This window comes from Gluconobacter sp. DsW_056 (genome assembly GCF_002153595.1).
GTDB lineage: Bacteria > Pseudomonadota > Alphaproteobacteria > Acetobacterales > Acetobacteraceae > Gluconobacter > Gluconobacter albidus.
This window is the reverse complement of record NZ_JOPF01000004.1, coordinates 1-227,521: the sequence shown is the minus strand read 5'-3', so window position 1 is coordinate 227,521 and position 227,521 is coordinate 1. Positions and strand designations below refer to the sequence as shown.

228 protein-coding genes, 6 tRNA genes and 2 pseudogenes (1 of these 236 cut by a window edge) are annotated in these 227,521 nt (G+C 58.7%); 116 read left to right on the top strand and 120 right to left on the bottom strand.

Features of this window, described 5'->3' with window-relative positions; genetic code table 11:
• A protein-coding gene (hisS, locus tag HK22_RS04145) for a histidine--tRNA ligase (protein ID WP_086648433.1) crosses the window boundary here: on the top strand, positions 1-520 show its 3' portion. The gene continues 728 nt to the left of window position 1, outside the view; 520 of the gene's 1,248 nt are visible here — the last part of the coding sequence; the start codon falls outside the window, past its left edge; it ends in the stop codon at positions 518-520.
• 4 nt (positions 521-524) lie between these two features.
• Positions 525-1,586: a peptide chain release factor 1 gene (gene prfA / locus HK22_RS04140; protein ID WP_086648432.1), complete on the top strand. Its 1,062-nt coding sequence runs from the start codon at positions 525-527 to the stop codon at positions 1,584-1,586.
• A 3-nt stretch (positions 1,587-1,589) separates the two neighbouring features.
• Here prfA and HK22_RS04135 read toward each other — a convergent pair whose 3' ends face one another.
• Positions 1,590-2,060: a hypothetical protein gene (locus tag HK22_RS04135; protein ID WP_077802958.1), complete on the bottom strand. Its 471-nt coding sequence runs from the start codon at positions 2,058-2,060 to the stop codon at positions 1,590-1,592.
• A 29-nt stretch (positions 2,061-2,089) separates the two neighbouring features.
• Between HK22_RS04135 and prmC the strand changes: the two genes are divergently transcribed.
• The gene (gene prmC, locus HK22_RS04130) at positions 2,090-2,935 is read left to right on the top strand and encodes a peptide chain release factor N(5)-glutamine methyltransferase (protein ID WP_086648431.1); all 846 of its coding nucleotides are present in this window, start codon (positions 2,090-2,092) and stop codon (positions 2,933-2,935) included.
• 276 nt (positions 2,936-3,211) lie between these two features.
• Entirely contained in the window at positions 3,212-3,670 is a 459-nt protein-coding gene (locus HK22_RS04125; RefSeq protein ID WP_062109771.1) for a DUF4167 domain-containing protein, read from the top strand.
• A 60-nt stretch (positions 3,671-3,730) separates the two neighbouring features.
• On the opposite strand, the gene HK22_RS04120 is transcribed toward HK22_RS04125, so the two are convergent.
• Both HK22_RS04120 and HK22_RS04115 read right to left on the bottom strand, forming a co-directional pair.
• The gene (locus HK22_RS04120; protein ID WP_086648493.1) at positions 3,731-4,600 is read right to left on the bottom strand and encodes a glycosyltransferase family 2 protein; all 870 of its coding nucleotides are present in this window, start codon (positions 4,598-4,600) and stop codon (positions 3,731-3,733) included.
• A gap of 75 nt (positions 4,601-4,675) precedes the next feature.
• Positions 4,676-4,750 (bottom strand) — tRNA-Met (locus tag HK22_RS04115).
• 215 nt (positions 4,751-4,965) lie between these two features.
• Here HK22_RS04115 and HK22_RS04110 point away from each other — a divergent pair.
• The gene (locus HK22_RS04110; RefSeq protein WP_086648430.1) at positions 4,966-6,183 is read left to right on the top strand and encodes a mechanosensitive ion channel family protein; all 1,218 of its coding nucleotides are present in this window, start codon (positions 4,966-4,968) and stop codon (positions 6,181-6,183) included.
• Here the strand turns inward: HK22_RS04110 and HK22_RS04105 are convergent.
• Positions 6,175-7,716 carry an APC family permease gene (locus tag HK22_RS04105; RefSeq protein WP_086648492.1) on the bottom strand — a complete coding sequence of 514 codons (1,542 nt, stop codon included), beginning with the start codon at positions 7,714-7,716 and terminating at the stop codon, positions 6,175-6,177. The genes HK22_RS04110 and HK22_RS04105 overlap by 9 nt on opposite strands.
• A gap of 38 nt (positions 7,717-7,754) precedes the next feature.
• On the bottom strand, positions 7,755-8,597 hold the full coding sequence (locus tag HK22_RS04100) for an undecaprenyl-diphosphate phosphatase (protein WP_086648429.1): 843 nt from the start codon (positions 8,595-8,597) through the stop codon (positions 7,755-7,757).
• 158 nt (positions 8,598-8,755) lie between these two features.
• Between HK22_RS04100 and HK22_RS04095 the strand changes: the two genes are divergently transcribed.
• Positions 8,756-9,220 (top strand): MlaD family protein, encoded by a 465-nt coding sequence (locus tag HK22_RS04095; protein ID WP_086648428.1) that lies wholly within the window; start codon positions 8,756-8,758, stop codon positions 9,218-9,220.
• A gap of 13 nt (positions 9,221-9,233) precedes the next feature.
• Here the strand turns inward: HK22_RS04095 and HK22_RS04090 are convergent, their stop codons facing one another.
• A complete protein-coding gene (locus tag HK22_RS04090; RefSeq protein WP_086648427.1) occupies positions 9,234-10,298 on the bottom strand; it encodes an ATP-grasp domain-containing protein in 1,065 nt (354 codons plus the stop codon).
• 5 nt (positions 10,299-10,303) lie between these two features.
• A complete protein-coding gene (locus tag HK22_RS04085) occupies positions 10,304-10,870 on the bottom strand; it encodes a DedA family protein (protein WP_077802952.1) in 567 nt (188 codons plus the stop codon).
• A 193-nt stretch (positions 10,871-11,063) separates the two neighbouring features.
• Here HK22_RS04085 and HK22_RS04080 point away from each other — a divergent pair, with 193 nt between their 5' ends.
• The 9 genes from HK22_RS04080 to HK22_RS04040 are packed head-to-tail and all read left to right on the top strand — an operon-like array spanning position 11,064 to position 19,527.
• Positions 11,064-12,071, top strand: a complete 1,008-nt coding sequence (locus HK22_RS04080; protein WP_086648491.1) for a lytic transglycosylase domain-containing protein — start codon at positions 11,064-11,066, stop codon at positions 12,069-12,071.
• On the top strand, positions 12,058-12,909 hold the full coding sequence (locus HK22_RS04075; RefSeq protein ID WP_086648426.1) for a septal ring lytic transglycosylase RlpA family protein: 852 nt from the start codon (positions 12,058-12,060) through the stop codon (positions 12,907-12,909). Before HK22_RS04080 ends, HK22_RS04075 begins: the two co-directional genes overlap by 14 nt.
• A complete protein-coding gene (locus HK22_RS04070) occupies positions 12,906-14,180 on the top strand; it encodes a D-alanyl-D-alanine carboxypeptidase family protein (RefSeq protein WP_086648425.1) in 1,275 nt (424 codons plus the stop codon). The genes HK22_RS04075 and HK22_RS04070 overlap by 4 nt, the downstream gene beginning before the upstream one ends.
• Positions 14,181-14,184: 4 nt before the next feature.
• On the top strand, positions 14,185-14,829 hold the full coding sequence (tmk, locus tag HK22_RS04065) for a dTMP kinase (RefSeq protein ID WP_086648424.1): 645 nt from the start codon (positions 14,185-14,187) through the stop codon (positions 14,827-14,829).
• Positions 14,826-15,749, top strand: coding sequence for a DNA polymerase III subunit delta' (locus HK22_RS04060; RefSeq protein ID WP_086648423.1), 924 nt, complete (start codon positions 14,826-14,828; stop codon positions 15,747-15,749). The genes tmk and HK22_RS04060 overlap by 4 nt, the downstream gene beginning before the upstream one ends.
• Before the next feature lie 30 nt (positions 15,750-15,779).
• Complete coding sequence (gene metG, locus HK22_RS04055) at positions 15,780-17,315, top strand: methionine--tRNA ligase (protein WP_077802947.1); 1,536 nt, start codon at positions 15,780-15,782, stop codon at positions 17,313-17,315.
• Entirely contained in the window at positions 17,312-18,097 is a 786-nt protein-coding gene (locus HK22_RS04050) for a TatD family hydrolase (RefSeq protein WP_086648422.1), read from the top strand. The genes metG and HK22_RS04050 overlap by 4 nt, the downstream gene beginning before the upstream one ends.
• Positions 18,094-18,885 (top strand): MBL fold metallo-hydrolase, encoded by a 792-nt coding sequence (locus HK22_RS04045; protein WP_086648421.1) that lies wholly within the window; start codon positions 18,094-18,096, stop codon positions 18,883-18,885. Before HK22_RS04050 ends, HK22_RS04045 begins: the two co-directional genes overlap by 4 nt.
• A gap of 21 nt (positions 18,886-18,906) precedes the next feature.
• Complete coding sequence (locus tag HK22_RS04040; RefSeq protein WP_086648490.1) at positions 18,907-19,527, top strand: bifunctional 2-polyprenyl-6-hydroxyphenol methylase/3-demethylubiquinol 3-O-methyltransferase UbiG; 621 nt, start codon at positions 18,907-18,909, stop codon at positions 19,525-19,527.
• Between the two features lie 49 nt (positions 19,528-19,576).
• On the opposite strand, the gene HK22_RS15290 is transcribed toward HK22_RS04040, so the two are convergent.
• The gene (locus HK22_RS15290; protein WP_233142398.1) at positions 19,577-21,202 is read right to left on the bottom strand and encodes a porin; all 1,626 of its coding nucleotides are present in this window, start codon (positions 21,200-21,202) and stop codon (positions 19,577-19,579) included.
• A gap of 570 nt (positions 21,203-21,772) precedes the next feature.
• Between HK22_RS15290 and HK22_RS04030 the strand changes: the two genes are divergently transcribed.
• The gene (locus HK22_RS04030; RefSeq protein WP_086648419.1) at positions 21,773-23,200 is read left to right on the top strand and encodes a peptide MFS transporter; all 1,428 of its coding nucleotides are present in this window, start codon (positions 21,773-21,775) and stop codon (positions 23,198-23,200) included.
• On the opposite strand, the gene HK22_RS04025 is transcribed toward HK22_RS04030, so the two are convergent.
• The 12 genes from HK22_RS04025 to mutM form a co-directional block, all read right to left on the bottom strand.
• Positions 23,197-25,770 carry a cation:proton antiporter gene (locus HK22_RS04025; RefSeq protein ID WP_086648418.1) on the bottom strand — a complete coding sequence of 858 codons (2,574 nt, stop codon included), beginning with the start codon at positions 25,768-25,770 and terminating at the stop codon, positions 23,197-23,199. The genes HK22_RS04030 and HK22_RS04025 overlap by 4 nt on opposite strands.
• Positions 25,771-25,819: 49 nt before the next feature.
• Positions 25,820-26,440, bottom strand: coding sequence for a thiamine phosphate synthase (locus tag HK22_RS04020; protein ID WP_086648489.1), 621 nt, complete (start codon positions 26,438-26,440; stop codon positions 25,820-25,822).
• 117 nt (positions 26,441-26,557) lie between these two features.
• Positions 26,558-29,524 carry an FAD-binding and (Fe-S)-binding domain-containing protein gene (locus HK22_RS04015; protein ID WP_086648417.1) on the bottom strand — a complete coding sequence of 989 codons (2,967 nt, stop codon included), beginning with the start codon at positions 29,522-29,524 and terminating at the stop codon, positions 26,558-26,560.
• 78 nt (positions 29,525-29,602) lie between these two features.
• Positions 29,603-31,429 (bottom strand): glutamine--fructose-6-phosphate transaminase (isomerizing), encoded by a 1,827-nt coding sequence (gene glmS / locus HK22_RS04010; RefSeq protein ID WP_086648416.1) that lies wholly within the window; start codon positions 31,427-31,429, stop codon positions 29,603-29,605.
• Entirely contained in the window at positions 31,429-32,763 is a 1,335-nt protein-coding gene (gene glmU, locus HK22_RS04005) for a bifunctional UDP-N-acetylglucosamine diphosphorylase/glucosamine-1-phosphate N-acetyltransferase GlmU (protein ID WP_086648415.1), read from the bottom strand. The genes glmS and glmU overlap by 1 nt, the downstream gene beginning before the upstream one ends.
• A gap of 103 nt (positions 32,764-32,866) precedes the next feature.
• A complete protein-coding gene (locus tag HK22_RS04000) occupies positions 32,867-33,658 on the bottom strand; it encodes a DUF3108 domain-containing protein (RefSeq protein WP_233142381.1) in 792 nt (263 codons plus the stop codon).
• Positions 33,648-36,092, bottom strand: a complete 2,445-nt coding sequence (gene gyrB / locus HK22_RS03995) for a DNA topoisomerase (ATP-hydrolyzing) subunit B (RefSeq protein ID WP_086648414.1) — start codon at positions 36,090-36,092, stop codon at positions 33,648-33,650. The genes HK22_RS04000 and gyrB overlap by 11 nt, the downstream gene beginning before the upstream one ends.
• A gap of 85 nt (positions 36,093-36,177) precedes the next feature.
• A complete protein-coding gene (gene recF / locus HK22_RS03990; protein WP_086648413.1) occupies positions 36,178-37,281 on the bottom strand; it encodes a DNA replication/repair protein RecF in 1,104 nt (367 codons plus the stop codon).
• A gap of 13 nt (positions 37,282-37,294) precedes the next feature.
• Positions 37,295-38,419, bottom strand: a complete 1,125-nt coding sequence (dnaN, locus tag HK22_RS03985) for a DNA polymerase III subunit beta (protein WP_086648412.1) — start codon at positions 38,417-38,419, stop codon at positions 37,295-37,297.
• Between the two features lie 89 nt (positions 38,420-38,508).
• Positions 38,509-39,930: a chromosomal replication initiator protein DnaA gene (gene dnaA, locus HK22_RS03980; protein ID WP_086648487.1), complete on the bottom strand. Its 1,422-nt coding sequence runs from the start codon at positions 39,928-39,930 to the stop codon at positions 38,509-38,511.
• A 337-nt stretch (positions 39,931-40,267) separates the two neighbouring features.
• Positions 40,268-40,537 carry a 30S ribosomal protein S20 gene (gene rpsT / locus HK22_RS03975; protein WP_062031354.1) on the bottom strand — a complete coding sequence of 90 codons (270 nt, stop codon included), beginning with the start codon at positions 40,535-40,537 and terminating at the stop codon, positions 40,268-40,270.
• 124 nt (positions 40,538-40,661) lie between these two features.
• Entirely contained in the window at positions 40,662-41,495 is an 834-nt protein-coding gene (mutM, locus tag HK22_RS03970) for a bifunctional DNA-formamidopyrimidine glycosylase/DNA-(apurinic or apyrimidinic site) lyase (RefSeq protein WP_086648411.1), read from the bottom strand.
• A 30-nt stretch (positions 41,496-41,525) separates the two neighbouring features.
• On the opposite strand from mutM, the gene HK22_RS03965 reads away from it, so the two are divergent.
• The 5 genes from HK22_RS03965 (at position 41,526) to HK22_RS03945 (ending at position 47,087) form a co-directional block, all read left to right on the top strand.
• The gene (locus HK22_RS03965; RefSeq protein ID WP_062031345.1) at positions 41,526-42,314 is read left to right on the top strand and encodes a class I SAM-dependent methyltransferase; all 789 of its coding nucleotides are present in this window, start codon (positions 41,526-41,528) and stop codon (positions 42,312-42,314) included.
• Between the two features lie 4 nt (positions 42,315-42,318).
• Positions 42,319-43,509, top strand: a complete 1,191-nt coding sequence (coaBC, locus tag HK22_RS03960) for a bifunctional phosphopantothenoylcysteine decarboxylase/phosphopantothenate--cysteine ligase CoaBC (RefSeq protein ID WP_086648410.1) — start codon at positions 42,319-42,321, stop codon at positions 43,507-43,509.
• A gap of 29 nt (positions 43,510-43,538) precedes the next feature.
• Positions 43,539-43,994 (top strand): dUTP diphosphatase, encoded by a 456-nt coding sequence (gene dut, locus HK22_RS03955; RefSeq protein ID WP_062031336.1) that lies wholly within the window; start codon positions 43,539-43,541, stop codon positions 43,992-43,994.
• Between the two features lie 107 nt (positions 43,995-44,101).
• Complete coding sequence (locus tag HK22_RS03950) at positions 44,102-45,748, top strand: ABC transporter permease subunit (RefSeq protein ID WP_086648409.1); 1,647 nt, start codon at positions 44,102-44,104, stop codon at positions 45,746-45,748.
• Between the two features lie 25 nt (positions 45,749-45,773).
• Positions 45,774-47,087 (top strand): AAA-associated domain-containing protein, encoded by a 1,314-nt coding sequence (locus HK22_RS03945; protein ID WP_077802931.1) that lies wholly within the window; start codon positions 45,774-45,776, stop codon positions 47,085-47,087.
• 9 nt (positions 47,088-47,096) lie between these two features.
• Here the strand turns inward: HK22_RS03945 and HK22_RS03940 are convergent, their stop codons facing one another.
• The 3 genes from HK22_RS03940 to HK22_RS03930 form a co-directional block, all read right to left on the bottom strand.
• A complete protein-coding gene (locus HK22_RS03940; RefSeq protein ID WP_086648408.1) occupies positions 47,097-48,479 on the bottom strand; it encodes a DUF2252 domain-containing protein in 1,383 nt (460 codons plus the stop codon).
• Positions 48,480-48,530: 51 nt separating this feature from the next.
• Complete coding sequence (gene msrA, locus HK22_RS03935; RefSeq protein ID WP_086648407.1) at positions 48,531-49,085, bottom strand: peptide-methionine (S)-S-oxide reductase MsrA; 555 nt, start codon at positions 49,083-49,085, stop codon at positions 48,531-48,533.
• A 74-nt stretch (positions 49,086-49,159) separates the two neighbouring features.
• Positions 49,160-51,103, bottom strand: a complete 1,944-nt coding sequence (locus tag HK22_RS03930) for a CocE/NonD family hydrolase (RefSeq protein WP_086648406.1) — start codon at positions 51,101-51,103, stop codon at positions 49,160-49,162.
• Positions 51,104-51,255: 152 nt separating this feature from the next.
• On the opposite strand from HK22_RS03930, the gene ilvD reads away from it, so the two are divergent.
• Complete coding sequence (gene ilvD, locus HK22_RS03925; RefSeq protein WP_086648405.1) at positions 51,256-53,112, top strand: dihydroxy-acid dehydratase; 1,857 nt, start codon at positions 51,256-51,258, stop codon at positions 53,110-53,112.
• Here the strand turns inward: ilvD and HK22_RS03920 are convergent.
• Genes HK22_RS03920 through HK22_RS03905 form a run of 4 tightly spaced genes read right to left on the bottom strand, consistent with a single transcriptional unit; the run spans position 53,090 to position 58,700 of the window.
• Complete coding sequence (locus tag HK22_RS03920) at positions 53,090-53,971, bottom strand: hypothetical protein (RefSeq protein ID WP_077802926.1); 882 nt, start codon at positions 53,969-53,971, stop codon at positions 53,090-53,092. The two genes, ilvD and HK22_RS03920, sit on opposite strands and share 23 nt — an antisense overlap.
• Positions 53,964-56,630: a valine--tRNA ligase gene (locus HK22_RS03915; RefSeq protein ID WP_086648404.1), complete on the bottom strand. Its 2,667-nt coding sequence runs from the start codon at positions 56,628-56,630 to the stop codon at positions 53,964-53,966. Before HK22_RS03915 ends, HK22_RS03920 begins: the two co-directional genes overlap by 8 nt.
• Before the next feature lie 55 nt (positions 56,631-56,685).
• Complete coding sequence (locus HK22_RS03910) at positions 56,686-57,213, bottom strand: DUF2497 domain-containing protein (RefSeq protein WP_233142379.1); 528 nt, start codon at positions 57,211-57,213, stop codon at positions 56,686-56,688.
• Between the two features lie 29 nt (positions 57,214-57,242).
• Positions 57,243-58,700 carry a TolC family outer membrane protein gene (locus HK22_RS03905; RefSeq protein ID WP_062031306.1) on the bottom strand — a complete coding sequence of 486 codons (1,458 nt, stop codon included), beginning with the start codon at positions 58,698-58,700 and terminating at the stop codon, positions 57,243-57,245.
• Between the two features lie 156 nt (positions 58,701-58,856).
• Between HK22_RS03905 and HK22_RS03900 the strand changes: the two genes are divergently transcribed.
• Positions 58,857-58,930: transfer RNA gene (locus HK22_RS03900), tRNA-Cys, on the top strand.
• Between the two features lie 34 nt (positions 58,931-58,964).
• Here HK22_RS03900 and HK22_RS03895 read toward each other — a convergent pair.
• Together HK22_RS03895 and HK22_RS03890 are read right to left on the bottom strand one after the other, a co-directional pair.
• Complete coding sequence (locus HK22_RS03895) at positions 58,965-59,933, bottom strand: glucokinase (RefSeq protein ID WP_086648403.1); 969 nt, start codon at positions 59,931-59,933, stop codon at positions 58,965-58,967.
• Between the two features lie 111 nt (positions 59,934-60,044).
• Positions 60,045-60,848 carry an SDR family oxidoreductase gene (locus HK22_RS03890; RefSeq protein WP_086648402.1) on the bottom strand — a complete coding sequence of 268 codons (804 nt, stop codon included), beginning with the start codon at positions 60,846-60,848 and terminating at the stop codon, positions 60,045-60,047.
• Between the two features lie 139 nt (positions 60,849-60,987).
• On the opposite strand from HK22_RS03890, the gene HK22_RS03885 reads away from it, so the two are divergent.
• A complete protein-coding gene (locus HK22_RS03885; RefSeq protein ID WP_077803890.1) occupies positions 60,988-62,181 on the top strand; it encodes a hypothetical protein in 1,194 nt (397 codons plus the stop codon).
• Positions 62,182-62,205: 24 nt separating this feature from the next.
• On the opposite strand, the gene thiL is transcribed toward HK22_RS03885, so the two are convergent.
• Genes thiL through nrdR form a run of 3 tightly spaced genes read right to left on the bottom strand, consistent with a single transcriptional unit; the run spans position 62,206 to position 64,163 of the window.
• Positions 62,206-63,183 (bottom strand): thiamine-phosphate kinase, encoded by a 978-nt coding sequence (gene thiL, locus HK22_RS03880; protein WP_086648401.1) that lies wholly within the window; start codon positions 63,181-63,183, stop codon positions 62,206-62,208.
• A gap of 3 nt (positions 63,184-63,186) precedes the next feature.
• On the bottom strand, positions 63,187-63,666 hold the full coding sequence (gene nusB, locus HK22_RS03875) for a transcription antitermination factor NusB (protein WP_086648400.1): 480 nt from the start codon (positions 63,664-63,666) through the stop codon (positions 63,187-63,189).
• Positions 63,663-64,163 carry a transcriptional regulator NrdR gene (nrdR, locus tag HK22_RS03870; protein WP_062028675.1) on the bottom strand — a complete coding sequence of 167 codons (501 nt, stop codon included), beginning with the start codon at positions 64,161-64,163 and terminating at the stop codon, positions 63,663-63,665. The genes nusB and nrdR overlap by 4 nt, the downstream gene beginning before the upstream one ends.
• Before the next feature lie 120 nt (positions 64,164-64,283).
• On the opposite strand from nrdR, the gene HK22_RS03865 reads away from it, so the two are divergent.
• On the top strand, positions 64,284-64,775 hold the full coding sequence (locus HK22_RS03865) for a copper chaperone PCu(A)C (protein ID WP_198945475.1): 492 nt from the start codon (positions 64,284-64,286) through the stop codon (positions 64,773-64,775).
• Between the two features lie 4 nt (positions 64,776-64,779).
• Here HK22_RS03865 and recQ read toward each other — a convergent pair whose 3' ends face one another.
• The 8 genes from recQ to HK22_RS03830 all read right to left on the bottom strand — a co-directional run bounded on the left by recQ (position 64,780) and on the right by HK22_RS03830 (position 74,058).
• On the bottom strand, positions 64,780-66,648 hold the full coding sequence (gene recQ, locus HK22_RS03860; RefSeq protein WP_086648399.1) for a DNA helicase RecQ: 1,869 nt from the start codon (positions 66,646-66,648) through the stop codon (positions 64,780-64,782).
• 13 nt (positions 66,649-66,661) lie between these two features.
• Positions 66,662-67,069: an OmpA family protein gene (locus HK22_RS03855; protein ID WP_086648398.1), complete on the bottom strand. Its 408-nt coding sequence runs from the start codon at positions 67,067-67,069 to the stop codon at positions 66,662-66,664.
• Positions 67,070-67,123: 54 nt separating this feature from the next.
• Positions 67,124-68,806 (bottom strand): thiol reductant ABC exporter subunit CydC, encoded by a 1,683-nt coding sequence (gene cydC, locus HK22_RS03850; protein ID WP_086648397.1) that lies wholly within the window; start codon positions 68,804-68,806, stop codon positions 67,124-67,126.
• On the bottom strand, positions 68,803-70,488 hold the full coding sequence (gene cydD, locus HK22_RS03845) for a thiol reductant ABC exporter subunit CydD (protein ID WP_086648396.1): 1,686 nt from the start codon (positions 70,486-70,488) through the stop codon (positions 68,803-68,805). Before cydD ends, cydC begins: the two co-directional genes overlap by 4 nt.
• 112 nt (positions 70,489-70,600) lie before the next feature.
• Positions 70,601-72,475 carry a sensor histidine kinase gene (locus tag HK22_RS03840; protein WP_233142377.1) on the bottom strand — a complete coding sequence of 625 codons (1,875 nt, stop codon included), beginning with the start codon at positions 72,473-72,475 and terminating at the stop codon, positions 70,601-70,603.
• Positions 72,472-72,645, bottom strand: coding sequence for a NepR family anti-sigma factor (locus tag HK22_RS15070; protein ID WP_158093537.1), 174 nt, complete (start codon positions 72,643-72,645; stop codon positions 72,472-72,474). Before HK22_RS15070 ends, HK22_RS03840 begins: the two co-directional genes overlap by 4 nt.
• A gap of 199 nt (positions 72,646-72,844) precedes the next feature.
• Entirely contained in the window at positions 72,845-73,420 is a 576-nt protein-coding gene (locus HK22_RS03835; protein WP_062028693.1) for a sigma-70 family RNA polymerase sigma factor, read from the bottom strand.
• 131 nt (positions 73,421-73,551) lie between these two features.
• Positions 73,552-74,058, bottom strand: a complete 507-nt coding sequence (locus HK22_RS03830) for a sigma-70 family RNA polymerase sigma factor (RefSeq protein WP_086648483.1) — start codon at positions 74,056-74,058, stop codon at positions 73,552-73,554.
• A 223-nt stretch (positions 74,059-74,281) separates the two neighbouring features.
• Between HK22_RS03830 and HK22_RS03825 the strand changes: the two genes are divergently transcribed.
• On the top strand, positions 74,282-75,022 hold the full coding sequence (locus tag HK22_RS03825; protein WP_086648395.1) for a response regulator: 741 nt from the start codon (positions 74,282-74,284) through the stop codon (positions 75,020-75,022).
• Between the two features lie 61 nt (positions 75,023-75,083).
• Positions 75,084-76,892, top strand: a complete 1,809-nt coding sequence (locus HK22_RS03820) for an ABC-F family ATP-binding cassette domain-containing protein (protein ID WP_086648394.1) — start codon at positions 75,084-75,086, stop codon at positions 76,890-76,892.
• Between the two features lie 15 nt (positions 76,893-76,907).
• Here HK22_RS03820 and HK22_RS03815 read toward each other — a convergent pair whose 3' ends face one another.
• Entirely contained in the window at positions 76,908-77,903 is a 996-nt protein-coding gene (locus HK22_RS03815) for a Gfo/Idh/MocA family protein (RefSeq protein WP_086648393.1), read from the bottom strand.
• Between the two features lie 159 nt (positions 77,904-78,062).
• On the opposite strand from HK22_RS03815, the gene secD reads away from it, so the two are divergent.
• Complete coding sequence (gene secD / locus HK22_RS03810) at positions 78,063-79,604, top strand: protein translocase subunit SecD (RefSeq protein WP_086648482.1); 1,542 nt, start codon at positions 78,063-78,065, stop codon at positions 79,602-79,604.
• A gap of 5 nt (positions 79,605-79,609) precedes the next feature.
• Positions 79,610-80,548 (top strand): protein translocase subunit SecF, encoded by a 939-nt coding sequence (secF, locus tag HK22_RS03805; RefSeq protein WP_062028701.1) that lies wholly within the window; start codon positions 79,610-79,612, stop codon positions 80,546-80,548.
• A 41-nt stretch (positions 80,549-80,589) separates the two neighbouring features.
• Here the strand turns inward: secF and HK22_RS03800 are convergent, their stop codons facing one another.
• Both HK22_RS03800 and mscL read right to left on the bottom strand, forming a co-directional pair.
• Positions 80,590-80,973 (bottom strand): hypothetical protein, encoded by a 384-nt coding sequence (locus tag HK22_RS03800; protein ID WP_233142375.1) that lies wholly within the window; start codon positions 80,971-80,973, stop codon positions 80,590-80,592.
• 8 nt (positions 80,974-80,981) lie between these two features.
• Positions 80,982-81,440, bottom strand: coding sequence for a large-conductance mechanosensitive channel protein MscL (gene mscL, locus HK22_RS03795; RefSeq protein ID WP_062028706.1), 459 nt, complete (start codon positions 81,438-81,440; stop codon positions 80,982-80,984).
• Positions 81,441-81,629: 189 nt separating this feature from the next.
• Between mscL and rpmE the strand changes: the two genes are divergently transcribed.
• The 6 genes from rpmE to HK22_RS03765 all read left to right on the top strand — a co-directional run bounded on the left by rpmE (position 81,630) and on the right by HK22_RS03765 (position 85,231).
• Positions 81,630-81,857 carry a 50S ribosomal protein L31 gene (rpmE, locus tag HK22_RS03790; RefSeq protein WP_062028708.1) on the top strand — a complete coding sequence of 76 codons (228 nt, stop codon included), beginning with the start codon at positions 81,630-81,632 and terminating at the stop codon, positions 81,855-81,857.
• Between the two features lie 156 nt (positions 81,858-82,013).
• Positions 82,014-82,472: an Hsp20 family protein gene (locus HK22_RS03785; RefSeq protein ID WP_198945474.1), complete on the top strand. Its 459-nt coding sequence runs from the start codon at positions 82,014-82,016 to the stop codon at positions 82,470-82,472.
• Positions 82,473-82,680: 208 nt separating this feature from the next.
• On the top strand, positions 82,681-83,265 hold the full coding sequence (locus HK22_RS03780) for a DUF1013 domain-containing protein (RefSeq protein ID WP_062028710.1): 585 nt from the start codon (positions 82,681-82,683) through the stop codon (positions 83,263-83,265).
• Between the two features lie 119 nt (positions 83,266-83,384).
• Positions 83,385-83,585 carry a YdcH family protein gene (locus tag HK22_RS03775; RefSeq protein WP_011253895.1) on the top strand — a complete coding sequence of 67 codons (201 nt, stop codon included), beginning with the start codon at positions 83,385-83,387 and terminating at the stop codon, positions 83,583-83,585.
• Complete coding sequence (gene purE / locus HK22_RS03770; protein ID WP_062028712.1) at positions 83,586-84,110, top strand: 5-(carboxyamino)imidazole ribonucleotide mutase; 525 nt, start codon at positions 83,586-83,588, stop codon at positions 84,108-84,110.
• A complete protein-coding gene (locus HK22_RS03765) occupies positions 84,107-85,231 on the top strand; it encodes a 5-(carboxyamino)imidazole ribonucleotide synthase (RefSeq protein WP_086648391.1) in 1,125 nt (374 codons plus the stop codon). The genes purE and HK22_RS03765 overlap by 4 nt, the downstream gene beginning before the upstream one ends.
• A gap of 4 nt (positions 85,232-85,235) precedes the next feature.
• On the opposite strand, the gene radC is transcribed toward HK22_RS03765, so the two are convergent.
• Positions 85,236-85,982, bottom strand: coding sequence for a RadC family protein (gene radC / locus HK22_RS03760; protein WP_369827198.1), 747 nt, complete (start codon positions 85,980-85,982; stop codon positions 85,236-85,238).
• Between the two features lies 1 nt (position 85,983).
• A complete protein-coding gene (locus HK22_RS03755) occupies positions 85,984-86,673 on the bottom strand; it encodes a JAB domain-containing protein (protein WP_086648390.1) in 690 nt (229 codons plus the stop codon).
• Between the two features lie 27 nt (positions 86,674-86,700).
• On the opposite strand from HK22_RS03755, the gene HK22_RS03750 reads away from it, so the two are divergent.
• From HK22_RS03750 to HK22_RS03730, 5 genes are read left to right on the top strand one after another with little or no spacing between them, the layout of a single operon-like run.
• Complete coding sequence (locus HK22_RS03750; protein ID WP_086648389.1) at positions 86,701-88,935, top strand: ATP-dependent helicase; 2,235 nt, start codon at positions 86,701-86,703, stop codon at positions 88,933-88,935.
• The gene (locus HK22_RS03745) at positions 88,935-89,840 is read left to right on the top strand and encodes a 50S ribosomal protein L11 methyltransferase (RefSeq protein ID WP_062028723.1); all 906 of its coding nucleotides are present in this window, start codon (positions 88,935-88,937) and stop codon (positions 89,838-89,840) included. Before HK22_RS03750 ends, HK22_RS03745 begins: the two co-directional genes overlap by 1 nt.
• A 14-nt stretch (positions 89,841-89,854) precedes the next feature.
• Positions 89,855-90,385 (top strand): GNAT family N-acetyltransferase, encoded by a 531-nt coding sequence (locus HK22_RS03740; protein ID WP_086648480.1) that lies wholly within the window; start codon positions 89,855-89,857, stop codon positions 90,383-90,385.
• Complete coding sequence (locus HK22_RS03735) at positions 90,382-92,163, top strand: aminopeptidase P family protein (protein WP_086648388.1); 1,782 nt, start codon at positions 90,382-90,384, stop codon at positions 92,161-92,163. Before HK22_RS03740 ends, HK22_RS03735 begins: the two co-directional genes overlap by 4 nt.
• A gap of 49 nt (positions 92,164-92,212) precedes the next feature.
• On the top strand, positions 92,213-93,049 hold the full coding sequence (locus HK22_RS03730) for a transglycosylase SLT domain-containing protein (RefSeq protein WP_062107410.1): 837 nt from the start codon (positions 92,213-92,215) through the stop codon (positions 93,047-93,049).
• Here HK22_RS03730 and HK22_RS15065 read toward each other — a convergent pair whose 3' ends face one another.
• Positions 93,050-93,199: a hypothetical protein gene (locus HK22_RS15065; protein ID WP_158093536.1), complete on the bottom strand. Its 150-nt coding sequence runs from the start codon at positions 93,197-93,199 to the stop codon at positions 93,050-93,052.
• A gap of 213 nt (positions 93,200-93,412) precedes the next feature.
• On the bottom strand, positions 93,413-93,895 hold the full coding sequence (gene ruvX / locus HK22_RS03725; RefSeq protein WP_062028730.1) for a Holliday junction resolvase RuvX: 483 nt from the start codon (positions 93,893-93,895) through the stop codon (positions 93,413-93,415).
• Positions 93,896-93,964: 69 nt separating this feature from the next.
• Here ruvX and gatC point away from each other — a divergent pair, with 69 nt between their 5' ends.
• The 4 genes from gatC to HK22_RS03705 all read left to right on the top strand — a co-directional run bounded on the left by gatC (position 93,965) and on the right by HK22_RS03705 (position 97,375).
• Positions 93,965-94,252 (top strand): Asp-tRNA(Asn)/Glu-tRNA(Gln) amidotransferase subunit GatC, encoded by a 288-nt coding sequence (gene gatC, locus HK22_RS03720; RefSeq protein WP_062028733.1) that lies wholly within the window; start codon positions 93,965-93,967, stop codon positions 94,250-94,252.
• Complete coding sequence (gene gatA, locus HK22_RS03715; RefSeq protein WP_086648387.1) at positions 94,252-95,739, top strand: Asp-tRNA(Asn)/Glu-tRNA(Gln) amidotransferase subunit GatA; 1,488 nt, start codon at positions 94,252-94,254, stop codon at positions 95,737-95,739. Before gatC ends, gatA begins: the two co-directional genes overlap by 1 nt.
• Positions 95,736-97,193 (top strand): Asp-tRNA(Asn)/Glu-tRNA(Gln) amidotransferase subunit GatB, encoded by a 1,458-nt coding sequence (gatB, locus tag HK22_RS03710; RefSeq protein WP_077802905.1) that lies wholly within the window; start codon positions 95,736-95,738, stop codon positions 97,191-97,193. Before gatA ends, gatB begins: the two co-directional genes overlap by 4 nt.
• Positions 97,194-97,283: 90 nt before the next feature.
• Positions 97,284-97,375 (top strand) — tRNA-Ser (locus tag HK22_RS03705).
• Between the two features lie 201 nt (positions 97,376-97,576).
• On the opposite strand, the gene HK22_RS03700 is transcribed toward HK22_RS03705, so the two are convergent.
• Complete coding sequence (locus HK22_RS03700; protein ID WP_086648386.1) at positions 97,577-98,539, bottom strand: LysR family transcriptional regulator; 963 nt, start codon at positions 98,537-98,539, stop codon at positions 97,577-97,579.
• A 168-nt stretch (positions 98,540-98,707) separates the two neighbouring features.
• On the opposite strand from HK22_RS03700, the gene HK22_RS03695 reads away from it, so the two are divergent.
• The 4 genes from HK22_RS03695 (at position 98,708) to HK22_RS03675 (ending at position 104,428) form a co-directional block, all read left to right on the top strand.
• Positions 98,708-100,384 carry an MFS transporter gene (locus HK22_RS03695; RefSeq protein ID WP_077802040.1) on the top strand — a complete coding sequence of 559 codons (1,677 nt, stop codon included), beginning with the start codon at positions 98,708-98,710 and terminating at the stop codon, positions 100,382-100,384.
• A 15-nt stretch (positions 100,385-100,399) separates the two neighbouring features.
• A complete protein-coding gene (locus HK22_RS03690) occupies positions 100,400-101,476 on the top strand; it encodes an HlyD family secretion protein (RefSeq protein ID WP_086648385.1) in 1,077 nt (358 codons plus the stop codon).
• Between the two features lie 8 nt (positions 101,477-101,484).
• Positions 101,485-102,984, top strand: a complete 1,500-nt coding sequence (locus tag HK22_RS03685; RefSeq protein WP_233142373.1) for an efflux transporter outer membrane subunit — start codon at positions 101,485-101,487, stop codon at positions 102,982-102,984.
• Positions 102,985-103,822: 838 nt separating this feature from the next.
• Positions 103,823-104,428 carry a nucleoside 2-deoxyribosyltransferase gene (locus HK22_RS03675; protein ID WP_077802904.1) on the top strand — a complete coding sequence of 202 codons (606 nt, stop codon included), beginning with the start codon at positions 103,823-103,825 and terminating at the stop codon, positions 104,426-104,428.
• A 439-nt stretch (positions 104,429-104,867) separates the two neighbouring features.
• Here the strand turns inward: HK22_RS03675 and HK22_RS03665 are convergent, their stop codons facing one another.
• Entirely contained in the window at positions 104,868-105,713 is an 846-nt protein-coding gene (locus HK22_RS03665) for an SDR family NAD(P)-dependent oxidoreductase (protein WP_086648383.1), read from the bottom strand.
• A 430-nt stretch (positions 105,714-106,143) separates the two neighbouring features.
• On the opposite strand from HK22_RS03665, the gene HK22_RS03660 reads away from it, so the two are divergent.
• From HK22_RS03660 to HK22_RS03630, 5 genes are all read left to right on the top strand, one after another.
• Positions 106,144-106,359: a hypothetical protein gene (locus tag HK22_RS03660; RefSeq protein WP_086648382.1), complete on the top strand. Its 216-nt coding sequence runs from the start codon at positions 106,144-106,146 to the stop codon at positions 106,357-106,359.
• Between the two features lie 254 nt (positions 106,360-106,613).
• On the top strand, positions 106,614-108,350 hold the full coding sequence (locus HK22_RS15060; protein WP_158093535.1) for a hypothetical protein: 1,737 nt from the start codon (positions 106,614-106,616) through the stop codon (positions 108,348-108,350).
• A complete protein-coding gene (locus HK22_RS03645; protein ID WP_086648380.1) occupies positions 108,347-108,946 on the top strand; it encodes a hypothetical protein in 600 nt (199 codons plus the stop codon). The genes HK22_RS15060 and HK22_RS03645 overlap by 4 nt, the downstream gene beginning before the upstream one ends.
• 635 nt (positions 108,947-109,581) lie before the next feature.
• Complete coding sequence (locus HK22_RS03635; protein ID WP_086648378.1) at positions 109,582-110,862, top strand: Hint domain-containing protein; 1,281 nt, start codon at positions 109,582-109,584, stop codon at positions 110,860-110,862.
• Between the two features lie 26 nt (positions 110,863-110,888).
• The gene (locus tag HK22_RS03630; protein ID WP_086648377.1) at positions 110,889-112,892 is read left to right on the top strand and encodes a glycosyltransferase family 4 protein; all 2,004 of its coding nucleotides are present in this window, start codon (positions 110,889-110,891) and stop codon (positions 112,890-112,892) included.
• A gap of 786 nt (positions 112,893-113,678) precedes the next feature.
• Here the strand turns inward: HK22_RS03630 and HK22_RS03620 are convergent.
• Positions 113,679-114,518, bottom strand: a complete 840-nt coding sequence (locus tag HK22_RS03620) for a PhzF family phenazine biosynthesis protein (RefSeq protein ID WP_198945473.1) — start codon at positions 114,516-114,518, stop codon at positions 113,679-113,681.
• Between the two features lie 2 nt (positions 114,519-114,520).
• Positions 114,521-114,955: a UrcA family protein gene (locus HK22_RS03615; protein ID WP_086648375.1), complete on the bottom strand. Its 435-nt coding sequence runs from the start codon at positions 114,953-114,955 to the stop codon at positions 114,521-114,523.
• A gap of 122 nt (positions 114,956-115,077) precedes the next feature.
• Between HK22_RS03615 and HK22_RS03610 the strand changes: the two genes are divergently transcribed.
• On the top strand, positions 115,078-116,481 hold the full coding sequence (locus HK22_RS03610) for a PLP-dependent aminotransferase family protein (RefSeq protein ID WP_233142371.1): 1,404 nt from the start codon (positions 115,078-115,080) through the stop codon (positions 116,479-116,481).
• Positions 116,482-116,698: 217 nt separating this feature from the next.
• On the opposite strand, the gene HK22_RS03605 is transcribed toward HK22_RS03610, so the two are convergent.
• The 3 genes from HK22_RS03605 to HK22_RS03595 form a co-directional block, all read right to left on the bottom strand.
• Positions 116,699-116,773, bottom strand: a tRNA-Val gene (locus HK22_RS03605).
• A gap of 100 nt (positions 116,774-116,873) precedes the next feature.
• Positions 116,874-118,760 carry a hypothetical protein gene (locus tag HK22_RS03600; protein WP_086648374.1) on the bottom strand — a complete coding sequence of 629 codons (1,887 nt, stop codon included), beginning with the start codon at positions 118,758-118,760 and terminating at the stop codon, positions 116,874-116,876.
• A gap of 13 nt (positions 118,761-118,773) precedes the next feature.
• Positions 118,774-119,706 (bottom strand): mitochondrial fission ELM1 family protein, encoded by a 933-nt coding sequence (locus HK22_RS03595; protein WP_086648373.1) that lies wholly within the window; start codon positions 119,704-119,706, stop codon positions 118,774-118,776.
• Between the two features lie 62 nt (positions 119,707-119,768).
• Between HK22_RS03595 and HK22_RS03590 the strand changes: the two genes are divergently transcribed.
• The gene (locus HK22_RS03590) at positions 119,769-120,950 is read left to right on the top strand and encodes a DEAD/DEAH box helicase (protein ID WP_086648372.1); all 1,182 of its coding nucleotides are present in this window, start codon (positions 119,769-119,771) and stop codon (positions 120,948-120,950) included.
• Here the strand turns inward: HK22_RS03590 and HK22_RS03585 are convergent.
• Positions 120,947-122,038, bottom strand: a complete 1,092-nt coding sequence (locus tag HK22_RS03585; protein ID WP_233142369.1) for a glycosyltransferase family 4 protein — start codon at positions 122,036-122,038, stop codon at positions 120,947-120,949. The two genes, HK22_RS03590 and HK22_RS03585, sit on opposite strands and share 4 nt — an antisense overlap.
• A complete protein-coding gene (locus HK22_RS03580; protein ID WP_086648371.1) occupies positions 122,035-123,228 on the bottom strand; it encodes a glycosyltransferase family 4 protein in 1,194 nt (397 codons plus the stop codon). Before HK22_RS03580 ends, HK22_RS03585 begins: the two co-directional genes overlap by 4 nt.
• A 300-nt stretch (positions 123,229-123,528) precedes the next feature.
• Between HK22_RS03580 and HK22_RS03575 the strand changes: the two genes are divergently transcribed.
• A complete protein-coding gene (locus HK22_RS03575; RefSeq protein ID WP_086648370.1) occupies positions 123,529-124,596 on the top strand; it encodes a succinylglutamate desuccinylase/aspartoacylase family protein in 1,068 nt (355 codons plus the stop codon).
• Here the strand turns inward: HK22_RS03575 and glyA are convergent.
• Positions 124,575-125,879 carry a serine hydroxymethyltransferase gene (gene glyA, locus HK22_RS03570; RefSeq protein WP_086648369.1) on the bottom strand — a complete coding sequence of 435 codons (1,305 nt, stop codon included), beginning with the start codon at positions 125,877-125,879 and terminating at the stop codon, positions 124,575-124,577. The two genes, HK22_RS03575 and glyA, sit on opposite strands and share 22 nt — an antisense overlap.
• A gap of 92 nt (positions 125,880-125,971) precedes the next feature.
• Here glyA and HK22_RS03565 point away from each other — a divergent pair, with 92 nt between their 5' ends.
• From HK22_RS03565 to HK22_RS03555, 3 genes are read left to right on the top strand one after another with little or no spacing between them, the layout of a single operon-like run.
• Positions 125,972-127,414 (top strand): amino acid permease, encoded by a 1,443-nt coding sequence (locus HK22_RS03565; protein ID WP_086648368.1) that lies wholly within the window; start codon positions 125,972-125,974, stop codon positions 127,412-127,414.
• A 4-nt stretch (positions 127,415-127,418) separates the two neighbouring features.
• A complete protein-coding gene (gene hemB, locus HK22_RS03560) occupies positions 127,419-128,429 on the top strand; it encodes a porphobilinogen synthase (RefSeq protein ID WP_077802851.1) in 1,011 nt (336 codons plus the stop codon).
• On the top strand, positions 128,426-128,797 hold the full coding sequence (locus HK22_RS03555) for a YraN family protein (protein ID WP_369827202.1): 372 nt from the start codon (positions 128,426-128,428) through the stop codon (positions 128,795-128,797). The genes hemB and HK22_RS03555 overlap by 4 nt, the downstream gene beginning before the upstream one ends.
• A gap of 4 nt (positions 128,798-128,801) precedes the next feature.
• On the opposite strand, the gene HK22_RS03550 is transcribed toward HK22_RS03555, so the two are convergent.
• The 9 genes from HK22_RS03550 to purB form a co-directional block, all read right to left on the bottom strand.
• Positions 128,802-129,128: a hypothetical protein gene (locus tag HK22_RS03550; protein ID WP_062107936.1), complete on the bottom strand. Its 327-nt coding sequence runs from the start codon at positions 129,126-129,128 to the stop codon at positions 128,802-128,804.
• A 204-nt stretch (positions 129,129-129,332) separates the two neighbouring features.
• Positions 129,333-129,668: a Grx4 family monothiol glutaredoxin gene (gene grxD, locus HK22_RS03545; RefSeq protein ID WP_062032115.1), complete on the bottom strand. Its 336-nt coding sequence runs from the start codon at positions 129,666-129,668 to the stop codon at positions 129,333-129,335.
• An 87-nt stretch (positions 129,669-129,755) separates the two neighbouring features.
• The gene (locus HK22_RS03540) at positions 129,756-129,986 is read right to left on the bottom strand and encodes a BolA/IbaG family iron-sulfur metabolism protein (protein ID WP_062032111.1); all 231 of its coding nucleotides are present in this window, start codon (positions 129,984-129,986) and stop codon (positions 129,756-129,758) included.
• A gap of 5 nt (positions 129,987-129,991) precedes the next feature.
• Positions 129,992-132,196, bottom strand: coding sequence for a phosphoribosylformylglycinamidine synthase subunit PurL (gene purL / locus HK22_RS03535; protein ID WP_077802847.1), 2,205 nt, complete (start codon positions 132,194-132,196; stop codon positions 129,992-129,994).
• The gene (gene purQ / locus HK22_RS03530; protein WP_086648366.1) at positions 132,193-132,894 is read right to left on the bottom strand and encodes a phosphoribosylformylglycinamidine synthase subunit PurQ; all 702 of its coding nucleotides are present in this window, start codon (positions 132,892-132,894) and stop codon (positions 132,193-132,195) included. The genes purL and purQ overlap by 4 nt, the downstream gene beginning before the upstream one ends.
• A complete protein-coding gene (locus HK22_RS03525; RefSeq protein WP_062032102.1) occupies positions 132,891-133,298 on the bottom strand; it encodes a Rap1a/Tai family immunity protein in 408 nt (135 codons plus the stop codon). Before HK22_RS03525 ends, purQ begins: the two co-directional genes overlap by 4 nt.
• Positions 133,295-133,537: a phosphoribosylformylglycinamidine synthase subunit PurS gene (gene purS / locus HK22_RS03520; RefSeq protein WP_062107932.1), complete on the bottom strand. Its 243-nt coding sequence runs from the start codon at positions 133,535-133,537 to the stop codon at positions 133,295-133,297. The genes HK22_RS03525 and purS overlap by 4 nt, the downstream gene beginning before the upstream one ends.
• Positions 133,534-134,298, bottom strand: a complete 765-nt coding sequence (gene purC / locus HK22_RS03515; RefSeq protein ID WP_062032094.1) for a phosphoribosylaminoimidazolesuccinocarboxamide synthase — start codon at positions 134,296-134,298, stop codon at positions 133,534-133,536. Before purC ends, purS begins: the two co-directional genes overlap by 4 nt.
• 145 nt (positions 134,299-134,443) lie before the next feature.
• Complete coding sequence (gene purB, locus HK22_RS03510; RefSeq protein ID WP_077802845.1) at positions 134,444-135,775, bottom strand: adenylosuccinate lyase; 1,332 nt, start codon at positions 135,773-135,775, stop codon at positions 134,444-134,446.
• A gap of 91 nt (positions 135,776-135,866) precedes the next feature.
• Between purB and HK22_RS03505 the strand changes: the two genes are divergently transcribed.
• From HK22_RS03505 to HK22_RS03495, 3 genes are read left to right on the top strand one after another with little or no spacing between them, the layout of a single operon-like run.
• Positions 135,867-136,469: a YjbE family putative metal transport protein gene (locus HK22_RS03505; RefSeq protein ID WP_077802844.1), complete on the top strand. Its 603-nt coding sequence runs from the start codon at positions 135,867-135,869 to the stop codon at positions 136,467-136,469.
• A gap of 22 nt (positions 136,470-136,491) precedes the next feature.
• The gene (locus HK22_RS03500; protein ID WP_233142367.1) at positions 136,492-138,342 is read left to right on the top strand and encodes a lytic transglycosylase domain-containing protein; all 1,851 of its coding nucleotides are present in this window, start codon (positions 136,492-136,494) and stop codon (positions 138,340-138,342) included.
• Positions 138,332-138,817, top strand: a complete 486-nt coding sequence (locus tag HK22_RS03495) for a CinA family protein (protein WP_086648364.1) — start codon at positions 138,332-138,334, stop codon at positions 138,815-138,817. Before HK22_RS03500 ends, HK22_RS03495 begins: the two co-directional genes overlap by 11 nt.
• 80 nt (positions 138,818-138,897) lie before the next feature.
• On the opposite strand, the gene HK22_RS03490 is transcribed toward HK22_RS03495, so the two are convergent.
• The 12 genes from HK22_RS03490 to HK22_RS03435 form a co-directional block, all read right to left on the bottom strand.
• On the bottom strand, positions 138,898-139,212 hold the full coding sequence (locus tag HK22_RS03490; RefSeq protein WP_062107925.1) for a hypothetical protein: 315 nt from the start codon (positions 139,210-139,212) through the stop codon (positions 138,898-138,900).
• Positions 139,213-139,297: 85 nt separating this feature from the next.
• Positions 139,298-139,777, bottom strand: a complete 480-nt coding sequence (locus HK22_RS03485; RefSeq protein WP_062032073.1) for a type II toxin-antitoxin system RatA family toxin — start codon at positions 139,775-139,777, stop codon at positions 139,298-139,300.
• Positions 139,777-140,745 (bottom strand): lipoyl synthase, encoded by a 969-nt coding sequence (gene lipA / locus HK22_RS03480; RefSeq protein ID WP_062107924.1) that lies wholly within the window; start codon positions 140,743-140,745, stop codon positions 139,777-139,779. The genes HK22_RS03485 and lipA overlap by 1 nt, the downstream gene beginning before the upstream one ends.
• 5 nt (positions 140,746-140,750) lie before the next feature.
• The gene (gene lpdA, locus HK22_RS03475; protein ID WP_086648363.1) at positions 140,751-142,157 is read right to left on the bottom strand and encodes a dihydrolipoyl dehydrogenase; all 1,407 of its coding nucleotides are present in this window, start codon (positions 142,155-142,157) and stop codon (positions 140,751-140,753) included.
• Between the two features lie 3 nt (positions 142,158-142,160).
• The gene (locus HK22_RS03470) at positions 142,161-143,390 is read right to left on the bottom strand and encodes a pyruvate dehydrogenase complex dihydrolipoamide acetyltransferase (protein ID WP_086648362.1); all 1,230 of its coding nucleotides are present in this window, start codon (positions 143,388-143,390) and stop codon (positions 142,161-142,163) included.
• A 5-nt stretch (positions 143,391-143,395) separates the two neighbouring features.
• Positions 143,396-144,763, bottom strand: a complete 1,368-nt coding sequence (locus HK22_RS03465) for a pyruvate dehydrogenase complex E1 component subunit beta (protein WP_086648361.1) — start codon at positions 144,761-144,763, stop codon at positions 143,396-143,398.
• A 3-nt stretch (positions 144,764-144,766) separates the two neighbouring features.
• Complete coding sequence (gene pdhA, locus HK22_RS03460; protein ID WP_086648476.1) at positions 144,767-145,771, bottom strand: pyruvate dehydrogenase (acetyl-transferring) E1 component subunit alpha; 1,005 nt, start codon at positions 145,769-145,771, stop codon at positions 144,767-144,769.
• A gap of 153 nt (positions 145,772-145,924) precedes the next feature.
• Positions 145,925-146,851, bottom strand: coding sequence for an indole-3-glycerol phosphate synthase TrpC (gene trpC / locus HK22_RS03455; protein WP_062032052.1), 927 nt, complete (start codon positions 146,849-146,851; stop codon positions 145,925-145,927).
• Positions 146,848-147,951, bottom strand: coding sequence for an anthranilate phosphoribosyltransferase (trpD, locus tag HK22_RS03450; protein ID WP_086648360.1), 1,104 nt, complete (start codon positions 147,949-147,951; stop codon positions 146,848-146,850). The genes trpC and trpD overlap by 4 nt, the downstream gene beginning before the upstream one ends.
• On the bottom strand, positions 147,948-148,544 hold the full coding sequence (locus HK22_RS03445; protein WP_086648475.1) for an aminodeoxychorismate/anthranilate synthase component II: 597 nt from the start codon (positions 148,542-148,544) through the stop codon (positions 147,948-147,950). The genes trpD and HK22_RS03445 overlap by 4 nt, the downstream gene beginning before the upstream one ends.
• A gap of 61 nt (positions 148,545-148,605) precedes the next feature.
• Entirely contained in the window at positions 148,606-150,018 is a 1,413-nt protein-coding gene (gene trpE / locus HK22_RS03440; protein WP_086648359.1) for an anthranilate synthase component I, read from the bottom strand.
• Positions 150,018-151,967, bottom strand: coding sequence for a peptidyl-prolyl cis-trans isomerase (locus HK22_RS03435; protein ID WP_086648358.1), 1,950 nt, complete (start codon positions 151,965-151,967; stop codon positions 150,018-150,020). The genes trpE and HK22_RS03435 overlap by 1 nt, the downstream gene beginning before the upstream one ends.
• Before the next feature lie 190 nt (positions 151,968-152,157).
• Here HK22_RS03435 and tpiA point away from each other — a divergent pair, with 190 nt between their 5' ends.
• The 4 genes from tpiA to kdsA all read left to right on the top strand — a co-directional run bounded on the left by tpiA (position 152,158) and on the right by kdsA (position 155,861).
• Positions 152,158-152,958 (top strand): triose-phosphate isomerase, encoded by an 801-nt coding sequence (tpiA, locus tag HK22_RS03430; RefSeq protein WP_086648357.1) that lies wholly within the window; start codon positions 152,158-152,160, stop codon positions 152,956-152,958.
• Entirely contained in the window at positions 152,955-153,305 is a 351-nt protein-coding gene (gene secG / locus HK22_RS03425; RefSeq protein ID WP_062032034.1) for a preprotein translocase subunit SecG, read from the top strand. Before tpiA ends, secG begins: the two co-directional genes overlap by 4 nt.
• Before the next feature lie 103 nt (positions 153,306-153,408).
• The gene (locus HK22_RS03420) at positions 153,409-155,040 is read left to right on the top strand and encodes a CTP synthase (RefSeq protein WP_062107911.1); all 1,632 of its coding nucleotides are present in this window, start codon (positions 153,409-153,411) and stop codon (positions 155,038-155,040) included.
• The gene (kdsA, locus tag HK22_RS03415) at positions 155,037-155,861 is read left to right on the top strand and encodes a 3-deoxy-8-phosphooctulonate synthase (protein ID WP_086648356.1); all 825 of its coding nucleotides are present in this window, start codon (positions 155,037-155,039) and stop codon (positions 155,859-155,861) included. Before HK22_RS03420 ends, kdsA begins: the two co-directional genes overlap by 4 nt.
• Here kdsA and HK22_RS03410 read toward each other — a convergent pair.
• Positions 155,858-156,334, bottom strand: coding sequence for a DUF3429 domain-containing protein (locus HK22_RS03410; RefSeq protein WP_233142365.1), 477 nt, complete (start codon positions 156,332-156,334; stop codon positions 155,858-155,860). The two genes, kdsA and HK22_RS03410, sit on opposite strands and share 4 nt — an antisense overlap.
• A gap of 101 nt (positions 156,335-156,435) precedes the next feature.
• Between HK22_RS03410 and eno the strand changes: the two genes are divergently transcribed.
• Together eno and HK22_RS03400 are read left to right on the top strand one after the other, a co-directional pair.
• Positions 156,436-157,716, top strand: coding sequence for a phosphopyruvate hydratase (eno, locus tag HK22_RS03405; RefSeq protein ID WP_062032018.1), 1,281 nt, complete (start codon positions 156,436-156,438; stop codon positions 157,714-157,716).
• Positions 157,717-157,857: 141 nt separating this feature from the next.
• Complete coding sequence (locus tag HK22_RS03400) at positions 157,858-158,187, top strand: septum formation initiator family protein (protein ID WP_062032014.1); 330 nt, start codon at positions 157,858-157,860, stop codon at positions 158,185-158,187.
• An 84-nt stretch (positions 158,188-158,271) separates the two neighbouring features.
• Here HK22_RS03400 and rpmG read toward each other — a convergent pair whose 3' ends face one another.
• A complete protein-coding gene (rpmG, locus tag HK22_RS03395) occupies positions 158,272-158,439 on the bottom strand; it encodes a 50S ribosomal protein L33 (RefSeq protein ID WP_011253780.1) in 168 nt (55 codons plus the stop codon).
• Positions 158,440-158,743: 304 nt separating this feature from the next.
• On the opposite strand from rpmG, the gene lexA reads away from it, so the two are divergent.
• Complete coding sequence (gene lexA / locus HK22_RS03390) at positions 158,744-159,463, top strand: transcriptional repressor LexA (RefSeq protein ID WP_086648354.1); 720 nt, start codon at positions 158,744-158,746, stop codon at positions 159,461-159,463.
• Between the two features lie 52 nt (positions 159,464-159,515).
• On the opposite strand, the gene HK22_RS03385 is transcribed toward lexA, so the two are convergent.
• The 4 genes from HK22_RS03385 to HK22_RS03370 all read right to left on the bottom strand — a co-directional run bounded on the left by HK22_RS03385 (position 159,516) and on the right by HK22_RS03370 (position 164,175).
• Positions 159,516-160,121 (bottom strand): hypothetical protein, encoded by a 606-nt coding sequence (locus HK22_RS03385; RefSeq protein ID WP_086648353.1) that lies wholly within the window; start codon positions 160,119-160,121, stop codon positions 159,516-159,518.
• A 101-nt stretch (positions 160,122-160,222) separates the two neighbouring features.
• Positions 160,223-160,825, bottom strand: a complete 603-nt coding sequence (gene pgsA / locus HK22_RS03380) for a CDP-diacylglycerol--glycerol-3-phosphate 3-phosphatidyltransferase (RefSeq protein ID WP_062032004.1) — start codon at positions 160,823-160,825, stop codon at positions 160,223-160,225.
• A gap of 89 nt (positions 160,826-160,914) precedes the next feature.
• Positions 160,915-162,852, bottom strand: a complete 1,938-nt coding sequence (gene uvrC / locus HK22_RS03375; protein ID WP_143412380.1) for an excinuclease ABC subunit UvrC — start codon at positions 162,850-162,852, stop codon at positions 160,915-160,917.
• A gap of 315 nt (positions 162,853-163,167) precedes the next feature.
• Entirely contained in the window at positions 163,168-164,175 is a 1,008-nt protein-coding gene (locus tag HK22_RS03370; protein ID WP_086648352.1) for a dipeptidase, read from the bottom strand.
• A gap of 81 nt (positions 164,176-164,256) precedes the next feature.
• Here HK22_RS03370 and xth point away from each other — a divergent pair, with 81 nt between their 5' ends.
• Positions 164,257-165,054 (top strand): exodeoxyribonuclease III, encoded by a 798-nt coding sequence (gene xth / locus HK22_RS03365; protein WP_062108007.1) that lies wholly within the window; start codon positions 164,257-164,259, stop codon positions 165,052-165,054.
• Positions 165,055-165,079: 25 nt separating this feature from the next.
• Here the strand turns inward: xth and HK22_RS03360 are convergent, their stop codons facing one another.
• The gene (locus HK22_RS03360) at positions 165,080-165,814 is read right to left on the bottom strand and encodes a response regulator transcription factor (protein ID WP_062107902.1); all 735 of its coding nucleotides are present in this window, start codon (positions 165,812-165,814) and stop codon (positions 165,080-165,082) included.
• A 163-nt stretch (positions 165,815-165,977) separates the two neighbouring features.
• Here HK22_RS03360 and HK22_RS03355 point away from each other — a divergent pair, with 163 nt between their 5' ends.
• On the top strand, positions 165,978-166,490 hold the full coding sequence (locus HK22_RS03355) for a L,D-transpeptidase (protein ID WP_086648473.1): 513 nt from the start codon (positions 165,978-165,980) through the stop codon (positions 166,488-166,490).
• Between the two features lie 20 nt (positions 166,491-166,510).
• Here HK22_RS03355 and HK22_RS03350 read toward each other — a convergent pair whose 3' ends face one another.
• Both HK22_RS03350 and HK22_RS03345 read right to left on the bottom strand, forming a co-directional pair.
• Entirely contained in the window at positions 166,511-167,485 is a 975-nt protein-coding gene (locus HK22_RS03350) for a glycosyltransferase (RefSeq protein ID WP_086648351.1), read from the bottom strand.
• 168 nt (positions 167,486-167,653) lie between these two features.
• Complete coding sequence (locus tag HK22_RS03345) at positions 167,654-169,456, bottom strand: sodium:proton antiporter (RefSeq protein ID WP_062107897.1); 1,803 nt, start codon at positions 169,454-169,456, stop codon at positions 167,654-167,656.
• A 93-nt stretch (positions 169,457-169,549) separates the two neighbouring features.
• Between HK22_RS03345 and HK22_RS03340 the strand changes: the two genes are divergently transcribed.
• Positions 169,550-170,074 carry a GNAT family N-acetyltransferase gene (locus tag HK22_RS03340; protein ID WP_086648350.1) on the top strand — a complete coding sequence of 175 codons (525 nt, stop codon included), beginning with the start codon at positions 169,550-169,552 and terminating at the stop codon, positions 170,072-170,074.
• Here the strand turns inward: HK22_RS03340 and HK22_RS03335 are convergent.
• The 3 genes from HK22_RS03335 to HK22_RS03325 all read right to left on the bottom strand — a co-directional run bounded on the left by HK22_RS03335 (position 170,040) and on the right by HK22_RS03325 (position 173,178).
• Positions 170,040-171,401 carry an RsmB/NOP family class I SAM-dependent RNA methyltransferase gene (locus HK22_RS03335; protein ID WP_086648349.1) on the bottom strand — a complete coding sequence of 454 codons (1,362 nt, stop codon included), beginning with the start codon at positions 171,399-171,401 and terminating at the stop codon, positions 170,040-170,042. The genes HK22_RS03340 and HK22_RS03335 overlap by 35 nt on opposite strands.
• A gap of 56 nt (positions 171,402-171,457) precedes the next feature.
• Entirely contained in the window at positions 171,458-172,951 is a 1,494-nt protein-coding gene (gene guaB, locus HK22_RS03330; protein WP_086648348.1) for an IMP dehydrogenase, read from the bottom strand.
• 153 nt (positions 172,952-173,104) lie between these two features.
• Positions 173,105-173,178 (bottom strand) — tRNA-Gln (locus tag HK22_RS03325).
• Between the two features lie 157 nt (positions 173,179-173,335).
• On the opposite strand from HK22_RS03325, the gene HK22_RS03320 reads away from it, so the two are divergent.
• Positions 173,336-174,457, top strand: a complete 1,122-nt coding sequence (locus tag HK22_RS03320; protein ID WP_086648347.1) for a Ppx/GppA phosphatase family protein — start codon at positions 173,336-173,338, stop codon at positions 174,455-174,457.
• On the top strand, positions 174,454-175,260 hold the full coding sequence (locus HK22_RS03315) for an RlmE family RNA methyltransferase (RefSeq protein WP_062031974.1): 807 nt from the start codon (positions 174,454-174,456) through the stop codon (positions 175,258-175,260). The genes HK22_RS03320 and HK22_RS03315 overlap by 4 nt, the downstream gene beginning before the upstream one ends.
• An 88-nt stretch (positions 175,261-175,348) precedes the next feature.
• Here HK22_RS03315 and HK22_RS03310 read toward each other — a convergent pair whose 3' ends face one another.
• The 4 genes from HK22_RS03310 to hpnD all read right to left on the bottom strand — a co-directional run bounded on the left by HK22_RS03310 (position 175,349) and on the right by hpnD (position 180,223).
• Positions 175,349-175,981, bottom strand: a complete 633-nt coding sequence (locus tag HK22_RS03310; protein WP_086648346.1) for a hypothetical protein — start codon at positions 175,979-175,981, stop codon at positions 175,349-175,351.
• On the bottom strand, positions 175,981-177,975 hold the full coding sequence (gene shc / locus HK22_RS03305; protein WP_086648345.1) for a squalene--hopene cyclase: 1,995 nt from the start codon (positions 177,973-177,975) through the stop codon (positions 175,981-175,983). Before shc ends, HK22_RS03310 begins: the two co-directional genes overlap by 1 nt.
• 73 nt (positions 177,976-178,048) lie before the next feature.
• Positions 178,049-179,344, bottom strand: a complete 1,296-nt coding sequence (gene hpnE / locus HK22_RS03300) for a hydroxysqualene dehydroxylase HpnE (protein WP_086648344.1) — start codon at positions 179,342-179,344, stop codon at positions 178,049-178,051.
• A gap of 3 nt (positions 179,345-179,347) precedes the next feature.
• Complete coding sequence (gene hpnD, locus HK22_RS03295) at positions 179,348-180,223, bottom strand: presqualene diphosphate synthase HpnD (RefSeq protein ID WP_086648343.1); 876 nt, start codon at positions 180,221-180,223, stop codon at positions 179,348-179,350.
• A gap of 202 nt (positions 180,224-180,425) precedes the next feature.
• Between hpnD and HK22_RS03290 the strand changes: the two genes are divergently transcribed.
• Together HK22_RS03290 and HK22_RS03285 are read left to right on the top strand one after the other, a co-directional pair.
• Positions 180,426-180,833, top strand: coding sequence for a cupin domain-containing protein (locus HK22_RS03290; RefSeq protein WP_231865408.1), 408 nt, complete (start codon positions 180,426-180,428; stop codon positions 180,831-180,833).
• An 80-nt stretch (positions 180,834-180,913) separates the two neighbouring features.
• A complete protein-coding gene (locus HK22_RS03285) occupies positions 180,914-182,083 on the top strand; it encodes a pyridoxal phosphate-dependent aminotransferase (RefSeq protein WP_086648342.1) in 1,170 nt (389 codons plus the stop codon).
• Positions 182,084-182,112: 29 nt separating this feature from the next.
• Here the strand turns inward: HK22_RS03285 and hpnC are convergent, their stop codons facing one another.
• Genes hpnC through hpnA form a run of 3 tightly spaced genes read right to left on the bottom strand, consistent with a single transcriptional unit; the run spans position 182,113 to position 185,110 of the window.
• Positions 182,113-182,976, bottom strand: coding sequence for a squalene synthase HpnC (gene hpnC, locus HK22_RS03280; protein WP_086648341.1), 864 nt, complete (start codon positions 182,974-182,976; stop codon positions 182,113-182,115).
• A complete protein-coding gene (locus HK22_RS03275; protein ID WP_086648340.1) occupies positions 182,973-184,115 on the bottom strand; it encodes a glycosyltransferase in 1,143 nt (380 codons plus the stop codon). The genes hpnC and HK22_RS03275 overlap by 4 nt, the downstream gene beginning before the upstream one ends.
• Positions 184,115-185,110 carry a hopanoid-associated sugar epimerase gene (gene hpnA, locus HK22_RS03270; protein ID WP_062031948.1) on the bottom strand — a complete coding sequence of 332 codons (996 nt, stop codon included), beginning with the start codon at positions 185,108-185,110 and terminating at the stop codon, positions 184,115-184,117. Before hpnA ends, HK22_RS03275 begins: the two co-directional genes overlap by 1 nt.
• A 134-nt stretch (positions 185,111-185,244) precedes the next feature.
• Here hpnA and HK22_RS03265 point away from each other — a divergent pair, with 134 nt between their 5' ends.
• Positions 185,245-186,420 carry an HpnL family protein gene (locus HK22_RS03265; protein WP_062108000.1) on the top strand — a complete coding sequence of 392 codons (1,176 nt, stop codon included), beginning with the start codon at positions 185,245-185,247 and terminating at the stop codon, positions 186,418-186,420.
• Entirely contained in the window at positions 186,417-187,298 is an 882-nt protein-coding gene (locus tag HK22_RS03260; protein WP_086648339.1) for a prephenate dehydrogenase/arogenate dehydrogenase family protein, read from the top strand. Before HK22_RS03265 ends, HK22_RS03260 begins: the two co-directional genes overlap by 4 nt.
• A 55-nt stretch (positions 187,299-187,353) precedes the next feature.
• Here HK22_RS03260 and pyk read toward each other — a convergent pair whose 3' ends face one another.
• The 4 genes from pyk to HK22_RS03240 all read right to left on the bottom strand — a co-directional run bounded on the left by pyk (position 187,354) and on the right by HK22_RS03240 (position 190,965).
• A complete protein-coding gene (gene pyk / locus HK22_RS03255; protein WP_086648338.1) occupies positions 187,354-188,784 on the bottom strand; it encodes a pyruvate kinase in 1,431 nt (476 codons plus the stop codon).
• Between the two features lie 24 nt (positions 188,785-188,808).
• On the bottom strand, positions 188,809-189,735 hold the full coding sequence (locus HK22_RS03250) for an SH3 domain-containing protein (protein WP_198945472.1): 927 nt from the start codon (positions 189,733-189,735) through the stop codon (positions 188,809-188,811).
• Positions 189,736-189,820: 85 nt separating this feature from the next.
• On the bottom strand, positions 189,821-190,198 hold the full coding sequence (locus HK22_RS03245; protein WP_062107867.1) for a DsrE family protein: 378 nt from the start codon (positions 190,196-190,198) through the stop codon (positions 189,821-189,823).
• Positions 190,195-190,965 (bottom strand): HesA/MoeB/ThiF family protein, encoded by a 771-nt coding sequence (locus HK22_RS03240; RefSeq protein ID WP_086648336.1) that lies wholly within the window; start codon positions 190,963-190,965, stop codon positions 190,195-190,197. The genes HK22_RS03245 and HK22_RS03240 overlap by 4 nt, the downstream gene beginning before the upstream one ends.
• 103 nt (positions 190,966-191,068) lie before the next feature.
• Here HK22_RS03240 and HK22_RS03235 point away from each other — a divergent pair, with 103 nt between their 5' ends.
• Positions 191,069-191,590 (top strand): DUF2939 domain-containing protein, encoded by a 522-nt coding sequence (locus tag HK22_RS03235; protein WP_086648335.1) that lies wholly within the window; start codon positions 191,069-191,071, stop codon positions 191,588-191,590.
• 4 nt (positions 191,591-191,594) lie between these two features.
• On the opposite strand, the gene HK22_RS03230 is transcribed toward HK22_RS03235, so the two are convergent.
• A complete protein-coding gene (locus HK22_RS03230) occupies positions 191,595-191,819 on the bottom strand; it encodes a DUF3126 family protein (protein WP_062107861.1) in 225 nt (74 codons plus the stop codon).
• 188 nt (positions 191,820-192,007) lie between these two features.
• Here HK22_RS03230 and HK22_RS03225 point away from each other — a divergent pair, with 188 nt between their 5' ends.
• Entirely contained in the window at positions 192,008-192,607 is a 600-nt protein-coding gene (locus HK22_RS03225; protein ID WP_062031915.1) for a hypothetical protein, read from the top strand.
• 46 nt (positions 192,608-192,653) lie between these two features.
• Here the strand turns inward: HK22_RS03225 and HK22_RS03220 are convergent, their stop codons facing one another.
• From HK22_RS03220 to HK22_RS03200, 5 genes are read right to left on the bottom strand one after another with little or no spacing between them, the layout of a single operon-like run.
• A complete protein-coding gene (locus HK22_RS03220) occupies positions 192,654-193,352 on the bottom strand; it encodes a pyridoxine 5'-phosphate synthase (RefSeq protein ID WP_086648334.1) in 699 nt (232 codons plus the stop codon).
• Positions 193,349-194,353 (bottom strand): 4-hydroxythreonine-4-phosphate dehydrogenase PdxA, encoded by a 1,005-nt coding sequence (gene pdxA / locus HK22_RS03215; protein ID WP_369827201.1) that lies wholly within the window; start codon positions 194,351-194,353, stop codon positions 193,349-193,351. The genes HK22_RS03220 and pdxA overlap by 4 nt, the downstream gene beginning before the upstream one ends.
• A 2-nt stretch (positions 194,354-194,355) precedes the next feature.
• Positions 194,356-195,780, bottom strand: a complete 1,425-nt coding sequence (locus HK22_RS03210) for a M20/M25/M40 family metallo-hydrolase (RefSeq protein ID WP_233142361.1) — start codon at positions 195,778-195,780, stop codon at positions 194,356-194,358.
• 59 nt (positions 195,781-195,839) lie between these two features.
• The gene (locus HK22_RS03205) at positions 195,840-198,932 is read right to left on the bottom strand and encodes a glycosyltransferase (protein ID WP_086648331.1); all 3,093 of its coding nucleotides are present in this window, start codon (positions 198,930-198,932) and stop codon (positions 195,840-195,842) included.
• Positions 198,933-198,980: 48 nt separating this feature from the next.
• Positions 198,981-199,502, bottom strand: coding sequence for a protein-export chaperone SecB (locus tag HK22_RS03200; protein WP_062031901.1), 522 nt, complete (start codon positions 199,500-199,502; stop codon positions 198,981-198,983).
• 369 nt (positions 199,503-199,871) lie between these two features.
• Here HK22_RS03200 and HK22_RS03190 point away from each other — a divergent pair, with 369 nt between their 5' ends.
• From HK22_RS03190 to HK22_RS03155, 8 genes are all read left to right on the top strand, one after another.
• Entirely contained in the window at positions 199,872-200,213 is a 342-nt protein-coding gene (locus HK22_RS03190; protein WP_086648330.1) for a LapA family protein, read from the top strand.
• An 8-nt stretch (positions 200,214-200,221) separates the two neighbouring features.
• The gene (gene pyrF, locus HK22_RS03185) at positions 200,222-200,932 is read left to right on the top strand and encodes an orotidine-5'-phosphate decarboxylase (protein ID WP_086648329.1); all 711 of its coding nucleotides are present in this window, start codon (positions 200,222-200,224) and stop codon (positions 200,930-200,932) included.
• Positions 200,929-201,585, top strand: coding sequence for a phosphoribosylanthranilate isomerase (locus HK22_RS03180; RefSeq protein ID WP_086648328.1), 657 nt, complete (start codon positions 200,929-200,931; stop codon positions 201,583-201,585). Before pyrF ends, HK22_RS03180 begins: the two co-directional genes overlap by 4 nt.
• 18 nt (positions 201,586-201,603) lie before the next feature.
• Positions 201,604-201,694 (top strand) — tRNA-Ser (locus tag HK22_RS03175).
• A gap of 158 nt (positions 201,695-201,852) precedes the next feature.
• Positions 201,853-202,371 carry an integrase arm-type DNA-binding domain-containing protein gene (locus tag HK22_RS03170; protein ID WP_158093534.1) on the top strand — a complete coding sequence of 173 codons (519 nt, stop codon included), beginning with the start codon at positions 201,853-201,855 and terminating at the stop codon, positions 202,369-202,371.
• 84 nt (positions 202,372-202,455) lie between these two features.
• A complete protein-coding gene (locus tag HK22_RS03165; RefSeq protein ID WP_143412379.1) occupies positions 202,456-203,106 on the top strand; it encodes a hypothetical protein in 651 nt (216 codons plus the stop codon).
• 84 nt (positions 203,107-203,190) lie between these two features.
• Positions 203,191-203,589, top strand: coding sequence for a VOC family protein (locus HK22_RS03160; RefSeq protein ID WP_198945471.1), 399 nt, complete (start codon positions 203,191-203,193; stop codon positions 203,587-203,589).
• Positions 203,589-203,756, top strand: coding sequence for a DUF2256 domain-containing protein (locus tag HK22_RS03155; protein ID WP_086648325.1), 168 nt, complete (start codon positions 203,589-203,591; stop codon positions 203,754-203,756). Before HK22_RS03160 ends, HK22_RS03155 begins: the two co-directional genes overlap by 1 nt.
• 262 nt (positions 203,757-204,018) lie before the next feature.
• Here HK22_RS03155 and HK22_RS03145 read toward each other — a convergent pair whose 3' ends face one another.
• On the bottom strand, positions 204,019-204,444 hold the full coding sequence (locus HK22_RS03145) for a hypothetical protein (RefSeq protein WP_086648323.1): 426 nt from the start codon (positions 204,442-204,444) through the stop codon (positions 204,019-204,021).
• A 304-nt stretch (positions 204,445-204,748) separates the two neighbouring features.
• Here HK22_RS03145 and HK22_RS14930 point away from each other — a divergent pair, with 304 nt between their 5' ends.
• The 15 genes and pseudogenes from HK22_RS14930 to HK22_RS14920 all read left to right on the top strand — a co-directional run bounded on the left by HK22_RS14930 (position 204,749) and on the right by HK22_RS14920 (position 211,281).
• Positions 204,749-204,961, top strand: coding sequence for a DUF3551 domain-containing protein (locus HK22_RS14930; protein WP_143412378.1), 213 nt, complete (start codon positions 204,749-204,751; stop codon positions 204,959-204,961).
• Between the two features lie 123 nt (positions 204,962-205,084).
• Positions 205,085-205,705, top strand: a complete 621-nt coding sequence (locus HK22_RS03140; protein ID WP_086648322.1) for a hypothetical protein — start codon at positions 205,085-205,087, stop codon at positions 205,703-205,705.
• A 60-nt stretch (positions 205,706-205,765) separates the two neighbouring features.
• Complete coding sequence (locus HK22_RS03135) at positions 205,766-206,110, top strand: hypothetical protein (protein ID WP_143412377.1); 345 nt, start codon at positions 205,766-205,768, stop codon at positions 206,108-206,110.
• 2 nt (positions 206,111-206,112) lie between these two features.
• The gene (locus HK22_RS03130) at positions 206,113-207,255 is read left to right on the top strand and encodes a DUF2213 domain-containing protein (protein WP_086648321.1); all 1,143 of its coding nucleotides are present in this window, start codon (positions 206,113-206,115) and stop codon (positions 207,253-207,255) included.
• Between the two features lie 152 nt (positions 207,256-207,407).
• Entirely contained in the window at positions 207,408-208,013 is a 606-nt protein-coding gene (locus tag HK22_RS03125; RefSeq protein WP_198945470.1) for a hypothetical protein, read from the top strand.
• A 129-nt stretch (positions 208,014-208,142) separates the two neighbouring features.
• Positions 208,143-208,382 carry a hypothetical protein gene (locus tag HK22_RS03120; RefSeq protein ID WP_086648320.1) on the top strand — a complete coding sequence of 80 codons (240 nt, stop codon included), beginning with the start codon at positions 208,143-208,145 and terminating at the stop codon, positions 208,380-208,382.
• On the top strand, positions 208,334-208,555 hold the full coding sequence (locus HK22_RS14925; RefSeq protein ID WP_143412376.1) for a hypothetical protein: 222 nt from the start codon (positions 208,334-208,336) through the stop codon (positions 208,553-208,555). The genes HK22_RS03120 and HK22_RS14925 overlap by 49 nt, the downstream gene beginning before the upstream one ends.
• A gap of 18 nt (positions 208,556-208,573) precedes the next feature.
• A pseudogene (locus tag HK22_RS03115) lies at positions 208,574-208,897 on the top strand (LIC_12616 family protein); the annotation flags it as partial.
• A gap of 6 nt (positions 208,898-208,903) precedes the next feature.
• A complete protein-coding gene (locus tag HK22_RS03110) occupies positions 208,904-209,959 on the top strand; it encodes a DUF3383 family protein (protein ID WP_086648318.1) in 1,056 nt (351 codons plus the stop codon).
• Positions 209,886-210,053 carry a DUF3383 family protein gene (locus tag HK22_RS15565; RefSeq protein ID WP_408872054.1) on the top strand — a complete coding sequence of 56 codons (168 nt, stop codon included), beginning with the start codon at positions 209,886-209,888 and terminating at the stop codon, positions 210,051-210,053. The genes HK22_RS03110 and HK22_RS15565 overlap by 74 nt, the downstream gene beginning before the upstream one ends.
• On the top strand, positions 210,053-210,487 hold the full coding sequence (locus tag HK22_RS03105) for a phage tail fiber protein (RefSeq protein WP_086648317.1): 435 nt from the start codon (positions 210,053-210,055) through the stop codon (positions 210,485-210,487). The genes HK22_RS15565 and HK22_RS03105 overlap by 1 nt, the downstream gene beginning before the upstream one ends.
• Before the next feature lie 9 nt (positions 210,488-210,496).
• Positions 210,497-210,805 carry a phage tail assembly chaperone gene (locus HK22_RS03100; RefSeq protein WP_369827200.1) on the top strand — a complete coding sequence of 103 codons (309 nt, stop codon included), beginning with the start codon at positions 210,497-210,499 and terminating at the stop codon, positions 210,803-210,805.
• A gap of 3 nt (positions 210,806-210,808) precedes the next feature.
• Entirely contained in the window at positions 210,809-210,937 is a 129-nt protein-coding gene (locus HK22_RS15430) for a hypothetical protein (RefSeq protein WP_255376031.1), read from the top strand.
• Positions 210,934-211,068: a hypothetical protein gene (locus HK22_RS15425; protein ID WP_255376030.1), complete on the top strand. Its 135-nt coding sequence runs from the start codon at positions 210,934-210,936 to the stop codon at positions 211,066-211,068. The genes HK22_RS15430 and HK22_RS15425 overlap by 4 nt, the downstream gene beginning before the upstream one ends.
• 12 nt (positions 211,069-211,080) lie before the next feature.
• Entirely contained in the window at positions 211,081-211,281 is a 201-nt protein-coding gene (locus HK22_RS14920; RefSeq protein WP_143412374.1) for a hypothetical protein, read from the top strand.
• Between the two features lie 287 nt (positions 211,282-211,568).
• On the opposite strand, the gene HK22_RS03095 is transcribed toward HK22_RS14920, so the two are convergent.
• From HK22_RS03095 to HK22_RS03075, 5 genes are all read right to left on the bottom strand, one after another.
• Positions 211,569-211,769, bottom strand: a complete 201-nt coding sequence (locus HK22_RS03095) for a hypothetical protein (RefSeq protein WP_086648315.1) — start codon at positions 211,767-211,769, stop codon at positions 211,569-211,571.
• Complete coding sequence (locus tag HK22_RS03090) at positions 211,769-212,101, bottom strand: type II toxin-antitoxin system HicB family antitoxin (protein ID WP_086648314.1); 333 nt, start codon at positions 212,099-212,101, stop codon at positions 211,769-211,771. The genes HK22_RS03095 and HK22_RS03090 overlap by 1 nt, the downstream gene beginning before the upstream one ends.
• Entirely contained in the window at positions 212,098-212,328 is a 231-nt protein-coding gene (locus HK22_RS03085; RefSeq protein WP_086648313.1) for a type II toxin-antitoxin system HicA family toxin, read from the bottom strand. The genes HK22_RS03090 and HK22_RS03085 overlap by 4 nt, the downstream gene beginning before the upstream one ends.
• A 131-nt stretch (positions 212,329-212,459) precedes the next feature.
• On the bottom strand, positions 212,460-213,383 hold the full coding sequence (locus HK22_RS14915; protein ID WP_143412373.1) for a hypothetical protein: 924 nt from the start codon (positions 213,381-213,383) through the stop codon (positions 212,460-212,462).
• A 94-nt stretch (positions 213,384-213,477) separates the two neighbouring features.
• Positions 213,478-213,876, bottom strand: a complete 399-nt coding sequence (locus HK22_RS03075) for an Arc family DNA-binding protein (protein WP_143412372.1) — start codon at positions 213,874-213,876, stop codon at positions 213,478-213,480.
• A gap of 301 nt (positions 213,877-214,177) precedes the next feature.
• On the opposite strand from HK22_RS03075, the gene HK22_RS03065 reads away from it, so the two are divergent.
• The 10 genes from HK22_RS03065 to HK22_RS15175 all read left to right on the top strand — a co-directional run bounded on the left by HK22_RS03065 (position 214,178) and on the right by HK22_RS15175 (position 220,860).
• Complete coding sequence (locus HK22_RS03065; protein ID WP_233142357.1) at positions 214,178-215,035, top strand: phage antirepressor KilAC domain-containing protein; 858 nt, start codon at positions 214,178-214,180, stop codon at positions 215,033-215,035.
• A complete protein-coding gene (locus HK22_RS03060; RefSeq protein ID WP_086648309.1) occupies positions 215,032-215,466 on the top strand; it encodes a hypothetical protein in 435 nt (144 codons plus the stop codon). The genes HK22_RS03065 and HK22_RS03060 overlap by 4 nt, the downstream gene beginning before the upstream one ends.
• Positions 215,467-215,596: 130 nt before the next feature.
• Complete coding sequence (locus HK22_RS03055) at positions 215,597-215,803, top strand: hypothetical protein (RefSeq protein WP_086648308.1); 207 nt, start codon at positions 215,597-215,599, stop codon at positions 215,801-215,803.
• Between the two features lie 110 nt (positions 215,804-215,913).
• A complete protein-coding gene (locus HK22_RS03050; protein WP_143412371.1) occupies positions 215,914-216,192 on the top strand; it encodes a hypothetical protein in 279 nt (92 codons plus the stop codon).
• Positions 216,192-217,229 carry a baseplate hub protein gene (locus tag HK22_RS03045; RefSeq protein WP_086648306.1) on the top strand — a complete coding sequence of 346 codons (1,038 nt, stop codon included), beginning with the start codon at positions 216,192-216,194 and terminating at the stop codon, positions 217,227-217,229. Before HK22_RS03050 ends, HK22_RS03045 begins: the two co-directional genes overlap by 1 nt.
• An 8-nt stretch (positions 217,230-217,237) precedes the next feature.
• Positions 217,238-219,094 carry a hypothetical protein gene (locus HK22_RS03040; protein ID WP_086648305.1) on the top strand — a complete coding sequence of 619 codons (1,857 nt, stop codon included), beginning with the start codon at positions 217,238-217,240 and terminating at the stop codon, positions 219,092-219,094.
• Positions 219,091-219,447 (top strand): hypothetical protein, encoded by a 357-nt coding sequence (locus tag HK22_RS03035; RefSeq protein WP_086648304.1) that lies wholly within the window; start codon positions 219,091-219,093, stop codon positions 219,445-219,447. Before HK22_RS03040 ends, HK22_RS03035 begins: the two co-directional genes overlap by 4 nt.
• Complete coding sequence (locus HK22_RS03030) at positions 219,426-219,683, top strand: hypothetical protein (protein WP_086648303.1); 258 nt, start codon at positions 219,426-219,428, stop codon at positions 219,681-219,683. Before HK22_RS03035 ends, HK22_RS03030 begins: the two co-directional genes overlap by 22 nt.
• Positions 219,684-219,854: 171 nt before the next feature.
• A complete protein-coding gene (locus HK22_RS03025) occupies positions 219,855-220,109 on the top strand; it encodes a hypothetical protein (RefSeq protein ID WP_233142355.1) in 255 nt (84 codons plus the stop codon).
• Positions 220,110-220,311: 202 nt separating this feature from the next.
• A complete protein-coding gene (locus tag HK22_RS15175) occupies positions 220,312-220,860 on the top strand; it encodes a hypothetical protein (RefSeq protein WP_198945469.1) in 549 nt (182 codons plus the stop codon).
• 114 nt (positions 220,861-220,974) lie between these two features.
• Here HK22_RS15175 and HK22_RS03015 read toward each other — a convergent pair whose 3' ends face one another.
• From HK22_RS03015 to HK22_RS15285, 3 genes are all read right to left on the bottom strand, one after another.
• On the bottom strand, positions 220,975-221,406 hold the full coding sequence (locus HK22_RS03015; protein WP_086648302.1) for a hypothetical protein: 432 nt from the start codon (positions 221,404-221,406) through the stop codon (positions 220,975-220,977).
• Positions 221,403-221,846 (bottom strand): glycoside hydrolase family protein, encoded by a 444-nt coding sequence (locus HK22_RS03010; RefSeq protein ID WP_086648301.1) that lies wholly within the window; start codon positions 221,844-221,846, stop codon positions 221,403-221,405. Before HK22_RS03010 ends, HK22_RS03015 begins: the two co-directional genes overlap by 4 nt.
• Positions 221,847-222,194: 348 nt before the next feature.
• Complete coding sequence (locus HK22_RS15285; RefSeq protein ID WP_086648300.1) at positions 222,195-222,335, bottom strand: DUF4113 domain-containing protein; 141 nt, start codon at positions 222,333-222,335, stop codon at positions 222,195-222,197.
• A gap of 504 nt (positions 222,336-222,839) precedes the next feature.
• Here HK22_RS15285 and HK22_RS15420 point away from each other — a divergent pair.
• Positions 222,840-223,073: an Arm DNA-binding domain-containing protein gene (locus HK22_RS15420; RefSeq protein WP_086648299.1), complete on the top strand. Its 234-nt coding sequence runs from the start codon at positions 222,840-222,842 to the stop codon at positions 223,071-223,073.
• Positions 223,074-223,331: 258 nt separating this feature from the next.
• Positions 223,332-224,627, top strand: coding sequence for a hypothetical protein (locus HK22_RS02995; protein ID WP_143412370.1), 1,296 nt, complete (start codon positions 223,332-223,334; stop codon positions 224,625-224,627).
• A 187-nt stretch (positions 224,628-224,814) separates the two neighbouring features.
• Here the strand turns inward: HK22_RS02995 and HK22_RS02990 are convergent, their stop codons facing one another.
• Positions 224,815-225,600 carry an SDR family NAD(P)-dependent oxidoreductase gene (locus HK22_RS02990; RefSeq protein WP_086648469.1) on the bottom strand — a complete coding sequence of 262 codons (786 nt, stop codon included), beginning with the start codon at positions 225,598-225,600 and terminating at the stop codon, positions 224,815-224,817.
• Positions 225,601-225,720: 120 nt separating this feature from the next.
• Between HK22_RS02990 and HK22_RS02985 the strand changes: the two genes are divergently transcribed.
• Positions 225,721-226,047, top strand: a complete 327-nt coding sequence (locus HK22_RS02985; protein WP_086648468.1) for a YnfA family protein — start codon at positions 225,721-225,723, stop codon at positions 226,045-226,047.
• A gap of 33 nt (positions 226,048-226,080) precedes the next feature.
• On the opposite strand, the gene HK22_RS02980 is transcribed toward HK22_RS02985, so the two are convergent.
• The 3 genes and pseudogenes from HK22_RS02980 to HK22_RS02970 all read right to left on the bottom strand — a co-directional run.
• Entirely contained in the window at positions 226,081-226,809 is a 729-nt protein-coding gene (locus HK22_RS02980) for an ABC transporter ATP-binding protein (protein WP_086648467.1), read from the bottom strand.
• Positions 226,809-227,267 (bottom strand): annotated as a pseudogene (locus tag HK22_RS02975) (ABC transporter permease); the annotation flags it as partial. The pseudogene HK22_RS02975 and the gene HK22_RS02980, both read right to left, overlap by 1 nt.
• Positions 227,261-227,521, bottom strand: a 261-nt coding sequence (locus HK22_RS02970; RefSeq protein ID WP_143412369.1) for a transposase, incomplete at its 5' end; no start/stop codon positions are given. The gene HK22_RS02970 and the pseudogene HK22_RS02975, both read right to left, overlap by 7 nt.

Sequence of the window (227,521 nt, the reverse complement as noted above, 5' to 3'; positions counted from 1 at the left end):
TCAGGCCTTCGGCGTGGATTTCGTTGAGAACCCGCGCATCGTCCGTGGGCTTGATTACTACAGCCATACGGCCTTTGAGTTCGTGACCTCGAAGCTTGGTGCTCAGGGCACCGTGCTGGCTGGTGGGCGGTATGAAGGTCTTGTGGAGCAGATGGGCGGTCCGGCTATACCCGCGATCGGCTGGGCTGGCGGGATCGAACGTCTGGCGATGCTGCTGGACTCTGTGCCTGAACTTCCTGCCGGAATTGCACTGGTCCCGATGGGAGACGAGGCTGTTCTCAAAGCCGCGTCGCTCGCGCGCGCGCTGCGTTCGGCCGGGCTACGGGCCGAAATCGAGACCCGTGGCAACATGAAGAAGCGGATGGAGCGGGTGGTGAAATCCGGCGTATCGCATGCCGTCGTTCTGGGCGATGAAGAAATTGCCAAAGACGTCGTGCAGCTTCGGGATCTGTCCAGCCGCGAGCAGCAGGAAGTTCCGTTTGCGGATCTGGTGCGTGTTCTGAGCGCAGGACGCGCCTGAGCACATGGCGTTTGATGACAGGCTTGAGCGGATTGTCGCGCGTTCGGAGGAAGTTCAGGCCCTGATGTCTTCCGGCGATCTGATGGGTGAGGATTTCACCCGTCTGTCGCAGGAATATGCCGAACTGGAGCCGGTGGTCGCGTCCATTCAGGCCTGGAAAAGCGCTGAGGAACAGAAAGCGGGGGCGCAGGCCCTGCTTGACGATCCGGAAATGCGCGAGCTGGCGCAGATGGAGCTGGCAGAGATCGAGGCGACTTTGCCCGATCTCCAGCACTCTCTGCGTCTGGCGCTTCTGCCGAAAGATGCGGCAGATGAGCGCAGCGCCATTCTCGAAATCCGGCCGGCCGCTGGCGGAGACGAAGCCGGACTGTTCGCGGCCGAACTCTTCGATGCCTATCGCCGCTTTTCCGAGCAGAATGGCTGGCGTTTCGAGGTCATGGAATATTCCGAAAATGAAGTCGCAGGCCTCAAGGAAGGTATGGCGACCATTTCAGGCCGCTCGGTTTTTGCCCGTCTGAAGTACGAATCCGGTGTGCATCGCGTTCAGCGTGTTCCGGCAACGGAAAGTCAGGGCCGTATCCATACCTCGACCGTGACTGTCGCCGTGCTGCCGGAAGCCGAAGATGTCGATGTCACGATCAATGACGACGATCTGCGGATTGACGTCTATCGCGCCTCTGGGGCGGGCGGCCAGCACGTTAACAAGACCGAGAGCGCGGTCCGCGTGACCCACATGCCCAGCGGCATTGTGGTGGCGATGCAGGAAGAGAAGAGCCAGCACAAAAACAAGGCCAAGGCCATGAAGATCCTGCGCGCCCGGCTCTATGAGCGCGAACGCGCGCAGCTTCATGCTACGCGGGCTGCGGACCGGAAATCACAGGTCGGGACCGGCGACCGTTCGGAGCGCATCCGTACGTATAACTTCCCACAGGGCCGCGTGACGGACCACCGGATCAACCTGACGCTCTATAAGATCGACCGGATCATGGGCGGCGAATTCGACGAGATCATCGACGCCCTGACGCGGGAAGAGCAGACCGAACTGCTCGCCGCTGCAGGGTTCTGAAACTCAGGTGTTCGGTGTGGCGCAGACGGCAGCGCGCCCATGCCGGTGCGTTGCAACGGCGGCATCGTCATAATCGACCAGAAAGAAATCGGTGAAATTGTTAGTCCCCACGGCATCAAGCGAATGGCCTTCCGGGTGGTGAAGCTGGCCTTCGCTGCTCACCTGATGGGTTTCCTGATGGCCGTTTCGCACAATGGTGATTTCCCCGCACAGGGCGTAATCCACATCTGAGCGGCCGACCGGAAGCGCGATCGTCTGCGTCTCATGTGCCTTGGATAACCCGAGTCTGAACGTTGCAACCAGATTGCCATCCAGATAGAGGCGCGAGACTTCTGAAATTTCTTCAGGCGCACGCTCGTCCGTTACCGTAAAAGACGGGGGTAGTTCCCGCGACAGGTCTGACTGTGCCTGAACGGGTGTGAGGGTGCAGCCAAGCAGCAGAGCGGAAAAGAGGAGCGCACGTTTGGACTTCATGACACCAACTATAGCAGGTTCGCTTTAAGATGATGCCCAAAGATGATCTTTTGCGCGAGGCCTCACAGGCACTGGAGAAGGCCGGGATCGAAGATGCGCGCCGCGAGGCGCGGCTTCTGCTGGGCTGGGCGACAGGCCGGGATCTGGGCGGACTGCTGTCTCTGGATGCTGTGGATGCGTCACAGAAAGCGCGATTCGCAGACGCCCTGAAGCGCAGACTGGGGCGGGAGCCACTGGCGTTCATCACGGGCGAGACGGGATTCTGGACGCTGGATCTGGAGACGGGGCGTGACACGTTGATCCCGCGCGCCGACAGCGAGACGCTGATCGAAGCGCTGCTGGATATCAGGCCGGATCGCAAGGCGTCGCTGTCCGTTCTGGATCTGGGGACCGGAACGGGCTGTCTGCTGCTCGCAGCCCTGTCTGAATATCCGCAGGCGACAGGCGTGGGTGTCGATCTTTCTCCTCAGGCCGCGGCTCTGGCGCGGCGGAACTCCAGGCGTACGGGGCTTGGGAACCGGAGTGTCTTTCTGGCCGGAAGCTGGGCAGACGCGCTGAACGCCCGGTTCGATATCGTGTTGTCCAACCCGCCTTATATTGAGAGCGGAGATCTGTCGGGGCTGATGCCTGAAGTCGTGCGGTATGAACCCGCGCGGGCACTGGATGGTGGGGTGGACGGGCTTGAAGCGTATCGTGTCCTGTGCGCAGCCCTGCCGGATCTTCTGGTGCCGGGAGGGTATGCGATCCTTGAGATGGGGGTCGGACAGATCGACGACGTCTCCGCACTGGGGGTGCAGAACGGTCTGCGGGAAGTGGCGCGCCGAAAGGATCTTGGCGGCGTGGAAAGAGCGCTCGTCCTGCAATTACCCAGATAAGGACGCAGTCAGGAGCGTCAGATGACGAAAAACCGTTGGCTTGACTGACGGAACTTGGTATGGCTAAAGCCAATGCATGCGATCTGAAAGTGCTTTACAGGCACTCTCAAGCGTATCTTTGCCCATCGTTCATGTCATCCTGCACTGACGATGGAAGACTGGCTGAGCCGGGTTCAGCCATAGCGGAACAGACAGACGTCTTTTTCGATAGCGGCGGTCGGAACTTTCTGCGGTTGCAGAACGGTCCACGTCATCATGAAAGTGCATCACGGGTCGATGAATATGAAGCGCATAAGAGGCCGGCATCATCGTGCGGGCAGTGGGCCGTCACGCAGCAGCAGTGCCCAGACACCTCTGAACCGCAACCATGTGTTTGACAGTAACGGGCCTGATCTGAGGGTCCGTGGTACGGCGCAGCAGCTGTTCGAGAAGTATCTCCAGCTCGGCCGCGACGCAACCGGAACTGGCGACCGCATTCTTGCAGAAGCCTATTTCCAGCACGCGGAGCATTATTTCCGTATTCTCAACGCCATGAATCAGGCGGCCGAGAAAAGCCAGCAGGAACGCACCGAGCGTCAGCAGCAGCGGCAGCGGGCCTATGAGGACCGTCGTGAACCGCGCGGTGAACGGGGCGAGGATGAGGCTCCGTCATCCGAGCAGGAGGCGGACTATGCTTCGGAGCGCCCCTCCGAGGAAAACCATGATCGCCGTGCAGCGGAAGTGGAAGCAGAGTAAGGCTTTCAGTTTTCAGCGCATAAAAAAAACCGGCTCCTTACGGGCTGGTTTTTTTATGCCTCAGACACGTCCCACAAAGCGGTCGGGCAGGCGCCAGAGCTCTGTCCCGCTCAGATGCAGGTCAAGGCGGTAGAGGTCGTGCAGGCGTGTCTGGGCGCTGTCCTCAACCTGCTGCCGCCAGTGCGTGAGGCGCTCGTCCCGGTTGTCGAGCGTGCTTTCCGTTCTGGGCAGCCCCGCCATTGCGAGCAGCATGTTTTTCCAGTCCGTGTTTCCGAGACGCTGATGGCGTCCGACATCTTCCGAGACCCAGGGCTGCCTGCGGGTCCGCTCCAGCCGTGTCAGGCCTGAGCCCAGATCGGCATAACGCAGATGGAAGAGAAAAAGGGGAGCGGCGAGACTGGGAACGGCTTCTTCGCAGCAGTGGAAACCGGGAGCCCATGTGATGGGAATTCGGGTCAGGACCGGTTTGCACATCGCGCTCGAAAAGCGGAGATGGCGGCGTTGCAGGGAGAGGGGGCGGCTGTAGTCGAACGGGCCTTCCTCATCTGGAAGGTGGATGACGTCAAAGCCGGTCGCCGTGACCACGGGACTTCGGTTCAGCCGCGCGAATTCCGTCAGGGACGGAACGAATGCCGGGTCCGCGAGGAGAATTTCGTCCACATCCGTATAGATGACGCTGTCATACCATTCGAGCAGACTGTCGCAGAATTTCCCGATGGCCCGGGTGCGGCGCTCATCGTCCTGGGGGGAGCGGGGAATCCGGACGACACTCACCTGTCCCAGATGGGCCGTACATCCGTCATCGGAGCCGTGATCAATGACGTAACAGGCGCTTTCCCCAACCTGTGCGCCATAATGACGCCGCCAGACCTGAAGATGCTCGGGCTCGTTGTATACCATGGTCACGACAGCGAGGGGCTTTTTGATCATGCCCCGCAGAATACAGGAAACAGACCTGCACAATAGAGACCGGTCACGACGATTTTTTATTTTTGGAAGAAAGAATGGTAGCGGTGGACGGATTTGAACCGCCGACCAAGGGATTATGATTCCCCTGCTCTACCACTGAGCTACACCGCCATCCTGCCGGTCGAACCGGCGTTGTGGCGGGGTTTTAAGGGGGATCTTTCCGGGTGTCAACACGTTAGGTTCAGGAAAATAGGACGTAAAATAAGATGTTTTTTACGGGTCGCATTCCTGCGGCTGCCCGTGGCATTTGAGGTATCACGGTTTTCCAATCAATCCGGCCTTCGGGGCGTTCTCAATTTCTCTCAATGCAAGGAGTCTTTCATCTGGTGACGCAACACTTCGTCAGCACCCTGTTTGCCATAAGATCCTATTTCACCTGGCTTCCGGCTTCTGTCGTCTCGGTGCTGATGCTTGTGATGGTGGGGGTGCTGGCGTTCTATTGCGGCAATCTTGTCACGACACAGCTTCTGAAAATTCCGGGATCGCGCAAGGCCGCGCTGATCCGGCGCATCGTCTCGTCCCTGCGCAGGCCAACGCGGCTGATGGTCGCTTTGTTGGCCATGCTGTCCGCACTCCCGGCGGCGACGGGTTTTACGGCGACGCAGGAAGAGGATCTTCAGCTTTTTTTCCTGTTCCTGCTGATCCTGACATTCGGATTTTCAGCGATCATGGTCTTCCGGATCATGACGGAGGTTTATCTCAACCGTCTGGCTGCGAGGGAAGAGACCGACGACATCATGATCCGTTCGCACCAGACGCAGATCCGTGTTCTGCGGCGTCTGACGGAGATTCTGGTGGGGATCGTGACGGTGGCATCGGCCCTGATGCTGTTCCCGTCCGTCAAGCAATACGGACTGTCACTGTTCGCTTCGGCGGGAGCGGCGTCCCTGATCGTCGGCCTGTCGGCACGTGGACTTCTGACAAACCTGATCGCAGGCGTACAGATCGCACTGACACAGCCGATCCGCATGGAGGACCTGATCATCATCAATGGTGACTGGTGCTGGGTGGAGGAAATCAACGCGACCTATGTGGTGCTGCGCGTCTGGGACTGGCGGCGGCATATCGTACCGATCTCGTATTTTCTGGAGAACCAGTTCGAGAACTGGACGCATAATTCCGCAGCCATCATTGGCGTTGTGTTTCTATGGGTCGATTATCAGGCGCCGATGGACAAGATCCGCGAGATGCTGAACGAGATCGTGCGGGGCTGTCCGTTATGGGACGGGCGCGTGTTTGATGTGCAGGTGGCAGACTGCGACGCGCATGTCATGTCCATCCGTATCATCGCGAGTGCGCGGACGGCGCTTCAGAGCTGGGATCTGCGGTGCGATATCCGGGAGAAAATTATTGCACGGATCCGTGATGAATGCCCCGAAGCATTGCCGCGTTCGCGTTTTTCCATGATGCCTCCAGGCGCAGGTGGTCAGGAACCGTGGGAGCGGATGGCGCCTCCGATCGGGCGCCCGCAACCGGGAAGCTATATGGGCCCGAGTATGGGGCCAGGAATGGGCCCCGGTAGTGCGTCAATGTCCTCAGACTGAGCGCAGCTCCGGGCGCATTTTCGAGTGTCTGCGTCCATAAAAAACGTAAGTGGCGATCCCGAGCGTCAGATAGGTCACCAGAAGGATGAGCGGAACAGGGTTTCCGCTGCTGACGGCATGGATCATGTCCGAAACCAGTGGAATGGTCATGACCAGACAGAACAGGATCCCAAGCGCAGGCGTGGTGCCGATCCAGATTCCCCGGATACGGATGCCGCCCAGTGGAACGCTGAAAGGACGGACGATATCGGGGCGTGTGTTGCGCTGCCAGATGACCGTGAAACAGACAATTCCGAAAGCAGCGGCCGTACCGATAGAAACGAGGTCGCTGATGATGTCGATCGGCAGTGTCGCAGTGATGAGCGCCACCACAAGGCCGAGCACGATCGTGCCGATCCACGGTGTGCGGAACTGCGGATGAATGACGCAGAACATCTGCGGGATCAGGCCGTCACGACTGATGGTCAACAGAACGCGCGACTGGGCGTACATCAGGCCCATGAGAACAGAGCAGAGGCCAATTGTCGCACCGACATTAACCAGCAGAGCCAGCCAGGGCGTATGCATGATCTTCACGGCAATGGCGAGCGGGTCGGGAACATCCAGTTCGCGATAGGGCACGATGCCGAGCAGGACAGTCGCGACGATCATGTAAACGACCGTGCAGATCACCAGACTGCCGATGATGCCGATCGGGACGTCACGCGTTGGGTTGCGGGCTTCCGCAGAGGCCGTGGAGACGGCTTCGAACCCGACATAGGCAAAGAAGATAACCGATGCCGCACGGAAGATGCCGCGCACGCCATAATGAAATCCGCCTTCGCTGGGGGGAATGAACGGATGCCAGTTTGCCGGATTGATGGCACCGATACCGAACGCCACGAAGACGAACAGAACGCCGACCTTGAGTGCCACGATCATGGTGTTGATGCGCGCGGATTCCTCAACGCCACGGACCAGCAGTGCGGTTACAAGTAGTGTTGCCCCAAAACCGATCAGGTCAAACCGCCATCCGGCACTGATCTGTGCACCGGCCGTGCCCGCGACAGGCTGGAGTGTGGCGTGGGTCAGGGCCGCAGGGATGTGCAGTCCGGTGATGCCCAGAAGGGAACTGGCATAGCCCGAAAGACCGGCGGCAACGGCGGAACATGAGATGCCGTACTCCAGAAGCAGCAGCCAGCCCACCATCCACGCCACTTTCTCGCCCATCGAGATATAGGCGTAGGAGTAGGCCGATCCCGAGACAGGCAGGGTCGAAGACAGCTCGCCGTAGGAAAACGCCGTGAACAGGCAGGCGAGGGCGGCGATGATGAAAGAGATCAGGACGGACGGACCGGCATATTCGGCAGCGGCCGTGCCGGTCATGACATAGATGCCAGCGCCGATCGTGGATCCGACGCCAAGAATGACCAGTTGGGTCGCCGTCAGGCTGCGCTTGAGGCCGTTCGTATCGTTTTCGAACAGGACCTGTTCAAGGGTCTTCCGGCGACCTGATCCGGAAACGTCAGGAGGAGATTGTATCGAAGCTGGCATGATCCGCAATGTGCCGCGAAAAACGGCGGCTGGAAAGTTCAGAGAAGGATGACGGCTGCGGAAAACGCCCCGGCCACGATGCAGTAGACACCGAACGGTGTGAGCGCCCAGCCGTCATGGTTGCGGAAGAAACGCAGCATGAGGAGCGAGCAGATCAGCGCGGTTATCCCCGCGACGATGGCGCCTGCAACGCACTGCACCATGACATCATGTGAGATCGTCATGTGACGCATCTGCCAGGCTTCCCGGACCGTTGCGGCCAGCACAATCGGCTGGGCCATCAGCAGGGAGAAGCGCGCGGCCGTTTCATGGTCCAGCCCCCGCAGGAGACCGCCATTCATGGTGGCGCCGGAGCGCGACAAGCCGGGCAGAAGGGCAAGGCACTGCCAGACGCCGATGATGGCGGCATCTTTCGGAGCGAGTGTCGAAATGGGTCGATGGTCGCGCTGGCCTTTCTGGCGGCGGAGCCACTCGGTAGCCATCAGCAGGAATCCGTTGAGGATCAGGAAACCCGCCACCGCGACGGGAGAGCCGAAAACATTCCGCAGACGATGCTCCAGAAGCCAGCCGACCAGCACGGCGGGAATGGTGGCGATGACGAGGAGCACAAAGACCCGAATCGCATCCATCTGGGCGTGGCGGCCATGACGGCCCATCATTCCGGTCAGAATAGCTACCCAGTCTTTCCAGAACACACCCGCCAGTGCGACCAGCGTTCCGACGTGAAGCATGGTCAGGAACGGCAGGAACATCGGTGCGTGCTCATCCAGATCCCAGTGCAGAAGCGCGGGAAGGAGAACGGCATGACCAAGGCTGCTTACCGGAAAGGGTTCGGTAATTCCCTGGACGACGGCGAGAATGAGGGCTTGAAGAAGCGTCATGGAGCCTGTCTCGGTGAAGGCCTTCGTTTACAAAGGCGGAAAAGAAATCACTTGCCCGATGGTTACAATCGACGCAACCACGGATGTAGCCTTGACCGGTCGGTCATGGGAGGACTAACTCCCGGTCTGTTCAAGATTTTCCGGAAGGCGAGGCTGGCATGCAGTCAACATTGAGCGGCCGCGGGGGCGCCATCCTGGCCAGTGGTCTGGTGCTGGCGATTGCCGGAACGTTCCTCGCCTACGGCAATGCCCTGCGCAAGGGACCGGATTTTCAGGGCTCCGTCCTGCATGCTGCCTTTAATTCCGCGAACGGGCTTCATGCGGGGGCGAATGTCGATCTCGCGGGTGTTCCAGTCGGGCGCGTCGTGTCCATCACGCTCGACCCCAGAACGCAGATGGCGGATGTCGCCTTTACGGTGGACCAGCGCCTGCATCTTCCGGTGGATACGGCTGTGGGAATCGGTGCCCCGACCATGACGGCCGACAACGCCCTGCAGATCCAGCCGGGTCATTCCCGCACGACGCTCTCCGGCGAGGGCAAGATCACCGATACGCAGGATCAGCTCTCGCTAGAGCAGCAGGTCAGCAATTATATTTTCGGTGGTGGCAAGCTGGGCCAGTAAGGCCCGCGGCCCTTCAGTCGTTGAGTGGATAGGACGCCAGCAGGCGACGCTGTTTGCGCCAGGAATGCAGCATCGAGAACGCGCCTGACGTTTTCCAGCCCCGCGCCCGGTTGGCGGCACCGATCAGGAACGTCTGCCGGTAATGGGAGAACTGGGCGCGATAGGCTTCCCAGAGCGTCGTTCGCCGGTCCCAGATATGGGTGGCTTCAGACCCGACGCCGTTGATTTCAATAATCCGTAAATTCTCACCACGACGCAGATCCTCGATGGAGGCGGCTTTCACGTCCACGCGCCCGAAATGGAAATCCGGAATATCCTGCATGATGGCGTCCAGACGAGCCGTCAGCGCGTCCGTCGTATCGGCGCGGCCATCCCGGAAGACAGACCCCTTGCAGTGATTGCCCGCGAAGACCAGCGACATCTCTTCTCCCTTGGCAAGAATGTTCTTTTCCCGCCCCGCAAGGCGGGGCAGATAGATCTGCGGGACGAGGCTCATGCGCGCGTCGCTCAGAACCAGTTCCTCGATCGTGGAAACGCCATCACCTGTCAGGACCGGTGCTTCCTTGTAGGTAATGGAGGTGATGCGGCCATGCGGTTCATCGGGGTGGCGGATGTAGAACAGTCCGGCCTCGACGGGATAGGTGATGAGTTCCTGCACCAGCATGTCCACGTCGTCGGGAAACTGCGGCAGGACCGCTTCGAGCTGCTCGCGGGAGTGGACGAGTTTCACGCCAGTCCCATTACAGCCGATATCGGGCTTGATGACGACGGGAAAGGACAGGCCCTTGCGCGTCATGGCATCCAGCGCACGGTGGTCCGCCCCTTTGCCGCTGCGGAAGACGGCATAGGGCGCGATAAAGGACTGTGCCGTGGCGCCCCCCATGTCGAGAATGGACGATTTGCTCTCACCACACAGGCCACCCGTTTCGATGCGCGGATTGGCGGCGGTTGAGATGCTGAGATCGCGGTATTTGATCCCCATGACGATCCAGTACAGGACGATGGGCGTGTAGAAGATAGAACCGGGCCAGAACTCGAAGAGGGAAAGCGGGTTCTGATCGGCTTCTGGCTTGGACATTGCTGTTATTGGCTCACGGTCTGGAGACGGGCGATCAGACGCCCGACGACGACGATACACAGGACAAACCCCGCCAGTCCGGCCCAGCGCCAGCCGCCCTGATGGGCAAGAAGCCAGCCGCCGACCCGCATGGCGAGCAGAAAAAGACATGTCGTCCACACCAGCGTAGCCAGAACTGCCGTCAGGGCAAAGCGCAGGAAGGGCGCGCGGAAAAAACCGCAGGCCGTATAGAGCGGAAGCCGGGCGCCGGGCACGAAGCGGGAGATGGCGACGATGCGGATGACATTGGCGCTGAACCAGTCCTGTGTGCGTTCGCGCTTGGGGAGCGTCAGGAAGCGCCTTAGGTAAGGCCAGCGTGCACCGGCGGCCCCAAGGCCGTACAGGCCAAGGTCTCCGACCGCCACGCCGAAATAGAGCGCCATCAGAGCCAGCGGAATACTGACCTCGCCGGCACGGGCCGCGACAGCGGAAAGCACTGTGGCCACGTCTTCAAGGATGAAGGTGCCCACAATGATGGTGGCTGCCTTCAGCCATGCTGGCTGCGAGGCCATGGCGGGGCCGATGGCGATCACGAGTGGGGAGGGTCCATGAACATTCAGTCGCCGGTTTCGCACGCCAGCGCGCCCGCGACAATCTTGCCGTGCCATATTTCGGCGCGAATGCTCTGCCAGGGTCCTGAGAGAGTTCTGGCGAGGCTGGCGGTCCGTGCTGCGGATTGCTAGCGTATGTCCTGTCATTTTTCCCCGTAAGGGACTGGTCCTGACCGTGCTTCAAAGACGTCATCTGCTTGCCACCCTGACCTCCGTTGCCGGTTCGGCCGCAATGGGGCTTTCCTCTGCCAGAGCGCAGGCTGCGGCCCAGACTTCGGCGCAGAGTTACGCAGCTTTTCTCGACAACGTCCGGATGCAGGCTCTGGCACAGGGGATCGCGCCGTCGATTGTCTCACAGGCGCTCGCCCTGACCCGCACCCCCAATGCCTCCGTCCTCAAGCTGGACCGCCATCAGCCGGAGTTTACCCTGACCTGGGCGCAGTACCGGGACCGCGTTCTGCCGGAGTCGCGTTTTGCGAAAGGGCGGAGTGTCTATGGTGCCCAGCAGTCCGTGATGTCTCCCGTAAGTGCGCGCTTTGGATGCGACGACCGTGCCGTCATGGGAATCTGGGGGCTCGAGTCGGGTTTTGGCGCCCATGACGGAACGTATTCCGTCATAGACGCGCTGGCGACGCTGGCCTTCGACGGACGACGCTCGGCATTTTTCCGTAACGAGCTCATGAAAGCGCTCCAGATCCTCAATGACGGCGACATCGCACCGGCCGCCATGATCGGCAGCTATGCCGGGGCCATGGGGCAGGCGCAGTTCATGCCCAGCGCCTATCTGCGCTATGCGGCGGACGGAGACGGAGACGGCAAGCGGAATATCTGGACGTCGGAAGCCGATGTGTTCGCGTCCATCGCCAATTATCTCGGCAAGTGCGGCTGGCAGGTCAACGAGCCCTGGGGGCAGGAAATCACTCTCACCAAAGCGCTCGACAAGACCGAGACCGGCCGGACAAGGCAGCGGACATTGGCCGAATGGATGGCGCTGGGCGTGCGTCGTGCGGACGGGGCGGCGTTCTCGCGCCGGGACGTGAAGGGCGCTGTCGTGCAGCCCGATGGCCCCGGAACGCAGGCTTTCATGGTCTATCACAACTTCAACGTGATCCGCCGCTACAACCCGTCCGACTACTATGCACTGGGTGTCGGGATTCTGGGGACGGGCATTGTCTCTGCGTAACTGCGGGGCCGTTCTGGCCCTTCTGCCGGTTCTGGGCGCGTGTCATCGCGACGAACCCGCGCCTGTTGCACATCCGCATTACGAACTGGGCGCTGCTTGGCATGGCACACAGGGGTGGTTCTACCCCGGCGAGCAGTTTGACTACCGCATGACAGGCCTGGCAACGCGTCAAAACGCCCCTGCCTCGGGCCTGACCGCCGATGGGGAGATCTGGTCCGCGGAGGGAATGACTGGCGCACACCAGACGCTCCAGCTTCCGGCGATCGTCAGCGTCCGCAATCTGCTGAACGGGCGGATCGTGCGCATCCGCCTGACGGATCGTGGACCACAGGGGCAGGGGCGCATCATCGCACTTTCCCCAAAAGCGGCTGACCTGCTGGGCATGACGGCAGACACGCCTGTCGAAGTCATGGAAGACGAGGTTGCCAGTCGTACACTGGCGGAAGGACTGGGTGGCAGACCCGCCGCACAGAGCATTTCTGCCGCTCCGGTGGGCGAAGTGCGCGAAACATCGCTGAGTGACGGGTCCTCGCACGTCTATGGCAACGACTCGTCCGCTGCGGCGACGTCCGTGGCCGTAGGGCCATTGCCCGTAACATGGATGCAGGGCAGTCCGGGGCCAGCCGGGCTGTATGTCCTGATGGGAATATTTTCCGGTCATGCGGCGGCGGCAGGTGTCGCCCTGCGCTGTAACGGTACGGTTCTGCATGCCTCCGAAGGTGCTGGACTTGAGTGGCGTGTTCTTGGTGGACCCTTTGCTGACATCGCACAGGCGGATGCGGCACTGGACCACACCCGCCTGTGCGGGGTAGAGGGCGCGCGGATCATTGTGGAATGACGGCCCGTTGTCTGAAGGCCGTGGAACTGGGGACGAACGTGCGGACTAGACGCTCTCTATTCGGTGGGGTGGCAGGCATTGCGGCCTGTGCTTCTTTTGCGGGACCCCTGAAGGCGTTTGCCCGCCCGCACCACCATGCGGCGCACGCCGCGAAAGCTGCTGCGGCTCCTGCGGCAGACGCGCCGGCTGGAACGCCCGCGAACACGCCGATCGGTCCGTTCGATACCGTGGCGCGCTGGGCCTATGTCGTGGATTATGACACGGGCGCCGTCCTGCTCGACAAGGCGTCTGACGAGCGTATGGCTCCGTCTTCGCTGACGAAGATGATGACGGCCTATATCGTGTTCGGCATGCTGGCGACGGGCCGTATCCGTCTGGAACAGAGCCTGCCGGTCAGCGAGAAGGCCTGGCGTACGCAGGGCTCCAAGATGTTCGTGCCGCTGGGCCAGAGCGTTCTGGTGTCCGACCTGATCCAGGGTATGCTGATCCAGTCCGGCAATGATGCCTGCATCGTGCTCGCCGAAGGCATCGCCGGGTCCGAAGAGCGCTTCGTCGCGATGATGAACGAGGAAGCGCCGAAGCTCGGCATGATGAACTCGCACTTCCTCAACGTGACGGGCCTTCCGGCGGACGGGCACTACATGACGGCCCGCGATGTCGCGACCGTGGCCTCGCATCTGATCCGCGATTTCCCGCAGTATTACCATTACTTCGGCGAACTTGAGTTCACCTACAATCACATCCGTCAGGGCAACCGGAACGTCCTGGTGGACAAGGGCCTTGCTGACGGCCTGAAGACCGGTCACACCGATGCGGGCGGTTTTGGTCTCTGTGCCAGTTCCAAGCGCAACGGCAACCGCGTGATCGTCGTCATCAACGGCACGGCGTCGAGCAACGAGCGCGCCCATGAAGGCGAGCGTCTGATGTCCTGGGCGTTTGCGAATTTCGAGAACGCCACGCTGTTCCGTCGCGGGCAGGTCGTGGACTCCGCACCTGTGTGGATGGGCGAACACCGTCAGGTTCCGCTGGTTGCCGGGGCCGATATCGTCATGACTCTGCCCGTCGGCTGGCAGCAGCGCTCTCATATCGCCGTGGATTACGCGTCGCCGGTTATCGCACCGGTGACGAAGGGGCAGGTTTGTGGAGCTCTCGTGATTTCCGCGCCGAACATGGCCGATATCCGTGTGCCGCTTGAAGCCGGCGAATCGGTTGCGAAACTTGGACTGGTCGCCCGTGCCATGACCCGTCTGGGCCACGGCCCTGCGCAGTAAGGGCATGGCTGGAACAGGACTGTTCATTACGCTTGAAGGCGGCGAGGGCGCGGGGAAATCCACCCAGGCCCGTCTTCTGGCCGAATCCCTTCGTTCAGAAGGGCATAACGTCCTTCTGACGCGGGAGCCCGGTGGTACGCCGGGCGCGGAAGAAATCCGCAATCTGCTGCTGTTCGGGAAGGTCGATCTGTCCTGGCGGGCCGAAATCCTGATGCACATGGCCGCACGGTCGGACCATCTCGACAACGCCATTCTTCCAGCATTGAAGCGTGGTGAGATCGTGGTGTGCGACCGGTTCCATGATTCGACGCTGGCTTATCAGGGCCATGGCGTCGGCCAAGGCGTGGCAGAGGTTCTGACGTTCCTGAATGGTGCGCGGAGCCTAGTGAATTGCGAACCCGATCTGACGCTCATGCTGGAGCTTCCGCGAACACAGGCGCTGGAGCGTCTCAATGCACGCGGTGGTCAGACCGATCGCTACGAGGGTCAGGCGGAAGCGTTTCACGAGCGTGTTCTGGCGGGCTTCGATGCGATTGCCTCGGCTGATCCGGCGCGGGTGAAGCGGGTTAATGCCGCCCAGACGCCCGAAGCCGTCAGTGCGGCGCTCCTGCGGGCCGTGCACGACCGCCTGACGGTTCAGGGCGTGTGAGCGACCCGCGTCATACTCTGGGTCTGTACGGTCACGGCGAAGCAGAAGCGACGTTCCGGCAGGCTCTGGCCGGCGGCAAGCTCCATCATGCCTGGCTGATCTGCGGTCCGGCGGGAATTGGCAAAGCGACGCTGGCCTTCCGTCTGGCCCGACTGCTGCTGAATGCGGAAAATCCGGACGTGGCGCAGGCACGGCGCATTGCGGCGGGCACGCACGGGGACCTGCTGGAAATTTCGCGGGCCGTTGACGAGAAAAAAGGCCGTCTGCGTGGGGAGATCACGGCGGCGGATGTCCGCCCGGTGCAAACCTTCCTGCATCACACGGCGACCGAAGGCGGTTGGCGCGTGGTGATCGTGGACGGGGCGGAATATCTGAACCGGTTCGCAGCTAACGCCCTGCTCAAGATCCTTGAAGAGCCCCCCCCACGCTGCGTCCTGCTGCTGACGACGTCTTCTCCGGGCGCGCTCCTGCCCACGATCCGCAGCCGGTGCCGGATGCTCACGCTGTCCGCGCTGTCGGATGCGGATATGCGCGCTGCACTGCCCGGCATCTCTGCGGATGTGCTGGCACGGGCCCACGGATCGCCGGGCCGGGCACTCTTTCTCTCGCAGGACCGGGACGGCGCGATTGCATCATTTGTGGCGGAAATCCTTGGCGGACAGGTGCGTGGATCGGAAACCATGGCCCTGAGCGAACGTATTGCGAGAGAGGCTGAAGGTTTCGCATTGCTCTGCGATTTGCTAGGCGAGGGACTGGCAGACCGTGCGCGCTCGGCAGCGCGGCGCGGGGATCTTGCAAAGGCTGATCTGGCGGCGCGGCAGTGTTCCAAACTGGACACGCTGAGGCGTCAGACCGAAGGCTTAAACCTGGACAAGGCCCAGGCCATCCGTCAGGCAGCGGAACTCGCTGTCGGCAGCTGAGATGGTCCGGGCGTTATGAAACGAGTGGACATGACGCGGCGCTTCACCATCACGACCCCGATCTTCTATGTGAACGGCGCTCCGCATATCGGGCATGCCTATACCTCCATCGCGGCCGACGTTCTGGCCCGCTTCCATCGCCTGAACGGCGAAGAGGTCCTGTTCGTCAGCGGCACCGACGAGCACGGCCAGAAGGTCGAGCAGACGGCCGTAGCCAAGGGCATGGACCCGCAGGCCTACGCCGATGAGGTTTCGGCCTCCTTCCGCCAGATGCAGAAGGATATGGCGATTTCGACCGACGAGTTCATCCGCACCACCGAGGAGCGCCACAAGGGCGCGGCCAAAGCACTGTGGGAGAAGGTTGCGGCAAACGGGCATATCTATCTGGGCGCCTATGAGGGCTGGTATTCCACGCGCGATGAAGCGTTCATCGGCGAGGACGAATTGGTCAAGAAGTCCGACGGAACGTTCGTGGCGCCGTCCGGTGCGCCGGTCGAGCGCGTCAAGGAGCCTTCCTATTTCTTCCGTCTGTCCGATTTTCAGGACCGCCTCCTGAAGCTGTATGAAGACAATCCCGACTTCATCGGTCCCGTCGGCCCGCGTCGTGAAATCGAAAGCTTCGTCCGTCAGGGGCTGCGCGACCTGTCCGTCAGTCGCACGAGCTTCAAATGGGGCGTACCGGTTCCAAACGATCCGGACCATGTCATGTATGTCTGGTTCGATGCACTGGCGAACTATCTAACGGCCGTGGGCTACCCCGATCTCAATGATCCGCGGGCGAAGTTCTGGCCGGCGGATGTGCATGTCGTGGGCAAGGAAATCGCACGCTTCCACTGCGTGTACTGGCCAGCGTTCCTGATGGCGGCGGGCATTGATCTGCCGAAGAGCGTCTTCGCCCATGGCTGGTGGACGGTCGAGGGCGAGAAGATGAGCAAGTCTCTCGGCAATGTCCTTGATCCGAAGGCGTTGGCCGACGAATTCGGGCTGGATGCGCTGCGCTTCTTCCTGATGCGCGAAGTGCCGTTCGGCGGCGATTCCAATTTCAGCCGCCGCTCCATGATCACGCGCACGAATGTCGAGCTGGCGAACGATCTCGGCAATCTGTGCCAGCGTACGCTGAGCCAGGTGGCCCGTAATCTGGGCGGCGTTCTGCCCGAGCGTGGCACGCTGACCGAAGACGATCAGGCCATGCTGGCGATGGTGACGCTGCTGCCGACGATCATGTCCGAACAGATCGAGCGCAAGGCGATCACCGATGCGCTGGAAGAAGTCTGGAAGGTCATTCGCGCCGCCAATTCCTATATCGACCGCCAGGCCCCTTGGGCGCTGAAAAAGACCGATCCGGAGCGGATGGCGGATGTGCTGCGGGTTCTCGTGGATATGATCCGCGGGATCGCAACCATGCTTCAGCCTTTCATGCCGGACACAATGGACAAGATGCTGGTCCAGCTCGGTGTGCAGGACGACGAACGGACATTCGCCGCTCTTGAAACCCTGCTTCCGGCTGGCCGGACGCTCCCCAAACCCGAAGGCCTGTTTCCCCGCTTTGTCGAGGAAGAGGCATGACAGGATTGATCGACACGCACTGTCATCTGGACAAGCTCGACGACCTTGCGCCCGCTTTCGCGCAGGCGCGGGAAGCGGGTCTGTCCGGAATGATCACGATCGGGACACGGTTTTCAAAAGCAGATACGCAGATTGCCCTGACGCAGCATGACACGCCGGATCTTCGGATCTGGTGTGCAATCGGCATTCACCCGGATTATGCGGGTGAGGAGCGCCTACCATCGGTTGAAGAGCTTGTTGCCAAGACCGAAGCGCCTTCCGTCGTGGCGATTGGGGAAACGGGGCTGGATTATTTCCATAGCGGCGATGAGGCTAAACCGGCCCAGCATACTGCGTTTCGCACCCATATCGCGGCTGCGCGCCAGACGGACCTGCCAGTTGTCATCCACACCCGCAATGCCGATGACGACATGATAGGCATCCTGCGCGAAGAGCATGCGAAGGGCGCGTTTCCGTTCCTGATCCACTGCTTCGCATCTGGTCCGAAACTGGCAGAAGCCGCTCTGGAACTGGGGGGCTATATCAGCTTCTCTGGCCTGCTGACCTTTCCGAAATGCGAGGAAATCCGCGAAGTCGCAAAGATGGTGCCGGAAGATCGTCTTCTGGTTGAGACGGACAGCCCGTATCTTGCGCCTGTCCCGAAACGCGGAAAGCCCAACACGCCGGGTTACGTCGCCCATACGGCGGCACGTCTGGCAGAGGAGCGCGGTGTTTCTTTGGACGAGATCACACGGATTACGACCGAAAACGCCCGTCGTCTGTTCACGAGGATCGCTGCATGAAGGTGACGATCCTTGGATGTGGAGGTTCCGCTGGGGTTCCCATGATCGGGGGCGAAGAGGGACCACAGACGGGGATCTGGGGTGCGTGTGACCCCACGGAGCCGCGTAACCGTCGGACGCGCTCCTCAGTTGTGATCGAAGGCGAGGGCGGCTTTCGGCTTCTGGTAGATTCAGGGCCGGATTTCCGCGATCAGATGCTGAACTGTGGCCTGAGTCACGTCCATGCGGTCCTCTACACGCATCCGCATAGCGATCATATTGGTGGTCTGGACGAATTGCGGGCCATCAACCGCGTGATCGGAACGCCACTGCCACTTCTCGGCACGCAGGACGTGCTTGAGGAACTGCGCTTGCGCTATGCCTATGCGTTCGCGCCATGGAAGGGCCCGGACTTCTATCGGCCGGTTTTTGATGAACGGATCGTGCAGACTGGGGAGACAGTTTTGTTCCCCGGATTGAATGCTCAGATTTTCGAACAGCGCCACGGGCGGATCACATCTCTGGGCGTACGGTGCGGAAACTTTGCCTACAGCACGGATGTCGAAACGCTTTCAGGTGAGGCGCTGTTGCTGCTCGAAGGGGTTCAGACCTGGATTGTGGACTGCTTCCAGTATGATCCGCACCCCGCCCATGCCTGGCTCGAACGCGTGCTGGAATGGCGCGAGCGTCTTGGCGTGAAGCATGTGATTCTGACCCATATGGGCCCGGACATGGATTACCAGACCTTGTGCAAGACGCTGCCTGAGGGTGTCGAGCCTGCCTATGACGGGATGGTTCTCAAGATTTAAATGATGGGAAAAAGGATTGAAATGAGCTCTGGAAGTCTTCCTTTTGATCCTGAAACCCTACGGTATTATGCAGAAGCGTCCCCGTCCTATGTCGCAAGCGGGAAGGGTGGTCAGAACCGCTATCTAGACCGTTTTCTGCAAAAGCTTGAATCCGGCGCGCATATTCTCGATCTGGGATGTGGCGGCGCGATTGATGCGCGTGCCATGCTGGAGCAGGGATTTTCAGTGGAGGCCGTTGAAGCCTCACCGTCTCTGGCTGCGAATGCCGCACAGATGCTCGGGAAACCGGTTCAGGTCATCCGGTTTGACGAATTGCAGGCTGCTGATGCTTACGATGCTGTCTGGGCAAGCGCGAGCCTGATCCATGTTCCAAGGGCTGCCCTGTCAGGCATTCTTGCAAAGGTCCATGCGGCGCTCAAACCGGGAGGGTGGCACCTCGCAACTTACAAATCGGGTGGCCAGGAAGGTCGCGACAGCGTCGGACGATATTACAATTACCCGTCTGCCGAAGAAATTCGGAACTTCTACGAGTTGGCCGCATGTTGGAGAGCCATCTCGGTCGAATGCTATACCGGTGGCGGCTTTGAAAATGGGCCGGGACCGTGGGTCATGATTGAGGTCCGGCGTCAGCGCACGCCCTAATCTGAAAGCCCAGACAGGGTTAAAGACCTGTCTGGGATGGGAATCGATATCAGAACGTCATCATCGCACCGGCCGACATCGTGTGGTCGCTCTCATGAGCAATCCCGTGGGCATCGGATTCCGTATGAGCGTATTCGCCGACGAGCGTGAACCAGTCTGTCAGGTTGTAATAGATTGCTCCGACTTCTGACTGGTTGCGGCGAACCATGGATGGATTGTCTTCACCCGGTGCCTGATAGAGATTGCTGACACCATAGCTTCCGACAACCTTGAGCCTTGGCAGGATCTTGTAGGCCGCCTGAACATAGTAGCCTTCCGAATTGCGCTTGCGCCCTTCGGCGGAAACGCCATCAAAAAACAGACCCGTCGTGCCGAGGCCACTGCCGTAATAGTAATAGGCCACGCCTTCAAACGGTCCGCGCGAAAGCTTTACGCCCACATCTCCGGCTTCAACGGTCGTACCTTTGCGGCTGCTACTACCCAGGGTTGCACTGGTCAGGTTCTGCTGGTGCTGAACGAGGAAGCTGCTCCAGAAGCGTGTCGTGAAGCCAGCGATATTGCCATCATACGTGACCTTGCCCTGAAGCATGGGAGAACTGTGCTGGGTGGTGGTCGCAGAAAGGCCGCCGCCTGCGAAGTTGAACTCGTCAAGCGGTGTCATGACACCCACCGAGGCCTGAAAGCCTTTCCATTTCGGCGAGATATAGGTGATCTGCGGAAGCCAGTCAGTATAGACGTAACCGACGCCGATACGGCCCAGAGACGTATTGGCGGGATTGGCGTTGCTTCCGGTGCTGCCAACGCTGAGAAGCGTGGCGTCGTTGAGGATGGCATCCGAAGCAAACAGCGCGATATCGCGACCAAGCTTGACCGTACCGAGTTCGTCGGTTCCCGCAGTCATGAAGACCTGACGGAAATCGAGGCCAGCGGTTCCGAGACCCACCGGGCTGCCGCCGGAATTGGCATTGAAAGTGCTGGGATCGTTGTTGTTGATGCCAGGATACATCCCAAAGACGGCACCCAGTTTGATTCCTTCCTGCACCGTATTCAGCTTGAGGATCAGACCACCCGGCAGAAGGCCGTTACGGACGGACGAGGAATCGAATCCGCTGCTGCCGGTCGAAACGCCGCCTGCGACAGGGCGACCGCCGCTGGGGCTGTTATAGGTGTAATAGGCGTTCACGAAGCCCGAGATGTTGATGTCGATCTGGCCTGCCTGGATCGTAACGCCTTTGCCCGCAACATAGGGCTTCACGCGCACGATACTGTCCGGATTATACGTCCTGCGTGCTTCCATCAGGGAATTGCGAGCATCCTGTGCGCTCGCCGAGGCGTCCATGGCAGCGCGGCGCGCTGCGGAAACGGCGGCAATCGTCGTTACGTCCGGAGGAGCATCAAGGCTGCTGCCTTCGTTCTGGGGCCCATAGCGCATGTAACGGTTGCGATGGTGTGCGGGGGCCGGGGATGCCCCGTCGTCGTCACGTTGCAGCGAGGGGTGCGCGTGATGCTGGTGATGTGACAGCAGTACGTTGTATTCCGAACGGCTCAGGCTGCCTTTGGCGCGAAGGATGTCGAGCAGTTCCGTATAATCATCAGCCCGTGCGATGGTCGGGAGGGCGGAGAGAACAGCAACGCAGAATGTGCTTCCCAGAAGACTCAGGCGGCACAGGGACATAGATGACATATAAACAGCCGCTCCCGCGGATATACCGGTGATCGAGTTGTGCTCTCACCGGCAGAATGGACTACACCGCTTTTCCTAGCGCGAATGGAGACATTCTTCGCAACAATAGGATGTGTTCTCACAAAAAAGTCAGAAATTTAGAGTTTTCGAGCCCATAAGTTGGCATAATATATCTTATACGACATGCGTGTGCTCGAGATCCCGCTTCTTATCCATGTCCGGATCCTCAAATTTTCCAAAGCCGTGCCCAAAAAGCATTGAGCCGCAGAACGATAAAATTTTCTCATATGGCATTTTGCCATGTGCAAGGATTTATCCCGGTTTTCGGCTCTTTTGAGCCGGATTTTGAGTCGTAGATCAGACGTCAGATGATAAATTCAGGCCTATGGCAAAATGCCACCAATTAGATTGGGGCATTTTGCCATGGCAATATTCGACTCAAAATATGGCAAAATGCCACGACCGTGATGATTGGCATTTTGCCATGCTCATCTCTCCCCTTTACCCCTGTGGGTTTCTGCCGTTACGCAGGATCTTCCTCCCCTGCGTCACTGAGGCTGCATGACCGAGATCCTTCCTGCTTCCCCCATCATCGAACCGTTTGTCTCCACAAAGCAGCGTGAACTCTGGGGGCATCCCATCGGGTTGTGGGTTCTAACGCTGACGGAAGGCTGGGTCGGGTTTTCTCTTTATGGCATGCAGGCCATCCTCGCGCTTTATCTGACCGACCATCTGCTCCAGCCGGACCATTCCGGGCATGTATTTGGGCTGGCACCGCTAGAGACGTTTGTTTCGGCTTTGTATGCGCCGGTTGGGCCGAGGGCCATGGCCGGCGCCATTACGGGGCTGTTTTTGGCCTTGATCTATGCCACCCCTCTCCTCGGCGGTTTCTTGGCGGACCGCGTGCTCGGCCAGACAAGAACCATTCTGCTCGGGGCTGTTCTGATGACGGCAGGCCACTTCCTGCTATCATTTGACTGGAGTTTCGTGCTGGCGCTGGGGTTCCTGCTGACAGGTCTGGGCATGGCAGGAGGATTGCGGGCGCAGGTTGGTGCACTTTATGCCCTGGGCGACCGGAGACGTTCGGATGCCTACCAGATTTACATGATGGGGCTTCAGGTTGCTGTCATCGTATCTCCGGTGCTGTGTGGAAGTCTCGCGCAGATCGACTGGCACTGGGGATTTCTGGCTGCTGGCGTCGGCATGCTGATCGGGCTTGTCGTCTATCTTTTCGGGCGCCGCTGGCTTCCTGCATCAGAAATTGCAGTGCGCGAGACGCCGGATGCCGTGGACGTTTCAAAGCCCACGCGCCCTGCCCTGACATCTCAGGAAAAAAAGACGATCCTGCTCCTTCTGGCGCTTGTTCCGGTCATGGCTGTTGGCGCTGTTCCGAATTCGGAAATTTTTGACGGGTATCTGCTCTGGGGGCGCGAGCATTTCCAGCTTCGTCTTCTGGGACACGAGATGCCAGTGAGCGACCTGATCTCCCTGGACGGTTTCATCAGCACCCTGTGTGCCGTGGCAGTCCTCTGGTTTTGGAAGGCCTATTCCCGACGGCGGCAGGATCTTTCCGAAATTGCCAAGGTCGCACTGGGAACGTTTATCGCGGCGTTTGGCCCCCTGATGCTGGCTTTGGGGTCATGGGTCAGTCCGGGGCCGCATGAGGTCAGCCTGCTCTGGGGGCTGGCGTTTCACATCATCAATGACATCGGCTTTGCGATGAATTACGCGATCGGAATGGCGCTTTTCTCACGGGCCGCTCCTGTGAGCGTCAATACCATTCTCGTTGCCTGCTTTTCGCTGCATCTGTTTCTCTCCAATCTGCTGATTGGAAAGCTCGCGACACTTCTGGGGCGTATTTCCGACGTTTCGTTCTGGCTGCTGCACTCGGGAGCGGCGTTGCTGGCGGCGGCCATTCTTTGTTTTTGTGCGCTCCGATTCCGCGGCCTGCTTGCTCCCGAAAAAGAGACATCGTCTCCAGATCTTTAAGGAGGCGAAACCAGATGGCGCATCTCTGAGGCGGAGGCCGTGGAGACGGCGTCCCCGTCCAGCGTGCGAACCGTGACAGGCATCAGCAGCCCATCCGCTCTTTTCTGGCTACGCTGAATAATCAGGCGCTGAACGATCGGGTAATCCCGGATCAGCTTCTCGAAAACCGGTCGCGGAATGGCCAGCAGATGGCTGAACTGAAGGGAGCGGACGGTGCCGGGCATCGTGTCGTTGCGGATGACGGACGCCGCACCGATCAGATCCCCGCTCCCGAACAGGATTTCCTGCTCGGCCAGATTGACCTCAGCCAGTCCCGCGACCTGGGCATACACGACACGGACGCGCTGTCCGCGTTTGAACAGCACCTCTCCCGGAGAAACGAAATGCATCGAAACCTTGGCTGACAGTTTTTGCAGTACACTGTCGGGAACGCCGTTGAATGCAGGGAACGCCCGGAGACGCTGTTCGATGCCACTCTTGAGATTGAAGCGTAGCGGAGCGTCTAGCCGGGCACGCTGGCGTTCGATCTCACGGTGCAGTTCGCGATGAAGTTCTTCAGAAATCAGGCTGTCGGCTTCAAGGGCATCGTATTCCTCGTCCTCAAGACGCAGGGCGATCTGTCGCAGGATGCGGCTTTCCAGCGCTTCGGAATAACCTGAATAATGCAGGCGAAGAGTCTCCAGCGCATCGTCCAGCAGCTTGCGCTGGCGGCCGAGCACTTCGGACACGATTTCCGTGATGCGCGGGCCAAGCGTAGGTTCCATACGCTGGCGAACAAAGCGCTGAAGCGAAAGCGAGACGAGATGCGCGATGATGAGCATCTCAAAGCGCTCCATCATGCAGTTCGTCAGGGGCTCATCAATATGCAGGCGGCTGTGAAGTTCCTGCGCGATGCGAAATCGCAGGGAGGGTTGAAGGCGCCGCTTGAGCGCGCGCACATAGCCGTAGCGCCCTTCCAGTCTGGCACCATCCGCCATGGATTCCGCTGTTCTCAGCAGTGTTTCCATCACACGCCGTGACAGTCCCTGAATTCGGAACAGGTCCAGCAGGAGGGAGCGTTCCTGATTGGCGATGGTAATCAGGGCGATGTTGACGCGGTTACGGTCGCTCAGGGCAGATTCGAAATTATTGGCCGCCCTCTCCTTCTCGGCGCGACGCTCGAGACGGCTGATGACACCCGCACGGGTCTGCTCGCTGAAGCCAAGCTCTTCGGACAGTTCCCGCGTTCGTTCGGCAACCTCACCCAATCCAATTCCCACGATCTGCTGGCGGATGGCCTGATCAATAGGCGAAAGCTGATCCAGCTTGAAAAACAGGACCAGAGCCCGCAGCGTCGTGCCGTTGATCAGAAGCGTGATGAGCACGAAGCCGGTGGCGATGATACCGACGAAATGGGCCACAGGGCTTGAAACGCTCTGGTTCTCTGTTACCGCAAGGGCAAGAGCAAGCGTGATGGCGCCGCGGATGCCACCCCAGGCCATCGTGGCCTTAAAGGGGTTGGGAACAGGCGGCGACAGTTTCGTGATGGCCAGAAGAGGCAGCATGCCGAAAATCACGGCCGAGCGCGCGATCAGACCAGCCACACTTGCGATCAGGATCAGCACGAAATCCCATTTCGTCATGCCGATCAGCAGGCGCGGAACCAGCATGGCCGCCAGAAGAAACACGAGCGAACCGGCCCAGAAAACGAGCTGCTCCCACATCTCGTTCAGAAAACGCCAGACCTGTGGGCGGAAGGTTGAGGGCCCGTAAGCGGAAACGGTCAGACCCGCAGCAGCCGTCGCAACTACTCCCGAAAAGCCGAGCATCTCATCACACAGGATATAAACGGCATAGGGGAGCGCCAGCGTCAGTGTGACTTCCGAAGCAGCAGACCCGCCCAAGCCCGCAATCAGCAGCAATGTCAGTCGCGCCAGACAGACGCCAACCACAATGGCCCCGATGAAGGCCGTCAGAAAATCCATCAGGGCTTCGGTGGGGTGGATCTGATGATGGGATGTGACGGCGGCGAGCAGGATTGAGAAGATCGAAATGGCCGCGGCATCGTTCAGGAGTGCCTCTCCCTCGACGAGGCGTGTCAGGCGTGACGCCGCGCCGATCTCGCGGAAAATTCCGGCCACGGCGGATGGATCGGTCGTGGCGACGATGGAGCCCAGAAGAAGGCAGACGACAAGGCTCTGTTTGGCAAAAGGATAAAGCGCAAAGCCGATTGTTGCCGTGGACACAATGACCGCCACGACCGCCAGAAGAAGGACCGTCGCCGTCTCATGGGCCAGACGGCGCACATCAATGGCCATTGCGCCCTGGAAAACCAGCACGGGCAGAAAAATCAGCAGAAAGGCTTCGCTGTTGACTGGAAAATAGATCAGCGCTTCCGCCGCGCCGTCCAGAAGATCGGTCGCAGACGACCGGACGATCAGAGACGCAACCAGCCCCAGCCCGATCCCGGTCAGGGCCAGCAGGACAGCCTCTGAAATTTCAAGACGTTTCGCGAGAGGCTGAATGATGCTGACAAGCGTGAGCAGGAACGCGAGCGCTAGGAGTACGGCTGCAAGTCCTGTCACCATCATCGTTGTCTCGGCTCTTTCATCAGATCGTCCGCAGACGAGGTGGCATGTTTCAAGTTGGCGTGGCTTCTTCGGAAGTGGCGTTAATCCAGCGCTGGACCTGTCCTTCCGGATCGGAATGGGCGATGAAATCGCTCATCACAGCCACCGTATCCGCTCCGGCTTCAAGGCACTCCGACAGCCGCGGCACCGTAATGCCACCGATCGCTACGAGCGGAACATCGCCGCACAGCTCCCGCCACTCCGCCAGCTGCTTCAGGCCCCTGCCCGTCAGCTTTACGCCCCGAAGCTCCGTGGACCAGACAGGACCAAAGGAAATATAATCCGGCTTGCAGGCCAAAGCCGTTTCCAGCTCCTGCCGGGTATGGGTCGAGATACCAAATCTGATACCTGCGGTCCGGATGGCCTCCAGATCAGCGGTTTCCAGATCTTCCGGACCAAGGTGCAACCACTCATAGCCCAGTTCGATGGCAGTTTGCCAGTAGCGGTTCAGGGCGAGTGACACATTGAAACGGACCGCAAGTTCCTGAGCCAGCAGAGCCTGCGCACGGACGTCCTCTTCAGACAGATCCCGGAGATACAATTCGATGAAGCGCAGTCCGGCTCCACCAAGCCGCTCCACCCATCGGGGCTGGTCAACAACGGCGTAGATCCGGGATGGAAGGGACGACATGACGTTCATACTCCACAGGGCCCGCAGGCAAGGCCGTACCTCTTGAGATCGGGCAACACTGTTACAGTTTGGACCCTACGCGTCCAGAGGCGTGACATCGTTATCAACGCCCTGTTTTCACAAGCGTTCCTGCAAAACGGAAATCAGTGTTTCTGCGGGATGGGACGGACGGATTCCGGCCATGCGCTCGGTCTGGCAGCGGCAGGAAAAACCGGTCGCAAGAACCGGCATCTCAACTTTTCTGGCCCAGTTCTGCTCAAACATATCTCGCGACATCTTGGCATGTTCCGTCTGATGACCGAACAGCCCGGCCATTCCGCAGCAGCCTGCTTTCCCGGCATCTGCCGGAACGCCAAAGTGTCGGAGAATAAAGGCCCAGTCCCCTGCACTCTCCGGTCGGGCAGCCTGTTCCGTACAATGCGAAATCACAGTCATGCCAGAATTTTCGCTGCTGGCCGAAACAGGTTGGAGCGTTCCCTTGGAAATCTGCTGCCGGAGAAAAGTCTCCAGCGGAAGAACTGTCGGTATGGGCTGAGCGCCTGCTATGTCCCGGTATTCCTGCGTGAACATGAGGCCGGTGGCGGCATCTAGAGAAACAACAGGAATATCGAACGCGGCCAGTGCCCTGAGTTTCTTCAGGGTTAAGCGTGCCGTCACCCCAAAGCCTTTGCGAAATCCAAGAACATGGCGCGCCTTGCCGTTGTCCCAGACTGGGGTGAGTTTTGCATCGAACCCAAGCTGCGTCAGAAGCGCATGAATCTTCTCGACAAGAACACCATCAAAACTGCCGGTGAATGAGTCCTGAACCACAATAACAGCGCGGGAATTGCCACGGTTGCGGCGCAGCCATGAACGGCTGACCTGACTGCCCGTTTTCAGTCGCGCCGGTCTCAGATGCGGAAGATCCACCAGCCCCAGATGGGAGAGAATGGCTTGCGATGCAGGACTATGCATCAGGAGATTGGCGAGCCTGGGGGCCACTCGCCCTGCCGCCAGAAGCGGTTCCAGCCAGTAGACAAGATAATCCCTGACAGGCCTGCGGTTATCACGAAAGTACGTTGAAAGAAATTTGGAACGCATGGACGGAATATCCACGCGGATCGGACATTGTGTGGCGCAGGCTTTGCACGACAGACACGTATCCAGCGAGGCCTTGAGTTCTTCTGTCAGAACGGGAAGCATAGCCCGGTCTGGAGCATCTTCCGGCAGGGAGCGCAGTCTGGTCCAGCTTCGAAGCAGCAGGGCGCGGCCTTTCGGAGACTGCGAGCGGTCTTTCGTGATCTTGTAAGACGGGCACATGGCCATGTCCGGCTCACGATTGAAACAGGCACCGTTGCCGTTGCAGCTTACGGACAGGCTGTAGGGGGCACGCAGTGCCGGCGTGATCTCCTCGTCAAACCCGCCCTTGAATGGAATGCCATCAATCCGGTCAACAGGATAACCCGCCCCACCCGGAGCCAGCTTGCCACGATTGAAAATATCTTTGGGATCAAATACATCCTTGATCCGGCAAAGCTCTGCAAAAAGCGTTTCTCCAAAAAACAATGGCGAAAACTCCCCGCGGAATCCCCGACCGTGTTCCCCCCAGAGCAGACCGCCATGACGCTTCGTCAACTCAGCCACCGCGTCTGAGATTGGACGGATCAGCGACCGGTCTTCGGCCGTCAGCATGTCCAGAAATGGGCGCACATGCAGGCACCCGACATCCGCATGACCGAACATGCCGTAGGACAGCCCGTAACCGTCCAGAATGTTACGGAACTCGCTGACATATTCTGGCAGGACTTCGGGAGGGACAGCCGTATCTTCTACGAAGGGAACACCCTGCCTGTGACCGTCCGGACGCCCGAGCAGCCCTACGGATTTTTCCCGGAGCGTCCAGAGATTCGCAATGATTTCCGGATCAGAAACTGCTTTATGATCAATGGGTTTGTGAGAGGAGCTCTCAAGGAGCATGATAGCATGAGCCATCTGCCCCTTCAGGATTTCCAGATTGTCTCCCACGAACTCGACGAAGCTCATTCCCTTGACCGGAAGGGCTGACGTGTTGCCCAGGACGCGTTCAAGAGCATGCCATGTCACGTCCTGCTGGGCCTTGGCGAGGACACGGTCATCCAGCACTTCAACGGCTGAAGGGTTGGCGGGTAGAAGTGTCTGGACGTCCTGAAGGGTATCGTTGAAGCTGGCATAGCGGACGACGATAAGCTGACGGTATTTCGGCAGTCGTCTGACGCGCAGGACGACCTTCTTGGTCAGGGCAAGCGTGCCTTCAGATCCAGCCAGAAGTCGTGCGAGATGAAAGCTTCCGTCTTCGAGCAGGACATTCTGTAGATTGTATCCAGTCAGACCACGGTTCATATCCGGGAAAATGCGCCGGATTTCGTCCGCGCGTTCCGTAACAACCCGATGGACCTCGCGGTAAGCCTGTGCCGCAAGCCCCGCCCCGTTCATCTCCTCTTTCAGTCTTTCAGCAGTCAGTTGGCCGACTGAAAGATCGCTTCCATCCGCAAGAACGACATCCAGCGTCTCGATATAATCGGACGTCCTTCCATAGATCCGGGACCCTTTGCCGGAAGCATCCGTCGCAATCATGCCCCCGATCGTTGCGCGGGTGGCGGTTGAGACGGTTGGCGGGAAGAAAAAACCATGTGGCTTCAGAAAAGCGTTGAGCCGCGCCAGAATAACGCCCGGCTCAACGGTGACCGTGCCTGCTTCGGTATCGAAATCGAGTATCCGGTCCAGATGGCGTGAGACGTCAACGACGACGCCATCGGTCAGGGACTGGCCGTTGGTGCCTGTTCCGCCGCCCCGGATTGCGAGCGTCAGATCACCTTCAGAAGCCGCTTTCACGGCCCGGTTGAGGTCTTCGCCGGTGCGCGGATGAATGACGGCGGCCGGAAGGCGCTGGTAAACGCTATTATCGGTAGAAGAAATCAGCCGCGAGGAGACCCGCAGGTCGATATCACCCTCAAAGCCCTGCTCGTTCAGCCTTCTGACGAAAGCTTCACGCAGGACGATTTCGGGAGCGCTGGGGGAAAGGCCTGAATTTCCGGCTTGTGTTCCGGATATTGCGTCTCCACCCATTTTTACGTCCCTTTTAGTGTTTTATGGTCCATACCGTGATAATGAATGAAAAATAAGCTCTCCGGACAGGAAAATTCTTCACTCGACCGTCACGGATTTCGCAAGATTGCGCGGCTGATCCACATCTGTGCCTTTCAGAAGCGCGACCTCATAGGCCAGCATCTGAACAGGAATGGCGTAGAGGATCGGCACGACGAAAGCGTCCACATCGGGCATGATGACGATCTGTTCCGCCACGCCTTCCAGACGTTTGGCCCCTGCGGCATCCGTGAAAACAAGAATCCGTCCGCCACGCGCTTTTGCTTCCTGAAGATTGGACAGGGTCTTGTCGAACAGGATCGTGGAGGGAGCAATGGCGACGACCGGAACGGTCTGGTCAATCAGGCTGATCGGGCCATGCTTCAGTTCACCCGCGGCATAAGCTTCCGCGTGGATATAGCTGATTTCTTTTAATTTTAATGCACCTTCAAACGCAATCGGCGTGCAGATCCCACGCCCCAGATACAGGACATCGCGTGCCTGAGCCACGACGCCAGCCATGGCCTGGATATCCTTGGTCCGGGTGAAGACTTCTGCCGCCCGGGACGGCAGATCCAACAGGCTGGCTGTCAGACGTTCTTCGCGAGCCTGATCCATGGTCCCACGAGCCCGGGCGAATTCGATCGCCAGTGCCGCCAGAACGGAAAGCTGCGCAGTGAAGGCCTTGGTGGAGGCAACAGAAATTTCCGGTCCTGCATCCATGCCCAGCACAAGATCGCTTTCCCGCCCGATTGTGGAGTGTTCGACATTCAGGACCGAGACGATGCTCTGACCGGCCTTTTTCAGGCTGCGCAGAACACCCAGCGTATCCGCAGTCTCGCCGGACTGTGAAATAAGCAGCGCCATACCTTTGTCCGGCTGGGGCGGCTCGCGATAGCGCATTTCGGATGCGACGTCGATTTCAACCGGAATACGCGCAAGGGATTCCAGCCAGTACCGGCCGACCATACCGGCATAGTAGGCGGAACCGCAGGCCGTGATGGTGACACGCGGAACCTGTGCCAGATCGAAAGGCATTGGCGGCAGCGTAATACGCTTTGACGCTGGATCGGTGATCCGCTTCAGCGTCTGCCCAATGGCGACCGGATGTTCATGGAGTTCCTTCTCCATGTAGTGCCGGTAGCCATCCTTGCCGACCTGCCCTGCCATGAAGGTAAGATCCTGAACCGGACGGCTGACTTCAGCACCGGTCATGTCGAAAATTCTGACATTATCTGTCGTGAGTTCGCACCAGTCCCCGTCTTCGAGATAGGTCATTTTCCGGGCCATGGGCGCCAGTGCAATGCTGTCTGAGCCCAGGAACATCTCGCCATTGCCGTAACCGACAGCAAGCGGCGCGCCATGACGGGCGCCAATTAGCAGACCTTCATGATCCTTGAAGATCATGGCGATTGCATAGGCCCCTTCCAGCCGCTTGATGGCCGCAAACGCCGCCTCCCGCGGGTCCAGCCCCTGTCCCAGATAGTCATCGACCAGATGGGCGACGGTTTCTGAATCCGTTTCGGTCCGAAATACGCGGCCTTTCGCTTCCAGCTCTTCCTTGAGGGCCGAGAAGTTTTCGATAATCCCATTATGGACGATTGCGACACGCCCGGCTTCGTGGGGGTGAGCATTGTTTTCAGTGGGAGCACCATGCGTCGCCCAACGGGTGTGCCCGATGGCCGTGGTGCCGTGCAGCGGATGCTCTTTGAGAACGCGCTCCAGATTGTCGAGCTTTCCGGCAGCTCGGCGGCGTTCGATATCGCCGGACGCCGTCAGGGTTGCGATCCCGGCAGAATCATATCCCCGATACTCCAGGCGTCGCAGCGCCTCGAATGCGATCGGGCTGGCAGGCTTGTGTCCGACAATACCGCAGATACCGCACATCAGCCCTGTTCCTTCCGAGCTTTGAGAGACTGTTTGATCTGAAGGCCGCGTCCGGATTTCAGTGTTTGGCGCGTCCGGCCCAGAGCCAGGTCACCGGCAGGCACATCATCCGTAATCACACTGCCCGCGGCCACGAGCGCATCGTCTCCGATGGTCACAGGTGCCACGAGAATGGCGTCTGACCCGACGAAAACCCGCTCCCCGATGACAGTCCGGTGTTTGAAAACGCCATCATAATTGCAGGTGATTGTCCCTGCTCCGACATTGGTGCCGCGTCCGACCGAAGCGTCGCCCAGATAGGTCAGATGGTTGGCCTTTGCGCCCTCGCCCAACTCTACGTTCTTGAGCTCGACGAAATTGCCGACATGCGTGTGTGCAGCACAGACCGTTCCGGGACGGAGCCTGGCATAGGGGCCGATCATCGCGCCTTCACCCACCGTGCACCCTTCAAGATGCGAAAAAGCCCGTATCAGTGCGCCTGAATGGACTGTCACACCCGGCCCGAAAAAGACGTTCGGTTCGACCGTTACATCCGCTTCGAGGACAGTGTCTGTGCTGAAAAAGACGGTGTCCGGTGCAACGAGCGTCACTCCGGCATCCATCGCCGCGTTTCGCAGGCGCTTCTGGAGGGTCGCTTCAGCACGCGCGAGTTCAGAGCGGGAATTGACGCCAGCCAGTTCGTCTTCAGGTGCTTCCACGCAAACAACCGAACCGGCTTTAGCTGCCATTTCAACGACGTCCGTCAGGTAATATTCGCCCTGGGCGTTTTCGTTGCGAACTTCTTCCAGCCAGTTGCGGAAGTCCTCTGCTCCGGCGCACATGACGCCGGCATTGCACAGCGTGATGCCGCGTTCGTCTTCGGTTGCGTCCTTGAACTCGACGATTTTCACAACCTTGCCGTGATCTTCGATAATCCTGCCATAACGTCCCGGTACAGCCGGACGCATTCCCAGCAACGCCAGACTGGCCCCCTGTCTGCGGGCCGCGAGCAGGCGTTCCATGGTCTCTGCGGTAATCAGCGGATTATCGGCATAAAGAACAGCGATATCCCCATCCCCGAACAGGTCCCGCGCTGCATTGGCCGCATGGGCCGTGCCGAGCCGTTGAGTCTGCGTGGCAGTCCTGAACGGACGAACAGCCTGTTCGAGTTCCGGCATGTCCGGTCCCGTGACGACGACCACATCGTCGAAGACCTGCCGGGCGGTTGTGATGAGATGGTTGATCATGGGCTGGTTGCCCAGACGATGAAGTGCCTTTGGCAGGCTGGATTTCATGCGTGTGCCGAGGCCCGCAGCAAGAATGATGGCGGTGGTGCGATGGGTTGTATCGGTCATGTCCTGCCCGGGGTATCCAAACCACGGGTTCGCGTCAAACGAAGCCCGCAGACTGTGTCATCACTTCGAATTGCCAATTATTGCAATTCGTTCGAGTGCTCGCTCACGGAGCCACGGCATGCTGCATGACAACCATGACATGACCGAGTTTGGGATGATTGAACTCGATCCGCACTGGAACAATTCCCAGACCGTCGATCTTTCTGAACCAGACAGCACCTGGCTGGGGAGCTGCCAGTTTTTCCCTGTTCGGAGAGTCCTTGATGAACCCTGCAACCTGGCGACCAACGAAATCGCACCGCATGGCCTGCCCGGAATAGGCTTCGTCCTGACCCTGCGGGATATCGACCATGACGGGGCCGTGTACCACCATCTGTGTCAGTCGGAGGCCGTCGAAAATGACCTGCGAGCCATCGCATTTTCCTGTTGTCGCAAGGGAATGTAGCAGATGCGCCATGCCGCTCAGGGTATCGACCGTGTGAGGCAGCAAATCTGCAGGAATAGGTTCGCGATCGGTTTCCGGTGGCTGGAGGTCCACCACCTTCGGAGTATCGTTCGAGAACTCCAGCCGGACATGCCTGTTTTTGCCGCGCGAAATGCCACCGCTGTCAAACAGCACCGGTTGCACATTGCCGTCCGGAATAAATTGCCCCTGAACATGCGACGTCACATCCATCGTTACGAACCAGCTGATCAGGCCTGCCGGCTTGATCTGGGTGCTGCCGCCATAGCCCCAGGGCTGGAGCTGATAGGACGTCTTGGCGTTCAGAACGTGAAAGCCCTTGATATAGACAGCATAAGTCGCGTTGACCTGCGGCTCAGCTCGGGCTGAACCACAAGCCAGTCCCGCCATCAGGGCAAGACTGACTGCGACTGCAAAAGCCTTAAACGTCAAGATTGGCAACTTTCAGGGCATTACCGACGATAAAGTCCCTGCGCGGCTCCACGACATCCCCCATCAGCGTCGAGAAAACCTGACCGGCATCTTCGACATCCCCGATCCTGACCTGCAACAGGGTCCGCGTCGAAGGATCGAGCGTTGTGTGCCATAGCTGCTCGTCATTCATCTCGCCCAGTCCCTTGAACCGGTTGATGGTCAGTCCGCGACGTCCCTGAAGCAGAATACGCTCCATGACGGCTGCGGGACCGAACAGGTCGTAGGATGTGGGATCAAGCGTCAGGGTGACGGGTTTTGCAAAATCACGGGCCAGCCGCTCCCATTCCGAAACCAGCCAGCGGGCTTCCACCGAACGCAGGAGCGAAGGCTCGATGCGGTACACTTCGCCCACGCCGCGGACGGAGCGCGCGCATTCCAGGCCGGTTTCCGAAATGGAGACCTTCCAGCCGCGTTCGTTGGGCAGTGAGGCACCATCAAGTCGCTGCTGGAATTCCGCCATGCGCGAGGTGGCAACAGCGATATTGCTGTCCAGAACACCCGAAATGGCTGCCTGCTCCATGACCCAGACCGGCACCTTGGAGGCAATGCTCTGAAGGCGACGGGCCGTAGCCGACATGAACGTGATTTCTTCGGCCAGCGCCTCGCCCGTAAGTTCCCGACCGTCAGCAAAACGCAAGGTTGCATTCGTCAGCGCCTTGTCCAGCAGATACTGTTCAAGAGCGGCGTCATCCTTGAGGTAACGCTCTTCCTGACCACGCTTGGCGCGATAAAGCGGCGGCTGGGCAATGTAGAGATAGCCCTGCTCGATCAGTTCCGGCATCTGGCGGAAGAAGAACGTCAGCAGCAGCGTGCGGATGTGCGAGCCGTCGACGTCAGCATCCGTCATGATGACGATCTTATGGTAGCGCAGCTTTTCGGCCGAGAAACCACCCTGATCGACTTCCCCGCGCCCAATGCCGGTGCCAAGAGCCGTAATCAGCGTACCGATTTCCGCAGAGCCCAGCATCCGGTCAAAGCGCGCGCGTTCTACGTTCAGGATCTTGCCACGCAGCGGCAGGATGGCCTGGAAGCGACGGTCCCGGCCCTGCTTGGCCGTGCCGCCTGCAGAGTCACCCTCGACGATGAAGATTTCAGCCTTGGACGCATCGCGCTCCTGGCAGTCCGCAAGCTTGCCCGGAAGTGACGAGACATCCAGCACGCCCTTGCGGCGCGTCAGCTCACGCGCACGGCGTGCTGCTTCACGAGCACTGGCGGCGTCGATGATCTTGGCGACAATCGCCTTGGCTTCCTTGGGATGCGTCTCAAACCAGTGAGAAATCGCATCGGACGCCGCAGCATGGACGACGGGCTGGACTTCAGACGAGACCAGCTTGTCCTTCGTCTGGGACGAGAACTTCGGATCCGGTACCTTGACGGACAGCACGGCTGTCATGCCTTCACGCATGTCTTCGCCCGTCAGCGAGCCCGCCTCACGCTTGGCCACCCCTTCGGCATACTTGCCCACAACGCGGGTCAGAGCCTGACGGAAGCCCGCCAGATGCGTACCGCCATCGCGCTGTGGGATGTTGTTCGTGAAGCACAGCATCGTCTCGTGATAGCTGTCGTTCCAGGTTAGTGCGAACTCGACGCGGATGCCGCTTTCCGGATTGTCGATCTCGCCTACGATCGGTGGCGTGACGATGGAAGTTTTTGAAGAATCAAGCCATTCCGCGAAAGCGCTCAGGCCGCCTTCATAATGAAAACGCAGTTCCTTTGGCTCTGCATGACGCTCATCGCGCAGGATGATCAGCATGCCGGAGTTCAGGAACGCCAGTTCGCGGACGCGGCGTTCAAGAATGGAGAGCTCAAAATCGACCTTCGTAAAGGTCTGCTTGCTGGGTTTGAACGTGACCAGAGTGCCACGGTCTTCCGTGGACGGACCGATGACGTGCAGGGCTTCATCGCGTTCGCCATGCTGGAAGCGGATCTTGTGCTCCAGACCATTGCGCCAGATGAGCACCTCCATCCATTCGGACAGGGCATTCACCACGGCCGCACCCACGCCATGCAAACCGCCGGAAACCTTGTAGGAGTTCTGGTTAAACTTGCCGCCAGCATGAAGCTTGGTCAGCACGACCTCAGCCGCGCTGATGCCCTCTTCAGGATGCAGATCGGTCGGAATACCACGGCCATTGTCGCGGACCGAGACGGAACCATCGCCGTTCAGGGTCAGGATGCAGTATGTCGCGTGCCCGGCCTGGGCTTCATCGACGGCATTGTCGATGATCTCGAAAACCATATGGTGCAGGCCCGAGCCATCGTCCGTGTCGCCGATATACATGCCCGGACGTTTGCGGACGGCATCCAGCCCCTTGAGTACCGAAATGGACGACGCGCCGTAATCTTCACCGTCTGCGCCTGGGGTCTCGGGCTGGTTCTGGGTCTCTGACATGCGCGTGACGGTCTCCGTGGTACTCTGAAAAACTGTTGGGTCAGTATAGCCTGCGCCGGACAGTTAGACCAGCGGTGGGCATGCGTCAGGCCGGAGATATGCTTCCGTTCCTGACCGAAAAAAACTGGGCCCGGCCTTCTAGTGCTGCAAAAGGCGCGTGGTCCGTGCCGGTGATCAGAACGGGCGCGCGCAGTTTCTCAAGACTGTCGAGAAGGGCATGGCGGCGGGTTTCGTCCAGATGGACCAGAGGTTCATCCAGAAGGATGGCCGGAGCATGGCCTCGTTCCTGCGTCATCAGCCGCGCATGGGACAGAACTGTGCCGGTCAGCATGACTTTCTGCTGACCGCTGCTGGAGAGTTCTGCAGGACGTCCCGTGGCGGTGTCCGAAAGGGTGAAATCGGCTCTGTGCGCCCCGAGGGACGTGGTGGCGCGTTGCCGGTCTTCGGTGCGGGACTGCTGAAGACTGCCTCTGATCCAGTCCTCGACGTCCAGTGCGGGCTGACAGGCCAGACGGGTGGAAATGGCGCAGTCCAGATGGAGGGTGCTGGAAGAAAATCCAGCATTTTCAAACGGATGAACGTTCATGCTCTCAACGAGTGCGAGGCGCGCAGCAGACGCCGCAACTGCATGACGGGCGATGGAATCTTCAATGGATGTAAGCCACGCCGTCTCGGTCGGGCGGTCGGCCAGAACCCTGTTGCGGCTGACAACCGAGCGGTCATGGGCGGCAATCTGGCGACCATGATCGGGAGAAAGGGCCATGACCAGCCGATCCAGAAAGCGCCGCCGACCGCTGGACCCTTCCTGAAAAAGCCGATCCATCTGCGGGGTCAGCCAGACGCAGGAAAACCTCTGGCCGATCGCGGCCTGAGAGCGGATGTTTTCCCCATCGAGGCGGAATGTACGACGCTGTTTTTCGTTTAACTCACTTCCTGTTCCGATCCGGAATTCATCCAGACCGGACTGGAGCGTCGCCGCAACGCCCCACCGCTCGGCGCCAGTGCGACACAGTGCGGGAAGTGGCGCGCCTCTTAATCCACGCCCTGGAGCCAGCAGCGAAACGGCTTCCAGCAGATTGGTCTTTCCGGACCCGTTTTCTCCCGTCAGGACCAGAATGGAAGCATCCGGGGTCCAGACGGCATGGGTGTAATTCCGGAAATCCGTCAGCGCGAGCCGGGTCAGTTTCAATCGCGGCTCGTGTTCAGACCCGCATGGGCATCAGGACATACAGCGCCGAAGGCGATGCCGTGTCACGAACGATGGTGGGCGCAGAGCTGTCGGAAAATGCGAATTCCACTTCCACGTCGATCTGGTCGGTAATGTCAGTGAGGTAACGCGCCTGAAAGCCGATCTCGATCGGAGCGGCATCGTAGGAGACGGCGTTTTCGTCCAGCTCCTCATGAGCCACGCCCTGATCGGGGCTGGTGGCGGAGAGGTTTAGCATATTCTGCGTGACAGACAGCTTGACCGGGCGCGAGCGTTCCTGGCTGATGGCCGCAACGCGGCCGACAGCCGCTGCGAAATCACGCTTGCCGACACGTAGGATACGATCATTGCCCTTCGGGATGACGCGCTCATATTCCGGGAAAGTTCCGTCAATCAGCTTGGAGGTCAGAAGGACGGGGCCAGCCTGGAACTGGATCCGCGTGTCAGACAGGGAGACTTCCAGATCAGCCGCCCCTTCGTCCAGAAGCTTGCGGAGTTCGTTGACGGTCTTGCGGGGAATGATGACGCCGGGCATGCCGCGAGCACCTTCGGGCAGGTCCGTTTCAACGCGTGCCAGACGGTGACCGTCCGTGGCGACGGCTCGCAGCATCGGAGTGGCCCCGTTTTCTGCAACATGCAGATAGATGCCGTTCAGGTAGTAGCGCGTTTCTTCGTTTGAAATGGCGAATTTGGTGCGGTCGATCAGACCGCGAAGCGTTGCTGCGGGCAGCGAGAAACGGTGCGGCAGATCTCCGGCGACCATGGCCGGGAAATCATCGACCGGCAGAATGTTCAGGCTGGTGGCATAACGGCCCGCACGCAGGGCCAGCGGTGCTTCGCTGTCCTGATGATCGAACTCAAGTGCGACACTATCCGGCAGTTTGCGGACGATTTCGAAAAGTACCGCGGCAGGCACGGTGGTGGAGCCAGAGCGCTCGCCCGTGGCGGGAACGTCTTCGACGACGGCGATTTCCATATCCGTGGCTGTGAGGCGCAAAACCTCGTTCTCAAAGCTCATCAGAACGTTGGCCAGAATGGGAATGGTATTCCGCTTTTCCGCAACGCCATGAATATGCGCCAGAGCCCGTTGCAGCAGGGTACGGTCAACCTTGAATTTCATTCCGGGCCTCAGGAAGATCTTGAATTAATTGAGAGAACCTAGCAGACCCCCGCCCCTCGGGAAAGAGAGGGATCGGGGGCTGGCAGAGGTCAGCCTTCGAGCATCCGGCGCAGCAGTTCCACGTCCTCGGCAAAGGACGCGTCCTGATCCATCAACTCGGTCACGCGGTTGACGGCATGCATGACCGTCGTGTGGTCGCGGTTGCCGAATTTACGTCCGATTTCTGGAAGCGAGCGGCTCGTCAACTGTTTGGCCAGATACATGGCGACCTGACGCGGGCGAGCGACGGCGCGCGCGCGTCGGGCAGAGGACATGTCCGTCAGGCGGATATTCCAGTGCTCGGAAACCTTGCGCTGGATTTCTTCGATCGTGACGCGGCGATCGTGGGCCTTCAGCATGTCCTTGAGAACATCCTGCGTCGTATCGAGCGTAACCGGACGGCCAACGAGATCTGCATGCGCGATCAGGCGATTGAGCGCCCCTTCAAGTTCACGAACATTGGTCGTGATCTTGTGCGCGAGATATTCCAGAACCTTGGACGGAACATGCGTCCCCGAGGCCTTGGCCTTGGCTTCCAGAATGGAAATACGCAGCTCGAAGGTCGTAGCGTGGATATCCGCGACCATCCCGCAGCCCAGGCGGGTCCGCAGGCGGTCTTCAAGACCCGAAAGGTCGGACGGGCTCTTGTCCGCACTGACGATGATCTGGCGGCCTGCATCCACGAGAGCATTGAACGTGTGGAAGAATTCTTCCTGCGTGTTGTCCTTGCCGATCAGGAACTGAAGATCGTCAATCATCAGCACGTCAACGGATCGGAGCTGTTCCTTGAACTCCATCGTGGACTGCGAACGGATTGCCGCGATGAAGCGGTACATGAACTTTTCCGCAGACATATAGGCCACGGAGACCTTGCCGGTGCGGGTCAGTTCTGTACCGATAGCGTGCATTAAATGCGTCTTACCGAGGCCTACGCCGCCATACAGAAACAGCGGGTTGAAACCGGGGCTTGAAGGCTTCTCGGCCACGCGGCGTGCGCAGGCATAGGCAAATTCGTTCGGCTTGCCGACGATGAAGGTGTCGAACGTGAAGCGCGGATCAAGCGGTACGGCCAGATCGCTGCGGCTCTCGGACACAACGCTTTGCGGCGTACTGTCGCTGGAGGGGCCGGTTGCGTCCTCTGTATCTTCAGCATCGTCCGCGGGGACCTCGGGCAGCCCCCGCTTGACCTGGAGCTCCACGCCCTTGATGTCTTCGCGTTCAGTACGCCAGAGCGTCTGAAGGCGCTCTTCATACTGGCTGCGAACCCAGTCGCGCAGGAATCGCGTGGGCAGATAGAGTGTCAGTTCATCTTCGTCGAGTGGCCCCAGAACGATCTGCCGGAGCCATGTCCGGTATTCGACCTCGCCAACCTCACTCTTCAGTTTCTCACGAACGCGGACCCAGGCGGTCTCAAGCGATGTCGTCGAACCGGGGGCGGAGGCGCTGGCGTCCAGATACTGAGCGTTTTCCACCATTGTACCCCCTTTCATGTCCAGTCCCGCAGCAGGCGGGCATCAGTTGTGGTTCCCTGCGCGCAGGGCGGTTGTGCTCTCGACAGAAAACCTGCAGCAGAAACGCAGGAGAATTTCCGGAGAGCCGGGCATCCGATACTTTTTTGTCGAACGCTCAGGATAGGCGTCCGTTCTGCCCGAAGCAAGCTGGAACACGAAGGGTTCAGCGGGATGTCATGAGGGTGTTCCCCATAAGCAACCCAAAGTCAGACGCTCGGGGAAAGTTCTGGGATGCAGTCAAAAAAGAACGCGCTCCCGGAGGGGAGCGCGTTCTTCAGTTCCGACCCGAAGGTGAAGCTCAGGCGGTTGCCAGAGCCTTCACGCGGGCGGACAGACGGGACAGCTTGCGGCTGATCGTGTTCTTTGCGATCACGCCCTTGCCTGCTGCGCGCTGCATTTCCGGCTGTGCAACCTTGAAGGCTTCCGCAGCAGCGGATTTGTCGCCGGACTGGATGGCGAGTTCGACCTTCTTGATGAACGTACGCATGCGGGACATGCGGGCAACGTTGCGCTCACGGCGACGTTCATTCTGACGGATGCGCTTGCGGGCAGAAGCTGTGTTTGCCATGGATCTTTCGGTTCACTTTGCGTTTTGGTCGCGTAAATGGTTGGCGCCCTCTACTCCCCCCGGACGGGTCCCGTCAAGCGTTTTGCACATTTTACACAGGATGGGGGCATCTTTCCGCGCCCACTCATTTCTGACAGGTCGCGCAGAAGAACGTCGAACGGCCCGCCTGCGTGATGCGCCGGATCGGACTGGATTCTCCACAATTGGGGCATGGAGCCCCTTCCCGCCCATAGACGAGGTGCAGGTCCTGAAATCCGCCTTTGGTGCCGTCAGCCTGCACGTAGTCGCGCAGGGACGACCCTCCGGAGGCGATGGCCTGTTCCAGAATTTGCGGGATGGCCTCTGAAAGCGCTGCGGTCTCCGGAGCGGTCAGGGTACAGGCCTGCCGTTCAGGATGGATGCCGCAGCGGAACAGCGCCTCACACACATAGATGTTGCCAAGCCCGGCAATCAGTTTCTGGTCCAGCAGGGCGGATTTCACTGGTGTACGCCTGTTCCGGAACAGTGCCGTCAGTGCCTGTCCCGTCATCGTGGGAGAAAGAGGCTCCATGCCCAGATGCGCGAGAAGGCGGTGATCGTCCTCGTCGGATGTCCGCACAATATCGACCATTCCGAAGCGCCGGGGATCGACAAGCCCTGCCCGCGCACCGCTGTCCGTCTCCAGAACCAGATGTTCGTGGGCTGGCGGAGTCGCATTCGTCCCTGCCCTGCCGATCGTGAGCCGGCCCGACATGCCCAGGTGCAGCAGCATGCTCCACCCGCCCTCAAGACGCATGAGAATATACTTCGCGCGCCTGCGGAAAGAGAGAACACGCCGGCCTTCCAGCTTCTCCCGCAGATCTGCGGGAAACGGCCATCGAAGGTCCGGGCGGTTGACGGAAACATGACTGATTCGATGCCCTTCAAAGACATCACGAAACCCGCGCATGACGGTTTCGACTTCTGGAAGCTCTGGCATGGCTGGCCTCAACGATATATCGGTTGCCTCATGACCGATAGCGCAGAACACAACGCCTCGCCCTTCCAGTCCTCCGCCCAGGCCGAGGACACCATTGATTTCGGCTACCGCAATGTCCCGCGTGGCCAGAAAAAGACGATGGTCCGGGAGGTGTTTGAGAGCGTCGCCGGGAAATACGACATCATGAATGACGTGATGTCGCTGGGAATTCACCGCGTCTGGAAGCGCATTTTTGTGGGCATGCTCAATCCGCGCCCCAATATGAAGCTGCTGGATCTGGCAGGCGGTACGGGCGACATCACATTTGGCTGGCTGCGTGCCGGGGGTGGTCCGGCCATCCTGTCCGACATCAATGCCGCCATGCTGTCCGTGGGTCGTGACCGCGCCATCAAGGCCGGGTTGATCGGCAAGATCGAGGTCTGTGTCGTAGACGCGGAAGCCATCCCCCTCCCCGACTGCTCCGTTGATCGCGTGACGATTGCCTTTGGCCTGCGCAACTGCACGGACAAATCGGCTGTCCTGCGCGAGGCACGTCGCGTTCTCAAACCGGGCGGACGCTTTTTCTGCCTCGAATTCTCGCAAGTCGAGATCGCGGCTCTCGCACCGATTTATGACCTGTGGTCCTTCCAGGTTCTGCCCAAGATGGGACAGATCATCGCCAAGGATTCCGAGAGCTACCAGTATCTCGCCGAGAGCATCCGCATGTTCCCCGATCAGGAAACGCTGGCTCAGATGATGCGCGATGCCGGTTTGGAGCAGGTCCAGTACCGCAATCTGTCCGGTGGTATTGCCGCCATCCATTCCGGCTGGCGCCTGTAAAACCATGCGCCGCGTCCTGCTGATCGTCTCGGGAGGGATTGCGGCGTTCCGGGCGCTCGAACTCGTGCGCCTGCTGCGGGCGGATGGCATTGCCGTCACGCCAGTCATGACCGAAGCTGCCAAGGCCTTCGTCACGCCGCTCAGTCTCGAGACACTGGCAGGCGAGCGTGTGCATGACGCGCTGTTCGAACCCACGCAGGAAAGCGAAATCGGCCATATTGCCCTGGCCCGGAGTGCTGATCTGGCGGTGGTCTGCCCCGCCACAGCCAACATCATGGCCCGCATGGCCCATGGGCTCGCGGATGATCTGCCGACTACATTGCTTCTCGCGACTACCTCTCCCATTCTGCTGGCCCCGGCCATGAATGTGCGGATGTGGGAGCATCCCGCCACACAGGCCAATCTGAAACTGCTTGAGGCGCGGGGTGTCTCCGTCATTGGTCCCGATGTGGGCAGCATGGCCTGTGGTGAAGTCGGCGCCGGACGTCTGAGCGAACCTCCGGTAATCCGCGATGCGATTCTGCGTCTTCTGACGCCCGATCATTCCCTTTCCGGGCGCCACATTCTGGTAACGGCGGGTCCGACGGTTGAGCCGCTCGATCCCGTGCGATTCCTGTCGAACCATTCCTCAGGCCGACAGGGCTATGCTATCGCAGCGGCTCTGGCGAAGCGGGGCGCGACCGTCACGCTGGTCAGCGGTCCGGTTTCGATTTCTGTTCCCAAGGGTGTACGCCACATCCCGGTCCAGACAGCGCGCGACATGCTGGCCGCCTGTGAAGCCGCTTTGCCAGCCGATGCCGCAATCTGCACAGCGGCCGTCAGCGACTGGCGCGCAAAAGACCTCGCCCCCGGCAAGATCAAGAAAACCGGCGATGGGCCGCCTACGCTCGAGTTGGTGGAAAACCCGGACATTCTGGCAACCCTCTGCCATGCGCCTCAACGTCCGCGCCTCGTCGTGGGCTTTGCGGCCGAGACGGACGATGTGCTGCAAAATGCGCAGGCCAAGCGTCTGCGTAAGGGATGCGACTGGCTGGTCGCCAATGATGTCCGACACGGCGTGTTCGGTGCCATGCGCAATACCGTCAGCCTGATTGACGACCACGGCCTTCAGAACTGGCCGGAAATGGACAAGACGGACGTTGCGGAACAGCTCGGTCAGCGTATTGCAGCGTTCTTTGTCAATCCGCCTTCATAGGGCGCGCAATCCGGGGTAAGACAGAGGCCATGACAACAGACCTGATTGATGTGCGCATCACGCGCCTGCCTCATTCCGAGGGGCTTCCCCTCCCTGCCTACGCCACAGCCGGTGCCGCGGGTTTCGACTTCCTGGCCGCAGTGGATGCGCCCATGACGATCGCTCCGGGCGAGCGCGTTCTCGTTCCAACGGGCCTGTGTATCGCTCTGCCCGCGGCTTATGAGCTTCAGGTCCGTCCGCGCTCGGGTCTTGCACTTAAGCACGGCATCACCCTGCCCAATTCGCCCGGCACTATCGACGAAGACTATCGTGGCGAGCTTCGCATCATCGTCATGAACGCGGGGACCGAACCCTTTACGATTGAGCGTGGCACCCGGATCGCGCAGGGCGTTCTGGCCCCGGTTTCGCGCCTGCGCTGGTCGGAAGTCGAGACGCTGGACGAGACGGTTCGTGGCCACAGCGGTTTTGGCAGCACCGGTCACTGATTCCTCAACGACCTCAGAATTTTTCCTGGCATGCAGAAAACACTTGAGACTTCCAGAGGTCTCTTTTTAACCTCTGGTTTCCATCAGGAACGGGGACAGCACTCACCATGACGGGCAGCCCGATGGCCATGCCCTTGCGGATCATGCATCGCTGGCGCCAGCGCATGAGTGGCGTTGAACTCTCGATCCTGTTCTGTGTAACCGCAGTCGCGCTTCTTGTCGTCCGGCATTCTCCGGCCGTGCCTGTCGTGACGGGAGCGTTACCGGGTGTCTCTGTGGGACTCTGGGTCATCGCAGCCCTGACCCTGCTGCATGTTGCGCTGTCGCTCATGACCGTCGTGGCGGCGTCCCTGCTCGTGGCAGGAGGCGCATGCCAGTGGCCGCGTTTCAGGGCCTTCCTGATCCCGGCCCTCTCGGTTGCTCGCGCTGTCCCCGGCCTTGGCCTGATCGGGATCTGTGCGGCTGTTTTTCCTGCTTCTGTGACCATCGTTCTGGTTGCGGCCTCCAGCATGATCTGGCGGATCGTAACAGCAGTTCTGGATGCGGAAGATACCCTTTCGCCTGCGCTTGACGAAGTGGCGACTGGCCTGCGGATGACGGGATGGCAGCGTTTCTGGCGCTTGCAGATTCCCGTCGCAGTGCCGCTGACAACCTTCAGGGCCATGCAGGCCATGCCGGCGTTCTGGGTGCGCCTGCTGGCTGCGGAAGGTCTGATGATGCTGATGAGCCATCAGACGAACGAAGGATGTGGTGCAGCGGTCCTGCACGCCATGCTAGATCACCATCCGCTCAGGATCGTTAAAATATCGCTCGTCATTCTTCTGCTAATTCTTCTTGTCGATCAGGCTGTCATGCGCCCGGTTCTTGGCTGGGCGCAGCGCTATCGACCGGAAGGCCCGATTGAGGAGCGCCCGCGTCCCCAGTCATGGCTTCTGACGATCTGGCGACGGACAAAGCCGATGCTCTGGCTCAGCGGAATGGTGGGGGAAGCTCTCACCTGGATCGGAAACTGGCGCATCGGCCGCCCTCGGAGCATTCTTCCCGAACAGGACAGCGGCGCTTCCCCGGAACTCCCCAAGGCGCTCCTGCCCGGCATTTCGCTGCTTCTGCTCATTTATGCGGTCTACCATGCCGGTCTTCTGCGGCTTGTTCCGTCGGATCTGGCCCAGAGCATCCTGACCCTGTCGCATGTGTGTGAAACGCTGGTTCTGTGTCTTCTGGTCTGGGTGCCGCTGGGCCTGCTGATCAGCGAACGCAAACCCGCCTTACGGAATCTGTGCCGGAGTGCCGTGGCGGCCTGCGGTCTTTTCCCCGCCGTGCTTCTCTATCCCCTGTGCCGGGAACTGGGGCTCAACTCCGCAGTCGTGCTCCTTTTTCTGGGCGCGCATTGGCTGGTCGGGATCGTCGTGCTGGATGCGGCAAAGGCCATCCCCTCAGGTCTGCGACAAGTCGCCACCGGCCTGAGGCTGCGCGGCTTTCTGCTGTGGCGCAGGCTGCTTCTGCCCGCCATCGCCCCAGAACTTTGCGGCGGTCTGCTGACCGCGGTCGTTCCGGTCTGGAATGCCGTAATGGTGGCGGAGGCTTTCGTGCCATCCGACAGCGGGCTCGGTGCTACGCTGCTTTCCGAAGTGCTCGGCGGTGCCGTGGGCGCGCAGATCCTTGCACTGATGCTGCTGACGCTTTTGTCCATGCTGCTGGATCGTCTGGTCCTGCAACCCCTCGCCGTGAACGCGGCCCAGAAATATACCATCTGAACCTCAGGCTGAAATCCACAGATCCATGAAATCCCTCCTGTCCCTTCGCGAATGTCGCCAGACCTATCTCAAGGAGAGCAGCACGGATCTGGTCGTCCTTGATCACATCAGCTTTGATGTGAGAACGGGAGAAATCCTTGGCCTTCTTGGGCGCTCGGGTTCCGGAAAATCCTCCCTGCTGCGGATCATGGCCGGGCTGACGCCGCCAGTGTCGGGAGAGGTGCTCTGGCAGGGCACGCCAGTGACAGGCCCGCTGGATGGCGTGGCGACCGTCTTTCAGTCCGGCGCACTGTTCCCCTGGCTGACACTGAGACAGAACGTGGCTCTGGGTCTGGAAATGCGCCGTCTGCCCCGTGCCGAGCGCGAGTCCATGACGGACGCCGCCATCGCGGTCATGGGGCTTGAGGGCTACGAAAACGCCTATCCAAAGGAGCTCTCAGACGCCCTCAGTCAGCGTGTCTCCTTTGCCCGTGCGCTGGCCCTTCAGCCCTCGCTGCTGCTGCTGGACGAGCCGTTTTCTGCGCTGGACATGCTGAGTGCGGAAAACCTGCGGACCGACCTGATCGAACTGTGGGACGAAAAGCGCCTGCCGCTCAAGGCCATGCTTCTGGCCACGCACGGGATTGAGGAGGCAGTTCTGATGTGTGACCGGATCCTCATTTTCTCGTCCAGCCCCGGGCGCGTGACACATGAAATCGCGGTGCCCTTTCCCCATCCGCGCAATCGCGAGGACGAGGATTTCCGCCGTTTCGTGGACCAGATCTATACGCTTATGACACGCCGTGCCCCGATCGTGTCCGAAGCCGACCCCGTCCAGCAGGCCTCTGCCTCTGGCATGACCCTCCCGCCATTTTCCATCGTGCTCCCCGATCTCGCGGTCGAGGTTCTGGTCGGGTTGATGGAAGTTCTGCAAAGTGAACCGCTGTCAGGCCGTGCGGATCTGCCCGAACTGGCGCAGCGCCTTCAGATGACGCTCGATGACCTGTTGCCGCTCGGAGAATCGCTCCAGCTTCTGGATCTGGCGGAACTGGAAGACGGCGATATTTTGCTCACGCCCGATGGCCAGGCGTTCGTCGAAGGCGATTCCGACACCCGCAAGGACCTGATGCGGACGGCATTGCTGCATCACCTGCCCCTGCTCCGCTCCATCCGCGGCACGCTGGACGAGCGTTCGAGCCATGTCGTTGATGCCGCACGCTTCCGTAAGGCGATGGAAGAGAGTATGTCGCCCGATTACGCACGCCAGACCCTCACCACAGCGATTGGCTGGGCCCGTTACGCCGAACTCTTCGACTATGACGAAGAGTCCGACCGCTTCCATCTGGAGAACGAGGAGTAAGCTCCACCCTCAGGCGCAGCAGACGCGTTTGTCCGCAATTGCCTGCGTGAAGGCTTTCCAGTCCTTTTCGCTCTGATCGGCGTAGTGAACCGCGAAATCGGCAATGGCGCGGGCGAAGGAATGACCCTTCCCCAGATAGCCGGCCAGCAGCGGAAGATCAGCGGAACGACCATGCGACCGCCCAAGCGTGCGTCCACACAACGCCGCGTATTCAGGCAGAAGACCGTTTTCGATTTTTTCGCCGATCATGGCCAGCCGCACGTCTTTGGTCTGACGGACATAAAAATCCCGCCCGCCACCCGCCTTACGGCCGGTCTGCGCCGTCGTGCGCTTGCCGCTGGTATGGGTCCAGCCCAGAAACGTGTCCGAACTGGCCTGCATGATGCGTTGCCCCGTCACGACGCGTTCGCCATGATTGGTCATGTCCACGGCACCCTGAAAAGGTTCGAGCACAGATGTCTGGGCTTCCTTGATCTGAAGGATCAGCGGCTCGTGATCGGCTGTCGTGAATAGTCCGAGCGCACAGAACGTCCCGACGCTGCCAATTCCCACGACCTTGAACAGGACATCCTGCAGCGCATAGCGTTCCAGCACGATCCTGCGCTCGGGCGGCATGTCGCCGACATAGCGGGCGAAGGCCCCACGGACGATATCGTTATGCTGCGGCAGGCGCGTGACGAAAGGCGGATGTTCTTTCAGGCGCACCGAAGATTTGGGATCGATCATTCCGAAATGACCGGAAATTGCCCCCAGTTCGGACTGGATTTTCTCCATCATGCCCGTCCGCGTCGTGTCGTCCTTGATGCCGTCTATGACCGCACGCAGATCAATCCGCACGTTCCAGGCCTGAAGCGGCGGCAGTTCCGACAGACGGGCAATTTCCTCGACATAATGTCGGACCGCGGAAACCGCCAGGCGACGACAGTGCTTTTCAGGCAGAGACGCTTCGCGTCCGGCCAGCACAAGGCTGGTTGCCAGACGTTTGAGATCCCATTCGAATGTCGCGGGTGCCGTTTCGTCGAAATCATTGATATCGAAAACCGGCAGCCCTTCCGGAGATGGATAGCACCCGAAATTATCCAGATGGCAGTCCCCACAGGATTGGACGCGTATCCTGGTCGCAGGCGTAAAAGACAGGTCCGAGGCCATGACCGCCGCCGACCCGCGCAGGAATGCAAAGGGCGAGGCTTTCATGCGCTGATGGCGGATGGGAAGCAGGTCCGCAATCCGGCTCTTCCCCTGCTCCAGCAGAATTCCAATCGGATCAGGCCGTTTGGCTGGAGCCGTCCAGAGAGCGTGGCTGCTACGCTTGACGGTTTTGCGCAGTGCGACGCCCGCTGCGTAACGGGCCTGACGGGTGCGGAGCGTGGGAAAGACGGGTGCTTTTGTCATGGTTTGTCACGTTATCCGAAAAACGCTCTCTGACAAAGCACCCTGCGCTTTTCAGTCAGGCTGTTTGAGACGATCCCGATAGAGCTTGCGCGCCTTGGCAACCTTGGGAGCTACAACGGCCGCACAATAGGCCGTTTGCGGGTTGCGGGCGAAATAATCGTGATGCTTTTCTTCGGCTGGCCAGAAATGGGCCACGCCTTCAATGGACGTGACGATCGGCTCCGGCCAGAGGCCTTCCGCCGTAATTTCTTCCAGAACCTTGCTGGCTGTCTCCTGCTGGTCGTCATCTCCGAAAATGACGGATCTGTACTGCGTCCCGATATCGTTGCCCTGGCGGTTGAGCTGTGTGGGGTCGTGCGTCGTGAAAAATACGCGCAGTACGTCCTCCAGCCCGATCTCGGCCGGATCGAACACGACTTTCACAACTTCGGCATGGCCCGTCCGACCTGTGCAGACGGCTTCGTAGCTGGGGTGATCGACGCTGCCGCCAGCGTAACCCGGCTCAGCCGAGACAATGCCGCGCAGACCTGCAAAGACAGCCTCGACGCACCAGAAGCAGCCTGCGCCAAGGAGAATGGAGGACAGGTTGGAAGACGGGGTCGTCATGATGATGCTCCATTAAAAGGACAGCCTCCCCATATGGGGAGGCTGAACCTGTCTGACGAGTTTCAGGCTGGATTTTATGGGGCTGCCGTGACGATCGGGAGCCACACGGCGCTGGCATGGTCGCCACCCCGATGGATAGTCTGCGTGGCCGAATGGTAATCCGGTGCCTTGGCGTCGAAGATATTCGGCACGAAGGTCTGCGGATTGCGGTCATAGAGCGGAAACCAGCTCGACTGGATCTGGATCATGATCCGGTGTCCCTTGAGGAACACATGGTTCATGGCCGGAAGCGTGAAGTGGTATTCCTGTACCTGCCCAGCCGGAATAGCGGACGGATGGGCAAAATTCTGCCGGTAACGGCCCCGGAAAATATCCATGGACATCGGCAGTTCATAGCCGCCCATTTTGGGATTGTCCGGCGTGTGCCCCGGCTGCACGTCGATGATTTTCACAACCCAGTCCGCATCCGTCCCGGTGGTCGTGGCGAACAGATCCGCCGTCGGTACGCCAGACACCCGAACCGGCGCATCGAGAACGGGGGTCTCGTAGGTCAGGACATCCGGACGGCTTTCGGCGAAACGCTGATCCGACACCAGCCAGGGCTTCCAGCGCGGATCTCCGTCCATCATGTAAGGACGCTCGACAAACGGCACCGGATGCGCCGGATCAGCCACATAGCTGTCCGTTCCGGGCAAGGTCCGCTTGAACGCGAGGCCGTGATCCGGCTGGAGGTACAGGCGCTCGCCCTTCTGCATGCAGGACGTTCCGCAGTCGCTCAGCCAGTTGCGGAAGTGATCCCAGCGGTTCTCGCCGGTATTGTAAATGATGGCTTCATCCAGATGCGGATCCGGCGCGTTCTTCAGATAGTGGTCAAAGAACGGGCGCATGACATTGGCGCGATACCACAGCGCGGTATCGCCATTGAAATGCAGTGGACCAAGCGTGGAGCCATCATAGTTCACACCGCTATGGCGCCACGGCCCCATGACGAGGATGTTCGGAACCTGCGTATGGTGCGCCTTGAGGTTCATCCAGGAATGGATCGCCCCCCACATGTCTTCCTGGTCCCACAGCCCCTGTTCCCAGATGGTCGGAACCTTGAGCGGCTTTTTTACGATCAGCTGATCCAGCGCCTGATCCTGCCAGAAGGCGTCGTAGGCCGGATGCGCTTTCGTACGGCGCCACCAGGGGAACTGGTCCAGCCCGGCTTTCGTCGCGAAATTGCCGGTGGAAACATCCGCAAGGAACGTCGTGTAGTCGTCCTCATCAGGACGGTCGAGAGAGACGCCGGAACCCGCCGCCGCCATCTGTCCGGCAAAATAGTCCAGACTGGGCTGGCGGAATGCGCCGTAATGGAACCAGTCATCGCCCATCCAGCCATCAACCATCGGGCTTTCCGGAGACGCGACCTTCAGGGCCGGATGGGGGTCCAGCAGCGCCATGACGACCGTCCAGCCCTCATAGGACGATCCAGTCATGCCGACGCGGCCATTTCCCTGCGGTACGTTCTTGACCAGCCAGTCGACCGTATCCCAGGCGTCGGTCGTATCATCCGTCTTCGTCGGGTTCAGCGGACCGATCGGGGGGCGCGTCATTACGTAATCCCCCTGTGAGCCGTATTTGCCGCGGATGTCCTGAAAAACGCGGATATAGCCCCCGTCCACGAACACGTCGTCTCCCTGCGGCAGGAGCGCACGCATGGTTTTCGCATCGGCATCGCGGCTGGCGCGCTTGCTGGCATTGTAGGGCGTGCGCGTCAGCAGCATCGGCGCGTTTTTGGCATCTTTGGGAATGACGATGACGGTATGGAGCTTGATACCGTCGCGCATCGGAATCATGACGTCGCGCTTGATGTAGTCGCGCTCGACCGGTGGCATGCTGACATGCGCAGGGATGTCGCTGCCGGTCTGGATCATGTCGGGCGTGACCGGCAGGCTGGGAACGGGTTCGGCGGCTTGCGCTGCACACAGGCAGGTTACGGCCAGAGCTGTGCCGAGGCTCAGAAAATGACGTCTCACGAAGGGCTCCTGATCTTTGTCCCGAGTTTGGACCGGAGGGAGACATCCGGGCAAGAGGAGCAGGCTCCGGTTTTCATATCTTTCCTGCACTGGCTTCTGCGCGTCTGATTCGCTATGGATCAGGGCCTTCTTCCGTCATGAAAGTCTGTTCCATGCCTGCCTATCGCTCCCGCACCACCACTCACGGCCGCAACATGGCTGGCGCCCGTGCGCTCTGGCGGGCGACGGGTATGAAGGATGGCGATTTCGGCAAACCCATTATCGCCATTGCCAATTCCTTCACGCAGTTCGTCCCGGGCCATGTCCATCTGAAGGACATGGGTAGTCTGGTGGCGTCCGCGATCGAGGAAGTCGGCGGAATTGCCAAGGAATTCAACACGATTGCAGTCGATGACGGCATCGCGATGGGCCATGGCGGCATGCTGTATTCCCTGCCATCGCGGGAGCTGATCGCGGATTCCGTGGAATATATGGTCAATGCGCACTGCGCTGACGCCATCGTCTGCATCAGCAATTGCGACAAGATCACGCCGGGCATGCTGATGGCGTCCATGCGCCTGAACATCCCCGTCGTGTTCGTCTCCGGCGGCCCGATGGAGGCCGGTAAAATCAACGGCCCCGGTGTGACGCGCAAGCTGGACCTGATTGACTCCATGGTCGCGGCCGCCAATCCTGACGTGTCCGACAGCGAGTCCGAACAGATCGAACGCTCCGCCTGCCCGACCTGCGGCTCGTGCTCGGGTATGTTCACGGCCAATTCCATGAACTGCCTGACCGAGGCGCTGGGCCTGTCCCTGCCCGGCAACGGTTCGCTGCTGGCCACACACAGCGACCGCCGCGAACTGTTTCTGAACGCTGGCCGTCTGGTCGTGGAACTCGCACGCCGCTGGTACGAACAGGACGACGCCTCCGCCCTGCCCCGCAGCATAGCAACCCGCGCGGCCTTCGAGAACGCCATGACGCTCGACATCGCCATGGGTGGCTCGACCAATACGGTCCTGCATCTTCTGGCCGCCGCCCGCGAAGGTGACGTCGATTTCCACATGCACGACATTGACCGCCTCTCGCGTGGCGTCCCCAATCTGTGCAAAGTGGCCCCGGCCAAGAATGATGTGCACATGGAAGACGTCCATCGCGCAGGCGGCATCCCGGCCATTCTGGGTGAACTGAACCGCGCAGGCCTGATTCACACGGATGTTCCCACTGTTCACGCGCCCACACTCGGCGATGCACTGAAGAAATGGGACATCCTGAACGGGGATGAGGAAGCCGCCCATATGTTCAAGGCCGCGCCAGGCAACGTCCGCACGGTCCACGCTTTCTCGCAGTCCAGCCGCTATCATGAACTGGATCAGGACCGTGAAGCCGGCGTGTTGCGCGACAAGGCCCATGCCTTCTCGCAGGATGGCGGACTGGCCGTGCTGTACGGCAACCTCGCCGAAGATGGAGCCATCGTCAAAACGGCTGGTGTCGAAGCCAGCATCCTGACCTTCACGGGAACGGCGCGCGTATTCGAGAGCCAGGATGACGCCGTGGCGGCGATCCTTGGTAACCACATCGTGGCCGGAGACGTCGTAGTCATCCGCTACGAAGGCCCCAAGGGTGGCCCCGGCATGCAGGAAATGCTGTATCCGACGAGCTATCTGAAATCGAAGGGTCTGGGCAAGGTTTGCGCCCTCATCACGGATGGCCGCTTCTCAGGCGGAAGCTCGGGTCTTTCTATCGGTCACATGTCTCCCGAAGCTGCCGAAGGCGGCCTGATCGGACTGGTCGAGGACGGCGATCGTATCGAGATCGACATCCCCAGGCGCGGCCTGCATCTCGCCGTTTCGGATGCCGACATCGCCGATCGGCGGGAGCGGATGAATGCGCGTGGCGTAGATGCGTGGAAGCCCAACCGGGAGCGCGTGGTCTCGAAAGCCCTTCAGGCCTATGCCGCCATGACCACGAGTGCAGCCCATGGCGCCGTCCGCGACCTGTCACAGATCATCGTGAAGACGCGGACCTGATTGCACTCTCGACGGCGTCCTGCAATTCGGCGGACGCCAGCATTTTGGCGGAAGCATGTCCCGTTGCCGGAACAAGGGTAATCGTCCAGCCAAACGGAACATTGAGCTTGTCGGCCTGCTCCCGGGCCTGCGCATAGGCCCACTGTCCCCGTTCAAGACGGTTGCGCCCCTGTTCCGTCGCGGCGGCCAGATGTTCCGTCGCCGAAGAGGTTTCCGTATCTTCCGCGCCCAGAATGACGGCAATATTGCTTGAAAGATAGCGCCGGAGGTCCGGCAGGCTGGCCGCTTCGGGCCAGTTGCGGAAGCCGTAAGGAACGGCCGTATTCGTCTCCGGTTCGACATAGGTAGAGGGGTTCATGATGATCGTCATGACCTCTTCTCCCGGAGCATAAGCTGCAACCCGTTCCAGATACTGGGCTCCTGCAGAATGCCCTACCAGAATGATCGGCACGTGCGGCTCATCGGAAACGTTGCGGGCCCACTGTTCCAGCGGCCTCATATACAGGGCGGCAGGAACCATGCTCTGTGCCGAGGCTGGAAACCCCCCGCGCTGATACTGCTGGACGGGAAAACGGGATATGGAAAAATAAGGCGCAAACACCAGACTGCATTCATGTCTGGCCAGCGGAATGGCGTCGTCACGATATGTCGCGCTGTTCCGCTCTTTTCCTGCCAGAACGATCAGGATGGCCCGGATCTGGCAGGACGCAGGCCGAAAGACCGAAACATCGAGATGCTCGCCCGCTATGACGGCATTCTCAAGGCTTCGGCCTTCCGGGAGTGCCCGGGCTGCCGCCGTTCCTGCCATGACAGCAAGAATGACGGCGCCAAGGCAGGCAGAGGTTTTTAAGTCAGGCAAGACGCCCCAGAGCCGCCTTGAGACGTGCCAGATCGCTCTGAAAGGATGCCAGACGCTCCCGGTTCTCTTCCACCACTTCCGGCTTGGCGCGGGCAACGAAATCCGCGTTATCCAGCTTGCGCGTCACTTTAAGGATCTCGCCTTCGATCCGCGCAGCTTCCTTGGCAAGACGGGCCCGCTCCGCATCAAGATCAATCAGTCCTTCAAGCGGGATGAAAACGGTCGCCTCATCAAGCACGATCTGTGCGGCGTTACGGGGCGCATTGTCACCCACCACGCCAACCTCGGACACACGTGCCATCCGTCCAATGGCCTCAGCCCAGGTCTGGGCGCGAGCCAGATTTTCCGCAGTCGCATCGCGCAGCAGAAGCGGCGCTTTCTGCGAAGGCGGGATGTTCATTTCCGAGCGCACGGTCCGGACATCACTGATTAGACGAATGACCCAGTTCAGCTCTGAACGGGCCGCGTCTGCCTGATCAACATTCACCCGTTCCGGCCAGCGGCTGTCTTCAAAAGCCCCCGCATAGCCCAGTTCTTTCCACAGCGTGGCCGTCACAAACGGAATAACCGGCTGCATCAGCCGCAGGATCAGCCCCAGAACATGCGCGCTGACAGCCCGCAATTCGAGGGTTTCCTCGTTCTCAGCCGCAAAGACGGGCTTCGAGAACTCCACGAACCAGTCACAGAACCGGCTCCAGACGAAACGGTAGCAGCAGTTGGCATATTCATCGAAACGATACGCCGAAAGAGCGCGTCCAGCTTCCGCCACCGCGTCATTTGCTTCCGTCAGGATCCAGCGCCCAAGCGCAGTTTTGACGCTTGCCGGATCAAAGCCTTCTGTCGGCTTCGCCCCGTTCATTTCAAGAAAACGCGCCGCATTCCAGAGTTTTGTAATGAACGCGCGATGTTCTTCGACGCGCTTGCGCCCGAGCTTGATATCCCGCCCCGGCCCCGTTCCTGCACAGATCGCAAGACGCGTGGCATCTGCCCCGAACTCGGCAACAAGGTCCAGCGGGTCCAGGCCATTGCCCTTGGACTTGGACATTTTCTGCCCTTTTTCGTCCCGGACCAGCCCATGAATCAGGACAGTCCGGAACGGAACATCATCCATGAAGTGCAGCCCCATCATCATCATCCGGGCGACCCAGAAGAAAATGATGTCAAAGCCCGTGACGAGCACACTGGTCGGATAATAGCGGGCGAGTTCATCCGTCTTGTCCGGCCAGCCGAGCGTGGTGAATGGCCAGAGCGCGGAACTGAACCAGGTGTCCAGAACGTCTTCATCCTGTGAGAGCGTTATGCCTTCACCGGCCTGAGCCTGAGCCTCCTGCTCGTTTTCGGCAACATAGACCTTGCCGTCCGTCCCGTACCAGGCCGGAATGCGATGTCCCCACCAGAGCTGACGGCTGATGCACCAAGGCTGGATATCACGCATCCAGGCATGGAACGTATTTTCCCACTGGCGAGGTTCAAACGTGATTTTCCCGCTCTCAACCGCTTCAACCGCAGGGCCGGAGAGCGTTTTGGCATCGCAGTACCACTGGAGCGTCAGTCGTGGTTCAACGATGGCCCCGCCGCGTTCTGCATGCGGCACCTGAAGCTTGTGCGGCTCGATCTTTTCCAGCCATTCCAGACGCTCAAGCTCTGCGACGACCTGCTTGCGCCCCTCTTCACGGCTCAGGCCATTCAGGGTTTCGACGAATGCGACCGAAGCCAGCCCCTCAATATCCCGCAGCTCAGGACGTATTTCTTCGATCCACAGACAGGCGGTTTCATCGAGAACCGTGGGAGCCGGCAGATCGTGACGCTTGCCGACTTCAAAATCGTTGAAATCGTGGGCAGGCGTGATTTTGACGGCGCCTGTGCCTTTTTCCGGATCGGAATGGAGATCCGCGACAACAGGGATGCGTCGTCCTGTCAGCGGTAGGGTTACGCTCTTGCCGATCATGTCGGCGTAGCGTTCGTCCTCGGGATGGACAGCGACCGCGACGTCGCCGAGCATTGTTTCCGGACGTGTCGTGGCAACGGTGATGGTCCGGCCATCATCCAGCGGATAGCGGATGTACCACATGGACCCCTTGGTCTCGTGGTTTTCCACTTCCAGATCCGATATGGCTGAGCGGAATTTCGGATCCCAGTTGACCAGACGGCGGTCCCGATAAATCAGCCCTTCCTTGTAAAGGGTGACAAAAACCTTGCGGACCGCGCGGGACAGTCCATCGTCCATCGTGAAACGTTCACGTTCCCAGTCCGCTGACGCGCCGAGTTTGCGAAGCTGCTGGACGATGGTGCCACCGTACTCATGCTTCCAGTCCCAGACGCGTTCGAGAAAGCCTTCGCGTCCCAGAGCGGTTCTGCTGGTACCTTCCTTGTCCAGGGCACGTTCGACAACCATCTGCGTCGCAATGCCGGCATGGTCCGTTCCGGGTTGCCAGAGAACGTTGAACCCTTCCTGCCGTTTCCAGCGGATCAGCATGTCCTGAAGGACGAAGTTCAGCGAATGTCCGAGGTGAAGCGTTCCCGTGACATTCGGTGGGGGAAACATGATCGAAAAAGGCTCACCGGGTTTGTCGGGGTGAGCCCGGAAAGCGCCGCTTTTCTCCCACGCATCGTAGAGGGCGTTTTCATGGTCGGCGGGGACGAAGCTTTTTTCGAGCATGGTTATCCAGGACAGTCAGTACAGCAGGTGGAAGAATTCTCTTCCACCTCCCTTCTTACTCTCGTGGACGCAGACGAGCAATTTCTGCACGGACAAGAATTTCAACCAGTGACGGCAGATGGGCGTCCAGCCATGTCCGGACCATGCTGCGGACTTCGCTGCGAACCATGTCTTCGATCGTCAGGCCGCTTCCACGGCTGATGACGGTATCGGATGCCAGGGGCGTCGTGCCGCTGAATGCCGCATGCAACTCATCGAGAGAGCGCTCCGCCGCTGCGACGGTCTGGGCGTTCATAAGATCATTCCGGCTCTGCTCGGTTTCTGCGGAAGGTGCAGTTGTCCCGTCTCCTGTTGAAGGAGCGGCTTCCGGAGTGGATATGGTTGCTGCGGAGGGTGCAGGCGGGGCGACCATCATGGAACTGTCAAGGGTCAGTTCTTCTGCCTGATGTGGCATGCTCTGTGTCTCCTCGGTTGTCGCAGCCGGGGCGGGATCGTCGTGAAGAATACGCCTGATGGAACTCAGGACGTCCGTCATGTCTTCGCCGTCGTGATGTTCATGCTGGTTCAAATCAGAAGTGGTCATGGATGTCGGATATTCCGTTTTGCTTGAAATTAGCGACCGGGCTGGTTGATCGCGTAGTCGCTCATGCCCCAGAGCTTGTTCTTGACGGCGTTGTAATAGGCTTTTTCATCATAAAGCGGGACGCCCAGCTTGAGGTCCACTGCTGTCAGTCGTCCGATCGAGGCTGCAACAGAGTATGAAGATGTCACGAGGTTCGAAAGGTGCTGAACGAGCGTTCTCTGGGACTGTAGCAGGGTCTGCTGCTGCTGAAGAACCGCGAGCGTGGTACTCGTTCCGAGGAGGGCCTGCCGTTCGACGCCATCCAGTGCAATCACGTTTGCGGAAATCGCCATACGATCGCTGGAAATGGACTGTTTGTAGGCCACCATCTGCTGCCAGCTGGATGCTGCCTTCTGCAGCGCTGTTCTACGCTGTACATCGACTTCCCGATGGGCAGCCTGAGCATCCTGACGGGCGCCCCGGATGGAAGCATATTCCGATCCGCCCTGATAAAGAGGAACGGAAAATTCGATTTCGCCGAATTTGTTATCCTGAAGGGAATCGCCGTAAGCCTGATTGACAGAGCGCTGATAGTTCAGGCTTGCCGAAACCTTGGGCATGATCTGGGAGATCTGGACGGAAATGTTGTCTTTGCGCTGCGCTTCGGTGAAGAGTGCATTCACGACCTGAGGATTGTTCTGGACTGCGACGGCAACGGCTTCCTGTTCGCTGTGTACCGGCAGATTAAGCGGCTGGGGCGCTTCCAGATTGGGAGAAGCTGCGATCCCAACGACCTGAAGATACGTTGCCTGAGCACTCTGGAGCGTACCTTCGGCCTGCTGTCGTTCAGCCGTGGCGCTTGCAAGGGCGGCCTGCGCCTGTGCTACGTCGGTCCGGGTGATTTCACCAACGTGAAAACGTTCCTGGGTTGCCTCGACCTGCTGTTGCAGGACGTGCTCGTTGTTGATTGCGATCTGGAGTAGCTGTTCGTCTTCAATAAGGCCGACATAAGCGTTGACAACATCAGTGAAGACCTCCTGCTCCGTCTGGATCAGATGGGCACGTTCAGCCATGATCTGGTTTGTTGCGGCGTGAACGCTGGCGACGGTCTTCCCACCCTGATAGAGCGGCTGTGTAATGGTGACGCTTCCCATGTAACCAGGCGTCTGATAGCGTCGGGAACTTCCGAGATAGCCGCCGCTTGAAGCATAGTTCGTGCTTCCGTCATAGTAAGTAAGATTCATGCTCGTCTGAACAGTCGGACGCCAGCCTGCAAGTGCGGTAGGCACCTGCTCGTCGGTTGCCCGCAAATGCGCGCGTTCTTCACGAAGTGTCGGATTGGTCAGATATGCTGTTGAGAGAGCTTCCTGCAGCGTATGTGGAATGAAATTTGGTGAGCCACTGCCATCATATTTCTGGGCAAGAGCAGTTCCGCTCAGGAGAAGCGACAGTAGACCGAGCCCGAGCGGGGCCGTCAGTTTCGTCGCGCCATTGCACCCTGAAGTCATGAGATTTCCTGCTCTTGAAGTCTGCATCATATCACAACGTTATGTGAATGAGTTCTTAATAGCCTGTTCGAAGGCAGAAGAAAAATCCTTCTGCAGATCAATTATCGGTCTTGACCCTTCAGGCGCTAAGAGGGATATAGCGCCTGTCTCCATCGAGGTCCGGTGGCAGAATGGTGATGTAGCGGACTGCAAATCCGCGTATGTGGGTTCGATTCCCGCCCGGACCTCCAGAGACTTTCCCCAGAAATCCAGACAGTAGTTTTTTTACGGATGAGCTTCTGCGTATGCGGCGGCAGCTCCGAACAGGCCGGGCTGTGGGTGAGTGATGATCTTGACCGGCATTTCGGTCATCATGGTTTCGAAGCGTCCTTTTGCGACGAAGCGTTCGGCGAATCCGGAATGGCCGAGACTGTCTGCGAGGCGCAGGCCCAGTCCGCCGCCGATGACAACACCACGTGCGCCATGGGCCAGAGCGAGATCGCCGGAAACTGCGCCCAGGCTGAGACAGAATCGCTCCAGCGCGGCAACGGCCACGGTGTCTGAGCCGTCAAGCGCGTTTTGCCACAGCGTCCGGTTGTCACGCAGGGTGATGGGCCAGCCCTGCATTTCCGCAATGACTTCATACAGGTTGGTCAGTCCCGGGCCGGAGACGATGCGCTCGGCGGAAACGCGGCGGAAACGTAGACGCAGCGCACTGAGGATCTTGTCTTCCAGCTCGTCGAGGGGAGGATAATCCAGATGGCCGCCTTCGGTTTCCATTACGAAATACCGGTCGTTGCGGCGGAGAAGGCAGGCGGCTCCCAGACCCGTTCCCGGTCCGACGATAGTGATGGCGCCTTGGGTTGGGAGGTCGATGTCCGGTCCACACAGATGCTTCATGTAGGATGAATCAACCTGTGCCACGGCGTGGGCCACAGCGCCGAAGTCATTGACCAGCACAAAATTATCAAGGTGCAGGCGCGCGGGGAGCTGACTGGGCTGGATAATCCAGGGGTTGTTGGTCAGCTTGAGGATTTCTCCGCTGACCGGACAGGCTACCGCAATGCCGGCTTCGCGCGGCAGGTCACGGTTCAGGGACCGGCCGAATGTTTCCCATGCCAGCGCCAGACTGCCATGTTCCGCACATTTCAGTGTCGTGGCCTCACCCAGCGTGACGACCCTGCCATCCTCGATGGTCGCGATTGCAAAACGTGCGTGCGTTCCACCGATATCGACGGCGACGATTTCCCTCATGGCACCTCAAGTCCTCTGGCGATGCTGGCCGACGGCCTGCGCTTTTTCTATGCGCAGCAGTTGCCTACCGGTTCCTCCGCGTCAAGTTCCGGATGTGATGGAAGTCGTAATTCAGCGGACTGGGCGCTGCCGGACCTCCGCCGTCCGCAGCAGCCTGTGAACTATGGCGCGTGGCACGATCATTTCAAGAAAACGGGCGATGGCAAATGGCCATGGAAAAAGCAGATGCGCCCTTCCCTGCCCGATGGCACGTGCGATCATGCGGGCAGCATGCTTCGAGGATACGAGAAAAGGTCGCGCCCCTTCGAGCCGCTGACTCATCGGTGTGTCGACGTAACCCGGTGAAATTAGTGTGACAGACACATGGTTCGGGGTCATGGCGGCGTGCAGGGCCGTGCTGAAGCGTGCCAGACCTGCTTTTGAGCCGCTATAGGCCGTGGCAACCGGGAGATCGTGGAAGGCTGCAACTGAACCCACCAGCGCGATCCGGCCTTCTTTGCGGACGGCCATGCGTGAGGCCATTTCTGTGGCGAGGGTCGCAGGCGTTGTGAAATTGACAAGAGAGATGTCGCGGACCTGCTCGGCTGTTTCCGTCAGGGCGCCTTCAGGGCGGATATCGCCCAGTCCGGCGCCCAGAATCAGAATATCGATCTTTTGTGTATCGTCCGTTTTGCGCAGGGCGGCCAGGGCGTCGTCAGTCCGGCAGAGATCCAGGGACAGTGTCTCTGCCGAGGCTCCTTTGCGGACGACCTGTGCGGCAATGTCTTCAAGGCGTGCGGGATTGCGGCCCCAAAGCGTCAGATGCGTTCCCGGTCGGGCGTACTGGAGGGCCAGGGCGGCGCCGATACCGCTCGATCCTCCGGTAATGAGGACGTGAAACGGAGCGTTTGAAGAGGAAACAGAAGCATCTGACATGGGAAACCGCTTTATTCGTGGTCGGATCGGGACTGGAAGGGTATAGCCCTCCCATGCAACAAGATGCGACCCCGTGCCGTATTGGCACATCACCCCGCTGGACGGGATGTTTTTTTCGATCAGAGGTACACCTGCCATTATGACACTGCCCGACAGGACTGACATCCCTGCGCCGCATGATGATCTTGTGGTCCGGCCAGTAACGACGCGGGCTGATCTCAAACTGTTCACGACGCTACCCCGTCGCATTTATGCTGGAATGGCAGGTTTTGTCCCGCCTTTCGACATGGAACAGGATGACCTTCTGAATCCGAAAAAAGCGCCGATTTTTCGGCATGCAAGCATTCGCTACTTCCTGGCATGGCGTGGAAACACGGCTGTGGGGCGTATCGCGGCAATTGTGGATCATCGTGCCATCGAGCACTGGGGCATGAAAATCGGATGTTTCGGCGCACTGGACGCCGTTCCTGAAGGCAGTGTCGTCAGTGCGCTTCTGGAGACGGCCCGGAACTGGTTGCGTCTTCAGGGGATGCAGACGATGCGCGGCCCTGTCACGCTGAGCGGCAATGGCGAATCCGGCCTGATGATCGAAGGGCAGGATCAGCCTCTGATGGTTGCCATGCCCTGGCACCCGCGCCTGATGGGCAAGCTGGTCGAAGAGGCGGGCTATACGCCGGTTGAGGATCTGCTCAGCTACAAGCTCGATCTCGATGACCAGACGGAGTCGCGTTTCAAGGTTCCAGGCGATCTCAAGATTGGCGAAGGCCGACTCGGCTCGATTGCCATCAGGCGCCTGTCGAAGAAGCAGATCGCCGATCAGGGCGAAATCCTGCGCCAGCTTTACAATGATGCCTGGAGCGACAAGTTCAATTTCGTACCGCTTCAGGACTACGAAATGAAGGCCATGATCAAACAGCTTGGTCCGGTTCTTCGTCCTGAGCATTATGTCCAGATCGACCAGGATGGCGAACCTGTTGCCATGGCGCTGGTGGTTCCCAATCTTTACGACATTGCCGGCGATCTGGGAGGCTCTCCCTCTCCTCTGGGCTGGGTAAAGCTTGCGGCCCGTTTGACGACGCACCGCTTTCATTCGGCGCGTGTCATTCTGCTGGGTGTGACGCAGCGTTTGCGTGGCACCGTTCTGGGTGCGCTCCTGCCTTCGCTGGCAATTGCCGAACTGATGCGTCGCCGGAAGTCCCTGCCCTATTCCTGGGTGGAACTGGGCTGGATTCAGGCTTCCGATTCCAACATGCGTAATCTGGCTGAAAGCATCGTTCCCGAGCCATACAAGCGCTATCGGCTCTATGAACGACCAATCGACGATCCGGCCTGAAAGCCGGATTTTTACAGGGCGGCGTCAGAAATGCTGCCAGCCGCCCTGTTCGGGAACGATGTCCTGTCCTTCCGCGTCCAGAACCCTGACGCCACTGCCCGTCTGAACCTTGCCGATACGGTGGATCGGGATATGGGCGGTCTGGCACGCTGTCTGAAGTGCCTGTGACCGTTCGGGCGGGCATGTGATGAGCAACTCGTAATCGTCGCCGCCACACAGGCGCTGCATGAGCCATTCCTGTCCGAGCAGCACAGCCGCCTCCGACGCAGGCACGGTTTCCGATTTGAGAACAAGCTGGACGCCTGATTCCGCGGCGATATGGCCGCAATCCTGAATGAGACCGTCTGAGATATCCATTGCCGCGCTGACAATGCCGTGAAGCTTCAAGCCTGTTCTGGGCTGCGGCAGGTGGTATCGCCCGGTCAGAAAACCCGATGGGTCTTTCAGTTTGCCCTGAAGAACCAGCAGCCCCAGGGCCGCGTCGCCGATCGTTCCTGTGACCCAGATATCGTCGCCTGCCCTGGCTCCGTTGCGGCGAAGCGCCGTGTTCTGTCTGAGACGTCCGAATACGGTGGCGGACAGGACCAGTGGGCCGGAGATGGATGTGGTATCGCCGCCGATCAGATGCACGCCGTAGCGCCGCTGGTCTTCCGCGAGGCCGCGCGAGAAGGCGGAAAACCAGCTTTCGTCGTGTCGGCCTCCGCGCGGGACGGTCACGTTCAGCGTGTAGGCATGGGGTCGCGCGCCCATGGCCGCCAGATCGGACAGGTTGCACCGCAACAGCTTGCGACCGAGGGTCTCCGGTGGATCGTCAGGAAGGAAATGGACGTTTTCGACCATGGTGTCGGTCGAGATGGCAAATTCCTCGCCTTCGGGGCAGCGCATCAGCGCGCAATCATCCCGCAGGTCGAGGGCCTCTGCTCCGGCGAGAGGCCGGAAATGACGGGCAATGAAGCTGAACTCGCCTGATCCGGCGTTTTCGGAGTCCGATCTGCCCGTCATGGATCAGGTGTTGCCGTCATTACCGCTGCGGCTGAGGGTATCGAGGATCCCGTTGACCATCTTGGGCTCATCGCCGGAGAAGAAGCCGTGAGCGACGTCCAGATATTCGTTGATGATGATCCGGTCCGGCGTGTCGGTAGCGATCAGCTCGAAAACGGCGCCGCGCAGCAGCGCGCGCAGGACAGGGTCCAGACGCGGCAGCGGCCACTGTTCGGGCAAAACGCCGCTCAGCTTCGTGTCGATGTCGTCCTGCCGCCGGGTAACGCCGAGGACGATTTCCTGAAACAGTTTCAGGTCGGCATCGGGAATATGGCCGTCTTCGAACAGGGCGGTGGAACTGACGCGGCGATGGCGGATGAACTGGCTGATGACGGTTTCCGCCGTGTCGCCGGACTGTTCACACTGGAACAGCGCCTGAACGACTGCGACGCGGGCAATGGTCCGGCTGCGGCGCGTCGGGTTGGTGGCGTCGGTAACGGTCATGGTGTCTCCTGGGAGTCGTCGGGGGACGGTACGGCCGTATCCCCGGGAATGGGTTTCATGTCGGCGAGGATTTTCGAGAACGCCTCGACCTCGCGGAAGTCGCGGTAGACGCTGGTGAAGCGGACATAGGCCACACCATCCACTTCGCGCAATGCGTCCATCGCAAGCTGGCCGATGCGATGGGAAGAAATTTCGTGTTCCCCTGAAGCCTCAAGCTGGCGGACCAGCCCGTTGACCAGCTGTTCCTGACGTTCCTCGGGAACCGGACGCTTGCGCAGGGCGACGCGGATGGAGCGTGCCAGCTTGTCCCGGTCAAAAGGAACGCGTCTTCCGTCTGCCTTGGTGACGGAGAGTTCGCGGAGCTGGACCCGCTCGACGGTCGTAAAACGCTGTGTGCATGCCGAACAGACGCGTCGGCGCCGGATGGCAACGCCATCTTCCGTGGAGCGGCTATCCTTGACCTGGGTATCGTCATGTCCACAAAAAGGGCAACGCATTCGCGATCCTGAGAGTTCGGGCCTTGTCGGGGCCGGGTAAGTGGGAGCACTTTACCGGATGATGCGTTCCGGCCCAAACGGGCCTTGAACGAAACTGCTTACACTCACGGGAGACTGTCGTTGAAACGGGTATCTGTCCTGACCGCCCTCTTTGCTCTCTCTGCGTCGCAGGCACTGGCCCAGCAGTCACTTTCGGGAACAGCGACGCCGCCAGATGCCGCTCATGATGCGGAGCGGGTCGTGGTCATGGACGGGACATTCCGCCCTTCGGCATATTTCCCGAACCGCGGCGCGGGCTACTTCACGATTCGCAACGATGACAGTGTCGATCATCTTCTGAAGGGTATCTCGTCTCCGCTCTGCGAGAACGTGGTTGCACATCATACGAACCAGCAGCAGACCGAAGGGGCGAATGATCTCTTTACCCATCTGGCCTTACCTCACGATTCCACAATGATCTTTCCGCGCTCGGGCTATCACATGATGTGCATGGGTATCCGGCAGATGCCTGCTGTAGGCAGCAAGGTGCCTTTCACGTTCGATATTCTCAACGGCGGCAGCATAACCGTTAGCTTCACCGTGACGGGGCCTGACGAACTGACCCATGACTGAGGCTTCAGTGGGCTGAGGCAGGCTCGCGGATTTCCCGCAGAACGGTCAGGACAGCGGTTCCGTAGCGATCCAGTTTCGAGGCGCCGACGCCTTTGATGCAGCCCAGCCCGTCACGGTTTTCAGGCTGTTCGCGAGCGATATCCCGTAGGACTGAGTCATGGAAAATGACATAGGGCGGAATTTCCTGCTCCCGCGCTTCGGACAGACGCCATTGTCGCAGGGCATCAAAATACGGTTTTTCATCCGCTGACAGGCGGTCGTTTTCCGTATTGCCATTCGAGCCTGCGCTGGCGCTCAAGGCGGCCTTGGCTTCAAGCCTGAGCGCGACACGTTCCTCGCCGCGGAGGATGGGGCGGGCAATGTCGCTTTGAAGCGCCAGACTGCCATATTCACCGTGCATCCGGATGGCGCCGCGCGCGATCAACTGACGGATGACGGCGCGCCACCACTGCTCGCTATGCTCCTTGCCAATCCCGAACACAGAAAGATGTTGGTAGGCATTGCGCTCGATCGTCTCGTTCGTCTTGCCGCGCAGGATATTGGAGAGCTGGACCGCGCCAAGGCGCTGGCCGGTGCGATAAATCGCGGACAGGACTTTCTGCGCGGCCTGCGTGCCGTCGAATGTCGAGACCGGATTGATACAGTTGTCACAATGGCCGCAGGGCTGGGGAAGGTTTTCCCCGAAACACGCAAGCAGCGCCTGGGTACGGCAGCCTGTGGTTTCCGTAAGCGCGATCATGCTTTCCAGGCGGGCCTGCATGACCCGCTTTTCGTGGTCTGGTGCGCTGGACTGTTCAAGCCAGTATCGCGCTCGCGCCATGTCCTCGCCACCATACAGCAGCAGGGTGTCTGAGGGTTCGCCATCGCGCCCTGCCCGTCCGATCTGCTGGTAATACGCTTCTGGTGAGGATGGCATGTCCAGATGGACGACGCAGCGCACGTCGGGCCGGTCGATGCCCATGCCAAAGGCTATGGTCGCGACGATGACCATTTCTTCGCCGGAGCGAAAGCGCATCAGTGTGGCGCGCTTTTCGAGCGCGGAAAGGCCTGCATGAAACGGCAGAGCCGTCAGTCCCTTGTCGCGCAGCATCGTGGCGACGCGTTCGGTCTTGTTGCGGCTGCCGCAATAGACGATGGAGGCACCTTCACGGTGGCTCTGAAGTGTCTCGAGGAGCTGGCGGCTTTCGCTGGCTTTGGCACGGGCTTCCACAATCAGGTTGGGGCGATGAAAGCTCGCCATCAGAACCCGCGCTTCGGGCATGCCCAGGGCGTTCAGGATATCGTTGCGGGTTCTTGGATCAGCCGTAGCCGTCAGGGCAATGCGCGGGACGCCTGGAAACATTTCAGGTAGGCTTGCGAGAGCGCGGTATTCCGGGCGGAATTCATGACCCCAGGCCGAGATACAGTGTGCTTCATCAATTGCGATCAGCGAAATCTGGCGTTTTGAGAGGAAATTCGCCGTTGCAGGCTGGAGCAGGCGTTCGGGGGAAATATAGAGAATGTCGATCCGGCCATTGCGCAGATCGCTCTGGAGTTCGTCGCGTTCATCCGGCTCAAGTCCGGAATGCAGGGCAGCAGCCCGCACTCCAAGCTGCCGTAAACCCGCCACCTGATCGTCCATCAGGGCGATCAGGGGCGAAATGACGAGGCCCATCCCATCCCGGCAAAGCGCGGGAACCTGATAGCACAGGCTTTTACCGCCACCGGTCGGCATGAGGACGAGAACGTCCTCGCCTCGCATGACCGTTTCGACGGCGTCCTGCTGGAGGCCGCGGAACCCCGAAAATCCGAAGACTTTCGCCAGCACCCCTTCAGGGGTCAGGGGGAAGCTGGCTTGCGGGTCAACGGGATAAGGGTTCTGCGCCTGTGTCATTTCTGCTTCCGGATCAGAGACCCGGAACGATGGTGATGGAAACGCGACGCAGGGCGACGTGTGAATCTTCAAGCTGGCTCGGGGTGTAGGGCGTCATTTCGATCTTCGCGCCATTGATGCCGTCGCTGCTGAGCTGTGTCGCGACCACCTGTGCGCGGCTCGTGGCCAGTTCTTTCAGGACTGCGGCATCGCCATTCACGCCGGCGGAACCGGAAACGCGGACAATAGTGGCATGTTCAGCGCGGGCCGCCGTGGCGGCCTTGGTGACAACAGCCTGTGCGACGGGGCTGAGCGTGACCGATTCACGGTCGAAGAAAACAACGTAGCTGTCGCGCGTGGGCTGTTCGGCACATCCTGCCAGCGCAGCTGACAGAACGAAAACCGGAGCCGCGATGCGGACGAAGGAGAGGAGACGTGCCATGGCGTAGCGTCCTGTCAGGGTGGAGGGGCGTGAAGCTGCGTCGGCGTGCGCCGTTCAGCATGCACTGGAAATAACCTGTCCGTCTTCCAGACGCCAGATGCGGTCCAGTTTTTCCACACCTGTCAGACGATGCGCGATCAGCAGGATGCTTCGTCCTTCGGTCGCGTTATTGAGTGTTTCAAGAAACGCGCGCTCGGTATCGGCGTCCAGCCCGGTTGCGGGTTCGTCGAGGACGAGGATGGGCGCATCGGACAACAGGACGCGTGCCAGAGCAATGCGGCGCCCCTGCCCGCCCGACAGCTTCGAGCCGCCTTCGCCGATCCATGTCTCAAGGCCGTCAGGCAGGCTGCGAACGACATCTGCGATCCGGGCCTGCTCCAGAGCTGTCCAGAGGGCTTCGTCGGGAATGTCTTCCTGGCCCAGAAGCAGGTTCCCGCGTACCGTATCGTCAAACAGGTGACTGGCCTGCGACAGCCATGCGATCTGCGAGCGAAGATCACGGTCACGCAGGGTGCTGATATCGGTCCCGCCCAGCAGGATCTGGCCCTCCTTGGGGGATGCGGCTTTGAGAAGCAGAGCGGCAAGGCTGGACTTTCCGGCTCCGGAAGGGCCGATCAGCGCCGCACGCTCTCCCTGACGCAGGGTCAGGTTCAGATTACGGAAGATCGGCGCGCGATCCGGCGTCCAGCTGAACGTCACGTTTTCGAGACGCAGATCCCGTCCGAGCGGGAGTGGCGCATTACCCTCTGGAGCTGGAGGAGCCTTATCGGCAATCTCGACAATCCGCTGTGCGGCGTGGTTGACCTGTCCGCTCAGCAGACCGGCCCGCGCCAGGCCCGTCACGCCTTCAAGTGCCGTGATCGCCACGAAAAGCGCCGTAAGGCCAGCGACGGCTGGTGCCTGGGGAAACAGAATTCCGGCTACTGCGCACAGAATGATGGCGATACCACCCTTGGCGATGAGGCCCGCAAAACCCTGCATGAGGGCCATGCGTGTCTGCTGGCGACGCTGGGTCTTGAAGAGTGTTTCCTGCCGCTCCGTAACGACTGCGGCAAGGACGTCTTCCGCGCCGAAGGCCCGGGCCTCCCGAAGGCCCGAGGCGAGATCGAGTGCGGCAACCCGCAGCTCCGATTCCGCATGAAGAATGTCCGGTCCGAAACGCCGGGACAGGCGCGCTCCCAGAAGCGGCAGAACGAAGGCCAGGATTGCGAACAGCGCACCTGTCAGCAGTCCTGCCTGTGTTCCTGCCTTCATCCAGACGATCGTGGCGATCGGGAGAGTCAGCAGCGCTGAGATCAATGGAACGAGAATGCGCAGGTACAGGCTGTCAAGGGTCTGGACGTCGGAGACCAGACGGGAGAGCAGGTCTCCCGAGCGCTGGAAACCCAGACCTGCCGCAGCTCCGCCAGCAAGCCTGCGATAAAACCAGACCCGCAGATCCGCCAGGGCGCGGAACATGGCGTCATGGGTATAGAGACGCTCGAAATAACGCAGGATGATCTGGGCGGCGCCGGAAAGGCGGAGAAGAAGATAGGCGGCTCCCACACCAATCGCCGCACCTGCCATGCGGCCACCGGCCTGCCCCATCAGGGCCAGTCCGGCACAGACGGCCAGTTCGGCGATGACGATGCCAGTGATGAGGCGGGTATATTGCGGACGCCAGACCTGAAGAATACGGGAGAGTGCCGTTTCGCTGCGGGTTGCTGCGACCGGGTTTGTAGGCAGCGGGGCGCTCATGCGGCTTCTCCCGTAAAGGCGATGGCGCGGCCCCCATCAAGAACAAGATGGCGTCCCTGAAACTGGCGGGCCTGTGCGGAATGGCTGCACAGGATGACCGTCCGGCCCTTTGCCAGTTCTTTCAGGCTAAGGAGGATCTCGGCTTCGGTTTTGGGGTCGAGATGGGAGGTTGGCTCATCCAGCAGCAGAAGCGGCGAGTTCTTGAGATAGGCACGGGCAATGGCAATGCGTTGCGCCTGACCGCCGGAGAGGCCAAATCCGCCCTCGCCGATCCGTGTTTCCAGACCGTTTGGCAGAGATGACAAATACTGATCGACGGCAGCAGCGGAGACCGCATGATGAATCTCTTCTGGCGTCGCATCGGGCTTGGCGAACAGGATGTTTTCCCGGATGGTCCCGGCAAAAAGGACAGGCTTCTGACCGATCCAGCTGATCAGGGAAGAAATCTGTCGCGGGGAAAAATCCTGCATGTCCTGGCCGTTAAACAGGATACGTCCCTGTGAGGGCGAAACAAAGCCGAGCAGCAGTTCCAGAAGTGTGGATTTGCCAGCTCCGGATGCGCCTTCCAGAATAAGAGTCTCGCCTGCGGCAAGAGTGAAACCGATATCGTGGATGACCGTGCCGCGCTGCTCGTCCCATGCGAAAGAGACGTTCTCTGCCATGACCGAAATGCCGCCTCCGGTATGACGTACGTTCGGGCCACTGGCTGCGCGCGCAGTCAGCGGAGCCAGTTCATGCATGGCTTCTGCGGCGGCGGTAGCGTGCGCACGATCCTGATAGGCTGCTGAAAGTGCACGGAACGAGGCGAATGCTTCAGGAACTAGAAGAACGGCGTAGAGCGCGCGGGTCAGGATGGCGTTGGAAGGATGACCCATGAGAGTGTGGGCCTGCGTTACGACGATGAGCACGAGTGCCACGACCATGGCTACATCCGTGGTGGCGGAAGCGAGAAACGCGATCCGCAGGACTTTCATGGTGCGCTGACGCAGATCATCGGCACTTTTCGCCAGAGCCTGTGCCTCACGCTCGGTCCCGCCTGAGAGAACGATGGTTGCAATTCCCTTCACACGGTCCAGAAAACGCGTCTGAAGGCGTGCCATGGCCAGAAACTGTTTACGGGACGCCACGGCGGTGGCGATTCCAAAGACGGCCTGAAAGATGGGGAGTACGGCGCAACACGCAGCAAGAATCAGGCCAGCCTGATGGTTTTCAACGTAAACCGCGACCACGACCAGCCATTGCGAGACCAGCCAGAGCGACGCAGCGGGTAGCCATCGCGCGAAATAGCCGTCCAGCGCCTCGATCCGGTCAACCAGTGTCGCGGCGATGGCGGCGCTGTGGTGGCGGCGCAGAAGGGCCGGTCCTTCGTTGAGGATCCGGTCAAGAGCTTCTTTACGTAGACGACGACGCCCCTGAATTCCCGCCGATACGGCCGTCATTTCCTGCACGGTCGAGAGAATGACCCTGAGAAGGCAGGCAAGAAGGAAGACGGCAAGTGCCGGTCCGGTACTGTCCGTGTCGTGCGTCAACACGGAAGCCAGCGTTCGTGCCAGCGCCCAGGCCTGCAGGAGTCCCAGCAGGGTTGAGAGCAATCCTAAACATACTACGACAGAGGTTCGGGAGCGGCTGGCGCGTCCCTGTGCCTTTACCCACGCTTTTGCGATTGTCTTGTCGGCCTTCATGATCCCTGCATATAGGTCGCAAAAGCCCGACAAGACAGTGCCTGAGGCAATTCTTGCTGCTTATTTAGGTTTTTTCGTGGTTTTGCAGGTGGAACCTGTGGCCGTTACGCTATTACCGCGTCGAGTCTTCATCGTGACTGATGGCTTTGCGGGCCATGGCGAGCGCCGTCAGAGACGGGCGTTCGGGAATAAAGCGCAGGGTGTACCAGGTACCGTTTTCGTTGCTGACCGTCATGTCCGCGTTGATCTGGCGGGCAAATCCACGAATAAGCTGCATGCCGATTCCTTCCCTGCGAGTCCTGGACTCGCTGGCCTGACCGGCATCAATGCCAATGCCATCATCCCCCAGCTTCAGTTCCACCAGTCCTTCTTTTTCAGGATATGATGGAACGACTTTGTGCAGGGCAATGATGATATGTCCGGCCCGCTCGCCGGGAAATGCATATCGCAGGGCATTGCTGAGCACCTCGGTCACGATCAGCGCAATGGGTACGGCCTGATCAGGAGAGATCAGAACGTGTTCGATATCCAGCCGAAGCCGGATACGGGTCTGGGCATTCATGCTGTTGGCTGAGAGCAGGATGCTGCAGAGTTCTTCCAGAAAACTCTGGACGTCCAGCGCCGAGAGGCCGCTTTCCGAATACAGGTAACGATGCAGGGTCGCGAGCGCCCTTACACGATCTCTTACGAGGCGGAATTCTTCGCGTGCCTCATGGGAGCGGATGCGGCTCGCCTGCAGGTTGAGCAGGGATGCAACAACCTGCAGGTTGTTCTTTACGCGGTGGTGGATCTCGCGGATCAGCATATCCTGATTTCGGGCCGACTGCTCCAGATCCTTTTCATGTTGGGTCAGCCGACGTGTGGCACGGAGGAAAGCTTTTTCCAGATGCCGGATTTCAAGCGGGATTGAATGATTGGTCCTGGGTGCAAACAGTGCGCCCCGCCTCCAGTCAGCAACGGCAAGGGCAAGCTTTTCAAGAGGATCAACCAGAAAGATGCTTGCGCCGAGTGCTACGACAAGCAGTTCCAGCACCAGCAAACCGACAATCAGACTGACCCGGATCAGAAAGATATTAAGAGCGTGGCTTTCTTCGGCCGTGCGCTCGGTGGCGACGATCAGACTGACCGGTCCGTAAGCATTCTGGAAAGCATATGTGATGCCCTGGCTTGTGAAGATATCGTGCTGGCTCAGGGAGGTAATATCCCTCTCCAGGCGGGTCATCGCTTTCGGGGGCAGATTTGCCGATATGGGACGATCTGGAAATAACGAATACAGAGATGAGTCCGGCATCGTCAGAAAATGCCGGGAATTATTGTCTGTTCCAAGGAGGAGACGGCTGCCTCCTTTCCGAAGATGGCTCTGCTGCCAGCCAAGGGTGCGTATGGCTATGATATAGCCGGAAACGGAATTATTGCTGAGAATGGGAACAACAAACTTCAGGAGCGGACCACGCTCACCCTTCAGGACATCTATCCCCACCACGGGAAGTCGTGCGGAGGCGGACATCATCGACGGTGATGCCTGTTCGGAAGAATGACAGATCGCTGCGTCCTGCGTTGACGGCGAAGGCAGCACGACCGAGGGGCGACCTTCCACATCCGTCAGCATCAGCAGGCAGTAATGATGCTGGGAGACTGTCTGGACAAGAGCAAATTCCCGTAGTGCGTTTCCCGACGAGATGTCGCCGTCAGCAAGCATATCCAGAAGCGTATGGGTCTGATCCAGATCCGTCGTGATTTCTGAAATTGCGAGCTGCATATCGCGTTCGGTTCGCAGGGTGCTGTTGCCGACATTCTGTTGATAGCTGTGCCAGGCAAGCATTGATGCGATGATGGCGAGAGGAAGAGTGGTCGCGACAATCAGTGCCATGACCCGGGCGCCGACAGTATCAAGCATACGGACATGGCGCAGGGCCTTGCGTCCGCGAAACAGACGATGCCAGCGCCTCGGCTTCAGGTCTGGAGAACCAGACCGGGTAACAGTCACTTGTTTCGGTCTTCCTCGATCAGTCTGAGAAGCTCATCGGGAATGGGCTCGTTTGCAACATCATCGAAAAGCTGATGAAGGCCCCGGCTCAGCCAGATACCAAAAGGTGAGTCCTGTTCCTCGGCCTTGATATCGTTGACTGAAGACTTCCGCTTGTCTCCTGCGGTCATTGGCTGGTCCCGAACCTTCCTGTGACGTCAGAAGCGCAGATTCTGCACTTCTGATACTGATTATGGCGCGAACTCCGGCCTCTTTTCGAAAAGCCGTTGCGGGATGAACTGCCAGAAACAGTCTTACGAAAACACCGCGTTTTCTGCAATCGCTTCCAATCCGCAATGGACGGGATTTGCCCTGCTGCAGACAACGTGGTCAGGAGAGCATGAGATCCTCAGAAGAATGGCCAGCGCGACGGCGGGCATCCATGGCATCGCGCAGGGCTTTGACTTTCACACGGAGCTTGTCGTTGGTCGGAAGGTCTCCGCTCATCCAGGCTTCCAGCTGACGGCGGGCCCGGAAGACGCGGCTTTTTGCCGTGCCGACGGCGCAATCCGTTGCCTCGGCCAGCTCTTCGTAGCTCATGCCCTGAATCACGACCATGACAAGAGCTTCGCGCTGATCGGACGGGAGACGGGAGAGCGCCATCGACAGATCCTTCAGGGCGAGACTGTCTTCATGGGTGGCCGGGCTGGCGAAAGACGCTGCGGGCACATCGTCGATATCAGTCGTCTCACGACGCTTGCGAAGATCGGAAATGAAACGGTTGCGCAGAATACGGTGCATCCACGCCGAAAAATTCGTTCCCGGGATAAAGCTGTTCTGTGCAGCCAGAGCGTTGCACACGGCGTCCTGTACGAGGTCTTCGGCAGCCGCACGGTTGCGGGTCAGGGAAAGGGCCTGAACGCGCAGCTTCGGAAGAATGGCAATAACCTGATCGTGGAACGTCATGGAACTGACTCCTGATTTCGTTCTGTTTTCAGGAGATCAATGAATGGCCAAACGAAAATGTTGCATCCCGAGGCGCATAATTTTTGAAAATAAAGCTGCTGCGTCAAAATTCCCCGGAATACAGCCAAAAATCAGTCAGTCTTTTTTTCCTGATCTGGTTCTGGGTCGTCGGTATTTTCTGAGGCCAGCTCTGCAAGGCGGGCTCTGGCCCGGGAAACACGGGCCCTCATGGTGCCGGCGGGAACATCACAGATCTGCGCGGCGTCCTCGTAAGAAAGTTCCTGTCCGCCCACGAGGATCAGGGCTTCACGTAACAGATCGGGAAGTTTCCAGAGCAGCTCTCCCAGATCCTGGACGGCATCGCGGGCGTTCTGACGCGAGGGGGCAGCGGTCGAGGGCTGCATGTCGAGTTCGATATCGAGCATGATCTCCTGCTCGCGTCTGCGTCGGCGCGTCTGTTCGTAAAAGGCATTTCTCTGAATTGTGAACAGCCACGCTTTCAGGACCGTTCCCTGCTGGAACTGATCCTGACAAGCCAGTGCACGGACAATCGTGTCCTGAACCAGATCATCCGCAGCCACCGCATCCCGTGTCAGGAAACGTGCGAACCCTCGCAGATCTGGCAGGGTCTGCAGCAGATTACTGTGGAAACTGATTTTTCCGGGAGATGGGCCTGATTGGTGCCCTTCGGACGCTGGTGTGTTCAGAAGAAGATCCTTCACGCGACATTGCAGACGGTCGCGCAGTCACAAACACTATACGGAGATTGGGCATCGTGTCATGGTTATTCGACCTTCATAGCAGGATGCATTCCGTTTCGGGGTGGGTCGGCAGATATCTTTTTCAGGAGGCCATGGACTCATGACTGATCCGGCACGTCAGGAACTCGTCAAGGCACTTCCCTATGCCCGCCGCTTCGCTCGCGCCCTTGTCGGTGACCAGAAAACGGGTGATCAGCTTGTCGCCGCGGCACTGAAAACGCTGATGGAGACATCTCGCAATAATGGCCTGTCTGCGCGACAGGCGCTTTACGGCCTGCTTGTGAGTGCATTCCAGGAGCAGCATGCCGCAGATGCCACGGTGGGCATGCCCCTCCGTCAGCGTGCCCTTCTTCTGCTGACGTCTCTCGAGGAACAGTCTCTTGTGTCCAGTGCACAGGCTCTTGGGATGACTGAAGAAGAGGCAGCGGCTGAACTCAACAAAGCGCGCGCGGGCCTTCAGGGCATTGCCCAGACCAGCGTTCTGATTATTGAGGATGAGCCGATCATCGCCATGGACATTCAGGATCTGGTCGAACGCTGCGGTCACAGGATTGCGGGGGTTGCCCATACGGAAGCCGATGCGGTTGCTCTGGCAGCAAAAACAAAACCCGGTCTCATTCTCGCGGATATCAATCTTGGCGGCGGCGGGGATGGCATGCAGGCTGTAGGGCGCATCCTGCGGACTCATGAGGCACCGGTCATTTTTGTTACGGCCTATCCGGAGCGTCTGCTGACGGGTGAAACGCAGGAACCGTCTTTCGTCATTACCAAGCCATTTGAGCCGATGACGCTGGCCGTCGCGACTTATCAGGCCGTTACCGGTGGCGTCACGCCTGTCTGATGTCATAATTTGGTTTGGGGGTGACTTGCGGCGGACGTCCCGCTGCGACACATAGGAAGCCATGTCGGCACCCATACTCTCCCTTCAGAATATTACCTTTACTCTCGGCGGACGACCGCTTCTTGATGGCGCGGAGTTTGCTGTCCTGCCCGGTGAGCGCATCTGTCTTGTTGGGCGGAATGGTTCCGGAAAATCCACGTTGCTGAAGATCGCTTCAGGCGATCTTGTGGCGGATTCCGGGAAGCGCTTCGTGCAGCCCGGCACAAAGGTCCATTATCTGGCGCAGGAGCCGGATCTTTCGCGCTACGCCACCACGTTCGATTACGCATCTGAAGGCCTTGACGAGACCGAGGCCTATCGTGCGCGTTCGATGCTGGCCGAACTTGGTATGACGGGGGAAGAAAGCTGTCAGAGTCTCTCAGGTGGGGAAGTGCGGCGCTGCGCCCTCGCCCGTGCTCTCGCTGCCGAACCTGATCTGCTGCTGCTTGATGAGCCGACCAACCATCTGGACCTTCCGTCCATCACATGGCTGGAAAAGGAGCTCTCCGCCTCCCGTTGCGCGATGATCGTTATCAGCCATGACCGTCGTTTACTGGAGACGCTGTCTCGTAGCGTTGTCTGGCTGGAAAATGGCGTGACGCGTCGACTTGACCAGGGGTTCGCCCGTTACGAAACCTGGCGTGATGAGGTGCTGGACCAGCAGGAGCGCGACGCGCACAAGCTCGACCGCCAGATCGCGCGGGAAGAAGACTGGATGATTTACGGCGTCACGGCGCGTCGCAAGCGCAATGTCCGCCGTGTTGGAGAACTGGCAGCGCTTCGGGCGCAGCGTCGTGAGCTTGCCTCCCGTAACAAGGGTACGTTGCGAATGGCGGCGACTGATGCCGAAAGCGCGGGCAAGATCACGATTGCAGCAGAAGGCCTTAACTGGGCTTATGATGACCGGGCCATCGTCAAAGATCTCGACCTGCGGATTCTGCGTGGTGACAGGCTGGGGCTGGTGGGAGCGAACGGCGCTGGCAAAACAACGCTTCTGCGCCTTCTGACCGGGAAGATGGAGCCGCAATCCGGCACCATCAAGATGGGACCTTCCGTGGCCATGGTGACGCTGGATCAGCAGCGTGAAAGCCTCGATCCAGCGAAAACGCTGGCCGAGACCCTTGCTGGCGGCAGTGGGGACATGGTGCAGGTGGGCGACGAAAAGCGTCATGTCATCGGCTATATGAAAGACTTCCTGTTTCGCCCGGAGCAGGCTCGTACGCCGGTCGGAAAGCTTTCGGGCGGAGAGCGGGGGCGGCTGGCACTGGCCTGTGCTCTGGCCAAGCCGTCGAGCCTCATGGTGCTTGATGAACCGACCAACGATCTGGATCTGGAAACGCTGGATCTTCTTCAGGACATGTTGGCCGACTATGCGGGTACGGTTCTGCTGGTGAGCCATGATCGTGATTTTCTTGATCGGGTGGCGAGTTCGGTTCTGGTCTCAGATGGCGGCGGAGACTGGATCGAATATGCGGGCGGTTATTCGGACATGCTGATCCAGCGTGGAGAGGCGCCGGCAGGCCGTGAAGCTTCATCTTCGGGCGCAGAAGAGATTACACCAAAATCTGCTTTGAAAACAGACAAGAAGACGAAGAAGCTCAGTTATAACGACAAACGGGCGCTGGACCTTCTTCCCAAGAAAATGGCTGATCTGGAAAAGAAGATTCAGGCCTATCGCGACGTTCTTGCAGACCCGGAGCTTTATAGTCGGGATTCTACAAAATTCGAGAAGACCACGCAGCTTCTTGAGGCCGCCGAGGGGGAATTAACCCAGTCCGAGGAAGAGTGGCTTGAACTGGAAATGAAAAAAGAACTTCTTGAAAATCAGTGACTTGAAAGAAATTCTTTAGCTTTCTGGTAGGGTTGGGATCAGGCCGGAAAGCTCCATGATCTGTCTGGATCTCTGGATGCTGTCCGTGACACGGATGGCGGCGTCCAGTGCCCTGATCCCGGCCTGTGCATCGACCAGAACGGGAGCGCCATGAAGGCATGAAGCGGCGAAGGCTTCATGTTCGGCCGCCAGATTGTCGTGGTCTTTCCAGCTTATGGCTTCTCGCCGGAAGCCTCCTGTGCCCGGAAGAGGCATTCCCCGTTCACGACCGATGAAGCTCAGTTTGCGTTCCACAAAATCGGCGGAAAGATATCCGTCCTGTGAGAACAGTCGCATACGGCGTTCTGTTTTCAGCGAAATCCGGCTTGCCGTGATGGTGGCCACACAGCCGTTTTCAAATCTGACGCGGGCATTGGCAATATCTTCATGCGCGCTCGAAACTGCCGCGCCCAAGGCGTCGATTTCTCCAATGGGGCTGTCCACGATTGCCAGAACAAGATCGAGATCATGGATCATCAGGTCAAGAATGACCGAAACGTCTGTCCCCCGAGGTTTGTATGGGGCAATGCGGGTTGCCTCGATGTAGAGAGGGGCTCTGATCCGTTCGGTGATGGCGCGGTGTTCGGCGGAATAGCGCAGCAGATGGCCAACCTGGAGTATTTTTCCAGTCTGAGCCGCCAGTTCGGCCAGAGCATGTGCCTCGTCCAGAGTGGCAGCGATCGGTTTTTCGACCAGAACATGCCGCCCGGCCCGGAGAGCCTGGCTGGTCAGGGGAAAATGATATTCTGCCGGAGCCGCGATGATGACGGCATCGACCTGCTTGAGAAGATTTTCATAATTTGTGGCAATTCCGCAACGAGCTTCCGTTGCTACAACGGCGGCGCGTGCCGGATCGGGATCGTAAAGGGCGACAAGCTGTTCGGCCGGGTTTGAGGCGGATTTAAGGGCGTGAAACCGTCCGAAATGGCCGGCTCCGACGATACCGACACGAAGCTGCTGCGCTGTATTCATGGAGGTAGGCTTATCAGGCACGCTGTTTTCCGGGAAGGTCGTGCGCGCCCAAATAGGCAAAAGGTTGCATCGGCATGGCGGAAACGGCATGGTCCCGGCCAGAAAATGATCTGAAAAACGATCTGTCCAAATCCGCCGAGGACGTCTCGACCTGATATGATGTATTACAGCCGGCTTAGACTGCTGGGCGTCGCAGGCATCTGCCTGATTGGCGTGCTCCTGTGTCTGCCCAATTTCCTGCGTTCTCCCGCACCGTCCCTGCCCTGGCGGCAGATTCATCTGGGGCTCGATCTGCGGGGTGGTTCCTACCTTCTTCTTCAGCTCGATCTGAAATCCCTTGAGCATGACCGCTTGCAATCCCTTCAGGATCAGGCGCGCCAGACCCTTCTGGATCATTCTCTGGGCTATCGGGATTTTGTCCGCGATGATGCGACCGCGAGCCTAAGCTTTGCGCCGCGTTCGGTGGCCGAGCGCGATGCGGCGCTCAAGGCCATGCAGTCCCTGCCGCCTGTGGTGCCGAATGAATTCACGACGTCTGAAAAAGATGGTCGGATCGTTCTGACGCTTCAGCACGAAGCGATGCTGGCCCGGGCGCGTGAAGCTGTGGCGCAGTCGATCGAGATCGTTCGTCGTCGTATCGACGCGACGGGAGCGATCGACCCGAGCATTGCGCGGGAAGGCGACGACCGGATTGTTGTCGAGCTTCCGGGTGTCAGCAATCCTGAGCGGATCAAGAGCCTGCTGGGCACGACGGCGCGCCTGACGTTCCGCCTGCTCGCTCCGAACCCGAGCGTTGCGAGCCCCGGCTCGACGATGCTTGAAGACGAGAGCATGCATACGCAGGTTGCGGTGCAGGACCACGTCGATGTCGACGGGACGGACCTGACGAATGCCGGTGCGGTGATTGATCAGCAGAGCGGTGGCTGGGCTGTGACGTTCCAGCTCAACAGTGCGGGGGCGACGGCGTTTGCGAACGTCACGCGGGCCAATGTCGGCAAGCGCTTTGCGATCGTTCTGGACAACAAGGTTATTGAAGCCCCGAACATCATCAGCCCCATTACGGCCGGAAATGGTCAGATCACGGGTGGTTTCGATGCCCGGAGCGCGTCGGATCTGGCGTTGTTGCTGCGTGCGGGTGCGCTGCCTGCTCCGCTGTCTGTGGTCGAACAGCGCACGATCGGTCCGAGCCTTGGCGCTGCGTCCATTCGTGCCGGTATCATCAGCCTGCTGACCGGTCTGCTTCTGGTCATTGTGTTCATGGTGCTGTTTTACGGTCGATTTGGTCTGTATGCCGATATTGCGCTGTTTGCGAACCTGATTTTGATGGTTGGAATCCTGTCGCTGTTCCAGGCGACGCTGACTCTGCCAGGTATGGCGGGTATGCTACTGACTCTGGGTATGGCGGTTGATGCCAACATCCTGATCAACGAGCGTATCCGTGAGGAAGTGAAGCGCGGCCGGGGTCCGCTTCAGGCCCTGCAGGCGGGCTTTGATCGCGCCACCGGCACCATCATCGACAGTAATGCCACGGCGTTTCTGGCGCATGTCATGCTGTTCGTGTTCGGAACGGGGCCGGTCCGCAACTTCGCTCTGACGATCACCATCGGTATCGTCACTACCCTCTTCACGACCCTCCTGCTGTCACGCCTTCTGGTCGTGCGGTGGTACGCCCTCGCCCGTCCCAAAGAACTTCCGGTCTGATCGTCATGCTGTCACGTCCCCTTTTCCGTTTTGTCCGTGACGATCGGCGCATCAATTTCATGCGCGGCCGCCACATGGGGCTGATCGTTTCGGCGGTCCTCTCCATTGCTTCCGTCATCCTGTTTTTCCAGCCCGGCCTGAAACTCGGGCTGGACTTCCGGGGCGGCATCATCGTGGAAGCCCAGACCCCCGGCCCTGCCGATTTCGGCAAGCTCCGCGCCGCGCTGGACCATGCCGGTATTCATCCGGACGCCGTGCAGGCGTTCGGGTCGCCGCGTGATGTTCGGATTTCGATCAACGCTCCCGAAGGTGCGGATCGCGAGGCGCAGACCCAGAAGCTGGTCGACGGTGTCAAGAACGCCATATCGGCTGCTGAGCCGGGCACGCAGGTTCTTCGCGCGGATGCCGTTGGGGCTTCAGTATCGTCCGAACTGTTCCGCGACGGTCTGCTGGCGCTTGGTTTCAGCCTTGCGATGATTCTGGTCTATATCTGGGTTCGCTTCGAGCGCGAGTTCGCCATCAGTGCCGTGGTGACGCTTATCCTCGATCTGACCAAGACGATCGGCTTTCTGGCCATCACGCGCTTTGAATTCGATCTGGTGATGGTTGCGGCCCTTCTGACGATCCTGGGCTATTCCACGAATGACAAGGTTGTCGTCTACGACCGGATCCGGGAAAACCTGCGCAAGTATCGGACGATGCCGCTGCGGGACCTGCTGGATCTGTCCATCAACGAAACCCTCAACCGTACGCTTGGTACGTCCATGACCGTTTTTCTGGCGGCCCTGCCACTGGCGCTGTTTGGCGGAAGTACGCTGACCGGCTTTGCCACCGTCATGCTGTTCGGGATTGTCGTGGGAACGTCTTCGTCGATCTTTATTGCGGCGCCGCTTCTGCTCCTGATGGGCGAGAAGCGGTTGCGCAAGGAAACGGATGCAGGCTGATACGGCCTGCTCCCGTGAGAGACACAAAAAAACCGGCTCCCTCAGGGGAGCCGGTTTTTTTGTGTCTGTTCTGCCGGATGTGCCGTTATGGGAGGGGTTTTTTGCGGAAGATCCGCAAGAAGGCTGGAAAGCGCCTGATCGGCCTGCCGGTTCGCGGACGAACTTTGCAGCTTCAGGGCATTCAGTGTTGCCTGTTGCGCGGCCTTGTCCAGAGTGACCAGCCGCGTCAGACCCTCCGGGCCGATCTGTCCGGTCATGACGGCTCCCCGGGCCATGCCATGCGCGATCAGATACGCGTAAAGCCGGGAATTGGGGGATGGCGGCACTCCTGTCATTTCAGGCCGTGCCGCGCATCCGACCAGAAAGCCCCCCGCTACAAGCAGAGCCGTCGCAGAGCGCCAGACTGCTGGGCGGGAAACTTTCATGGCTGTCATCAGGAGTTTTTCTGGGCCAGCAGGTCGCGGATTTCCGTGAGGAGAACCTCTTCCTTGGTTGGAGCCGGCGGAGCGGCAGGTGCTTCGTCGTGCTTGCGGCTCAGCTTGCTGAGGATCCGGGTCAGCCAGAAAATGAAGAATGCAACGATCAGGAACTGGATCACGGCATTGAGGAACAGGCCGATATTCACGGTTACTGCGCCCGCCTTCTGGGCTTCGGCGAGCGTGTCTTTCACCGGACCCTTGAGGGTGATGAACAGGTTCGAGAAATCAACACCGCCAGTGAGAAGGCCGATGAACGGTGTCAGGACATCCTTGACCGCACTGCCGACAATCGCGCTGAACGAGGCACCGATCACGACACCGACGGCCAGATCGAGCACGTTGCCGCGCATGATGAATTTCTGGAAATCACTGACCCAGCCCGGAGTGTGCAGGGCGTGCTTCGTCTCGCTCATATCAAACCTTTCTTGGTATCCGTGAAATCACGGTCGCAGGCCTGACATTCGAGCCCGCTTTCATTGCAAGGGATAAACGGACTCACATGATCCAGTAAAGGCCACTTTCATCTGGAGGCGGTTTCCGTTATACGCCCCTGATGATTCGCTCCGGTCGGCATCGGAGCTTTCTTTATGGAGTAGACATTCATGAAATCCGGCATCCATCCCGACTATCACGAGATCACCGTCATCATGACCGACGGGACCGAGTACAAGACGCATTCCTGCTACGGTGAACCGGGCGCAACGCTGCGTCTTGACGTTGATCCGAAGTCCCATCCGGCCTGGACTGGCGTCCAGCGTATGATGGATACCGGAGGCCAGGTTGCAAAGTTCAACAAGCGCTTTGCAGGCATTGGTACGCGCACGAAGTAATTCGGCGCCCCTCCTCCCGCCTCCTCTTGAAGGCGGACAGGTCGGAACCTATCTGGAGAATCAGCCACGATGCCGTTCGGGTCGTGGCTGATTTGACCATAGCATTTTGCCATATCGGGAAATGCGCCAGATGATTCCTGCCAGAAGGAGGTTTCAATGACTTACGACTTTACGCCGCTGTTTCGCAGCGCGATCGGTTTCGACCGACTGGCCACGATGGCTGGCAATGTTGCCAATGCCCAGGCCCTTCCAAGTTATCCACCCTACAATATCGAAAAAACCGGCGAGACGAATTACGTCCTGACGATGGCTCTTGCAGGCTTTCGGCCTGAAGACGTAGATGTCGTTCAGGAAGACAATACTCTTGTCGTGCGTGGCAGCGTTCCCGAAAACAGCCGTGACCGGGAATGGCTGCATCGTGGTATCGCCACGCGGGCTTTCGAGCGCCGTTTCGTGCTGGCCGATCATACGGAAATCGACCAGGCGGATCTGGTAAATGGTCTGCTGTCCATTATGGTCCGGCAGGTTGTGCCGGAAGCTGCCAGGCCCCGCCGCATCCCCGTTCGAAGCGGAGAGGGGCAGATTTCGCCGTCCGGAACTGTTTATACGGCGTAAGCAGAGGGAGGCGTGCCTTAAAAGCGCGCCTCTCCGTTTTGGTGCTTGACCATCGCGGCTCCAGTGCCCCATACCCGTTTCCATTATCGCAGAGCATCCAGCAGGTGCCGCGATCATATCCCGGGCGGGATCGGTTCCTCGCCGGATACGCCTGATCGGTGCCTGCGGAAGCTGGCTCCATCCGTGTCCCAGCAAGGAACGCATCGACATGACCCTGCCTTTGATGCCCAAGGCGACTGCCGTCTGGCTGATCGAAAAAACCGGCCTTACCTTTACGCAGATCGCAGAATTCTGTGGCATGCATCCCCTTGAAGTCCAGGCGATTGCAGATGGCGAGGTTGCGGCCGGAATCAACGGTTACGACCCGGTCAAGAACCACCAGCTTGCCGAAGCGGAAATCAAGCGCTGCGAAAAAGATACCAACGCACGCCTGAAGATCATGCCGACGGCCAGCCCCGTGAAGCGCCGCGCCAAGGGTGCGCGCTATACGCCGGTTGCCAAGCGGAATGACCGCCCCGACGCCATTGCATTCGTTCTGCGCCAGTTTCCGCAGCTTTCGGAAGCGCAGATTGTCAAGCTGCTCGGTACCACCAAGGACACCATCATCAAGGTTCGTGATCGCCAGCACTGGAACAGTGCCAATATCAAGCCGCGCGATCCCGTGATTCTTGGTCTGTGCACCCAGACCGACCTTCATGCCGCGGTCACGGCTGCCAATGATCGACTGGCGCGCGAGGGCCATGCCCTTCCGGTCGTGGAAGCCTACGTGCCGGACAGCGACAGTCACGCCTGATCCGGAATGAATGCCTGACGGGTACTGGTCCGGTGCCCTTCAGGCATGATACTGCATTGGAGACAGTGGAAAGAATCAGTCTCTCCACAATGCCTGACTGTTCTCCGGGACCGGATGCCATGATGACTGACGACAATGCCATGCTGAAACGTCTGCACGAACTGCGCAGCGAGCATCGCGATCTGGATACTGTCATCGAGCGTCTCGTCCATCACCCCCTCAACCAGCTCCAGCTTCAGCGTCTCAAAAAGCGCAAGCTTCAGCTTAAAGATGAGATTTCGTGGATCGAGACCCGTCTCATCCCGGATAATATTGCCTGAATGAGCCAGATCCTCTCCGCCGAAGACACCCTTCAGAGCGACGCGCCCCTCCGTGTCGGCGTCATCATGGGCAGCCAGTCCGACTGGGACACCATGCGTCATGCCTGCGAGATTCTCGACGATCTGGGCATTGCCCATGAGCGACGGATTGTCTCGGCCCACCGCACGCCCGACCGGCTGGTGGAGTACGCCAAGACGGCGCGGCGGCGCGGATTGCATGTCATCATTGCGGGCGCTGGCGGAGCTGCGCATCTTCCAGGCATGTGTGCGGCCTGGACAAGCGTTCCCGTATTGGGCGTCCCGGTCCAGAGCCGGGCACTGAACGGTCAGGACAGCCTGCTTTCCATCGTGCAGATGCCCGGTGGCGTTCCGGTCGGCACGCTGGCAATCGGCAAGGCTGGCGCCATCAATGCAGGACTTCTGGCGGCGTCCATCCTGTCGGTTTCCGACGCTCAGGTCATGGCACGTCTGGATGCCTGGCGGGCGACGCAGACTGCTGCCGTGGCGGATGTTCCTGTCGAATGAACACACAGGATGTTTTTGTACCCGGCAATACGATCGGGATTATTGGTGGTGGCCAGCTTGGTCGGATGTCTGCCGTAGCCGCATCGAAGCTTGGCTATCACGTGCATGTTCTGAGCCCCGAATTTCCGAGCCCGGCCACGGAAGTCGCTGCTTCCGTTACGGTGGGGGCCTATGACGATCCGGCGGTTCTGGAGGACTTTGCCTCACGCTGTGATGTGGTGACGTTCGAGTTCGAGAATATCAGTGCCGAAGGTCTGGCTCTGCTGGAGAAGCACCGTCCTGTCCGGCCGGCGGGCGAAATCCTGCGGATCAGTCAGGACCGGATTACGGAAAAAACGCGCCTGTCCGAAATCGGTGTCAGCCTCGCACCCTGGCATGCGGTCAATGGTCCCGAGGATCTGCCCGGGCTGGAAACACTTGGTTTTCCGCTGATTCTCAAGACGACGCGCTTTGGTTACGACGGTAAAGGGCAGTTCCGCGTGCCGGATGCCGAAGCTCTGGCAGCTTTGGACAATCTCCCCTACCCGCTTGTTGCGGAGAAAATGATCGACTTCGAGCGTGAGCTCAGCGTGATGGTCGTTCGTGCTCTGGACGGGACTGTGCGGTGTTTTGATGCAGTTGAAAACCGCCATCGGAACGGCATTCTGGACATAACACTCGCGCCTGCCCGGGTCATGCCTGACATTGCCCGACAGGCGCAGGATATGGCAGCCCGGATTGCAGAAGCGCTGGGTCTGGTCGGAATTATGGGCGTGGAAATGTTCCACGCGGCTGATGGGAACCTCATGGTGAACGAGATTGCGCCCCGACCGCACAATTCCGGTCACTGGACCATGGATGCGTGTCTGGTGGATCAGTTCGAAATGCATGTGCGAGCTGTTGCAGGTCTGCCGCTGCCTCCCGCACGCCGCCATTCCGATGCGGTCATGCACAACCTCATCGGTCCGGAAGACATGGCGCGCGTTCCGGCCATTCTCGCGACAGACGGAGCATCGCTTCATCTTTATGGAAAGTCGGAGGCGCGCGAAGGCCGGAAAATGGGGCATGTAAACACCATTTTCCCACGAGGTGCCCTTCCCGGCGAGCTTGCGCTTGAAGGGCTTCTTCCGCCCCGCGGCTGAAACTTCAGAGCAGATTGTTGCGCCGGAAACTGGTGTGGCGGCCGTTGCCGATGATGAAATGATCCGCGATCGTGACGCCGACCACATCAAGGGCGGCCTGAACCTGCATGGTCATCTGAATGTCAGCTTCCGAGGGGGTTGGATCGCCGCTCGGATGGTTGTGAACCAGAACCAGAGCGCTTGCGCCGATTTCCACGGCACGTCTGGCGACTTCCCGTGGATAGACGGGCGTGTGATTGACCGTGCCTCTGGCCTGAGCCTCGTCAGCGATCAGACTGTTCTTGTCGTTGAGAAACAGGATCCGGAACTGCTCAATGTTTTCGCGTGCCAGTCGGGCCGTCAGGTAATCGAGGAGTTTCTGTTCGCTATCGAGAACATCTTCGGGCGGCAGGCGCGCCCGGTTGTAGCGCAGGGCCGCTTCCTGAAGGAGGCGGATCATGGGCACCATATGCGTACCCATGTCGTTGACGCTTTCAAGCTCGCGATTGCTGGCGGAGAGAACGGCGCCCAGTGATCCGAAACGGGCAAGGAGCGTGTGTGACAGCTCCCCACTCCCCGCCGCACGCCCTGTAAAGAGGACCGTCATCAGATGCAGCAGGGTTGCATCGTCGAGATGACGTCCGCGCCCTGTCAGAAGAGCAAGCGGTGGTTCCAGCCCGGGAGAAGACTCGGTCATGGCCGCAATCTGCCTCAGATCTCCCGATGACAGCCCCACCATGGCATCTGAAAAGCCGCTCGTTTCGCTGTTCATTCTACAGCAACCCTCCCTGACGCATGCTGGAGGGGGGGGCCTCGCCTGTGATGAGCACATCATGAAGTGTGATAGACAGGGGGCGCATTGCGAAATCCAGCTGTCGGGCCGCCTGTGACAGATCTGCGGGACGCTCGGTCGGGCGGACGTGGAATCCGATCAGGGCCGTGGCGTGCAATGCGAGCGCCCGGATGGCGATGGCGCGGTTGCGTTCTGTCGGCGTGTCGGCGTCAGGCGCGGTCTCATCCGCCAGAAGCCGATTGCGGTTGTCGAGATACAGAAGCCGGAGCTGTCCTGATATGCCGCCTTCAAGTGCCTGATCGAGATAGGTCACGAGCTGATCCCAGTTGCCGAGCGTTGGGCGTTCGCGCTGTTCCGAGGAGGCCAGCCGTTCAGCCGCAACGCCTGGAAGGCGCAGGACGCGGATGGCGTCGTCTTTCAGGCCCGCGGCCCGTAAGGACTGTGTCGGAGCACGAAAGACCTCGACCAGACTGCCGAAATGTCCGATCAGGCCTTTGGCGAGCGGTTTCGTGTCCTTGCGCGGAATCCCCGCGAAAAGAAGCATTTCCAGAATTTCGTAATCGGCCAGCGTACTCGCCCCGGTGTTCAGCACACGGGCGCGCATTCTGGCCCGGTGCCCCTGTGGACCGGTGCCGCGTGTCAGGTCGATGCGGGGATAGGTGTTGGCCATGACGGTATCTCACTCTATATCGGGAGGGTGCCGCAAGACCTCTCTTTCTCCCCGCCCGCCTCGACGCCCGAGTATCTCTCACGCCTCAACCCGGAGCAGAGACGCGCCATCGAGACGACTGAAGGCCCGCTCCTCATTCTGGCTGGTGCGGGAACGGGGAAGACGCGCGTCCTGACAACGCGCTTTGCGCATATTCTCCTGACCGGACGCGCCTATCCGAGCCAGATTCTGGCCGTGACCTTCACGAACAAGGCCGCACGTGAAATGCGCGAGCGTGTCAGCGCGATTTTGGGAGAACCTGCGGAAGGGCTGTGGCTGGGAACGTTTCACGCGATCTGTGCACGGATGCTGCGGCGGCATGCGGAATATGTCGGGCTGACCAGCAGCTTCAATATCCTCGACACAGACGATCAGATCCGCCTGCTCAAGCAGATCATGGAGCCCTGGAAGGTTGACACCAAGCGTTGGCCCCCGAACCAGCTCATGGGGATCATCCAGCGCTGGAAGGATCGCGGACTGACGCCCGACCGGGTGACACCGGCGGAGGATTCCGATTTTGCGAATGGACATGCGCTGGCGATTTACCGGGCGTACCAGGAGCGTCTGATTGCGCTCAATACGTGCGATTTCGGCGATCTGATGCTGCACATGACGGAAATCCTGCGGAACCAGCCGAATGTGCTGGCGCAGTATCATCGGAGTTTCCGCTACATTCTCGTGGATGAGTATCAGGATACCAATACGGTTCAGTATCTGTGGCTGCGTCTTCTGGCAAAGCGTGAGCATGGACCGTCCAACATTGCCTGCGTGGGGGATGATGATCAGTCCATCTATTCCTGGCGCGGGGCGGAAGTTGAGAATATCCTCCGGTTCGAAAAAGATTTTCCGGGTGCTGAGGTCGTGCGTCTGGAGCGCAATTATCGCTCGACGGCACAGATCCTCGCTGCCGCTGCCGGGCTGATTGCGCATAACGAGGGACGGCTGGGCAAGACGTTGCGGCCGGGCCGTGAGGATGCGGACGGCGAGAAGGTTCAGATCATCGGCGTTCGTGATTCGGACGAGGAAGCCCGAATCGTGAGCGGCGCCATTGAGCGCCTGCGCGGAGACGGGCATCCGCTTTCGGAAATCGCCATCCTGATGCGGGCCGGATTTCAGACACGACCGTTTGAAGAGAGGCTGATGCTGATCGGTATTTCGTATCGCGTCGTGGGCGGGCTGAGATTTTACGAGCGCGCCGAAATCCGGGACTGTCTGGCCTATCTGCGCGTTCTGTCTCAGCCTGCGGATGATCTGGCGTTCGAGCGGATCATCAATGTTCCCAAACGTGGGGTGGGCGCCGTGGCTGTGCAGAAGCTGCATGCCCAGGCGCGCGCTCTTCCGGGGCCTCTGAGCGCGGCTGTCAACTGGCAGCTTCAGGAAGGGCTGCTCAAGGGCAAGTCGAAGGAGGCGTTGAACGGGTTGATGGAGGCGTTTCATCGCGCCAAGGCAACGCTTGAGACCGAAGGCCACGTCGTTGCGGCCGAGCAGCTTCTTGAAGACAGCGGTTATCTTCAGATGTGGCGAGACGACCGCTCCGTCGAGGCGCCGGGACGTCTGGACAACATTCGTGAACTTCTGCGCGCGATTGGCGAATTCGGAACGCTTCAGGGTTTTCTGGAGCATGTCGCACTCGTCATGGATACCGAAAGCGAGACGTCCGATGACAAGGTCAGCCTCATGACGCTGCACGGCGCCAAGGGGCTGGAGTTTGACACGGTGTTCCTGCCGGGCTGGGAGGAAGGCGTGTTCCCGTCCCAGCGTTCGCTTGACGAAGGCGGAAACCGGGCGCTGGAGGAAGAGCGCCGGCTCGCTTATGTCGGGCTGACGCGGGCGCGGCGTCGGGCCATCGTGCTGCATGCAGCCAGCCGACGGATCTATGCGAACTGGCAATCCTCGATGCCGAGCCGTTTTATTGAGGAAATTCCGTCCGAGTATGTCCAGATGAATGGACAGGCCTTTGAGACGCGGCGTCAGGCTGCGACGGCACCGTCCATGTTCGCCTCCGGCCCACTGACCAGCACCCGTCCGTCCGGGTTTCGCGCTCCGCGTCCGAAGCTTCATGACGTGAAGCCGGAACCGACTGTCGCCATTGGAGCGACGGTTTTTCATCACAGGTTCGGCGAAGGCACGGTTATCGGTGCCGACGGACCGCAGTTGCACATCAATTTTGAAAACGGTGGCGTCAAGCGCGTCATGTCGAACTTTGTGGAGATCAGATCGTGATGGCACCCCGCAGCATTGGCCGTCGCCATGCCAGTGCGCTCGAAACCCTGTCCATCACGGTTGAAGAGCCTTTCGTTCCCCTGTTCGAGCAGGCCCTGATGTGTGCCTGCGAAACGGTGGGTATTTTCGAAGCCGACGACGCGCAGAAATACTGGCGCGTGGAAGGCGTGAAGGACACGGGCTTCAAGGAAGACGAGCTCGAAAATGCCTTGGCGGTCGCGCGGATTCTTACTGGCTGTGAGGCGGAGCTTGAACGCACTCCGACCGAATCTGAAGGCTGGCTGGCCCGGACTTACGAATCCTTCCCGCAGCAGAATGTCGGCAAGCGCTTTGCCATTCGCGGCACCCACCTGCATGGTGCGCCCGATCAGTCCCGTCTGACGATTACGCTGGATGCCGGAATTGCCTTCGGTTCAGGCGAGCACGGTTCCACACGCGGCTGTTTGCGGGCGCTGGAAATGGTCGCGTATCGCAAGCCGCAGCGTATTCTGGACATGGGCTGTGGGTCCGGCATTCTGGCGATGGCAGCGGCGAAATTGCTGCACCGCCCCGTTCTGGCCGTTGATATCGAGCCCTGGTCCGTGCGGACGGCAAAGCTCAATGCGCGGCTGAATGGTCAGGGCAATCTGCTGGACTGCCGTTTCGGCAATGGCTGGCAGACCGAGGCCGTGCGCGCCAAGGCGCCGTATGATCTGGTCTTCGCAAATATTCTGGCCCGTCCGTTGTGCCGGATGGCGCAGTCTCTGGCGCTGAACCTTGCGCCGAACGGAACGGCCATTCTGGCTGGGCTGCTCTATAGTCAGGCACGGATGGTTCTGGTGGCGCATCAGCGTCAGGGTCTTGTGCTGGAGCGTATTTTGCGTGAGGGCGACTGGGCCACGCTGATCCTGCGCCGCCGCGGGTGATGGGAACGCCGGGAATGCTGCCCCTGATTCGCAAGGCCAGCGTTGATGATCTTCCGGCCATCCTGCGTATCACCAATGACGCCATTGAAAACACCGACGCCCTCTGGATCACGACGCCCTTTACGCTGGAGCAGCGGCGTCAGTGGTTTGAAGACAGGCTGGCGCAGGGCTACCCCGTGCTTGTCGCCATCAATCCGGCTGGTGCGATTGCCGGATATGGTTCTTACGGGTCTTTCAGATCCTATGAAGGCTATGCCCGCACGGTTGAGCACTCGGTGTATGTGTCCCCCGATCAACAGCGCCGGGGCATTGGCCGTCATCTTTTGAAAGCTCTGATCGACCACGCAAAAGGCGCGGGCTTTCACGTCATGGTGGCCGTGATTACAGCTGACAACACCGCTTCCGTCGCAATGCACCGTGAGTTTGGTTTCCGGAACAGTGGCACGCTCCCTCAGGTCGGTCGCAAGCGTGACCGCTGGCTGGATCTGTTATTCATGACACTCTGCCTCGACGATATGTCTTCTGTGGAAAAGGACTTTTCATGACCCTGTCCTCCATCCCGCTCAACGAGCGCCCTGCCCTCGTTCGCACAGCCTGTAAACCGCTGGGTGTTGACGGTTTCATCATTCCGCGTGGTGACGAATATCTGGGCGAATATGTCGCCCCCTGTGCCGAACGGCTGGCCTGGCTGACGGGCTTTACGGGGAGTGCCGGTCTTGCCGCGATTCTGCCTGATGTGGCCGCAGTGTTTTCTGACGGGCGTTACACGGTGCAACTGGAAGAGCAGGTTCCACATGATCTGTGGGAGCGTCGGCATGTCGCGCTCGAGCCGATTGGCGACTGGCTGGCCGAGCATGCAAAAGGGCTGAAGGTTGGATATGACCCGCGTCTGGTCAGTCAGTCCATGCTGACCTCATGGCAGACATCGGGTGTTGAGCTCGTTCCGCTGTCACAAAATCCCATCGACCAAGCCTGGACAGATCGTCCTGCTGCTCCGGCCAGTCAGGTTATACCGCAACCCTTGGAATTTTCAGGGGAAAGCAGTGCGGACAAGCGTCTGCGTCTTGGGCAGATCCTAAGTAGGGATGGACATGACGCGGTCATTATTGCCGATTGCACGTCGCTGGCATGGCTGCTGAATATTCGTGGCAGCGATGTTCCTCTCACGCCTGTCGCGCAGGGTTATGCGATCCTGCATGCGGATGGGAGCGCCGAGTGGTTTGTTTCATCGGAGCGCCTGTCGGCGGGTGTCAGGGATATCTGTGGGTCGGGTGTGACAGTCTATACCCCCGCGGAACTGGCGCAGCGTCTTGGGGCGCTTAGTGGCAAAACGGTGTGCGTGGATCCCGTCTCCACGGCTGTGTGGTTCGATACTACGCTTCAGACGGCCGGAGCGACGGTCGTGGATGGAACGGATCCGTGCACGCTTCCGAAGGCGATCAAGAATAGTACTGAACAGGAAGGTGCACGGCAGGCTCATGCCCATGACGGTGTGGCGATGGCCCGGTTCCTGTATTCCCTGACGGTATCGGGGATGGGCCAGCACGAGACGGATCTCGTCTCGCGGCTGGATAGCCTGCGGGCCCGCTCCAGTGACTATCGGGAACAGAGCTTCGATGCCATTTCCGCAGTTGGACCGAATGGTGCTTTCCCGCATTATCGCGCGCAGGTTGGTCATGACCGGGTTCTGGAAGCCGGAAGTGTTTATCTGATCGACAGCGGTGGCCAGTACCCGTTCGGTACGACCGATATCACCCGCACGCTGTGGGTAGGGGATCAGGAACCGCCGTCCAATGTTCGTGAGGCGTTCACGCGTGTTCTGAAGGGCAATATCGCCCTCTCTCGCATCCGTTTTCCATCCGGCACGACCGGTCACCGTCTGGATGTTCTGGCACGGGCAGCCCTGTGGCAGGTGGGCATGGATTACGATCATGGGACCGGACACGGAATCGGAAGCTATCTGTCCGTTCATGAGGGCCCGCAGAACATTTCTCCTGCGCCGCGTCCTGTTGCGCTTGAAGCAGGCATGATCGTTTCCAACGAGCCGGGGTATTACGAGCCAGGGCAATACGGCATCCGGATCGAGAACCTGATGCTGGTGCGTCCGTCTTCGTTCAGGGGCAGCAAGGGCGCGTTTCTGGAGTTCGAGATCCTCAGCTATACGCCGATTGATCGCAGATTGATTGATGTGGCGCTTTTGAATGATGCCGAACTGAACTGGCTGAACGCCTATCATGCGGAGGTCCAGATGCGGGTCTCCCCGCATGTCGAGCCAGAGGTTGCAGAGTGGCTCGTGGAGGTTTGCAAACCGCTTCTCCGATAAAGTTGCAGGTATAACTGTTTTTTTACTTTTCCCGGTCATAAGCAGAAAAATGATCGGGAAAGTTCGCCTCCTTGCCGCGGCCGTGACGCTCTCCGGGGTGCCGGTTGCGCAGGCCTATGATGCTGCGTCCATCTGTAAGGCGGCGGTGCAGGCCGCCGAACAGCAGACTGGTATTCCGTCTCGTCTTCTCGACGCCATCAGCCGGGTGGAGAGCGGACGGCGGGACCCGAACGGTTCGGCGACTGTCGCCTGGCCCTGGACCGTGAATGCGGCCGGAAAAGGTTATTTCTACGAAAGCAAGGACGAAGCCATTGCAGCAGTGCGGGATTTCCAGGCGCACGGCATCGTCTCGATTGATGTGGGCTGTATGCAGATCAACCTGCATCATCATCCGGACGCTTTTTTCTCGCTCGAAGATGCTTTTGACCCGTTCAGCAATGCCCGTTACGGCGCCCGTTTTCTGTCCGGACTGCATAATCAGCTTCAGGGTTGGCCGGCAGCGACGGCTGCCTATCATTCCCTTACCCCGGCTCTTGGTGCGGATTATGCCCGTCATGTGCTGGCCATCTGGAACGGACAACCCGACAGCTACCGGCCCCCAGACTTTCTGCCACAGGTCGTGATGACGGCGTCAGGCCTTCAGGCCATGCTTCCAACTGCCAGACCTGCTCCTTATTTTGCGTTGAACAGGCAATCCGGATTTTCCGAACGTCCGACGCCGCGTATGGAAGCCATGCCGTCTGTTCACATGGTGTCTTATGCCCCCCCGCCTCGCATCATCCATCATGCAGTCGGGCAGGCTGGAAGCACTGTGCCCATGCATGGTGGACGGGATCTTGCCTCCTATCGCGCCATGCCGGTTCGTCTGGCATGGCGACAACGCTGATCAGTATCCAGACCAGCCAGCACCTGCTCCAGCATAGGCTCCATGCGACGACGCATGATGGTGGGTGACGGAAATTCCCTCATCATCGGGGTGGTGAACGCAGGCCGACAGTCCTAGAAAAAGCGTTACGATCAACACGCGAAACATCATGTGACGGCTCACCTTACACTTTGAAATTTTCTGCAGGAGAACCCGGACCAATCCGGTTCGTTTTGTACGTCATGACTGGAGAAAAATCATGAAGTTCCTGCTTTTCCTGCTGATTGGCGCCATGGCGGCCCGGACGTGGTTCCGTATTCTGGCCAACACGTCTTCCCGCTCGACTCTGATCGGAAACAAAGGCGCGTGAAGCGTCCCTCCTGACTAGAAAATTTCCGGCACCTCAGGCCGTGACGCATCGAGCCAGCCCTGAAGCATATAGGCGGCGGCCATCTTGTCGACAACCTCGGCTCTGCGGCCGCGTGTCATGTCGGCATCCTGGATCAGAAAGCGGTTAACGGCGCTGGAAGACAGGCGTTCGTCCCACAGTCCCGCGGGAATCCCGAGCCGTTCTGACAAAGCCTGTGTCCAATCGGACGCCGCGCGTGCAGCGGGACCAAAAGATCCATCCAGTGAAAGTGGCAGCCCCACGACAAGAGCGCCAACGTCCTGTGCGAGCACGATTTTGGCAAGTTCCTGTGCATTTTCTCCCAGTTTTCTGCGCTTGAGGCCGATCAGGGGAGAGGCCAGCATGAGAGAAACATCCGTCAGCGCGACGCCGATGGTCTTTGATCCGGGGTCAAGCCCGAGGATGCGTTGACCGGATTGAACGAGATTACGGAGATCATGTGGATTGAACAGGGGCATAGCACGGCGTTATGATCCCCCTGAAGGCTGAAAAGCCACCATAAAATTTCCTCTTGTTCAGGAATATTCATGTCGCTCGACGCGAAAACGGTTACGCGCATCGCCAGACTGGCGAGGATCGGTCTTAAGCCCGAAGAGGTTGAAACCCTTGGGCAGGATATGGGCTCCATCATCGACTGGGTGGAACAGCTCAAGGAAGTGGATGTCACGGGCATTGATCCGATGATTGGCACGGGGCTGGCAAAACCCCGTTTGCGCGAAGACGCTGTCACGGATGGCGACTGCCGTGACAAGGTCCTCTCCAATGCTCCCGAACGGGAAGGTCCGTTCTTCACGGTACCGAAGGTGGTCGAATAATGTCCGGCATCCATGATTTCACGCTGGCTTCGGCCCGGGACGCGCTCAAGTCCCGCAAGATTTCCGCCGTCGAACTAACGAACGCTCATATTGATGCGATCGAACGTCTGGACGGTCAGCTCAACAGCTTCATCACCCGTACGCCCGATCAGGCTCGCGAAGGCGCAAAGGTTGCGGACGAGGCGCTGGCCAAAGGCGAAGGTGGCCGCCTGTGCGGAATTCCGCTGGGCATCAAGGATCTGTTCTGCACGAATGGCGTTCGCACGACGGCTGCCAGCAAGATCCTCGGCAATTTCGTGCCGCCTTATGAAAGCACGGTCACGGCCAATCTGCTCAAGGATGGCGCGGTTTTCCTTGGCAAGCTGAACCTTGACGAATTTGCCATGGGTTCGGCTAACCTGAACTCGGCATTCGGTCCGGCGGTCAATCCCTGGAAGCGCAAGGATTCTGACGCAAAGCTGGTTCCGGGTGGTTCTTCCGGTGGTTCTGCCGCGGCTGTGGCGGCAGGACTTGTTCTGGGTGCGACGGGTACGGATACGGGCGGTTCCATCCGTCAGCCGGCGGCCTTCACGGGCATTGCCGGGATCAAGCCGACCTATGGTCGGTGCTCGCGCTTCGGGACGATCGCTTTTGCAAGTTCGCTAGATCAGGCTGGCCCGATGGCCCGCAACCTTCAGGATTGCGCCATTTTGCTCGAATCGATGGCGGGTTTCGATCCGCGTGATTCCACGAGCGTCGATACACCTGTTCCGAACTACGAAGCTGCTCTGAAGCGTGGCGTTAAAGGTCTGCGCGTCGGTATTCCCAAGGAATATCACGTCGAAGGCATGCCTGCGGAAATCGAAGCGCTCTGGCAGCAGGGCATGAACTGGCTGCGTGATGCGGGTGCGGAGATCGTCGAGGTCTCCCTGCCGCACACGAAATATGGCCTTCCGACGTATTATATTGCAGCTCTGGCAGAAGCGTCTTCCAATCTGGCCCGTTATGACGGCCTCCGGTTCGGTGAACGCGTGAGCGCGCCGTCGCTGGATGGCCTGTACGAAGCCAGCCGTGCTGCTGGTTTCGGTGAAGAGGTCAAGCGCCGCATCCTGATCGGCACGCATGTGCTGTCTTCGGGCTATTACGACGCCTATTACCTGCGGGCCCAGAAGGTCCGGACGCTGATCCAGCAGGACTTCCTGAAAGCTTTTGAAAACGTTGATGTGCTTCTGACGCCCACAGCGCCGTCTGGCGCTTTTGCACAGGACGAAAAGCCCACCGATCCGGTTCAGATGTATCTCAATGATGTCTTCACGGTTCCGGCGAGCATGGCGGGCGTCCCTGCCCTGTCCGTTCCGGCTGGTCTGGATGCACGCGGCGTACCGCTTGGGTTGCAGCTTATCGGCAAGTTCTTCGATGAAGAGACGCTGATTGCAGCCGGTCATGCTATTGAACAGGCTGCGGCATTCCATCATAGACCCACTATTCATGCAGGAGTGTCGGCATGAGCTATCGTATCACCGGCAGCACCGGCGAATGGGAAATCGTTGTCGGTCTGGAAGTTCATGCCCAGGTCGTCAGCGAGGCCAAGCTCTTTTCCGGCGCTTCGGCGGAATATGGCGGCGAGCCGAACACGCATGTCAGCCTCGTCGACGCCGGTTTTCCGGGTATGCTTCCGGTCCTGAATCAGGAATGCGTTGCTCAGGCCGTCCGCACAGGTCTGGGACTTGAAGCCGAGATCAATCTGTTCAGCCGCTTTGATCGCAAGAACTATTTCTATGCCGATCTGCCCACCGGTTATCAGATCAGCCAGTTTGCCCACCCGATTATCGGCAAGGGTAAGGTTCTCGTTGATCTGGCGGATGGCAGCACGCGTGAAATCGGTGTCACCCGTCTGCATCTTGAACAGGATGCCGGTAAGTCGATCCACGATCAGGATCCGACGCGCTCTTTCATCGACCTGAACCGGGCCGGTGTGGCGCTGATGGAAATCGTCAGTGAGCCGGATATCCGCTCGCCTGAGGAAGCGGGAGCCTATCTGCGCAAGCTGCGCCAGATCCTGCGCTATATCGGCACCTGTGACGGCAACATGGAGGAAGGCTCCATGCGTGCCGATGTGAACGTGTCGGTTCGCAAGCCGGGCGAAACGGACTATCGCACCCGTTGTGAGATCAAGAACGTCAACTCGATCCGCTTTGTGATGATGGCCATCGAAGTCGAGGCGCAGCGGCAGATAGAGGTCTGGGAAGCTGGCGGAACCGTCGATCAGGAGACGCGCCTGTTCGATCACGTCAGAAGCGAAACGCGGTCTTTGCGTAGCAAGGAAGATGCGCATGATTATCGCTATTTCCCTGATCCTGATCTTCTACCGCTGGTCATTGAGCAGTCCTGGGTCGATGAGCTGAAAGCGGCTCTGCCGGAACTGCCCGAAGCCAAGCGCGCCCGTCTGGAAGCGGAATACGGTGTCAGCCGTTATGAATCTTCCGTTCTGTGTGTTGAGCAGGCCATTGCCGACTTCTATGAGACCGTGGCACGCGGTGCTGATGCCCGGTTGGCAGCGAACTGGATGCTGGGCGATTTCTTTGCAGCCCTGAATCGTACCGGACGCTCCATTGAAGACAGCCCTGTCAGCGCCGAAGGTCTGCGGGAACTTCTGGGTCTGATTTCCAATTCCACGATCAATGGCAAAATTGCCAAGGAAGTCCTGGAAGACATGGTCGAAACAGGCGATTCTGCCTCAGTCATCGTTGAGCGCAAGGGTCTTCGGCAGGTCACGGATACAGGCGCTATCGAAAGCGCCATTCGCGACATCCTTGCGGCTAACAACGACAAAGTTGAAGAATATAAAAGTGGCAAGGACAAGCTTTTCGGCTTTTTTGTGGGGCAGACCATGAAGGCCATGAAGGGCAAGGGGAACCCTGCCCTCGTCAATGAAACCCTGAAGAAACTTCTTTCAGAGTAAGACGAAAAAAATGTTCTCAGGGGGTTTGACCACGACGCGGTTACCCCCTAAGAACACTCCAGCATACGCAGTGCGAACCGCGTAAGGTGCGGAGGGGTGGCCGAGAGGCTGAAGGCGGCGGATTGCTAATCCGTTATACGATGTAAGTCGTATCGTGGGTTCGAATCCCATCCCCTCCGCCAATATATCGCAAAATATAAAATCAGTTATAGCCGGATGTTTCAATCACGCGGCTTAATGCTGCAGAGATATATCTGCGACCCCATCGCAAGGAGCTTGACCAATATGTCGCCGAAGATGGGTTCTGCCGCATTATAAGTTTGGCCGGAAGCGGCTGAACCTGCTCCTTGATTCTTTCGTATGCAAGACGCGCAATCCTGAAATCAGACCGTTGCGGTTTCAGGGGTTCTTCTGTTTTTCAGTTCGCGTTGAATGACCTGAAAGACCGTATCCCTCAGCCACCGATGAACGCCATCGCTATCCACACGGGGATGCCATGCCTGAAAGGATATGACGGGGGGCAACTCGAACGGAAATTCGAAAGCCTCAAGCTGGATCTGGGAAAGTGGCAGGCGGTCGATAACGATATCGGGTAGCGGAAGGATCATGTCTGTTTCGCGGATGGTCTCGATCATGGAATGATAGGTTGGAACGACCATCGCGATCTGTCGGGTCAGCCCGTAGCGTTCCTTGAGAATGACATCCATCGGACCATAGGGGCGGCCTTTGCGGGAGACGCTGATATGGTCGTACTCCACGAGTGTCTGCGGAGTGATCCCCTGCGCGAAAATTGGGTGCCCCTCACGGACCATGGCGCGGAATGACGTCAGGAACAAAGTCTGGCGCATGATTTCTGGACGCAGATCATCCGTTGCACCTACGTACAGATCAATCCGGCTGTTACGCAGTGCCTCACTGGCTGGTTCTTCCGTCTCCGGAGCGAACACCACGCTACAATTCGGGCACTCAGCCTTGAGCGCCATCAGGACCACGTGGCCGAATGCGCTCACGATAAGATCGTTGGCGCGGATCGTGAAACGGGGCGAGAGATGGCGCAGATTCAGCGTTTCGCTATCGTGCACCAGCGCGTCTGCGTCCCTCACAATGCTTTGAACCCGGTCGCGGATGCGACTGGCAAAAGTCGTCGCCATCATCCGGCGCCCGGACAGGACCAGAATGGGGTCGCCAAAAACGCTCCGCAACGTGGCGAGATGGCGACTCATGGCGGCATCACTCACCTTCAGGCGAAGCGCCGCTTTCGAGACGCTCTCTTCCTCCACCAGGGCCTGAAGATAGCGCAGAAGATCAAGGTCATAGAATCTGCGGCTGTTGTTGCGCCTCGCCATCGTTCTTCCTGTTTCCTGCTATTTCCACACCCCGTTTTCACGGTTTCTTGCACAAAACGGAAGGCATTATTTCAACCCTTGCGGAAAGTGGAAACGTCACTTGCCGCAAACGTGGGTTTTCGGGCCTGTGCCTGCCGGATACAGGCTGTCGGGTAACGGAAAAGATCCATGACCCCAGCAGTTTCATCATCGCCGCAGGCTCCACCCGCGCAGCCTTCCTATATTCCGCCTTTCGGTATGCGGACCATTGTCGGCTGTCTGGGGATGCTGCTGGCCGTGCATGTCGCCGGATTCAACGAACACATCACGGAAATCGGCCTCGCCGATATCCGGGGCGCGATGCATATCGGGCATGATGAGGGAACGTGGTTCACCTCGATCTACGAGGCTTTCAACATCGCGGCCATGGCCTTCACGCCCTGGTTCTACATGACGTTTTCGATCTACCGGTTTTCGATCTTCATGACGGCCGTGCTCGCCATGCTGTCGATCCCCCTGCCCTTCATGCCGGACATGGTCTCGCTGTGCTTTCTTCGTGCGGCACAGGGGCTGAGTGCAGGGTGTCTGCCACCCGTCCTGATGACGGTCATGCTGAAATATCTGCCGCCGCCCATCAAGGTCTTCGGCATTGGCGGCTATGCGATGAGCGCCACCTTTGGCCCCAATCTGGGTGGGCCGCTTGAGGCAATGTGGTTCGAGCATGTGGGCTGGCGCTGGCTGTACTGGGAGGTCATTCCCTTCAGTATCATCGCCATTGCCATGATGGCCTACGGACTGCCGCGCGATCCGGTGCATCTCGAACGGTTCAAAAAGTTCAACTGGCGCGGCTTCTTCATTGGCGTGCCATCCATCCTGTGTGTGGTGACAGTACTCTATCAGGGGGACCGGCTGGACTGGTTCCGTTCGCCGATCATCTCTCATCTGACATTCTGGGGCGGTGCGCTGTTCGTGGGGTTCCTGTTCCATGAATGGCACCATCACAGCCCGTTCTTCCGGCTTCAGTACTGGAAGAACCGCAACATCACGATGTCTCTGCTGACACTCGTGGGCGTGCTCATCATCTGCGGGCTGATGATGGAGGTGCCGATGACGTATCTGGAAGCCGTGCGGGGCTATCGGCCCATTCAGGCAGCTCCGGTCGCGCTGACGGTTGCCCTGCCACAGCTCATCATGCTGCCGCTGACAGCTGCTCTGTGCAACTCCGCGCGGGTGGACTGCCGGTATGTGCTGGCGTTCGGCATGTCGTGTCTGGCGCTGGCAGCGTTCCTTGGAACCTGGCTGACGCCGGACTGGGTACGGGACAATTTTTATCTCTTGCAGGCGCTTCAGATCCTCGGTCAGCCAATGGTCGTGATCCCGGTGCTGATGCTGGCCACCATGTCTCTGGGGCCGGCGGACGGCCCGTTCATCTCGGGCATGGTCAACATGCTCAAGGGCATGGCCAATGCGTTCGCTGCCGCTATTTTCGAAATCCTGCTCCGTCGTCGGGAACAGTATCATTCCACGATGCTGCTGGACCGGGCGGGCAATAACGCTACAGCGCTGTCCGGTATGGGTGATCCAATTCACGGAGCGATCAGCAACAGCTCGCCTGACGGCGATCATGTGGCGCGAAATACGCTTCAGATCTTCCACACCTATCTGCACGAGCAGTCGATCACGCTGGCGCTGGTGGACATCTATTTCGTCGTGATGTGCCTCTGCCTTGCTTATGTCGCGCTGACCGCCGTGCTGCCTAAACGGGTCTATCCGCCCGGCAAGGGGCCTGCTCCGGCCATGCCTGCCGCCGCCCGTGACCCCCGACCTGAACCCGCCCCCTCACCCATTCCCGCCACCGCGCACTGACGGACCTGCCTTTATATGATTTACGGAAAACCCCTTCTTCTGGCCGGATGTGCGGTCATTGTTCTGACGGGTCTGGCCTGGACGGCAGACCGTTTCTTCGTGGGTGATGGTATCCGGCAGGAAACCAACGATGCCTATGTCACGGCCGATTTCACGACCGTGGCTCCGAAGGTCTCCGGGCGTATCGACCGGGTGCTGGCCGAGGACAATGAATACGTCCATGCCGGGGAAGAACTTGCGCATATCGAGGACGACGATTACCGCGCGGCGCTGGATGCGGCCCGTGGCGATACGGCTGCGGCTCAGGGCGATGTGAACAATCTTCAGGCCCTGCTGGACCGTCAGGGCTCCATCGTCGACGCGGCGAAATACACCGTGCAGTCCGATGAGGCGGCGCTTGTTTTTGCGCGCCAGAATGCCGCCCGGTATCGCAACCTGTCCGCAGGGGGCGCGAGCACGATTGAACAGCAGCAGGGCGCGGAAGCCCGGCAGCTTGAAGCAGTTGCGGCCCTTGCCCGCGACAAGGCCGGAACCAGTACGGCTGAACAGCAGGTCGCGGTGCTGAAGGCGCAGCTTGAAAAGGCTCAGGGTGCGCTTCTGAAGGCGAAAAGTGCCGAGCATCAGGCCGAACTGAACCTGTCCTACTGCACCGTTCCCGCGCCGGTGGACGGTGTCGTCGGTGAGCGTGGCGTGCGTGTCGGTGCCTACGTCCATCCGGGCACGGGGCTGCTGGCGGTCGTGCCGGTCCGCAAGGCCTATGTGCTGGCGAATTTTCAGGAAACCCAGCTGACGAAAGTCCAGACCGGCCAGAGTGCGACGGTCTGGGTCGATACGTTTCCCGGTCATCCGCTCAAGGCCCATGTGGACAGCCTGGCCCCAGCCACAGGTGTGGCTTTCGCTGCTATCCAGCCCGATAACGCAACCGGAAACTTCACGAAGGTCGTTCAGCGCGTTCCCGTCAAACTGACCTTCGACCCCGGTCAGAATCTGGCAGAAAAAGTGCGCATCGGTATGTCCGTCGAAGCACGGATCGACACGTCTTCGACGCCCGAGGGTACTCATTCCCATGATGCACGGTATCTCTGGAAATGAGAGCTTCCATGTTCCAGAATTCCCGCTGCCTTCTCCTGGCGCTGACAGGTCTCTCTGCCTGCACGGCAGGGCCGGACTATCATCGGCCCGATCCCCATGCGCCCGCGCACTGGCACCAGAGCCTGGCCCCCGCTGCCAGTCATCCGCAGGAAACCTCCGCCGTCGATGCACAATGGTGGCGGATCTATCGTGACCCCACGCTGACGGCGCTGGAAGAAGATGTGGCGCGTAACAACCTCGACCTGCGCGAGGCCGCCCTGCATTTCACGGAAAGTCAGGCTGAACGCCGGATCGCCAGTGCAGCCCAGATGCCGCATATGGAAGGTGCTGCCTCCTATGCCCGCGAACGCGCCAGCACAAATGGTATTCTCGGTCTACTGGGGACCATGCAGCAGGCGGGCCCCGGCGAGATCGCCAGCGGTCAACAGGGCTTTGGGCCGGCTGCCATGGATGGAGCAAAGGGCAATCCCTCATTCAATCTGCCCCAATACGGGTTGAGTGCATCCTGGGAAGTCGATTTCTGGGGGCATGTCCGCCGGCAGGTCGAAGCGGCGACGGCTGCGATGCATGAAACCGACGAGCTGCGCCGCGATGTGCTCGTCTCGCTCATGGCTGAAACGGCGCAGGATTATCTGAACCTGCGCAATGTCCAGACACAGATCGGCATCACGCAACAGAGCATTGATATCGCAAAGCATAGCGTGAAACTCACGGAACTCCGGTTCGCGCAGGGCACGGCGACGAAGCTCGATGTCGCCTATTCCCGTGGACAGATGCATGGCTTCGAGGCGCGTCTTCCGGTCCTGAAAAGTCAGGAAGTGCATCTCGTGAACGCGCTGAGCTTCCTGACGGCACGGGAACCAGGGGCGTTGAAGGACAGACTTGGATCGAGCCGGATCATCCCGCCCGTCCCGGCTGATATTCCAGTTGGTCTGCCGTCCGAACTGGCGGAGCGTCGCCCGGATGTGCGAGCGGCTGAAGACCATCTTCATGCCGCGACGGCAAGTATCGGCGTGGCGGTCGCGGACTTTTTTCCGCGTGTCACGCTGTCGGGCAGTCTGGATATTCAGGCGTTGCAGTTCAGCGGATTGGGTTCATGGGCGTCGCGTCAGTACGGGTTTGGTCCGACCATGACGCTGCCGCTTTTCGAAGGGGGACGTCTGACGGGGCAGCTTCATCTCCGCAGAGCCCAGCAGAAGGAAGCCGCGATTGCGTTGCAGCGCACGCTCCTGAAGGCGTGGGAAGAAGTCGATGACTCCATGGCGGATCTAAGCGCAGCGCAGGAACGTCGCAATCGACTGGAAGAAACGGTTTCGGAAGACGAAACTGCCGTCCATATCGCGCAGCTTCAGTACAGTCAGGGGGCTGGAGACTTCCTCAACGTCCTGACGACGCAGAATGCTCTTCTGGCAAGTCGGAGCGCATTGGCGGAATCGAGCGCCAACGTCTCGATTTCCATTGCCCACCTGTACAGGGCACTCGGAGGGGGTTGGACACAGAAACCCTGACGTTCAATCCTGTCCAGATCGCTCCCCTGACTGTGGATTGTGCTGGCGATATATTTTATACTAGTATGAGAACTACAATCATGCGCTTTCCTTCTGATCAAAATGCTACCTTCGGAGCATTTTTGCTCGTCCACGCGTGGCGCCGGTACAATTTGGGTACCTGATTCGAACACGGGCACGATGTTTCGTGTTCTGCAGCAACGTTGGCGCGTATCGGGGCGGCTCTGAGGATCTCGCCCACTGAACGGATTTACCCGTTTGAACTTGCGCAGATGAAGAACTCCATCTCCTCGCAGCTGCCAGAGCTTCCTAATTTGCCCGAATCTGTTCTGGCTTTCCCCGAACAGGTGACCGTACCTTGTAATGTACTCGACACGCTCTGGAGTACCTGTGCGACGAACAGGTCTGCGCAGAAGTTTTTTTTCGGATAGTAGGATAGTCGGAAGCGTGACCTTTTCCGCTATGTATTTCTGTTCCCGGTGCTCGAACGTTTCTCAGTAGCTGGAAATGCCGTGCGCATCGTGTGTGTACTCGCCGAATTCCGGGCTGAGAGCATTCACGGTGATGAACAGCAAGTTGCTCCCTGAGCGTACTGCTGGGGGAAGGTGGCGTCCGCAGGTTTTATCATCCGATTGATGGTCTGGTCGATTTTGAGCCGAATCCTTCATTTTACAACCTAGCCCCAGTATCAACTGGTGACACTGAAACCATGATAAGTACGTCCGTGTTCAGTCCCACGCCGATGCGGTTCGAAACATAAAGTAAGATTACCTGACATTCGGATGAAAGTCCTATCAGGCTTTATTTGTGTTTCGAAAATCTGTAGAGACTTAGGTCTATGTCAGACAATTTTATTTCAGTTTATCTGGCCGGTGATCTGGTATTCCGGCCGGAAGCTCTTGCTCTGTTTGCACGGCTGAAGTCGATCTGTGCAGAATATGGCCTCGAAGGTGTTGCGCCCTTTGATGGGCAGGCTGAAGCGCGGCTTTTGCCTCCGGGACGTGAGACCATCCTTGCTTTCGTCCGTGCTGATCGCGATCTGATGGATCGCTGTACCGCAGGTCTGTTTTGTATTGACCCGTTCCGTCGTTCTCCTGAGATGGATCCTGGAACGGCGGTTGAAATCGGTTACATGATGGGCCTCGGGAAACCGATGGATGCCTATACCGTAGATGGACGTCTTTATTCCGAGAAGGTAGAATCCTACTGGCGGGATGTGTGGAATGAAAGCCTTTCCGCAAGACCTGAGAGTGATGCTCCCTCTTCCGGGTGCATGGAAGATCCGGACGGCATGCTGGTTCATTCCGAAGGTCTGCTTCAGAATGGCATGGTCGAAGGCTTTATTGAAATGACGGGTGGCAGCGTCGCTATTGATCGCGACTTCTTTCAGGCTTTTCGGAAAGCTGCCGCACGTCTTTCGGGGCGTCTCCATGCGGGACTATAAATTATAATCTCAATTTTTTGCGTAAAGGCCTTGTCCACAGCGGGGAGCCAGGCCGCAGACATTGCAAACGACAGTCATTGATGGATCGTCGTTAAAGGAGCAGCTTGCAGAGCGTTCCATCGCGTATCCAGGCGGCGGAGGCTCTGTCTGGAAAGCTGTTACAATGCGGGCCATCCATTGCTGAAGAAGCTCTGGCAATTCATTGTCATGATGAGACCATCGCAGGATGTCATCTGTTGTACGGCCAATCTGGTGTGCAAGCTGGTCAGGCGACCATTGGGTCACTTGCAGAAAATCAGTCAACGTTACATGTGGCACGTTACAGCCTTCTGAAAGTGTAGAACGGTGAAAAAATTTCTAAATCGCTTTGCTTTTTTCGTCAATAAATCGTTAAAAATATCTCTCGGAAATTAATTTTGTCGTTCCGTTGGAGTTTTCATTAATTTTTTTGGAATATTTTTTTGTTTTTATGGAAGCGCTGCATTCCTATGTGACCAACTTTTTCAAGTATTGGTGTAGTTATTCGCAGAAGCCACGGCATAATCAGGCAGGCGTGAGCGAAAATACCATCCAGTGCGGGTAGAAAGACTTCACGTCCCTTCCCTTCACTCATCCGGATAATGAGGTTGGCTACATGGCGGGCTGATAGAGGCTTGTTGACAAAATTCAGTACGGATCCGCCGTCCCGTGTTTCCTGTTCGAGCATCGGAGTATCGACTGCTCCAAGAAAGATGGACGAAACCCGGAGCGCTCCTGACTTGAATTCCAGTGCGAGCGAGCGGGCAAAGCCTCTGAGGCCGAACTTTGTTGCGCTATACACGGAACTTCCCTGCAGAGGCATGACGCCAGCAATGGAATTAACAAAAACAATATGCGCCCCAAAAGAGACGGCTGGAAGTAATTGACTGGTCATGAGTATCGGTGACGTCAGATTAATTGTCATCTGTTCTTCAAGGCTGCGCCGGGTGATATTCCGGGTCATTTCCGGATCTATTTTTCCAGCGCAATGAATTAACAATCCGATGTTCTTTTTTCTTTCCAGAATAGCGTTACTGACGGATTCCAGTTCCGCAGGTTTTGTGAGGTCACAGTAAACAGCCTCAAACCGTCCGTTTCTGCTGGAAATCAGTTCCTCGGCCTTGTGAGGCTGACGCGTCAGTAGAAGAACATCCCATCCCTGTTCCAGAAGAAGTCCTGCGATTTCACACCCAATGCCGCCTGTGCCGCCTGTCATGACGGCAAATGATGGTACTGAAGCTCTTTCTCTGCAGGAAAAAAGCTTCATGTATCGTATGAGCCAGTCGGAGTTGAATGCGTCAGAACGTTCATGATCGGCTTTCTGGAAAAAACAGGTGGCTCTTCATAACGCGATAGTCGAATGCATCCTACGCTTTTCTTGTGATGGGCAGTTGAAGGGTGAAACGTGCGCAGTTCCGCTGTTTGTATCACTGATATGCAACGATTATGGCGTGTAAGGCGCGACAGGGAACGCGTTTGTCTGTGTCATGCTGTCGGTTTTGTTAGTCTGGTATAGCCCAGGTTCCAACGGGATAAGGCGGTGGCGGGGGGATCTTCGTCCCGCTCCTTCAAGAGCGGAAATCCGTGCAAAGTGTCAGGTTGACACGTGATTTTTCTCGGTGCGCGCAACTTTACCTTTCTATGAGGAAGCTTTCCGCACTGTACCAACAGCCTACGCCAGATAGCCGCCCTCTGAGGTGGTTTTTTTATGTCTGGAGACATCATGCGCAATCGCGTTCTCGCACTCAGGCCTCGGTGCCCTCCTTCTCGGCTCCACGGCCGCCTGCACCACGACCCAGAACACCGCGACGTTCAACACAGTCGCGCTCAACAATGACGCCACGGCCGTCTCTTATGCCGCCCCGGCTCAGTCTCCGGAACTGATCCGTGCCCGGATTTATCAGGGCGTCTGATCTTTCGATCATTGATGCCGAGCGAGCAGCGCCTTTGGCTGTTCCTTCGTTTCTATTGGAGATCTTATGCAGGATAGAAAACAGGGCAAGCACGCCCTGCCCCGCGACCCGTGCCACTTTCCTCTCTGGGCACTCCTCACGCAGGTCGCGAATAAAGCCCACGGTCCGCTGTCGTCGAGTATCTGGCTAAGCATTCCCCGCACGACACTGATTGGTAAAGATTTTAACGCGCTTCTGACCGCAATGAGGGCTGTATGACCACCATTCACAATCTGACGCCTTCTCCCCTCCGGACGATCGTTCTTCAGGGGAGCAATGCAACAGTCTCTCAAGTCACCTTCTGTCCGAAGTCGTCTGCGGAGTGTCTGGATTATACTCTGGACTTTTCTGCTCTGCTGGCCGGCACAGGTGATACGCTGACCGCAATCACATCCGCCACGGTCATTACGGCAAGTGGCGACTACGCTCTCACGATCATGTGGAGTGCCGTGGCCGGAACGATGGTAGTGGCGTTCCTTGCCAGTGGGCAGCCAAACACGACGCAGAAAATTCTCTTCGAAATCACGACCCAGCAGGGGCGCGTGTATTCCGTGATGGCCGTTCTGCAGATTACGGACCTGACGGTTGCGACTGCGCCACCATCGAATTTCCTGTCTGACACGCTCACGAACGGCAGCGTGCTGATCGCAGGGGTTGAGGCACTGCCTTCGGGTTATTCGTCGAACGGTCAGGTTGTTATGGCAACGGAAGCCACGGCCCCGGTCGGGAGGCCATCTTTTGAAAGCGTGACGGCCAGCACGTATGCGGGCGATGGGTCGGGTCTGGATGTCACGTCAGGCGGCAAAGTTCAGAGCATCGGCCAGTGGATCGCGGCACTGTCTCCAGATGGTGCACAGGGTGTCGGGATCAAATCCATCGACGTGACACAGGGGAGTGTTGTTGCGGGTCAGCCGTCAACGGTGACACTGACGGCGACACTGACGGATGGTACAATAACTGCGCCTGCGACGTTCGAGGCTCCGGCTGGTGCACCCGGGGCAACGGGCGCATCGGGTGACGTAGGTGCAACCGGTGCAACTGGACCGAAAGGCGATACGGGCGCGGCAGGGGCTGATGGAGCAGCAGGCGTGGGCATCGCGTCCGTGGCTGTCAGTCAGGGCGCCGTCGTGGCCGGTCAGTCCTCCACGGTCACGCTCACCGCGACCATGAGCAATGGCGCAACTGCTCCGGGCATTTCGTTTGAGGCTCCTGCCGGTGCGCCGGGTTCGGGCGGAAGCGCCGTAGATCTGACAGCGGCGGCGATCAATGCCGCTCTCGGATATACCGCTGCAGACCCGTCAAAGTTTCTTGCACTGAGCCCTGACAAAGTAGCGGATCTTCAGACCGTTACCGCCCCGTCCGATAGTGGGTTTGACGCCACTTATGCGCTTCAACTTTCGGACGGAGGAGATACCCTCCAGGTCGGATGCCTGAACAGTTATGGAACGCGCTGGCTGGGGGTGAAATCCACCAACGGTGCTGTCGGGATCAGGCTGAAAGACCAGTTCAATAATGCTGCAAATATTGCCTCGCATACCAGCGCTGATGGCTCCACGGAAATATACTCCGGCTGGCTCGCTATTGATGCTGGATACGGCACCGGTGGGCTTCGCGTTATTGATAAAGATGATCAGAAATATTACTGGCAACTCTGGGCGAACAACACCAGTTCAGGGCCTGTTCCACTTTATATCAGCGCTGGCACAACGGACGGATCAGCATGGCAGGCCCCGCTTGTGTCGTTTAATCCCACGACGAACGTGGCAGAATTTCTGAATGAACCGGTTATTTCAACGACATATACCTTTGCGGCGCTTCCTGCCTCACCTGTCGCCTGGCAGCGCGCCATCGTGACGGATAAGGCCATCGGTTCCGGTGCACAGGGCGTCATGGCTATGTGGAACCCGAATACGAAAGCCTGGACGGGGCTGGGCGGCGAGACGTTAGTATGAAAATGCTGGCACTCTGCGGGCTTCTGGTTCTCTCGGCCTGCTCGGCTGGATCCGTGGCACCCGTCACGATCAGTCAGGCTATTGCTGGTGTTCAGGCAGACCTGACGCAAGCGGGCGTGGTCAGTGTTTCTGGCGTGCAGCACTGGACGGTCGATCAGGTGGTCCGGTTCGGCGCCAATGTCCGGGCGCTTCAGTGCGCGCAGCACACATCAGATCCGGTGGTGGCAATGATTGCCGGGCCGGTGACGATGGATCTGTCGGGCACATTTAGTCAGTCGGGATCATTTTCGGTCTCGGCTTCAAGTTTTACTCCTGTTTTTGGCTTACAGGCGGATGCCAGCCGAACGAAAGCGCAGACACTGCATGTCCCGGTCCAGTTTGTGCCTTTGTCTGCCCTGCCCGATGCCGAAGCCGGGCGGCAGGTTGGTTATGCCGGGGAATTATTGGGGCAGAACGATGCTGCCCGGCAGGCGACGGCGGCACGAATTGAGGCGGACCGGACGGCGCTGGCGGCACATGTTGAATTGCTGATCACCAGGTATGCTGCCCCGTGCTCTTCTGGACCTGAGCATCCGTTTGTCGGATCGCATCTATAACTGAAGGCACGAAATGGTCCTTGATCCAGGCTGTATAGGCCTGTTTTTGAGCTCGCCGGACGTTAAACCTACCCTTGATTGCCATACGCTCATGTTGCTCCTCTCCAAGAGTGAAGTCGCGCATGTTATGGACGATATTGGCCAATTCAAGCCATGCAGTATTGCCTTCTATTCCGGTGATGCGCAGGCAGGATAGGACATTATCTGGAGCTTTTCGGTCAGCAAAGGCCCGGATGGCATTTAAAAGATAGACAATTCTGGATCGAATAGTCTGCCTGCTGATTGAGTAGGATATTCAGCGTCTGGCTCACCAGAATCGTCAGCATCAAAAAAAACCTGCTGCATAATGAGCCATTCTCCATCGAACGCTGCAGGAGAAATTGAAATCGCTGATGCGCAGTGAGAGATAAAAGGTTTTTTAGGAGTATAAGTCGGGCAACAATTAATGCGTGCCCTTTATGGTGGCTGAAAATTGGCTAAGTGGTAACCGTTTATTATTAAATATGACTACTTTATGATGATGCTTACGAAGTGAGTATCGTGGAATTTTATAGAAATAGATTGTTTTTTTTGGTCTGCTGCGTGCAGTCTTTCCATGTTGGTATCCGAGTCAACATCAAGAATGGAGAAGTAGCATGTCCAGCTTTGGCAATACTTATTACGGAACTGGAAATAGCCTCTCACTCACATCATCCGCTAGTGGTGGAAGTTATAATCTGGGTTACGTTGCGGCTATTGGCGCCAATGATTTGAATGTGACATCTGGAGACGGCTCTGCAGTCAGCGCCACTATCCAGCTGGCGGCGCTTGGACTCTTGGCCTCATACACAATAACGGCTGAAGCGCATACGACAGTTGTGGTGAATAGTGGAACAATAAATCTCGTGGCTGGAGTCACTCTTGATGCTGACGGCGGGAGTATGTCTATTAGTGGCGGATTGCTGAATGCCCTACAATACGTAACGGTAAATATTACCAATGGCGGTATTTTTAGTGGGGCAGCCAGCCTTATTAGTGCAGCATCGGGTCTTACGATCAATTTTGGCAACGGTGGGGGAACACTCAACCTTGCGGCGTCGAGCACTAATATTGCCCTTTTGAGTGGGGCAACCATCAACGGCTTTGGTGCGGGCGATGAAATTATTGTCAGTTCTAATGGTAGTCTGACAACGATTACGGGTGTTACATATAACTCTTTGCTGGGCACAAGTACGATATCCTTCCGCAATGGAGATACGTTGCTCCTAAATGGGCAATACACGGATCAGGAGGATGGAGAAGGAACCTACCTGTCCACTCAGTCCGTCTCCGGGACTAATGGAACAGAGCTTGTTGTTGCTTGTTATGCCAAAGGAACCGCCATTCGAACGGTGGATGGAGAAGTATCTGTAGAAAAGCTACAGATTGGGGACCTCGTCCGGACTGTAAGCGGGGATTTGAAGCCTGTTTTGTGGATTGGCTATAGAAGTTATTCGTCGCGTTTCGCGGGAATTAATCCAAATGTGATGCCTATAACCTTTAAACGTGGTTCACTAGGCAAAGGCCTCCCTGTTTGCGATCTGACAGTTTCACCGAAACATGCCATGCTGATAGATGGAGTACTTGTTCAGGCTGAAAGCCTTGTTAATGAAAGAACAATATTCAGATCGACTCCTCGCGGAGTAATTGAATATTATCATATAGAACTTGAAGATCATGATATCATTTACGCCGAAGGTGCCCCTTCTGAAACCTTCATCGATGATTCTAGTCGGTCAATGTTTCATAATGTAGACGATTACTACCGACGTTATCCTAATCGGAATATAAAGAATGTATATTACTGTGCTCCGCGCCTGGAAGAAGGAAGCGTTTTAGAGAGTATTCGTCAAAATCTCCAATCTACGGCTGAGAATAATGCGCGTCTTTCGGCTTGAGGAGAGCATGAAGATATTTATTGATCATGGATGGAAAAAATCTTGACGGAGAGGAGCCTCTGTCCGTCGTGCGTGGCTTTGTCGATAATATCGACAAAGCCACCATCGTAGGGTGGGCGTATAATGGTACGGATGAACCTGTACTTATTCGTCTTCTGTGTAATGGGATCGTTCTAGGCCTGGTTAAAGCCGATTTATATAGAGAGGACCTTAAGCAGTCTGGGATAGGCGATGGATATCATGCCTTTTGCTTTAATGTTTTAGGGGGGCTGCCGTCCGGACAACCAATCCAAATCGAAGCGCGAGAAGCGCGAGGTGGCGCTGAGTTGGAAGGGTCTCCTTGCATAATAGAACTTCCTGCTGAAGCAAGGGAGGTCACTGCATTAGCGGCCGTGCAGACGGAGAAACGTGCAGGGTTTCTGGATATCGTTGAACGACGTTATATCGCCGGTTGGGCTTGGGATGAAAGCAAACCAGAAAACTCTGTTGGTATACAGGTCATTGTTAATGATCGCATTTTAATAAATTCAATAGCAAACAGATACCGAGGCGATATAAAAGAGTGCGGAATTGGAACAGGAAACTACGGCTTTGTTATAGTTATTCCAGAAAATTTATCTCTTCGCGTAAGAAATATCGTTCGCGTCATTAGAGATGATGGGGCTGAGTTGGAGGGATCTCCAGCCATTATCGAATCAGTCTCAGTTTTCGATCCCGATATACTGTGGTTTATGCAGTTTGCCGCAAAAAACGTTGAGAATAACGAAGAACGAAAAAGAGTTTCGGAAATACTTTTGTCGACGCTGGATGTTTTGAAGACAACGGCCAACCAGGAGATGGCTGGGTATGTGAACCATTCTGTTGAGCGTCATCAGGCGTTGGTATCGGGCTCTGAAGGTGCCTGGGGCAATATTAAATCCCGATGCAAACGTGCACTTGTCATAGACAGCCGATTTCCAGATCCAAGTCGGGATGCTGGGTCGAATGCGATTGTATCGCACATTCGTGCACTTTCAGATATGGGATATGATGTCTTCTTTATTTCTTTAAACGAAAAAAAAGCCACCAGAGAACAGAAATTATTCTTGGAAAGAGATGGCATTCAAACTTTTGAGGCCCCCCTTTTTGATACTGTTGAATCTGTTTTGCGTCATCAGCGCGATAGTTTTTCCTTGGTTTATCTTCATCGTGTAGAAGTGGCACACGCCTATATTGGTCTTGCAAGGTATTTCCAAACTCATGCCCGTATCATTTTCAGTGTTGCTGATCTGTCTTATCTGAGGTTGGAACGTCAGGCGGCTGAGCTTGATGACATTGAGCTGAAAAATAAAGCGCGCCGTGTTCGAGTTCTGGAACGAATTTGTGCAATCCAAGCTGATGCTTTGATCACACATTCAACGGAAGAAATGCGTCTTTTAAAAGAACTAGCCCCAAGAACGCCTGTTTTTGTTGTTCCATGGGCAATTATGACGCCTCCTGTCATTCAACGACCTCACATGCGTAGCGGCTGTCTTTTCGTCGGCCATTACGGACATCATCCTAATGTGGATGCAGCGTTGTGGTTAATAGAAGAAATCATGCCCCTCGTTCACAAACAGCGCCCAGATATAATTTGCTATCTTGCTGGTTCTCACATGCCGGAGCATCTCCGCAAGGTATCGTGCCGTGGCGTAGAAATTCTTGGTTATGTTCAGGATTTGGATGAAGTCTTTGGAAAAGTAAGAATTGGAGTGGCACCCCTCCGCTTTGGAGCGGGGGTCAAAGGTAAAGTGCTTGAAATGTTGGGATGGGGGCTGCCTGTGGTCATGACGCCTATTGCATCCGAGGGTATTCCATTTCCGTTGGAATTGAGAGAACTTATTACAGATGGGGGAGCGGAAAATATTGCAGAGATGATTATTTCTATGCATGACAATGAAAATATTGATAATATATCTAGGAAAGGCGTTTCTTTCATTAGGGAAAATTATAGTATACTTTCAATAATAAAAGAGATGGAGAAGCTAGAGAAGGGGGTTTTAATTCAATAATTTATTTCAAATAAAATTTATAATTTAATATAATTATTGATAATTATCTCTATTTATTTTATAATTTATATTGCAGGAATGTATATTTTAATTTCTTTAATCTAATTTTTCTCTGTCTCAGAGAGGTTTTAGAACCAGTTACGTGTTCCGTATTTCTCCTGGATTAAAATATGAGCCACATGAACTCATCCAAGTGGTTTGGAGGCTCTGTATGGGGGTACATGGGCCTGTCCAACATCTAAGTTTGGAGTTTTTGGTAAATCAGTCGGGAGTACTTTCAAGAATACCAAACGCAACAGCATTATCCATTATGTTTTCGGCATTTTATTTTTTATGCCTGAAATTCGAGACGCATTTCCACGATTATCCAATTTGGGGGCCAGTTCATTAGGTGAAGATGTCGACATGTGCGGTGACACGCTGGATGAAGCAATCCGGGACGGACCGAGAGGGCGTAACCTTCAGTTTAACTGGAGGCAATCCAGGAACTGCAGAAGCTTCCGGGCTTTAAATAAGGAAATTGATCGGATCACGCAGACATGGGTTCTGCTTTCGGTCGACCCGAAAGCAGATGTTGAAGAGCCGCCAAACTGGGGGCGATATTCAACGTATAGAGCCTTCTGGGAAGCCGTTTTAAGGGCGTTCGTGACGAATGTCCAAGTACAGAAACATATGGATGCTTGATTTCGGTCCGTGAATGGGGTCAGCTACTGATCGGGCAAAATCCCAGAAAATAAAATAACCTGCGATGCCATAAAAAGCTGGCCAGCCGACCGCTCTGAAAACCTATAATGTGATTACTCCAGCAACCCTGGTCACGACGTTTCCTCCAATCCAGATATCATCGCCATCTTTCACTACGAAGACGCGCCCGGCTCTGTGTAATGTGGTGCCCTGAGTGGCCACATATTGTGCTGGCGCGACCCCGCTTTCGATCAGCCATTGGGCCATAGCGGCGTTCAGGCTTCCTGTCACAGGGTCTTCCCACCCTTGCCCGTCTCCGACAAAAGCCCTCACCTCAAACTGGACGTCTGCCCCATCGTGCAGATCGTCCCACGCCCCTACAACGCCCAAGTACTGCCCTCTTAGCTTCTGCCAGTCGGGCTGAATGGCCAGAATGTCCCGGCGGCTGCGTAAGCGAAGAGCCATCCATCCGGGGCCATTATCCGCCCATTGTGCATCGAGAATATCCCCAGGTAACAAACGTAAACCCGCAAGAGCATTCGCCAGGTCATTCTGTCCGACAGGACCAGTCCGACGCCTTGGTGGAGCAGCAAAGGATAATTGATCGGTCTGTCTGCGCACTGGAACAAGACCCGCACCGCATTCCTGCATGATCACATCAGATTTCGACACGCCTCCAAGAAACTGCCAGACAAATGCGCTTCCGAGTGTCGGATGACCGGCAAAAGGCAACTCGGTGTGTGGTGTGAATATCCGCACACGATAATCGGCATCGGGATGCGTTGGCTTGAGAAGAAAGGTCGTCTCGCTGAGATTGGTCCAGTTCGCGATCTGGGCCATCTGGCTATCGGATAATCCGTCCGCCCCTGCAATTACGGCGAGAGGATTGCCTCGAAAGGGCTCGGCGGAAAAAACGTCTACCTGTCGGAAAGGGAGATCCATTGTCAGGGTTCCTGCGTTCTTGGGCCGACCCATGGATCAATTGCGGCAGCCAGATGTGTCAGCGTCGGATTGTGAAAGGCCGCTACTGTTCGGTTAAAGGTTTCATGATGGCAGTCTGAGCGTATAATCAACTCCTGCGTCGGGATAGAAAGACCGTTCATCGCGCCGCAGGCTTTCAGTGCGGCTCTGTCGATCCTGACCAGCAGGCGGCTTGCTCTGGCGGGATCGCTCAGATCCTGACGAACATACGACACGGAGACCTGATCGGGACCCTCTTCGGCTTCCTGAGCTGAAGCAGGCTCATGAATGGCCATGAGCAGCAATAGTCCCGTGAAGATGACACAGAGCACTCCCAGCGCCTGCACTATCTCCGGGACTTGTGGAAAGATGCGGACTTCAGGTCGCAGGCGTGCGATGTCCATGGCTGATTGCGACATAGGATAGCCTTATTGTTATAGTACAATATAGACGAATCGATTCGATTGTTATAGATTGACAGCTCTCTCAAAGAGTTCAATCACTATATTGTCCTATTCCAATGATGTTGATGGAGCCCGCTATGTGGCAACCTGAACTACAATCCGGTCCCAAGCCGCTCTACGAGCGGCTGGTTCTGGCGATGGCGCAGGATATCAAAACGGGGCAGCTTGCTCCTGGCGCAAAGCTGCCACCCCAGCGTGATCTGGCATTTCGGCTGGGGGTCAGCGTTGGAAGCGTGACACGGGCCTATGCGGAAGCGGAACGACGAGGACTGTTGTCCGCTCATGTTGGACGCGGATCATTCGTACGGGGTGCATTGCCAGCCGTTCCGGATGTTCCCACCATTGAGCGTGGTTCTGTTACGGGACAAAGCAGAAGCGGCCTGATCGACCTACGGTGCAATACGCCCCCCCCTGTGCCTCTGATGGCGGAGTTGAATGCCGCTCTGGCCGCACTCATGGGGCGTAATGCGCTTGATCCTGCTGTGCATTATGTTCAGGGCGAGGGTCTGCCGCATGTCCGCGCAGCCGGCGCTCAATGGATCGCACGGCATTACGGGCTGGATTTCTCTGCTGGAAACCTGATTCAGTGTAACGGCGGTCAGCACGCTATTGCACTGGTTTTTTCATCATTCTGTGCTCCTGGCGATACCGTCCTGTGTGAATCATCAACGTTCTACGGTGCGCGTATGGCGGCGGCCCATCTGGGTCTGAAGCTGCGGGGGGTGCCGATGGATGATGAAGGGCTGTTGCCCGAAGCTGTTGACCGGGCGGCAGCGGAAACAGGGAGTCGCCTGCTTTTCACGCTGCCGACGCTTCATAACCCGACCACACGGACAATGTCAGAGCAGCGTCGACAGCAGATCGCGGCTGTTGCGAAAGCCCGCGACCTGCTGATTCTGGAAGACGATGCTTATTACGCGTACTCCCAGAAGCCGCGTCAGATCGTGTCTTACGCGCCGGAACGGACACTGTATCTTGCCAGCCTTTCCAAAGGAGTCTGCCCGGGGTTTCGTTTGGCTTTTCTGGCACTTCCACCTGACCTGCCGCGGGAACGACTCATGCAAGGTATCCGAGCCTTGGGGTACTGCCCGCCCGCACTGGGAGCGCTGGTATTCAGCCAGTGGGTCGCGGAAGGGCGGATCGATACCATCGGACAATCCATTCAGGCAGAAGCTGCCACCCGGTGGAACCAGTCACATACAGTACTGGGAGATCTCGTCGCGCGACCAGGAGCCATGTATTCGCCTCACGCTTGGATACCCATGTCGGCACTCGATGCGGAGAGGGTAACGGCACGCCTGTTTCGTGCAGGCGTAGAAATTACCCCTCCAGACACGTCTGGAGTTTCCCCTCAGGCTGATACCGGATTGCGCCTCTGTCTCGGCGCCTCGGTCAACAGAGGAGAGCTGGATCGCGCGCTTGCAATTATCAAGGAGGTTATTACCGGGCACGGAAGCGCTGACCGGGATGGAATTATTTGAGGTTTTTTGTAATGGAATGGATATAGATGTCTTAATGTGAATTGATGACTCAATGATATTAGCGAATCACCAGTTTAATACTATTTTTATGGATTACTTGACAATCTGACCCGATGTGCAGGTCTGGGCATTCATAGTGGCCGAACGAACCGGGTTTCCATGAAGCGATTGAAGCAAATTTCATATGGAGAAAATGTCTGAAATCAGCCACTTTGGATGGTGGGCGCGACAGGGATTGAACCTGTGACCCCTGCCGTGTGAAGGCAGTGCTCTACCGCTGAGCTACGCGCCCATCCGCTGGACGGGCTTCTAGCAAGGTGAGATTTTTCTGACAAGGTCTTTTTCGCGGGAAGCCGGATTGTTTGTTCGCTCCGGCTTCCCTTTTCGGGCGCTCAGAAGCCGAACATGTGGTCCAGTGAGAATGCTCCCTGCCCGTCTTCCAGTCCATGATAGCCGAAGAGGCGGCAGGTCAGGTCACGGATGAGGACATAGCCACCCTCCCCTGCACTATCGAGATTCGATGCTTCGAAGAGTTCGTGTGGACGCACCATGAAAGATCCGTTCGGAGCGATCCTGATCGTAGTCTGGGCCAACAATGAACCATTCGCTGCGTGAAGCAGGAGGACTGTTTCCGAAATGTCGGTGCCCTCAACGGAGGCTGGATGAATCAGGCAACAGCAGCTGCGCAGTGTGTTCAGAGCTGTTTTCTGGCCGAGTTTCAGGAACAGCCGGGTGGTCAGGCCCGGCGGTGGGCCTGAATAGGACTGTGGCTCCGAACGCCACGTCATGAGCGTATTGAAGATATGCGCCCCGAAGCTGGTTTCTGCGGCATGGTCGCTCTTGCGGTTCCGATATCGCATCAGGGCGTGCAGCCAGCCGTCCGCTTCACCCCCATCGCGGAAATCGTAGACCAGATCCGCATGACCCGCACGGTCCGTCAGATCATGCAGGGCCACGGCTGTGTCATGATTACGCGGCAGGTTTCCCAGAAAATGCGAACCGGTTTTTTTTCCGGATTCATCAAACAGGTCCAACCTGACGGGAAGGTTTTGAAGCGCTTCGGACATGGGGCTGGGTTGCAGGAAAGTCTCGAAGCGCTTTGGGTCGAGGATCGGGAACGGCAGCAGGAATCCCCGGCCCAGCGAAGGCGGAAACTGACGGATGGCGGGGTCAGGACGCAGATTGTCCCGCTCCACATTCAGATGGGCGATGCGGGTCCTGCCCCGCTGGGTGATTTCATAGCGCGGGCGGACCAGATGCCGCCCCGAGCGCAGTTCAAGCTGTGCGGGCCAGTGCAGCCCAGGAAAGAGCGCACCGACATCGACAGCCAGCGTCTCGAATGGCCCGACTGCATGGTCGATCAGACGTGCGGCCTCCTCCCCCATACGGTTGAAAGAAATTGCGCCCGCCGGGATTGTTGTCGCATGACTGTTCTGGATCCAGACGATCAGCGTCTCATCAGGTTCCGGGGCTGGAAGGGTCGCGTAACGCACGGAAGGCCAGGCATTGGCGTCATGCGTGACGGACAGGCTCGGATCGCCGTTCTTGCCCCAGCTATCAAGCGCGTATTTCACGACGTCATGCCCGCGCGCACCGAGAACGTGGATGAAAAGCTGTCCGGTAAATTCCGGCAGATCAAACCGCAGCCGCACTGCCGCGCTGTCGATCGTGATCCCCGCACCGGCTTCCGTCACCGGCTGCTCCCATTGTGCAAGAATGCTACCGCTTCCGTCATAGAGCCGCATCCAGTAGCGCAGGTTTTCGGCTGCATAGCTGGACCAATAATTTGCCGTCACTATTCTGCAGGAAAAGCGCTCCGTGTCGCGGAAAAAAGCAAAATTGGTGGCGAAATTCAGCTTGTCCAGATAAGGGCGCCCCTTGACCAGCATGTCATCCGGCAGGCGGGCTGATGCGAGGGTTTGAAGCTCCCGTCCGTTCAGGAGCCCCTTCAGGCGCGTCCGCATTTTTGCATCTTCAAACGACAGGGCGAGGATGACATCCGCTTCCGTCGTCGGAAGATCCACAAGCGCCCGCAGCGTCCCGCCAAAACCATCCGGCTTCCCGACCTGTTCCGTATCATGGACATAAACATGGGCCGGTTTCAGGCCGGGATAGAGGGCTGCCAGCGTACGTGCGGCGTCATCCGGGTCGTAGACAGCGAGTGTCCGGCCTGCGAATTCGGCTTCCATGCGGATGAGGGCTTCGGCGGCAAGCGGATGCGCCAGCGCCTTGTAAAGAATATTGCCACCCTGCGGACCAAAGGTGCGGATATCGAGCATACAGGGGGCCCTTTCAGAGCTTCAGACGTCGGCGCATTTCTCTCGCCACGAGGGGGGTATCGTCAAGCGGGGCCACATCCCACGGAGCCTGTTCGGGGTCGAACAGTTTCACGCGCCCGGCGTCTTCGAGGGTTTTCACAAAATGTGAGATCCGGCTTGAACGCCCGGGCAGCGGAAAAATCAAAACGGGGGCTGATGTCGCCACGGCCTCGGAAATCATGGAAACGCTGTCTGTCGTTACGGCAATCATGTCCGCACAGGCCAGCATGCCCATATAGGGGTTTTCGTCGCCGCTTCCTGTCAGGATGGCAATCCCGTGCGGCTCCAGCCGTTTGCGGAAAATAGCAACTGCAGCCGGATCGGTCCGGCGCGAGGGGGTCAGAACGGCCTGCATGGTGTTACGCCTTGTAAAGGCGATGATCCCTTCCGCTATCTGGTCTGCTTCAGCCGCGCCCAATGTGAAGCGGCCATTGGCGCCCCCGATCAGGACGGACAGAAGCGGACGTGTATCCCGCTTCAGCCGCCCTTCCCATTCGGGACGTGCCAGATCGAGCTTCTGCTGCGTTACGGGGTGAAGCGCATTGCGTGAGATCAAGACGTTCGGCCCAGTGATGCCATCATGGGTGTTGGCAATCACCAGATCGAACTTGCGGAGCGACATGCGCGGGTTCTGGATCTGAACGACGGGCAGTCCTTCGCGTCGGGCGACGGCCCGGCCAAGCACACCTCCCGTTCCCCCAATACAGATGATGAGGCATGTATCTTCGGGAATCCTGATCGGATCGACCCGCTTCAGGGGAAACGGCCAGTACCGTGCGGGAAAACTAGACCAGAACGGCTGGATGCGCACCGGTCGGAAATCCCACTCCAGACCCGCCTTTTCCGCCAGTCCTGCCCCTTGCGCGCGCATGCCGGCGAAGTCCTCCGCGATGATGATGGCTTTCATGACGGAACTCCGCAAAAAAGAAGGTGTTTCCCGAACTGCGAGAAATTTGGCAAGAAGCGCAGATGACAACGTCCCAGACGCCCCCTGCCTCCCCGAACCCAACGTCCACCGCCCCTGCTCCCGGATTTGAAGAGCTTGGGCTGATTGCGCCCCTGCTGGCAACTCTTGCCCAGGCCGGACACAAACGCCCGAGCCTGATCCAGGCGCAGGCCATCCCTCCTCTGTTGGAGGGAAAGGATGTTCTGGTTGGCTCCCAGACCGGTAGCGGTAAGACGGCGGCATTCGTGCTACCCATGCTTCAGAAGCTTGAGGAGGCCGTCCCGGCGCCGGGACCCCGCGCGCTCATTCTTGAACCCACGCGTGAACTCGCAGCCCAGACCGCTGCCGTGTGCCGTCAGCTCGGGCGCAGGCTTTCCCTGAAAACACGGGTTGTCTGCGGTGGAACATCGCGTGAGCAGCAGGTTCAGTCCGTCAGCGACGGCGTTGATATCGTTGTGGCGACGCATGGTCGTCTTCTGGATCTGGTCATGCAGGCCGACCTTGTTCTGGAACATCTGACCTATCTCGTTCTGGACGAAGCCGACCGCCTGCTGGACGAGGACTTCTCTGCCAGCATGACGGCCCTGACGCCCTATTTCCCGGATCACCCGCCTCAGACCGTCTTCTGTTCGGCCACGCTGCCTGAACCCGTGATGGATCTTGCCAAGCGGGTGACGCGCAATCCCGTTAGGGTGGAAATCGCGGCGGAGTCGTTCACGCCCAAAAATATCCGCCAGCGGGCGATCTTCGTGGAAAAGGACGACAAGCCCGAAACCGTGGCCCGTCTGCTGAAGCATTTCGAAGGGCGCAGCATTGTTTTCGCGCGGACGAAGAACACGGTGGACGCGCTCGCCAAAATCCTGCGGCGCCACAACCTGCGGATCGAAACCCTGCATGGCGATCGCACGCAGGGCGCCCGCAACAAGGCGCTCGACCTGTTCCGTCAGGGGCGCGTTCCCATTCTGGTGACGACAGACATTGCCTCGCGCGGTCTCGATATTCCGGATGTGGATCTCGTCATCAACATGGATATGCCCGAAACGCCGGAAGCCTATGTTCATCGTATCGGCCGGACAGCCCGCGCCGGACGCAAGGGCGTAGCGTTTTCGCTCATTAATATCGACGAACGGACTTTTCTGCGCGATGTGGAGAAACATATCGGCTATCGCGTAAGGATCGCGACGGAAGATTCGCTGGACCGTTAGGAACTGTCCCTACTGGCGAGAATGTTCCTCGCCAGATTTTCCCATTCCTGCGCATTGTCAACGCAGGGGCGTACGGGCGGAGGGGCTTCAAGGATCGCCTCCAGCGCCCGGGCAATCGCCGTCGGGTCCGGATCGCACAGGACTGCCTGCGGATCGCCGGAAAACTGCTCGACCAGACCACCCACACGCGTTGCGACCACATAGCGCCCGCTGGCAATCGCCATCGCGCCCACGCCACTCTGGGATGCCTCACGATAGGGCAGCACTACGATATCGGCCCATTCGACCAGCGCAGGTAAGGCGTCTTCCTCAACCCAGCGGTTCTCGACGCTGACGTTCTCAAGCCCCTCGAGCCTGCGGAGTTCGGGACTTGCAGGCCCATGCCCCACCACCCGGCACTCAAACCCCTGCCGGACGTGTGGCAAAGCTTCCGCCAGAAGGTCCAGCCCCTTGTATGGGAGAAGGCGCCCGAACATGAGAATGCGAGGTGTACCTTCATGCGCAAATGGCACTGTCCCCGTCCCGCCGATAAAGGGCGGATGTGTAAGCGACGTCACGGGACACTGCACGGCATGAGGCCCAGAGGTCAGTCCATCGGCAACATGGCGGCTGAAGGTAACGATCTGATCGGCATGGCGGATTAAGCGGCGCTGCAACAGCCCCTGCAAGGGGTAGCCGTCTCCCGGATGAGGCTGGGCATCGTGAACAATGACGACGATCCAGGCACCGGCTCTGTGAAGCACCTGCGTCATCAGCATATCCAGCGGTCCGGGCATGGCACAGATGGCAACATCCGGGCGGAAATCCCGCACGATCCGCGCAAGCTGCCTGCGAAGCCAGGGGGCGGTCAGAAGCCTTTTCAGCAGTCCACGGAGCGAACTATACGTCGCAACCTTGACCACGGCTTCGGGGGCATTCCGGCTGCGCAGGATTTCTGCCCGTTCTGACAGGCATAACAGAACATCCGTCCCCGGCAGTCTTTTGAAGCCATTCGCCAGATCAACTGCAATGCGTGGCCCGGCACCCCGCCGCCCCCACTGCCAGACCAGAATACGTTCGGCCAGAATACGTTTGGAACGTTTTCTCACGGCCGCACTCCAGCGGCCTGCGCCGCATCTCGCAATGTCGCACCGTTCAGGCGGGTCGCGACCCTGCGCCTGGCCTGCACCCCCAGACGGGCGCGCAGATCCGGATCATCGGCTGCCGTCCGAAGAGCATGGACGGCGGAATCCATGTCGGGCTGTGCCCATTGTGTGTCCGGCATCTCCCAGATCCCACGCGGATCACGGGCGGGAATGAGAGTGTATGCAACCGGCAGACCACAGGTTTCATCCAGAAACTCGGTTGTTGCAGACCAGTCCGTTGCAATCACGCAGCGCCCGAGTGCCATGGCCTCAGCCACCACAAGCCCGAAGCCCTCGCTGCGATGCAGGGACAGCACGATATCCGCACACTCCGTCAAAGCGAGCCTGTCGGCGCCATCGAACTGGCCCGTTTCGATACGGATATTGGAAGCCCCGCCGATTGCAGCGCGGATCGTCGCCAGATCCTCGGGATAATGCGCGGTATGGCCGATTTTCATAAGCAGCAGCCGGTCCGTACGGTCACCAAAGGCTTTCCTGAAGGCATGGATTGTCTCGATGGGGCTTTTGCGGACCATACTGGATGAAAGACTGAACGAAACAAGAACAATTACGCAGTCTTCCGGCAGTCCAAAAGACGTCCGGTTCCGCCCTGAAGATTTTCCCTCTGCAAGACCGACCGGGTGTTCCACGACCCGAACCGGCCGCCCCAGCGCGTGCAGGGCATCAGCGGTGAACTGCGAGGGCGCCCAGATTTCATGCACATGTCGCCGGGCCAGTCGCCATGTTTCCGGGACGACCGGCAGCTCCCACGCCCAGTATCCGATGATCCGGCGTCCCGTCCGTAGCGCGCGTGGCATGAAAAACTGCGCATAAGGCAGCATGGGGGCATTCACATGCATCACCAGCGGCGCTCCCGGGCCGGTCATGTCCCCTTCAAGAACACGACGGTCGATATCCCATGTCGCGCAGGCAATCCCCATCTCCCGCAGCGCCCGGACCATCAGTCTTGCCCCTTCTCCAAGTCCGGAACTACGGCTGAATTCGCCCGCAACGATGACCCCCTGTGCCGCAACCGGCTTGCCCCGCCTGACCGCAGGTACGGCCAGAGCAGTCGCCCAGACAAAAAAGCGCCGCCGGGCTTCCGCAGGAAAGCGTTGCCATACTTTGTGAAAAATGGAGAGAGACTGTTTCATCGTCCGTTCATGGGTCGTCTGTCCTTGGTCGTGAACGTGGGCAAGGAGCCGAAATCTCTGAAAAACCGGGCGGAAAACACAAAACAGTAACGCCGGACGGGCCCCGGAAAAATGTGACGTCTTTCCTTTGCGGAAGGAAAGAAAGGCGATGCTCTCTCTCTGGCGACCTGTGCCTAACGTGCTTACACTACAATCCATGACCGATCCATGTCCTACGCTCTGTGGTGCAGGTATGGCTTCGCCGGGCTGCCGGACGGAGAGCGCTCTTCGTCGTGTCAGTCTGTCTTGGAGTGGGCTGGCATGAGCTGCAAGGCGGGACAGCGTCACCATCCCATCCGGATACGTCAGCCCCGGCTGTCGGAAACGCTGCCCGGTTTCGGGCAGCCGTCACCTGTTTTTGCCGTGTCTCTTCCCCCGCCTGATCTTTCCATGTGGCGAATGCCGCCTGCAGGCATACCGGGAGTGTGGATTTTCGACTCGGGGCGTTCAGGTCCTGAAATTGTCATCACCGCCATGGTGCACGGCAATGAATATGCCGGTGGATGGGCGCTTGAAAATTTTCGGCGCCGAGGACTGTCCCTGACATCGGGGCGTCTGACGTTCATTCTGGCCAATCTGGAAGCTTTTGACCGGTTCGACATCAGAAATCCGGTTCTGGCTCGCCATGTCGATGAGGACCTGAACCGTCTGTGGCACAGCACACGTCTGAATGGCCGCGACCATTCCAGCGAGCTTGAACGGGCCCGTCAGCTTCAGCCCTATATCGCCCGTGCTGATCTGTTGCTCGATCTGCATTCCACGCTCTGGCCGTCCGAGCCTCTGTTCATCGCCTCTCCCCGCCAGCGTTCGGCAGAACTGGCCTGCGCTCTGGCTGCGGGCAGAAATCTGCCTCAGACAGTTCTGACGGATCTGGGGCATCAGGGCGGTTCACGCCTGATCGAACATGCCCATTTCATGTCGCCAGGCGGGACCGGACGAAGCTGTCTTCTGGAAGCGGGATCTCACTGGGAGCCTGGAACCGTCACGGTCATGGAAAGCGCCATTGAGCGTCTTCTGGCGCAGGCCGAGGCCATTCATCTGCGAGGACATGCGACGCAGGGAGCCTGCGAGCCCGAAATGGCCGTCGTGACCGACAACATCATTGCCCGGCACGCAGATTTCAGTTTCGTCAGGCCATGGGAGGGCGGGGTCACAATCCCCAAAGCGGGAACGCCCCTCGCCCATGATGGACATGACCTGATCTACACACCTTATGACGAGTGCCTGCTGATCATGCCCAATCTTCGTCCCCGGCGCGGACAGCTTGCGGTCCGTCTGGCCAGACGGACCGCAGCGCCGTTCAGATCTCAGGCCGAAGCGCGGTCGTAGATCGGGAAGCGACGGCACAGGGCCTTCACTTCCTCATGCACGCGCGCCGTGACGGCTTCGGAATTTTCTTCCTGAAGAGCCGCCGTCAGCACTTCGTCGATCATGCGGCCGACTTCGCGGAACTCGGCTTCGCCGAAACCACGTGCCGTCGCTGCCGGGCTGCCCAGACGGATGCCGGAGGTCACGAACGGCTTTTCCGGATCGAACGGGATGGCGTTCTTGTTCGCCGTAATGCCGGCACGTTCCAGAATGGCTTCGGCCAGCTTGCCCGTCACCTTCTTCGGGCGAAGGTCCACGAGGATCAGATGGCTGTCCGTGCCACCCGTAACAATATCGAAGCCACGGTTCTGAAGCTCGTCCGCCAGCGCACGCGCATTGGCAAGAACGCGCTTCTGATAGGCCTTGAACTCATCCGAAAGCGCTTCACCGAACGCGACGGCCTTGCCCGCGATCACATGCATGAGCGGACCGCCCTGCAGGCCCGGGAACACGGCGGAGTTCACTTTCTTCGCCAGATCGGGGTCGTTCGTCAGGATGATGCCGCCACGCGGGCCGCGCAGCGTCTTATGGGTCGTGGACGTCGTGATGTCCGCAACCGGAACCGGGTTCGGATACAGGCCAGCGGCGACCAGACCGGCAAAATGCGCCATGTCCACCATCAGATACGCCCCGACTTCATCGGCGATCTTCCGGAACCGGGCAAAGTCGATAACGCGCGGGTAAGCCGAGCTGCCAGCCACGATGATCTTCGGCTTGTGCTCGCGGGCCAGCGCTTCCATCTGGTCGTAATCAATCAGGCCGTCTTCGGCGCGCACACCATACTGTACGGAGTTGAACCACTTGCCCGAATAGTTCGGAGCCGCGCCATGCGTCAGATGTCCACCAGCCGCGAGGCTCAGGCCGAGAATCGTATCTCCCGGCTTGGCCAGCGCCATGAAGGCGGCCTGATTGGCATTGGCACCGGAATGCGGCTGCACGTTTGCGAACTCTGCGCCGAACATCTTCTTCAGACGCTCGATGGCGAGGTTTTCAACGCGGTCCACATCCACGCAGCCGCCATAATAGCGCTTGCCCGGAAGGCCTTCCGCATACTTGTTCGTCAGCACCGAACCCTGTGCTTCCATGACGGCGAAGGAGGCCATGTTTTCCGAAGCGATGAGCTCGATGCCGTCCTGCTGGCGCGTCAGCTCCTCGTTCAGGATGGTGGCAACTTCGGCATCAACCTCCTTGAGGGGGGCATGAAAGAAACGATTCAGCGTGGACTGGCTGGCGTGTTCCGACATCGTGGTCCATTCTCCAGGGTGAGTTCGGCATGTGACTAGCCCAGATTGCCTGCCTCGGCAAAAACAATCCGCCTAACAAACGAGGAACCTTCATGACCACTCCGCTCTGGCGGACCAAACCCGTATCATCCGCAGCCGACAGCCAGACTGGCCTCAGGCGTGTTCTCGGTCCTTGGCAGCTCGTCGCCCTCGGTATCGGCGTGACGATCGGTGCTGGTCTTTTCTCTCTCACGGGCGTCGCTGCCGGCCAGAATGCCGGTCCGGCCGTGACGCTCTCTTTCGTCATCGCGGCCGTGGCCTGCGGTTTTGCGGGTCTGTGTTATGGCGAGCTGGCCGGGATGATTCCCTCCGGCGGTTCGGCCTATTCCTACGCCTATGCCTCCATGGGGGAGCTGATCGCGTGGATGATCGGCTGGGATCTCGTGCTCGAATATACGGTGGGGGCGGCGACCGTCGCCTCAAGCTGGTCCGGTTATCTGGCGTCGCTTCTGGGCGGATGGGGGTTACCCATCGACCCGAGGCTTCTGGCCCCGCCCCTGACGCCCGTCACGCTGTCGGACGGCACCATCACGACCGCATGGTTCAATCTGCCAGCAGCCTGCGCCCTGTGGATCGTCACGGCGCTGCTGATGCGGGGTGTCAGCGAATCCGCAAAGGTGAATACGGCCGTCGTCATCATCAAGCTGGCGGTCGTCGCCATCGTGATCGTGGTGTGCGCGCCCCATGTTCATATGGCGAATTATCATCCGTTCATCCCTGAAAATACCGGCACGTTCGGCTCTTTCGGGTTTTCCGGTGTCATGCGCGCGGCCGGGATGGCCTTCTTCGCCTATCTCGGCTTCGATATCGTCTCGACCGCCGCGCAGGACAGCCGCAACCCGGCACGTAATATTCCGATCGGAATCATCGGAAGTCTGCTGATCTGCTCCGTGGTCTACGTTATTTTCTCGCTGGTTCTGACCGGGGTGGTCAATTATCGCCTCATGGCCAACGATCCGAGCCCAGTGGCAACCGCCATCGACACTGCTCACCTTCCCTGGGTCGCAAGCCTCGTGAAACTCGGCATTACGTCGGGTTATGTTTCGGTGCTGTTCGGGATGCTTCTGGGGCAGGCGCGGATCTTTCTCGTCATGTCCCACGACGGACTGCTCCCTGCGCTGTTCGCCCGGCTGAACACCCGCACTCGCACGCCTTGGACGTCCCATCTGCTGTTCGCGGTTCTGACCAGCCTTCTCGCGGCTCTCGTGCCGATCGGCGTGCTCGGAAACATGACCTCAATCGGAACGCTACTTGCCTTCATCGTCGTTTGTGCGAGCGTTCCCGTCCTGCGCCGGACCCAGCCGGAGGCTCCGCGCCAGTTCCGTGTGCCAGGCGGAAGCGTCATTCCCGTCCTCGGAATACTGTCCTGCGGCGCGGTAATGGTGTCGCTTGATCGCCTGACATGGATAAGGCTTGTCGTCTGGCTGGTCATTGGACTTGCCGTCTATTTTGCTTACGGCATCCGCAACAGTCGACTTTGCAGAGATCAAAGTTAGGCGCATGATCGGGGGTATGAGCAATGCAGCATACCCCCTCTCCCGTCCGCGGCGTAATCGCCACGATGCTTTCACCCGCCGTCTGGTGCAGGAACATCGCCTGCATGTCGACAACCTGATCTGGCCGATTTTCGTCTGCGAAGGTGAAAACCAGCGCCAGAAGGTCGACTCCATGCCAGGCGCCGAGCGCGTCAGCGTGGACAATGTCGTGGAACACGTCCGGCAGGCTGTGGACCTCGGCATCCCGGCTGTCGCCATCTTCCCCGTCACGCCCATGAGCGTCCGCGACGCCACTGGCACGGAGGCCCTGAACCCGGACAACCTGATGTGTCGTGCGTCGCGCACCATCAAGGATGCTTTCCCCGATCTGGGTATCATCGGCGACGTGGCGCTCGATCCGTACACCGATCACGGGCATGACGGTGTGATAGAGAATGGCCGCATCCTCAATGACGCTTCTGTTGAGATCCTGCGCCAGCAGGCCCTCAATCAGGCCCGCGCTGGCAACGACATTATTGCTCCGTCAGACATGATGGATGGCCGCGTGAAAGCTATCCGCGAAACGCTCGACGGCAATGGCTACGATACGACCCGCATCATGGCCTACACGGCCAAGTATGCTTCCGCGTTCTACGGTCCGTTCCGTGACGCGCTGGGTTCCGGCAGTCTGCTGCACGGGGATAAGAAGACCTACCAGATGGACCCTGCCAATTCCGACGAAGCCATGCGCGAAGTCGAGCAGGATCTGCGTGAAGGGGCGGACATGATCATGGTCAAGCCGGGCATGCCGTATCTCGACATCATCCGCCGTGTCCGTGAACGTTTCGAGGTCCCGACCTTCGCCTATCAGGTATCGGGCGAGTACGCGATGCTGATGGGTGCAATCCAGAACGGCTGGCTCGACCGGGATCGCACAATCATGGAAAGCCTGATCGCTTTCAAGCGTGCCGGCTGTAACGGCATCCTTACCTATTTCGCGTTGGATGCCGCCCGTCTGCTGCGGGACGAACGCTGAAAAGCCCTCAGGCACGTGGCGTTCAGTCCTATTATACGGGGCTGGACGCTGAAAATATTGCAGCCCGCCTCCTTGAGGAGCGCGGGCTGACAATTCTCGCACGCAGATTACGAACGCCTTACGGCGAACTCGATCTTCTGGCGACAGATTCGGAATGGCTGATTGCCGTTGAGGTCAAGCAAAGACGCAGCCTGCGGGAAAGTGCGTCATGCCTGACAGTCAGGCAGTCTAAAAGGCTGATGGAAGCCTTCGAATATATTCTGCTGACAAAACCGGAATGGAACAGGCCCAACACCCGGTTTGATCTGATCGTCGTGGACCTTTCAGGTCAGGCGCGACGCATTCAGGATGCGCTGCGCCAGTTCTGAAAGATCAGGTACGACGGATGCGAGCGTGGTGGTGTGCGGAGGCAACCGTTACATGTGCGTGAGCGATTGCGTGCGGACGGTAAGCTACATTACGGACCATCGCGTGTGAGCTGCTCCAGGCCACGGCCGTATTATGCGACGTCGTGCGACGGGCAAGCGCATGGTGGAAAACGGCACGATGATAGACTGGCGTGGCGGTCAGCGCATCGAAGGTCAGCTTACTGGCTTCGTAATCGGTGATGGCCGGACGGGCATAGGCCTTGCCTGCTCCCATGCAGATACCGACACCCATGATACCCAGAGCAACTCTGCCGACCCAGTTCCGCGCCATTGACGTTCGTCCCATCCCGTTTGATGAAACCAGCCTATGCGCTGAACTCGGGGTTCGACAACCCCTGATGGGAAAGTTTCCGAAAAAATCAAGGTCCTGCCACTTTTCGCCGCTTCATGGCTGAATTGTGGCAGGAGCAATGCTTAAAAAGTGCTGAATTCAGCACTTTTCGCCATGATTGGCCCCGAATCAGGGCGTAGCAACTCAGGCGTTAGCGGTCGTGATGCCTTTTTCAGTCAGCAGAGTCTCAAGCTCGCCACTCTGATACATGTCGGTCACGATATCGCAGCCGCCGACGAATTCACCCTTGACGTAAAGCTGCGGCACGGTCGGCCACTGCGAGAAGTCCTTGATGCCCTGACGCAGTTCAGCGCTTTCAAGAATGTTGCAGGTCGCGAACGGGACGCCAAGATGGTTGAGGATCTGGACCACGCGTGCGGAGAAGCCGCACTGCGGGAAGAGCTTGTCACCCTTCATGAACAGCATGACCGGATTGGCGTCGATCAGGTTCTGGATATGCTGGAACACGGTTTCGGACATTGGATTTTCCTTGGTTCGGCAGGACGGACGAAAGGCCCGGTCCTGCTGTCAGTGCTCGTCTGGAAAAAGAGACGTCAGCCCCGGCTCTTAAGGGGTGAGCGTCTTGAGGGCCATCGCATGCAGTTCAGTGCCCATGCGGGTTCCGAATGCATCATAAACCAGTTTGTGCTGGCGTACACGCGAAAGCCCGCGGAAGGCCTCACTTGTGACCTGGCAGGCGTAGTGATCCCCGTCCCCGGCGAGATCTTCGATCTCGATCCGGGCATCAGGAATGGCGGCAAGAATCGTGCGTTCGATTTCAGAGGCTGCCATTGGCATAAAAATCAGGCTCCCTCACCCATGAACCGCGGGAAGAACGCGGCATTGATCTCATTGAGACGTTCCGCACTGACGCTGACTGTTCCCGGAAGAACCAGATCACTGCCGCCCGAACGTCCCAGACGGATTGCCGGAACGTTGGCCTTCTCGGCAGCGGCTACAAGGGCTGCACCGTCGGAAGTTGCAATGACGTAGCAGCCCTGGTCTTCACCGAACCAGAACGCATGTGCTGCAACGTCCGTCGGAGCGGCTTCAAGCGTGCAGCCCACGCCGCTTGCCATGACCATTTCCGCCACCGTCACCAGCAGTCCGCCATCGGCGATGTCGTGACAGGCTGCAACCGTACCTGCGCCAATCTGGCTGCGCACGAAGTCACCATTGCGACGTTCGACCGCAAGATCGACAACGGGCGGTGCGCCATCTTCACGCTGACAGATTTCGCGCAGCCACAGGGACTGCCCGAGTTCGCCGCGAATGGAGCCGACCAGCACCAGATCATGGGCATCTGGCATCGAAAGCCCGATGGACTTGGAGGCATCCGCCAGCACGCCAAGCGCACCGATCGCAGGCGTCGGCAGAATGGCCTGTGCCTCACCGGACGGGGAGCGCGTCTCGTTATACAGCGAGACGTTGCCGCTCACGACCGGGAAGTCGAGCGCACGGCAGGCATCGCCCATGCCTTTGATGGCATCGGCGAACTGCGCCATAATTTCGGGACGTTCCGGATTGCCGAAGTTCAGGTTGTCCGTCACGGCCAGCGGCGTTGCACCGGTTGCTGTCAGGTTTCGCCATGCTTCGGCCACAGCCTGCGCCCCGCCCGTCTTCGGGTCAGCCTGACAGTAGCGTGGTGTGCAGTCCGTCGTCAGGGCAAGACCCAGACGTGTGCCTTCAACGCGCACGACAGCCGCGTCCGCTGCACCTGGACGACGCGCCGTGTTGCCGCCAACCGAGCCGTCATACTGGTTCCAGACCCAGGCGCGGGACGCCAGATCCGGACAGCCGATCAGTGTCAGTAGCGCCTTCTCGATCCCTTCCGGGTCGGCAGGCGTCTCGATCCGAGCGGGTGCCGTGAGCGGCACAGTCGGGCGGTTATAGACCGGAGCTTCATCCGCCAGCGGCGCCAGCGGAATGTCAGCCTCGACCTCGCCATTATGGCGGATCGTGATGCGGCCCGTATCGGTCAGCACACCGATGATCGCGAAATCCAGTTCCCACTTCGCAAAGATCGCGCGGGCAACTTCGGTCCGTTCGGGCTTGAGGACCATGAGCATGCGCTCCTGGCTCTCGGACAGCATCATCTCGTAAGCCGACATGTTCGGCTCGCGCTGCGGAACGGCATCAAGGTTGAGCTCGATGCCCACGCCGCCCTTGCCTGCCATTTCAACGGCAGATGACGTCAGACCGGCTGCACCCATGTCCTGAATGGCCACGATCGCATCCGTTGCCATAAGCTCAAGGCAGGCTTCGATCAGCAGCTTCTCGATGAACGGATCGCCAACCTGAACGGTCGGACGCTTGGAGGCGGCTTCCTCGTCGAACTCCGCCGAAGACATGGTCGCGCCATGAATGCCGTCACGTCCTGTCTTGGAGCCGACATACACAACCGGATTGCCCACGCCAGCCGCGGCCGACAGGAAGATCTTGTCCTGCTTGGCCACACCGACCGTCATCGCATTGACGAGCGGATTGCCGTCATACGCTTTGTGGAAGTTGACTTCGCCACCCACGGTTGGAACACCGACGCAGTTGCCGTATCCGCCAACGCCGCGCACGACGCCATCGACGATACGACGCGTGCCCGCATGCTTCGGATCACCAAAACGCAGGGCGTTGAGATTCGCAACCGGGCGCGCACCCATCGTGAACACGTCACGCAGGATGCCGCCTACGCCCGTCGCCGCGCCCTGATAGGGCTCGATGAAGGACGGGTGGTTGTGGCTCTCCATCTTGAAAACTGCTGCCAGACCCTCACCGATATCCACGACGCCTGCGTTTTCGCCCGGTCCGTGGATGACCCACGGCGCCTTGGTCGGCAGCGTCTTGAGATGGATGCGGGACGATTTGTAGGAGCAGTGCTCGGACCACATGACTGAGAAAATTCCAAGCTCCGTAAAGCTCGGTGTCCGTCCCATGATCGTGACAAGCTTGTCGTATTCCTCGCCGGTCAGTCCGAAAGACTGGGCAAGCTGGGCATCAATCGTCACACTCATCCGACAAGAGCCTCCACAAGGCCTTTGAAAAGCGGCACGCCGTCGGTTGCGCCGATTTCGGGGTCAGTCAGGTTCTCCGGGTGCGGCATCAGGCCACAGACGCGGCCGTTCTCGCTCAGGATCCCGGCGATGGAGCGCGTGCTCCCGTTGGGGTTGGTGGCGCGGTCATCGTCCGAAACCGCACCATCCGCACCGCAGTAGCGGAACGCCACGCGGCCTTCACCTTCAAGGCGCTTCAGCGTCTCGGGCGAGGCCGTGTAGTTCCCGTCACCATGTGCAAGCGGTGCGCGGAACACATCGCCGCGCGTCCAGCCCTGCGTGTAGGGCGACGACGCGTTCTCAACCTTCAGGTGGCAGTCCTGCGACAGGAAGCGCAGCCCTGCGTTGCGCAGAAGCGCACCCGGCAGGAGATGGGATTCCGTCAGGATCTGGAAGCCGTTGCAGATGCCCAGAACATGTCCGCCCTTGCCTGCGAACGCCTGGACGTCCCGCATGATCGGCGAATGCGCGGCCATGGCGCCACTGCGCAGATAATCCCCGAAGCTGAAGCCGCCCGGCAGCACGACGAGGTCCAGATCACCCAGCGAGGTTTCCCCGTGCCAGATCAGACGCGGCGCCTGCCCCGTGATCAGCTTCAGGGCATGGACCATGTCGCGCTCCCGGTTCGTGCCGGGAAATACGACGATACCTGCCTTCATTTCTGGCCCTCCGCCGGAGCGGATGCCGCATGGCAGGGATAGGTGTCATGCAGCGCGCGATAGACGGCTTTGCCCGCAGGCTCCGTCAGCGCATCATTATGGGCACGCAGCCAGGCGACGACCAGACCGCGGACCTGCGGCGCGGTCTGCTGGGCGGGAACGCAGAACGCGACCGGAGCGGACTCGTCATGCGCAAAGCTGTCGTATTTTTTGGCCCAGGCTTCACCATCCATCAGGCCAGACAGATAGGCGTCGCACATGCCAATGGAGGACTTGCTGGAGCACATCTGGCCCAAAGCCTTGCCCGAAACCTTGGACACGCGCTGCGCGTGGGCCGGGGCTGCCACGAGAGCCGGTGCGGCCACAAGACCGGCCAGCAGGAGCATCTTGGGAAGACGGGTCATCCTGCCACCTCGACGCTGAAATCCTCGATGACTTCATTTGCCAGCAAAGCGCGCGCCATGGCTTCACCCTGCCCCAGCGCATCGGCAGCGTTGTCGGCCGGAACATCGAGTTCAACGACGCGGTTGATGCGGACTTCGCCCAGGCCCTTGAAGCCAAGGGTTTCCAGAGCATGGCCCACGGCCTTGCCCTGCGGATCGAGAACGCCGTCTTTCAGGGAAACAAAAACGCGGATTTTCACTGAACTGCCTCCGGACCCTTGAGGTCACCATTCCCGGCCTCGGGCAGGATCCCGAGACGCTTTGCCACTTCCTGATACGCTTCCTCGACGCGACCCATGTCACGGCGGAAACGGTCCTTGTCCATTTTCTCGTTCGTCTTGGAATCCCATAGACGGCAGTTATCAGGGGAAATCTCGTCAGCCAGAAGAATACGCATCTCCTCGCCTTCCCAGATCCGTCCGAATTCCAGTTTGAAATCGACAAGCGTGATGCCCACGGCGGTGAACATACCCATCAGGAAATCATTTGTTCTGAGCGCCAGCTGGTTCATGTCGTCCATGTCCTGCGGTGCGGCCCAGTTGAACGCTGCGATATGCTCTTCCGATACCATCGGGTCGTTGAGCGCGTCGTTCTTGTAGTAGTATTCAATGATCGTGCGCGGCAGGCGTGTTCCCTCGGGAATGCCAAGCCGCTTGGCCAGCGAGCCCGCCGCTACATTGCGCACCACCACTTCAAGCGGAATGATCTCCACTTCGCGGATGAGCTGCTCGCGCATGTTCAGCCGGCGGATGAAGTGGGTCGGGATGTTGATGTCATGAAGCTTGAGCATCAGGTATTCGCTGATACGGTTGTTCAGAACACCCTTACCAGTGATGATGCCGCTCTTCGCGCCGTTTCCGGCGGTGGCGTCATCCTTGAAGTACTGAACGAGTGTGCCGGGTTCTGGGCCTTCAAAAAGAACCTTGGCTTTGCCCTCATAGAGCTGGCGGCGGCGAGCCATGAGCAATCCTTAGCGTTGCGCCGTCCTGACAGAAGATGCGGACGGCTGGAGCAGCGACGAATTGTGGTTCCATAGCATTGCGGAACCGGAACTGCGAGTGTGCGGAACGCAGGAAATCGCAGGAAATCTACGTCCCGCACGCCTCTCAGTCAAAGATACGGGCGAAGATGCGATCCACGGCGCGCAGATGCTGTGCCGGGTCGAACGCCTGGTCGAGAATCTCCTTGCTGACCCGACCGGCGACTTCCGGATCGGCTTCAAGGTTGTCACGGAAGGTCTTGAAGCCCGGCTTGTTCAGCTTCGTCCATGTTTCCATGGCGTTACGCTGCACGATACGATAGGCGTCCTCGCGGGAAATTCCGGCGCGCGCCAGCGTGAGCAGCACTTCGCCAGAATGGACGACGCCGCCGAGGCTTTCCATGTTCGCGATCATCTGCTCGGGATAGACGACCAGCTTTTCCATCATCCCGGCCAGACGCATCAGAGCAAAATCCAGACCGATCGTCGCATCGGGGCAGATGTTGCGCTCGACGGCGGAGTGGCTGATGTCCCGCTCGTGCCACAATGCGACGTTTTCCAGAGCCGGCACGACATGCGAGCGGATCAGGCGAGCCAGACCGGTCAGGTTCTCCGACAGGACAGGGTTGCGCTTGTGCGGCATTGCCGAGCTGCCCTTCTGTCCCTTGTGGAAGAACTCTTCAGCTTCCCGGACTTCCGAACGCTGCAGATGACGGACCTCAACGGCCAGACGCTCAATGCCGCTGGCAATCACGCCGAGGGTGCAGAAGAACGCGGCATGGCGGTCACGAGGAATGACCTGCGTGGACACGCTCTCGACAGCCAGACCCAGCTTGTCAGCGACGTATTCTTCGATTTCCGGGTCAATATGGGCATAGGTGCCGACAGCGCCGGAAATCGCGCAGACCGCAATTTCCTTGCGGGCCTGCACCAGACGCTCGCGGTTGCGGGCGAATTCGGCGTAGTGTCCTGCAATCTTCAGGCCAAAGCTGGTCGGCTCGGCATGGATCGCGTGGCTGCGGCCGATCGTGACCGTGTTGCGGTGCTCGTAGGCGCGGGCCTTCAGGGCGGCAAGAACGCGGTCCAGATCTTCCAGCAGAAGATCGGCGGCCTGCGTCATCTGGACGGACAGGCAGGTATCCAGCACATCTGAAGACGTCATGCCCAGATGGACAAAGCGGCTGTCCGGACCGACCTTTTCCGCAAGCCAGGTCAGGAACGCAATGACGTCATGGCGCGTTTCGGCCTCGATCTCGTCAATGCGGGCCAAGTCCGCGTCGGAGAACGCAGCCATGGCAACGTCACCCTTCTCGCGGATGGTTTTTGCTGATTCGGCAGGAATGTCACCCCGTTGTGCCATGGCTTCGCAGGCAAGGGCTTCGATCTCGAACCAGATGCGAAAACGGTTGGCGGGAGACCAGATGGCAGTCATCTGCGGACGGCTGTAACGGGGTACCATGGGAACTCCGGATGCGAGGTGGGGCTTTACGGAGGCTCCTTAGACCAAATACGAAGATATTGCACGGACCCCTTTTCGGAAGAATGACACCTTGGCCCCTGACTCTCTGCTCCACGCCCTTATCGCTCTCGGCCAGATCACCCTGATCGACATCACCCTTGCCGGTGACAATGCTGTCGTCATCGGAATGGCCGTTCGCAATCTCGAAGGGCGGCAGCGTCGTCTTGCCATTCTCTTCGGAACAGGGTTTGCCGCGATCCTGCGTGTGGGACTGGCCCTGCTGGCCACCACTCTTCTTGCCGTGGTCGGTCTGACACTGGCGGGTGGCTTTCTTCTTCTGTGGGTCTGCTGGAAGATGTATCGCGAACTTCGGGTTGGCGAACATCACGAGGATGTCGAAGCCGCCCCGCCTCGTCTGGGGCCTGCCGTTCTCAAAATCGTGGTGGCCGATCTATCCATGAGTCTCGACAACGTACTCGCTGTCGCTGGCGCGGCTGTCGGGCATCCGTGGATTCTTGTTGCGGGGCTCGTGCTTTCGGTGCTGCTGATGGGGCTTGCCGCATCGGTCGTCGCCCACCTGCTGGCGAGATATCGCTGGATTGCATGGGTTGGTCTTCTGGTGGTTCTGGGGGTTGCAATCGAACTCATCATCCGCGGCGGCGGGGAGGTCTGGACTCATGTTCTTCCGAGCTGAAAAAACATTTTTTGCCGGACTGATGATGCTTTTTGTCGCGTCGTCAGCTCTTGCCGCCTCTCCGATAGAGGTCTCCCCATCGCCTGTTCAGGAACGACTGGCGGAATGGCTGGTCCTTGTTGGGCCAGAAGGGAGCAGTTTTTCTGCGCAGCGTTACGCCAACTTCCTGACGCAGAAGCCCCAGTGGCCCCAGAGAGCCCGAATCCTGTGGCGCTTTCAGAATGCCCTGACCCAGACATCCGACCTGCAGGCCCTGAACACGCTCTGCCCGCTTTACCCCCTCACGCTGCCAGCTGCCTTCATGGCCTGTGCGGATCATCTCCCAGACCCCACCTCCACCGCACGTCGTCTCTGGCTGTCCGGAAACGCCCTGGCGGCCGCCGAAGAACAGGCCCTGCTCGCACGGTTTGGTCAGACCTTCACGCCCGCCGATCAATGGAGCCGCTATGAAGCGCTCGAACTGCGGGGGCAGTTTTCCGCAGCCTCCAGGCAGATCGAACGCCTTGCCGCCGATCAGCAGCCTCTGGCCCGTGCCAGACTGGCCGAACGCCTTGCCTCTCCTGAGGCCGATTCCCTGTTCGCCTCCCTGCCATTGGACCTGCAATCTGATCCGACCCTGACCCGCTACCGCCTCCGCGCCCTGCGTCGCGGCGACAGGCTGGATGAAGCCGTGTCTTTGTGGAACACGCAGGGCGCGGCTCTTCAGCGGGCGAACCCGTCCCATGACTGGTCCTCTGAACGGATCAGTCTCGCCCGTGCCCTGCTTCTGGACGGACGGCCGAAAGAGGCGGCAGACCTCGCGGACGACACCACCCTGCCCCCTGACACCACAGACCGCCAGGAAGCAGCCCTTCTCAGTGGTTTTATTGCGCTTAGAGAGCTTCAGGCTCCTGCCCGTGCCGAACAGTTCTTCACCCTTCTTCAGGGTGCTACTTCGCTCCAGATGCAGGCCCGGGGGTATTATTGGACAGGTCGCGCACTTCAGTCCGCTGACAGGCAGCATGATGCCGAAGCCGCATTTCAGAAGGCCGCAACCTTTCCGACGACATTTCCGGGTCAGCTCGCTCTCGCTGCCCTGACACAGGATAACGGGATTCTGGTCTCAGGCCAGTCATCGTCGGCTTTTGACGACGCTTTGATACAGGCCCTCCAGTCCCTGCCTACCCCGCCTGCCGGAACGCTCAGTCGTCCGGACCTGCTCGAAGCCGCCACGGACCTCGTGCAGGCTGGCGATCCCGATCATGCTCGGGATTTCCTCATGATGCTTGGGGTCGTCAATCCCTCTCCTGAGGGCCAGAAAGCCGTTGCCGATGCTGCGTCCCGCCTGGGGTTGGCCGCACCGGAAGTCTTCGCCTCCTATGCTCTGGCGCGCAAAGGCATTGCGCTCTATCCGCAAGGATTCCCCGATCCTTATCCGGCAGCGTCGACTGTCCCTGACGGCCTTCTTCCCGCCATCATCCGGCAGGAAAGTGGCTTCGACCCGAATGCTTTAAGTGGTGCCAGGGCAGTCGGCCTGCTGCAGCTTCTGCCTGCCGCAGCCAGAGACGTGGTGCGCAAGGGGCATCTGGGGCCAATCAATGTCTCTCCCGCGTCCCTGACCGATCCGCAGACAAATCTGAAGATCGGCAACGCGTATGTCTCGCAGCTTCTCGAGCGCTTCGGGAATGTGATCCCCTATGCACTGGCTGCCTATAATGCCGGTCCACATCGGGTCGATCTCTGGCTCAAAGCCAACCCACCCTCTGACCCGCTCTCCGAAGACGGTGTTCTGGACTGGATCGAACGCCTGCCCTATCGCGAAACGCGCCTTTATATCGAGAATATCGAAGCGGGAATGATGGTCTATCGTGTCAGGAATCTTCATGCGGGATAACGACATTGCAGTGCTTGCCGGACAGGTTTTGGAGCATTTCCGAAGCTCGGGACGCAGACTGCTCACGGTAGAAAGCTGTACAGGCGGCCTGATCAGCGCTGCTCTCAGTGATATTCCCGGTTCGTCAGATGTTCTGGAAGGTGGTTTTGTGACCTATTCCAATGTCCTGAAAAGGAGCGCTGTCAGTGTTCCGGAAGCGGTCCTTTTACAATATGGCGCCGTCAGTCTCCAGACGGCCCAAGCCATGGCGCAAGGCGGACTTCTGAACGCTTTGGACGCTGATGTGGCCATTTCCGTGACGGGAATTGCGGGTCCTGATGGCGGGAGTGACGCCAAGCCGGTGGGCACAGTCTGTTTCGGACTGGCCTGCCGCACCGCTGCGCCCATTCTCGTCCAGTGCCACTTCACCGGTGATCGTACCAGTATCCGCTCTCAGGCTGTGCAACACGCCCTTCAGATGCTCCTGAGTATCTGACACAGAAAAGGGCGGCTCCGAATGAACGGAGCCGCCCTTTTCTGCAAACCCGAAACAGACCATCTGCCCGTTTTTTAGTCTCAGTTGCCTTGTGTCGGAGCTGGCATCGTCGAGGCAGCCGGAGCCGCAGGCGCTGCCTGAAGGCTGGGAGCCGTCGGGATAGCGGTGGGTGCAGCGGGTGGTACTGCCGCAGTCGGTGCCGTCGGAGAAACCGGCGTCTGAGCCTGCTGCAGCGAGCGTGCGTTCAGGTCTTCCGTCGTGGCGGAACCACTGTTTTTCGCAGCCTGAGCAGCCTTGTCATGGTGTTTGCCGTGGTGATGGTGCGCGGCCATGGCTGGGGAAGCAGCAGCCACGAGAGCCGTCAGGGCAAATGCGCCAAAAGAAATCTTTTTCATGACGTAATCCTTATCCTGTCACCATTGCGGTGCTTGAACCTGTAACGACTCAGGTCGCGATTGGTTCTGGCAACACTACGAAATTTTATGTCCTCTGGGAAAGGCCGGGTGCCGGAGGAGCAAGTTTTGTGTCCTGTACGCCGTAGATGTCGCGTGCGCGTTTGATGAAGGCAGACACCATGAGGCGCACACCTTCGTTGAACACCACACCCATTGCATTTTGCAAAAGCCGCGACTTGAACTCGAAATCCACAAAGAAATCGACAAGGCATCCGCGGGGGTCAGGGCTGAACGTCCACACATTGTTCAGATAACGGAAAGGCCCCTTCTCATAACGCACCCGAATGCGCGAAGGCCTCTCCAGCGTCACACGGCTCGTGAAGGTTTCGCGGAAGGGGCCAAATCCGATCGTCAGGTCCGCCACAAGCTCCTGTTCCGTCTGGGTACGGATGCTCGCCTTCACGCACCAGGGCAGAAACTGCGGATACTTCTCAACATCCGCCACAAGATCAAAGAGCTGGTCCGGAGTGTAGGCGATCAACCTTTGCTCGGCATGTGTCGGCATCAGAGACTTTCTTTCAGACGGCTTTTCCGCGCGGCCTGCAGCTTCGCGAAATCGCTGTCCGCATGATAAGAGGACCGGGTCAGCGGACTGGCACTGACCTGAAGAAATCCTTTTGAACGGGCAGCTGCAGCATAGCCGTCAAACTCGTCGGGGGTAATAAACTTTTCAACGGCCGCATGTTTTGCGGAAGGTTGGAGATATTGCCCCAGTGTCAGGAAATCGACGTCCGCGATCCTGAAATCATCCATGACCTGAGCGACTTCCATGCGTTCTTCGCCAAGCCCAAGCATCAGGCCGGACTTGGTGAAAATGGAAGGATCGAGTTTCTTTACGCCATCCAGAAGCCGGACAGACTGATAGTAACGCGCACCCGGCCGGATGGTGGGGTAAAGCCGGGGTACGGTCTCGATATTGTGATTGAAAACGTCGGGCCGTGCGGCCACAACGACCTCCAGCGCCCCATCCTTGCGCAGGAAATCAGGTGTCAGGATCTCGATCGTCGTGTCTGGCGATGTCTGACGGATCGAACGGATGACCCGCGCGAAATGCTCTGCACCCCCATCTTCAAGGTCGTCGCGATCCACGGATGTGATGACGACATGCCTCAGACCAAGCTTCGCCACGGCCTCGCCAACCCGCCGGGGTTCATCCGCATCAAGATGCTTCGGCATTCCGGTTGTGACGTTGCAGAACGCGCAGGCCCGGGTACAGATCTCGCCCATGATCATCATCGTGGCATGACGCTGCGACCAGCACTCCCCGATATTGGGGCATGCCGCTTCCTCGCAGACGGTCACGAGGCCCGCATCCCGCATCAGCGCACGCGTCTCGTGATACACGGGATGGTTCGGCGCCTTGACCCGGATCCAGGACGGCTTGCGCTGGATCGGGTTGTCAGGCCGGTGTGCCTTCTCCGGGTGACGGAGAGCGGGCGCCGAACGATGGTCGATGGTGATGCGCTGGGACATGATGCTCAGATATGCAGCGGGCCGTCGAAGGCCGCCAGTGTTGCCTCGTGCATGGTTTCGGAAATGGTCGGATGCGGGAAGACCGTTTCGATCAGCTCTGCTTCCGTCAGTTCTCCGGTTCGGGCAATGACATAGCCCTGAATCATTTCCGTGACCTCGGCGCCGATCATATGCGCGCCCAGAAGCTCGCCGCTCGTGGCATCGAATACGGTCTTGACCATGCCATCCGTTTCACCCATCGCCACGGCCTTGCCGTTGGCGATGAACGGAAAACGGCCGACTTTGACCTTGTGACCGGCCGTGATGGCCTTTTCTTCGCTAAGCCCGACAGACGCGATCTGCGGACGCGAATAGGTGCAGCCCGGTATGTTCAGCGGGTGCAGAGGCTGGGGCGAGCGTCCGGCGATCTTCTCGACGCACAGGATGGCCTCATGGCTCGCTTTGTGGGCCAGCCACGGTGCGCCGGCCACATCACCGATCGCATAGATCCCCGGCTCGTCAGTCCGGCAGAAACCGTCCGTGACGATATGGGTCCGGTCAACCTGAACCTTGGTGCCCTCAAGCCCCAGATCCTCGACATTGCCCACGATGCCAACAGCACAGATGACGCGGTCTACCGTCAGATCAACCTTGCCCGTCGGGCTTTCGATCGTCGTGGAGACCTCGTTCTCACCCTTGTTCAGCGGCCCCACCTTCGCGCTGGTGATGATTTTCATCCCCTGCTTTTCGAAAGCCTTGCGGGCGGCTGCACTGATTTCCGGATCTTCTGCAATCAGGATCCGATCCGCCACTTCGGCGATCGTGACCTCGCTGCCCATGTTGCGGTAGAACGACGCGAACTCGATACCGATCGCACCTGATCCGATGACCAGAAGACGCTTCGGCAGTTCTTTCGGTGTCATGGCCTCGCGTGCGCCCCAGATCAGGGTGCCATCCGTCTCAAGCCCAGGAAGCTGACGTCCCCGTGCACCCGTCGCCAAAATGACATGGCGCGCCTTGATAGTCGCTACCGCGGAGCCATCCTTGGTGATGGCGACCTGATGGGCCTCTCCCGAACGTCCGGCCAGTGTTGCGCGGCCGTCAAAGGTCGTGACCTTGGCCTTTTTCAGCAGATGCGCGATGCCGCCGCCCATCCGGCGGGCAATGCTGCGCGAACGCCCTACGATCTTGGACAGATCGAAAGAAATATTGTCCGCGGACAGGCCGAACGTGCCCAGTTCATGCAAAAGATGATGGATTTCCGAAGAGCGCAGAAGCGCCTTGGTGGGAATACAGCCCCAGTTCAGACACACGCCACCAAAATGCGTGCTTTCCACGATGGCCACGCTCATGCCGAGCTGGCTGGCCCGAAGAGCAGCCACATATCCGCCGGGACCGCCACCAACAACAATCAGATCGAATGTATCGGACATGGTTCAGACCACCAAAAAGTAAGGGTTCTGCACGATATCGCGCAGTGCATTCAGCCACTCGGCTCCAAGGGCACCATCAACCGCACGATGATCGACCGACAGCGTCGCCGTCATCACGGTCGCAATTGCGATGTCCGAACCGCGGACCACCGCCCGCTTTTCGCCTGACGCAATCGCCAGAATCCCGGCCTGCGGTGGATTGATGATCGCTGCGAACTCCCGCACGCCGAACATGCCCATATTGGAAATGGAGAACGTCCCGCCTTGGAATTCCTCGGGCTTGAGCTTTCCGGCGCGGGCGCGCTTGGCCAGATCCTTGGCTTCGACGCTAATGTCGCGCAGGGATTTGCGATCGGCGTCGCGGATGATCGGTGTGATCAGCCCATCCGGAATCGATACGGCCATCGAGATGTCCACATTCTCGAAATGCAGCGTCTCGGCATCGGTGAACTGCACGTTCACGCCTGGAACCTTTTTGAGGGCCAGCGCTACAGCCTTGATCATCATGTCATTGACCGAGATCTTGAAGCTGTTTTCCTGCGCGGTCGCATTCAGCTTCGAACGCAGGGCCAGCAGCGCATCAAGTTCGATATCGACCGAAACATAGAAATGCGGAACCTGCGTCTTGGATTCCGTCAGACGACGCGCGATCACCTTGCGCATCGTCGAGTTCGGAACGCGACGAACCGTCTCTTCCGACGTCGTGATGACAGGTGCAGCAGCAGCTTTCGGAGCCATCTTGGGCGCAGACGGGCCTTTCTCAACATCGCGCTTGAGAATGCGGCCGTTCGGGCCACTTCCAGTCAGGGCGTCAAGGGCGATGCCACGCTCACGCGCCATACGCTTTGCCAGCGGAGAGACGAAAATCCGCTCTCCCTTGTCTTCAACCGGAGCTTTGGATGCCGGAGCAGCAGGCGTTGTTTCTGCGGAAGCCGTCTCAGCTTTCGGAGACGCTGCCACTTGCGTGGAAGACGTGTCAGGCACGGACTCGCCATCTTCCACAAGGATGGCAATCGGCGTGTTGACAGGAATCCCCTCAGCGCCTTCCTGGATCAGGATGCGACCGAGGATGCCCTCGTCCACGGCTTCCACTTCCATGGTTGCCTTGTCGGTCTCGATTTCGGCAATCACGTCGCCCGCAGCGACGGTATCGCCTTCGGCTTTGAGCCAGCGGGCCAGTTTGCCTTCGGTCATGGTCGGCGACAGCGCCGGCATCAGGATATCGGTAGCCATCGTTGTCAGTCCCGCAGCTGCTTGCGAACGGCATTCACCACCCAGTCGGGTTTCGGAAGTGCCAGTTTTTCGAGATTGGCCGCATAAGGCATCGGCAGGTCAAGCCCGCAGACACGCGCCGGAGGAGCATCAAGCCAGTCAAAAGCCTGCTCGACGGCCACGGTGCAGATTTCCGCCCCGATGCCCGCCACTGGCCAGCCTTCCTCGACGGACACGATCCGGTTCGTCTTCTTCACACTGCGCACGATCGTTTCGGTATCCAGAGGACGGATCGAGCGCAGATTGATGACCTCTGCCGAAATGCCTTCTTCCGCCAGAATGGCTGCGGCTTCGAGCGCCACGCCAACCATGATGGAGAATGCCACGAGCGTCACATCCGTCCCTTCCCGTTCGATCTTCGCACGACCGATCGGCAGGATGAAGTCCTCATCCACCGGGCACGGGAATTTCTGACCGTAGAGGATCTCATTTTCCAGAACGATGACCGGGTTCGGATCACGAATGGCAGCCCGCAGCAGACCCTTTGCATCCGCAGCCGACCAGGGAGCGACCACCTTCAGGCCCGGAATATGCGCAAACCAGCTTGCGAAACATTGCGAGTGCTGTGCGCCCACGCGGGCCGCAGCTCCGTTTGGGCCACGAAACACGATGGGACAGCCCATCTGGCCGCCGGACATGTATAGTGTCTTTGCGGCGGAATTAATAATATGATCAACGGCTTGCAGCGAGAAGTTCATGGTCATGAACTCGACGATCGGCTTGAGCCCGGTCAGTGCCGCACCTACGGCCATGCCCGTGAAGCCATGTTCCGTGATCGGCGTATCAATGATGCGCTTTTCACCGAACTCATCCAGCAGACCCTGGCTGACTTTATAGGCGCCCTGATACTGTGCCACTTCCTCACCGATCAGGAACACGTCCTCATCACGGCGAAGCTCGGCCGCCATCGCATCCCGCAGAGCCTGACGAACGGTGATTTCACTGGTCTCGCCCCAGTCCCGGTCGTTCTCGGCCTGCGCCACTTCCGGCGCTTCCACGATCCCCGGATCAGCCGGTGTTTCGATGGCCACAGAGGCTCCGGCAGCTGGATCGGCAGAGCGTGTCACAGTGTCCGCAGCGTCAGCGTCCTCGCCTTCGGCCAGAAGCACGGCGATCGGCGTGTTAACTGCGATATTCTGCGTACCTTCGGCCACCAGCGTCTTGCCGATTACGCCTTCGTCCACGGCTTCCACTTCCATGGTCGCCTTGTCGGTTTCGATCTCGGCAATCACGTCGCCTGCAGAAACGGCTTCACCTGCCTTCTTAACCCAGCGGGCCAGAGTACCTTCGGTCATGGTCGGCGAGAGAGCCGGCATCAGAATCAGAGATGCCATGGATCAGGCCTCCACCAGAATATCAGTCCAGAGTTCGGAGTGTTCCGGCTCGGGGCTCGTCTGTGCAAATTCGGCCGCGTCAGCGACAATGGCTTTCACGTCTGTCTCAATGTCCCTGAACACGCTCTCTTCGATCCCGCTGCGCAGCATTTCGGCCTTCAGCGTCTCGATCGGATCGCGTGTACGGCGCATTTCCTCGACTTCCGAGCGCTGGCGATACTTTGCAGGATCAGACATGGAATGCCCACGATAGCGGTAGGTCTCCATTTCCAGCAGAAACGGCCCCTTGCCAGCACGGCAATGCTCCACGGCTTCCTGCGCGGCTTCATGAACTGCGAAAATGTCCATGCCATCGACCTTGCGGCTGGCAATGCCCCAGGGCTCGCCGTTGCGCGAAAGGTCCTTTGAGGCCGAGGCGCGCTCGATGGACGTGCCCATGCCGTAGCGGTTGTTCTCGATCACATAGATGCAGGGCAGCTTGTGCAGGGCCGCGAGATTGAAGCTCTCATAAACCTGCCCCTGTGCCGATGCGCCTTCGCCGAAATACACGATCGAGACTTCATCCGTACCGCGATACTTGTTCGCGAAAGCCAGACCCGTGCCCAGTGCGACCTGCGCGCCGACGATGCCATGACCGCCGTAGAACTCCTTTTCACGGGAGAACATATGCATGGAGCCGCCCTTGCCGCGCGAATAACCGCCAGACCGGCCCGTCAGTTCCGCCATGACACCGCGCGGCGTCATGCCTGCAACCAGCATCTGGCCGTGGTCACGATAGGACGTGATGGACTTGTCGCCCTGCTTCATGTTGAGGCCGATGCCGACCACAACAGCTTCCTGCCCGATATAGAGATGGCAGAAGCCGCCGATCAGACCCATGCCGTAAAGCTGGCCAGCCTTTTCCTCAAAGCGCCGGACAAGAAGCATGTCCCTGTACGCGCGCTTCATGGTCTCCGGCGAAAGGGCCGGACCGTTGCTCCGGCCTGAAGCGGACGGTGTCTCGTCCATGACGGTCTCCTGATGGAAATGCATAAAATCCCGCATGCTCTTAGCGGCAGAAGCCACCAAAGACCAGACCATGTCCCGCTTTCGCGAAGCGTACCGATCCGTGGGATATGCCGTGAAAAAACGGTTCAGACCGCCCCGAAAGGCGGCCTGAGATCAAACGAAACCGAGCAGGCGGCGCGCCGCCACACCTGGATCGGGCTCACGCAGCAGGCTCTCGCCCACCAGAACCGCACTCGCGCCCACGGCGCCGACCTTCATCATGTCATCCTGCGTCCGGATGCCACTTTCAGAGACGACCAGACGATCCGGCGGAACCAGGGGAGCGAGATCAATCGTCGTCTGGATGTCGGTCTTCAGGGTCCGCAGATTGCGGTTGTTGATTCCGATCAGGAACGTATCCAGCGCCAGTGCGCGGTTCAGTTCGGCCTCGTCATGGACTTCCAGCAGGACGTCCATGTCCAGTCCGCGTGCAATCGCGATCAATTCTGCCGCCTGCGTTTCGGTCAGTACGGCCATGATCAGCAGAATGCAGTCTGCGCCGATCAGGCGGCTTTCATGGACCTGCCATGGGTCAAGAATGAAGTCCTTGCGCAAAATCGGCAGGCTGCAGGCTTCGCGTACGGCGCGGATATCTTCCGTGCTGCCATGAAAGCACGAGCCTTCCGTCAGAACGGACAGGCAGGTGGCACCAGCGGCCTGATAGTCCTGCGCGATCTTCACCGGATCGTAGTCCGGACGCAGGATCCCGGCAGAGGGAGACGCTTTCTTGATTTCGGCAATCAGTCCGACCTGCCGGTCCGCCGTCAGGTGCTGAAGCGCCTGTCCGAAACCCCGCGTGGGGGTGGTGACTTCCCGTGCCCGCGCCGTGATGTCCTTGAGAGACATGATCTGCGAGCGCTGCTCGACGTCCACCCGTGTACGGGCACAGATCCGGGCGAGAACGTCGCTCCGGTCTGCGGCAGTCTCCGCTTCGGGATTTTTAATGGGAGGGGTCGTCGTTTCCGGAACTTCCGGGTCAGGGAACTGTTCTGTTCCCTCGGGCGAATATGTCATCGCCGGTCGATGGTGCATGAATGTCATGATCGTCCTGCGTCTGTGGAAGCAATGGAATGGGTCGGAGAATGGGCTGACATACGCGCACGTTCCAGCGCGGCACGGGCGAGCCCACGGTCGATGGACTCTGCCGCCAGACCTACATTGCGACGGAAAGCCGGAACGTCAATCGTCCCGCCCTTCACGATATCGCCGCGTCCTGCCACATGCAGGGCGGCCGCCGCGTTGAGAAGAACCGTATCACGGTAAGCGTCACCGGCGCCTTCCAGCAGAGACACCAGCGCGGATGCGTTGGTCCGGGCGTCTCCGCCACGGATGGCGGATATGGGAGTGGCTTTCAGGCCGGCCATGTCTGGTTCGATCTCAAACGAAAAAAGAGCGTCTTTTTCCCAGGCGGATACCTGAGAGGGGCCAGCAAGGGTGAGTTCGTCGCTGCCCCCTTCGGAGGTCGAGCCATGCACGACCCAGACAGACAGGCTACCTAGCGCGCCAAGTGCTCGCGCCACAGGTTCACACCAGCGACCATCAAACACGCCGATCAGTTGATGGCGAACCTGAGCGGGATTGCACAGTGGCCCGAGCAGATTGAACAGGGTCCGGAAACCAAGCGTTTTGCGCACAGGGGCCGCATGGCGCATCGCCGGGTGGTGCTGGGGGGCTGCGAGAAAGACCAGATTGTCTTCGCGCAGGCGTCTGCCCTGCAGGGCCAGATCAGCGGTAGGCGGAATCCCTAACACTTCCAGCACATCTGTTGCGCCTGTGGTCGATGAGAGTGCGCGGTTGCCATGTTTGGCAACGGGAACGCCAAGACCGGCCAGCACGAAGGCCACGGCTGTCGAAACGTTCAGCGTCTTCAGACCATCCCCACCTGTTCCGCACACATCAATCGCGCCAGCCGGAACATCCGGGAGGAGCGTCATGTGATGCCGGACGGCTTTTACAGCACCTGTCAGTTCGGCGAAGGTTTCCCCGCGCAGTTTCAGGGCTGTGAGGAAGGCGGAAAGATGAACGGGGTCGACCGTTCCCGCCATGATCGCATGGAAAGCACTTTCTGCTTCCTGACTGCTAAGAACCTGTCCCGAAGCAGCTTTGTGCAGAAGCTCTGTGAAATCAGCCCCCACTGTCAGGCGGCCTGTGATGTCGCGACCGGAATCCCGGCAATCACCAGGAAATTGGCCAGCAGTTCGCGTCCGGCAACGGAGGCAATGCTTTCGGGGTGGAACTGGACGCCATGCACGGGATAGTCGCGATGGCGAACCCCCATGATGACCCCATCTTCCGTCCGTGCATTGACCACCAGTGTCTGGGGGATACTGTCGGGCCGAAGCGTCAGACTGTGATAGCGTACCACATCGACGGGATCGGGCAGTCCGGCAAAAACCCCCGTCCCGTCATGGTGCACGGCGCTGATCTTTCCGTGCATCGGCACGGGCGCCCGCACGACTTCGGCACCGAAGACCTGCCCGATGGCCTGATGGCCGAGGCATACACCGAAAACTGGCACTCGCCCCGCGGCCGCGCGGATCAGATCACAACAGATCCCGGCCTCCGCAGGTGCGCCGGGTCCGGGTGAGATTACGATGGCAGCCGGATTAAGCGCCAGAGCCTCTTCAACACTCAGCGCATCGTTGCGGCGGACGTCACACGTTATACCAAGCGCTCCCAGGTGATGGACGATGTTGAACGTGAAGCTGTCGTAATTGTCGATGAGAAGGATCATGGCAGCAGAATGACCTTCGCGCCCTTTTTCGTCAAACAACACATCGTGTGTCGGCCCTCCGTCAGGCTTTGGCTGCGGTCGCAACCGCGATTTCCGCCGCCCGGAAGAGCGCGCGGGCCTTGGCCTGCGTCTCGCGGAACTCGGCATTCGGGTCGCTGTCCGCCACCACGCCACATCCGGCCTGCACATACATGTTGCCGTCCTTGAGAACGGCCATGCGCAGACCGATGCAGGTGTCCATCTCACCATCAGCACCGAAATATCCGACGCAGCCGGAATACGGCCCACGTCGTGTCGGCTCCAGCTCGTCGATGATCTCCATGGCGCGGATCTTGGGCGCACCTGTCAGGGTTCCTGCGGGGAACGCGGCCACAAGCGCGTCCATCGCCGTGCTGCCCTCCCTGATGCGGCCCGTGACGGTCGAGGAAATATGCATCACATGGCTGTAGCGCTCGACGACGAACTGCTCCGGAACCGCGACGGTCCCGAGCTGCGAGACGCGGCCCACATCATTGCGACCCAGATCAATTAGCATCAGGTGCTCGGCCAGTTCCTTGCGGTCGGCCAGAAGCTCCTTTTCCAGTGCGAGGTCTTCTTCCCGGTCCGCACCGCGCGGACGGGTGCCGGCCAGCGGACGGACCGTAACCTCGCCGTCACGCAGCCGCACCAGAATTTCCGGCGAGGACCCCACGAGCGCGTAGTCCTCAAGCTCCATCACGAACAGGAACGGTGCCGGATTGACGCGCCGCAGGCTTCGGTAAAGCGAGAGCGGCGAGAGCGGGAACGGCGTGGTAAAGCGCTGGCTCGGCACGATCTGGAAGGCATCGCCCGCCGCAATATAGTCCTGTGCCTTGCGGACATGGTCTTCGAACTGCTGCTGCGTCATGTTGGAGGTAGGTGCTGCCAGTTCCGTGCCGGAAGGCAGCGTCTCGCGCGCATCTCCAAGTGGCGCAGCCAGAGCTGCCCGCGCCCTGTCCAGAAGCGCATGAGCATCCGCATCCGTCGTGTTTCCACGGACCGGCACGGCCAGTGTCAGTTCGTCCCGAACGGAATCGAAGACCGCAAACAGGCGCGGACGGATCATGATCCCTTCCGGCAAGCCCAGATCATTGACCGGCGCATTCGGCAGACGCTCCATCTGCCGCACCATGTCGTAGCCCAGCACGCCGAAGACGCCGCCGATCATGGGAGGCATTCCGCTCGGAAGATCCATCTGGCTTTCGTCCACGATGGTCTTGAGCGTCTCGAGCGGGACCCCATCGAGGGGCTTGCCATCAAGCGTGACCTTCCCGTCACGGGATTTCCAGACCAGATCCGGCACCAGCGCTATAACGGAATAGCGTCCACGCGCGGCACCGCCCTCGACGCTTTCCAGCAGCAGGCGGTACGGATCATCCGACAGGTTCGACAGTCTGAGAAAAGCCGAAACAGGCGTTAGGAGATCGGCGGCCTCAATGCTGTAGACGATACCCATCAGTGCGCCCCGTTTTCTGCGGCCGGTGCGCTGGCCGGAATGGCGGCCGTCACGACCTGATTGTAAAGCGCCATATTGATACGCGAAGGCGGAACAGCCTTTTCCATCGCGGCATTCAGAACCATCGGAATATCGGACTGCATAGACTGGCGATAGTCGTCCGCCAGACGGGTTCCAAGGGACTTCAGGTCTTCTGCCGAAGCCGGACGATCGGCGGTCACGTTGACGAGCCAGAATGCATCCGGCGTTTCGAACATTCCGGTCGCACCCGGCTTGAGATCGAAGATCCCACGAAGGATGTTCTGGGGCAGGCTCTGATCGGGATGAACGCGTGAGACGCTGACGTCCTGGCGCATGGTCGAAGCCTCCGGCTGTCCGTCCATGGCCTTGCGCAGCGTACCTGCCTTTGCGGTGCCGAACAGGGCCGTTGCGCGCAGATTGGCGGCGCGGCGCTTCTGCTCGGCTGTCCATGCCTGAACGACCTGATCGCGTACGCTGTCGAAAGGCTTGAGGGTTCCGGGGCGGACATCATCGACCAGCACTGAGAAGAAGGTGCCGTTCGGGCCGCTCACGACCGTTGGCTGGGCACCTTTGGACTGTGTGAAAACCTGCTGAACAATGGCCTGACGCAGCGCCTCGTCGCCCGGAATGGGTGCGGGCAGACCGTCCTGCGTCATACCACTGGAATCCAGCGTGCCTGCAGCCGGAACGGCGCCGAGATCGCCGGGGATCTGATCTAGCGTTGAAGATCCTGCAACCGCGTCCTGAAACTGCTTCTGGCGTGCCTGAAGAGCCTCGCTTGCTTCCTGCGTCTGGACCTGTTTTTTCAGATCGTCTTTTGCCTGCTCGAACGTCGTCTTGTGAGGGGCTGCAATGGCCGTGATGTTGAACACAACCCATCCCATCCCGGTCTTTTCCGGGCCGGAAATACGGTCAGGCTGTGCAGCGAAAGCGGCCTTGGCAAGCTCGGGGTTGGGGATATCGCTCTGGCGAACCGACGGCAGGGAAACGGCTGCGGCTTCGGGGAATTTCTTCTGGATATCGTCCCATGACATTCCACCTTTCCATGCGGCCGTTGCCGCAGCGGCCTTGGTCTGGTCCGCAAATGTCAGGACCTGGAGCGTCCGCGTCTCGGGCATGTCGTAGGTGCGCGCCTGAAAATCGTACAGACGATGAAGAACGTCGTCCGGAACCTCGATCGTTTTGGCAACGCTGTCCGCTGTCATGATGACCATCTTGGCATGACGGTACTCTGTCGTGCGGAACATCTGCGGATGATTGTCATAGAAACGGTGAAGCTGTTCGTCCGTGGGAGGTGCGGTCACGGCGCCACTCGCAAACGGGATTTCCACCAGATCAAAAACACGCTGGTTTGCATCGAAAGACAGCATGCGTTCCGTCAGTGACGGGGGCGCCACAACGGCCTGCCCGATCCACTGCAACAGGCCACGGGATGCGATATCTTCGCGGATGACCTGGATCAGTCTGCCTTCGGTAAAGCCCATGCGTGTCAGGCGCTCGTTGAAAACGCTGCGGTCGAATTTTCCGGCAGCATCATGGAAGGCTGGAATGGCAAAAATTTCCTGCCGCACCAGATCGTCGGGCACCATCATGCCGCCACGTTCGGCCGCAAGCTGGATTTCATTCTGCATCACAAGATTTTGAAGCGTCTGGCGTGCGATCTGCTCCACCTCGCTCCGCGGTAGCCTAGAGGGATCGGCAAGCCCGATCTGCTTGGCGACAGCCGGAAGCTGGGCCGAGAGCGCGCGGCTGAAATCGTCCGGCGTAACGCTCCGATCGCCGATGCGCACGATTTCGTTGGACCCGGTCGCGCCCAGATTGGAGTAAACATCTCCCACGCCCCAACCGATAAAGGCCAGAAAGATCAGCAATGCGGCGGCACGGCCGATCCAGGAGTCAACAAAAAGATGGCGGAGCGAGATAATCATGGGGTCAGGGCAGATCCGGATGACGGGATGGTACGGACACGGAAGGCCCGCTAAACTTGCCGCACCATAATGTCGTGAGAACGGCTTGACCAGAAGCAGACCGGAACGGAAAGCATCCTTTTGCGCACCGCCCGGTCCTTATGCCCCGATTGAGCGGTCATTCCGCAGATGTCGCCACGAAGGAGGAAGAGTGATCCCATCCCCAAGACTTGTCGTTGGTAACTGGAAGATGCACGGACTGCGCGAGCAGTCCACCCGTCTGGCCCGTGCCGTCGCCGAAGGTGCCCAGGCCCTTCCAGATGATGTGCGGCTCGTCCTATGCCCGCCCTTCACACAGCTTGCGAGTGTTCACGGCATCATAAATGCCGCAGGCCCTGCCGCCCCTCTTTGTCTTGGAGCCCAGGACTGTCACACAACATCGTCCGGACCGCATACCGGTGACATTTCAGCGGACATGCTGTCCGATCTGGGGGTGCAGTATGTCATCCTCGGTCATTCCGAGCGTCGTCAGGCTCATGGCGAAACCGATGCGCTGATCCGCCGGAAAGTCGAAGCCGCCGAGGCAGCGGGGCTCATCCCCGTCGTCTGTATCGGCGAGACGATGGAAGAGCGTCTCGAAGGACGCACGACCACCGTTCTGGCAACGCAGGTCGAAGGATCGCTTATGGATGACTTCAGTGGCGTCCTGGCCTATGAGCCGGTCTGGGCCATCGGCAGCGGCTCCGTTCCGCCAATTGACGAGCTCGAGCGGACCCTCTCCCTGCTTCACGGACTGTTGCAGTCGCGCCTCAAGATGGATGACATTCATGTCCCGATCCTGTATGGCGGCTCCGTAACACCGGCTCAGGCGCCGACCATTTTTTCCATCGGGTCGCTCGGAGGGGTGCTGGTGGGCAGTGCCAGTCTGGAAGCGAAGAGCTTTCTGCGCATTGCCGAATCAGCCTCTCTCCGCCTGTCTGCCCAACCACTGTCCGGACCCTATCGTTCATGACCACTCTTCTGCTTGCTCTCAACCTGCTGGTCACACTGGCGCTGATCGGGGTGATCCTCATCCAGCGCAGCGAAGGCGGTGGCCTCGGAATCGGCAGCGGCCAGGGCATGGGCTCTTTCATGAGCGGCCGCGGAACGGCAACGCTTCTCACGCGTGCTACGTCCGTTCTTGCGGGAATCTTCATGCTGCTGTGCCTGGTGCTGGCCGTCATGAACCGTGGCGCATCCTCCGGCGTCGGCTCGCGCGACATTCTGGCGCAACCGCCTGCCGCGACGCAGACGACCACAACGCCTGCGCCCACAACACCGGCAGCTCCTGCCGCTCCGGCGTCCACACCCGCTCACTGAGCGACACTGAAAATCCCCGTTCAGATTTTTTAACGGGGATCTTTCTCACAGACGCGTCTCTTCGCTTCCCCTGCCCCATGTCGGCAGTGTATGAAGACCGCCCATGACGCGTTTCGTATTCATCACCGGCGGTGTGGTATCTTCTCTCGGCAAGGGCATCGCTTCAGCGGCCCTCGCTGCTCTCCTCCAGGCGCGCGGATACAAGGTCCGCATGCGCAAACTGGACCCCTATCTCAACGTGGACCCGGGCACCATGAGCCCGTACCAGCACGGTGAGGTGTTCATTACCGATGACGGGGCGGAAACCGACCTCGACCTCGGTCATTATGAACGCTTCACAGGCGTTCACGCGTCCCGTGCTGACAACACCACGACGGGACGCATTTACTCGGATGTGATCGCGCGCGAACGTCGCGGCGACTATTTGGGCGGGACCGTACAGGTCATTCCGCACATCACGGACGCCATCAAGGACGTCGTGGTCTCCGGTACTGACGATTACGATTTCGTGCTCGTGGAAATCGGCGGCACGGTTGGCGATATCGAAAGCCTTCCGTTCCTCGAGGCCATTCGTCAGCTCCGCAATGACCTTGGCCACGCCCAGACCATGTGCGTGCATCTGACACTCCTGCCCTACATCCCGGCAGCCGGCGAACTCAAGACCAAGCCCACGCAGCATTCCGTCAAGGAACTGCAGAATGTCGGTATCCAGCCGCAGATGCTGCTGTGTCGCTCGGATCGTCCCATTCCGGACAACGAGCGTCGCAAGATCGCCAATTTCTGCAATGTCCGCCCGGAAGCCGTCATTGCGGCGCTTGACGTGGACACGATCTATGCCTGCCCCATTTCCTATCACAACGAAGGAATGGATCAGGAAGTCCTGCGCTATTTCGGCCTGCCGTATGACAGCAAGCCGGACCTTTCGCGCTGGGAAAAGATCGTTCATGCGATACGCGAACCCGAAGCCGAAGTCCGCGTGGCAGTTGTCGGCAAGTACACGGCCCTGCTCGACAGCTATAAATCGCTGGCCGAAGCCCTGCTGCATGGTGGCATCGCCAATCATGTGAAGGTCAATCTGGACTGGATCGAATCGGAAGAATTCGAAAAGAACGGTAATATCGCCGAGCGCCTGAAGGATGCAGATGCCATCCTCGTTCCCGGCGGGTTTGGGGAACGCGGTGCGGAAGGCAAGATCCAGGCTGTCCGTTATGCCCGCGAGAACAATATCCCGTTCCTTGGGATCTGCTTTGGCATGCAGATGGCCGTGGTCGAATGTGCCCGTTCGCTTGCGGGCCTTCCCAAGGCGTCTTCCACCGAATTCGGTCCGACGGATGAGCCTGTGGTCGGGCTGATGACGGAATGGGCGCGTGGTGGCGAACTGCTCCGCCGTCGTGAAGGCGGCGATCTGGGCGGCACGATGCGTCTGGGCGCCTATCCGGCAAAGCTGGTTCCCGGCTCCCGCGTGGCTGAGATCTATGGCCGTACGGAAATCCGCGAGCGCCATCGTCATCGCTGGGAAGTCAACGCGCATTACAAGGACCGCCTCGAAAAGACGGGTCTGCGATTCTCCGGCCTCTCTCCTGACGGTGTGCTGCCGGAAGTGGTGGAATACCCGGATCACGCGTGGTTCGTGGCTGTGCAGTACCATCCGGAACTGCTCTCCAAGCCTTTCGATCCGCATCCGTTGTTCGCAGGCTTTATCGGTGCCGCCGTCAAGGAGGCTCACAGCAAGTGAGCTTCCGGATCGGAGACCTCACGGTCGGTCAGGATCAGCCTTTCACGCTGATCGCTGGTCCGTGTCAGATCGAATCCCGCGAGCACGCAACGGAGATGGCCGATGTCCTCTCCGCCATCTGCCGTGAGTTGGGAATCGGGCTGATCTATAAAAGCAGCTTCGACAAGGCCAACCGGAGCTCGGTCAATGCCGCGCGCGGAGTAGGCATGGAGGCCGGTCTGGAGATCCTCGCCGGCATCCGCGAGCGATTCGGCGTTCCCGTTCTGACGGACGTGCACACCGCCGAGCAGTGCGCACCTGCTGCTCAAGCGGTGGATGTTCTGCAGATCCCGGCGTTCCTGTGCCGCCAGACGGATCTGCTTTTGGCTGCGGGCGAAACCGGCCGTGCCATCAACATCAAGAAGGGCCAGTTCCTCGCACCGTGGGACATGGGCAATGTTGCAGCCAAGATTGCTTCAACGGGCAATGAGCGCATCATGCTCTGCGATCGTGGGACGAGTTTCGGCTACAATACGCTTGTCAGCGATATGCGCGGCCTGCCGATCATGGCACAGACGGGCTATCCCGTGGTGTTCGATGCGACGCATTCCGTGCAGCAGCCGGGTGGCCTCGGGGCGTCAACCGGTGGGCAGCGTGAATTCGTTGAGCCATTGGCTCGCGCAGCGCTCTCGATTGGTGTGGCCGCCGTTTTCATCGAAGCGCATCAGGACCCGGACCATGCTCCAAGCGATGGTCCGACCATGGTGCCGCTTCATGAAATGCGCAGCCTCCTGACGCGTCTGAAAGCCTTTGACGCTCTGGCGAAATCCTTTCCGGCCTAACTTCCGGAAGGGGCCAGAGCTGCCAGAAACAGGCTCAGCACCGCAATGGCCGTCAGTCCGGCTCTCAGCGGCAGATAGCCTGGGGGAAGCGCGCCTTTCCTCCAGGCTTCCCGTTCCACCAAGAACGTCCCGACAAAACCAATGATTTCGAGGCCGAAGCCGGCTCGGACATGCCCTAGAACACCGATGCAGAGGGTAAGCCATGCCCAGAGCGCAGGGCAGACACCCAGCACAAGACGCTGGCGGTCCCGCTGGGACGTGCCGCCAACAGTGATGATGTCCGGCCGCTCCATGGCCAGCCCCCAGTGTACGGCCCCCAGAAAAGACAGGATGCAGGCGGCATACGTCAGGAGAATGATCTTGAGATTTGGCAGTGGCGTGAACAGCCCTGCCAGAAAGATCCATCCTCCGAGCGCCATGAAAGGGATCAGCCCGGCAATGCCAAGCACGAAAATGGGAAAAGGAAGGCGCATGTCGTCGTTGACCTCAGGGCGTGATTTTGAGACTTGAAATAGCTGTTCCATTCCGAACGGTCACGAGCCAACCCGGTTCACGTATCCCAGGAGAGCTTCCATTGAGCGCCATCGTTGATATCATCGCCCGCGAAATCCTGGACAGCCGCGGCAATCCCACTGTCGAGGTCGAAGTCGAGCTGTCCTCCGGTGCCCGCGGCCGCGCGGCTGTCCCGTCCGGCGCTTCCACAGGTGCCCATGAAGCCGTGGAACTGCGCGATGGTGACAAGTCCCGCTATGGCGGTAAGGGCGTCCTTAAGGCCTGTAGTCATGTCGAGAACGACATTCTTGAAGTTCTTCAGGGCGCCGAATCGGAAGATCAGATCGCCATTGATAACGCGATGATTGATCTGGACGGAACCTCCAACAAGTCCCGGCTGGGCGCCAACGCCATCCTCGGCGTTTCGCTCGCCGTCGCCAAGGCCACTGCCGAGGAGCTGGAGCTTCCGTTATATCGCTATGTTGGCGGTGCCTATTCCCACCTTCTCCCCGTGCCGATGATGAACATCGTCAATGGTGGCGAGCACGCCGACAATCCGATCGATATTCAGGAATTCATGATCCAGCCGGTCGGTGCGCCGACGGTTGCGGATGCCATTCGCATGGGCTCGGAAATTTTCGCACGCCTGAAGAAAGGTCTCTCCGAGGCTGGTTACAACACCAATGTCGGCGATGAAGGCGGCTTCGCACCGAACCTGAAGTCTGCTGATGAAGCTCTTGGATTTATTGCAAAATCCGTTGAAGCTGCTGGGTATCGTCTGGGCGAGGACGTGACCTTCGCGCTCGATTGCGCCGCGACCGAATTTTACGCGGACGGTCGCTACAATCTGAAGGGTGAAGGCAAGGAATTCGATGCTTCGGGCATGATTTCCTACCTTGAAGATCTGGCGAACCGCTACCCGATCGTTTCCATTGAAGACGGACTTGCGGAAGATGACTGGGAAGGCTGGGCTGAACTGACGACCCGTCTGGGTAAGAAGCTCCAGCTCGTTGGTGACGATCTGTTCGTCACCAACCCCGAACGTCTGCGCCGTGGCATCAAGGCCGGTACCGGGAATGCGCTGCTTGTGAAGGTCAACCAGATCGGTACGCTGACCGAGACGCTAGAGGCCGTCGAAACCGCTCACAAGGCCGGTTACGCCTGCGTCATGAGCCATCGCTCGGGCGAGACGGAAGATTCCGTCATTGCTGACCTCGCGGTTGCAACGAACTGCGGCCAGATCAAGACGGGCTCCCTCTCCCGCTCTGACCGTACGGCAAAATATAACCAGCTCATCCGTATTGAGCAGCAGCTTGGCAGTGCGGCCCGCTATGCCGGTCGCAACATCCTCCGAAACTCCTGAAAATGCTCAACGGCCTCATCCCTTTCGGGAATGGGGCCGTTATTTCGTGGCCGGATATGATTGATATTCATATCCTTCATTGTCTGGTCACAAATGACTGATATAAATTGAGATAGTCTCTCAGAACGGAGTTTTCACGACGTGACACTGATCCGACTTATCAAACGTGGTGTCCGCGCCGTAGCTCCTCCGGCATTTTTCCTGTCTCTCACGGTCTATTTCGGCTGGAACGCGCTGCACGGTGCGCATGGGATCCATGCCTATCAGGAGCAGACCCAGCTTCAGAAAGATGCCCTTCAGGCCAGGCAGGATGCAGACGATGAGCAGAATGTCTGGCGGCGTCGTGTTGTTGCCCTCAAGGAAAAAGCGCTGGATGCTGACATGCTGGATGAGCGCGCCCGTGCCACGATGAACCTGACGCGCAGTGGCGATCTGGTTGTCCCCTACGGACCGCATGACAAGCTGTTTTGAGCAGTCGTTGAAATAATCAGCCCTCGAGGTATAAAAAAAGCGGCCCGAAGGCCGCTTTTTTTTATGAAGACTGTTGGAACAGTCTTACTTGATCTTGGCTTCGCGGAACACGACGTGCTTGCGTGCAACCGGATCGTACTTGCGTACTTCCATCTTTCCCGTAGCAGAACGGGCATTCTTCTTCGTGACGTAGAAGTAGCCGGTCTCAGCTGACGAAACGAGCCGGATCTGAATAACGTTGCTCTTTCCCATGATACCCTCGGGCTTTCGCCATAACTTATGCCGCTCGAAGGTGTCGATGCAGCATGTTGATCTCTAGATTTGGCGCACCATGCTGATTTGTGGCTCGGAGGTCAAGGCCTTTGCGCAAGATTTAGCGGTTTTCCTGTAGTTTCAAAGAGTTTGTGGACCAGAAAATCGTGCCGGATGCCTATGGGGGAGCACTCTCTTTGCTTGTAGGGCAATAGAGAGGAACCTATAAGGAACAAATGCAGGATGACTGTCATTCTGTGCCCTGTTTTGACCTGCCTCCGCCGAGGCGCATGGGAGCGCCTGTATGCTGACCCGCAAACAGCACCAGCTTTTGCTGTATATCGACGATCATCTTCGCCGGACGGGATATTCTCCCTCTTTCGATGAAATGAAAGATGCTCTCGAACTGCGTTCCAAATCAGGCATTCATCGCCTGATTTCCGCTTTGGAGGAGCGTGGATTCCTGCGGCGTCACCATCATCGCGCACGCGCGCTCGAAGTGCTGCGCCTGCCTCATATGGGCACCGAGGCTCCTGCCGTTATGCCGACGACAGAGGCCGCTTTCGTTCCGGCTGTTCTCAGTCAGGGGGAGACGGGTCTTGACGGGACTTTCTCCGAAGCCAGCGTCGCCAATGATCGTCAGACCATCAGCATTCCTCTTTATGGTCGCATCGCAGCCGGTTTGCCTATTGAGGCCATGCAGGATGACAGCGACAGGATTGAGGTCCCGATTTCGCTTCTGGGCACTGGAGAGCATTACGCACTCACCGTGGCGGGCGATTCGATGATCGAAGCTGGGATTCTGGATGGGGACATCGCCATTATCCGGCGACGTGAGACGGCCGAGAACGGACAGATTATTGTTGCCCTGATTGATGGCCAAGAAGTGACGCTTAAGAAACTGCGTCGTCGTGGGTCGATGATCGCGCTCGAAGCCGCCAATCGGGACTACGAAACGCGTATTTTTCCAGCGGAGCGCGTGCACATTCAGGGGCGTTTGATCGCGCTTTTCCGTCAGTACTGAAGTCTGAGATCCTGAAGGCAAATGCTGGCGGCCCAGAACCGTCAGCAAAACCTTACTTGGGGGGCAAAGACGTTCCGTGAATGACCTTTACGCTGCCATCCGGACCGATGACCGTGCTGGTGCCGTCCCCGTTCGGGATAACGATGGCTTTGCTGGGACTCTTGTTCAGAAAGCGGGCTGCGCTGTCGGGAACTGACGAAGGAAGTGTCGGAACAAGATGGGTGCGGTCTCGAGACACGCCTTGGTGGGTATCAGCGCCTTCGCCGACTGAAAGGCTCTGGCCCTGCATGAGTTGCGGCCCGGATGCTCCCAGAGCTCCCTTGCCGGCGATTCCACCCATGAAGTTTTCATCGAGCGCAGCGCCACCAAAATAGGTCGCCGGATCGCCGAGAGCATGGCTGAACGTACTATTGGGGTTTGCGACGTCCTTGAGCGTTGGGAGCGGTTGCGGAGCCCCCGGCCAGATGTTGCCGCTTTCGGGAAAAATTGGAGTTTCGGAATATTTTTCGCCACGCGCGCGATGAATATTCTCGCTGTCTCCATGAGGGCCGTTCGGATTATCGAGAGCCGTCCAGACCATCGTGTCGCGGATATACTTGCCCATGCCTGAACAGCCGCTCAGAGCGAGAGGTAGTGCCAGCAGAGCGGTCTTCCGCATTTCTTACTCCCACGAGATCAATCCATGACCTTTAGCGGTCCTTGTAACGGAGCGCCAGATGAAGACAGTCGAAGAACGCTACATTCTTTCGCCGTATGACGTCAGAAGCTGATTTTGGATGATTTGCGGGATTGCCCTGCCATGATGCGGGTCAGTCCCGCGGTCAGATAACCCCAGCCACTGATGACTGTCGGAATCACGGAAAGCCAAAGGAAGATTCCGCCAATCAGCGTTGCCGGCAGAAAGGAAAGTCCCAGCATTTCTGCGGCCCCGTCGCCACCGATCAGAAAACCGATCGCTACCATCTGGATGCCGGTTTTCCATTTCGCCAGTCGTGTCGATGGGAGCGTTTCGCGCTGGGACGCCATGTATTCCCGCAGACCGCTGACCAGAATTTCGCGGATCATGATGATGATCGCTGCATAAAGCGAATAAACCGGCAGCTGTGTCAGCCCTGCCAGAGCCAGCAGAAGAGATCCGACAAGAAGCTTGTCCGCGATCGGGTCCATCATCCGGCCCAGTTCGGAAAGCTGTTGCCAGCGACGGGCCAGTGCACCGTCCAGATAGTCCGTGATGCAAGCGGCCGTGTAGACCACGCAGGCGATCACATTCGCAGTCGGCGAGTGCACGGAGAGCAGCACGACCAGTACGGGAATGGACGCGATACGCAGCAGTGTCAGGATATTTGGCAGATCTGTCAGCATCACAATCAGTCTAGAACAGTTTCCCTCATACCGGTATGCGCCAATGTGTGCGTGAAAGATGTATTTTTCGTGTAAATCGCTGACTAGGTTCAGGAGCTGCGATGATCGGCTGAGGCCTTTTGGACCCATTCTGGATGAAAATGCCCGTATATGGCATTTGCCGTGCTGGAACTGATACCAGGCGCGCTTTCCAGCTCCTCAAGACTCGCCTGTCTGACAGATTTTGCAGAGCCGAAATGATTGAGCAGGGCTTTTTTCCGAGCAGCTCCGATTCCCGGTACAGTGTCCAGTTCGGAACTGCGTAACCCCTTGGAGCGCCCTGCCCTGTGTGTGGTGATTGCAAACCTGTGTGCTTCGTCGCGTAGTCTTTGCAGATAGTAGAGAACCGGGTCTCGCGGAGGGAGCTGGAAGGGCGGTTTTGTCTCCGTGAAGAACCATTCCCGCCCGGCATCCCGGTCCGGACCTTTGGCGATGGCCACGATCGGAATTCCGCTCACACCAATGTCGGAGAGAACTTTCCGTACGGCGTTGAATTGCCCGAGGCCGCCGTCGATGAGAAGCAGATCCGGCCAGTCTTCCGGGCGCTCTCCGTTCTCCGGGCGTTTTCCGAACCGGCGTTCCATGACTTCGCGCATCATGCCGAAATCATCTCCCGGCGCGACTGGTCCCTTGATGCCGTATTTGCGATAGGCGCGTTTGTTGAAGCCTTCGGGGCCACCTACGACCATCACGCCATAGGGGGCCTGCCCCATGATATGGGAGTTATCATAGGTTTCGATACGTTGCGGCGTTTCAGGAAGACCAAAGACCTCCGCAACCCCTTCGAGCAGTTTGCGCTGTCCGGTATTCTCGGCCAGCTTACGTTCCAGCGCTTCCCGGGCGTTCAGGGCTGCGTGCCCTACGACGTCCTTTTTTTCACCCCGCTGTGGTCTGAGGATTTCGACCCTCTGTCCGCGCCTGATGCTGAGTGCTTCCTCGACCAGATTCAGTTCCGGAATCTCACAGTTCACCAGAATCGTGGGCGGTGGCGGTTTGTTGTCATAAAACTGGATCATGAACGCCGACAGCACGTCTGCTGCTGTCTCTTCCTCGGCATGGGCCGGGTAGAATGCCCGGTTACCATTATTGCGGCTGCCTCGGATGAAGAATACCTGAATGCAGCTCTGGCCGGCTTCCTGCCAGATCGTCATGATATCCGCGTCATTGATCGACGCCGGGTTAACGGTGCTGGATCCCTGAATGCTGGCAAATCCACGAATCCTGTCCCGGATCGATGCAGCCCGCTCATAATCCATGTCCTGCGAAGCCTGCTCCATCTCGGCTGCCAGACGCTGTTGCAGGTTCGTGCTGTGTCCCGAGAGAAACTGGCGGGCCTCGTCAACCAGTTTCGCATAATCAGGTCCGGAGATGCGATCCACACAGGGCGCTGAGCAGCGCTTGATCTGGTACAGCAGGCAGGGCCGCGTTCTGCTGTTTAGCACGGCATCCGAACAGGACCGGAGCAGGAAGCTGCGCTGCACCAGATTGAGTGTCTGGTTGACGGCCCAGGCATTTGCAAACGGCCCCCAATAGGTTGCGCCTTTGACGGGCTTGCCGCGCTGTTTGGTGATCTGCGGAAATTCGTGACTTTCAGTCAGCATCAGCCACGGATAGCTCTTGTCGTCACGCAGCAGGATGTTGAAGCGCGGCTTCATGCGCTTGATGTAGTTCGCCTCCAGAAGCAGTGCGTCCGCTTCTGTCTTCGTGATGACAATTTCCATCGAAACCGTCATCGACACCATGCGCCGCAGCCGCTCGGGAAGCTGGTTGGTGCGGGTATAGGACGAGACGCGCTTCTTCAGGCTCAGCGCCTTGCCGACATACAGCACCTCCCCCTTCGCGCTGAGCATGCGATACACGCCAGGGCTGTAGGGAATGGTCTTCAATGCCTCACGAATGGCCTCGACACCCTGCGTGTTTCCCGCAGAAACAGGGAGTGCGCCATGGTCGTCAGACAGGTCGGAACTGTGTGGAGGAAGGTCGGTCATTCGGCTTTTTCAGTCATCCACTGAACCTGTGGAAAAGTCTGTGGGCTGCTCCGTGACAGAATCATGAAAGCCACGGTTTGCCAGACCTGTCATCAGATTGCCCAATTTTTAATCATCTTTTGCAAGTCATTGAAAACGCTTGTTTCTTGCTTTCCTTCCCATTCCATCACCCCCTGTTCGGGAGGGTGGAAAGGATCGACAGACGGCCTGCAAACGCCTCAGCAGGTCATGGTGGACGACGCGGCTCCTGTTTTGTCCATCATGATCATGTTCTGTTCTCTCAGGGTCTGTCGAAGCGTATTTTCAAGGCTGCTTTCAGAGCACCGTTGTGGCTTTTTCGGCAGTCTCCAGAAGACGCAGCATGTTACCACCCCAGATGGCAGAAATTTCCGCATCGGTGAAACCTGCCGCCTGAAGAGCATGCGTGACATTCGCGGTCTCGGTTGCGTCTTTCCAACCCGGAATTCCACCACCGCCATCGAAGTCCGAAGAAATCCCGACATGCTCGACGCCGATCCGGTTCGCAATATACGAGACGTGCCGTACCAGATCTTCGACCGTGCCGCCGCCGCCTTTTTTCAGAAAGGAGCCCATGGCCGTCACCTGAATCAGGCCACCTGTTTCTTTCAGGCGGTCAAGCTGTTCATCGTCCAGATTGCGCGGGTGATCGCACAGGGCGCGGGCACAGGAGTGACTGGCGAAAACCGGCGTGGCGGAAATCTCGCTCGCCTGCATCATGGTCGATTTTGCCGCATGGGAGACGTCCACCAGAACGCCGGAGCGGTTCATGTGTGCGATCGCCTCACGCCCTAGCTCTGACAGCCCTCCATGAAGCGTTTCGGCATCCGCCAGATCCTTGCGCGGAATGGCCGCGTCCGCGAGCGCATTGTGTCCGTTATGGGTCAGGGTCATGTATCGTACGCCATAGCGACGGGCGAGTTCCGCGATACGCTCCGGCTGTCCACCCAGACCATGTCCGTTTTCGATCGCCGGAATGACGGCAAGGTCGCCCGCTTCATAGGCCGCACGCACATCTGCCGCCGTCCGGCAGACGCATGCGCTGTGATTGCCCTGTCGTCCTTCGATTCCGGAAATCACGTCCAGCATGCCCTGAACCCGGTCCCAGCCTTCAGCATGCCCGGCATCATCGCGTGCGCCCTGCGGAATATAGGCCGCAAGACACACTGCTTTCAGGCCACCTTTACGCGTCTTGGGAACGTTCACCTGTCTGGGTGTGTCTTCCGTCCAGGCATCCTGTCGGTCCGGCCAGGGAATATCGATATGGGAATCAAGCGTCAGGAGTGTGTGGTGCAGATCAGTCATGGTTCGTTCTAGATCGGACGGGAAAGCTTTGTGTGCAAGAGGGTGCTTGTCAAAACGCCTGATCCGGTCGATCCAGTCGTCATGCGTCTCATCACCTGGAACATCAATTCCCTTCGACTCAGACTGCCGCTGCTGAAGCAGATCGTCGAACAGGAAAACCCGGACATCGTCTGTCTACAGGAAACGAAAGTCCCGGATCCGCTCTTTCCCGCTCAGGCCCTGGTTGAAATGGGCCTGCCCCATCAGGTCTATAAAGGCATGAAGGGTTATAATGGTGTGGCGATCCTGTCGCGACATCCACTGCAAAGCGTTGCTGGAACGCCCGACTGGTGCACGCGCTCGGACTGCCGCCATGTGGCTGCGAGTATTGCGACGCCAGCCGGTCCGATCCTGCTGCATGATTTCTACGTGCCGGCAGGTGGCGATATCCCCGACCCGGTGGAAAACGAAAAATTTGCCCACAAACTGGCGTTCGTGGATGAAGCCACCAGCTGGTTCACCAGTGCGCCTCCTGCCCGCAGCATTCTGGTAGGCGATCTCAACATCGCGCCTCTGGAGCATGACGTCTGGAGTCATAAGCAACTTCTGAAGATCGTCAGTCACACGCCGCCTGAGATTGAACGCCTGAAGGCGTGGATGGCGACGGGATTTCAGGATGCCATGCGGACGATCACGCCGGAGCCGGAGAAGCTCTACACTTGGTGGTCATACCGCAATAAAGACTGGAAAAAATCCAACCGCGGTCGGCGGCTGGATCATGTCTGGATGACGCCCGACCTCATGCCGGGCCTGAGGGATATCAGGGTTCTTCAGGATGTGCGAGACTGGGACAGCCCGTCGGATCACGTTCCTGTTGTGCTGGACTTCGACCCGGCCTGACTCTTCGCCCGCTTCCTGTCAGCCTTCAGGCTGACAGGCTGTCGGAGCCGATCACGCCACGTCCTTCAGGATCAAGACGATAGCCACCACCTTCCGTAATCAGAAGTGACGTGCGTGCCGGATCTGGCTCGATCTTCTGGCGCAGTCGGTAGATATGCGTCTCGAGCGTATGGGTCGTGACGGCCGCGTTGTAGCCCCATACTTCGTTCAGAAGTACCTGACGCGCCACCGGGCGCTGACCCGCACGATAGAGATATTTCAGGATCGCGGCCTCCTTCTCCGTCAGGCGGATCCGACGGTTACGGGCGGTTTCGACGAGCAGCTTGGCAGACGGACGGAATGCATAGGGGCCGATCTCAAAGACGGCGTCTTCGCTGTTCTCGAAAATCCGCAACTGGGCCCGCAGGCGGGCCAGAAGCTCACCGATCCGGAAAGGCTTGGCAACGTAGTCGTTGGCGCCTGCATCAAGGCCGCGCACCACGTCGTGTTCGTCATCGGAACCGGTCAGGATGATGATCGGCATGCGGATGCCCGCGCGCCGCAATTCGGCGCAGAAGTCGCGCCCGTCACCATCGGGGAGGGTAATGTCCAGCAGCATGGCATCATACCGGGCACCAGGTTTGGCGAGAAGCTCGCGCGCTGCGGCAACGGACGTCGCCTCAACCGCTTCCAGTTCGCCGCCGTGCTGAAGCTGCTCTGCCAGAAGACGACGGAGCGTATCATCATCGTCAACAACCAGGATGGGGCGTGGACCTGCCATAATAACCTGTCTCGTTCTATCGCGACGGAAGAAACGTCACATCCGTAAAAATTCGGTGTTCGTAACTTGCACATCCGGACTTACCATTCCCGGTAAACGGGAAGAAAGCAGCATGCTTTCGCATCAGACTATGGCAAGTACAGCCGAAAAAGGAAACAGCATTATGGCTAAAGCTATTTTGAGAACCGCTGGAGACCGCGCTTTTCTTCACTTTCAGGGGAAAATCGTTCCGGTTTTGATCGGACGGCGCGGGCTGTCCCTTGACAAAACGGAAGGAGACCTTCGTACTCCCGTGGGGGAACTGCCGCTCCGGCGTGTCCTCTACCGTGCGGACCGGACCTCACGTCCCATCTGCACAGCGGAACTTTCCGTCGAACCTCTCGCCGCCAATGATGGCTGGTGTGATGACCCCACCCATTCCGACTACAATCGCGCTGTAGCGCTCCCTCACCCGGCCTCTTGCGAAAACCTGTGGCGTGACGATCATGTCTATGATCTCTGCATCGTTCTGGGCTGGAATGATGCCCCGGTAAAATCGGGAGACGGATCGGCTATTTTCCTGCATCTGCCGCCCGCCAGCGGATATACGGAAGGCTGTGTTGCCCTTGAGGAAAAGGACCTCCGTGCGTTTCTCGAAGCGGGATTGTCGCATATTACAGTAGAAAAGCCGTCCTGAGATAAAAGCGGTAGGTAGCTTCAGAATGAAAGCTGTTCGGTCTGCTCCGCGCCATTCCGACATCTGGCTTCGTAGTCGAGAATACGGGCGTGCAAGGGACCGCGCCCCCATCTCCGGGTTTCGCAGAAACGTTTGTAGTTTTGCTGTGCGAGATATCGTGCTTTTCGCAGTGGCGAACTACTTTTCCACAGTCCGGAAATTTCAGGATAAGCGGCGACAAACGCCGGATATGGCTCATAGTCGACTGCCTGCCAGGGGCGAAAAATTCCTTCCCATGGCTTCGGCTGTGACATGTAGTGAACAATTTTTGGCTGGATAGTGTCTTCCAGATCGGCATTGAACAGAAAGACAGGAAAGTTCCATGATAAGGACATGGGTAGTACGCGCTCGATGCCTACGAGGTTGAGAATATCCTGATCGGGGAATCTGGACATCCTGCTCTGGGAACGAATGACGGTTCGTGCTTGCTCCGCAATCGCCGCCCATGCTGACCGATGAAAATAAAGAACGCCCGTATTGAAATACAAAGTGGACTTCTGGGACGTCAGTCCAATATCTACAAAATGTTCCCGTACACCTTCGCCTTCACGTGAATCATCCTCGAGAAGAAAAACCATAGGATCGGCAGAAGCGAAAAAATGCTCTTTAGGTGGAGGGGAAGACAATAATTTATTCAGACAGTATTTGATCTGAGTATCGCCATCAATATAAAGAATATTTTTGTAATTTTTCGGTAAAATATTATCTAGATAAAGTCTTCCAAGCATAGCTGACGCACCGTCAATGTCAGATCTTGATCTTGAAAAAATAATAATGTTATTTTTTTTGCAGATTGAGCCTGCGATGGGAAATGTCACAGCGTCAACGTCAAAGCATACAATGATAATGTCTGCGATGTCCGCTGCCGCATGAGCGCGCGCCTGAAGTGCACTGACAAGAGTAGGGAAAAGATAAGACTGGTCAGTGCAGTAGCAAACGCAGGTCTGTACGCTCATGCGCGTTCTCCGTTTTCTGGACGGCAGCGCTCCCACCGCGGCAAGGAAGGAGAAAATTCCGTCGCACTGAAAACATAGAGTCCATGTTTTAAGATTGTGTTTCTATCTTCGTTTTATTGTGGGCTACTTCGCACAATCCGATCTCTGCAGCCCCTCCTCACTTAATATTTATTCCACCTCTGGCGGCACCATGCAGACCATATTGTCTCCAGGCTGAGGCACGGCTTTGTCGTTGTCTTCGGCTGAACGGATCAGGATGCCGCCATCCCGCCGAACCACGAGAAGATCAAGCCTGTTTTCGTCATTCCCGAACGTCGATGCACTCTCGTCCGTGGCTTCCACGGCGACGAACCGCCATCCCTGCTCGAACAGCGTATCAAACAGGGTATAGTTCCAGGCCGGTTCTCCCAGAACCTTGCCGCGAGCGTCGCGTGACAGGCCGTGATAGAAATCCAGCCGTGCCACGCCAGGGCTGATCTGATAGACACGCTGCCGTCCCATGGTCGGGGCCAGATGCCCGCAGACCATACCATTATAGATGCCGTCACCTGTCGTCGCGATCAGATAATCGGCAGGTCGCTCCTCCAGGGATTCCTGCCCATGCTGCGACAGAAGCTCTGCGCGCAGTACCGGAATATCCTGCCGGGTGGCCGGCAGGAGGGCGCTGGAGCGGTTATCCACCAGCAGAACCGGCACGCCCGCCTTGCGCAGACAGGATGCAAGGTTGATGGACCATCCACTCGCTCCCATGATTGCGATGGCCGGATCGTTGGAAAGGGTGAGTTTGAGGCGTCGTGCAATGGGTCCAAGCGAGAAACCGTGCAGGATCATCGTCACGGCAATCACCGCGAACACCGCTGGCATAATCAGATCCGCAGACTGGTATCCCGCCTCCTTGAGACTGACCCCCGCCTCGCCAGCCACGGCAGCCGCTACGATACCGCGTGGCGCAATCCAGCCGACAAACAGCTTTTCCTTCCAGGGCATGCTCGTGCCCAGAGTGGAGAGAAAAATGCCCAGAGGGCGCACAACAAACAGAACCACAACCGTCAGCGCGAAAATCGGAATGGAAAGCTGTGCCAGAACATCGCGATGCAGATCGGCCGTCAGCATGATGAACAGGACCGACACGACCAGAACCACCAGTGATTCCTTCATGCGCCGCAGTTCCGTCACACCCGGAATCTGAAGGTTCGCCAGTGCCATTCCAAAGATCGTGACCGCCATCAGTCCGGCGCCGCCCATCTCCAGATTGCACAGGGAGAAGATTACCAGCGCCATCGAGATCAGCATCGGCGTCTTGAGGATTTCCGGCATCAGATCACGCGTGAACAGATAGCGGACCAGATATCCTGGCAGGATTCCCGCGGAAAGCGCGACGGCAATGGCCCCAAGAAGATCCGGTAGCGTATGCGTGAAGAACACATCCGCATGAATGTCCACATGCAGCAGCATGAGCTGAAGCACGACCGCCGCCAGAATTGCTCCCAGCGGATCGTTGACGATGGCTTCCCATCGCAGGAACGCTGCAACGCGCGGCTGAAGCTTGGCACTACGCAGAAGCGGCAGAACGACCGTTGGGCCCGTCACCACGACGATTGCCCCAAACAGCATGGAGGTGCCCCATTCCAGATGGGCCACGTAATGTGCTGCCAGAGAACCTAGAACCCAGTTGATGGGCAGTGCCAGCATCGTCAGACGCGCAACGCCTTCTCCGGCTTCACGCAGCTGGCGGAAATCGAGCGCCATGCCCCCTTCGAACACCACGAGCGCCACCAGAAGGGACACCAGCGGCCGGAACATCCATCCCATCGTTTCGGAAGGATGAAGAATGCCCAGGCCTGGCCCGAAAATCAGGCCCAGAGAGAAGAGAAGGACAATGGCCGGAAGGCGGAAGCGCCAGGCCACCCACTGGGCCAGCATTCCCGCGCCGAAAGTCGAGGCAATGCCGATAAGAATGTCATACTGCATGGATGTTCGGCACGGGCTCCGCATGATGGCTACGAAGCGGTATCATACTCCAGATCCCGTCGCGCACCTAAAAACACGGAAGAACGCCCCATCATGATGTCTCCTCCTGCCCGAACCGGAGCTGACCTTCTGGTTCGCCCTGCCCAGTCTCTGGACCGTGAAGGAATCTGGCGCCTGTTGTCTCCTGTACTGCGGAAGGGCGAGACATATGCCCTGCCCCGACACTGGGGGCGCCGTCAGGCACTCGCCTACTGGATGGATGTCGAGCACCGCGTTTATGTTGCCCAGACCCGCGATCATGAGATCGTCGGGACGTTTTATCTTCAATCGAACCAGAAAGGCGGCGGTAGTCACATCAGCAACGCGGGATTCGTTGCGCGTTCCGGCTTTGGTGCAGGGCGGCTGATGGCTGAGGAAGCGCTTGCTGAAGCTGCAAAGCTTGGCTTTCGCGCCATGCAGTTCAATTTTGTCGTCAGTAGCAATCTGCGTGCCGTAACCCTGTGGAAATCACTGGGCTTTCGGGTGATCGGAACGCTTCCCGGAGCTTTCGATCACCCTTCGAAAGGATATGTGGACGCACTTGTTATGTGGAAGGATCTTCTGCCGCCGGGAGTGTAACGGCCGCGTCTTCCTCCTGCGTCTTTGTGTCCGTTACGACGCGCTCCAGAACGCAGGCAAAGAATCCATCCGTGCCATCCCGCAGGGGCGTCAGCGAGAACTGTGCCTTGTTTCGCAACTCGGTGGGCAGAAGCTCGGACATCTGCTCTTTTGGCAGGCGGATGAAGTCATTGCGGCGTTTGAGGAATGCATCAATCTGCTGGCCGTTCTCGCAGGCCAGAAGCGAGCAGGTCGCATAGATCATGCGTCCGCCCGGCTTCACCAAAGAGGCTGCACGATCAAGGATCTGCGCCTGTTTGACGACAAGTTCCTGGATGTCTTCCGGTGTCAGGCGAAGGCGTGCATCCGGATTGCGCCGCCACGTTCCGGTTCCCGAGCACGGTGCATCGACAAGCACGCGATCGAAGCTGCCGGCCCGACGCTTCGCCCACTTGTCGCCAGATACCAGGAGATGCCGCTCCACGTTGTGAACGCCTGCGCGACGCAGCCGCTTGACCGCTCCGTCCAGACGTTTTTCGTGCACGTCACAGGCGACGATATGCCCGCGGTTTTCCATGGTCATCGCCAGTGCCAGCGTTTTGCCGCCTGCCCCTGCGCAATAATCCAGAACCCGGTGCTCGCCCCGTGCGTCGGCTGCTGCGACCACAAGCTGGCTGCCTTCGTCCTGGATTTCGACCAGACCGTCTTTGAAGGCCTGTGTCGCGGTCACGGGCTGACGTCCATCAAGACGCAGTCCCCACGGCGACAGCTTCGTCATCTCTGCCGGAAGCGATTCGCGTCGAAGTTCCCGCGCGGCCTGCTCGCGGCTTCCCTTGAGCAGGTTGACGCGAAGGTCGAGCGTTGGCGTACCCAGCATCGCTTCCATTTCGTCCGGCAACCGGTTGCCAAACGTTTCCCGAAGTGCGCTTTCCAGCCAGTCCGGATATTCGAGCCGTACCGCCAGTGGCTGCTTCTGGGTGGAAAGTTCTTTTCCTTCCAGGCCCTTGAGCGCGATATCCTCACGGGACGTCAGGGGCTTTTGCGCGTAACGCTCTCCGGAAAAAAACCCACGGACATTGTCCATCGTTTCTCCGCCAAGGAGCAGAGAGGCCGCGCAGATGAGCCGGGGGGAGATATCGCCGGAAATATCCCTGAGATTCCACTGCAGCCGCCGCCAGCCACGCAGGACATCCCACACAATCGTGGAAATGGCCCGACGGTCTCCGCCACCAATATAACGGCGTTCGCGGAAAAAAGCGTTGGCTGTGGCGTCGGCGGGACGGCGGGGCGCATTCTGGATCGCACAGAGCAGATCGATGGCGCCTGAAAGACGGGCTGCGGGGGTCATAGCGCCCCCGTAGCCCGTTTAGCCCCTCAATGCGAGAGGCTTTGATGCACGAACGGTCAGTCCCGGCGGTAGTTCGGAGCCTCACGGGTGATCGTCACGTCATGGACGTGGCTCTCACGGAGGCCAGCATTCGTGATGCGACGGAACATGGTGCGGACTTGAAGGTCGGCAATGGTGGCCGATCCCGTGTAGCCCATACCAGCCTTCAGGCCGCCGACGAGCTGATGGATGACCGGAGCCATGCTGCCCTTGTAAGGAACCTGCCCTTCGATGCCTTCCGGAACCAGCTTGAGCGTATCGCGAACTTCAGCCTGGAAGTAACGATCTGCGGAACCGCGGGCCATGGCGCCGAGCGATCCCATGCCGCGATAGGCCTTGTAGGAGCGGCCCTGATACAGGAACGTCTCGCCCGGGCTCTCGTCGGTGCCGGCCAGAAGCGAGCCGACCATGACCACGTCAGCGCCCGCGCCAATCGCCTTGACGATATCGCCCGATGTCCGGACGCCACCATCCGCGATGGCCGGGATGTCCAGCTCGTGACAGGCTGCGGCTGTTTCCATAACGGCCGAGAACTGCGGCACACCTACGCCCGCAACGACACGCGTGGTGCAGATGGACCCCGGTCCGATACCGATCTTCACGCAGTCGGCACCTGCGGCGATCAGGGCGCGCGCGGCCTGTGGGGTGGCAACGTTGCCGGCGATAACCTGAAGTCCGCCGTGACGGCTCTTGAGGGTCTCCACAGCGCTCAGAACCCCGTGTGAATGGCCATGGGCCGTATCCACGACAATGACGTCCACGCCGGCTTCAGCAAGAGCTGCAGCGCGACGGAACCCGTCTTCCCCGACGCCTACGGCGGCGGCACAGCGCAGACGGCCCTGGGAGTCCTTGATGGCCAGCGGGTGCGCGATGGCCTTGTCCATGTCCTTGACGGTGATCAGTCCGATGCAGCGCTTTGCCTCGTCAACGACCAGAAGCTTCTCGATGCGGTGACGGTGCAGAAGCGTGCGTGCCTCGTCCGGTGCGGCACCGTTAAGGACGGTCACAAGGTTCTCGTGCGTCATCAGGTCACGGACGCGCGTGTTCGGGTCGGTCGTGAAGCGCATGTCGCGGTTGGTCAGGATACCGACCAGAACGCCGCTGCCGTTTTCAATGACGGGAAGGCCGGAGACGCCGTGACGTGCCATGATGGCCTGAACCTCGGCCAGTGTCTGGTCGGGGCCAACGGTAACGGGATTGACGACCATGCCTGATTCGAAGCGTTTGACGCGACGGACCTGTTCCGCCTGTTCTTCAATCGACAGGTTTTTATGAATAACGCCCATGCCGCCCTGCTGCGCCATGGCGATCGCCATGCCGTCTTCTGTGACGGTGTCCATTGCGGAAGACATCAGGGGGATGTTCAGCTCGATGGAGCGTGTCAGGCGCGTGCGCGTGGAGGTCTGGGCTGGCAGAACCGACGATTCTGCCGGTTCGACGAGAACGTCATCGAAAGCCAGCGCTTCGCGGATGCGCTCATTCAGATTTGTTGTGTGAGAAGATGAAGTCATGAGCCGCGTGCCCCCGTTACGTCATGCGTCGTGAAAGACGCAATGTGTGTGAACCGGAGGCCAGAAGGCCGACCGGCCGTTGGCGGGTCCTCATAGAGCACTTTGCCCCCCGAGGGGAAGTCTCTTTTTTGCGGTATTTTCTGAGAATTTTCTTGGCTGGGAGACCTGGATTCGAACCAGGGCTGACCGGGTCAGAGCCGGTAGTTCTACCGCTAAACTATCTCCCAAGCGGTGAGAGGGTGTTTATCAACCGACCTCGCAGGGCGCAAGAGCGATCCGGACATTTTTTTGAAAAAACACATATTTTTCTTGCGAGCAGGGTCCCCTGCGCCCCATGCTGCTTTTCCAAGGTCCCAGATCACGGGCAAGCGGGAGCCGAAACACATGATGAGGTACGGAACGGATCACAACCTGTCAGGCCCGATGCCTGTTCATGCGTCTGCAAGACGTACGGGTCCGTTCTTTGGCGCCATTGATCTTGGCACCAACAACTGCCGCCTCATGATTGCTGCGGGAACGCCTACCGGTTTTCGTGTCGTGGACAGTTTCAACCGCTCCGTCCGTCTTGGAGAGGGCCTGCGTGCCAGTGGGCGGCTTGCCGAAGACTCCATGAAGCGCGCGCTTGATGCCCTGCGGGTCTGTGCGGAGCGCATGAGACAGTGGCCGCTGGTGCATGTTCGTGCGGTTGCGACGGAAGCCTGCCGTCAGGCTGCCAATGGCCGCGAGTTTCTGGCGCGTGTGCAGCACGAGACGGGCCTTACGATCGACATCATCACGGCTCGTGAAGAAGCAGAGCTGGCCCTTGAAAGCTGCTCTCCGCTTTTCCGTCAGCCCGAACACAGGCCTGTGCATGCCGATCGGGGCGTTCTTTTCGATATTGGTGGCGGGTCCACCGAAGTTGCGTGGGTCCGGATCGACCCGGAGCGGCAGACACAGACTCTGATCGGCACCACAAGTGTTCCCGTTGGCGTGATTACGCTTCAGGAAATGTTTGGTGAGGGGCATGGCTCTTCTTATGAGACGATGGTCAGTCACGTTCAGGAATATCTGAAGGGCTTCGAGAACGTGCATCGTATCCGGCGTGAGGTCACGCATGGAAAGACGCGTCTGATCGGCACGTCGGGAACCGTGACGACGTTGGCGGGGGTGGCATTGTCCCTGCCCCGCTACAACCGCGCAGCGATTGATGGACTGACACTTCCGGGCCATAGCATGATGGATGCTATCGGAAGCCTGCGCGGTCTGGATCATGATGAGCTGGCGGAGCATCCCTGCGTTGGTGCCGAGCGCATGAAATTCGTGCTTCCCGGCTGCGCGATCTTCGAAGCAATCCATCGTTTGTGGCCGGTTGAAGACGTCACGATTGCAGACCGGGGGTTGCGCGACGGGATGTTGCTGCGTATGGCCCGCGATCATGGTCAGCGTTCCGGCAAGGGGCGTCATACGACCAGTCGCCATGCCACGCCCCGGTCACGGGGCCCATTCGGGACATATGCCACGATATGAAGCCGCCAAGATCCCGCTCCGGTTCCAGTAAGGATACGGGACCGAAGCGTATCCCGGGCAAGGCTCTGAAAAGTGCCTCCAATCCCGGTGAAAACGACGCCACACGTGATTCAGCAACGTCAAAAACCGCCCGTAACAAGACGGTTTCGCTCAAAACGGCCCGCGGACGCACCACGGCACAGCAGCGCTGGCTGAACCGTCAGCTCAACGATCCCTATGTCGCAGCCGCGCGCAAGCAGGGCTGGCGGTCACGCGCGGCTTTCAAGCTGATCGAGATTGACGATCGCTTCAAGCTGATTGAAGAAGGGACCCGCATTATTGATCTGGGTGCTGCTCCGGGCGGCTGGACGCAGGTCGCAGTCAAGCGGGGCGCCAAGCACGTTGTAGGGCTGGACCTCCTTCCGGTTGATCCTGTTGCCGGTGCCGAGATTATTGAGGGGGATTTTACGGACCCCGATATGCCGGATCGTCTGAAAGAGATGCTGGGCGGTCCGGCCGATCTGGTTATGTCTGACATGGCGCCCAATACGACCGGTCATGCTGCAACCGATCATATGCGGATCATGGGCCTTGCGGAGGGTGCGCTGGATTTTGCGTTTCAGGTTCTGGCCGAAGGCGGCAGCTTCATTGCCAAGGTCTTTCAGGGCGGCTCGGAAAAAGACATGCTGGCGACAATGAAAACCGCATTTGCCAGTGTCCGGCATGTAAAACCCCCGGCGTCTCGCAAAGAATCAAGCGAGCTTTATGTCGTGGCGACGGGTTTCCGTCCCGAACGCCTGACGGCCGCTGCCGATCCAATCTGACGGATACGAGCAGGAAGATGAAAAGGGAGACAGTAGCCTCCCTTTTTATGGCCAGAATTTTTCACCCCGCGAGGGTGCAGAAGTCTGTTCAGATCTGGGGAGGGTTGGCCTGAAGAAATGACGCCATGGCGCGCTGTGCGAGGGCTGCTTCTCTTCCAAGGCGGATCAACCCTCCGATCTGCAACGGATGCCGGACAAGGGACCCGACCAACCCCGGAATATACACGGCGCCGTCCTTCACGCTGGTCTTGACCGCAGGGGGCAGATCCCGCGTGGCGTCGTCGCACACGACCCTGAGGACAGCAAACGGCACGCCGCTCTGCGCAATGAAACCGCTTTCCATATCCACTGCGATGCAGTGCGTTTCAGAAAAATACCGCGTCTTTTCAAAAGCAAATTCTACCAGTGAATCGCTATGCAGGATGCCCCCCCGGCGCGCGCAGGCAGAGCCAAATTTCATGCTCAAAGCGGGATCGGAAGGAATATTCCGGCCTTCATGATAAACATGATCAGCCACGATGACAGTGCCAGGAGGGGCTTCCGGCGACAAACTCCCTGCACATCCGAAGGACAGGAGTTCCGTTGCCCCTGCGCGGAGCAGGCGCTCCACGCCCAGCCGTGCGCCTTCAGGTGTGGCATTGCTCAGGGCCAGAGGAACACCCGGTAGAAAACGCCGGATCACACTGGCTTCCTGTTTCAGGCCTGCGAGGATGCCCAGCATCAGAACCCGAACTCCACCTTGCCGCTGTTGCTCGCGCCGAGGTTACGGTAGCGGGCCAGCGCTGTCAGCGGGAAAAACTGCTTGTAGCCATGATAACGCAGGTAGAAGACCTTCGGGAAACCGACGGCATTATAGGCGTCTTCCTGCCATTCTCCCTTGTCGTCCTGCTGGGACACGAGATACGCCACACCGCGCTTGACGGCTTCGCTCTCGCGGCGCCCGACCGCCATAAGCGCCAGAACGGCCCAGGCTGTCTGGGAGGGGAGGCTCTTGTTGTACATGCCTGCCGTGCCGCCTTCATAGGTCGCACAGTCTTCACCCCAGCCGCCATCAGGACGCTGGACGCTTTCGAGCCAGTTCACGGCGCGCAGAACCATCGGATCGTCATGTGGCACACCGGCGATATTCAGCGCGCACAGAACAGACCAGGTCCCATAGATGTAGTTTGTGCCCCACCGGCCGAACCAGCAGCCTTCCGGTTCCTGTTCGGAGCGCAGATACTCCAGTGCCTTGAGAATGACAGGACGGTCGTCCGGATCGCCGAGCTGGGCCAGAAAGGAAATGCAGCGGGCCGAGACGTCGGCCGTCGGCGGGTCCAGAAGGGCGCCGTGATCCGAGAACGGGATGTGGTTGAGCAGTTCGAGATCGTTGTCGATATCGAACGCACCCCAGCCACCATTGGTGCTCTGCATGCCGATGATCCATTCCCGAGCGCGCGCGATCGCCTCGCGGCTGCCTTCGGGATCAACACGATGCAGCAGCATGCCGACGACGGCGGTATCATCGACGTCAGGGTAGTAGTCGTTCTCGTACTGGAACGCCCAGCCACCGGGGCGCAGGTCAGGTGTGTTGATGGCCCAGTCGCCCTTGACGTTCAGGATCTGGCGCTCCCGAAGCCATTCGGCGCTCTTTTTCAGGGCCGCAAGCGTTTCTTCATGCTTTGTCCCGGCGGGACCGGACGCGGCTTCAATCATCGCAAGGCCGGACAGGCCGGTATCCCAGACGGGCGAGACGCAGGGCTGGCAATAGATTTCATCGCCATGATCCACCAGAAGATCCTGAACGGCCTCCCATGCGGTCATGGCGCGTGGATCGCTATCGGGGACACCCTGCGCGCGGTACATCATCACGACATTCGCCATGGCGGGATAAATGGCACCCAGCCCTCCCCGGCTCAGACGCGGCTCGATGAAGTCGCTGGCGGCTTTCAGGGCTTTTTTATGCACGCTCCGTGGAATGAGTGGCAGAACAGGACGCAGGGCGGAGTCCAGATGCTTGAAAAAGCGCCCCCATACCGAACGGTACGGACCGCGGATCCAGTCCGTGACTTCTGAAGGCGGCTTGACGAAGAGTTCCTGCACATGGATGCCATGCGGATTGATGGCTTTGGGGCGGAGCGCATTGAGAACCAGAAGCGGCGCAATCACGGCCCGCGACCAGTAAGACATGTTCCAGACCGAGAAAAACGCCTTGCGTGGCAGGAGCATGAGCTCAACCGGCATCACGGGCGTTGCTTCCCAGGGGACTTCCCCGAACAGGGCAAGCTGGATCCGCGTGAACACATTCGTCCGCGCCGCGCCGCCGTGGTCGAGAATGGCCTCACGGGCAATCCGCATATGGGGTGCATTGATGTCATCGCCGATTGCCTTGAGGGCGAAATAGGCTTTTACGGTCGCCGAGAGGTCGAAGCCGCCATCATGATAAAGCGGCCATCCGCCATGATCGCCTTGGATGCGGCGCAGATATACGCCGATCTTGGCCTGTTTTTCCGGATCTATCCGGTCGAGATAGTGTTCGAGCAGGACATACTCGGCGGGGATCGTTGCATCCGCTTCGAGTTCGTAGACCCAGTGTCCGTCTGATTTCTGCTTCCCGCCCAGCGCGGTCTGCGCGCCTTCGATGGCATGGTTGATCTCATCGGGTTCGACCGATTGACGGGACAAGGTTTCGCTCACGCGATCCTCCTTTTCCAGAATATCAGAATAGATCAGCATTGTTCGGCTCTTCCGACACAGGCAGTCCTCAAAGTCGGGAGCTGTGTTACAATCATGACAGGATGATCGCTCATCACGATCCCGTGTTCTCTGCAGCGGAACGGAAGCCTAGAGCGGCGACAGCCTGAAGTCCGGACTGGATGGAGCCTTCGATCGTGGAGGGCAGTCCGGTATCCGTCCAGTCTCCGGCCAGCGCCAGATTGACGAGATCGGTTCTCGCTCCCGGACGCAGGAGGTTCTGTTCCGGTGTTGCAGCGAATGTTGCGCGCTTTTCCCACACCAGACGCGAGGGTGGCATGGCGACCGGTAGTGACTGCGACAGGACGGGATCGAGAGCGCGTCGGATTTCCGACCAGATCGTGGCCAGAAGTTCGCTGTTGCTGCGGTCGGCGTAGCGGTTGGCGGCACTGACGGTGACGGACAGGATATCCCCTTTCAGGAAGATCCATTCCGAAATACCACCGACCAGTCCCACAAAGCCTGCCTGCGCAACGACTCCCCGGGCTTCAACTTTTGCCGGAAGACGGAAATGGGCGTTGGCAATGCTCTCAAAAGCATCCGGAGCAGTCAGTCCCGGAAGCAGGGACTGTGCTACAGGTCCCGGAACAGCCATGATGACCTGATCCTCGGGACCGAGCTCAATCCGCCCTTCACCGGTTTCCAGCGCCGTGGCGCGCCCGTTCTGCTGTTCGATGGCGCTGATGCGGACGCCTGTGCGCACATCACCGTGAAAGCGCCTGAGATAGGCTACTGCCGGATCAATCAAGGTTTCGGACAGGCCGACCGCCGGGAACCACGGGCAGCAGGCCATGCCACCTTTGGCGAGAGATTTGCGGATCACGTTGCCGAGCAGTTTCGCACTACCGGTGTGGATGTCCGTATTGAGAACCGAGATGGCAAAGGGGATTAGCAGCCGGCGACTGAGTTGCCCGGAACTGAGGCAGGTGTCCACGGTCGTCCTGTCACCCGCACGCAAAAAGCGTCCCAAAGCGGTGAGTTCGGACAGTTTCATGCCCGGAACACGCCGCCCACCCGGAAGAGCCCAGAAGGGGAGCTTTCCTTTCGACAGGCGCAGCGTCCAGGCGAGGCTGTCTTCCAGATCGTAATACGGAAAGATTGGCAGTCCCGGACCGGTCAGGGTGTGGCGTGCGCCGATGATGTCCAGATAGCGGAACGTCAGGTCGTTCGACGACAGGATCAGGTGGTTGCCGTTATCAATGCGGGCATCAAGGGAACGGTCGTGAAAGGAACGCGCCCGACCGCCGCAGGCCGGCCCTGATTCGTAAACGGTGACGCGGGCCTGTGCCGCGAGTTCGATTGCGGCGGAGAGGCCTGCCAGACCACCGCCGATGATGTGGACGTGGCTCATGGGTTACTTCACATACGCTGCGAGGGTACGAAGCTGTCTCAAAGGTTTGGAGACTTTCGGGGCGATGTCCGGTGTTTTCCAGCCGCGCTTTTGCAGGGCCGACAGGATGGGCGCGTAGGACGCGGCCATCATGCGTGCCGGGCGCATTGCGGTGCTGTCGCACAGTTGCATGGCCTTCCGCGCTTCCCGGAAATGGTCCCGTGCACGTTGGGCAAGGATGCGCCCCACCTGATCCAGACCGTGAGCGTAAAGCGCTTCGTGCGGATTTTTCGGGACATCGAACCGGGTCAGGAGTTCGGACGGGAGATACAGCCTGTTCCGGCCTGCATCTTCGGCGATATCGCGCAGAATATTGGTGAGCTGAAGGGCGCGTCCCAGATGATAGGCAACACGCCGGGCATTGTCTGACGAATCTCCGAACACACAGACGGACAGGCGTCCGACAGCCGATGCCACGCGGTCGCAATATAGATCCAGCGTCGCTTCGTCCGGTGCCACGATCGGTGCCCCACAATCCATCGCCATTCCGTCGATGACGTCATGGAAATCTTGAGGCTGAAGCTGGTAACGGTGGATCGCCACGATCAGCACCCGATCCAGTGCATCTGTCGCCAAGCCTTCATAGAGGCCGTCAACACGGCGATGCCAGTCCTGAAGGGCGGCCATGGGGTCTACAACGCCTGCATCGCCATCGGCGATGTCGTCTACCTGACGACAGAAGGCATAGACTGCGAACATCGCCTGACGACGGTCTGCCGGGAGAATGCGCATCCCCCGGGCAAAGGATGTCCCCGAAGCGGTGACGATCCGTTCGACATGATCCAGATCGGCCTGCGCGCAGGGAAGACCTGAAGAAGCGCGCATCCTGCTGAAAACCATGTCTGTCCCCTGTCTCGTTTCAGAAGATCAGGGTTCTAGCCCCAAATTCCATCAACACAAAGATGACCTGAACGGAAAGGACTGCCCTGCGTTAAGGTGATGCCAAAAGGCAACACCCCAAAAGGAGTCTTGCGCCATGCGTTTCCCTTTCCTGAAAAGCTTCGTCCTTCTTGCCGGAGTGCTCGCTGGAGGCGGATTTTCCATGTCCATCGCTGCCGCCCAGACATCGTCGCCCACAACGGCAAGCGGGCACGCCGACCACCTTCTGGCTGACGATCATTCCTGGAATGGCACGCCCTATGAGCATTATCCGACGACGCGTCCGATGCTCAGCATGATCCGGCTGACCATTCCCGCGCATTCCGCCCTTCCCTGGCATGTTCATCCATATCCTAATGCGGGGTATGTGCTGGAGGGAACGCTCACGATCGAGGATCGGCAGAGTGGCAAAAAGCGGACGTTCCATCAGGGCGAAGCCTTTGCGGAATCGGTCAATGATGTTCACCGTGGCGTAACGGGTGACAGCCAGACGGTCCTTCTGTTGACCTATGCCGGCTCTCCCGGAAAGCCGACGTCCATTCCCCTGCCCGGCCAGCAGAAAGAATACTGAAAATATCTTCCGGCGTGCTTTGACAGGGAAAACGTTTCGGAACTAACATGTTCCGGCCCTAGTCTGGAGTATGGCCCCTAATGACCAGTCCCCTCTCTCCCGCCGCCCGCAGCGACCTTCTTGCCCGGGGATATTCCCGGCGCAGCTTCGGGCGCATTGCCACGCTTCTGGCCGCAGGCGCGACCGTAAAGGCCCTGACAGGCTCTGCCCGCGCGGACATTCTTCCGTCCGGGGTCAATTTCGAGGGCGTCACGCGTCTTGGCAGTAATGAATGCTGGACGGGTCCCTTCCCGGAAGCCGCGCAGGCTGGTGCATCCTCGGTTTTCCAGAGTAACCGCTACGATCCGACCGGTCATATGCGTGATGATCTCATCAAGGCGGCTTCGGATGTCGAAGGGATTCCCCAGACCCATGTCATGACATGGTGTGGCTCGTCCGATCCGCTGGCACGTGCCATCGTCACGTACTGCTCCCCCACCCGCGGGCTTGTGACGGCGGACCCAAGCTATGAAGCCGGATGGGTCGCTGCGGACTGGCTGAAAATCCCTCTGGCACGCGTCCCGCTGTCCGCAAAGAACGGGTACAAGACGGATGTCCGCGCCATGCTGGCCGCTGATCCCAATGCGGGCGTCTACTATATCTGCTCTCCCAACAATCCGACCGGTACGCTGACGCCGCTGCGCGATATTGCGTGGCTGGTCGAGAACAAGCCCAAGGGTTCGGTTGTGCTGGTGGATGAGGCTTACATCCATTTCTCGAATGCCCCGAGCGCGGTTGAACTGGTTGCAAAGAACAAGGACGTTGTTGTCCTCAGGACGTTCTCAAAAATGTTTGCCATGGCGGGAATGCGTCTTGGCCTGACATTTGCCCGACCTGACCTGCATGAGAGCATGATGCGTTATGATGGCAAAAGTGCCACCGCGATGCTGCCGGTCCCGGCCATGGCCTGCGGCACGATGAGCCTGACCATGAAATCGGCCATTGCAGCCCGCCGGGAAGAAATGATTGCCGCCCGCAACATGACGTTCCAGCACCTGCGCAAGCGCGGCATCCACTTCATCCCCTCCGATGCGAACATGTTCATCATCGACTGGAAGAAGCCGGCCGCGCCCATCAAGGATGCCTTCCTGAAGCAGAATGTCCTGATCGGGCGCTCATGGCCCGTCTGGCCGAATGCTTCGCGGATTACGGTCGGCTCCATGGATGAAATGAAGACCTTCTGTACCGTACTGGACCAGATTTATACCTGATCCGCTTCGAAAAGCCCTGCCGTGACTGTTCAGCCGACGGCAGGGAAATAGCGCAGGGCCCGGAACAGGGCTTTTGCACCATCCGCTTTCGTCAGGGCGACACGTTCCAGCAACGGGTCCTGACGGCGCAGACGCGCCGTTAGAATGTGGCACAGTTCCACAATGACTGCAGATTCCAGCCGCATCCGCCGATCCCGGACGAGTAGCGGCAGGATCCTGGCGTTTCTGTTGAGGACATCCACACCGTCCAGCATCCGGTTGAATACGCGACGGATGCCCGGTTTGCTGCGGACCAGACGCAGATCATCCAGACAGACGCCTTCTTCTTCCAGCCATGGTAGCGGGACATAGCACCGGTCCAGATCTTTCAGGTCCCCGGCGACATCCTGAAGATGATTGATGACCTGCAGTGCAGAGCAGAGTGCATCGGATGGTGCGAGTGTTTCCTCCGCCTCGCCATGCAGCAGGAGCAGAAACCGCCCTACAGGGTTGGCGGAATATCTGCAGTAATGCAGCAGTTCGTCCCAGCTTTTGTAACGGTTCTTTTCGGCATCCATGCAGAAGGCTTCGAGAAGATCCGTCGCCGTTTCCAGAGGGACACCGGTCTGGAGCAGAACGTCGCGAAGTTTGACCGCTGTCTGCGCGTCTGCGCGCTGAGGAGCTGTGATTTCCCCACGGATAACGGCTGCCATACCCCGAAGCCGCGCAATTTTTTCGGGCGGCGTCAGTTCGGTCGTGTCCACCATGTCATCCGCAACACGCGCGAAGTTATAATAGGTGTGAACGTAAGGCCGCAGACGCGGGGCGATCAGAAATGAACCAACGGGAAAATTTTCGTCGGATTTGCCTTTGGTGGAGGTGACGTCTTTCGTCCCCCAGATGTTGTCTGTCACGATGTTTCATCCGTGTAGGAACGATTTTTCCAGCGCACACCAACACCACGATGATGGTCGATGGCCGAGCCGATGGTTGCTGCCATGTAGAAGGCCGCAACAAGCGGAAGGGGAATAGCACGCCACAACGGCAGGCCAAAGCGGCGAAGCGTGGGCACGAATGTCAGGCACGATACGAGATAGGTCAGAAGTCCGATCCGCCGTTCCCGCCCCTTGCCAAACAGTGCCAGCCCGATGGGAAGCAGCCAGATCATCGCCAGACCAACGATCGTCGCAAGGAGTAGAGCCGGAGAATATCGCAGCTGCACATAGGCCGTGCGGGCAATCATATGCCAGACATCCTTCATGCCGCGATACGGCCTGACGGACCATGCCAGCGCACTGTGTCCCAGATAGAGCCGCCCTCCCGATCGCTTGATATGAGCGGCCAGAGTACAGTCATCAATCAGTGCGCCACGGAGTGCCTTGATGCCTCCAATCCGTTCCAGCGCCCGGCGACGCAGGAGAATGGTTCCTCCAGCAGCCCCCGCAATACGGGAACGTTCGCTGGCAATGCGCGAAAACGGATAAAGCATGGCAAAGAAATAGACGAAAGCGGGAACAAGAAAGCGCTCCGCACTGCTTTCGCAGTTCAGCGCTACCATTTCCGAGACAAGATCCAGATCGTCTTCGCGCGCCTTGGCCACCAGAGAGGCGAGATGCTCTGGCGCATGCATGATATCGGCATCGGTCAGGAGGACATACCCATAAGGGCCAATCCGCGTCAGCGCCTCCTGTTCTCCCTGGTGGACGGCCCAGAGCTTGCCGCTCCATCCCGCAGGGCGCTTGGCGCCCGTTATGACCGTCAGCCGCCCGTGCGGATCAGGCAATGCGCGGGCGATGTCGCCCGTGTCATCCGTGCTCTCGTCATCAATGAGGATAACGGACACCTTGCCGTCATAGTCCTGTTCCAGAAGAGACGTCAGGCAGGCTCCGATGGACTCGGCCTCGTCCCGTGCAGGAATGACGATCGCAACATCCGGGGCGGCAGCCGGCATGGGCTTAGGGTCGAGAATAGGGCCTTTCTGCCAGAAACTCCCATGGAACAGCGAAAGATAGACCCAGGCTCCCAGACTGGTCAGTGCGGTTCCAAACAGCATTATTTCATCCGTCCATGCTGACGGAACCAGACGATCGCATCTGTCACGGCATCGCGGGCCGGGCGTGGGGTGTATCCGAGTTCCCGCCTGGCCTTGTCGGACGAGAAGAACATCAGCTTTTTGGACATGGCGAGCGTTTCGCGCGTGACCCGCGGTTCAATGCCGAACCCGCGTGCCAGCCATTCGGACACAAGGGCTACGGGATAGAGCCAGGACTGCTTGAGTTTGATTGCTGGTGGCTTCACCCCGGCAATCTGACTGACCATGCGGAAAAGATCCCCCAGCATGATGTTTTCGCCGCCAAGGATATATTTCTCGCCGATCCTGCCCCGTTCCAGAGCCAGAGCATGTCCTTCCGCGACGTCATCGACATGCACGATGTTCAAACCCGTCTCGACATAGGCCGGCATGTTTCCGCTGGCGCAGTCGAGAACCATCTGCCCTGTGGGTGTCGGCTTGATATCCCGCGGGCCGACGGGGGTGGAAGGATTGACGATGATCGCGGGTAGGTTTTTTTCCCGAACGAGCCGCAGAACTTCCTGTTCCGCGCGATATTTTGAGAGTTTGTAGATCCCGATAACCTGACTTTCCGAAACCGGCGTGTTTTCGTCAGCTGATTCGCCGTTCTTGCCCAGGCCAAGTGCCGCCACCGACGAGCAATAGATGATTTTTTCCACCCCGGCCTCAAGGGCGGCAAGCATCAGATTGCGTGTGCCCTCCACATTCGCCTTCATCATGCTTTCCGGATCAGGAACCCAGAGTCGGTAATCGGCAGCAACGTGGAAAAGGGTTTTGACGTTCTTCAGTGCCGGAGCGAGCGTCTGCGGATCGGAGAGGTCTCCTACGGCAATTTCCGCATCAAGCTCCGCAATATTTGAACGGTCTGATGTCGGGCGGACGAAAAGTCTCAGGCGGTGTCCGCGTTCTTCAAGGACGCGGGCGACGGCAGAGCCGACAAACCCCGTAGCCCCCGTCACGAGTGTGACATCGTTCATGGTGGCAGTGTCTCCTTGGGTTATCAGCTGATGGTTGCAATTTATGACAGCATAATCCTCCCGGCTTTTCGGGGAAAGCGTCTGCGAGGGTGGAATATTAACGATACCTGCGATAGATCGTGTGCAAACGGCATGTGACGAAGACGTTGAAAAAAACTCTCCCTGTTCTCCTTTCCCTTCTCGGGGTGGCCCTGTTCACCTTCATTGCGGCCAGAGCCGGTATCCATCCTGTCATGGAAGCGCTCTCCAAAGTCGGGCTTGGTGGCTTTCTGCTTCTGGCGGCCTGCCAGCTTGTAGTGGACGTCGGGCTCGGGATCGCCTGGCACGCTGCGGTCCCCATTCTGGGCGTCAAGCGCCTGATGGGCGCGCGTCTTGTCCGGGACAGCGCCGGAGCGTGCCTGCCCTTCTCCCAGCTTGGCGGGATGGTGATTGGTGTTCGCGCAACGATGGCGGGCATTGATCCCAAGACGGAGCAGGGCGAAAATCTTCACTGGCCCGAAGCCGTGGCGGCCAATCTCGTGGATATCACGACGGAAGTGCTCGGACAGATCGCCTTCGTGCTGATCGCCCTGCTCTGCCTTATCGGTCATCACGACGCAGCCAGATTTGTCTGGCCGCTCGTTGGCGGGATGGCGCTGCTCAGCCTCGGAATTGCCGGTTTCATCTGGACGCAGCAGCGTGGCGGCGCGACGGTCCGCAAGGTCGCCACATTCCTGGGGCGGCATATCGCTGCGGAGTGGCGTGACTCACTCATCGGAAATACCGAGGCTTTTCAGTCTCGTCTGGAAGGACTCTGGAGCCGCCCTGACCGAATTTCTCTGGGTGCGCTCTGTCATCTGGTATGCTGGACAGGCAGTGCTGCCATGACGTGGCTGGGACTTCAGCTCCTTGGCGCACATGTCGGATTTTTCTCGTCTGTCGCCATTGAGGGTGTGGTTTGCGGCATCATGTCGGCAGGGTTTCTGGTCCCGGGGGCGCTGGGCGTTCAGGAAGCCGCTTATGTCGCACTTGGCATGATTTTCGGTGTCGATGCGGAAGTGTCGCTCAGCCTTTCGCTGCTGCGACGCGGTCGGGATATTCTGATCGGTATTCCGGTTCTGTTGATCTGGCAGGTCGTTGAGATGCGGCGTCTTCGTCATGAACGCCCGAAGGCAAGACCGGAAAACGAACCGACCTCGCCCTCTCTTCGCAAAAAGGTCATTGCGCCAGCCGTGACCGCTCTTGCAGGAAACATCAAGAAAGAGACGGCCTCCCGGGATGGTAAAACGTCAGAAGACAGCTCTTTCGCCACAGCGCCACGCGTTTTATGACGCCGCTTTTCAAATCCCTTTGCGTCGTTGGTCCGGGACTGATTGGCTCTTCCGTCCTTCGTCGCGCCAAGGAGACTGGCACGATTGCCGGAACCCTGATCGCAGCGGATACGAGTCCGCGTGTTCTCGAACGGGTGCGTGAGCTTGATATTGCCGATGTCATAACGTCTGACCCAGCCGTTGCGGCACAGGCAGACTGCGTCATGATCTGTGTTCCCGTCGGTGCGGTTGAAGACGTCGCGCGGCAGGTGTTGCCTTATATGAAGCCCGGAAGCATCCTCACGGATGTAGCTTCAGTGCGGGGGCAACTCGGACCAACGATTCACGCGATACTGCCCGAAGGTATATCCTATATTCCGGGCCACCCTATGGCTGGGACAGAGCATTCCGGGCCGGACGCCGGTTTTTCAACCCTGTTTGAAGACCGATGGGCGCTGCTTGTGCCACCTGAAGGCTCCGATCCGGAAGCGATCGCAAAAATCGAGGCCCTCTGGAACCTGTGTGGCGCCCGGACGAAAACCCTGTCTGACGAACAACACGATCAGATCTGCGCCATGGTGAGCCATCTTCCGCATCTTCTGGCCTTCACGATCTGTGATACCGCTGACAACCTGTCTGACGAAATCCGCGCGGCCGTGCTGGACTATGCCGCGTCGGGGTTTCGTGATTTTACACGGATTGCCGCGTCAGACCCGGTCATGTGGCGGGATATTTTCCTCGCCAATCGCGAGGCGCTTCTTGGTACGCTGGACAGGTTTATGGCCGATACGCAGGCCATGGCGGATGCAATCCGCAACGGCGATGAGGCGGCCATAACCGGCAGGATTGAACGTGGGCGCGCCATCCGCCGAACCCTGATTGAAAACCGTCAAGCCTGAGATTATTCAGGGATGAGCCTGCTGCCGGGCGTATGTCCGACAGCAGGTTGTTACATCAGGCCGTGACAACACGCAGGGTGTTGGTGCTGCCGGAATGGCCATAAGGCAGACCGGCGAGAACCAGAACCCGGTCTCCGGCCTTGCAGAAGTTCAGGCTCCGTGCGAGCTCCGCGGCTGGTCCGGCCAGATCCTCAATGCCATGAGCTGTCTGTTCCCGATCCACAACATGCGGGAATGTCCCCCATACGATGCAGAGGCGACGCGCGACGTCCAGTTCGGGGGTCAGGGCAATGATCGGGCAATGCGGCCGCTCACGCGCCATGCGCATTGCTCCGCCGCCGCCACGGGTATGGGATGCAATCACACCGGCATGGAGTGTGCGGCTGACCTGCCAGGCGGCCTGAACGATCGCGCACTGGACGGTCTCGTCCGGTGTGGGACGCAGACGGTCCATGCGGATCCGCCATTCATGATCCTGCTCGACCCGCTCGGCGATCCGCACCATCATTGACACGGCTTCGAGCGGATATTTGCCAGCGGCACTTTCCGCAGACAGCATGACCGCATCCGCACCGTCATAAACGGCATTGGAGACGTCAGAGACTTCGGCGCGTGTCGGGGTCGGGCTTTCGATCATGCTCTCGAGCATCTGCGTCGCCACGATCACCGGACGGCACTGTCTGCGGGCTTCAGCAATTGCGCGCTTCTGGGCAACCGGGACTTCCTCGGGCAGAAGTTCGACGCCGAGATCACCGCGCGCCACCATAAGCGCATCTGAAAGATGTACGATGGCTTCAAGGTTATCCATCGCCTGAGGCTTTTCGAGCTTGGTAACGATCGCTGCGCGGCCGTTCGCAATATCGCGTGCTTCCTGAACGTCTTCCGGGCGCTGCACAAAGGAGAGAGCCACGAAATCGACACCAAGCGACAGAGCGAAATCGAAGTCGCGGCGGTCTTTTTCGGTGAGCGCCGGAATGGGGAGTGTCACGTCGGGGACATTGACGCCCTTGCGCTCGGACAGTTTGCCGCCGACCACCACGACCGTTTCGAGAAAGCCGTCTCCGACCGTCACGACACGCAGTTTGAGCTTGCCGTCATCCAGCAGAAGGTGGCTTCCCGGCTCCGCGGCGGAAATAATTTCCGGATGCGGCAGGCAGACCCGCGAAATCGTGCCCGGCGTACGGTCCAGATCCAGCCGGAACGGCTTGCCTTCCTCCAGGATCACTGGGCCATTTTCAAACACGCCAACGCGTAGTTTGGGGCCCTGAAGATCCGCAAGGATTGCCAGCGGATGCCCGACCTTCTGCTCGGCGGCCCGGATAGCGGCATGACGCTCGCCATGATCTTCATGGGCGCCATGGGAGAAATTGAGCCGGAAGACATTCACACCGGCCTGCGCCAGAGAAAGGATCATCTCGGGGGACGATGAAGCCGGCCCCAGTGTAGCGACGATCCGCGTGCGGCGGTGATGGGAACTCGATGTCATATACGGCGTCCTCGATCGAAAAAATCAGTTTGGTTGAATCGTCTCGCCCGGGAGCAGGCCCCAGAAAAGACGGCGTGGCAGCCAGCCGTCGTAGCCCTTCACGCTGACATGGCACCATTGGGAGTTCTGCGGGCACAACTTGATGTTGCCCACCGTTCCCTGCTCCAGAACCGCGACCACGGTGCTATCTTCTTCCGGATGGCTCATAAGAAGCACATCATTTTTGTGTGCCCTCGCCTCGTCCTGTGTTGCGACACGGGCAAGGATCCGTGCATCGGCCTTGCCGATATGGTCGCCTTCCTGTGCGCTCGCCTCGCCGGTCTGGGCTTTCACACCTTCGGGAGGGAGGCCTGGGATCACGAATGTGCGGCTTCCATACAGCGTTGCCTGATGGACCCAGCCTTTCTGGCCGTCGGAGTCCTCCACAAGGCGCCAGACATCGAACTCCCGTTCGATCTGCACCGGAAGGCCGCGCCGATGATAGACCCAGTCGATCGGATAACGGTCTCCGGGCCCACGACGCATATAGACCTTGTCAGCCCGGAGCGCGGCGTAGCGCGGCAGGGGCAGGCCTGTATTGCTGCCTTTGTCCGTGTTTTCGGGCCCAGGAGGAACAGCCGGGGTCGCCGCCTGATCCGCAGCTGCTGCCGTGGAAGCCGCCGCTCCTGCGGCAGCGGCACCAGCGGCCACAGGAGCGGCATGTTTCAGTGCCGCATGATGGGCCGCCTTGTGTCGCGGGGCCGAAGATGACGGCTTTGCTACGTCGGCCTTGTGGTGCTTTTTCGCAGAGGCGTGTTTGTCCGCAGGCTTTGCTGCGCTCTCTGCGTGCTTTTTGTGGTGATGCGCCGCCTGCGCGCCGGGAGCAGCGAGCAGGATCGTACCGGCCATAAGCGCGCAAAGAACAGTGGACGGGCCTGTGGAGGAACGCGGAAGGAAGACTGACATTCTCATGAGCGCATCCCTGCCAAGGGCCGACGGTTTGGGCAAGTCATCAAAACGGGAAAGACATCCTGAACCCGTAATCTTTAAGGAAAACTTACAGCGCAAGGAGCGGATTGTCTCCCGCCAGTTCAAGAAAGCTGACAATTCCTCTTACTTCCACCCCCGCCAGAAGATCTTTCGCAGTCAGTCCGGCCATTATGAGGCCGGTTTCACAGGCCATAACGGTCGCGCCAAAGCCGAGCACCGCCTCCCGGAGTTCGCCGAACCCTGCAATCCCCTTGGCCTCAAGCACGTTATCGGCAATGGTGCCCTGAAGTCCTGAGCAATCCGTCGTCAGGGCCAGAACGCTGCGGCCGCCCGCGAAAAGCGTGACATGACGACCCAGCGAAAGCGCACCTGCCGCGACAATCATCGCGTAATGAGCACGCTGCCACGAATCATCCGCCAGCGTCAGAAACATGGGGCGGCTCATGCTTTCACATTATCCTCAGGATGTGCGAGGCAATGGGGATCGCGATTGAGCGTAAAACCGTTCATCGTTCCTGACAGTGCGTCCCACATCCTCACCCGCGTTTCGTCACATCCTTCAAGGCCCATGATTTCGCGCATGACCTCGACCGCCATCAAACTGCCCACAACTCCCGTGGCGGCGCCCAGCACACCGGACATTCCACAATCCGGCGCAGCTGTCTGTTCGGCGTCGGGGAACAGACAGCGATAACAGGGACCACCCTTCTGAGGCCTGAATACGGCGAGTTGGCCTGAAAACCCCTGTACAGCCCCCGAAACCAGAGAGCGCCTGTGTCTGACGCAGGCATCGGAAACCGCAAGCCGAGTGGGGAAATTGTCGGTTCCGTCACAGACGAGATCATATTGCGGGACGAGGTCATCCAGCGTCGCTTCCGTCGCACGCACCGGGTAGGAACTGATTTTGACCAACGGATTGAGCGCCCTCAGGTGTCGGGCTGCTGCCTCGACCTTGAACAACCCAAGATCATCCGTCCCATAAAGAACCTGCCGCTGCAGGTTGCTCAGTTCCAGATGGTCATGGTCCATAATCCCGATATGTCCAATGCCCGAAGCGGCAAGCTGCTGAAGCAACGGGGCTCCGAGGCCGCCTGCACCGACCACGAGCACGGAGGCCTGTCGAAGCCGTGCCTGTCCTGTCGCGCCAACCTGCGGCAGCAGGATGTGGCGGGAATACCGTTCCAGTTCCTGGTCGGAAAAATTCATGTCCATGCAATGATGATAATTGCTGACTTTCACTCTTGAAAGACGTTAGCGTCATTATCGTCCGTCACCGCGCAGGTTGTGCCCGCGGGACCCGAGACAGGGGAATATCATGAGAAAAGGATTTCGCAGCGCCATGCCTCGTGCATGGCAGGGGTTGGGCGTTACGGCCGGTGCCGTTCTGGCCGCCTATGCCGTGTCCCCTTATCTTGCCCTGTGGGATATCGACCGGGCCCTGCACGGAAACAATGCGTCGCGTCTGGCGCCGCATGTGGACTGGTCGTCGCTAAGCCACTGTCTGAAGGAACAGTTCACACCAGCTGTTCCTGCCGATGATGACCTGCCTGGCTTCGGCAGTTCCTTTGCCGGGCAGGTTGTATCCAATGCGATTGATACCCGTCTGACACCCGCGACGCTGATGACAACAGCCCATCAGGTGATGCCGCATGAGGCGTCGACCTCAGGCTGGCTCGGGACGTGGCATGCCGTGCATGCCCATTTCGTAAGCCCCGGAAAATTCGAGGCCAGCCTCGATCAGCCGGGGCAGACACCTTTCGTCCTGCATATGAAATTCGAGCACTGGGGCTGGAAGATCACACGATTCGAAATGCCGGCCCCGGCGCACGCGGCCTGAAAATTCAGGCCGCCGGAAGATCTTCTTCCAGAACCGTGATGTGAATGGCGTAGGAAACTTCGCCCTCGTCTTCATCGCGATGAACCGTTCCGATAACTTCTCCGGACACGGCCAGTTCAACGCTCATGCCCTTGCGGCTCGGCTTGTTGACAGTCAGTTTCGGAGAGCCCAGCAGGCGCTGGAGCGTGGTCTGGAGGCGTGTCACCTCGGATAGGGTCATATCGGCCATTGGTGGCATTCCTGTGCTGCAAGGGAACTGCCCTGTAACCCATCGACACGCACAAAGGAACCCGCCTCCTCTATCCCCGTTAGGGATGCTGTTGTAGAAACCGGGCACTTCACATGTGATTGTGACCTGTTCGTCATGAATCGTTCAGGGTCCGCAGTCTGCTCCCCCTTACGCGCAAAGGAGACATGATGCGCCCGGTTTTCCTTCGAATGATCGTTGCCCTGACCTCCACTGCCGCCCTTTCGGGATGTGGGTATTTTGATTCCCGGAACGCCCACAAGGCGCAGTATGAGATGATCGGGATGACCAGCTACGACCTTCAGTCCTGCGCGGGTATTCCGGCCAGCACGAAGAAGCTGAACGATACGACCGAACTCTGGCAGTATGACGGAAGCATGGCGCTGCCGACCATGCCTGCTGATTCGGGATTTATTCCTGTCCAGTCCGCAATCAGCATTTACCAGTCTGCTCTGGGCGGCGGCGGGACGACCTGCCGGATGCTGGTCCGCGTGGATCATGACCGGGTTTCGGAAGTCCATTATACCGGCAATGACGATGAATATATCGGAACGGACGGCATCTGCTCCATCATCACGCGAGGCTGTGCCCGCCAGCGTGAATCGACGATGCGCCGTGTGAATGCAGGGCCGTTCGGGCCTGTGTCGGCTTTCCATCCGCCGCGTACCCCACCCCAGAGCGGTACGGCCACCTATTCCGATCAGTCTGGAAAATACGTCCCCAAATTCAGCAAGGACGACACTCAGCCGGTTATCCAGCCGGTCAAGTGAGCCAGAAAAGGGGCCGGGACAGTCTTTGTCCCGGCCCTTTTTTTGTTCAGGAGTTTATCAGACGCTTCATTCTCTGAACGGCTGGCCCCAGGCCGTCAAAAATGGCCTGTCCGATCAGAAAATGGCCGATATTGAGCTCGGCAACGCCCTTCAGGGCCGCAATTGCTTCGACGTTGTCATAAGTCAGCCCATGTCCGGCATGAAGCTCCAGTCCGCAGGCGACAGCCGTCTCTGCGGCCTTCCGCAGACGCTCCAGCTCGTGCCCGCCGCCCAGTGCATAAGTTCCCGTATGAAGCTCGACGACGGGCGCTCCTAGTACTGCTGCCGTCTCGATCTGTCGCGTATCGGGATCAATGAACAGGGAAACCCGTATCCCGGCTTCTTTAAGTCGGACAATGCGGGGCGTCAGGGCTTCACGCTGTCCGACGACATCAAGCCCACCTTCGGTTGTGACTTCCTGTCGGCTTTCCGGAACCAGACAGCACGCATGAGGACGAAGCTCACAGGCGATCCGGACCATTTCGTCTGTCGCAGCCATCTCGAAGTTCAGCGGTGCGGATAGTGCTCTCAGGCGCGGCATGTCGGCGTCACGGATGTGGCGACGGTCCTCCCGCAGATGTGCCGTGATCCCATCTGCGCCTGACGCAATGGCCAGTTCTGCCGCCGCGACTGGATCGGGAAACGTACCGCCTCGTGCGTTTCGCAATGTCGCGACGTGATCAATATTCACACCAAGCCGGATCATGATTTTTTTCCTTCCCGATAAGCACTCATCCCGTCCGCCAGACGGATGGCGGCCAGAAGACTTGAGGCGTCGGCGCGGCACGTCTCCGTCACGGCGCCTGCGATATCGAATGCCGTGCCGTGATCGGGCGATGTGCGGATAAGAGGCAGTCCCAGTGTCACATTTACGCCCTGCGCCATATCGAGCGTTTTGAGCGGGATAAGCGCCTGATCGTGGTACATGCAGATGGCGACATCATAGGTTGGCCGTGCCGTGTCGCTGAACATCGTATCGGGCGGGAACGGCCCCAGACAGTCGATCCCCCGCGCGCGAAGTTTCTCGATCGCAGGCCGGATGATCGTAATTTCTTCTTCTCCCATCAACCCCTGTTCACCGGCATGAGGGTTGAGGCCCGCAATCGCCAGACGCGGAGTCACAATCCCGAAATCACGCTTCAGGGCTGCGTTTGCGGTCTCCGCTACGCTTACGATGCGATCGGTCGTCAGCGTTTCCAGAGCCTTTCGCAGCGAAACATGCACCGTGACCGGCACGACCCTGAGCTGGGGCGAGACCAGCATCATGATCTCCTCCCCCGGCATGTCGCACAGAGCTGCCAGAAACTCCGTATGTCCCGGATATGGAAAGCCTGCCGCTGCAAGAACATGTTTGGCGATCGGGTTGGTCACGACGCCGTCCGCCCGGCCTGCAAGCGCGTATTCAACGGCCAGACGAATACTGCTGATCGTCGCCGTGGCATTGCACGGGTCAGGCTTCCCCGGAATCACGGCTGCATCACACAGGACCGGCAAAACGGGCAGGCTGACGGCGAAAACCGCGTCCGCTTCTTCCGGCGTTTCGATGCGGGTAACGGGCACCGCAGCCTCAACCAGACGCGGATCGCCCAACCAGAAGAACGTCCCCTCCCTTGAATGCCTGAGGCTGCGCCAGGCTTCCGCCGTAAGCTGGGGACCAATGCCCGCAGGGTCGCCCAGTGTCAGTGCGAGTGGTCTGGAAGGGCGCATCATCAGCCTGCTTCAGCGAGCGCGGCCAGAACCCGAACCCAGGAGCGGATCCCCTTGTGAAAAGAGTCCAGCCCGTACTGTTCGTTTGGGGAATGGATCCGGTCGTCATTCTGGGCAAAGCCGATCATGAGAGCATCCAGCCCCAGAGCATCCCGCACTTCTCCGGCCACGGGGATGGAGCCACCCGATCCGACCATGGCGGCCGGAACGCCCCATTCATCCGTCAGGGCCTGAAGGGCCGGGCTCAGAAACCGGCTATCACGGGAGACTTCAAAACCCGGAGATCCGCCATGCGCCGTAAAGGTCACGTGTGCGTCTGCAGGCAGGGCTGCACGGATGTGGGCGCGGAATGCTTCGCGGATGCGATCCGGGTCCTGCCCCGGAACCAGACGGAACGAAACCTTTGCCATAGCCTTGGCAGGCAGGACGGTCTTGAACCCCTCGCCTTCATAACCGCCCGAAATTCCATTAATCTCGCAGCTGGGGCGGCACCATGTCTGCTCGATGGCGCTGTAGTTTTTCTCGCCCGCTGCAACCGACAGGCCTGCTTCCTCTAGCAGGGAGCTGTCGCCAGGAAAGAGCCTGCTCCACTGCGCACGAGTTGCGGGGGCAGGATCCTGAATGCCGTCATAGAACCCTGCAAGCGTCACACCGCCATCCGCGTTCCGCAGTGTAGCGAGAGCCTGACACAGAACGGCAATCGGGTTGGCCGCAGCGTTGCCATACAGACCGGAATGCAGATCATGGCTGGCGCACTGGATGACCACTTCATCCGCCATCATGCCGCGCAGGGACGTGGTGATCCCCGGTGTTTTCCGGTCGGCCATGGAGGTATCGCAGACAAGTGCGACGTCCGCTTTCAGCTCTGCGGCGTTTTCCTTGAGGAACGGGAGCAGGTTTGCACCGCCACATTCTTCCTCGCCTTCCAGCAGGACGCTCACCCGGACCGGAAGCGACCCCGTGACCTGTTTCCATGCCCGGCACGCCTCAAGGAAGGTCATGACCTGACCTTTGTCATCGCTTGCACCACGGGCAACGATCACCTGGCGGCCGGAAGGTTCCTTGACCAGACGAGGCTCGAAGGGAGGCGCAGTCCAGAGCGATTCCGGATCTGTCGGCTGAACATCATAGTGACCATAGAACAGGACATGCGGGAGGCTGTCATCCGCTGCCGATCGCTGATCGTGCCCGACAACCATTGGATGACCGGGAACTGACCACTGAACATCCCGAACATCCGCTTTCATGCCCAGCTGTTCGAGTTCGCGTTGCATCCAGTTTGCAGCCTTGCGGCAATCGGCGGCATGTGAGGGCTGAGTGGAAATGCTCGGGATACGCAGGATCTCGAAAAGACGTGAGACCGATGCATCCAGATTGGTGTCGACATTCTGAAGAACGGCATCAAGTTTCTCGGAATAGGCAGTCATCGTGTTATCCATGTTCAGGCTGGTAGATTTCCATGAAGTCGGGCGGCAGCGTCGTGTCTTCAGATGTTGCCCGCAGTTAGTCGACGTGGCTGTAGCCGGATCGGGGCCGGAGCAAAAGCTGTCTGAACTTCAGGGACTTTCTGCGGACGCAGGGGGGCGGTTGACGGTATCAGGGGCGTAGTGCCTGCCGCGACCGAAAGAACGTCTTTCAGATCCTCGTAGAAGCTCGAATGGGCGGCATCTGCGTCCATTACGGATTGCGCCTGTCGGCTTATCGTATTCCACAGACCCACGTCCGTATACAGCCGGATGACGGCCTTGGCGAAGCGGTCGGGGTCACAAAATCCGCCTGACAGGCATGTTTGGCCGTCTTCCCATCCCAGTGTATGGCAGACGCTCTCCGAAAGGACTGAAGGCAACCCGGCAGCGGCGGCATCCAGAACTTCCCGTGGGGCGGCTGCCAGCACGCGCGCGGGCTCCACGAGAATACGACGGGATCTGTAGAGCGCCGTCAGATCGGCTTCTTCGGGAAAGGCTTCCAGCCGACGATATCTTGTAAAGGCTGAAAGGTCGATCTGCTCGGACCGGTACCCTGCCAGGAGAACGGTGGCCTCCGGCGGAAGGTCACGGTCCAGTTTTGAAAGGACATCATGAATAAAGAAATGCAGACCGTCATGAACTGCATCGCCGCTTGTATGGACCGGAAGGGCCAGAAGGATGCCCGAGCGTTCTTCAAAGGACGGAGAGAGCATTGACGAAATTGGGGGGTGCCCAATGACGCGTATACTGGTCAGGCCGAGGGCTTCCAGATCCGCTTTCTCTTCCTCGTTTCCGACAACGACAGCCTGTGTCAGCCAGACCTGATCGGTATCCAGTTCCAGATCGTCCAGAAACAGGTCGCGGTCATTGAGAGCGCCGACGCGCCTGCGCAGATGCCTCTCTCTGGCAGGGCCTGCGTGAATATCCGCCACAATTCCGAGTTTTGGTAATGAACGGGAATGCTGTTGCAGGACCGGGGCTGCCTGCTGGAGTGTCTGCACCCCGCCGATCCAGACAGCATCGAAACAGTCCGCGCGGTCTCGCAGAAAGCCCGGAAGTTCGGACAGGTCGCAGTCATCCATCAGTTCAATTTCAGGCGGAAAGTCCAAAGCCGTTGCCACACCGTCGTGAAGTGTGCCGTCCAGCGGAAAGACGGTTACCCGATATCCGAGCCGGCTGAGGCCGATCATCATATCCCGATGACGCAGACCAGGTGTTCCCAATACGGGATGAGGCAATTGCTGGCACAGGAACAGGATCCCTGACGTTCCAAATGCCGAGCGTGCCCGCATGAGGCTGGTTCCGGGCAGTGGCTGTCTGGAGAGTAACCCGGAAAAGCGGCGTTTCAGCCAGGATTCATTGCGCGCGCGCAAGTCCGCCGCGATTGCGGGTTCAGGCGGCGATCTGTCGATCACATCCGGATCGTAAAGGATTTTCCCACCTGCCTGTCGCAGGGAGAGACAGATCGCCAGCATCTCCGCTTCCGGGCCGATACCTCCCAGAGTGAGGTGATTATGGGTCCGCAAAGCAGACCGTCGGCAGAACAGAAGGCCGCCGGTAAAACCGTCTACCCACCGTCGGAAGGCAATTTCAGGCTCGTTGGCCCGCATACCAATCCCGAAAGGCGTAAAGCCCGCATTTCTCCAGATGACGCTTCCAGCCTCCCGGACCCGTCCATCCAGCCCCAGGGACTGTCCGCCTACCGCCCAGACCTGTGGGTCTGCAAAGGCTTCAAGCGCGATCTTCAGGGCTCCGGGGAAAGGCTGGACACCGGCGGAAACCAGCAGGACGATCTCCGCCCGGGCAAGTTCAAGACCAAGCCCCCTCTGTTCAGCGTGAGTGGTACGGTAAGGAGGGCGGACGATGTGGACCCCGCGCACAAATCTTTCGATCTGTGCGGTTTCGTCCGTAGAGCCGGCATCGACCAGAATGACCTGAAGATTGCGGTCATTATTCGCATGGAGTGCCGCAAGAGTAGAGAGTGTTTCCTGAAACTGGTTTGAAACAGTCAGGATAACTGTGATGTCCGGCGCCGTGACCGGTTGAAAATCCAGTGGTGCACGGACCAGCGATGGAATGAGGGTCTGAGCCCGCTGAAGATCAAGTAACTGGTACTGTTCTTCCGATGCCTCCAGCGCTTCGTCCGGCGTGGGGCTCCCTTGAGACTGGACCCAGAGGGCAAAAATGTCCGGGATATGAGGCTGGCGCAACAGGCGCTGTATTCCGCTCTGCCTCAGGAAGCCCGCGAGATCGACCCCCGCCTGCGGCTGACGTTTTTCTGAAATTCCGAACCGGATAAAGTGTTCGTAACCGTTTCGGAGTCTCCCTTGGGTCACAACTTCGCCAACATCGGGATAATGTTCGGCATAGAAAGCTTCACTGAACCACGGATTGGGATCGAAGGCTGTCGGGTTTCCATTCGTCAGGTAATGATGGAGTGGGCTCTGGTAGCGGTTGTTCTTCAGATCTTCGATTACGTCCGGATAACGGCTCAGATACCATTGCGGGTCAAAATACCATGAGCTGCGTCGACGCCCGGCAGACGAAAACCTGATGAACTGGACGAAATCCCCAATTGCGAAATCATAGTGCTGCCGCTCGGTCATGCTGGCGGCACGGAAAACTTCGGGATCAAAAAACGCGTGGGATTTGCGGTGCTCCTGATCGCCTATCGCAAGGTAATGATCGTAACCGTTACAGAACCCCTGTGACTTAAGAATATGCGGACTCAGATCCGGATTGCAGCTGAAGTAGTTCTCTTCAGAAAACAGCCAGTGTGGAGAGCGGCTCCGAAACCCACTTTCGCAATAATGAAGGAAACCGCTGTCAAAAATCCCCAGACGGATCCCTTCACGGACGTCCGGGTTCTGGCGGAGATACCATTCTTCATCGAAGAACCGGTTGGGAGAAAATCCAGCTCTGGCACCATACTGTTTCCAGTGACGCTCCAGCCCGTCGTCGCTCAGATCTAACTCTGACGCATCCGCTCCGTCCCTGGCCTCCTGCCGCAGCCGCTGTCCATAGCGCGTCCGATACCATTCTGGGTCAAATGCAGCCCAGAGCGGGGGGCGGTCTCCAGCAAAAGCCGGGGATTCAAGAATATGATCTTTCATTGACGCTGAACCCTCTGGAGTCACCCGCTGAACGCCGTTATCCCACCTTTATCGCTGCTGGGCGCGCCGGCTCTGCCAGAGCGAATGAAAATCTATGGGCTGGATGTTCGGTGAGGGAAATCCAGCCTCGCGGATCGTATTCAGCAGAACGCTTCGGGCGGGAGGGAACAGGAAACGCGGTGCCTCAACCAGCAGCAGGGGCTCGATCGCATCCTGCGGAATGCGTCCCGTCAGGCCGAACAGACCCGCGTAAGCCAGACTGATTTCGTAAAGTACTCTGGAGGTAGGTGCGTCCTGTGTCGGCGCATTCTCGAAACCCTGCGCCCGAATGACCAGGCTGACTTCAAATGTCGGCTGATCTCCAAGCTGGCGTCCCGTGACATCCACCGTCATGCCGATATGGGGCTGGGACGGAAGGTCGCGGTAGACATCCGGGGTGTTCTGGACATCAATGGTCAGAGTGCGAAGATACTGCGATCCAACAATCAGGGATGAGGAAGAAGGCAGGGAATCCGATACATCAAGGCTAGCCGGACTGCCCGTCACGGTATCGGTGTATGTCTGATCCATTGGCTTGCATCCTCATGCGGTCATCACCTGCTTCATTCCGTATTGCACTGAAATGCAATGAAATGTGGCACCCGGCACTCTGTCACGATGTTTCAGTTTTGACCAGCGGGGCGATTTTAGAGGCGCCTTTCGAGTAGAGTATTCTTTCCAGAAAAACACAGGGTTTCCGGAAAAGTGGAAGGCCTTCTTTCCTCACTCGTGCAGTCATGGATCTTCTGCGATATGCTGGGAATGATATCGCCATCCTGCACAAGGTCAGCACTGGCGCATGATGCACGCCGCGACAGGACATCATGACTGCTGACAGGGAAACATTCTTCCAGCCCGCACGCCTTGTTGCGCTGCAGACAGCACGATAGGACCATGTTCATGCTCAGATTGCTCATTCTCGTTATTCTTCTTGCGGTCCTGATCGTCTTTGCCCTGAGCAATACGGATCTGGAACCCATCTGGCTGGTCTCTTTTGGCTGGCATCTGTCGATCGGAACGCTGGTCCTCGGAGTGGGCGTAATCGCGCTTCTGTTCGGCTTCCTGATTGGCCTTATCGGCGACATGCAGCAGCGTTCACGCGCGCGTCGGGCCGAGCAGCATGTCCGCACACTGGAAAGCCAGCTGGTTGAGCTCCATCAGCGTCTCGACCGTCTGCAGAACCCGACAGCCCCCCTCCCCTCTTCCGGCGCTTCTGCCGTTTCTTCAGAGCCAAAGGTCTGATCTCCAGCATGTCACGCCGCACACGACTGATCGCAGCCCTCGATACCGCCTCGCGCACTCAGGCCCAGCACTGGGCAGATACCCTGAAAAATGACGTCGACGCCATCAAGCTCGGTCTCGAATTCACCTATGCCTGCGGGCTGGACGCCGTAAAGGCAGTGTCCGAGGGACATCGGCTGTTTCTGGACCTGAAGCTGCACGATATTCCTCATACGGTCGCGTCAGGCCTTTCCGCACTTGCTCCATTGAAACCGACCCTGACGACCATCCATGCCAGTGGTGGGATGGAAATGATTTCGCGTTCCAGAGACGCTCTGGAAGCCGCCTTTCCCGAACAGGCACAGCGCCCCAGACTGCTCGCGGTCACCGTCCTGACCAGCATGAATGCCGCAGGTCTGCTTGAGACCGGCGTAGATGCGACGCCTCAGGAACAGGTGCTCAGGCTCGGTAAACTGGCTATTCAGGCCGGAGCAGATGGCCTGATCTGCTCCGCACACGAAATAGCCCCTCTGCGCGATGCTCTGGGTGATGACCCCATCCTCGTTGTCCCCGGCATTCGTCCTGCGGGTAGCGCAGCGGACGATCAGAAACGGATCATGACGCCCGTTCAGGCCGCCAAAGCAGGAGCTGACTGGATTGTCGTAGGCAGGCCCATCACGAAAGCCGCCGATCCCGTTCTGGCCGCCAGAGCCATCATGGCAGACCTCGCCAGCGCATGACGGGCATCAAGATCTGTGGCATCCGTGATGTCCAGACGATGGAACTCTGTACCCGTCTGAAAGTGGACTGGGTCGGATTCGTGTTCTGCGAAACCTCCCCCAGAATTGTGACTGCCGATCAGGCATCACGATTGCATCAAAGTGTACCATCTACGAAGGAAAACGGTCCGCTGCGGGTGGGCCTTTTCGTCAAGGCAGACGACGGATTGATCGAACATGTTCTTCAGGCGGTTCCACTCGATATCCTTCAGATTTACGATACTGCTGACCGCGCGCTCGAAATCCAGTCCCGCTTCGGATGTCCTGTCTGGCGGGCCTGCGGTATTGCCTCACGTTCTGACCTGCCGACAGATCCGAAACTGTCAGGATATGTTATTGAAGCCCCGAAACAGCCACAGGATTGCCGTCCGGGCGGGCTCGGCCGCACCTTTGACTGGTCGTTGACACAGAATTGGACGCCTCCTTCATTCTGGATGCTCGCCGGCGGCCTGACCCCCCGGAATGTCCAGAACGCGATTCAGGAAAGTCAGTCCCCGGCAGTAGACGTTTCTTCAGGGGTTGAATCGTCCCCAGGCTGCAAATCTGCTGAACTGATTGAAAAATTTGTCGCAAATGCCCGAAAGGGACTTGATCTGACGTCAAACCTTTCGTAAACACCGCCTCGCTCGACAGGAGAGATGGCCGAGCGGCTTAAGGCGCACGCTTGGAAAGCGTGTGTACGTTAATAGCGTACCGTGGGTTCGAATCCCACTCTCTCCGCCAGCGATACCCCCACCATTAGTGACCGTTATTGACCAAGGGCAGCCAAATCTGCCCTTTTCCTCCATCTGGTTTGTGTCCATTAATGACCAGAACAAACCATGAACCACAATGCGAATGGGGGTATCAGTGGGGGTATCGTTTGAGAGCTGGGAGTATCGGTGCTGACAGACGTCGCAGTGCGCAAGGCCACACCGAAAGAATCGCCGTATAAGCTCAGTGATTCGCAAGGTCTCTATCTGCTGGTGAAGCCGAACGGGACGAAGCTCTGGCGCCTGAAATATTGCTTCGGGGGCAAAGAGAAGGCCTTGTCCTTCGGAGCCTATCCCGAGGCAAGCCTTATCAATGCCAGGCGCGCGCGGGAGAGTGCCCGTGAAGAGTTACGCAACGGGCAGGACCCTTCCCTCACCCGGCAGCAGAAACGCGCTGAGGCTGTACGGACAGACAATCAGTTCCGCACGGTGGCTCTTGCTTGGATAGCAGCGCACGGCAAGCAGTGGACGCCTCAGCATCGGTCCGAAGTTCAGGGCACACTGGAGCGCTTTGCCTTTCCGAAGATCGGTAGCCTGGCCCTCGACGCCATCACGGCCCCGATCGCTCTGGACGTTGTTCATTCCATCGAGAAGAAACAGGCTGGGGAACCGGATCATCCTCGAAGCCGCCGATCTGCGACCGGCTGAGCCAGCGGCTTGGATCGAAGCCGCCGTTGCGCAGCACAGCGGTCGATCGCCCCGAGACGCCGAACGCACCCGAAACAAGGCCGCATGGCTCGAAGGCGAAATGCTGGAAGGATTTTGATCATGAACCAGATCGGTCACCGCACATCCGCCATTGCTTCGAAGCGCCCCGACGCGGAATACACCCCGGCAAGCGGCGACATACGGGCCCTGATCGAGGCCAAGCGCGAAGGGTATCTTTGGCGCACTGACCTGACCCCCGATCGGGTCGCGTCCGTTCGCCAGCAACTCGCAGCAGCCGAAGTGGCTGCTCTTCCGTGCCTGCTGCTTGGCGTGAAGACCTGGCTTGGCCGCCTTGCGCAGTTCGTCACCAATGCCCCCGCCCCGGAAGCGCGATCAGCTCAGGCCGCGATTTTCGCCGAGGTTTGCTCGGACATCCCGGTCGGAGCATGGACGCCAGAAACCCGGATCGCATGGACCCGGCAGCCGGACCGCAACGGCTACCCCGTCGGCTCTCGCTGGCCAGCACCGGGCGAACTCTACGCGCATCTCCGGCCTTTCGCTGAGCAGATCCGATCCGAGGTCACTGGCCTGCGGGAGATCCTCGCTATGGCCGAGAAGCCGCGTGAGCCGGAGCGCAAGCGGCCTGATGCACAGGAGATGGCTCGGGCTGGTGCGCTGGCCGACGCCGTGATCCGGGAATTGCAGGCAGCAACGGGCGAAGGGATGAACCCATGACCGCCTTGCAGGGACGCTATCGTAGATCTCAGCCATTGTCGGATGCTATCGTCAGTGGAGATCAAATTCAGGGAAGCAAATGAGATGGAGCAGGCTGCAGACGATATCATAGGCGTCCATCACGTCGCCATCATAGCATCCGATTATCAGCGCTCCCGGCATTTTTATGTCGATGTGCTGGGCTGCGCCATCATCGCTGAAAACTTTCGCGCCGAGCGTGACTCTTGGAAGTGCGACCTTCGCGTGGGCAATTCTCAGCTCGAGTTATTCTCTTTTCCGGATGCGCCGGTTCGAACGTCAAGACCGGAAGCCTGTGGGCTGCGGCATCTGGCGTTTTGCGTAAAAGATGTCAGAGCCACGGTGCAGCGCTTGGCCAAGCATGGCGTCGAGTGTGAGCCTGTACGCACAGACCCTTACACCGGGCGCCTGTTTACATTTTTCTCAGATCCGGACGATCTGCCTTTGGAGCTGTACGCGGCGTAATGTCGCGCGGCAAAGGCAAGATCGCTCCCAAACCGGCCAAGCAGGACCTTCCCTCGAAGGTCTGCCCTGTCTGCGACCGGCCATTCACCTGGCGCAAGAAGTGGGCAAAGGACTGGAATCAGGTCCGATATTGTTCTGAGGCGTGTAAAGGCGCTCCAAAGTCATAAAATCCGTTGATTTCAAACTCTACGGACGATCTTGCGCTCAACCAAGTGCTACTAAAATTAGGAGAGCTTAATGCGCATCATTTTCGCATCCCTAACTGCAGTATTTCTCGCTGGGTGCAATTGTCAGTCGCATAAACCTCCGAAGCATGAAACGGCGGCCTGTATGAACTACCGGGCTATGATGACCGCACCGATGCCGCCAGATGCCATGCAGCGGCTTCAAGAGAAATGTACGGCCTCACGGCGATAACGTGACGGGGTCTTACCAGCCCCAACCTGGACCAAATCCGTAGCCTGGGCCGAAGCCGCCGCCCCAGGGGCCCCATTCACCCCAGTTCCACTGGGCGTCCTGATAATCCTGTGCGGTCATCTGCTGTTCGTCAGCGATATTCTGCTCTTGCCGATAGGCTTGATAACGTCCGTAAGCGGCCTGATCGCCGATGTATAGGCAGCCGCATACCGTTGGATCGGCGTAAACATAGCTCACTGTGTCGCCATGAATACGGCGGACAAAGTGATGTGCAGGCAGCTTATTGAGCATGGCAATTCGCTGTGGGGTCGAGGCGGGTTTCAATACAAACCCAGCTGCAGCGAGATGGTCTTCCTTTTGGGTCACCATCTGTTGAGGAGATTCACATGCAGAGAGAGCTGTAACGCAGAAGAGAGATGCTAAAAGTGCTTTTTTCATAATCGGACCATCCATGATCAGGACGTAATGGCGACAATTGCCTACAATAAGCGGTCATATGTATTGCTGGTTTCGTTTTGTGAAAATCTTTCATAAAAAACCGCCCCGAAGGGCGGTTCCGGTCTAATTTACAAAGTTCCTCGCCGAGCCTTTCGTTTCGGCGCTCGACACCAAACGGCTCACCAGCCTGACCCATAAAATATGAATATCGATTCGTATCCAAAATTATTATAGACAATCAAAAATTCAGTTAGCTATCCTCTACTGGCCCACTAAATGAAGTTGGGCGCAATGGAGGTTTTAGATGGCAAAGACACTACTTGCTGCTTCTGCAGGATTGGTCATGGTCGCATCTGCAATGTTCTCTGCTTCCGCACACACCCAGAAATCTTCGGTGTTGAGTTTGCAGCAAATTGCCCCTCAAGTGAATATCAATTACCCCAACGGGCAGACCTGTGCTGTTACAGCGTCAGGCATCGTTCTCGAATGCTGGAAAACCGGCACTAACCCGCCTTGAATGCAGGGTATTGATCAAGCATCCAGTATGGAAACCGCTCTTTAGAAGCGGTTTTTCTATTTTAGGACTTCTAGCCCAAACACCTCCTTGTACAGCTACCTACGCCTGTACTAACATCCACTCATGCCAGCAGCCCTGAAATCCCGCGCCGGACTCGGCGAGACGATCCGCCAGTTTTCGACACCGAAGACGGTCCGAAAAACGGCATTCATTACAGCCCGAGCGGAGGACAATTCACCGACGCCGGAACGGATGGCGAAGGAGGATTATGAGTGGCAGGGCAAGAAGCGGATCAAGCTGAATACCGTGAGCGCCCTGCACATGGCGGGAGACATCAACGGCGATGCAGTCACCGCCGCAAAATGGTGGATCTGCGATTATGTGTTCGCAAATCACGGATATCTGGATATTTTGAGTGATGTGCTGCCTTCCGATTACGTGAAGGGCGACGTCCACACGTTCGTCATTTCCCGCGGGAACGCTGCTGAACGAATTGGCATGATCCGCGATCGGCTTGGATTTTGCGCTCACGTTCGGCTGGAAATGATGCTGGCGAAGGAACTGTCATTCTCGGCGATGGCTGAGGCGTTGGTGCCTGACAAATCAGCGCATGGGCGGCGAATTGTGTCCGGCCAGTGCGCGCTGATCCTGGAGCAGCTTTGCGGAGCTTACGCAGGCGTCCGCAAAGAAATCAGCGACAGGATCGAGCGAAACAAAGCGCTTTTACTTGGACCCAGCGCCTGATACGGTTGGGCAACACTCAAGAATTGCGCCTGTAGCGCAAGACATTCTGGACAATCCGCCATGCCCTCACCCACCATCACAGCCGGTGATGTGGTGAGGTGGCGCGGATTGCTCCATGTGATTGCAGGAATACAATCAGGCAGCGCGGCTTTGTGTCCCGTTCTTCCGACAAGGACGGTCAGGCATCGCGCTGATATCCTGATTGAGTTTCCTGACACGCTGCATCTCGGTCTGGTTGATGGCGCGCTGATCCGGTGCAAGCCTTTCGTGTTTCATAATGCGCACAAGCTGACGAGAGACGGGGTTTTATCCCCTGCCCTTGTGTCCCGCGTTCAACGCGCGATCGGGCGGGAACTGGACGCACGTCGCGTTGAGGCCGGGTGCCCGAAATATCTGGTGAGGTAGTTATGGCGAGGAAGAAGGCGGAAGTCATTCCGGCACCTGCTCCACGCCCCACCGGGCGGCCCTCCATTTTCACGCAAGTGCTTTGGGACCGCGTCCTCTGTTTGATCGAAGAAGGACAGACAATCCGCGATATTGCGGCGATGGCCGACATGCCTGCGTGGGATACGATCAGGCGATGGATCAGGAATGACGAAACCTTATCGTCACAGTACGCCGATGCCTTGCGGGAAGCCGCATCGAGCATCAACGGCAAGCCCCTGATCGAGATCCACCAGCCAGTCAGTGCGGACGATCATCTGCGCGAGATCACGGTTGGATCGGTCAATAACGCCACGTTTCAGGCGCCCGACCTCATCGGGGAACTGGCGATCTGGGACGGAGACGCCATCAAGCGGATTCAGGACGGTTCCAAGCGGTGCGTGTCGGCTGGATACGCCTACGAGACCGTCCCTGAGACCGGTGAGATCAACGGTCAGCGCTACACGCTGAAGATGGTCAATATCCGCTTCAACCACCTTGCCCTGGTGGAAGAACCCCGCGTGAAGACCGCCATCATCGGCGACAGCGCGTCCCCCAACATCATGAAGGAAACGAGCATGGCTGCCCACAAGCCCATGTCTGCTGCGGCGAAGGTTGCAGCCGCTCTCAAGTCCGGCCGTCTCGCCATGGATGCGTCCGAGGAGGACATCAAGAAGTGCATGGACGAGGATAAAACCGACGACGACAAGAAGAAGGCCGAGGACGAGTCCGACGACGACAAGGATGGCAAGAAGGCGGAAGACGCCAAGGCCTGCGATGAGGACGACACGGACGACGATCAGGCGGCCGATGAAGATGATGACAAAAAGGACGAGAAGAAAGACGACAAGAAGGGCATGGATGCCGCTTCCGTCTCTCGCCTGATTGAAGACGCCGTCTCTAAGGAACGTCGCCGCAACAAGCAGGCGCAGGACGCCCGAGAGGCCGTCCGCCCCCTCGTCGGTGATGTCGTCGGCATGGACAGCGCGGGCGGGCGACATCTATCGCTACGCCCTCAAGCAGATCGGACAGGACGCAGCCAGCGTTCACGAAAGCGCCCTGCCCGCCCTCGTCAGCATGGCAATCAATGCCAAGCGTCCCGAGCGTCCAGCCCGTCTCGCGGCTGACAGCGCCATCGACACTGTTTCCCCTCTGGCGGGCGCCTCTGCTCGCCGCAAAGCGTAAGGAGCGGCCCCGATGGGTTTCCCTACCAAGATCAATTACACTTGGGGCAAGGGCTTTCCGGGCGGCATCGCTTCAGGGCGTGCAGAAGAACTGGATGGCCCGGCTGCTGAAACGGGTGCTGAGGCGTGGCGCACAGATGCAGATGAATATTGGTTTTCTGGAAGGCGCGACGTATTCCAAGGGAAAATCGGCGGATCGGGATAAAAGCGGGCTTGCCCCTGGAGCTGCATATGCCGATGGCTTGCCAGTAGCCGCCATTGCTTATCAGAATGAGTTTGGCGGCCAGATTGATGTCCCCGAGCGCGAGCAGAAGATCTATCGCTCAGTCGCTGCTGATGGGTCCTTTCGCAAAAATGGGAAATTCGTCAAAGCCAAATCGTCCAATTTTGAAACGACGCATACCGTTCCGGCCCATACAACCACCATCCCGGCTCGCCCATTCATGCGCAACGCCATCGCCAATAACCGAGACCAGTGGCCCGCTCTCCTTGCCGCCGCTCTCAAGCAGGCAAAGGGCGATCTGGACAAGGCTCTCGATATAGCGGCGGAAGCTATTGTCGGTCAGGTTCAGGAAGAAATTCGGAACCTCGGCGATCCTCCCAATGCCCCTTCGACAATTCGTTCAAAGGGCTTCGACAAGCCCTTGATCGATACCGGACACATGCTGAACAGCGTCGGATACGAGGTGGTCAGTGATTAACGTTTTCGGGATCTCTCACTCGGTTACGAACGCGGTCAATCCGCCCATTCAGGCCATTCTCAAGGTCTCAGACGCCGAGACGGTCAACGCCGATTTCAGCGTGACGCCGAGCACTCTGGAAATCCCAAGGTGCAGGCTCTCAGCGCATCCGACCTCCAGCACCTGCAGAACATCAACCAGTCCTCCGACATGCGTGCCGTCTATCTGAAGGGCGGCATCAAGGGGCTGAACAGGGCCCTGAAAACGGGTGGCGATATTCTGCACTTCTACGGGTCGGACTGGCTCGTGACTCATGTTCTTGAAGAATGGGGATACGGCCAATGGTCGAAACTTGCGGTGACGCGCCAGACTTCGCCAGCTCCGGAATAACATTCACCCCCACGGACAGCGCGCTCTATCAGGCTCTGGGTGAGTATCTGAAGACGGTGCTCCCCTCGCCTTTCCGGATAAAGCAGGGCCAGCAGAACAGAACGCCCTCCCCGGTTGGCCCGTACTGCGTGATGCAGCTCATCACCACGCGTCTGCTGGCTACGAACGGCTAATCCTACACGGACGTTTCTCGTGTCGTCACGGAATTGCGTGAGGTCACGGTGCAGGTCAGCGCATTCGGCACGGGCGCCGGTGATGCTCTCAAGCAGGTCTGCGGTCTCTGGCGCGATTTCTACACGACGGACTGGTTCCAGGCCTATGCGCCGATCCTGTCGCCCCTCTCCGCCGCAGAGCCGCGCCAGCTTGGTTTCGTGAACGGTGAGGCTCAGTACGAGGACGCCTGGTCCGTCGATCTGAAAATGCAGGTCAACTACCAGCGCACCATCCCCCAGCAGTTCGCCGACAAAATCACGGTCACGACCTACGCGGCCGACCTTCCCCCTACGCAGGAGTAACAGCCAGTGGCTGGCATCCCCATTTCACAAGTGGTTTCCGTCACCCCGAGCGCGCTGACTGCGGCTGGTGGTGTGGCGTTCATCAACGGCCTGATCATCACCGAGAACACCGCAGTGGTTCCGGCTGAAAGCGTCGTATCCTACTCGCTGGCGTCTGACGTTGCCAAGGCTTTTGGTGCGACTTTCACGGAAGCCCAGATGGCCGCAGTCTATTTTTCTGGCTACGTCGGTGCCACCGAGACGCCCAGCACGCTGTATTTCTCTGGGTACACGGCGGGAACCGCCTTCCCGGATTATATGAATGCCCTGATCAGCACGTCTCAGGATTTCGCGGGTTTCACGACGGCATTCGAACCCGTCCTGGCTGATAAGCAGGCGATCGCCACATGGGTCAGTGAGCAGAAAGACCGCTTCTGGTATGCCGCGTGGGATACGGACGCGCAGGCGACTACGCAAAACAGCACTGGGGCGTTTGGCGTTTGGCTGGCATCGCAGAACCTCGACGGTACCAGCGTTTTCTACAAGGACCCGCTCGTGGCGGCCGGGGCGCTTGGCTGGATGGCCTCGCTGGCCTTTGACGCGACGAACGGGCGAAAGAACCTGTTGGGCTGCCAGTTCTCCGGCGTCACAGCTTCCGTCACAGACGGCGCAACGGCCAGCACTCTGGCAGCCAACGGCTACTCCTTCTATGGCATGCACGCCAACGGACTGGGCCGGTTTACCTTCCTGCGCGGTGGCATGGTGTCGGGTCAGTTCAAGTGGGCTGACAGCTATATCAACCAGATCTGGATGAATGCGTCCTTCCAGTCTGACATGCTCACGCTCCTGCTTTCGGCGGGCAACATCCCGTACAACACGCAGGGAGACGCCCTGATCTCCGCCGCCGGGCAGGATACGATCAACCAAGCGATTGCCTTCGGCGCAATCCGCGCAGGCGTGACGCTCACGGTTGCCGAGGCTCAGGAGGTCAACAACGCGGCCGGCCTGCCTGCCAATCGCCAGCACGCTTCAGACGCGCGGGTGGTACTTCCAGCCCAATGCCTCGACCGCGCCTGCTGCTGATCGTGTGGCCCGAACGTCGCCCCCCTGTAAGTTCTGGTACACCGACGGCCAGTCCGTGCAGTCCATCAACCTTGCTTCCGTTGAGGTGCAGTAATGTCCGGAATTATCACTTCGGCTGACGGAATTTTTGTTCTCACCGTCACGGCTCTATGGAATGCTCCGCTGGTGCTCGAGAACTGGGCGACAGACCGTGCTTGGGAAACCGAGGCGGTCGAGATGGCTGAGTTCCGTATGTCGATTGACGGCAAGCTGAATAAAGGCTTCGTGCCCCGGCCGGTCACCCAATCGCTCAATTTCTCCGCCGGGTCTTCCAGCCTGCCCTATTTTGAGGCTCTCATCACAGGGCAGCGCAAGGGACGGCAGATTTATACCCTCGGGACAGAGCTGACGCTGCCGAGCCTGGGACGAAAGTACACCTTTATCAACGGCGGCCTCGGGACTGGCAGCGTTGCGCCAAACGGCGGCGGCGTGCTTGAAGACCGTGCGTTCTCGATTACGTGGGAAGATGTTTTCCCGGCAGGTATCTGATAAAGAGTCATTGAGTGGACCCCCGCCTCCGGGGCTGATCTGGGCAAGCGCTTCACGATCACCCGCATGCCTGCCTTTGCCGCCGACAAGTGGGCTCGGCACACCATCAAAGCTCTAATTAAGGCCGGGGCCAAGATCCCCGACACCGCGATGGAAGCGGGGATTGTGGGCATGGGCGGCGTCGCCATGCAGATGTTCGGCTTCATGGACAATGACGACTGCGATGCAGCCTTTCAGGCGCTTCTGGACTGCGTCCAGATCCAGCGGCCGGGAGGCATGCCAGCGCGTATTCTGGATCTGGATATTGATGATCCGTAGACCTTGAGCGATCTCCGCACGGAGGCGTTCAAGCTGCATGTGGGTTTCTTCAAGGCCGCCGCGCTCCAGATTTCCCCGCTCGCGGCGGCCCTGTTCCCACAGACAAGTCCCGAAAACCCGCCCGCTGCGTGAATATGTCCGCCATCATGGGGCGCGTGCTCGGATCAGGCCAAGCCACGCTCCATGAGCTTCAGACGGTCTATGATAGCGAGGATATGCTGTTGATGGACGAAACCGCCATGGTTTGGCGGTATAATGGCTAAGGAAAATCTGCCATGAAACTCAAGATTATGCATGTAGTCGGGCGTCTGCTCGGTATCCCGTTCAAAGCAAACGGGATACCTTACAGCGCCAGAAATAAGCCCGAGCCCCCTGCCGAGATAAAAGCCTTATCCTTCGGAGGCTGTTCTACAAACGAATTGCATATCAATGGAGATTGTTCGATGGCGGGGTCTCTGGCAGATCGTCTTCCCTGACGAGTGTGTATCCCTCCAAATGATATCTTCCTGCTGGAAGCCTCCCAGGTTGGTGACACTGCGGACACTTTGCCCCGGGTATATTGACTGCGCCATTTACGGTCAGTCCTTCTGGCCATTCAAGCGTCGCTGTTAGATTTTGACCGCACTCGCATTTATACTCGTAGGTCGCTTGAACCGAACTTTTGCCTTCGATCTTTCCGGTCTTCAAATGGAGAGTAAATGTGTTGCTCACGAAATCTCTCCTTTCTAGATGGCACAAGCACAGCATCTGTCCCGGAGTCCGGTCAAACCTTCCGGGGCAAACGAATTACGCCCTTCTTCATCCGCTCCGCCAATTTAGGAAAGACCTCAGCGAAAGGTCGCATCACAGCAAAATCAGCCTCAGTTAGTTCAGGGCTGTCCGGATCGGAGGCGATCGTTTCGGGCGCTTCATCTACAGAAAAGCGTTCCGCAATCGTGCGCTTCTGCCGATCCTCTTCAGGCATCAAACCGCCGCCTCAACGATAGCATCCTGCACAAACTGATTCAGGCTGACGCCCTTGGCAGCGGCAGCCGTCACAGCGCGCGCGTGGATGTCCTCGGATATGCGGACCTGAAACTTGCCGGAATAGTGCTTCACAGGATCGATCCCCTTCTCTGCACACATCTCCAGAAACACCCGCAGTGAAGTCTCGCCTTCCCGGACCAGACGCTCCACGCTGTCTGCATAGAAATCCGCACCACCGTTCAGCCCAAGAAACTCGCCCCTGAACATGCCGAGATCCGGATCGAACTGAATGACGGCCCGATGGCCGCCGATGGTCATGGTGTTGTTCATGGCTTCACTCCATTCTCTTCAAGCCATTTCCGAACAGAGGCAACGGCTCCCTTGTCGGTGTTCGGTTTCGGGTGCGGCCGGTGAAAAACCCGGACCTCGCCGAACAGGAACACACCGACGCGGGAGCCTTCCCGCTCCGAGATTTCCGCACCGAGCGACACGAACAGGGCCTCAATATCGTCCCATGCGACATTGCCAGATACGGGGCGCTTGAAGATCAGTTCCAGAGTGCGGCGCGGCGGTGCTTGGCTTTCATGTGAAGTTTAGTACCGGAAACTGGCACCTAGTGCAACCATTAAATGGTACCAATTCATGGAAGGGCGGAGTCTGGTCAAACTTGGGAAGGTGAATCATAGGTTTAGGGGGTAAGGCGCCTTTTAAGTGAAGCTACTTTCTTCTGATTTGCAGCGGTCGGGAAAAGCCCAGCAAGCTCAGATGCACATTGGTAGGCGTCGGTTGGACGCTTCAATCTTTCGAAAATTGCAATCTTGGCACTTAAGGCTGACTTTTTGTTGCATTTCTCGTCAGAGAATTGTGCTGGATGAGCGCTTTCTACGCAGAGAAGCATTTCTTCTAGAAGAGCCGTATCGGTGATGGTTGGCTTAAATTTTAGAATTTTATCGACACGACCACAAACAATATAGAGATTTCCTTTATGTAGCTCAGCATCAATATAAGATTTTCCGTTGTCGATCTCACCAGAAAATGAAAAAGAGAAGTAGCCTAACTCTTGATCTGACAAGATTATTTTCTTTTGTTCGGGGATTATTTTTTGAATATCATTCAACTTGTAGTCGTCAGTCATGAAGAATGCTATCTGCTCCCCACACTCTATAGAGAACAAAGCAACTTCACGCTTATGGTCAACAGTCGAGCCTTTGATGGCGCCCACTTTTCCATCGTCTGAAATGGCGCAGGAACTGAAAAAACCTGAAAGAGTTAAGCGACGCACCTGGCCGGCAGACACAAGATATAGCGTCGACGTATCGCACGTCTTATTTTCATTGGTCCAATTAGTGTAGACAAAACAAAAATTTCCAGAATTAGATAAGGCAATTTTGTGGAAACGAAGACCAAAAGTATCCTGCGGGTAGGAAAAAGCGCGCTTATTATCGTGAAATAAGATATAATTTGATGAAGCATCATTATGAATTATATCTATTTTCCACCGACCATCCGGTGATATGGCGAGATAATCGGGGGCATTTTTTATATCTGAGTACGATATAGTTACTTGAAAAACGCCTTTATTTTCTTTCTTGAAAAACCTTGGCCACTTCATCTCTTACGCCCCCTCATTTTTGAAAAGGTGCGGGTTCAAAAAGAGTCGCGTCAATCCTTCACTGCTTTCAGCCCCTTCTGGATCAGGCGGCGGATCATCTGCCTGTATAGGTAGGATCTATTGAACGTAATTTTTCCGAATTTCTGTCTAAAGCATCCTCTAATTCGGCCAACCTTTTAATAATGAGCCCTTGTGCAAATTTGGTTGCTCCTCCCAACTCAAGAAGTAGCGTTGATCTTTCCCACTCCATTTTCCCCAAACGTGAGCGCAATTCACCAATTCTCGACCGTTCGGATTGCTCTTCTTGACTGACCTTGGATTTTTTCAAGAGCCATTTTGCATCATCAGGCTCATCATCAGCTACACTCTCTGCCAGCCGCTGGGCAATTTCAGCGTTCATAGACTGCCCTTTTTTAGCGGCGATCTCTCTAATCGCCTGAAGGAGGTCAGCATCGAGACGAACTGTAATCGAGCGGGTGGGTGAATCGGTCATAAGCTGAAGGTAACGTGAGTGCAAAAAAAAGTCTTGCACTCAGTTAAGCACTCATGTCATGCTTATTTTGCACCCAAAGAGTGCATGGAGTAAGACATGAAAGAAATAACAACCCTCACAATGCGCATTGATCGCGATTTGCTTCGGGCACTCAAGATACGAGCGGTCATGAATGACCGAAGCGCAAACGGGGAACTTACTGTAATTCTGCGGAAGGTTCTGAAAACAGAAAAGACGGAAGAGGCCAAGTTTGGCGACGCGTCCTCTTCCGTCTCCGAGTGAACCAAGAAGGAACACGAACGTGACGAATAACACACAAGCCATCACAGGCTCAAACCTTATTCCCTTCTCATTCGAAGGAGCAGAAGTCCGCGTATTCGATCAGATCGGAGAGCCTTGGTGGGTTCTGACCGATGTGTGCAAGGTGCTGGAGATCCGCAATTCTCGCGATGCCGCTGATCGGCTGGATGATGACGAAAAGGGGGTCGCTATTACCGACACCCTTGGCGGCCCGCAGGAAATGACGATCATTAAGGAGTCCGGCCTGTGGTCGCTCGTCCTGACCAGCAGCAAGGCAGCCGCCAAGCGTTTCAAGAAGTGGATCACAGCCGAGGTCATACCGTCCATTCGAAAGACGGGCGGTTATACGATGGCCGCGCCAGAGACACATGAACAGCTTGCAATGCGCGGGCTCACAGGCCTTCAATCCATTGTAGAGAAGCAGCGGGAGCAGCTGGCCATTGCCGAGCCAAAAGCAGCGGCTCTCGACCGGATCAGTGCGTCAGGCGGCGAGTTTGGCCTGACCGAAACGGCAAAAATGATTCAGGTGAAGCCGGGAAAATTCTTTGACTGGCTGGATCAGAACCGTTGCCGGTACAGTAAGGGTAGGGCCAAGATGGCCTATCAAGAACGCATTGATGCCGGATATCTCAAAAACCGGGCGAACCCTTACATCGACGCGAATAGTGAGCCGCAGGTTGGGAATACCATCAAGGTTACGGCGAAGGGACTGGCATGGTTCGCCAGAGTGGTTCCGGGCGCCGAACTTGATCCAATCTATGCGCACCTTACGGAGAACGACGCCAAGGCCGGCCTTCGCAATCTGGCGAAGAAGGCAGGTGCGCCCCCTTTCGCCAAGAAGCCGGAGCCGGTGTCATGAGCGCGCTGGTGTCACGAGACGGTATTATGCCGTCCTATCTGGCCTGGGTGAGTATCATGGACCGGAACATGACTCCCGACTTTCTGCCTCATGACCGAGCGGTCTACCGCTCCGACATGACCAGGTATATCGGGGATGGCCAGTATGTGCTTCGAACTATAGGCGAGCATATGGCGGTCTTTCGGGTTCAGTCGAAAGGCAAGATGCTCACCATCAGTCAAAGCGCTGGTGCCGAGCCTCAGAGCCTTACTCTCGAAAGCTTTGAGGCGATCTGCCTCGGTCCTGTTGTCGGGGCGTTCAAGGTCTATGACAACGGGTTGCTGAATGGAGAGACGCTCTCCGCTCGGCTGGCCGGAAATTATGCGACCGGGCTGCACCAGATTGCCGATGCACTCAGCAAAAAGAAAGCGCGGCAGGTCGAAGCCGCCTGAATACGGAGCCGCCCTTCGGGGCGGCTGTTTTTTTAGGAGGCTCTATAGGTGTATTTCTAAAATAGGGATAACTGGTTGACCGCCGGTGAAAGTCATTCACCCTGAGTGAACTGCCGGTGGAGTATTCACCATGACTAATATCGCCACGTATAGCGTAGGTCTCGGGGCGCACACTGATGGAGCAGTGTTTAATAAATTGGATAGCGTGTTGATCCACGCAAAATGGTTGTCCGACATGGGACGAAACCCACGCTACATTATTGAATATCATGGCGCAGAACCCCCGCGCATAATCTTGGAAGGCGAACAGCTTAAGGAAGCCATCCAGGATCTCTGAATACTTCTTCAAAGCCGCCTCTCACCGGGTGGCTTTTTTATTGCCTGAAAGGACCGTCATGCCCTTCCCAAACGTCACTCTTCCGTCTGTGTGGGATATTCCGGTCGCGGTTGAGTGCGACAGCAAGCCAGTCTTTGAACATCGTGTTGAACCAGCAGCTTGTCCGGCTCGACGTCTATCAGCGTTCCACCGGTCTTTTCATGGATGTATGGCAGAACAGCACGCGCGTCGTGGCGGGCGCGATCTGCCAGAACCTGAACCCAGTCATCCATGCGGACTATCTCGGTCTCGGTGGAGATTTTGTGTTCGTGGACACCCAAGGGGCCGAAGACCCGACCTATGACGGCCTTGGTGACAGGTTCGTTCTCACCTTTACGGCAGCATCCTGATGTCCAGCACAACAAAATCTCATGCGACGTTTCAAAGCAGTTTCACGAAAAAACGCATCGACGTCACGTTCCAGGTCGCTTCTGGGGCGTTAGGACCGACTGCGGACACGGATACTGTCACGCTCACCGAGCATCGCGTTCGGGCAACAATCACCAGCGAAGGAATGTGGCAGGGAGCAAATCTGAATCTCCGCGTCGAAGGCATGACTATGGCCATGATGAACCGGCTTTCGGTTGTAATTGGAGTGCCGGACGGCGAAGGCAGAAACAATCAGCTTGCTGTTGCCTCAACCGTTACAGTTCAGGCCGGAGACACCGAGCGCGGCATGAGCACGATCTTCAGTGGCGGCATCACAGAAGCATTTGTTGACTTCACAGGCGCGCCAAACGTGGCCCTAGTCGTGTCGTCAACTGACACCGTTCAGTCGGAGCAGCTTTTGCCGATCCCCTCGACCTTCCCCTGTGCAGTGCTCGTATCCACGATCTTTTCTCTTCTCGCTCGCAAGGCAACCGGCCTGAAAGAGACCGACACGGCGCCCGTGGCCGGGAATGGGGCTTTTGTGGACCATGGCCTGACGAGCTCCATGACAGTCACGAACTATTATGCCTGGGGCAGCGCGCTTCAGCAGATCCATGATCTCGCAACAAGCCTCCACGCCTTTTATGCCTTGGACGTTTCGGGCACCCTTCATGTCTGGGAGCAGAACGACAACACGAGCCGTGACAGTACAACCATCAAGATCAGCAACAAGACAGGCCTGATCGGATATCCCGCCTACAATCAAGCGGGGGTAAGCCTGACCTGTCTGTTCAACCCTGCGCTTGATCTGCGGACGCCGTTTGATCTCGAAAGTGAGTATCGGCCTGCTGGCTGGGTAGATAACGGGATGGGCCAGACCATTCCGAAGATGCCCTCTACCGGCCTCTGGCTCCCGTTATTCATCGCGCACGATCTCGCCTCCGAAATTCCGAACGGCCCGTGGTTTACTCAGGTCACCGCTATCCGAAATGACCTTCCCGCAAACCGTACGGTCTGAGAAATCCTATGCCAACAGTCCTAGATTCCCTCGTCATTCAGCTTGGCGTTGACGGTCGTGGTGTCGCAAAGAGCACGAAACAGGCCGGAACTGCGCTCAAGGCGCTTGAAGACCGCGCCGACCATACCCAGAGAACGCTCGCAGATGCGGGAAAGGTGGCGGCCGACAGTTTTTCCCGCGCCAGAGTAGAGGCAATTGCGCTTCTGGGCCTCTTCACGGGCGGCAGATCCATCAAGGCAGCGGTTGAGAGCGTTACGCAGTCCTACACCCAGCTTGGAAACGCGGCGCAAAGCCTGAACATGGACCCGCGCAAACTGACGGCTTACGGAACCGTTTTCAAAACGGTCGGAGGCAACGCCGAGGATGCGGCCGCAGCGATTAAGCAGATACAGGCCATGCAGTACGATCCCGCGCAGCGGGGAGCGTTGTCGAAGGCCATGAGCAATCTGAACGTCACAGATTATCTGAATGCGGACGGAACGATAAGGCAGGACGTTCTCGAGCGGATCAATCGCGGCGTGCAGGGCGTCAACCAGACAACCCGGAACCAGTTTCTCCCACAGGTTGGGATCTCCAGCGATGCTGCCAAGGCAGCAGTAGAATTAGCCCCGAAGGAGTTCGATCGTCGGTACAATTTCGGGTACGACAACGCACCTGACCAGAAGACCATAGACAGAGCCCGGGAACTGACGGACCACATGGTCGAACTGCATACCCAGACGAGCAAGTTCGGTCAGGATCTGGTTTCGGAATACACGCCTGAAATTGATGCTTTCGTTCAGAAGCTCCTCGAATGGGAGAAGGCAAACAAAGGGATCGTTGGGGGCCTGACGGAAATTGCGGGCGGCGTCGTGGTCCTGACGACAGTGGGTAGCGGCCTCATGGCCGTTATCGGCCCGCTCCTGATGCTCAAGAACCTCAAGCAGCTTGGTGCCATCAAAGAAGCGATGTGCGGGTGTGATTGTGCGGGCGGACCAGGAGGAGTGGCGAAAGATGGTAAGAAGGGCGGATCGACAGCCCTAACAGCAGCAGAAAAAACTGCAAAAGGCACAGCGGAAGGTGGCGCTCGTAAGGGCGCGGGACGCATTGTTACAGAAACTGGGACCTATCTGGCCAAAGGCGCAGACGCGAGCGGGTTTATTCTCCGTAAGTGGGCCCTCAGGCAGGGACTGCGCGCCATTCCAGTCATTGGGGAGCTTGCCGACCTTTATGGTGGGGGCCTCAACAATGGTGAAAGCGCTGCTGTGGCCCGTCTTCGAGCGCGCGGCGCGTTTGGCAAGCAAACCCCCTTCGAAAAATACGCTGGCGCGGTCGCGGGGATCGAAAGCGGCGGTCGGTATAACCTGATGGGCGGCGCAAACGGTGCCTATGCCGGGAAATACCAACTCAGCAGAGATGCGATCAGCGACGCCGCAAAATGGCTGCACGAAAGCGCACCAACGACCGGGCAGTTTCTCCACGACCCTGAGATGCAGGAGCGCTATTTCCAAGCGTTCACTGAGCAGAACCGCAAGGCTCTGATGCGCGACCCCACTTTTGCGGGCCTGTCCGAAGCCAAACAGTATGCCGTTCTCGGCTACGCCCATAACCAAGGCGCAGGCGGCGCTCGGAGCTGGCTCGATAGTGGCGAAGTCCGGCATGACGCGTTCGGAACGGCGGGAACGAAATACTCCGACGCGGTGCTGGCGGCTCTAAACCCGCCGCCTTCGGCAGCAAACCAGAACTCCAACACTACGACGAACAACCACTTCGATATCCACGTCACAGCGCATGGCAACGCCAATGGCGAGCAAATTGCCCAGGAAATCCACCGGGGTATCCAGCGCGCCCTTCCCTATTCCGTTCTGAGGACACAGCCGACATGACAGGCCATACCGCAGTATTTGCAAAAGGCATGGTTCAGCAGGCCATATCTGCCCTCGGCACAAACGTCCTGGTCAAGGTGTCCGCCGTGCATGCCGGTGACGGCATTGTCGGCACTGTGGACGTCACACCCATGGTCCACCAGCAGACAAGCGATGGGACTGCCGTTCCACATGGCACGATCTATGGCGTGCCGTACCTGCGCATTCAGGGCGGGGCCTGCGCCGTCATTGTGGACCCGGTGGCTGGTGATATCGGCTACATCATCATTTCTGGCCGGGACCAGTCGAACGTCGTGGCAACGCAAGCCCCTGCCCTTCCCGGCAGCACTCCATGGCGGACTGTGTCTATGTAGGCGGGTTCCTGAATGCCTCACCAGCGCACTACGTCCAGATCACCACCGATGGCGTCCGCATCGTCACGACTGGCAAGGTCACGGTTCAGGCGTCTGAAATGGACGTGAACTGCAATCTGAATGTGACAGGCACGATCAAGGCAACCGGCGATGTGCAGGCTGGCTCCGTGTCGCTGGAAAGTCATGTCCACGGCGGCGTTCAGTCCGGTTCAGGCAAGACTTCTACCCCTGAATAGTCTTGTACTTGGGCCCAGAACAAACTACTGTTCAGATAAATCCCCACACAAGCGCGCTGCGCGGGATACCCCATGAAATCGCTACTTCTCGACCGTTCGACGTGGGGGCTTGTCCTCGACGCGAATGGCAACCTTGCCGTCTGCACGGAGCCGTATTCCGTCATTTAGGATGTGGCGACCGCAGTTCGGACATGGCTTGGAGAGTGCTGGTACGACACCAGCCTTGGCCTGCCCTACGACAGCGGCATCTTCAATGGCGCGTCGTCCATCCCCCTTCTCCGCGCTCAAGCCGAACAGGCCGCCATGACTGTGCCGGGTGTGGCGGCAGCTCAATGTGTCCTGATCGGGCCGCGCGCAGACCGGTCAGTCGGCGGGGTGATTGCCGTAACGCTCACAACAGGAGAGACGCAGAGTGTCCAGTTCTGACGCCACCACGTCTGTCCCCGCCTGCTCCATGACTGCTGCGGGCTTTGTTGCCCCGTCTTAGCCGGACATCCTCGCGGGCGTTCAGGCCGACATCAACGCGGCTCTGGGCGGCAATGTAAATCCTGCCCTGAACACCCCGCAGGGCCAGCTTGCGACAAGCGAAACCGCCATCATTGGCGACTGCAACGATCAGCTTCTCGCCTTGTTCAACGGCTTTGACCCGCGGAATGCGATCGGCCGGCAGCAGGATGCTCTGGGCTATATCTATTTCATGACGCGCAATGCTGGCGAAGGCCGCGCGGCGTTCGAGGCGCGTCGTGAGGCAACCGTTGTCCGGGCCATCCAGTGCGCCCAGCAGACGTCAGATCCGGTCGTGGCGATGATTGCTGGACCGGTCACGATGGACCTGTCCGGGACATTCAGTCAGTCGGGATCGTTCTCGGTCTCAGCGTCATCAGCTCTGCCAGTCTTCGGGCTGCAAGCCGATGCCAGCCGGACGAAAGGCCAGACGATGAACGTCCAGGTGCAGTTCGTGCCTTTATCGGCACTGGCAGATGCTGAGGCTGGGCGGGAAGTCGGTTATGCCGGGGCGCTGCTGGGACAGAACGATGTTGTGCGGCAGGGGGGGGGGGCAGCGCGAATTGAGGCAGGCCGATCTGCGCTGGCAGCACATGTCGAGGTGCTGATCTCGTATGTCCCGCGCTGCCTTGAAGCGACAATGCGGCCATTCGTAGGCGTTAAGAAGAAGTAGGAATGGCCGCTAGGGGGGGGGAATTGCGACAGTCCGCTTTTTCCAGCCTTCTATCAACAAACAGGCATTGAGTAACGTCCTGACTCTATCGGTCCTCGTTCGCGGGAAAGGTCATTAACGATGATGGCGCTTAGGTTGGCAGGATAGGAGGTTGATAGTTGCCGTATCGTCAAAACGGTCTGGATGCGCCGTGAGCGGTAAAGAGATGACATCGCTGATCCGATGATCAGAATAGACGAACTTCCAATAGTGAAACCGGGCATCAAACCAAGGATTGTCATCAAACATCTCGTCCCATTCCAGCAGGTCACGCCGCAATGGTGATCCGGCGCCGTTGCTCTCTGTCCAGACAGCTGACTTGCAAATCGAGGCACGCTCGACGCGCACGATTAGCCGCCCATTGAGAGATGCCTTTCCATCAAGCTCCTCGTTGAGCACAATGTTGAGGTTATGGGTTAACTCCTCCAACGATTCCGGCCTGGCTCCCGCGAGGGCAGTGCCACCGATAAAGACGACGGAAATCAGGCTAAGAACAACGCGGATCATTGATATTGTCCTTTCAGAAATAGCATGGCCTCGTCATGCCGTCGCTTGATAAGACCGTCCATGATCTGGCCTTTCGAGCGCACTTGGTTTTCAATGATCCTGACGGCCTCCTGCTTGTCACCGCTGTTGATGGCGGCTCGCACTCCCCGCCAACCGGCCCCCGGATTGTAGACGAACGAGACTAGGGCATTTAACTCGTTCTGTGTCAGGTAGACATGGATACCCCGTCGCACGATCGCCTCGTAGCCGGGAAGATTGACCTGTAGCAGGTGCTTCTGCTGATCGTCTGTCAGACTGACGAGATTGTGGTTGACCTCGGCAAACCTTCTGGCGGCTTCGCCCCGCAATCCGGCACCCGCCGACACACGGGCCGCAATACCGGAGTTAACTCCAATATCTCGCAATTTCTGCTCGATCTCTGCCCGGAGACGATCGCGCATGTCATAGCCAGGCCCGAGCGTTACCCCGGACGCCCCGCCAGGCCAATGCAGATGGTTGCTGACACCCCTCTGCTCCTCATGGCGTTCAATAAAACGTTGTCCTTGCGCTGAGGTCGTAAGCGCGCTGGGAGCACGTGACAATTCTGACGACGACGGGGGGCCGGAAGCATTATAGAGACGATTTGTTCCAGACATAGCTCCTCACTTTCTATGGCAATTTGCCATAAATGCGCTCAAAAAGCAAATCCGCACATCGACCAGCCGAGATGCGTGACCCCGCAGCCCAATGTCTGCTCTCAAGAAAACAAGGACAGCCACAGATTGTCCGACACGAGGCGTGAGCAGAGGTTACCAACTCCTTGCCCTCACCATCTCCTCCAACCGGGTCGTGTAGCGAGCCGACAACAGGGACTGTCGCGGCGACCATGCCCGCGTGAAGATCTGACAGCTTGGAGGATATGCTCTCTGTGAGCGGCTGCTTAAGGCCATCCTCCTGTGTGCAGCCCTCACCAGCTGCACCAGCGTGCGCTATGTCCCCTACCCCACGCTCGTGACTTACTCCGACGCCGACCAGCAGGCGCTTGCAGGAGAGATGACGGCCCATTCCCAGCCGCAGACCATTCGCTGGATCGGGGATTACATCGGCCTGCGCGATCAGGTTCGGGCTTGCTCGAAGGCGAGGTGAACCTGTGAATTCGATGGAAGAGCACGGAATCGAACCAAAGCAATTTATTTTGGGGGCGCCAGTGGGGGCGCCTTCCTAAGGACGCACAAAAATATCTATTTTATGACAAGTAGATAGCTAGTTAGATCGACCGCCACTCTCTCCGCCAGATCCCCTTCTCAATCAGTCTCATGTTGTCTCAAAGCCTTGGTATATCCAGCGTTTTGCGCCATTCTCTTGCCCTATTCGTTCTCGTTTTGTCTCATCCTGTCTCGTTCTGAACCGGGTAGGCGGCGGGTATAATTTGGGAAGAGACCGGGTAGAGCCAAATGCTGACAGACTCGCAGGTCCGTGCGGCCAAGCCAAAAGACAAAGCCTTCAAGCTCACGGACGGCGGAGGGCTGTATCTGCAGGTGACACCCTCGGGCGGCAAGCACTGGCGCTATGAGATGATGCTCGGAAGGATCAAGGGCTGGCAGCGTGTTGCAACCCGCGATGACAGATGTCCGGCCGTATTCCTCTCAGCCATCTGCCTGGCAGCAACCGTCATCTTCTGGCTATGAGGCCCAAGCCTAGTTCTTTCATACCGGCTATTCCCCTTCAACGGTTCAATCCGCTCCATCTGATTCTGAGACAGCAAAACACTTCACTCACAGCTTTATCTCCATTTTCATTCTCGACATCAGTCAATTTGACGTTGCTGCTTTAAAAGGAAGCTCATGAAACAGATCCTTTTTGTCTTGCCGCTGTGTTGGGTAGGCGTAGCGCATGCACAGATGGCGCAGACATTTTCGCCATTTCAAATGCTGACATCTGCTCAGATGAACGCACTCGATCTTGCGAAAATGAACGTCACGAATGGAATGGCCGTTAACCCCACTCTGAGCGGCGGCCATGAGACGCTCACGCCGCCTGCTGGCGACAATAATCCGGCGATTGCCAGTACGGCTTATGTTGACCGGGCAGTGAACAATATCAGACTCCAGACGGTCTACCAGCGCACGATTACCGTCTGTGCGTCAGGCTGCAATTATGCCAGCGTGGTTGAGGGGTTCAACGCAGCACTCAATGCATCGCACAGGCTTGCAACGCATGGTGTGGTTACGGTCCAGATTGCGGATGGCACGTATCGCGAGCGCGATCAGGTCTTTACCAATGACCCTGCCTCATCTGCGGTGCAGATTCTTGGCAATCTGGCAGATAAGAGCAAAGTGCAGATCAACTTCACCAATATCGCCAGCACGAACCAGAGTGGGTTCATTGCCGTGGGTGGCGGCCAGATCGGTCTGATTGATGGCCTGACGATTAATGGTGTTGGAGCGCAGGCAACGAATACCGCCATGCAGACGACATGGAAAAACCAGTCTTATGGTGCGGGCATCATTGCGCAGGGCGGCTCAGTCATCAATCTGGGCTCGCATCTGGATATCGAGCATTTTTACTATGGCGTTGAAGCGGATGATGGTGGTGTGATCAATGCGCGCTTGGGCGGTGTTGCGGCTGGAGACGCTGGAGACGTTGCATTCATGGCGCGCGGCAATGGTGTGATTGTCTGCCCATCCTGCACGGCAAACCGTGCCAGCGACATGACCGATCCGAATACGGCCAAGCTGGGCTTTTGCTTTGATGCAGAACGCGGCGGCGCGCTCTATATCGACGGCTCGACCTGCACGGCTGCTGCAGTGAGCGGCGTCTATGCACTCACAAATGGCAAGGCATGGGCGCATAGCGTCACTGTCTCAAAACCTCTGCTTGCCTCGGCTATGGGTATTTACGCCCTGTCCGGAGGGGCTATTGAAGCGCAAGGCAGCACCATCACCGGTATGGGAACAGGCATCAACTCCCATGATGGCGGCTGGGTCGAGTGCAACGGCTGTTCCATCACTCGATCATCGGGCGACAATGTGATCGCTGACGGGGGCCTGTTTCTTGCATCTGGAGCGAAGAATACCGGAGCCGGTGCATACGGATACCACGCCATCCATCAGGGCACGATCCGCCTGTATGGCGCTGTTTCCAACACGAAAGGCAATGCCGCGGGGAACTTCAGCGCGGAAGGGGCGGGAACGCAAAATGGTGTTGCTTTCAGTGCATCATCCATTTTCGTCAGGAACTGACAGGGGTCATGGTGAAGGAAATTATTTGCGCATCTGCTTTAGCACTCAGGCTAGGGTATCTCGATTCAGAAAAAGGTTGACCGGGTCTTAAGTAAAAAAAACTCGATCTTCCCTCTCCGAAAACTTTAAAAAATTATTTTTCAAAAATTTCACCAGTCCGGCTAAGTTGGCCGCTGGCGTTACAAGCTCAAGACATCGGGAACGGGGGTTGACCGTTGGAAGCCGTTACGCCCCCGTCTACTGGCATGATGAGGCCTGTAATATAGGCGGCATCATCGCTGGCCAGGAATGTGATAGCGGCAGCCATGTCTTCCGCCTCCCCCAGGCGCTGTAACGGGACCCGGTCTTCAACGCTTTTCACGAAGGCTTCGTCCTTCACCGCCTCTGCCGTCATGGCCGTACGTGTGACGGAGGGGCAGATCGCATTGACACGCACACCATCTTTGCCGTGGTCCATGGCCATGACACGGGTGAGATTTACGACCCCTCCTTTGGCAACATCGTAATAGGCCGTGTTCCAGTCCCCGCGCATGCCGGAAACGGAGGCAGTGTTGACGATATTGCCTTTGGTCGTGATCAGCAGGGGAAGAAAGGTGCGGCTGACGTTCAGGGTGCCAGTCAGGGTCGTCGTGCAGACAGTGCCCCAGGTTTCCAGATCACAGTCCAGAACGGTGCCCATAGCCGTTACACCAGCATTATTTACCAGAACGTCAAGCTGATGGAAGTGCTTTTTAACGAATGTGCAGAGCGCCTCAACCTGCTCCGGAACAGAAATATCTGTCAGTGATGCTACTGCGTATTTCGGGTCCAGCGTCTTCATGACGTCATCAAGTTTTACCCTGTCCCGGTCAACAAGCACGACATGCGCGCCCTCTTCGAGGAACCGGAGCGCCGTTGCGCGACCAATTCCCGAAGCGGCACCCGTAACGAGGACTTTTTTACCTTCAAAGCGTGATAACCCATGGATAGGCATGAATAATGTCCCTGTGTTGCTGAGGACATAAAGTCTCGTCATGCCGGATGGTTGCCAGGCGTTCTGCGAGCAGCTTTTACAGGCCTGACATCCGCGAATTTGCCTTTTAGGATGCTGCCCATGGAATCATTCATTTTCTACGCTTGTGCCGCGGTGGCAGAGATCGCCGGGTGTTACGCCTTCTGGGCATGCTTCAGGATGTCTAAATCACCTTATTGGCTGATTCCCGGTCTCATTTCTCTGGTCATATTCGCTTTTCTGCTCACGCGCGTTGAAAGCGCGGAAGCAGGGCGCGCCTATTCTGTATACGGAGGGATATACATTCTCTTTGCGGTGCTCTGGATGTGGGGCGTGGAGGGCGTGCGTCCTGACCGCTGGGACATTTTCGGACTGACTCTGTGTCTGGCAGGCGCCGCAGTTATTTTCCTCGCCCCCCATCGGGGATGATGGGTTTACGCTGACCTAACGCTGTGCCGGATTTCAGGAAGCGTGAACCCCAAGGGCATCCAGAAGCAGTGTCCGGAGGGCTTCGAATGGGGGATCGGCATGTCGTCTCGGGCGCGGTAGCGGAATGGAAACATCCACGCGGATCCGGCCACGTTCCAGCACGACTATCCGGTCCGCCAGAAGCAGCGCTTCGTCGACGTCGTGAGTGACGAGCAGAACTGCACAACGATGTTTTTCCCACAGATCCGCCACCAACTGCTGCATTTTCAGACGCGTCAGCACATCCAGTGCCGCAAAGGGCTCATCCAGCATCAGAAAGGCTGGTTCCCGCACCAGCGCCCGTGCAAGTGCCGCACGCTGCGCCTCTCCCCCGGAGAGCGTGAGGGGCCATGCGGTTTTGCGGTGTGAAAGGCTGACTTCATCCAGAACGGTTTCCGCCCTCTGCCGGATGTCTTTGTCCTCCTGCCCCAGAACAACGTTTTTCCACACACGCTTCCATGGCAGAAGACGATGTTCCTGAAAAAAAACCGAGACATCCCGAGGCCGTTTCACGGATCCTTCCGTCACCGGATCAAGGCCCGCAAGCGTTCTCAAAAGCGTGGATTTTCCTGACCCACTATGTCCCAGCAAGGCTACGAACTCTCCCGGTGCGATGGCCAGATCCAGTCCATCCAGTACGGGAGCCCCGCCATTGAACCGCTTTGTCAGTTGCTCAACGATAATAGCAGTGCCGCGTCCGATTTCCTCCTCTGCCCTCTTCATCATGCCTGCTGCCCTTTCCTTCTGTCCGGGCGCCATGCAAGTAGTGCAGCTTCGAGAAAGCGGACGATCTGGTCGGACAGCAGGCCCAGCATGCCGTAAACCAGCAGACCGACGAGGATGATGTCTGTACGAAGGAAATCCTCAGCATCCATCATCATGTGACCGATGCCGCTTTCCGCGTTGACCTGTTCGGCCACGACGAGCATCAGCCACGAAACGCTAACCGCGTAGCGCAAACCCGTCAGGAAGTCCGGCAGGGCGCCGGGGAGAAATACATCTTTGATGGTCTGCCAGCGCGTCAGGCCCAGCGTTGAGGCCATCTCCAGCAGTTTGGGATCGATGGTCCGGATGCCTTTGTGAAGGTTCAGGTAGATCGGGAATGTCGCTCCAGGAGCCACAAGCAGGACCTTCGGGATCTCACCAATTCCAAACCAGAGAATGAACAGAGGCACTAGCGCTCGTGGACAAAGCTGATCCATAGGAAGGCTGCGGCGATCTGGACGAAGCCGAGGTAAGACTGCGCGGTCTTGTCGTAGCGGGTGGCAACACGCCGCCAGTTCTTGAGCCTGTTGAACATGCGCTCGATGCGGTTTCTGAGCTTGTAGGCGTGCCGATCGTGGCTGGCGGGGTTTCGCCTCCCGCGTTTGGCCGGGATCACTGGCCGCGCGCCGGTGTATGCGATGTCGGCCCGGGTCTGGTCGGCATCGTAGCC

Coding starts and splice junctions, on each gene's coding strand:
- prfA (WP_086648432.1), top strand. CDS start 525: ATGGCGTTTGATGACAGGCTTGAGCGGATTGTCGCGCGTTCGGAGGAA.
- HK22_RS04135 (WP_077802958.1), bottom strand. CDS start 2,060: ATGAAGTCCAAACGTGCGCTCCTCTTTTCCGCTCTGCTGCTTGGCTGC.
- prmC (WP_086648431.1), top strand. CDS start 2,090: ATGATGCCCAAAGATGATCTTTTGCGCGAGGCCTCACAGGCACTGGAG.
- HK22_RS04125 (WP_062109771.1), top strand. CDS start 3,212: ATGAATATGAAGCGCATAAGAGGCCGGCATCATCGTGCGGGCAGTGGG.
- HK22_RS04120 (WP_086648493.1), bottom strand. CDS start 4,600: ATGATCAAAAAGCCCCTCGCTGTCGTGACCATGGTATACAACGAGCCC.
- HK22_RS04105 (WP_086648492.1), bottom strand. CDS start 7,716: ATGCCAGCTTCGATACAATCTCCTCCTGACGTTTCCGGATCAGGTCGC.
- HK22_RS04100 (WP_086648429.1), bottom strand. CDS start 8,597: ATGACGCTTCTTCAAGCCCTCATTCTCGCCGTCGTCCAGGGAATTACC.
- HK22_RS04095 (WP_086648428.1), top strand. CDS start 8,756: ATGCAGTCAACATTGAGCGGCCGCGGGGGCGCCATCCTGGCCAGTGGT.
- HK22_RS04090 (WP_086648427.1), bottom strand. CDS start 10,298: ATGTCCAAGCCAGAAGCCGATCAGAACCCGCTTTCCCTCTTCGAGTTC.
- HK22_RS04070 (WP_086648425.1), top strand. CDS start 12,906: ATGACGGCCCGTTGTCTGAAGGCCGTGGAACTGGGGACGAACGTGCGG.
- tmk (WP_086648424.1), top strand. CDS start 14,185: ATGGCTGGAACAGGACTGTTCATTACGCTTGAAGGCGGCGAGGGCGCG.
- metG (WP_077802947.1), top strand. CDS start 15,780: ATGACGCGGCGCTTCACCATCACGACCCCGATCTTCTATGTGAACGGC.
- HK22_RS04050 (WP_086648422.1), top strand. CDS start 17,312: ATGACAGGATTGATCGACACGCACTGTCATCTGGACAAGCTCGACGAC.
- HK22_RS04045 (WP_086648421.1), top strand. CDS start 18,094: ATGAAGGTGACGATCCTTGGATGTGGAGGTTCCGCTGGGGTTCCCATG.
- HK22_RS04040 (WP_086648490.1), top strand. CDS start 18,907: ATGAGCTCTGGAAGTCTTCCTTTTGATCCTGAAACCCTACGGTATTAT.
- HK22_RS15290 (WP_233142398.1), bottom strand. CDS start 21,202: ATGTCCCTGTGCCGCCTGAGTCTTCTGGGAAGCACATTCTGCGTTGCT.
- HK22_RS04030 (WP_086648419.1), top strand. CDS start 21,773: ATGACCGAGATCCTTCCTGCTTCCCCCATCATCGAACCGTTTGTCTCC.
- HK22_RS04025 (WP_086648418.1), bottom strand. CDS start 25,770: ATGATGGTGACAGGACTTGCAGCCGTACTCCTAGCGCTCGCGTTCCTG.
- HK22_RS04020 (WP_086648489.1), bottom strand. CDS start 26,440: ATGTCGTCCCTTCCATCCCGGATCTACGCCGTTGTTGACCAGCCCCGA.
- HK22_RS04015 (WP_086648417.1), bottom strand. CDS start 29,524: ATGGGTGGAGACGCAATATCCGGAACACAAGCCGGAAATTCAGGCCTT.
- glmS (WP_086648416.1), bottom strand. CDS start 31,429: ATGTGCGGTATCTGCGGTATTGTCGGACACAAGCCTGCCAGCCCGATC.
- glmU (WP_086648415.1), bottom strand. CDS start 32,763: ATGACCGATACAACCCATCGCACCACCGCCATCATTCTTGCTGCGGGC.
- gyrB (WP_086648414.1), bottom strand. CDS start 36,092: ATGTCAGAGACCCAGAACCAGCCCGAGACCCCAGGCGCAGACGGTGAA.
- dnaN (WP_086648412.1), bottom strand. CDS start 38,419: ATGAAATTCAAGGTTGACCGTACCCTGCTGCAACGGGCTCTGGCGCAT.
- rpsT (WP_062031354.1), bottom strand. CDS start 40,537: ATGGCAAACACAGCTTCTGCCCGCAAGCGCATCCGTCAGAATGAACGT.
- mutM (WP_086648411.1), bottom strand. CDS start 41,495: ATGCCAGAGCTTCCAGAAGTCGAAACCGTCATGCGCGGGTTTCGTGAT.
- HK22_RS03965 (WP_062031345.1), top strand. CDS start 41,526: ATGACCGATAGCGCAGAACACAACGCCTCGCCCTTCCAGTCCTCCGCC.
- coaBC (WP_086648410.1), top strand. CDS start 42,319: ATGCGCCGCGTCCTGCTGATCGTCTCGGGAGGGATTGCGGCGTTCCGG.
- dut (WP_062031336.1), top strand. CDS start 43,539: ATGACAACAGACCTGATTGATGTGCGCATCACGCGCCTGCCTCATTCC.
- HK22_RS03950 (WP_086648409.1), top strand. CDS start 44,102: ATGACGGGCAGCCCGATGGCCATGCCCTTGCGGATCATGCATCGCTGG.
- HK22_RS03945 (WP_077802931.1), top strand. CDS start 45,774: ATGAAATCCCTCCTGTCCCTTCGCGAATGTCGCCAGACCTATCTCAAG.
- HK22_RS03940 (WP_086648408.1), bottom strand. CDS start 48,479: ATGACAAAAGCACCCGTCTTTCCCACGCTCCGCACCCGTCAGGCCCGT.
- msrA (WP_086648407.1), bottom strand. CDS start 49,085: ATGACGACCCCGTCTTCCAACCTGTCCTCCATTCTCCTTGGCGCAGGC.
- ilvD (WP_086648405.1), top strand. CDS start 51,256: ATGCCTGCCTATCGCTCCCGCACCACCACTCACGGCCGCAACATGGCT.
- HK22_RS03915 (WP_086648404.1), bottom strand. CDS start 56,630: ATGCTCGAAAAAAGCTTCGTCCCCGCCGACCATGAAAACGCCCTCTAC.
- HK22_RS03910 (WP_233142379.1), bottom strand. CDS start 57,213: ATGACCACTTCTGATTTGAACCAGCATGAACATCACGACGGCGAAGAC.
- HK22_RS03905 (WP_062031306.1), bottom strand. CDS start 58,700: ATGACTTCAGGGTGCAATGGCGCGACGAAACTGACGGCCCCGCTCGGG.
- HK22_RS03895 (WP_086648403.1), bottom strand. CDS start 59,933: ATGAGGGAAATCGTCGCCGTCGATATCGGTGGAACGCACGCACGTTTT.
- HK22_RS03890 (WP_086648402.1), bottom strand. CDS start 60,848: ATGTCAGATGCTTCTGTTTCCTCTTCAAACGCTCCGTTTCACGTCCTC.
- HK22_RS03885 (WP_077803890.1), top strand. CDS start 60,988: ATGACACTGCCCGACAGGACTGACATCCCTGCGCCGCATGATGATCTT.
- thiL (WP_086648401.1), bottom strand. CDS start 63,183: ATGACGGGCAGATCGGACTCCGAAAACGCCGGATCAGGCGAGTTCAGC.
- nusB (WP_086648400.1), bottom strand. CDS start 63,666: ATGACCGTTACCGACGCCACCAACCCGACGCGCCGCAGCCGGACCATT.
- nrdR (WP_062028675.1), bottom strand. CDS start 64,163: ATGCGTTGCCCTTTTTGTGGACATGACGATACCCAGGTCAAGGATAGC.
- recQ (WP_086648399.1), bottom strand. CDS start 66,648: ATGACACAGGCGCAGAACCCTTATCCCGTTGACCCGCAAGCCAGCTTC.
- HK22_RS03855 (WP_086648398.1), bottom strand. CDS start 67,069: ATGGCACGTCTCCTCTCCTTCGTCCGCATCGCGGCTCCGGTTTTCGTT.
- cydC (WP_086648397.1), bottom strand. CDS start 68,806: ATGAGCGCCCCGCTGCCTACAAACCCGGTCGCAGCAACCCGCAGCGAA.
- cydD (WP_086648396.1), bottom strand. CDS start 70,488: ATGAAGGCCGACAAGACAATCGCAAAAGCGTGGGTAAAGGCACAGGGA.
- HK22_RS15070 (WP_158093537.1), bottom strand. CDS start 72,645: ATGACCGCAGGAGACAAGCGGAAGTCTTCAGTCAACGATATCAAGGCC.
- HK22_RS03835 (WP_062028693.1), bottom strand. CDS start 73,420: ATGACGTTCCACGATCAGGTTATTGCCATTCTTCCGAAGCTGCGCGTT.
- HK22_RS03825 (WP_086648395.1), top strand. CDS start 74,282: ATGACTGATCCGGCACGTCAGGAACTCGTCAAGGCACTTCCCTATGCC.
- HK22_RS03820 (WP_086648394.1), top strand. CDS start 75,084: ATGTCGGCACCCATACTCTCCCTTCAGAATATTACCTTTACTCTCGGC.
- HK22_RS03815 (WP_086648393.1), bottom strand. CDS start 77,903: ATGAATACAGCGCAGCAGCTTCGTGTCGGTATCGTCGGAGCCGGCCAT.
- secD (WP_086648482.1), top strand. CDS start 78,063: ATGTATTACAGCCGGCTTAGACTGCTGGGCGTCGCAGGCATCTGCCTG.
- secF (WP_062028701.1), top strand. CDS start 79,610: ATGCTGTCACGTCCCCTTTTCCGTTTTGTCCGTGACGATCGGCGCATC.
- HK22_RS03800 (WP_233142375.1), bottom strand. CDS start 80,973: ATGAAAGTTTCCCGCCCAGCAGTCTGGCGCTCTGCGACGGCTCTGCTT.
- mscL (WP_062028706.1), bottom strand. CDS start 81,440: ATGAGCGAGACGAAGCACGCCCTGCACACTCCGGGCTGGGTCAGTGAT.
- rpmE (WP_062028708.1), top strand. CDS start 81,630: ATGAAATCCGGCATCCATCCCGACTATCACGAGATCACCGTCATCATG.
- HK22_RS03785 (WP_198945474.1), top strand. CDS start 82,014: ATGACTTACGACTTTACGCCGCTGTTTCGCAGCGCGATCGGTTTCGAC.
- HK22_RS03780 (WP_062028710.1), top strand. CDS start 82,681: ATGACCCTGCCTTTGATGCCCAAGGCGACTGCCGTCTGGCTGATCGAA.
- HK22_RS03775 (WP_011253895.1), top strand. CDS start 83,385: ATGATGACTGACGACAATGCCATGCTGAAACGTCTGCACGAACTGCGC.
- purE (WP_062028712.1), top strand. CDS start 83,586: ATGAGCCAGATCCTCTCCGCCGAAGACACCCTTCAGAGCGACGCGCCC.
- HK22_RS03765 (WP_086648391.1), top strand. CDS start 84,107: ATGAACACACAGGATGTTTTTGTACCCGGCAATACGATCGGGATTATT.
- radC (WP_369827198.1), bottom strand. CDS start 85,982: ATGAACAGCGAAACGAGCGGCTTTTCAGATGCCATGGTGGGGCTGTCA.
- HK22_RS03755 (WP_086648390.1), bottom strand. CDS start 86,673: ATGGCCAACACCTATCCCCGCATCGACCTGACACGCGGCACCGGTCCA.
- HK22_RS03745 (WP_062028723.1), top strand. CDS start 88,935: ATGGCACCCCGCAGCATTGGCCGTCGCCATGCCAGTGCGCTCGAAACC.
- HK22_RS03740 (WP_086648480.1), top strand. CDS start 89,855: ATGCTGCCCCTGATTCGCAAGGCCAGCGTTGATGATCTTCCGGCCATC.
- HK22_RS03735 (WP_086648388.1), top strand. CDS start 90,382: ATGACCCTGTCCTCCATCCCGCTCAACGAGCGCCCTGCCCTCGTTCGC.
- HK22_RS03730 (WP_062107410.1), top strand. CDS start 92,213: ATGATCGGGAAAGTTCGCCTCCTTGCCGCGGCCGTGACGCTCTCCGGG.
- HK22_RS15065 (WP_158093536.1), bottom strand. CDS start 93,199: ATGATGTTTCGCGTGTTGATCGTAACGCTTTTTCTAGGACTGTCGGCC.
- ruvX (WP_062028730.1), bottom strand. CDS start 93,895: ATGCCCCTGTTCAATCCACATGATCTCCGTAATCTCGTTCAATCCGGT.
- gatC (WP_062028733.1), top strand. CDS start 93,965: ATGTCGCTCGACGCGAAAACGGTTACGCGCATCGCCAGACTGGCGAGG.
- gatA (WP_086648387.1), top strand. CDS start 94,252: ATGTCCGGCATCCATGATTTCACGCTGGCTTCGGCCCGGGACGCGCTC.
- gatB (WP_077802905.1), top strand. CDS start 95,736: ATGAGCTATCGTATCACCGGCAGCACCGGCGAATGGGAAATCGTTGTC.
- HK22_RS03700 (WP_086648386.1), bottom strand. CDS start 98,539: ATGGCGAGGCGCAACAACAGCCGCAGATTCTATGACCTTGATCTTCTG.
- HK22_RS03695 (WP_077802040.1), top strand. CDS start 98,708: ATGACCCCAGCAGTTTCATCATCGCCGCAGGCTCCACCCGCGCAGCCT.
- HK22_RS03690 (WP_086648385.1), top strand. CDS start 100,400: ATGATTTACGGAAAACCCCTTCTTCTGGCCGGATGTGCGGTCATTGTT.
- HK22_RS03685 (WP_233142373.1), top strand. CDS start 101,485: ATGTTCCAGAATTCCCGCTGCCTTCTCCTGGCGCTGACAGGTCTCTCT.
- HK22_RS03675 (WP_077802904.1), top strand. CDS start 103,823: ATGTCAGACAATTTTATTTCAGTTTATCTGGCCGGTGATCTGGTATTC.
- HK22_RS03665 (WP_086648383.1), bottom strand. CDS start 105,713: ATGAAGCTTTTTTCCTGCAGAGAAAGAGCTTCAGTACCATCATTTGCC.
- HK22_RS15060 (WP_158093535.1), top strand. CDS start 106,614: ATGACCACCATTCACAATCTGACGCCTTCTCCCCTCCGGACGATCGTT.
- HK22_RS03645 (WP_086648380.1), top strand. CDS start 108,347: ATGAAAATGCTGGCACTCTGCGGGCTTCTGGTTCTCTCGGCCTGCTCG.
- HK22_RS03635 (WP_086648378.1), top strand. CDS start 109,582: ATGTCCAGCTTTGGCAATACTTATTACGGAACTGGAAATAGCCTCTCA.
- HK22_RS03630 (WP_086648377.1), top strand. CDS start 110,889: ATGGATGGAAAAAATCTTGACGGAGAGGAGCCTCTGTCCGTCGTGCGT.
- HK22_RS03620 (WP_198945473.1), bottom strand. CDS start 114,518: ATGGATCTCCCTTTCCGACAGGTAGACGTTTTTTCCGCCGAGCCCTTT.
- HK22_RS03615 (WP_086648375.1), bottom strand. CDS start 114,955: ATGTCGCAATCAGCCATGGACATCGCACGCCTGCGACCTGAAGTCCGC.
- HK22_RS03610 (WP_233142371.1), top strand. CDS start 115,078: ATGTGGCAACCTGAACTACAATCCGGTCCCAAGCCGCTCTACGAGCGG.
- HK22_RS03600 (WP_086648374.1), bottom strand. CDS start 118,760: ATGCTCGATATCCGCACCTTTGGTCCGCAGGGTGGCAATATTCTTTAC.
- HK22_RS03595 (WP_086648373.1), bottom strand. CDS start 119,706: ATGAAAGCCATCATCATCGCGGAGGACTTCGCCGGCATGCGCGCGCAA.
- HK22_RS03590 (WP_086648372.1), top strand. CDS start 119,769: ATGACAACGTCCCAGACGCCCCCTGCCTCCCCGAACCCAACGTCCACC.
- HK22_RS03580 (WP_086648371.1), bottom strand. CDS start 123,228: ATGAAACAGTCTCTCTCCATTTTTCACAAAGTATGGCAACGCTTTCCT.
- HK22_RS03575 (WP_086648370.1), top strand. CDS start 123,529: ATGAGCTGCAAGGCGGGACAGCGTCACCATCCCATCCGGATACGTCAG.
- glyA (WP_086648369.1), bottom strand. CDS start 125,879: ATGTCGGAACACGCCAGCCAGTCCACGCTGAATCGTTTCTTTCATGCC.
- HK22_RS03565 (WP_086648368.1), top strand. CDS start 125,972: ATGACCACTCCGCTCTGGCGGACCAAACCCGTATCATCCGCAGCCGAC.
- hemB (WP_077802851.1), top strand. CDS start 127,419: ATGATCGGGGGTATGAGCAATGCAGCATACCCCCTCTCCCGTCCGCGG.
- HK22_RS03550 (WP_062107936.1), bottom strand. CDS start 129,128: ATGGCGCGGAACTGGGTCGGCAGAGTTGCTCTGGGTATCATGGGTGTC.
- grxD (WP_062032115.1), bottom strand. CDS start 129,668: ATGTCCGAAACCGTGTTCCAGCATATCCAGAACCTGATCGACGCCAAT.
- HK22_RS03540 (WP_062032111.1), bottom strand. CDS start 129,986: ATGCCAATGGCAGCCTCTGAAATCGAACGCACGATTCTTGCCGCCATT.
- purL (WP_077802847.1), bottom strand. CDS start 132,196: ATGAGTGTGACGATTGATGCCCAGCTTGCCCAGTCTTTCGGACTGACC.
- purQ (WP_086648366.1), bottom strand. CDS start 132,894: ATGAAGGCAGGTATCGTCGTATTTCCCGGCACGAACCGGGAGCGCGAC.
- HK22_RS03525 (WP_062032102.1), bottom strand. CDS start 133,298: ATGACCCGTCTTCCCAAGATGCTCCTGCTGGCCGGTCTTGTGGCCGCA.
- purC (WP_062032094.1), bottom strand. CDS start 134,298: ATGGCTCGCCGCCGCCAGCTCTATGAGGGCAAAGCCAAGGTTCTTTTT.
- purB (WP_077802845.1), bottom strand. CDS start 135,775: ATGGTACCCCGTTACAGCCGTCCGCAGATGACTGCCATCTGGTCTCCC.
- HK22_RS03500 (WP_233142367.1), top strand. CDS start 136,492: ATGATGCTTTTTGTCGCGTCGTCAGCTCTTGCCGCCTCTCCGATAGAG.
- HK22_RS03495 (WP_086648364.1), top strand. CDS start 138,332: ATGCGGGATAACGACATTGCAGTGCTTGCCGGACAGGTTTTGGAGCAT.
- HK22_RS03490 (WP_062107925.1), bottom strand. CDS start 139,212: ATGAAAAAGATTTCTTTTGGCGCATTTGCCCTGACGGCTCTCGTGGCT.
- HK22_RS03485 (WP_062032073.1), bottom strand. CDS start 139,777: ATGCCGACACATGCCGAGCAAAGGTTGATCGCCTACACTCCGGACCAG.
- lipA (WP_062107924.1), bottom strand. CDS start 140,745: ATGTCCCAGCGCATCACCATCGACCATCGTTCGGCGCCCGCTCTCCGT.
- lpdA (WP_086648363.1), bottom strand. CDS start 142,157: ATGTCCGATACATTCGATCTGATTGTTGTTGGTGGCGGTCCCGGCGGA.
- HK22_RS03470 (WP_086648362.1), bottom strand. CDS start 143,390: ATGGCTACCGATATCCTGATGCCGGCGCTGTCGCCGACCATGACCGAA.
- HK22_RS03465 (WP_086648361.1), bottom strand. CDS start 144,763: ATGGCATCTCTGATTCTGATGCCGGCTCTCTCGCCGACCATGACCGAA.
- pdhA (WP_086648476.1), bottom strand. CDS start 145,771: ATGGACGAGACACCGTCCGCTTCAGGCCGGAGCAACGGTCCGGCCCTT.
- trpC (WP_062032052.1), bottom strand. CDS start 146,851: ATGACATTCATGCACCATCGACCGGCGATGACATATTCGCCCGAGGGA.
- HK22_RS03445 (WP_086648475.1), bottom strand. CDS start 148,544: ATGATCCTTCTCATCGACAATTACGACAGCTTCACGTTCAACATCGTC.
- trpE (WP_086648359.1), bottom strand. CDS start 150,018: ATGGGTATCGTCTACAGCATTGAGGCCGCCGATCTCCTAACGCCTGTT.
- HK22_RS03435 (WP_086648358.1), bottom strand. CDS start 151,967: ATGATTATCTCGCTCCGCCATCTTTTTGTTGACTCCTGGATCGGCCGT.
- secG (WP_062032034.1), top strand. CDS start 152,955: ATGACCACTCTTCTGCTTGCTCTCAACCTGCTGGTCACACTGGCGCTG.
- HK22_RS03420 (WP_062107911.1), top strand. CDS start 153,409: ATGACGCGTTTCGTATTCATCACCGGCGGTGTGGTATCTTCTCTCGGC.
- HK22_RS03410 (WP_233142365.1), bottom strand. CDS start 156,334: ATGCGCCTTCCTTTTCCCATTTTCGTGCTTGGCATTGCCGGGCTGATC.
- rpmG (WP_011253780.1), bottom strand. CDS start 158,439: ATGGGAAAGAGCAACGTTATTCAGATCCGGCTCGTTTCGTCAGCTGAG.
- lexA (WP_086648354.1), top strand. CDS start 158,744: ATGCTGACCCGCAAACAGCACCAGCTTTTGCTGTATATCGACGATCAT.
- HK22_RS03385 (WP_086648353.1), bottom strand. CDS start 160,121: ATGCGGAAGACCGCTCTGCTGGCACTACCTCTCGCTCTGAGCGGCTGT.
- pgsA (WP_062032004.1), bottom strand. CDS start 160,825: ATGCTGACAGATCTGCCAAATATCCTGACACTGCTGCGTATCGCGTCC.
- uvrC (WP_143412380.1), bottom strand. CDS start 162,852: ATGACCGACCTTCCTCCACACAGTTCCGACCTGTCTGACGACCATGGC.
- HK22_RS03370 (WP_086648352.1), bottom strand. CDS start 164,175: ATGACTGATCTGCACCACACACTCCTGACGCTTGATTCCCATATCGAT.
- xth (WP_062108007.1), top strand. CDS start 164,257: ATGCGTCTCATCACCTGGAACATCAATTCCCTTCGACTCAGACTGCCG.
- HK22_RS03360 (WP_062107902.1), bottom strand. CDS start 165,814: ATGGCAGGTCCACGCCCCATCCTGGTTGTTGACGATGATGATACGCTC.
- HK22_RS03355 (WP_086648473.1), top strand. CDS start 165,978: ATGGCTAAAGCTATTTTGAGAACCGCTGGAGACCGCGCTTTTCTTCAC.
- HK22_RS03350 (WP_086648351.1), bottom strand. CDS start 167,485: ATGAGCGTACAGACCTGCGTTTGCTACTGCACTGACCAGTCTTATCTT.
- HK22_RS03345 (WP_062107897.1), bottom strand. CDS start 169,456: ATGCAGTATGACATTCTTATCGGCATTGCCTCGACTTTCGGCGCGGGA.
- HK22_RS03340 (WP_086648350.1), top strand. CDS start 169,550: ATGATGTCTCCTCCTGCCCGAACCGGAGCTGACCTTCTGGTTCGCCCT.
- HK22_RS03335 (WP_086648349.1), bottom strand. CDS start 171,401: ATGACCCCCGCAGCCCGTCTTTCAGGCGCCATCGATCTGCTCTGTGCG.
- guaB (WP_086648348.1), bottom strand. CDS start 172,951: ATGACTTCATCTTCTCACACAACAAATCTGAATGAGCGCATCCGCGAA.
- HK22_RS03320 (WP_086648347.1), top strand. CDS start 173,336: ATGATGAGGTACGGAACGGATCACAACCTGTCAGGCCCGATGCCTGTT.
- HK22_RS03315 (WP_062031974.1), top strand. CDS start 174,454: ATGAAGCCGCCAAGATCCCGCTCCGGTTCCAGTAAGGATACGGGACCG.
- HK22_RS03310 (WP_086648346.1), bottom strand. CDS start 175,981: ATGCTGGGCATCCTCGCAGGCCTGAAACAGGAAGCCAGTGTGATCCGG.
- shc (WP_086648345.1), bottom strand. CDS start 177,975: ATGCTGATCTATTCTGATATTCTGGAAAAGGAGGATCGCGTGAGCGAA.
- hpnE (WP_086648344.1), bottom strand. CDS start 179,344: ATGAGCCACGTCCACATCATCGGCGGTGGTCTGGCAGGCCTCTCCGCC.
- hpnD (WP_086648343.1), bottom strand. CDS start 180,223: ATGGTTTTCAGCAGGATGCGCGCTTCTTCAGGTCTTCCCTGCGCGCAG.
- HK22_RS03290 (WP_231865408.1), top strand. CDS start 180,426: ATGTCCATCGCTGCCGCCCAGACATCGTCGCCCACAACGGCAAGCGGG.
- HK22_RS03285 (WP_086648342.1), top strand. CDS start 180,914: ATGACCAGTCCCCTCTCTCCCGCCGCCCGCAGCGACCTTCTTGCCCGG.
- HK22_RS03275 (WP_086648340.1), bottom strand. CDS start 184,115: ATGCTGTTTGGAACCGCACTGACCAGTCTGGGAGCCTGGGTCTATCTT.
- hpnA (WP_062031948.1), bottom strand. CDS start 185,110: ATGAACGATGTCACACTCGTGACGGGGGCTACGGGGTTTGTCGGCTCT.
- HK22_RS03260 (WP_086648339.1), top strand. CDS start 186,417: ATGACGCCGCTTTTCAAATCCCTTTGCGTCGTTGGTCCGGGACTGATT.
- pyk (WP_086648338.1), bottom strand. CDS start 188,784: ATGACATCGAGTTCCCATCACCGCCGCACGCGGATCGTCGCTACACTG.
- HK22_RS03250 (WP_198945472.1), bottom strand. CDS start 189,735: ATGAGAATGTCAGTCTTCCTTCCGCGTTCCTCCACAGGCCCGTCCACT.
- HK22_RS03245 (WP_062107867.1), bottom strand. CDS start 190,198: ATGAGCCGCCCCATGTTTCTGACGCTGGCGGATGATTCGTGGCAGCGT.
- HK22_RS03240 (WP_086648336.1), bottom strand. CDS start 190,965: ATGGACATGAATTTTTCCGACCAGGAACTGGAACGGTATTCCCGCCAC.
- HK22_RS03235 (WP_086648335.1), top strand. CDS start 191,069: ATGAGAAAAGGATTTCGCAGCGCCATGCCTCGTGCATGGCAGGGGTTG.
- HK22_RS03230 (WP_062107861.1), bottom strand. CDS start 191,819: ATGGCCGATATGACCCTATCCGAGGTGACACGCCTCCAGACCACGCTC.
- HK22_RS03225 (WP_062031915.1), top strand. CDS start 192,008: ATGCGCCCGGTTTTCCTTCGAATGATCGTTGCCCTGACCTCCACTGCC.
- HK22_RS03220 (WP_086648334.1), bottom strand. CDS start 193,352: ATGATCCGGCTTGGTGTGAATATTGATCACGTCGCGACATTGCGAAAC.
- pdxA (WP_369827201.1), bottom strand. CDS start 194,353: ATGCGCCCTTCCAGACCACTCGCACTGACACTGGGCGACCCTGCGGGC.
- HK22_RS03210 (WP_233142361.1), bottom strand. CDS start 195,780: ATGACTGCCTATTCCGAGAAACTTGATGCCGTTCTTCAGAATGTCGAC.
- HK22_RS03205 (WP_086648331.1), bottom strand. CDS start 198,932: ATGAAAGATCATATTCTTGAATCCCCGGCTTTTGCTGGAGACCGCCCC.
- HK22_RS03200 (WP_062031901.1), bottom strand. CDS start 199,502: ATGGATCAGACATACACCGATACCGTGACGGGCAGTCCGGCTAGCCTT.
- HK22_RS03190 (WP_086648330.1), top strand. CDS start 199,872: ATGCTCAGATTGCTCATTCTCGTTATTCTTCTTGCGGTCCTGATCGTC.
- pyrF (WP_086648329.1), top strand. CDS start 200,222: ATGTCACGCCGCACACGACTGATCGCAGCCCTCGATACCGCCTCGCGC.
- HK22_RS03180 (WP_086648328.1), top strand. CDS start 200,929: ATGACGGGCATCAAGATCTGTGGCATCCGTGATGTCCAGACGATGGAA.
- HK22_RS03165 (WP_143412379.1), top strand. CDS start 202,456: ATGGCTCGAAGGCGAAATGCTGGAAGGATTTTGATCATGAACCAGATC.
- HK22_RS03160 (WP_198945471.1), top strand. CDS start 203,191: ATGGAGCAGGCTGCAGACGATATCATAGGCGTCCATCACGTCGCCATC.
- HK22_RS03155 (WP_086648325.1), top strand. CDS start 203,589: ATGTCGCGCGGCAAAGGCAAGATCGCTCCCAAACCGGCCAAGCAGGAC.
- HK22_RS03145 (WP_086648323.1), bottom strand. CDS start 204,444: ATGAAAAAAGCACTTTTAGCATCTCTCTTCTGCGTTACAGCTCTCTCT.
- HK22_RS14930 (WP_143412378.1), top strand. CDS start 204,749: ATGGCAAAGACACTACTTGCTGCTTCTGCAGGATTGGTCATGGTCGCA.
- HK22_RS03140 (WP_086648322.1), top strand. CDS start 205,085: ATGCCAGCAGCCCTGAAATCCCGCGCCGGACTCGGCGAGACGATCCGC.
- HK22_RS03135 (WP_143412377.1), top strand. CDS start 205,766: ATGCCCTCACCCACCATCACAGCCGGTGATGTGGTGAGGTGGCGCGGA.
- HK22_RS03130 (WP_086648321.1), top strand. CDS start 206,113: ATGGCGAGGAAGAAGGCGGAAGTCATTCCGGCACCTGCTCCACGCCCC.
- HK22_RS03125 (WP_198945470.1), top strand. CDS start 207,408: ATGGCCCGGCTGCTGAAACGGGTGCTGAGGCGTGGCGCACAGATGCAG.
- HK22_RS14925 (WP_143412376.1), top strand. CDS start 208,334: ATGGTCGAAACTTGCGGTGACGCGCCAGACTTCGCCAGCTCCGGAATA.
- HK22_RS03105 (WP_086648317.1), top strand. CDS start 210,053: ATGTCCGGAATTATCACTTCGGCTGACGGAATTTTTGTTCTCACCGTC.
- HK22_RS14920 (WP_143412374.1), top strand. CDS start 211,081: ATGAAACTCAAGATTATGCATGTAGTCGGGCGTCTGCTCGGTATCCCG.
- HK22_RS03095 (WP_086648315.1), bottom strand. CDS start 211,769: ATGCCTGAAGAGGATCGGCAGAAGCGCACGATTGCGGAACGCTTTTCT.
- HK22_RS03090 (WP_086648314.1), bottom strand. CDS start 212,101: ATGAACAACACCATGACCATCGGCGGCCATCGGGCCGTCATTCAGTTC.
- HK22_RS14915 (WP_143412373.1), bottom strand. CDS start 213,383: ATGAAGTGGCCAAGGTTTTTCAAGAAAGAAAATAAAGGCGTTTTTCAA.
- HK22_RS03075 (WP_143412372.1), bottom strand. CDS start 213,876: ATGACCGATTCACCCACCCGCTCGATTACAGTTCGTCTCGATGCTGAC.
- HK22_RS03060 (WP_086648309.1), top strand. CDS start 215,032: ATGAGCGCGCTGGTGTCACGAGACGGTATTATGCCGTCCTATCTGGCC.
- HK22_RS03055 (WP_086648308.1), top strand. CDS start 215,597: ATGACTAATATCGCCACGTATAGCGTAGGTCTCGGGGCGCACACTGAT.
- HK22_RS03045 (WP_086648306.1), top strand. CDS start 216,192: ATGTCCAGCACAACAAAATCTCATGCGACGTTTCAAAGCAGTTTCACG.
- HK22_RS03040 (WP_086648305.1), top strand. CDS start 217,238: ATGCCAACAGTCCTAGATTCCCTCGTCATTCAGCTTGGCGTTGACGGT.
- HK22_RS03035 (WP_086648304.1), top strand. CDS start 219,091: ATGACAGGCCATACCGCAGTATTTGCAAAAGGCATGGTTCAGCAGGCC.
- HK22_RS03030 (WP_086648303.1), top strand. CDS start 219,426: ATGGCGGACTGTGTCTATGTAGGCGGGTTCCTGAATGCCTCACCAGCG.
- HK22_RS03015 (WP_086648302.1), bottom strand. CDS start 221,406: ATGATCCGCGTTGTTCTTAGCCTGATTTCCGTCGTCTTTATCGGTGGC.
- HK22_RS03010 (WP_086648301.1), bottom strand. CDS start 221,846: ATGCGCGATCGTCTCCGGGCAGAGATCGAGCAGAAATTGCGAGATATT.
- HK22_RS15285 (WP_086648300.1), bottom strand. CDS start 222,335: ATGGCCTTAAGCAGCCGCTCACAGAGAGCATATCCTCCAAGCTGTCAG.
- HK22_RS15420 (WP_086648299.1), top strand. CDS start 222,840: ATGCTGACAGACTCGCAGGTCCGTGCGGCCAAGCCAAAAGACAAAGCC.
- HK22_RS02995 (WP_143412370.1), top strand. CDS start 223,332: ATGAACGCACTCGATCTTGCGAAAATGAACGTCACGAATGGAATGGCC.
- HK22_RS02990 (WP_086648469.1), bottom strand. CDS start 225,600: ATGCCTATCCATGGGTTATCACGCTTTGAAGGTAAAAAAGTCCTCGTT.
- HK22_RS02985 (WP_086648468.1), top strand. CDS start 225,721: ATGGAATCATTCATTTTCTACGCTTGTGCCGCGGTGGCAGAGATCGCC.
- HK22_RS02980 (WP_086648467.1), bottom strand. CDS start 226,809: ATGAAGAGGGCAGAGGAGGAAATCGGACGCGGCACTGCTATTATCGTT.